161 protein-coding genes, 3 tRNA genes and 6 pseudogenes are annotated in these 163110 nt (G+C 68.4%); 85 read left to right on the top strand and 85 right to left on the bottom strand.

Features of this window, described 5'->3' with window-relative positions:
* Positions 1-508, top strand: a 508-nt coding sequence (locus P2L57_RS26045; protein ID WP_275818495.1) for an SH3 domain-containing protein, incomplete at its 5' end; no start/stop codon positions are given.
* Between the two features lie 269 nt (positions 509-777).
* On the opposite strand, the gene P2L57_RS26040 is transcribed toward P2L57_RS26045, so the two are convergent.
* Together P2L57_RS26040 and P2L57_RS41255 are read right to left on the bottom strand one after the other, a co-directional pair.
* Positions 778-1257 (bottom strand): hypothetical protein, encoded by a 480-nt coding sequence (locus tag P2L57_RS26040; protein WP_308292516.1) that lies wholly within the window; start codon positions 1255-1257, stop codon positions 778-780.
* A pseudogene (locus tag P2L57_RS41255) lies at positions 1257-1431 on the bottom strand (SCO3933 family regulatory protein); the annotation flags it as partial. The gene P2L57_RS26040 and the pseudogene P2L57_RS41255, both read right to left, overlap by 1 nt.
* A gap of 54 nt (positions 1432-1485) precedes the next feature.
* On the opposite strand from P2L57_RS41255, the gene P2L57_RS26035 reads away from it, so the two are divergent.
* Together P2L57_RS26035 and P2L57_RS26030 are read left to right on the top strand one after the other, a co-directional pair.
* Positions 1486-1803 carry a UTRA domain-containing protein gene (locus P2L57_RS26035; protein WP_372515923.1) on the top strand — a complete coding sequence of 106 codons (318 nt, stop codon included), beginning with the start codon at positions 1486-1488 and terminating at the stop codon, positions 1801-1803.
* Between the two features lie 374 nt (positions 1804-2177).
* Positions 2178-2897 carry a Kelch repeat-containing protein gene (locus P2L57_RS26030; RefSeq protein WP_275818493.1) on the top strand — a complete coding sequence of 240 codons (720 nt, stop codon included), beginning with the start codon at positions 2178-2180 and terminating at the stop codon, positions 2895-2897.
* A 186-nt stretch (positions 2898-3083) separates the two neighbouring features.
* Here the strand turns inward: P2L57_RS26030 and P2L57_RS26025 are convergent, their stop codons facing one another.
* From P2L57_RS26025 to P2L57_RS26015, 3 genes are read right to left on the bottom strand one after another with little or no spacing between them, the layout of a single operon-like run.
* Positions 3084-3335: a DUF7848 domain-containing protein gene (locus tag P2L57_RS26025; RefSeq protein WP_275818492.1), complete on the bottom strand. Its 252-nt coding sequence runs from the start codon at positions 3333-3335 to the stop codon at positions 3084-3086.
* A complete protein-coding gene (locus tag P2L57_RS26020) occupies positions 3332-3547 on the bottom strand; it encodes a hypothetical protein (RefSeq protein ID WP_275818491.1) in 216 nt (71 codons plus the stop codon). The genes P2L57_RS26025 and P2L57_RS26020 overlap by 4 nt, the downstream gene beginning before the upstream one ends.
* Positions 3537-3953, bottom strand: coding sequence for an ATP-binding protein (locus P2L57_RS26015; RefSeq protein ID WP_275818511.1), 417 nt, complete (start codon positions 3951-3953; stop codon positions 3537-3539). Before P2L57_RS26015 ends, P2L57_RS26020 begins: the two co-directional genes overlap by 11 nt.
* Before the next feature lie 147 nt (positions 3954-4100).
* On the opposite strand from P2L57_RS26015, the gene P2L57_RS26010 reads away from it, so the two are divergent.
* Together P2L57_RS26010 and P2L57_RS26005 are read left to right on the top strand one after the other, a co-directional pair.
* Positions 4101-5405: an NsdA family TPR-like regulatory protein gene (locus P2L57_RS26010; RefSeq protein WP_275818490.1), complete on the top strand. Its 1305-nt coding sequence runs from the start codon at positions 4101-4103 to the stop codon at positions 5403-5405.
* A gap of 32 nt (positions 5406-5437) precedes the next feature.
* Positions 5438-6160: a creatininase family protein gene (locus P2L57_RS26005; RefSeq protein ID WP_275818489.1), complete on the top strand. Its 723-nt coding sequence runs from the start codon at positions 5438-5440 to the stop codon at positions 6158-6160.
* Positions 6161-6241: 81 nt separating this feature from the next.
* Here P2L57_RS26005 and thiC read toward each other — a convergent pair whose 3' ends face one another.
* Positions 6242-8017 carry a phosphomethylpyrimidine synthase ThiC gene (gene thiC / locus P2L57_RS26000; protein WP_275818488.1) on the bottom strand — a complete coding sequence of 592 codons (1776 nt, stop codon included), beginning with the start codon at positions 8015-8017 and terminating at the stop codon, positions 6242-6244.
* 192 nt (positions 8018-8209) lie between these two features.
* Here thiC and P2L57_RS25995 point away from each other — a divergent pair, with 192 nt between their 5' ends.
* The 3 genes from P2L57_RS25995 (at position 8210) to P2L57_RS25985 (ending at position 11383) form a co-directional block, all read left to right on the top strand.
* Entirely contained in the window at positions 8210-9520 is a 1311-nt protein-coding gene (locus P2L57_RS25995; protein WP_372515918.1) for a YibE/F family protein, read from the top strand.
* A gap of 14 nt (positions 9521-9534) precedes the next feature.
* Complete coding sequence (locus P2L57_RS25990; protein ID WP_275818487.1) at positions 9535-9732, top strand: NfeD C-terminal domain-containing protein; 198 nt, start codon at positions 9535-9537, stop codon at positions 9730-9732.
* A 169-nt stretch (positions 9733-9901) separates the two neighbouring features.
* The gene (locus P2L57_RS25985; protein ID WP_275818486.1) at positions 9902-11383 is read left to right on the top strand and encodes an SPFH domain-containing protein; all 1482 of its coding nucleotides are present in this window, start codon (positions 9902-9904) and stop codon (positions 11381-11383) included.
* A 90-nt stretch (positions 11384-11473) separates the two neighbouring features.
* On the opposite strand, the gene P2L57_RS25980 is transcribed toward P2L57_RS25985, so the two are convergent.
* Both P2L57_RS25980 and P2L57_RS25975 read right to left on the bottom strand, forming a co-directional pair.
* Positions 11474-11692 (bottom strand): DUF5326 family protein, encoded by a 219-nt coding sequence (locus P2L57_RS25980; protein ID WP_275818485.1) that lies wholly within the window; start codon positions 11690-11692, stop codon positions 11474-11476.
* Positions 11693-11817: 125 nt separating this feature from the next.
* On the bottom strand, positions 11818-12135 hold the full coding sequence (locus P2L57_RS25975; protein WP_275818509.1) for a cupin domain-containing protein: 318 nt from the start codon (positions 12133-12135) through the stop codon (positions 11818-11820).
* Positions 12136-12206: 71 nt separating this feature from the next.
* Between P2L57_RS25975 and P2L57_RS25970 the strand changes: the two genes are divergently transcribed.
* Positions 12207-12593 carry a phage holin family protein gene (locus P2L57_RS25970; RefSeq protein WP_275818484.1) on the top strand — a complete coding sequence of 129 codons (387 nt, stop codon included), beginning with the start codon at positions 12207-12209 and terminating at the stop codon, positions 12591-12593.
* 37 nt (positions 12594-12630) lie between these two features.
* Here P2L57_RS25970 and P2L57_RS25965 read toward each other — a convergent pair whose 3' ends face one another.
* The 5 genes from P2L57_RS25965 to P2L57_RS25945 are packed head-to-tail and all read right to left on the bottom strand — an operon-like array spanning position 12631 to position 15887.
* Positions 12631-13050 (bottom strand): hypothetical protein, encoded by a 420-nt coding sequence (locus tag P2L57_RS25965; protein ID WP_275818483.1) that lies wholly within the window; start codon positions 13048-13050, stop codon positions 12631-12633.
* The gene (locus P2L57_RS25960) at positions 13050-13808 is read right to left on the bottom strand and encodes a class I SAM-dependent methyltransferase (RefSeq protein WP_275818482.1); all 759 of its coding nucleotides are present in this window, start codon (positions 13806-13808) and stop codon (positions 13050-13052) included. The genes P2L57_RS25965 and P2L57_RS25960 overlap by 1 nt, the downstream gene beginning before the upstream one ends.
* Entirely contained in the window at positions 13805-14578 is a 774-nt protein-coding gene (locus P2L57_RS25955; RefSeq protein WP_275818481.1) for a DUF2071 domain-containing protein, read from the bottom strand. The genes P2L57_RS25960 and P2L57_RS25955 overlap by 4 nt, the downstream gene beginning before the upstream one ends.
* A complete protein-coding gene (locus tag P2L57_RS25950; protein ID WP_275818480.1) occupies positions 14575-15456 on the bottom strand; it encodes a DUF3419 family protein in 882 nt (293 codons plus the stop codon). Before P2L57_RS25950 ends, P2L57_RS25955 begins: the two co-directional genes overlap by 4 nt.
* Complete coding sequence (locus P2L57_RS25945) at positions 15453-15887, bottom strand: DoxX-like family protein (protein WP_275818479.1); 435 nt, start codon at positions 15885-15887, stop codon at positions 15453-15455. Before P2L57_RS25945 ends, P2L57_RS25950 begins: the two co-directional genes overlap by 4 nt.
* Before the next feature lie 53 nt (positions 15888-15940).
* Between P2L57_RS25945 and P2L57_RS25940 the strand changes: the two genes are divergently transcribed.
* Complete coding sequence (locus P2L57_RS25940; protein ID WP_275818478.1) at positions 15941-17074, top strand: cystathionine gamma-lyase; 1134 nt, start codon at positions 15941-15943, stop codon at positions 17072-17074.
* A gap of 64 nt (positions 17075-17138) precedes the next feature.
* Here the strand turns inward: P2L57_RS25940 and P2L57_RS25935 are convergent, their stop codons facing one another.
* A complete protein-coding gene (locus P2L57_RS25935; RefSeq protein WP_275818477.1) occupies positions 17139-17546 on the bottom strand; it encodes an SSI family serine proteinase inhibitor in 408 nt (135 codons plus the stop codon).
* A 352-nt stretch (positions 17547-17898) separates the two neighbouring features.
* On the opposite strand from P2L57_RS25935, the gene P2L57_RS25930 reads away from it, so the two are divergent.
* A complete protein-coding gene (locus P2L57_RS25930) occupies positions 17899-18870 on the top strand; it encodes a LysR family transcriptional regulator (protein ID WP_275818476.1) in 972 nt (323 codons plus the stop codon).
* A gap of 120 nt (positions 18871-18990) precedes the next feature.
* Complete coding sequence (locus tag P2L57_RS25925; protein WP_275818475.1) at positions 18991-19491, top strand: NUDIX hydrolase; 501 nt, start codon at positions 18991-18993, stop codon at positions 19489-19491.
* A 7-nt stretch (positions 19492-19498) separates the two neighbouring features.
* Here the strand turns inward: P2L57_RS25925 and P2L57_RS25920 are convergent, their stop codons facing one another.
* The 3 genes from P2L57_RS25920 to P2L57_RS25910 all read right to left on the bottom strand — a co-directional run bounded on the left by P2L57_RS25920 (position 19499) and on the right by P2L57_RS25910 (position 23873).
* The gene (locus P2L57_RS25920) at positions 19499-20335 is read right to left on the bottom strand and encodes a pyridoxamine 5'-phosphate oxidase family protein (protein WP_275818474.1); all 837 of its coding nucleotides are present in this window, start codon (positions 20333-20335) and stop codon (positions 19499-19501) included.
* An 85-nt stretch (positions 20336-20420) separates the two neighbouring features.
* Positions 20421-21932 (bottom strand): globin domain-containing protein, encoded by a 1512-nt coding sequence (locus P2L57_RS25915; protein ID WP_275818508.1) that lies wholly within the window; start codon positions 21930-21932, stop codon positions 20421-20423.
* 1308 nt (positions 21933-23240) lie between these two features.
* On the bottom strand, positions 23241-23873 hold the full coding sequence (locus P2L57_RS25910; protein ID WP_275818473.1) for an HAD family hydrolase: 633 nt from the start codon (positions 23871-23873) through the stop codon (positions 23241-23243).
* Positions 23874-24010: 137 nt separating this feature from the next.
* Here P2L57_RS25910 and P2L57_RS25905 point away from each other — a divergent pair, with 137 nt between their 5' ends.
* From P2L57_RS25905 to P2L57_RS25890, 4 genes are all read left to right on the top strand, one after another.
* Positions 24011-24511 (top strand): DUF2269 domain-containing protein, encoded by a 501-nt coding sequence (locus tag P2L57_RS25905; protein ID WP_275818472.1) that lies wholly within the window; start codon positions 24011-24013, stop codon positions 24509-24511.
* A 73-nt stretch (positions 24512-24584) separates the two neighbouring features.
* The gene (locus P2L57_RS25900; protein WP_275818471.1) at positions 24585-25025 is read left to right on the top strand and encodes a GntR family transcriptional regulator; all 441 of its coding nucleotides are present in this window, start codon (positions 24585-24587) and stop codon (positions 25023-25025) included.
* Positions 25022-26122 (top strand): DUF1648 domain-containing protein, encoded by a 1101-nt coding sequence (locus tag P2L57_RS25895; protein WP_275818470.1) that lies wholly within the window; start codon positions 25022-25024, stop codon positions 26120-26122. The genes P2L57_RS25900 and P2L57_RS25895 overlap by 4 nt, the downstream gene beginning before the upstream one ends.
* Before the next feature lie 64 nt (positions 26123-26186).
* Positions 26187-27296 carry an alpha/beta hydrolase family protein gene (locus tag P2L57_RS25890; protein WP_275818469.1) on the top strand — a complete coding sequence of 370 codons (1110 nt, stop codon included), beginning with the start codon at positions 26187-26189 and terminating at the stop codon, positions 27294-27296.
* On the opposite strand, the gene P2L57_RS40340 is transcribed toward P2L57_RS25890, so the two are convergent.
* Positions 27283-28494: an alpha/beta fold hydrolase gene (locus tag P2L57_RS40340; RefSeq protein ID WP_308292515.1), complete on the bottom strand. Its 1212-nt coding sequence runs from the start codon at positions 28492-28494 to the stop codon at positions 27283-27285. The two genes, P2L57_RS25890 and P2L57_RS40340, sit on opposite strands and share 14 nt — an antisense overlap.
* Positions 28495-28907: 413 nt before the next feature.
* Between P2L57_RS40340 and P2L57_RS25875 the strand changes: the two genes are divergently transcribed.
* Positions 28908-30434 carry an FAD-binding oxidoreductase gene (locus P2L57_RS25875; RefSeq protein ID WP_275818468.1) on the top strand — a complete coding sequence of 509 codons (1527 nt, stop codon included), beginning with the start codon at positions 28908-28910 and terminating at the stop codon, positions 30432-30434.
* A gap of 58 nt (positions 30435-30492) precedes the next feature.
* Here the strand turns inward: P2L57_RS25875 and P2L57_RS25870 are convergent, their stop codons facing one another.
* The 3 genes from P2L57_RS25870 to P2L57_RS25860 all read right to left on the bottom strand — a co-directional run bounded on the left by P2L57_RS25870 (position 30493) and on the right by P2L57_RS25860 (position 33018).
* Positions 30493-31392 (bottom strand): alpha/beta hydrolase, encoded by a 900-nt coding sequence (locus P2L57_RS25870; RefSeq protein ID WP_275818467.1) that lies wholly within the window; start codon positions 31390-31392, stop codon positions 30493-30495.
* Between the two features lie 354 nt (positions 31393-31746).
* The gene (locus P2L57_RS25865) at positions 31747-32187 is read right to left on the bottom strand and encodes a MarR family winged helix-turn-helix transcriptional regulator (RefSeq protein ID WP_275818466.1); all 441 of its coding nucleotides are present in this window, start codon (positions 32185-32187) and stop codon (positions 31747-31749) included.
* A gap of 384 nt (positions 32188-32571) precedes the next feature.
* The gene (locus tag P2L57_RS25860; RefSeq protein ID WP_275818465.1) at positions 32572-33018 is read right to left on the bottom strand and encodes an anthrone oxygenase family protein; all 447 of its coding nucleotides are present in this window, start codon (positions 33016-33018) and stop codon (positions 32572-32574) included.
* 91 nt (positions 33019-33109) lie between these two features.
* Between P2L57_RS25860 and P2L57_RS25855 the strand changes: the two genes are divergently transcribed.
* Complete coding sequence (locus tag P2L57_RS25855; protein ID WP_275818464.1) at positions 33110-33688, top strand: TetR/AcrR family transcriptional regulator; 579 nt, start codon at positions 33110-33112, stop codon at positions 33686-33688.
* Between the two features lie 369 nt (positions 33689-34057).
* On the opposite strand, the gene P2L57_RS25850 is transcribed toward P2L57_RS25855, so the two are convergent.
* Positions 34058-34639, bottom strand: coding sequence for a winged helix-turn-helix domain-containing protein (locus P2L57_RS25850; protein WP_275818463.1), 582 nt, complete (start codon positions 34637-34639; stop codon positions 34058-34060).
* 111 nt (positions 34640-34750) lie between these two features.
* On the opposite strand from P2L57_RS25850, the gene def reads away from it, so the two are divergent.
* Positions 34751-35413, top strand: a complete 663-nt coding sequence (gene def, locus P2L57_RS25845; RefSeq protein WP_275818506.1) for a peptide deformylase — start codon at positions 34751-34753, stop codon at positions 35411-35413.
* Here the strand turns inward: def and P2L57_RS25840 are convergent.
* The 5 genes from P2L57_RS25840 to dnaB form a co-directional block, all read right to left on the bottom strand.
* Positions 35388-38045 carry a TniQ family protein gene (locus P2L57_RS25840; RefSeq protein WP_275818462.1) on the bottom strand — a complete coding sequence of 886 codons (2658 nt, stop codon included), beginning with the start codon at positions 38043-38045 and terminating at the stop codon, positions 35388-35390. The genes def and P2L57_RS25840 overlap by 26 nt on opposite strands.
* The gene (locus P2L57_RS25835) at positions 38042-39160 is read right to left on the bottom strand and encodes an AAA family ATPase (RefSeq protein WP_275818461.1); all 1119 of its coding nucleotides are present in this window, start codon (positions 39158-39160) and stop codon (positions 38042-38044) included. Before P2L57_RS25835 ends, P2L57_RS25840 begins: the two co-directional genes overlap by 4 nt.
* Entirely contained in the window at positions 39157-41289 is a 2133-nt protein-coding gene (locus P2L57_RS25830; protein ID WP_275818460.1) for a TnsB C-terminal domain-containing protein, read from the bottom strand. Before P2L57_RS25830 ends, P2L57_RS25835 begins: the two co-directional genes overlap by 4 nt.
* Positions 41286-42005, bottom strand: a complete 720-nt coding sequence (locus P2L57_RS25825) for a TnsA-like heteromeric transposase endonuclease subunit (RefSeq protein ID WP_275818459.1) — start codon at positions 42003-42005, stop codon at positions 41286-41288. Before P2L57_RS25825 ends, P2L57_RS25830 begins: the two co-directional genes overlap by 4 nt.
* Before the next feature lie 430 nt (positions 42006-42435).
* Entirely contained in the window at positions 42436-43941 is a 1506-nt protein-coding gene (gene dnaB / locus P2L57_RS25820) for a replicative DNA helicase (RefSeq protein ID WP_372515915.1), read from the bottom strand.
* Positions 43942-44351: 410 nt separating this feature from the next.
* Here dnaB and P2L57_RS25815 point away from each other — a divergent pair, with 410 nt between their 5' ends.
* Positions 44352-45785, top strand: coding sequence for an MATE family efflux transporter (locus tag P2L57_RS25815; protein ID WP_372515919.1), 1434 nt, complete (start codon positions 44352-44354; stop codon positions 45783-45785).
* 120 nt (positions 45786-45905) lie between these two features.
* Here P2L57_RS25815 and rplI read toward each other — a convergent pair whose 3' ends face one another.
* The 4 genes from rplI to rpsF all read right to left on the bottom strand — a co-directional run bounded on the left by rplI (position 45906) and on the right by rpsF (position 47589).
* Complete coding sequence (gene rplI / locus P2L57_RS25810) at positions 45906-46352, bottom strand: 50S ribosomal protein L9 (protein WP_275818458.1); 447 nt, start codon at positions 46350-46352, stop codon at positions 45906-45908.
* 17 nt (positions 46353-46369) lie between these two features.
* Positions 46370-46606: a 30S ribosomal protein S18 gene (gene rpsR, locus P2L57_RS25805; protein WP_014143881.1), complete on the bottom strand. Its 237-nt coding sequence runs from the start codon at positions 46604-46606 to the stop codon at positions 46370-46372.
* A 44-nt stretch (positions 46607-46650) separates the two neighbouring features.
* The gene (locus tag P2L57_RS25800) at positions 46651-47223 is read right to left on the bottom strand and encodes a single-stranded DNA-binding protein (protein ID WP_275818457.1); all 573 of its coding nucleotides are present in this window, start codon (positions 47221-47223) and stop codon (positions 46651-46653) included.
* 75 nt (positions 47224-47298) lie between these two features.
* Positions 47299-47589 (bottom strand): 30S ribosomal protein S6, encoded by a 291-nt coding sequence (gene rpsF / locus P2L57_RS25795; protein ID WP_275818456.1) that lies wholly within the window; start codon positions 47587-47589, stop codon positions 47299-47301.
* Positions 47590-47843: 254 nt separating this feature from the next.
* Between rpsF and P2L57_RS25790 the strand changes: the two genes are divergently transcribed.
* The 3 genes from P2L57_RS25790 to P2L57_RS25780 all read left to right on the top strand — a co-directional run bounded on the left by P2L57_RS25790 (position 47844) and on the right by P2L57_RS25780 (position 50445).
* Positions 47844-48152: a hypothetical protein gene (locus tag P2L57_RS25790; RefSeq protein ID WP_275818455.1), complete on the top strand. Its 309-nt coding sequence runs from the start codon at positions 47844-47846 to the stop codon at positions 48150-48152.
* 97 nt (positions 48153-48249) lie between these two features.
* Positions 48250-49368 carry a lipid II:glycine glycyltransferase FemX gene (locus P2L57_RS25785; RefSeq protein WP_275818454.1) on the top strand — a complete coding sequence of 373 codons (1119 nt, stop codon included), beginning with the start codon at positions 48250-48252 and terminating at the stop codon, positions 49366-49368.
* A gap of 42 nt (positions 49369-49410) precedes the next feature.
* Positions 49411-50445, top strand: coding sequence for an alanine racemase (locus P2L57_RS25780; RefSeq protein ID WP_275818453.1), 1035 nt, complete (start codon positions 49411-49413; stop codon positions 50443-50445).
* A 4-nt stretch (positions 50446-50449) separates the two neighbouring features.
* On the opposite strand, the gene P2L57_RS25775 is transcribed toward P2L57_RS25780, so the two are convergent.
* Positions 50450-51952, bottom strand: coding sequence for a glycosyltransferase family 87 protein (locus P2L57_RS25775; protein WP_275818452.1), 1503 nt, complete (start codon positions 51950-51952; stop codon positions 50450-50452).
* A 161-nt stretch (positions 51953-52113) separates the two neighbouring features.
* Positions 52114-54783, bottom strand: coding sequence for a transglycosylase domain-containing protein (locus P2L57_RS25770; RefSeq protein WP_275818451.1), 2670 nt, complete (start codon positions 54781-54783; stop codon positions 52114-52116).
* Positions 54784-55186: 403 nt separating this feature from the next.
* Between P2L57_RS25770 and P2L57_RS25765 the strand changes: the two genes are divergently transcribed.
* The 3 genes from P2L57_RS25765 to P2L57_RS25755 all read left to right on the top strand — a co-directional run bounded on the left by P2L57_RS25765 (position 55187) and on the right by P2L57_RS25755 (position 58429).
* Positions 55187-55810, top strand: a complete 624-nt coding sequence (locus P2L57_RS25765; protein WP_275818450.1) for a PadR family transcriptional regulator — start codon at positions 55187-55189, stop codon at positions 55808-55810.
* A gap of 56 nt (positions 55811-55866) precedes the next feature.
* The gene (locus tag P2L57_RS25760) at positions 55867-56949 is read left to right on the top strand and encodes an inositol-3-phosphate synthase (protein WP_275818449.1); all 1083 of its coding nucleotides are present in this window, start codon (positions 55867-55869) and stop codon (positions 56947-56949) included.
* A 208-nt stretch (positions 56950-57157) separates the two neighbouring features.
* Positions 57158-58429 carry an MFS transporter gene (locus tag P2L57_RS25755; RefSeq protein WP_275818448.1) on the top strand — a complete coding sequence of 424 codons (1272 nt, stop codon included), beginning with the start codon at positions 57158-57160 and terminating at the stop codon, positions 58427-58429.
* A 129-nt stretch (positions 58430-58558) separates the two neighbouring features.
* On the opposite strand, the gene P2L57_RS25750 is transcribed toward P2L57_RS25755, so the two are convergent.
* The gene (locus P2L57_RS25750; RefSeq protein WP_275818447.1) at positions 58559-60037 is read right to left on the bottom strand and encodes a CCA tRNA nucleotidyltransferase; all 1479 of its coding nucleotides are present in this window, start codon (positions 60035-60037) and stop codon (positions 58559-58561) included.
* A gap of 110 nt (positions 60038-60147) precedes the next feature.
* Between P2L57_RS25750 and P2L57_RS25745 the strand changes: the two genes are divergently transcribed.
* The 7 genes from P2L57_RS25745 to trxA all read left to right on the top strand — a co-directional run bounded on the left by P2L57_RS25745 (position 60148) and on the right by trxA (position 69736).
* Positions 60148-62523, top strand: coding sequence for a DUF6049 family protein (locus P2L57_RS25745; RefSeq protein ID WP_275818446.1), 2376 nt, complete (start codon positions 60148-60150; stop codon positions 62521-62523).
* A 43-nt stretch (positions 62524-62566) separates the two neighbouring features.
* Positions 62567-64747 (top strand): murein biosynthesis integral membrane protein MurJ, encoded by a 2181-nt coding sequence (gene murJ, locus P2L57_RS25740; protein ID WP_275818445.1) that lies wholly within the window; start codon positions 62567-62569, stop codon positions 64745-64747.
* A gap of 148 nt (positions 64748-64895) precedes the next feature.
* Positions 64896-66623 carry a protein kinase family protein gene (locus P2L57_RS25735; protein ID WP_275818444.1) on the top strand — a complete coding sequence of 576 codons (1728 nt, stop codon included), beginning with the start codon at positions 64896-64898 and terminating at the stop codon, positions 66621-66623.
* 8 nt (positions 66624-66631) lie between these two features.
* Positions 66632-67327 carry an RNA polymerase sigma factor SigM gene (sigM, locus tag P2L57_RS25730; RefSeq protein ID WP_275818443.1) on the top strand — a complete coding sequence of 232 codons (696 nt, stop codon included), beginning with the start codon at positions 66632-66634 and terminating at the stop codon, positions 67325-67327.
* Entirely contained in the window at positions 67324-68211 is an 888-nt protein-coding gene (locus tag P2L57_RS25725) for an anti-sigma factor family protein (RefSeq protein ID WP_275818442.1), read from the top strand. The genes sigM and P2L57_RS25725 overlap by 4 nt, the downstream gene beginning before the upstream one ends.
* A 175-nt stretch (positions 68212-68386) precedes the next feature.
* On the top strand, positions 68387-69364 hold the full coding sequence (gene trxB, locus P2L57_RS25720; RefSeq protein WP_275818441.1) for a thioredoxin-disulfide reductase: 978 nt from the start codon (positions 68387-68389) through the stop codon (positions 69362-69364).
* 51 nt (positions 69365-69415) lie between these two features.
* Positions 69416-69736 (top strand): thioredoxin, encoded by a 321-nt coding sequence (gene trxA / locus P2L57_RS25715; RefSeq protein ID WP_275818440.1) that lies wholly within the window; start codon positions 69416-69418, stop codon positions 69734-69736.
* A 68-nt stretch (positions 69737-69804) separates the two neighbouring features.
* Here trxA and P2L57_RS25710 read toward each other — a convergent pair whose 3' ends face one another.
* From P2L57_RS25710 to rpmH, 9 genes are all read right to left on the bottom strand, one after another.
* On the bottom strand, positions 69805-70422 hold the full coding sequence (locus tag P2L57_RS25710; protein WP_275818439.1) for a GNAT family N-acetyltransferase: 618 nt from the start codon (positions 70420-70422) through the stop codon (positions 69805-69807).
* A 403-nt stretch (positions 70423-70825) separates the two neighbouring features.
* On the bottom strand, positions 70826-71953 hold the full coding sequence (locus P2L57_RS25705; RefSeq protein WP_275818438.1) for a ParB/RepB/Spo0J family partition protein: 1128 nt from the start codon (positions 71951-71953) through the stop codon (positions 70826-70828).
* A complete protein-coding gene (locus P2L57_RS25700; protein ID WP_275818437.1) occupies positions 71950-73041 on the bottom strand; it encodes an AAA family ATPase in 1092 nt (363 codons plus the stop codon). Before P2L57_RS25700 ends, P2L57_RS25705 begins: the two co-directional genes overlap by 4 nt.
* A 249-nt stretch (positions 73042-73290) precedes the next feature.
* Positions 73291-74019 (bottom strand): 16S rRNA (guanine(527)-N(7))-methyltransferase RsmG, encoded by a 729-nt coding sequence (gene rsmG / locus P2L57_RS25695; protein WP_275818436.1) that lies wholly within the window; start codon positions 74017-74019, stop codon positions 73291-73293.
* 145 nt (positions 74020-74164) lie between these two features.
* Positions 74165-74674: a Jag family protein gene (locus P2L57_RS25690; RefSeq protein WP_275818435.1), complete on the bottom strand. Its 510-nt coding sequence runs from the start codon at positions 74672-74674 to the stop codon at positions 74165-74167.
* A gap of 54 nt (positions 74675-74728) precedes the next feature.
* Positions 74729-75862 (bottom strand): membrane protein insertase YidC, encoded by a 1134-nt coding sequence (gene yidC, locus P2L57_RS25685; protein WP_275818434.1) that lies wholly within the window; start codon positions 75860-75862, stop codon positions 74729-74731.
* 3 nt (positions 75863-75865) lie between these two features.
* Positions 75866-76195, bottom strand: coding sequence for a membrane protein insertion efficiency factor YidD (yidD, locus tag P2L57_RS25680; protein ID WP_275818433.1), 330 nt, complete (start codon positions 76193-76195; stop codon positions 75866-75868).
* Positions 76192-76563 (bottom strand): ribonuclease P protein component, encoded by a 372-nt coding sequence (rnpA, locus tag P2L57_RS25675; protein ID WP_275818432.1) that lies wholly within the window; start codon positions 76561-76563, stop codon positions 76192-76194. The genes yidD and rnpA overlap by 4 nt, the downstream gene beginning before the upstream one ends.
* 16 nt (positions 76564-76579) lie before the next feature.
* Positions 76580-76717 carry a 50S ribosomal protein L34 gene (gene rpmH, locus P2L57_RS25670; protein ID WP_003975051.1) on the bottom strand — a complete coding sequence of 46 codons (138 nt, stop codon included), beginning with the start codon at positions 76715-76717 and terminating at the stop codon, positions 76580-76582.
* Between the two features lie 478 nt (positions 76718-77195).
* On the opposite strand from rpmH, the gene dnaA reads away from it, so the two are divergent.
* The 11 genes from dnaA (at position 77196) to P2L57_RS25615 (ending at position 91151) form a co-directional block, all read left to right on the top strand.
* Positions 77196-78989 carry a chromosomal replication initiator protein DnaA gene (gene dnaA, locus P2L57_RS25665; protein WP_275818431.1) on the top strand — a complete coding sequence of 598 codons (1794 nt, stop codon included), beginning with the start codon at positions 77196-77198 and terminating at the stop codon, positions 78987-78989.
* 812 nt (positions 78990-79801) lie between these two features.
* Positions 79802-80932: a DNA polymerase III subunit beta gene (gene dnaN, locus P2L57_RS25660; protein ID WP_275818430.1), complete on the top strand. Its 1131-nt coding sequence runs from the start codon at positions 79802-79804 to the stop codon at positions 80930-80932.
* Positions 80933-81131: 199 nt separating this feature from the next.
* Positions 81132-82013 (top strand): phosphogluconate dehydrogenase (NAD(+)-dependent, decarboxylating), encoded by an 882-nt coding sequence (gnd, locus tag P2L57_RS25655; protein WP_275818429.1) that lies wholly within the window; start codon positions 81132-81134, stop codon positions 82011-82013.
* A 58-nt stretch (positions 82014-82071) separates the two neighbouring features.
* Positions 82072-83214: a DNA replication/repair protein RecF gene (gene recF / locus P2L57_RS25650; protein ID WP_275818428.1), complete on the top strand. Its 1143-nt coding sequence runs from the start codon at positions 82072-82074 to the stop codon at positions 83212-83214.
* Positions 83211-83735 carry a DciA family protein gene (locus P2L57_RS25645; protein ID WP_275818427.1) on the top strand — a complete coding sequence of 175 codons (525 nt, stop codon included), beginning with the start codon at positions 83211-83213 and terminating at the stop codon, positions 83733-83735. The genes recF and P2L57_RS25645 overlap by 4 nt, the downstream gene beginning before the upstream one ends.
* A gap of 282 nt (positions 83736-84017) precedes the next feature.
* A complete protein-coding gene (gene gyrB, locus P2L57_RS25640; RefSeq protein ID WP_275818426.1) occupies positions 84018-86051 on the top strand; it encodes a DNA topoisomerase (ATP-hydrolyzing) subunit B in 2034 nt (677 codons plus the stop codon).
* A 49-nt stretch (positions 86052-86100) separates the two neighbouring features.
* Positions 86101-88719, top strand: coding sequence for a DNA gyrase subunit A (gene gyrA / locus P2L57_RS25635; RefSeq protein WP_275818425.1), 2619 nt, complete (start codon positions 86101-86103; stop codon positions 88717-88719).
* Between the two features lie 3 nt (positions 88720-88722).
* A complete protein-coding gene (locus P2L57_RS25630; protein WP_275818424.1) occupies positions 88723-89346 on the top strand; it encodes a DUF3566 domain-containing protein in 624 nt (207 codons plus the stop codon).
* Positions 89347-89407: 61 nt separating this feature from the next.
* Positions 89408-89484 (top strand) — tRNA-Ile (locus tag P2L57_RS25625).
* Between the two features lie 158 nt (positions 89485-89642).
* Positions 89643-89783, top strand: coding sequence for a DLW-39 family protein (locus P2L57_RS25620; RefSeq protein ID WP_255926153.1), 141 nt, complete (start codon positions 89643-89645; stop codon positions 89781-89783).
* A gap of 126 nt (positions 89784-89909) precedes the next feature.
* Positions 89910-91151, top strand: a complete 1242-nt coding sequence (locus P2L57_RS25615; protein ID WP_275818423.1) for a hypothetical protein — start codon at positions 89910-89912, stop codon at positions 91149-91151.
* Between the two features lie 6 nt (positions 91152-91157).
* On the opposite strand, the gene P2L57_RS25610 is transcribed toward P2L57_RS25615, so the two are convergent.
* Both P2L57_RS25610 and P2L57_RS25605 read right to left on the bottom strand, forming a co-directional pair.
* Entirely contained in the window at positions 91158-92330 is a 1173-nt protein-coding gene (locus P2L57_RS25610) for a serine/threonine-protein kinase (RefSeq protein WP_275818422.1), read from the bottom strand.
* Positions 92331-92355: 25 nt separating this feature from the next.
* Positions 92356-92907: a helix-turn-helix domain-containing protein gene (locus P2L57_RS25605; RefSeq protein WP_275818421.1), complete on the bottom strand. Its 552-nt coding sequence runs from the start codon at positions 92905-92907 to the stop codon at positions 92356-92358.
* Between the two features lie 139 nt (positions 92908-93046).
* Here P2L57_RS25605 and P2L57_RS25600 point away from each other — a divergent pair.
* Positions 93047-93119 (top strand) — tRNA-Ala (locus P2L57_RS25600).
* Between the two features lie 345 nt (positions 93120-93464).
* Here the strand turns inward: P2L57_RS25600 and P2L57_RS25595 are convergent.
* On the bottom strand, positions 93465-93647 hold the full coding sequence (locus tag P2L57_RS25595) for a hypothetical protein (RefSeq protein WP_275818514.1): 183 nt from the start codon (positions 93645-93647) through the stop codon (positions 93465-93467).
* Between the two features lie 17 nt (positions 93648-93664).
* Between P2L57_RS25595 and P2L57_RS41180 the strand changes: the two are divergent.
* Positions 93665-93829, top strand: a pseudogene (locus P2L57_RS41180) (ISL3 family transposase); the annotation flags it as partial.
* Here the strand turns inward: P2L57_RS41180 and P2L57_RS40885 are convergent.
* Positions 93752-94144 carry a transposase gene (locus P2L57_RS40885; RefSeq protein WP_372515912.1) on the bottom strand — a complete coding sequence of 131 codons (393 nt, stop codon included), beginning with the start codon at positions 94142-94144 and terminating at the stop codon, positions 93752-93754. The pseudogene P2L57_RS41180 and the gene P2L57_RS40885 overlap by 78 nt on opposite strands.
* Positions 94145-94860: 716 nt before the next feature.
* On the opposite strand from P2L57_RS40885, the gene P2L57_RS25585 reads away from it, so the two are divergent.
* Genes P2L57_RS25585 through P2L57_RS25560 form a run of 6 tightly spaced genes read left to right on the top strand, consistent with a single transcriptional unit; the run spans position 94861 to position 100590 of the window.
* The gene (locus tag P2L57_RS25585; RefSeq protein ID WP_275818420.1) at positions 94861-95571 is read left to right on the top strand and encodes an iron-containing redox enzyme family protein; all 711 of its coding nucleotides are present in this window, start codon (positions 94861-94863) and stop codon (positions 95569-95571) included.
* 34 nt (positions 95572-95605) lie between these two features.
* Positions 95606-96886: a pyridoxal phosphate-dependent aminotransferase gene (locus P2L57_RS25580; protein ID WP_275818419.1), complete on the top strand. Its 1281-nt coding sequence runs from the start codon at positions 95606-95608 to the stop codon at positions 96884-96886.
* A 1-nt stretch (position 96887) separates the two neighbouring features.
* On the top strand, positions 96888-98675 hold the full coding sequence (locus P2L57_RS25575) for an FAD/NAD(P)-binding protein (RefSeq protein WP_303656692.1): 1788 nt from the start codon (positions 96888-96890) through the stop codon (positions 98673-98675).
* Between the two features lie 9 nt (positions 98676-98684).
* A complete protein-coding gene (locus tag P2L57_RS25570; RefSeq protein ID WP_275818418.1) occupies positions 98685-99206 on the top strand; it encodes a pyrimidine/purine nucleoside phosphorylase family protein in 522 nt (173 codons plus the stop codon).
* Positions 99203-99976 carry a sulfite exporter TauE/SafE family protein gene (locus P2L57_RS25565; protein WP_275818417.1) on the top strand — a complete coding sequence of 258 codons (774 nt, stop codon included), beginning with the start codon at positions 99203-99205 and terminating at the stop codon, positions 99974-99976. Before P2L57_RS25570 ends, P2L57_RS25565 begins: the two co-directional genes overlap by 4 nt.
* A 53-nt stretch (positions 99977-100029) precedes the next feature.
* Positions 100030-100590 carry an O-methyltransferase gene (locus P2L57_RS25560; protein WP_275818416.1) on the top strand — a complete coding sequence of 187 codons (561 nt, stop codon included), beginning with the start codon at positions 100030-100032 and terminating at the stop codon, positions 100588-100590.
* 103 nt (positions 100591-100693) lie between these two features.
* Here P2L57_RS25560 and P2L57_RS41175 read toward each other — a convergent pair.
* A pseudogene (locus tag P2L57_RS41175) lies at positions 100694-100826 on the bottom strand (IS630 family transposase); the annotation flags it as partial.
* Positions 100827-101300: 474 nt separating this feature from the next.
* On the opposite strand from P2L57_RS41175, the pseudogene P2L57_RS41170 reads away from it, so the two are divergent.
* Positions 101301-101597: pseudogene (locus tag P2L57_RS41170) on the top strand (AfsR/SARP family transcriptional regulator); the annotation flags it as partial.
* Positions 101539-102057 (top strand): BTAD domain-containing putative transcriptional regulator, encoded by a 519-nt coding sequence (locus P2L57_RS40880; protein WP_443732080.1) that lies wholly within the window; start codon positions 101539-101541, stop codon positions 102055-102057. The pseudogene P2L57_RS41170 and the gene P2L57_RS40880, both read left to right, overlap by 59 nt.
* Here P2L57_RS40880 and P2L57_RS25545 read toward each other — a convergent pair.
* Genes P2L57_RS25545 through P2L57_RS25535 form a run of 3 tightly spaced genes read right to left on the bottom strand, consistent with a single transcriptional unit; the run spans position 102017 to position 103297 of the window.
* Positions 102017-102376, bottom strand: a complete 360-nt coding sequence (locus P2L57_RS25545; RefSeq protein ID WP_275818414.1) for a hypothetical protein — start codon at positions 102374-102376, stop codon at positions 102017-102019. The two genes, P2L57_RS40880 and P2L57_RS25545, sit on opposite strands and share 41 nt — an antisense overlap.
* A gap of 17 nt (positions 102377-102393) precedes the next feature.
* Positions 102394-102543 carry a hypothetical protein gene (locus P2L57_RS25540; protein ID WP_275818413.1) on the bottom strand — a complete coding sequence of 50 codons (150 nt, stop codon included), beginning with the start codon at positions 102541-102543 and terminating at the stop codon, positions 102394-102396.
* A gap of 4 nt (positions 102544-102547) precedes the next feature.
* Entirely contained in the window at positions 102548-103297 is a 750-nt protein-coding gene (locus P2L57_RS25535; protein ID WP_275818412.1) for a DUF5324 family protein, read from the bottom strand.
* Between the two features lie 195 nt (positions 103298-103492).
* Between P2L57_RS25535 and P2L57_RS25530 the strand changes: the two genes are divergently transcribed.
* Both P2L57_RS25530 and P2L57_RS25525 read left to right on the top strand, forming a co-directional pair.
* Positions 103493-104026: a peptidylprolyl isomerase gene (locus P2L57_RS25530; RefSeq protein WP_275818501.1), complete on the top strand. Its 534-nt coding sequence runs from the start codon at positions 103493-103495 to the stop codon at positions 104024-104026.
* A 164-nt stretch (positions 104027-104190) separates the two neighbouring features.
* Complete coding sequence (locus tag P2L57_RS25525) at positions 104191-105039, top strand: rhomboid family intramembrane serine protease (RefSeq protein ID WP_275818500.1); 849 nt, start codon at positions 104191-104193, stop codon at positions 105037-105039.
* Between the two features lie 338 nt (positions 105040-105377).
* Here the strand turns inward: P2L57_RS25525 and crgA are convergent, their stop codons facing one another.
* Positions 105378-105632 (bottom strand): cell division protein CrgA, encoded by a 255-nt coding sequence (crgA, locus tag P2L57_RS25520; protein WP_275818411.1) that lies wholly within the window; start codon positions 105630-105632, stop codon positions 105378-105380.
* A 137-nt stretch (positions 105633-105769) separates the two neighbouring features.
* Here crgA and P2L57_RS25515 point away from each other — a divergent pair, with 137 nt between their 5' ends.
* The 6 genes from P2L57_RS25515 (at position 105770) to P2L57_RS25490 (ending at position 110590) form a co-directional block, all read left to right on the top strand.
* Positions 105770-106534 (top strand): DUF881 domain-containing protein, encoded by a 765-nt coding sequence (locus tag P2L57_RS25515; RefSeq protein ID WP_275818410.1) that lies wholly within the window; start codon positions 105770-105772, stop codon positions 106532-106534.
* 34 nt (positions 106535-106568) lie between these two features.
* Entirely contained in the window at positions 106569-107255 is a 687-nt protein-coding gene (locus P2L57_RS25510) for a class E sortase (protein ID WP_275818499.1), read from the top strand.
* A 68-nt stretch (positions 107256-107323) separates the two neighbouring features.
* Entirely contained in the window at positions 107324-107497 is a 174-nt protein-coding gene (locus P2L57_RS25505) for a hypothetical protein (RefSeq protein ID WP_275818409.1), read from the top strand.
* Positions 107497-108135 carry an aminodeoxychorismate/anthranilate synthase component II gene (locus P2L57_RS25500; protein ID WP_275818408.1) on the top strand — a complete coding sequence of 213 codons (639 nt, stop codon included), beginning with the start codon at positions 107497-107499 and terminating at the stop codon, positions 108133-108135. Before P2L57_RS25505 ends, P2L57_RS25500 begins: the two co-directional genes overlap by 1 nt.
* Positions 108132-109790, top strand: a complete 1659-nt coding sequence (locus P2L57_RS25495) for a class E sortase (protein WP_275818407.1) — start codon at positions 108132-108134, stop codon at positions 109788-109790. Before P2L57_RS25500 ends, P2L57_RS25495 begins: the two co-directional genes overlap by 4 nt.
* Positions 109791-109828: 38 nt before the next feature.
* Positions 109829-110590, top strand: a complete 762-nt coding sequence (locus tag P2L57_RS25490) for a class E sortase (protein WP_372515910.1) — start codon at positions 109829-109831, stop codon at positions 110588-110590.
* 106 nt (positions 110591-110696) lie between these two features.
* Here P2L57_RS25490 and pknB read toward each other — a convergent pair whose 3' ends face one another.
* The 6 genes from pknB to P2L57_RS25460 form a co-directional block, all read right to left on the bottom strand.
* Positions 110697-112688 (bottom strand): Stk1 family PASTA domain-containing Ser/Thr kinase, encoded by a 1992-nt coding sequence (gene pknB / locus P2L57_RS25485; RefSeq protein WP_275818406.1) that lies wholly within the window; start codon positions 112686-112688, stop codon positions 110697-110699.
* Between the two features lie 162 nt (positions 112689-112850).
* Entirely contained in the window at positions 112851-114308 is a 1458-nt protein-coding gene (locus P2L57_RS25480; protein ID WP_275818405.1) for a peptidoglycan D,D-transpeptidase FtsI family protein, read from the bottom strand.
* On the bottom strand, positions 114305-115705 hold the full coding sequence (locus P2L57_RS25475) for an FtsW/RodA/SpoVE family cell cycle protein (RefSeq protein ID WP_275818403.1): 1401 nt from the start codon (positions 115703-115705) through the stop codon (positions 114305-114307). The genes P2L57_RS25480 and P2L57_RS25475 overlap by 4 nt, the downstream gene beginning before the upstream one ends.
* Before the next feature lie 18 nt (positions 115706-115723).
* A complete protein-coding gene (locus tag P2L57_RS25470; RefSeq protein ID WP_275818402.1) occupies positions 115724-117319 on the bottom strand; it encodes a PP2C family protein-serine/threonine phosphatase in 1596 nt (531 codons plus the stop codon).
* 72 nt (positions 117320-117391) lie between these two features.
* Positions 117392-117907 (bottom strand): FHA domain-containing protein FhaB/FipA, encoded by a 516-nt coding sequence (locus tag P2L57_RS25465; protein ID WP_275818401.1) that lies wholly within the window; start codon positions 117905-117907, stop codon positions 117392-117394.
* 10 nt (positions 117908-117917) lie between these two features.
* Positions 117918-118778, bottom strand: a complete 861-nt coding sequence (locus P2L57_RS25460) for an FHA domain-containing protein (protein WP_275818400.1) — start codon at positions 118776-118778, stop codon at positions 117918-117920.
* A gap of 410 nt (positions 118779-119188) precedes the next feature.
* Between P2L57_RS25460 and P2L57_RS25455 the strand changes: the two genes are divergently transcribed.
* Positions 119189-119272, top strand: a tRNA-Leu gene (locus P2L57_RS25455).
* A 265-nt stretch (positions 119273-119537) separates the two neighbouring features.
* On the opposite strand, the gene P2L57_RS25450 is transcribed toward P2L57_RS25455, so the two are convergent.
* On the bottom strand, positions 119538-121274 hold the full coding sequence (locus P2L57_RS25450) for a transposase (RefSeq protein ID WP_275818399.1): 1737 nt from the start codon (positions 121272-121274) through the stop codon (positions 119538-119540).
* Positions 121271-122242 (bottom strand): hypothetical protein, encoded by a 972-nt coding sequence (locus P2L57_RS25445; protein ID WP_275818398.1) that lies wholly within the window; start codon positions 122240-122242, stop codon positions 121271-121273. The genes P2L57_RS25450 and P2L57_RS25445 overlap by 4 nt, the downstream gene beginning before the upstream one ends.
* A gap of 137 nt (positions 122243-122379) precedes the next feature.
* Between P2L57_RS25445 and P2L57_RS25440 the strand changes: the two genes are divergently transcribed.
* Positions 122380-122715 (top strand): helix-turn-helix domain-containing protein, encoded by a 336-nt coding sequence (locus P2L57_RS25440; RefSeq protein WP_275818397.1) that lies wholly within the window; start codon positions 122380-122382, stop codon positions 122713-122715.
* A 208-nt stretch (positions 122716-122923) separates the two neighbouring features.
* On the opposite strand, the gene P2L57_RS25435 is transcribed toward P2L57_RS25440, so the two are convergent.
* Together P2L57_RS25435 and P2L57_RS25430 are read right to left on the bottom strand one after the other, a co-directional pair.
* On the bottom strand, positions 122924-123532 hold the full coding sequence (locus tag P2L57_RS25435; RefSeq protein WP_275818396.1) for a hypothetical protein: 609 nt from the start codon (positions 123530-123532) through the stop codon (positions 122924-122926).
* 314 nt (positions 123533-123846) lie between these two features.
* A complete protein-coding gene (locus tag P2L57_RS25430; protein ID WP_275818395.1) occupies positions 123847-125232 on the bottom strand; it encodes a helix-turn-helix domain-containing protein in 1386 nt (461 codons plus the stop codon).
* 200 nt (positions 125233-125432) lie between these two features.
* Here P2L57_RS25430 and P2L57_RS25425 point away from each other — a divergent pair, with 200 nt between their 5' ends.
* The 5 genes and pseudogenes from P2L57_RS25425 to P2L57_RS25405 form a co-directional block, all read left to right on the top strand.
* Positions 125433-125690, top strand: a complete 258-nt coding sequence (locus tag P2L57_RS25425) for a hypothetical protein (RefSeq protein WP_275818394.1) — start codon at positions 125433-125435, stop codon at positions 125688-125690.
* Positions 125683-126054, top strand: coding sequence for a hypothetical protein (locus tag P2L57_RS25420; RefSeq protein ID WP_275818393.1), 372 nt, complete (start codon positions 125683-125685; stop codon positions 126052-126054). The genes P2L57_RS25425 and P2L57_RS25420 overlap by 8 nt, the downstream gene beginning before the upstream one ends.
* 126 nt (positions 126055-126180) lie before the next feature.
* Positions 126181-127098: a radical SAM/SPASM domain-containing protein gene (locus P2L57_RS25415; RefSeq protein WP_275818392.1), complete on the top strand. Its 918-nt coding sequence runs from the start codon at positions 126181-126183 to the stop codon at positions 127096-127098.
* Entirely contained in the window at positions 127095-127523 is a 429-nt protein-coding gene (locus P2L57_RS25410) for a hypothetical protein (protein WP_275818513.1), read from the top strand. Before P2L57_RS25415 ends, P2L57_RS25410 begins: the two co-directional genes overlap by 4 nt.
* Positions 127463-128086 (top strand): annotated as a pseudogene (locus tag P2L57_RS25405) (phosphohexomutase domain-containing protein); the annotation flags it as partial. The gene P2L57_RS25410 and the pseudogene P2L57_RS25405, both read left to right, overlap by 61 nt.
* A gap of 80 nt (positions 128087-128166) precedes the next feature.
* Here P2L57_RS25405 and P2L57_RS25400 read toward each other — a convergent pair.
* Positions 128167-129558: a penicillin-binding transpeptidase domain-containing protein gene (locus tag P2L57_RS25400; RefSeq protein ID WP_275818391.1), complete on the bottom strand. Its 1392-nt coding sequence runs from the start codon at positions 129556-129558 to the stop codon at positions 128167-128169.
* Between the two features lie 337 nt (positions 129559-129895).
* Between P2L57_RS25400 and thyX the strand changes: the two genes are divergently transcribed.
* Positions 129896-130681: an FAD-dependent thymidylate synthase gene (thyX, locus tag P2L57_RS25395; RefSeq protein ID WP_275818390.1), complete on the top strand. Its 786-nt coding sequence runs from the start codon at positions 129896-129898 to the stop codon at positions 130679-130681.
* Positions 130682-130932: 251 nt separating this feature from the next.
* Here thyX and P2L57_RS25390 read toward each other — a convergent pair whose 3' ends face one another.
* The gene (locus P2L57_RS25390; RefSeq protein WP_275818389.1) at positions 130933-131259 is read right to left on the bottom strand and encodes a hypothetical protein; all 327 of its coding nucleotides are present in this window, start codon (positions 131257-131259) and stop codon (positions 130933-130935) included.
* A 472-nt stretch (positions 131260-131731) separates the two neighbouring features.
* Positions 131732-132400, bottom strand: coding sequence for a TetR/AcrR family transcriptional regulator (locus P2L57_RS25385; protein WP_275818388.1), 669 nt, complete (start codon positions 132398-132400; stop codon positions 131732-131734).
* 57 nt (positions 132401-132457) lie between these two features.
* Here P2L57_RS25385 and P2L57_RS25380 point away from each other — a divergent pair, with 57 nt between their 5' ends.
* The 3 genes from P2L57_RS25380 (at position 132458) to P2L57_RS25370 (ending at position 135323) form a co-directional block, all read left to right on the top strand.
* On the top strand, positions 132458-133903 hold the full coding sequence (locus P2L57_RS25380) for an MFS transporter (protein WP_275818387.1): 1446 nt from the start codon (positions 132458-132460) through the stop codon (positions 133901-133903).
* On the top strand, positions 133900-134304 hold the full coding sequence (locus P2L57_RS25375; RefSeq protein WP_275818386.1) for a cupin domain-containing protein: 405 nt from the start codon (positions 133900-133902) through the stop codon (positions 134302-134304). The genes P2L57_RS25380 and P2L57_RS25375 overlap by 4 nt, the downstream gene beginning before the upstream one ends.
* A 356-nt stretch (positions 134305-134660) precedes the next feature.
* A complete protein-coding gene (locus tag P2L57_RS25370; RefSeq protein WP_275818385.1) occupies positions 134661-135323 on the top strand; it encodes a class I SAM-dependent methyltransferase in 663 nt (220 codons plus the stop codon).
* Positions 135324-135560: 237 nt separating this feature from the next.
* Here P2L57_RS25370 and P2L57_RS25365 read toward each other — a convergent pair whose 3' ends face one another.
* The gene (locus P2L57_RS25365) at positions 135561-136892 is read right to left on the bottom strand and encodes an APC family permease (RefSeq protein WP_275818384.1); all 1332 of its coding nucleotides are present in this window, start codon (positions 136890-136892) and stop codon (positions 135561-135563) included.
* Positions 136893-137019: 127 nt separating this feature from the next.
* On the opposite strand from P2L57_RS25365, the gene P2L57_RS25360 reads away from it, so the two are divergent.
* Positions 137020-137508, top strand: a complete 489-nt coding sequence (locus tag P2L57_RS25360) for an Lrp/AsnC family transcriptional regulator (RefSeq protein WP_275818383.1) — start codon at positions 137020-137022, stop codon at positions 137506-137508.
* A gap of 243 nt (positions 137509-137751) precedes the next feature.
* Here P2L57_RS25360 and P2L57_RS25355 read toward each other — a convergent pair whose 3' ends face one another.
* The 5 genes from P2L57_RS25355 to P2L57_RS25335 all read right to left on the bottom strand — a co-directional run bounded on the left by P2L57_RS25355 (position 137752) and on the right by P2L57_RS25335 (position 143236).
* Positions 137752-138384: a LysE family transporter gene (locus P2L57_RS25355; RefSeq protein ID WP_275818382.1), complete on the bottom strand. Its 633-nt coding sequence runs from the start codon at positions 138382-138384 to the stop codon at positions 137752-137754.
* Between the two features lie 357 nt (positions 138385-138741).
* On the bottom strand, positions 138742-139599 hold the full coding sequence (gene istB / locus P2L57_RS25350; RefSeq protein WP_275818381.1) for an IS21-like element helper ATPase IstB: 858 nt from the start codon (positions 139597-139599) through the stop codon (positions 138742-138744).
* Positions 139599-140858 (bottom strand): IS21 family transposase, encoded by a 1260-nt coding sequence (gene istA / locus P2L57_RS25345; RefSeq protein WP_275818380.1) that lies wholly within the window; start codon positions 140856-140858, stop codon positions 139599-139601. The genes istB and istA overlap by 1 nt, the downstream gene beginning before the upstream one ends.
* Before the next feature lie 487 nt (positions 140859-141345).
* Complete coding sequence (locus P2L57_RS25340; RefSeq protein WP_275818379.1) at positions 141346-142791, bottom strand: transposase; 1446 nt, start codon at positions 142789-142791, stop codon at positions 141346-141348.
* A gap of 280 nt (positions 142792-143071) precedes the next feature.
* Positions 143072-143236, bottom strand: a complete 165-nt coding sequence (locus P2L57_RS25335; RefSeq protein WP_275818378.1) for a hypothetical protein — start codon at positions 143234-143236, stop codon at positions 143072-143074.
* A gap of 413 nt (positions 143237-143649) precedes the next feature.
* Here P2L57_RS25335 and P2L57_RS25330 point away from each other — a divergent pair, with 413 nt between their 5' ends.
* Both P2L57_RS25330 and P2L57_RS25325 read left to right on the top strand, forming a co-directional pair.
* On the top strand, positions 143650-143946 hold the full coding sequence (locus P2L57_RS25330) for a hypothetical protein (protein WP_275818377.1): 297 nt from the start codon (positions 143650-143652) through the stop codon (positions 143944-143946).
* 234 nt (positions 143947-144180) lie between these two features.
* Entirely contained in the window at positions 144181-144516 is a 336-nt protein-coding gene (locus P2L57_RS25325; RefSeq protein WP_275818376.1) for a helix-turn-helix domain-containing protein, read from the top strand.
* Positions 144517-144698: 182 nt separating this feature from the next.
* Here the strand turns inward: P2L57_RS25325 and P2L57_RS25320 are convergent, their stop codons facing one another.
* The gene (locus P2L57_RS25320; protein WP_275818375.1) at positions 144699-145307 is read right to left on the bottom strand and encodes a hypothetical protein; all 609 of its coding nucleotides are present in this window, start codon (positions 145305-145307) and stop codon (positions 144699-144701) included.
* 412 nt (positions 145308-145719) lie between these two features.
* Here P2L57_RS25320 and P2L57_RS25315 point away from each other — a divergent pair, with 412 nt between their 5' ends.
* Entirely contained in the window at positions 145720-145890 is a 171-nt protein-coding gene (locus P2L57_RS25315) for a hypothetical protein (RefSeq protein WP_275818512.1), read from the top strand.
* Here P2L57_RS25315 and P2L57_RS40875 read toward each other — a convergent pair.
* Positions 145809-146222 (bottom strand): transposase, encoded by a 414-nt coding sequence (locus tag P2L57_RS40875; RefSeq protein ID WP_372515908.1) that lies wholly within the window; start codon positions 146220-146222, stop codon positions 145809-145811. The genes P2L57_RS25315 and P2L57_RS40875 overlap by 82 nt on opposite strands.
* Positions 146223-146296: 74 nt before the next feature.
* On the bottom strand, positions 146297-146803 hold the full coding sequence (locus P2L57_RS25305) for an EF-hand domain-containing protein (protein ID WP_275818497.1): 507 nt from the start codon (positions 146801-146803) through the stop codon (positions 146297-146299).
* 114 nt (positions 146804-146917) lie between these two features.
* On the opposite strand from P2L57_RS25305, the gene P2L57_RS25300 reads away from it, so the two are divergent.
* Entirely contained in the window at positions 146918-147574 is a 657-nt protein-coding gene (locus P2L57_RS25300) for a hypothetical protein (RefSeq protein WP_275818374.1), read from the top strand.
* A gap of 98 nt (positions 147575-147672) precedes the next feature.
* Here the strand turns inward: P2L57_RS25300 and P2L57_RS25295 are convergent, their stop codons facing one another.
* Positions 147673-148584, bottom strand: coding sequence for an XRE family transcriptional regulator (locus P2L57_RS25295; RefSeq protein WP_275818373.1), 912 nt, complete (start codon positions 148582-148584; stop codon positions 147673-147675).
* A gap of 12 nt (positions 148585-148596) precedes the next feature.
* On the opposite strand from P2L57_RS25295, the pseudogene P2L57_RS40335 reads away from it, so the two are divergent.
* Positions 148597-149253 (top strand): annotated as a pseudogene (locus P2L57_RS40335) (mevalonate kinase family protein); the annotation flags it as partial.
* Positions 149254-149448: 195 nt separating this feature from the next.
* Positions 149449-150801 (top strand): phosphomannomutase/phosphoglucomutase, encoded by a 1353-nt coding sequence (locus tag P2L57_RS25285; RefSeq protein ID WP_275818496.1) that lies wholly within the window; start codon positions 149449-149451, stop codon positions 150799-150801.
* A 79-nt stretch (positions 150802-150880) separates the two neighbouring features.
* On the opposite strand, the gene P2L57_RS25280 is transcribed toward P2L57_RS25285, so the two are convergent.
* The 5 genes from P2L57_RS25280 to P2L57_RS25265 all read right to left on the bottom strand — a co-directional run bounded on the left by P2L57_RS25280 (position 150881) and on the right by P2L57_RS25265 (position 155799).
* Entirely contained in the window at positions 150881-151657 is a 777-nt protein-coding gene (locus tag P2L57_RS25280; RefSeq protein WP_344183618.1) for a penicillin-binding transpeptidase domain-containing protein, read from the bottom strand.
* A gap of 12 nt (positions 151658-151669) precedes the next feature.
* Complete coding sequence (locus tag P2L57_RS40870; protein WP_344183621.1) at positions 151670-152272, bottom strand: hypothetical protein; 603 nt, start codon at positions 152270-152272, stop codon at positions 151670-151672.
* Between the two features lie 375 nt (positions 152273-152647).
* Positions 152648-153694 carry an NAD-dependent epimerase/dehydratase family protein gene (locus P2L57_RS25275; RefSeq protein WP_275818372.1) on the bottom strand — a complete coding sequence of 349 codons (1047 nt, stop codon included), beginning with the start codon at positions 153692-153694 and terminating at the stop codon, positions 152648-152650.
* Between the two features lie 344 nt (positions 153695-154038).
* Positions 154039-154467 carry a VOC family protein gene (locus P2L57_RS25270; RefSeq protein WP_275818371.1) on the bottom strand — a complete coding sequence of 143 codons (429 nt, stop codon included), beginning with the start codon at positions 154465-154467 and terminating at the stop codon, positions 154039-154041.
* Between the two features lie 354 nt (positions 154468-154821).
* Positions 154822-155799, bottom strand: coding sequence for a quinone oxidoreductase family protein (locus tag P2L57_RS25265; RefSeq protein WP_275818370.1), 978 nt, complete (start codon positions 155797-155799; stop codon positions 154822-154824).
* A 92-nt stretch (positions 155800-155891) separates the two neighbouring features.
* Between P2L57_RS25265 and P2L57_RS25260 the strand changes: the two genes are divergently transcribed.
* The gene (locus P2L57_RS25260; RefSeq protein WP_275818369.1) at positions 155892-156236 is read left to right on the top strand and encodes an ArsR/SmtB family transcription factor; all 345 of its coding nucleotides are present in this window, start codon (positions 155892-155894) and stop codon (positions 156234-156236) included.
* 82 nt (positions 156237-156318) lie between these two features.
* Here P2L57_RS25260 and P2L57_RS25255 read toward each other — a convergent pair whose 3' ends face one another.
* From P2L57_RS25255 to P2L57_RS25245, 3 genes are all read right to left on the bottom strand, one after another.
* On the bottom strand, positions 156319-156492 hold the full coding sequence (locus tag P2L57_RS25255) for a hypothetical protein (RefSeq protein ID WP_275818368.1): 174 nt from the start codon (positions 156490-156492) through the stop codon (positions 156319-156321).
* Positions 156493-157020: 528 nt separating this feature from the next.
* Positions 157021-157605 carry a flavodoxin family protein gene (locus P2L57_RS25250; protein WP_275818367.1) on the bottom strand — a complete coding sequence of 195 codons (585 nt, stop codon included), beginning with the start codon at positions 157603-157605 and terminating at the stop codon, positions 157021-157023.
* 29 nt (positions 157606-157634) lie between these two features.
* A complete protein-coding gene (locus P2L57_RS25245) occupies positions 157635-158642 on the bottom strand; it encodes an aldo/keto reductase (RefSeq protein WP_275818366.1) in 1008 nt (335 codons plus the stop codon).
* Positions 158643-158749: 107 nt separating this feature from the next.
* On the opposite strand from P2L57_RS25245, the gene P2L57_RS25240 reads away from it, so the two are divergent.
* Positions 158750-159526 (top strand): TetR/AcrR family transcriptional regulator, encoded by a 777-nt coding sequence (locus P2L57_RS25240; protein WP_275818365.1) that lies wholly within the window; start codon positions 158750-158752, stop codon positions 159524-159526.
* Between the two features lie 518 nt (positions 159527-160044).
* Here the strand turns inward: P2L57_RS25240 and P2L57_RS25235 are convergent.
* Both P2L57_RS25235 and P2L57_RS25230 read right to left on the bottom strand, forming a co-directional pair.
* Complete coding sequence (locus tag P2L57_RS25235) at positions 160045-160383, bottom strand: helix-turn-helix domain-containing protein (RefSeq protein ID WP_275818364.1); 339 nt, start codon at positions 160381-160383, stop codon at positions 160045-160047.
* An 18-nt stretch (positions 160384-160401) separates the two neighbouring features.
* Positions 160402-161031 carry a TetR/AcrR family transcriptional regulator gene (locus P2L57_RS25230; protein ID WP_275818363.1) on the bottom strand — a complete coding sequence of 210 codons (630 nt, stop codon included), beginning with the start codon at positions 161029-161031 and terminating at the stop codon, positions 160402-160404.
* A 62-nt stretch (positions 161032-161093) separates the two neighbouring features.
* On the opposite strand from P2L57_RS25230, the gene P2L57_RS25225 reads away from it, so the two are divergent.
* From P2L57_RS25225 to P2L57_RS25215, 3 genes are all read left to right on the top strand, one after another.
* A complete protein-coding gene (locus P2L57_RS25225; protein ID WP_275818362.1) occupies positions 161094-161855 on the top strand; it encodes an alpha/beta fold hydrolase in 762 nt (253 codons plus the stop codon).
* Positions 161856-161869: 14 nt separating this feature from the next.
* Positions 161870-162418 (top strand): carbonic anhydrase, encoded by a 549-nt coding sequence (locus tag P2L57_RS25220; RefSeq protein WP_275818361.1) that lies wholly within the window; start codon positions 161870-161872, stop codon positions 162416-162418.
* Between the two features lie 148 nt (positions 162419-162566).
* Positions 162567-162995 (top strand): hypothetical protein, encoded by a 429-nt coding sequence (locus P2L57_RS25215; RefSeq protein WP_275818359.1) that lies wholly within the window; start codon positions 162567-162569, stop codon positions 162993-162995.
* Positions 162996-163110: the final 115 nt, after the last annotated feature.

Below are 163110 nucleotides of genomic sequence, written 5' to 3'. Positions count from 1 at the left end.
CGACCACCGCCACGACCGCGACCACAACGGCGACCACCGCCACGACCGCGACCACAACGGCGACCACCGCCACGACCGCGACCACAACGGCGACCACCGCCACGACCGCGACCACAACGGCGACCACCGCCACGACCGCGACCACAACGGCGACCACAACCGGCGTCACGACCGCGACCACAACCGGCGTCACGACCACCGCCGTAAGGAGGACCGCCGCCAGGACAACCGCCGTCATCACCACTACCGGGGCCGCATCATCGCCCACAGTGGCCTCAACGTCCGCCAGCGCCCGACCACTCACAGCCGTATCGTCGGCTGGCACGCGCACGGATCCATCGTCAGCATCCGCTGCATGGTCCGCGGCGAGTCGATCAACGGCAACTCGCGCTGGTACCGGATGACCGACGGCAAGTACGGCTGGTCCTCCGGCCGCTACATCCACGACCTCGGCCGGACCCCGCGCTGGTGCACCCACAACGCCCACACCGCCCATCACGGCCACTGACGTAGCACCGCCTCGAAGCAACGCCCAAGCGCCGACGGGATTTCCAGACGCACCATCCCGGAAATCCCGCCGCGCGTACCCGAACACCTGGTTAGAGTGGGCGCACTCCAAAGATCACGCCCCCCAGAAGTACGCCGCAGAATGGGAGCGATCCCGCAGCACGGTCCGTGCAGTGGGCCGAGGAGGGGCGGCATGAGTGAGTCATGCCCTGAGCCCTTCCGAAGGATCGATCCCCGTGACACGCATCGACATAGGCCTCGGCCTGCCCATCAGCGACCCGGCGGCCCTGCTGACCTGGGCCCGGCGCGCCGACGAAGGCCAGCAGTCGCCACCAAGTGCACGACGCCGCGTTCGGGCGAGGTGACCCGTACTGCGAACATCCGCCAGGCATGCGCTAACGCTTCCGCCGCTACCAGGAACGGCACTGGGGTCTGCCCCGGGTGCAGCCTGACGACGACCGCCAAGCCGTTCGGCATGGGACGCGGGAAGGAGATGCGCGGCGCGATCGGTCGCAGCGCCTCGCCCTTGACCGCCAGGCCGCCGAGCATCGCTCGCGTCGGCTTGTGCGTTACCGATAGGTCGTTGAGCTGTGCGACCTTGCCCCATGACGCCAGCACCCGGAGTGCGGCGACCGGGTATCCGGTCAGGTACCAGTGCCAGGCGGGACGCCGCTCACGTACGATGCGCCCGAGACGGAACCGCCAGGCCAGCACGCCCAGGACCAACGCGAAAACGATGGGCCCCTGCATCAGGCACCACCGCCCTTACCCGCACGGGCGGTTGCTGACCCCGGAGCATCCGGTACGGGGGTGATGGCCGCGGCACGGAAGCTGATCCCGTGCCGGTCGCCCATCGCCCATCGCCCACGAAAAGGCTTCCAGGCCGGTGACCTTGACCAGGCCGCCCTCTTCGCCGCCGACCGGCTACTCCGGGACCCCGCCACCGGCACGCGCACCCTGCACCGCGTACTCATCCCAATGGCTGTCGCCGCCGACCACAACGAACTAGCCGACAACCCGGCAACCGAGCCCGAACAGATCTACGCCCTCCTAGCCACCGCCGGACACAAGCTCACCTGGACCGAGACCGTCCGCGCCCGCATGCCGCTCCCCGACGAGCGCACCACCCTCGAACTTCCCGACGCCACACCGGTCATCGAAACCACCCGCATCACCCACGGCAACGACAACCAGCCACTCCTCCTGGAAGAACTCCGCGCCAGCGCCGACCACGCCCAACTCGCCTACCGCATCACCGCCGACAGCCCCCGGACACTGCGCGCCGTTCACCCGTGAAATAGGCATCCGGGTTACATCTGGAGTTTTTAGCCTATTACCGGTCGCGCCAGGGCGGGTGCCAATGTCCCAATGTTTCCGATCATCCCATTTAGGGCTGCTGACGGAGCACCACGGGTTGGCATATCCGGCTGTCAGTAGTCCCTGCACGGACGGAAAGGGCAGGGATGCAGATGAAAATCTCATTGACACACGCCAGCGGAGCGCGAGCGGCGACGGGGGACCGACAACCCGAGCCAGGACCACCGACAGACTCCCCGGCCTCGCCCCGGTGCCGAGGGCTGAGGTGGTTCCTTGTCGCCGCACTGACGTCCCTTCTCGCCCTGACAGGCACGCTCGCACACGCCCAGGGCGCATGGCTGACCCTGCCTCCGATGCCCACCGGCCGCAGCGGACTGGCGGCGGCGACCGCGCCCTGCCCCGAGAACGTCAACGGCCTCAGTGGGACCTGCGTCTACGCCATCGGCGGCTTCAAGGGCTCCACCCTGAACACGGTGGAGGCATACAGCCCCGCCACCAACACCTGGGCGACCCTGCCCTCCATGCCCACCGCCCGCGCAAACCTGGCGGCGGCGGCCGCAACCTGCCCCAAGGCCATCGAGAGACGGAAGGCGACCTGCGTGTACGCCCTCGGCGGCACCAACGGCTCCGACCTGAACACGGTGGAGGCCTACAACCCAGCCGCCAACGTCTGGGCAACGCTGCCCTCCATGCCGACCGCCCGTCAGGGCCTGGCGGGGGCTGCCGCGCCCTGCCCAGCCGCGTTCACCAGGGATATGCGCGCCCCCTCTGGGCGAGCGATGGAAGAACGGGATAGTCGGCAGAGTCTTGGGAAAGGGAAAGCGGCCTGCGTGTACGCCGTCGGCGGCCTCAACGGCTCCATCCTGAACACGGTGGAGGCCTACAGCCACGCCGCCAACGTCTGGGCGACGCTACCCTCCATGCCCACCGCCCGCGTTGCACTGGCGGCGGCAACCGCACCGTGCCCCGACGCCTTGCGCCGTACGTGCGTGTACGCCATCGGCAGCGGAACCACGGCAGAGGCGTTCGACATTCAGGCTTCCACATTCAAGCCCGGCAGCACCGGCAGGTAAACCCGCGGGGCGGGGACACACGGCCAACCATGTGTCCCCGCCCCACCGTTGCGACACCCGTCACCAAGCCGGAACAGATCCACGCGTCCTGGCCGTCGCGGGGGGGCACAAACTCACCTGGACCGAAACCGTCCGCGTGATCACAAATGACCAGCGGGCGGGGGTTGTCCTGCTCCGAACCGACCATCACAGCACCTCTTGCATCGACGCCCGGAAGTACCCGGTGACCGTGACGCGGAACAACGTGTGGCCGGTACGACCCGCGTGCTGCAGACACCACACCTGTGGCCCCTCCCAGTTATCCGCACCTGCTGACGTCTCGTCACATTCGGCACACTCGGCAGCATGGATCGGCGGCCCGCTTGCCGTCTCCGTGGTCAGCAGCCACTGCGCGAAGCGCATCCGCGACTTGACCGAACCGCTCTCGGGCACACTCACTGCCCTCCCCCGCCCCCAGGAACCACCCTCACCTGCTCCGCAGCGTGGACGCGCATCCGCCGCCCGGACTTGAACACCAGCACCACGACGGGGCCGCCAGAGTCGTAACGGCCGTCGCGCACTGCTTTGACCTCCTCCTCCCGTCCACCCTTCGTGCTCACCACGTCCCCGCGCCGCACCTTGAACGCCGACTTCGACCTGTCACGCGCCACAGCAACCACCCTCTCCATCAGGTGAGTTGATCTCCGCCCAAACGACCTTTCCCGCGCCCTCTCGCGGCGCGACACTCCACCTGTCAGCGAGTGCCGCCACCAAGATCAATCCCCGACCGTTCGCAGCCTCCACCACCAGCGGTCGCTTCTCTGGGCGTTGGTCAGACGCGTCGTGCACCTCAATGCGGACACCGCGAGGGGTACGCATGAAGCGCGTCTCAATCTCTCGCCCGGGCGAGACCCGGGCATGCCGCACAGCGTTCGTCAGCAACTCGGAGAGGACCAGCGTCGAAGACTCGGTGATCTCTCCCAGGCCCCATCCCGCAAGCGTCGCGCGCAACTCGACACGTGCTAGCCGGACGGACTGCGGTCGGCGAGACCACCGCCGCACTACCACGTCCTCCATAGCGTCCATCTGTCGCAACTGCATGGCCATCAGCCTCGCGGTCAACAAATGGAGCAAGTAGTCCAGCGTGATTACCCGCCATGGGTAACATCACGTCAGGTAGGGCGCAGAGACCAGTGCGAGCCGCGCATCCACGGAGCACCGCTCATGTCCAAGTACGAACCACCGCAGGAGCTTCCGGCACGGTTACTTGCCGACACGGAGATGATCGAAGCATGCCGTCAGCGTGACTTCTCCAAGATCTTCCAGCTCGTCAAGCACCACGCAGGAATCTATCCATCGCTGATCGCACGACGCTGCGACATGACGCCGAGCCGAGTCGGCGAGGTGCTGTCGGGCCATCGCGTCGTGAAGGACATGACCGTGATCGAGCGGGTAGCCGACGGTCTTCGCATCCCCGGTCGACTGCTCGGACTCGCTCGTCGGGCCTGGGAACCGTGCGATGGGCAGCAACCTTTGTTGCCCGTGTCAGCCGTCGTCCCCACATGGACGCCACCGGACGCATCCTCGGGCAACGCGTGGGCTACGTCGTCCACCGACAACACGACTGACCCCGAATTCTTGATCGCGCTGATCGAGAGCCAGCTCCCCCAGCATTACCAGGGTGCGAACTTCTTCGGCGCGCGGCAGACCCTCCCTCCACTGCTGCACTACGCGCAGAGCATTACAGGCTTGCTGGAGACCGCCAACGGGGCTACTCGACAAGGGCTCTTGCGCATCGGGGGACTGGTCGCCGAGTTCCTAGGCTGGCTCTTCCAGGATCTTGGAGACTTCCGAACGGCTGCCTACTGGTCGGACCGGTCGATGGAGTGGGCGCAGGAGGCTGCCGACGACCACATGCAGTCCTACGTACTGTTCCGCAAGAGCAACCAGGCCACATCGCGAGTGAGCGCCGAAAGGGCGGTAGGTCTCGCCAGGGCCGCGCAGCGCATCCCTGGACTGACGCCGAGGATCACCGCACTCGCCGTGCAGCAGGACGCCCAGGGTTACGCGCTCATGCGTAACCCCAAGGCGGCTCTGGCCAAGTTCGACGAGGCGTACGTGCTTGCTTCCGAGACCGACCCGGCAGGGTTGGTGACCACAGTAGATGCGTCGTACTGCACTCCTACATACATCGAGATCCAGCGTGCGAACTGCTGGATCGACCTTGGCGATCCGATGCGCGCGGTACGCCTCTTCGAGAAGGAACTCGCCACGCTCCCGCAGGTCTACCGCAACGACCGCGGTGTCTACCTCGCTCGGTTGGCCCGCGCCTACGCCAAGGCAGACGAGCCCGAGCGGGGAGCCGAAGCCGCGACCAAAGCGCTGGCCATCGTCACACAAACAGGGTCCGCGCGGACGTTGGCGGAACTGGCCGCCGTCGCCAAAGCCGTCGCCCACCGCCGGGAGGTACCCGAAGTCGCGGTATTCACTGAACACTTTGAGGCGATCCGCGATCGGTTCGCATCGTGATCGGATCAGGAGTGATGGGGGATGCTGGGATCATGGATGCTTTGATCACGCAAGCCACGTCCGGCGACGAACGCCACAGGGGACCGGCCGTCGCCGTCCTCCCGGTGGGCAGCTTCGAGCAGCACGGGGACCACCTGCCACTGATCACGGATACAGCTATCGCCTGCCTGATAGCGCGCCGCATCGCCGACGATCACAGCCTGTTCCTCCTGCCACCGGTAACCATCTCTTGCTCCCACGAGCACGCACCGATGGCCGGGACGGTGAGCATCAGCGCCGCCACGCTCTACGCGATGGTCAACGACATCTGGCGGTCACTCGAAGCGTCCGGCATCCCCGGGCTGATCATCGTCAACGGGCATGGCGGCAACTACGTCCTGTCCAATGTCGTCCAGGAGATCAACGCCGCAGGCCCCCGCGTCGCCCTCTTCCCTGCACACGAGGATCGCGCCAAGGCCCGCACGGACGCGGCATTGGAGAGCAGTAGCGCAGAGGACATGCACGGCGGAGAATTCGAGGTCTCCCTCCTCCTACACGGGGCCCCGCATCTCGTCCGCGAAGGAGTGGAAGGCGACGACCACTCGGCGCCGAACCGGCCCCATCTGCTCACACTGGGCATGGCTGGCTACACGACCAACGGGATCATCGGCCAGCCCTCGCTAGCCAGCGCGACCAAGGGCAAGGCGCTCCTGGACAGCTTCTCCCGCTCGGCCGAGGCGCACCTAACCCTGATCGGCCAGGTCCCCGCCCAGTAGAGGCGTTGGGCAGTACCTGGAACACGAAGAGGCCCCAGCCGCAGCCGGGACCTCTCCTGAGTGCGCAGGGGGAAGCGGGATCTAGTCCGCCAGCGGCAGATAGACCCGGTTCCCCGCCTCCGCGAACTCCCTGGACTTCTCCAGCATCCCCGCCTCGATCTCCTCAGCGGTGGCGCCGTCGGCCGCGTCGCCGCCGAACCGCTCTGTGATGCTTTGGCTAATCTTCATCGAGCAGAACTTCGGCCCGCACATCGAGCAGAAGTGCGCCGTCTTGGCGGGCTCCGCCGGAAGCGTCGCGTCGTGGAACGAGCGAGCCGTGTCCGGGTCGAGGGCCAGGTTGAACTGGTCCTCCCAGCGGAACTCGAAACGCGCGTCCGACAGCGCGTCGTCCCACACCTGCGCACCGGGGTGGCCCTTGGCCAGGTCCGCCGCGTGCGCCGCGATCTTGTAGGTGATGACACCGGTCTTCACATCGTCGCGGTCCGGAAGTCCCAGGTGCTCCTTGGGAGTTACGTAGCAGAGCATGGCCGTGCCCCACCAACCGATCATCGCCGCGCCGATACCGGAGGTGATGTGGTCGTACCCAGGCGCCACATCGGTGGTCAGCGGGCCGAGGGTGTAGAACGGGGCCTCCTCGCAGATCTCCTGCTGGAGGTCGATGTTCTCCTTGATCTTGTGCATCGGGACATGGCCCGGGCCCTCGATCATCGTCTGGACGTCATGCGCCTTGGCGATCTGGTTCAGCTCGCCGAGCGTACGCAGCTCCGCGAACTGGGCCTCGTCGTTGGCATCGGCGATCGAACCGGGACGCAGACCGTCGCCCAGCGAGAACGTGATGTCGTACGCCCGCAGGATCTCGCAGAGCTCCTCGAAGTTCTCGTAGAGGAAGCTCTCCTTGTGGTGCGCCAGGCACCAGGCGGCCATGATCGAGCCACCGCGCGAGACGATGCCGGTCTTGCGCCGGGCCGTCAGCGGCACATACCGCAGCAGCACACCCGCGTGCACCGTCATGTAGTCGACGCCCTGCTCGGCCTGCTCGATGACGGTGTCCTTGTAGATCTCCCAGGAGAGTTCCTCGGCCTTGCCGTCCACCTTCTCCAGCGCCTGGTAGAGCGGCACGGTTCCGATCGGAACCGGCGAGTTGCGCAGCACCCACTCACGCGTGGTGTGGATGTTGCGGCCGGTGGACAGGTCCATGACCGTGTCGGCGCCCCAACGCGTCGCCCAGGTCATCTTCTCCACCTCCTCCTCGATGGAGGAAGTGACCGCCGAGTTCCCGATGTTGGCGTTGACCTTCACCAGGAACCGCTTGCCGATGATCATCGGCTCGATCTCGGGGTGGTTGACGTTGGCGGGGAGCACGGCGCGCCCGGCCGCGATCTCCTCGCGGACCACCTCGGGGGAGACGCCCTCGCGCAGCGCCACGTACTCCATCTCCGCGGTGGTCTCACCGCGCTTGGCGTACGCGAGCTGGGTCACCGCCTGCCCGTCGCGCCCCCGTCGGGGCAGCCGCGGGCGCCCGGGGAAGACCGCGTCCAGGTTGCGCAGGCCACCGCGCGGGGAGGTGTGCTTCAGCCCGTCGTCCTCGGGCCGCAGCTCCCGGCCCGGGTACTCCTCGGTGTCGCCCCGGGCGATGATCCAGTTCTCCCGGAGCGGGGCCAGCCCACGCCGCACATCCGTCTCGATGTTGGGGTCGGTGTACGGGCCGGAGGTGTCGTAAAGCGTCACATCGCGGCCGTTGGTGAGGTGCACCCGGCGCACGGGCACCCGCAGATCCGGACGGGATCCTTCGAGGTAGCCCTTGTGCCACCCGATCTCCGAGGAGGTTTCAGGCGTGCGTGCATCCTGCATGGTCATGAGACCCACTCCCTACGCCGGCATTACCCGGTAACAGGTTCAGCGGTCGACGCAGCGGCTTCCGTACGTTCTCTCGTACGGAGATCAGCGCCCTCTCAGCCCGGTGCTCCGAGCTCCCGCGATTGCAAAGGTACGCACAACGCTAGCGGGTCACCCGGGCGCGGCGCCAGGGGCCCTTGCCATCATCTGCCCGTGGACACGACGGACACGTCGGATACGGCGGGCACGGCGCACCGGCTGGCGGCGCAGGACGCGCCGGGCGCGGCGCGAACGGCCCGCGCCCGCCCGCGGGCACACTCGCACAGCCATGGACACGGTCCGGCCCATCCGGTCTCCGCGCACCTGCGCAAGGTGATCGCCGCGATTCTGGTGCCGTTCGCCGCGGCCGTCGCCGTCGGCCTGATCGTGCTGTGGCCGAACGGCGCACCGGCGCATACGCACACCGGAGTCGGCTTCGACCAGCGGACACAGTCGGCCGAGATCATCCGCGTCCAGAACGTGCGGTGCTCCAACGGGCCGATATCGAACGCCACTTCCGGCATCTGCCAGCAGGCGGAGGTCAAGGTGGCCTCCGGCAAGGACACCGGCCGTACGTTCACCGAGGTCGTCCAGCCGGGCCAACTGCGCCGCTATACCGCCGGGCAGCGGGTGGTCGTCGCCTATTCGCCCAGCGCACCGGCGAACCTGCAGTATTCGGTCACCGATGTCGATCGCACGGTCCCGATGGCCGCGCTCGCCGGGGTCTTCGCGCTCGCCGTTGTGGCGGTGGGGCGGTGGCGCGGGGTGAGCGCGCTGGTGGCGCTGGTGATCAGCTTCGCGGTGCTGACCCTCTTCATGCTCCCGGCGATCCTGCAGGGCGACGATCCGCTGCTGGTGGCGGTGGTCGGGGCCAGCGCGATCATGCTGGTGGCGCTCTACCTCTGCCACGGCGTGGGCGCCCGCACCTCGGTCGCGGTCCTCGGCACCCTCTGCTCGCTGCTGCTGATCGGACTGCTGGGCTCGGTGTTCATCGACTGGGCGCTGCTGACCGGCGACACCTCGGACGAGACCGGCCTGGTGCACACCCTCTACCCCGGTATCGAGATCCGCGGTCTGCTGCTCGCGGGCGTCATCATCGGGTCGCTGGGCGTGCTCGACGATGTGACGGTGACCCAGGTCGCGGCGGTCTGGGAGCTCAAGGAGGCGGATCCCGCGGCGTGTTGGCGCAGGTTGTACGGCGCGGGAATGCGGATCGGCCGCGATCACATCGCCTCCGTGGTGAACACACTGGTGATGGCCTACGCGGGCGCCTCGCTGCCGCTGCTGCTGCTGTTCTCCATCGCCCGCAGCGGGGTGATGACGGTGGCGAACAGCGAGATCGTCGCCGAGGAGATCGTGCGGACGCTGATCGGCAGCATCGGACTGGTCGCGTCGGTGCCGCTGACCACGGTGCTGGCGGCCCTGGTGGTCTGCGCCGACCGCCCCGATCGGGCGCATCGCAGGGGCCGACGCCGCAGATCCTGAGCTACCCTCCGGACATGGTGGGGCTTCAAGGACGAGTGACGGGGACGATCGGCCCGGGTCTGGTGGGCGAAGTGATCGTACGGGTACGGGGTGGCGCCGAGCACTTCCTGGCGTACCCGATGGAGGCGGGCCAGCGCATCGAGACCGGGACGCTGGTCGTGGTCGTCGAGTACCAGGCGCCACGCACCGTTTACGTCGCACCCTTCGCTTAGGCACCTGGCTTAAACCCGAAGATCGATAACGGTCTGGGCGCGGCTGTGATTCAAGGATTCGACAAGTGCGATCGGCGCGGGTCGGCGTCTTGGTGCCCGCCGTAGGCGGGAGCAGACTCTTGTACGTCGGCTCCATCAGGGGAGCCGTGGTACAAGGGGGCATGTGCCGATGGTCATCGGCGTCGTGGCGGGTGCAGCACTCGTCGCAGTTATCATTCTGGTCGCGTTGTTCAAGCTCATGTGGCGCGTGGCCGAGCCCAACGAAGCATTGGTCATCTCCGGCTCCAAGCACCGCACCGAGGGCCTTGAGGAGGGGATGGGCTTCCGCATCGTCACCGGGCGCGGAACGCTGGTACTCCCCGGTATGCAGGCGGTCCGCAAGCTCTCGCTCGATCTCAACGAGTCCGAGCTGTCGGTGGACTGCGTGACCAAGCAGGGCATTCCGCTGAAGGTCCGTGGCGTGGTCATCTTCAAGGTCGGCGATGACTTCGTGTCGATCGCGAACGCCGCCCGCCGTTTCCTGGACCAGCAGAAGTTCATGGGCGACCGGGTGCACAACGTCTTCGCCGGTCATCTGCGGTCCATCGTCGGCGGGTTGACCGTCGAGGAGATGATCCGCGACCGTGAGAAGCTCACCGCCCAGACCCGTTCCGCTTCGGGCACGGAGATGGATAAGCTCGGCCTGATCGTCGACTCGTTGCAGATCCACGAGATCGAGGACCCGACCGGCTACATCAGGAACCTGGCCGCGCCGCACGCGGCCGCCGTCCAGCGGGACGCCCGTATCGCGCAGGCGGAGGCGGACCGGCTGGCGACCGAAGCCGAGCAGAAGGCCGCGGCCCGGATGTCCGAGGCGACCCGGGACAGCGAGATCCTGCAGGCGGGGTACCAGGCGGAGCGCGACAAGGCGGCGGCCACCGCCCGCCAGGCGGGCCCGCTGTCGGAGGCGGCGGCGAAGCAGGAAGTCGTGGTCCAGGAGACCCGCGTCGCGGAACTCGAAGCGCACCGCCGCGAGCAGCAGCTGCAGGCGGATGTCCGCAAGCCCGCGGACGCCAAGGCGTACGAGAAGCGCACGCTGGCCGAGGCCGAGCGCGACGCCCGGATCTCGGCGGCGCAGGCCAAGGCGAAGGAGACCGAGCTCGCCGCCGCGGCCGAGGCGACCCGGGTGAAGACCGCCGCGGCGGCCGAGGCCGAGGCGACCAAGGCTCGCGGTATGGCCGCGGCGTCGGCCACCAAGGCGACCGGTGAGGCGGAGGCGGCATCCGCTCAGGCCCGCGGTCTGGCTGAGGCCGAGGCGGCCCGGGCGAAGGGCCTCGCCGAAGCGGAGGCCATCAAGGCGCGGGCGGCGGCCCTGGCGGAGAACCAGGAGGCCGTGGTCGCCCAGCAACTCGCCGAGAACTGGCCGGAGATCGTCAAGGCAGGTGCCGCCGCCTTCGGCAACGTCGACCACATGGTGCTGCTCAACGGCGCCGACGGGATGTCCGACATGTTCGCCAAGGCGCTGACGATGGGCGGTACCGGTCTCGGGCTCGCCCGTCAGCTCCTCGCCTCCATGAACACCGAGGGCGCCAAGGGCACGGTCTCGTCGCCCAACGGTTCGGCGCCGCGTCCGGAGCGGGTGTCGCTCCAGGATGACTCCGGCAACTCCTAGCGGTCAGCCGCAGAACAGCGACGCTCGCGGTACGGAGTCCTGCTCCGCCGCGAGCGTTCGCTGTGCGTGCCGGTCCAACGCCATGGGCGGCTACCAGTCGCTACGCGATGACGATGACGAGGTGAACTTCTTCACCAGGTAGACCAGACCGCCGACCAGCGCCGCGAACAGCACCACCTTGAACAGCAGGGTGGCGATGAACCCGATGATGCTGGCGATCAGGCCGCCGAAGACGACCAGTGCGATCACCGGCACGGCGACCCACTTGACCCACCACGGCAGTCCGTTGAAGAACCCGTTCGCGCTCATGTTCCGACTCCCTCCGCCCTTACTTGGCTTATGTCTTGAGCTTACGGTCACGGATACCCGGATCCGAGGGTCAACGGACCCGATCCGCCCCTGATCGGACCCTTACGGGACCCTGAAGCCACCGGTCATCCCTCGGGCGGGGAGAAGACCACCAGCACCCGCAGATCCTCGGAGATGTGGTGGAAGCGGTGCGTCGTCCCGGCCGGTACGTAGACGACGCTGCCGCGCGCCACATGGGTCGTCTCCTCCCCCACCGTGATCGACGCCCGACCGCTCACCACCAGGTAGATCTCGTCCTGCCGGTGCGGTGACTGCGGATCGTTACCCCCCGCCGGGAGCGCGTACAGCCCAGCCGACATGTTGCGTTCCCGCAGGAACTGCAGATACGCCCCGTCGTTCGCCGCGCGCTCAGCGTCCAGATCGTCCAGCCGGAACACCTTCATGTGCCGGGTCCCTCGCCTTCTCTCCACCAGTTCTTCCTTGCCCTGACCAAAGTCTCTGCGACGATCGCAGCATGAAGAAATTCGTAGTCAAGACGCTGGCCAACGCAGTGGCCCTCGGCGTCGCGGTCTGGTTGATCAACGGCATAACGCTCACCGGCTCCAACACCGGACACAAGGCGCTCACCCTCGTTCTGGTCGCGCTGGTCTTCGGTGTGGTGAACTGGCTCGTCAAACCGATCGTGAAGCTCCTGTCATTCCCGCTGTTCATCGTCACCCTCGGCCTGTTCACGCTGGTCGTGAACGCGCTGATGCTGCTGCTCACCTCGTATCTGTCGACCAAACTCAAGCTGGACTTCCATGTCGCGGGCTTCTGGCCGGCGCTGGTCGGCGGCCTGGTGGTGAGCATCGTCGCCTGGGCGATGCATCTGATCCTGCCGGACGAGGACGACCGCCGCTGATGTCCATGTCGGCTGATGTTTCACGTGAAACACGGCATCACGGGGTGGCGGCCAGCGCATAGCCGAAGACGGCCGCCACCCACGTCCACAACAACGCGAGCGCGATATGCGCGGCAGTCCGCCATCGGTGGCCGCGCCACAGCCGCGCCGGGAACACCGCGAACTGGAACACCCAGCGCAGCCCCCAGAAGACCGTCTCACCCGCCAGTAGCGCCGTGCCCAGCGGCGTCCCGGCGAGGAGGTCGGGCGCGAGCGCCAACGGCAGCAGCCCGAGCAGAACACAGGCGAGACCGATGAAGAACAGGTGGGCGTAGGACACCTGCCGGGTCAGCAGTGTGCTGCCGGCCAGATCGGCGGGCCAGCCCATCAGCCGGGGGAGCACGGCATGCACCGCGCCCATGATCACCAAGGCCAGCCCCACAAGCCGTAGCTGCCCCTCCAGTGTGAGCAGCGCCATCACGTCCGGGCCCGCCTTCGCAGCACCAGTACGGTGACATAGCGGGCGATCCGGCTTTCGTGTGCGACCGTGAGGCCCGAGCGCGCGGCAAGCCGCAGCCACTCACCTCGCGGCATGAAGTGCCAGGCACCAGGCCCGTAGACCGCCGCATTGGCGGCATCACGGCAGTGCTCGACCAGCACGACGGCACCGCCAGGACGCAGCAGCCGAGCGCATTCGTCGAGCAGCGCCTCCCGGTCGACGGCCCGGCGTAGCTCATGGACCGCGAAGGGCGCGATCACCGTGTCGTACGAGGCGTCGGCGCCCGGCAACCGCTGCGCCCATGCGGTCAGGGACCCCGGCTGCGGTGGAACACGGCGGCGCGCCCGGCGCAACGAGGACTCCGTCACCGGTAGCCCGTCATACAGATCGGCGATGGTCTGCGGAGCCCGCGGATGGCGGGCCCGCAGCACCTCACTCGCCTCGTCCAGCCCGGCCGAGACGACGAGATGGCGTCCAGGGCCTTCCGGCAGCACCACGTCCAGCCAGCGCCAACTGTGCAGCGTCGAGCGGTCGTAGACGCGGTGGCTGGCGATGAGACTGGAGGACAGCCACCAGGCGGCGAGCGCACTTCCCGCCCAGGCCGCCCGGTATCTGCGTCCGATCACCGCACCGGCGAGAACCGCTGCCGAACCGGCCGTGTACATCGGCCAGTTGTAGGCGAGGACGTGCCGGGCGCCGGAGGGCGGAAGTGCACCGTGCGCGGCCCTGCCGGTCATATGCGCGTCCCGTCGGTTCTGTGCCGTACCCCCGCGTGCCAGCCGTAGTCGACCCACGCGACATGGAAGGCGTTGGCGAGCAGCGGCCGGGTCCCGGCGAAGAGACCGTGCTCGAAGAAGGTCAACCGCCGCACATCCACGGCCACCGGTCGAGGCTCCCAACGGGTGCGGAACGCCTTGACCACCGTGACGCTGTCATCACGCGGCTCGTACTCGAAGGTGTACGGAAGCGGTCCCGCGAAGCGACGGGCATCGCGTTCGGAAGCGAAGGGGCTGCCCTCGGGCAGCGGAGCGGCGTCCTTGATGTTCGCCGCGACCCGCAGATCGGCCGCCGTGTCCCGGGACCGGACGGCGAACTCCAACCGGTCATCGGTCAACCGGCAGCCGAGCTGGGCTAGTTGGTAGTGGTAGCGGGTCAGCACATTGCCGCCGAGCGCCAGCACCCGGCTGGAGGTGTCACTGCGCAGGATGCGCAGGCCCCGCATGGTCCGGCCGCCCGGGGTGCGGAAGCGGGTGAAGATCCGGTAGCCGGTCATCAGATGGTCGGTGCCGAGCACTCGGGGGGCGAACGGCGGCCTTAGCGCCCTCAGATCCACGAGCGCGACCGCCGCGAACCCGTACTCCCGCTCACCCGCGGTATAGGTGTCGAGTTCCAGCCCGGGAGTCAGCGCCGGGCGTAGGACGTCGGCGGGAAAGGCATAGGTCAGGACGAGCGAGTGCGCGAAGTGCGTATGCAACGGCAACGGATGGCGACGCAGCAGATGCCTCACGCCATGCCTCCTATACGCGTCAGGTGCACCGTTCCCCACAACGGGCAACGGTCGTCGGTGGACCCCGGCCCGCGCAGACTGCGTAGTACGGCGACTCCTCCCGGTCGGACCGCACGCTCCACGGCCGTGCGTAGCCGCCGCGCGTACGAACTGCCGGGTCCGTCAAGAACGTTGGAGAGGGTGATGGCGTCATAGCTGCCCGGCGTTACGGACTCCAGGTACTCGGCGACCTCGGCGTGCACAAACCGCACGCCCGGCGTCGGCGCCGGATCCGGGGCCGCCTCGCCGAGCAGCAGAAGCCGCAGCAGGGGGTTGTCCGCATTCGGATGCCGGGCGACGGTGTTCGCGATGCGCTGCCGCAGCAAAGTGTCGAAGCGAGCGGGCACCGCCCCTCGGAATCCGGGGCGCAGCAGCGCCGCGAGCAGACCGGCGGGCCGTAGCGCGGCGCCCATGAGCAGCCGCAGCCCTGGACCGTCGAGCCGTTCACGCCACCACGTCAACTGCCGTACGGGGTCGTCGAGATCGAGGAAGGCGGCGAGGGACGCGGGCCGCCAGGCGGGAAGGACGGCGGCGGCTTGGCGCCCGACGGCCGTCAGGTGTTCCGCGGTACCGGTGCGGGCCGGGGCGCCTCGCCTCACACGGCCGGCGGCGTAGCCGAGTTGGCGGGCGTTGATGTCGATGGCGGTGACGTCATGCCCGGCATGGGCGAGGGCCGCCGCGGTGTCGCCTGCCGAGGCGATACACAGGACACGTGCGGGCGCGGCGGGGAAGGCTCTCAGTTCGACCCTCGGATCCTCGTACATCCGCCCGAAGAGCAGCCGGGGGCCACCGCTCTGTGCGGTGAGAATCCGCCCGGCCGACCAAGGGTTCCCCGTCATCGGGCCGCCTGCCGCTCAGCGACCAGCCAGATCAGGGCGATCAGCGCCAGGTTCATCACGATCAGCCGCCCGGGCTCCGTTATGCGGTCCGTCGCGAACAGCAGACCGCCCAGATTGAACGAACCGATCAACCAGGTCTGCACACCCGCCACCAGATACGGGCGCCTGCCGCTGAGCACCCATACCCCAACCGCCGCCTCCGCCAAGCCGATTGCCACCATCAGCGGTGTTACCGCCCAGCCCGGCAGCAACGGGATCGCCGCGATGATCGCGCGATGGTCCGGCCGCCCGGGAAAGACCTTGCACCACAGGCCTTCGTAGAACCACACCAGCGCGACAGCGGCGCCGGGTGCCAGAGCGCACCATCTCGGGATCGCCCGGCCTCTTAGGATCACAGGCCATATACAACCAGCGCGCAGCGGCCCGCCCATCGGCGGGATCGTGGTTTCACGTGAAACATCGATCGTCCCAGCAGGAGGCAGTGATGTCCGAGCAGTCCCCCCGGGTGGGAGACGGCACCCGAAGCGTTCACGCCGGGCGACCGCCTGCCGAGGCGTACTCCCCCTCGCTGCCGGGACCCGCTTTCGTGGCGCACTACCATCTGCCCGGCGAGCCGATCGGCCCGTATACCTATGGCCGCGACGAGAACCCGACGTGGAGCCGCCTGGAAGAGGCGATCTCAGGGCTGGAGTCGCCGGATGTCCCGGCGCAGACGGTCACCTTCGCCTCGGGCATGGCCGCGGTCTCGGCTGTCCTCCTCGCCCAGGTGCGGTCCGGGGACACGGTCGTTCTGCCCTCTGACTGCTACCAGACGACTCGTGCGCTCCAGCAGCGCCTTGAGTCGTACGGTGTCCGGGTGCGGCTCGCGCCGACAGGTGGCGATGCCCAGCTCGATGTGCTCGACGGCGCGAGGCTGCTGTGGATCGAGACGCCCTCCAACCCAGGGCTCGACGTATGCGACATCCGGCGACTGGCGGACGCCGCACACTCGGCTGGCGCCCTGGTCGCGGTGGACAACACCTTGTCCACACCGCTGGGTCAACGGCCTCTGGAGCTGGGCGCGGACTTCGCGGTGGCCAGCGGTACCAAGGCGTTGTCCGGCCACGGTGATCTACTGCTGGGCTATGTGACCGTGCGGGACGCGGAGTTGGCAGCCTCGGTGCGGCTGTGGCGCAAGACCGTGGGGGCGATCCCCGGCCCGATGGAGGCATGGCTGGCGCATCGCTCACTGGCCACGCTTCACCTTCGAGTCGATCGGCAGCAGCGGAACGCGCTCGCGTTGGCGTCCGCCCTGAGCCAGCGCGAGGAGGTCACCGGGCTGCGCTATCCCGGCCTGCCAACCGATCCCGCGCACCAGGTGGCCACCAGTCAGATGCGGAACTTCGGGCCCGTGGTCTCCTTCGTACTGCCCGGCCGGGATCATGCAGAGCGCTTTCTCGCCGCGCTGCGCATGACCGGAGAGGCCACGAGCTTCGGCTCGGTGCTCAGCACGGCGGAACGCCGGGCCCGTTGGGGCGGCGACGCCGTCCCGGGCGGGTTCATCCGCTTCTCGGTGGGTGTGGAAGACGCACAGGACATCGTGGCGGACGTGCTCCAGGCGCTGGACGCGGCGAAGTAGCCACCGCGGCGCGGCGCCGGACACGAGGCTCAGAGAGGTTCCGCGTCCGGCGCCCGCCTGGGCATCAGAAGGCGAAGACGTTTCCGGTCTGCCGGGCCGCCACGCAGTTGTTCACATAGGTCCGTGTGAACGAGACCCGCCTGCCCCACCAGTGGCCGCGCGCCCTGATGGTGACCGGATCGACGATCATCGGACACATCCGCACCATCCGCCGAAGTTCCCTGAATTGTCCGCGCGCGTCCTCCAGCGCCGCGCACGCCGCCTGCGGATCCGGATGCGTGCCGCCAGCGGGCCCGCACAGCAACAGGACGCTGGTCGGCGCGGACCGGCCATGGTGGCCGCGGTGTTCGACGCTGAGCATCAGCACCGCCCGGGCCACCGGTTCCGCGGCGACAGGAGCTGCCGCGAACGGAGCCAGCACAGCGGACACCGCGAGGGCCAGCGGAACGGTACGGCGGGCGATGGCGCCCATGGGGATCTCCTCTGCTTCGGGGACGACTCACCGAAGCAATAGCGACTTACCGGACCACTCCCGGTGATCGTCACTCGAATGGCGGCGTGTCGGCCGAAACCGCGAGCAGCGACCGTTCCCCCAGAGCGCACCCCAGGCCCTGAAACGCCCCAGAAACGGGAACGGGCGGTCAGAGCCTCCCCCCTCGTGGCTCTGACCGCCCCGCCCCTCTGCGCGAAGTCGCGCCCCCACAAGGTTAGTTGACTCTGCGTCAGTGTCCAATCACAGTTATAGAGCGTGCCCATCGACATATTTATCGTTGCCGATTCACCAGGCAAACGCCTGATGCATACGCACCGAACAAGGAGCACCCATGGATCTGGCCCTGTTGCGCACCTTCGTCGCGGTGCACCGGGCCGGCTCGTTCACCAGGGCCGCTCAGCTGCTGGGGCTCTCCCAGCCCGCGGTCACCGGGCAGATCCGCAGTCTTGAACGCCAGTTGGGCCGCCCGTTGTTCCGCCGCCTGCCGCGCGGCGTCGCCGCCACGACCGTGGGAGACGAACTCGCGCACAAGGTGGCCCCGCATCTCGACGCCCTTCGCGAGATCGCCGAGACCGAGCTGAACGGCGCTGCCCAGGACCGGACGCTCCATCTCGCCGGTCCCGCGGAGTTCACCGCGCTGCGGGTGCTGCCCGCACTCGCACCGCTCGCCGAAGAGAGCTTCGCCCTACGGGTCGCGTTCGGAGCCGGAGACGAGGCCCTGACCGGCCTCGCGGAGGGACGGCATGAACTGGTGATCGGCACCACCCGGCCACGGGCCCGGCTGCTGCACGCGACTCCGTTGTGGGACGAGGAGCAGATCCTGGTCGCCTCCTCCTGCTGGGCGGAACGCATCGGTGCGCTCCCCGCCGCATCAGCGCCGGAACACGGGTCGAGACCCGGCCCCGGGGCCGTCAGCAGACCCGGTACGCCCCTGGTCTCCGAGCCCACCGCGGAACTGGTCGAAGCGCTCGACAGCGTGCCCCTGGTCGGCTACGAGGAGGATCTACCGCTGCTCGTCGGCTACTGGACGGAAGTGTTCGGCGGCAAACCGGCGGCCGACGCCACCGTGGTCGTACCGGACCTCAGAGCGGTGCTGGAGTGCGTACGGGCGGGCGCGGGGATGGCCGTGCTGCCCCGCTATCTGTGCGCCGCCGCGTTCGCCGCCGGTGAGGTCGTCCCGGTACTGGAACCTCGGATTCCACCGCTGCGTACGTACTACCTGGTGGTTCGCGCCGGCACGCTCGCGCTGCCGCATGTCGCACGAGCGCAGGAGCGGCTGCTGAACGCCGCTGCCGAGTGGTAGTGGGCCCGCGGTGAAGGCGCGTGCCAACCCCGAGCGTCCCTGGGGATCCCTGGAATCTCACATTCCGATCCGCTCCGTCCAAGGCGTTTCGCCACCGCCACGGCGCGGCATTTTTCCTGCATGGCAGCGGACACCCCAGACCCTGTTGCCCGGCCGGTGGTCAAGCGCACCGCACGGGCGATCCTCCTCGACGGTGACCAGCTCCTGCTGATCAAGCGCACCAAGCCTGGTGAGGCGCCGTACTGGATCACCCCCGGTGGCGGTGTGGAGCCCGGGGACGCCACGGTCGTCGACGCGCTGCACCGCGAGGTCGACGAGGAACTGGGCGCCAAGGTGGCCGACGTCGTTTCCGCCTTCGTCGACACCGTCGAACACATCCGTGAGGACGGGGCGCGCGGGGTGAAGGTGCAGCACTTCTTCGTCTGCCGCCTGGCGTCGATGGACCTGTCACGACGGCACGGCCCCGAGGTCGACGAGCCATGCGGAACCTACGAGTTCGTCCGTGTCCCGTTCACCCGCGAGGGCGTGGCATCCGTAGACGTCGTCCCAGCGTCCCTGCGGGCCTATCTCGACGCCAACATCGAGGGTGTGCGGGCACTGCTCGCCACCGACCTCGGGTGAGAGGTCCTCAGCCGAACCAGCCGTCGAAGCCGCCCTGTTGGTCGGCTCCGGGCGCGCCGGGCGCCTCGGCGGACACCCGCTGGCGCGCCTCGGTCAGCGCCCGTTCCGCCTCCCGCCGCCACCTCTCCCGGTCCGCCTCCGCCAACTCCGGCGGTGCCTGGAGCGGGAGGCTGCGCGGCGACGCGGACGGCTCGGCCTCGGTACGAGCCGACGCCCGGCGCGCCTCGCGAGCCTGGGCGGCCGTGCCGAAGTAGTCCCCGCCCTTGCGTTTGACGTCGTCGGTGCCCCAGGCCTGCTCGCCGTCCGCAGCCGGGGCTCCGGCCCGCAGCGGCGCCTTGACCAGCCGCGGAATGTGCTTCGAGCAGTGGATGTACGCCTCCACGACCGTGACCTCCACCCACACCTGCGCCCGCCGCCCCGGCACCGGATCGACCGGCAGCTCCGGATGCGCGGCACGCATCAGGTCGTCGGGGACGAGCCGGGCGCGGCCGTTGATGTGCAGACCGATGCGGTCCCGCGCGAAGTCGATCATCAGGATCCCGATGTGCGGGTTCTCCTGGATGTTGCCCAGCGAGGCCATGACGCCGTTGCCCCGGTATTCGGGGTACGCCACCGTCTTGTCGTCCAGCACCTGGATGAACCCGGGCGGCCCCGCGCGGAACGAGCTGTCGCATTCGCCTTTGCGGTCGGCCGTCGAGACGAACAGCATCTCCTGGCGGGCGGTGAACTCCCGCATCTTCGCGTTGAGTCGGTCGCGGACCTGATCCTCGTAGAAACGATCGGCACGGGCCACCGTGCCGAGTTCCCGCTGAATCTGGTGCTCGCCATCGCTACCGGGTCGCACAGCTCCGAACGCAGGCTCAAGCTGATCTTGGTTCAACGTTTCTCCTGAGACGTGCTGAACACAGTGTGCTGAGCGCGCTCACCGCTCAGTGGCCTGCTGCGGCGACCAGCTCCGCGACCGAGTCATGACGTATGCGGTGGGCGGGCATGCCGATGCCCACCAGCGCGTCGACACTGCTGCGGATCATCCCCGCCGGGCCGGACAGGTACGCGTCGTACGAGTGCCATGGACCGCACCGCAGCACGACCTCGGAAAGCGGCCCGGTCAGCCCGCCGGCCGGCCCTTCGGAGACCACCGGTCGCACCGACAGCCATGAATGCTCCTGCTGCAGACGGAGCATGGTGTCCAGGTCGTAGAGGTCATGGCCGCTACGGGCGCCGTAGAAGACCTCGACCGAGCGTCTGCGGCCGTGCTTCGCCACATCCTCGACCAGCGCCTTGATCGGCGCGATGCCGGTACCGCCGCCCAGGCACAACAGCCCGTTGTCAGTGCCGTGGTCCACAATCATGGAACCGGCGGGAGGACCGAGTCGGATCACGTCACCGGGGCGGGCGCGGTTGACCAGAGCCGAGCTGACCCAACCGGCCGGTACGGCCTTGATGTGGAACGAGAGGAGTCCGTCCGGGCGGGGGGCGGAAGCGAACGAGTAGTGCCGCCATACGCGCGGCCACCACGGGGTTTCCACGCTGGTGTACTGCCCGGCGAGAAAGGGGTACGGCTGGTCGGGACGGACCGTGATGACGGCGATGTCCTGAGTACGGCGCTCATGCGAGACGACTTCGGCGTGCCACCACGGCGGTGAGGTCAGCTCGTCGGCCGCCGCGGCGTCGATCATGATCTGCGAGATGGCGGTGTACGCGCGGACCCAGGCGGCTTCGACCTCTTCGTTCCAGACGTCGGGGGCATAGCGGGTGAGCGCACCGAGCAGGCATTCGCCGACCGCCGGGTAGTGCTCGGGCCGGGTGCCGTACTTGCGGTGTCCGCGGCCGAGATGGGAGAGGTACTCGGTGAGGGTGTCGGTGTCGTCCACGTGCTTGGCGGCGGTCAGCAGCGCCTTGAACAGCCGGTCGCGCTGCGCGTCCATCGCCGCGGGGAACAGCTCTCGCAGCTCGGGATGGCGGAGGAAGAGAAGCGCGTAGAAGTACGAGGTCGTCTTGTCCGCGACCGGCTCGATGGCGTCCATCGTGCGACGGATGAGCACGGCGTCGGGGGAGGCGGCCGCGGCCCGGGCGGACGTCAGGGTCGGCTCGGCGGACGACCGCGCCGCGTCGGTCCGTTGAGCCGCGGATCCTTCCCGCGACGCGGGGGCTCCGGGCGCCTGGTGGGCGTGCGGCCGGGGAGAGGTCGGCTCCGCGGGCGCCGACGACCGTGTCTCCGTGACCGGTTGGGACGGGGCACCACCGCCGGGCATCGTCGGGACGTGGTCCCGTGGGGCGGTGGGCGGGTTCGGCGCCTCGGACGGCCGCGCCGCGGGCGCCGGATGGGGCGTAGGGGTGCCGGGCACCGGCGGAGTCTGTCCCCAGGCGGCGGACGCCTCCGTGGGTGCCGCCGGTCGGGACGTCGCGCCGACACCGGGTACCGGCGGGATGTGGCCCAGTGGGGCGGTGGGCGGGTTCGAAGTCGTGGGCTGCTGGTGTTCGGCAGGATGGGTCGGCGAGGGAGCGAACCAGGATCCTTCGGCGGGGGGCGTCGCCTCGCGCCGTGGTACATGGGGGTTTGGTCCGGCTTGTGAACCTTGCGCCCCGGGCGGACCGGGGGGCGTCACCCCCCGGTCCGTCGCGTCGCGTTGCGGGGTCCGCTGCGCGGGCACCGTCTCCTGCCACCCGCCCTCCGGCGCGGTGGGGGCACCTTGGTCGGCTGACCGCGTGGACTGCGTGGGCCGGGTCGGCAGGCGCGGCCGGGACGCTTCAGCCGAGGACGGCAGGTCTCCCCACTGCGGGGGGCGGTGATCGTACAACGGCGTGGGGGCCGGGTCCTGGCCCCCGGGGTCGGTGCGCCGAGTGCTGTTGCCGACCGGCCGTATCGCCGTCGGGGTACGGCTCGGTATCGCGGCATCACCGCCGTCCGCCGACCGCTGGTGCGGATCGGCCGCTTGCTGGCCGCCGTTGGAGTAGTCGCTGGTGGCGGGATCGTCGTTAGCTGGATCGGCCGTGGCCTCCGGCTTCGCCGGAGTGAACCAGTCCCAATCGCCCTTGTTATCCGACGGGGAAGCAGCGGGAGCGGCGTTCGCGTCGCCGGCTCGGCCATTGGCGTATCCGCTATCGGATCCGGGCCCCCGATCGGCCGAACTGCTGGTCAGAGCGTCCATGGTCTGCCTCGCCTCGAACATCTCCCGGTCGGTTTCCATACATCACAATCGAAACGCATCAGGCGGCGTTCCGGCTGTTTCCCCCATTCAATGTCCGCATTCCGCCGTTCCGGCGCTTCCACCTGAGCCACGCCAGTCCTGGCAAAGCGGGCGAGCCGCACCGCCCTCCGACACAGCCGTCGGCGGCCGGTCGCGACGGGGAGAGCGTGCCACGTCCCGCATCGGCATAGGACAAATAGCCGGAAGTCCGGGTAACGGAAGGCCTGTTCAGGTTAAGGTGGGTTGACTCACGCCTTCGCCCCTGCCCTCGCTGCACATCCGATTCCACCTGACGGACTCTTCGGCTTCGCGGCACCAGGCCGCGAACGATCGCAGTCGACCATACCGGGCGGCCGGGAATCCACAAGCCCCGATACCCCCGACGGATCCAAGTTCCGCCAAATTCCGTGATTCTGCCCACAGACGCCCAGAATTCACTTATCGAGCATCGCCCGGGGCTATCAACTTCTTTCGCGCAGCGGCCAAGCGGAACACGCCGGACAATACTCACCAGTAATATTCAGCGCACCCCGCTCGCCCGGGCCGCGATTGCGCTGGTCAGCCGCCCAGCGCCAACTCATAGGCAGCCCGCAGGTCTTGCCCCGCATACGAGAACGTGGCGAGCCCGCTCACATGGTGGTCACCGTTCACCGCCACCGAGGTCGGCACCGCCGCGAACAACGCGGCGTCCGACATCGAGTCCCCGTAGGCCACGCACTGCGCCCGCGTGACCCCGTACTCGGCGCACAGCCGATCCGCGATCCGCACCTTCGACTCCGGAACCAGAACACCGGACACGTCCAACGGCGCACCGTGGAAAGGAAGTTCCGGAAACCTCCCGCCGAACGCCGCATGCGCGCCCCACGCGGTAAGCCGCCGTACGAAGAAGTCCGGCGAAAGCGAGATCACCGCGCAGTACTCCCCGCGCTCCCGGATGTCCGCCCAGACCTCACGGATACCGGCCAACCACGGCGAACGCTCGAAGGCGGCCGCGACCCGCTCGACGGTCAGACCTTGCCAAAGCCGGTACGCCCGCCGGGCATAGCCGGGCGCGTCGAGCAACCCGGCCGTGAACTCGGCGTCGAGGGCCCGGAACTCCTCGACCAGTCCCAGTTCCCTGGCCAGTTCCACGTTTGCGGTCGAGCCGTACAGGAGCGTGCCGTCCATGTCGAACAGGTGCAGCTTCCCCACCGAACCCCCCTCATCCGTGTCAGGGCACGATATCGGCGGACGCAGCGCCGGCGCGGGCGGCCTGCTCCCCGCGAAGGCCCCGTGAATACTCCCACTGTGCGACGCCCGAGAGCGCGGTCCACGCGACGGTGGGGCGCATGAACCTCACCCGCCGGACCCGCCGCGCCGTCCTCGTACTCCACGTCACCGTCTCCGTCGGCTGGCTCGGCCTCACCGCCGCGCTGCTCGCCCTCGGCATCACGGGCGCGGTGAGCCGTGATCCGCGCACCGTCGAAGCCGCCTACCGCGGTATGCGGATCTTCGGCGACTGGTTGGTCATCCCGGTCAGCCTGGTCTCGCTGCTCAGCGGTTTGCTGCTGTCCCTCGGCACGCACTGGGGGCTGGCCCGGCACCGCTGGGTCTACACGAAGTTCTGGCTGACGCTGGCCGCCACCGCGGCCTCGATCTTCGCGTTGCGCACGATCATCGGGCAGGCCGCGGACGCGGTGGCGGCCGAGGCTCCGGTGCCCGCTGGCGGCAGGGACCTCGTCGTCGCGCCGAGCGTGGCGCTGTCCCTGTACGTCTTCATCACCGCGATCTCGGTCCTCAAGCCCTGGGGACGCACCCGCCGCGGCGCCGAGGCCTTGTCACGTCCTTAACGCCCCCACTCCTGCCACGACCCGTTGCACTGTTCTATAAAAGCTATAACAGAACGACAGTTGGAGCCCGAACGTGATCCTCAGCCTCGACCTGGACAGCGAGGTGCCGATCTACCAGCAGATCCGGAACCAGATAGTCGAGGCCATCGCGTCCGGTGCACTGGGCGAAGGCAGTTCGCTGCCCTCGACCCGGCAGCTCGCCGTCGATCTCGGCATCAATTTCCACACCGTGAACAAGGCCTATGACCTGCTACGGCGGGAGGGGCTGCTGCGGATCAACCGCAAGAGCGGCGCCATGGTGCAGCGTGACGCCCGCACCGGCCCGCCCGAGCCCGGCTTCACCGACGAGTGGGAGACCCGGCTGCGGACGCTGCTCGCCGAAGCGGTCGCCCACGGCGTCGGCGACCCGGCGGTTCTGGACAGCTGCGGCTGCGTCCTGACCTCGTTCACGTCATCCGCGCTCGCCACACGCGGCGCGGACCACGGCGCAGACCAAGGAGATTCGGCGTCATGAACAGCGGAGCATTACTGGTCAACGCGGCCGTACCACTGGTGGTCCTGGCGGCGGCGTGGCTGACGCCCTCGATGACCAGCCCGACGCTGCCCTTCGGGGTGCGAATACCCGCCGCGCGGGCGGACGCTCCGGTGATCGCCGAGCAACGCAAGCGCTATCGCTGGCTGGTGAGTACGGCCGGTGGAGCGCTGGTCGCCTTGAACGCCGGACTGTCGGCCACGGCCCATCTGCTCTGGTCCGGCCTGGTGCCGGTACTGCTCTTCGCCGTGTGCGCTGCCGCCTACTACCGGTCCCGGGTGGCGATCGCGGCGGCCAAGCGGGACGAGGACTGGTACCGCGGCCTGCGCCAGGGCGTGGTGACCGACACCTCGCTCCGCACCGATCCGGAAACCTTTCCGTGGCTCTGGTCGATCCCCGCGCTGCTGATCGTCGCGGGCACGGCGGTGGTCGCCATCGTCTTGTATCCGTCGGTGCCCGACCGTTTCCCGGTGCACTTCAACGCTTCCGGCACCCCCGACCGCTTCGCCACCAAATCGGTCGGCAGCGTCTTCTTCCCGGTCTTCCTACAGGCCGGGGTGACCGCGACGATCCTGGTACTGGCCTGGTTCGCGCTATGCGCCCGGCCGGAACTCGATCCGGCGCGACCGGCCGACTCCGCGCGCAGGCACCGCCGTTTCTCGGTGCGTGCCGCGATCTCCCTGCTGCTGCTGGCCGCTTGCGTCGACCTGTCCATCCTCGCTGGGGCCTGGCCGATCTGGCATGCCGACCACAAGCTGTCGCCGGTACTCGTGATGCTGCCGCTCCTGGTAGGTCTCGCCATCGTCGTCGGCGTCGCGATCCGTACCGGGCAAGGGGGCAGCCGACTGCCCGCCGCGGACTCCGGGGTGCCGGAGGAGAACGCCGGTGTGGTCCGACGAGACGACGACCGGTACTGGCGCGCCGCGGGATCGCTCTACGTCAATCGTGACGATCCGTCGCTGCTCGTGCAGAAACGGTCCGGTTTCGGCTGGACCCTCAACTTCGGCAATCCGCGGGCGCTGCTGCTGTTCGCGCTCATCACGGGCCTTCCGCTCGCCCTGCCGTTGATCGTCCGCTGACGCCCGGCGGAGTCACCTAGCGGACCACCACCCTTCCTGTTTTCTCAACTCATCGGGAGAACACATGCGTTGGCGCAATACCACCTGGCGGCGCCGCACACTGGCCGTACTCCTGGCCGCGGTCGCCGTCACCACGGCCGGGCCGGTGTCAGGAACGGCTGAAGCGGCCACCTCCACCCGCTCCCCAGCCCTCGTACCCGCCAGCGATCGTCAGGTGCGGTTCACCGCCGACGGCACCACCGCGTACGGCACCGTGCACATCCCCGCCCATCGCGCGGGCCACCGGCTCGCCGCCGCCCTGCTGATCTCCGGCAGCGGCCTGACCGACCGCAACGGAGACCAGCCGCCCTCCTTCACCCCGCACACCCTCGCCCTGTTCGCGAGCACCCTCGGCGACGACTGCGTGATGAGCCTGCGCTTCGACAAGTACGGCACCGGCCGTACCGGATGGGGCCGGTACAAGGACTCCGACCACATCGACATGGCCGCCTACACCAGACAGGCCGTGGCCGCGTACGACACCCTGCGCGCCCAGCCCGAGGCCGACCCGCACGCGCTGCTCATCGTCGGGCACAGCGAGGGAGGCCTCCAGGCCCTGTTCGTGGATCGCTCCGTACAGTCGAAGCCCGCCGGTCTGGCGCTCATCGCCCCGCAGGACACACGGCTCCTGGACACGATCGACTACCAGCTGGCAGGCCTGCTGGACCGAGCCGTCGCGGTCGGCCGGCTCAGTGCCCAGCAGGCGCGGTCGAACAAGGCGGGTGTATCCCGGGCCATCGCGGACTTCCGTGCCCACCGCCAGGTGAACACCTCGGGACTGCCGCCATCCATCGCCACCCTTCTGAACGCCATGTTCGGTCCGCACAACGCCACCTTCGTCCGCAGCGACGACGCCAGCTATCCGCCGCACATCGCCCGAAGCGTCGCCCACGGCACCCGCACCCTGGTCACCTGCGGCACCGCGGACACCAACGTGCCGTGCTGGACCACGCCGCCGCTGCTCGGCGCCCTGGCCGGCGCCCGTATCACCGGACCCGGGCTACGCACCCTGCCCGACCTCGACCACCTCCTCCACCCCGCGGGCACACCGGTCAACGACCAACCGCTCGCCCCGGCCGCGCGGCGCGCCCTGCACGGCTTCGTCCGCCCCTGGCGGCAGCTCACAGCGAGCTGAGGAACTCACCGACGGCCAGGGCGAATCCGGTGGGATCGCCCTGGTGCACCGTGTGTCCCGCGGGAAGTTCGACGAGCTGTGTGTTCCGGCGCCGGGCCGCCATCTGCTTGGCGTGCTCGGCGTCCAGCGTGTCGCTGAGCGTGCCGCGGACGAGCAGCGCCGGGCAGTCCGTGGCCAACCAGTCGTCCCAGTGGTCACCGACGAGCTGCCGCTGCGAGGCGACCATGTCCGTGGGCCGGAAGGCCAGCCCCCAGCCGTCCGCGAACTCGCGTATGGAGTCCGTGAGATAGCGCGCCGCGTCCCCCAGCCGCTCGATCAGCGCCGCACGGGTGGGCGCGCGCCTGGGCCATACCAGGCAGAAGGAGAGGTCGTCGTCGACCACGGCTCCGATGTCCTCGATCACCAGCGCGCTGACCAGATGCGGATGGCGGGCGGCCAGCTGGTACGCGTTGACTCCGCCGAGCGAGTGGCCCAGCACCACCGCGCCGCCGAGGCCGAGCTGGTCGAGTACGGCGGCCGCGTCCTCGACGTAACCGGAACGGGAGTAGTCCGGCTTCTCCGCCCCCGGCAGGGTCGGCCGGTCCGAGCGGCCGTGGCCGCGCTGGTCGGGCGCGATCACCCGCCAGTCGGGGGCGAGTTCACGGGCGAGGTGGGCGAAGGTGCGGCCCTCGCAGAAGTGCCCGTGCAGCGCTACCAGTGGCCGCCCTGGACCGCCGAAGTCCACGTACGACAGCTGCCGCCCGGCCAGCTCCAGGCACCCGCGCACCGGCTCCGCCTCCTCGGCCGGGACCTCGGGCAGCGTGGAACCCAGCTGCTGTGCCAAGCGGCGGCGCAGCAGCAGATACTCCTGCCGTCTGCGCGCCAGCGGGCCCGGTGGCCGTGTGACGATCCGCCCTCCGACGACGGTCTCCCCCAGCCGGAACTGCTCGCGCGTGAGGTCCACCTCCACCCCGCCGGGCAGCCGGTTCCACCAGTGGTGACCGCGGCCTTCGTCGCCGAGACGCACCTGGCCGAGCACCAGATCGCCGCCGAACAGGTCGTTCACCACAAGCGCGGTGATGTCGCAGTGGCCCCACGCGGGGTTGGCCGGCCGCCAGGGAGCACGCGCGACATCGTCCGCCGAGCAGGTGTCAGCGGCCCAACTGGCCTGCAGCGCACGCTGGATGTGGGTGAGGGTCCACGGAGTCGACGGCTTCATGGCACCAGACTGCCAGGCACCACTGACAACGGCGGGGGCTCTCCGGGGCGGCCGGTACAGACGCAGGGGAACGGCAGACGGCCGCCGTGTTGAGATTAGTTGGCCTTTATCCGGGTGATTGACGGCAAAAGGACTGGACTGACAAATCCATTGTCAGGGCCTGTGCATGGACCGGGTGGCAGTGTAAATTCCCGGCTACCGGGCTGCGGTCCGGACCACTGGCGTTGCCGTGCCGACGGGGGGAGGCATGTCTTTCTTGTCACGGCCGCCTGACTCTACTTGCGGGTAACAGAACTCTGCGTATGGGCGAGGCCGTCCGGCGCCGATTCACCGCCGTTGACGATCGCCACGCCGCGCCCGCCATTTCGCATTCCCACAAACACCGCAGTACAGAACGGGGAGAGGTGTCTGCCATGATAAGCAGGCGTTCGCTGTTAAGAGCCGGCGCTGGTGTCGGCGCCGCGGCCGCATTCACGGTGGCCAGCGGCAGCATGGGTTCGGTATGGGCCGCCGGATCGCCGCCGTGGAGCACACTGCGCGACAAGCTCAGCGGACGTCTCGTCCTACCGACCGACTCCGGTTACGACGTGGCGAAGCAGCTGCAGCTGGCCCAGTTCGACGCGATTCACCCGCAGGCGGTCGCCTATTGCGTGAGCAGCACGGATGTGGCGACCTGCATACGCTTCGCCCAGGACAATTCCATACCGGTGGCACCGCGCAGTGGCGGCCACAGCTACGGCGGCTATTCGACGTCACCCGGCCTGGTCATCGATGTCTCCCGGCTGAACGGCGTGCGGGTGGGGCAGAGCACCGTCCGGCTCGGACCGGGCGGCCAGGGCGTGGACATCGCCGCCGCACTGGCCCCGTACAACGTCCAGGTCGCCACCGGCACCTGCCCGACCGTCTGCTGCGGCGGATGGCTGCAGGGCGGCGGACTCGGCCAGCAGGCGCGCAAATTCGGAATGGGCTGCGACCGTCTGGTGTCCGCCGAAGTCGTGCTGGCGAACGGAAGCGCGGTCCGCTGCTCCAGCGACCAGCATCCCGACCTGTACTGGGCACTGCGCGGCGGCGGGGGCGGTAACTTCGGCGTCGTCACCGAATACGAGGTACTCCCGACCCAGGCGCCCAGGATCACCAACTACAACCTGAACTGGGACTGGTCCGACGCGCTGGACGTCATCATGGCGTGGCAGGAGTGGGTGGCCAACGGGCCGAGAGAACTCTCGGCGGAACTGCTCATCGAGTTCCAAACGGACAGCGCCGCGGGCACCCAGCCCCTCGTCGTGGTCACCGGCGGATACCTCGGGGCGAAAGCAGATTGCGACAGCCTGCTTGACGGTCTGATATCCGCCGTGGGCCGACCGAATACCACTCGGGACGTTCAGGAACAGCCGTATCAGCAGGCGATGATGACGGTGTTCGGCTGCGGCGATCGCACAGTGGCACAATGCCATCGGGTGGGGTACTCATCCGAGGCACAGTTGCCGAGGGACATTTGGGCAACCCAACGGAATCTATACTTCCGTGATCCACTGAGCCGTTCGGCGGCCTCGGAGGCGCTCAGGGCATTCCTGGCAGACAGCCGGGGCGGCCAATTCCGCTTCTTCGGTCTATTCGCCTACGGTGGGAAGATCAACGATGTCCCGCCCACCGCCACCGCGTTCGTCCACCGCGACTCGCTGTTCGCGGCGGGCTATCAGATCGGCCTGACGCAGCCGAACCCCGCCCAGGCCGACATCGATTCCGCGCAGGGCTGGGTGAACCACGGCTATACGACTCTGGATCCCTACTCGAACCACGAGTCGTTCCAGAACTACATGGACCCGGCGCTGACCGACTGGCGTCAGGCGTACTACGGGCAGAACTATCCGCGGCTGCAGCAGGTCAAGCACTGCTACGACCCGTACCACTTCTTCCGCTTCGCCCAGAGCATCGACTGACGGAGCTTTCGCTTGGGGGCGGCCAGTTGGCCGCCCCCGAACGTGGTCGCCACGGCCGTCAGCGGACGGCCAGTCGGTCGAGGATGCCAGCCACCTGCGCCGGTCGCAGGAGGAACCCGGCATGACTGGTGTCCAGAGTGTGCACGTCAAACGGGTTGTCGGGGGTCAGGGCGTCGGCCTCGGCGATCAACCGGTCCTGCATGGCCACCGGAAGCGACCGGTCGCCGGTAAGACGGATGTAGGTGCGGGCGATCGTGCCCCAGGTGGCGGCGTGCCCGCGGGCGTCGCCCGTCATCACCGACAGCGACTCGTCCGGCTGCAGGATGTTGAGGAAGGCCCGGAACTGCTCATCGGTGCCGTCCGCCATGACCGCCGCCTTGAGGGCGGCGAGCAGGGCCGGGTCGGCGGTGCGGTAGTTGGCCCGCCCGACACCGAGTTCGGCCGGGTCCCCGACGTTCAACGCGTACAGCGGGCCCAGCAGGTTGGCACCGAACTCGGGCTCCCGCATGTACTCGACGGGGTTGGAGTGTTGTACGCACGACCAAGCGGAGATGTACACAAGCCGATCCACCAGATCGGGGACGGTGTTGCCCACCCCCGTGATGGTGGTCCCACCGAGACTGGCGCCCACCAGCACCACCGGCCCGTAACGGACCACCCGGCGTACGACATCAACGACCGCGTCGACGTTGTCCCGCAAGGTGACCTTGGCCAACGTCGACGGCTCGACCGCCAACGCGTCGAGATCCTGCGGCGCCTGATAGGCGACGGGGTACTGGGCGTCGAACCCGTGCCCCGGCAGATCGACGGCGAAGCTGCGGTGCCCGAGCAACGCGAGTTCACGCTGGATCGGTGCCCACATGAAGGAGCTGGAGCCAGAACCGTGCACCAGCACGAACGTGGGTCCGGCATCGCGGGCCTGTCGTGGGTGGGCGGAATCAGGGCATACGGAAGCCATTTGAGAAATCAGTCCATTTCTGAGGCGGCGCGGCAGGCACGCCTGTGGCGACATCCACACGGCAGTGCCGACTGAAGACCCTGCTGGTCTGTTGTGGGGTTACCTCGACAGCCGTCGATCGCTCAGCGACCGACGGCTGAGCACCCTGTCTCAGGCAGTCCGAACGCGGACGAACATGTAGGCCACACCGGGATCGTACCGACCGCACGGCCGTACGGCCTCCGATTTTCTCCCGCCCCCCAAGAGCGGACTCCGCCTGAAAAAACCCGCCCCGCCGTGCCGGTCCCCACGTTGGGCGTCACGACTTCGTTCGACTCGGTCAGGATGCCCGGCCGCGCTGGTGCGTCGCGTCTTCTACGGGAGGCCGACGCGGTTCGCGAGCACCTGCAACGCCTCGTCCAGCGCCCTGCGTTGATCGGCCGTCAGTCCGCTCCCGAACTCCTCGTCCAGGGCGCGCGCCGCGGACTCGCAACGGTCCAGCAGTCGGCGGCCCTCCTCGGTGAGGGTCAGCACCTGGCGCCGCCGATCCTGCGGGTCGCGTACCCGCTGGACTGCGCCGAGCCCCTCCAGATGGTCCGCCAGCGAGACCACCAGGCTCGGCGCGATGCCCATCCGCGCGGCCAGCTCCTGCTGCGACGCCGCTCGCCCTGCTCGCGGGGGACGATCGGTCCGGCCTCGTCCCCGTCCTCTCCATCGCCGGACTGGCCCAGGCTGGCGACTCCGCGATCGGCGTGTGGCAGCGCAACAACCGGATGGCCGTCTCCGCCGGCCTGTGCGCCGGTCTCCACCTGGCATCGGCGTGATGGTTCCACCATCACAGACGGGCCGGGCGACCGACCACCTGAGCAACCGGCCGCCGGACCCCGGAGGTTAGGACCGCGTAGGGTCTCGCGGCTCGTGTCATCCGCCGAGTCTCTAATGGGTCTGACCTGGGCGTTCCGCAGGGTCTCACGCCGTGTCACCCGTCGGTTGTCTCAACTTCCGTGTCATTTCCTCAGCTCTCCTGTTCTGTCCTGTCGCAGCGCATCTGTCCGATGGCGAGCCGTTGACCTGCTGGGATGCCAGGTCGTTTGAGAAGGCGGAGGCCCGGGGTTCTCGAACGGCCTGGCATTCGCGGAAGTCGCTACCGTCCACGGAGTGGAGGAGTGCGTGCCACCTGCGCGGTCTCGGCCCGCGGGCTCAGACGAGGGCGGCGGCCAGCAGGGCGAAGGCGGCGATGATGACGGCGACGCGGACGTAGTGGAAGCGGTCCCAGCGGTTCGCCTGCTCCTTCCAGTCGGCGGGCCGGTTCTCGGGGGCCCACGTCTTGCCCCGGTTGTTGATCGGGACGAGCAGCAGAAGCGACATGATCACGCTGAGGATCAGCAGCGCGCCGGCGATGACGACGAGGCCGGCGCCGTGGCGGTGCCATCCGGCGATGGCCCAGACTGCGGCGAGGACGAGCGAACCGATGTACCAGAACGGCATCACGGCGCCGAGTATCCGGCCCCCGTGGGCGCGGCCGCTCAGGCAGCTGTCGTCCGGGAGGGCCTTGAGGATCCGGTTGATGACGAAGGCGACGGAGAACTCCACCCCCACCATCACTCCGACGACCACGATGGTGACGACCTTGAGTGCGTCGAGCATGATGACCCCTCCTGGGATCTAGCGCCGCTAGATGATGAGGTGACGCTAGTACTGCCGCCGCTCGATTGTCTAGCGGTGCTAGAATCGAACCATGTCGGTACAGGAACGCAAGGAACGCGAACGGGCGGCCCGCGAGCGCCTCATCGTGGCCACGGCCCGTGAACTCGCCGAGCAGCAGGGCTGGGACGCGGTCACCACCCGCCGGCTCGCCGACCGCATCGAGTACAGCCAGCCCGTTCTCTACAGCCACTTCCGCGGCAAGCGCGAGATCATCGGCGCCGTCGCCCTCCAGGGCGCCGCCGAGATGGCCGCGGCGGTGCGGGCCGCAGCCTTGGCCGCGGCCGGCCCGCGCACCCGGGTCACCGCCCTCGCCCGCGCCTACCTCGACTTCGCCGAGCGCAATCCGGCGGTCTACGACGCCATGTTCCAACTCGACGGCGGCCTGGCCTTCGCGGCCGAGGACACCCCGGAGCCGTTGAAGGACGCCTTCGCCGCCCTGCTGGAAAGCCTCGGCGAGGTTGCCGGGGATGGCGTCCACCCGGGACTGTTCACCGAGGTGTTCTGGGCGGCCCTGCACGGGCTGGCCACCCTGACCCGGGCGGGACGGCTGCCGCCGGCGGAAGCCGAGCGGAGGGTGGAGCTGCTGGTGGAGCGGCTCGCCATGGCCTGACACGCCGTCTGGGCCGAAGGGCAGCCGGGGTCTTCCGGCCTGGCTGTCGGCCTACGGCATCGCCGCTCAAGAGCCACCGCACTGAGAATCTGCCAGCACGAACGAGACCGAGTGGGAATCCGACAGCTTCAATGCGACAGGACACGTTCGATGCAAGCCGCTGACCTGCGACATGACATCCGCGTGAGACTGCGGCGGAGAAAATGACACGGAAGTTGAGACCCTACAGACCGTGTAGGTTCTCAGCCGCTGTGTCATGCGGCAGCGCGGTGACCTGGACATTTTCAGGCTGTCTCACGTCGTTTCATCTGCCTGCTGTCTCAGCGTCGTGTCATTTCCTCAAGTGAGTGCGGAACGGCCGACGACTCCTCAGTCCTGGTCCGCGCCGTCTGCCGTGTGGGGAAGCAGGGGGAACAGTCGAGTGATGAGGGCCACCGGTCGAGCGCCGTCGGGCCGGGCCAGGGGGCGTTGCTCGCGGTCCTGGTAGGGCGCGAGGGCTCGTCGGATCACGTCCGCGACCCGGCTCATCTCTTCGGGCGTCAGGTAGGCAACGGCGCTGAAGGCTTCGTCGTGGCGCCATTCGGACGGCGCTTCATCTCGCTGGGTCAGCCATCGCTGCCAGCTTTCGTCCTCCAGCCCACGAGCCAAGTCGCCGAACTGCTCCTCCGCCATGGGACCGTCGGCAGCGGGGGTGCGCCGCCTCAGACGCCATGGACGTGCGCGGCCCCCTCGGTGAGGGGCTTCTTCGATGTATCCGTGGCGTGCGAGCTGACGTAGGTGGAATGAGCAGAGGCCAGAGCTGTAACCCAGCCGGGAGGCGGCTTCGGTCGCCGTGACGGTGCCGACTTCGGCGAACAGGTCCAGCAGGGCTGTGCGGACTTCGTGCTCACGCAATTCTTCGCCGCTGTCGGCCGCCTGGTTGTCCGGGGTGTTGACGTCATCTTCAGTCACTTTGCAAAGTCTGCTACTTTGCAAAGGCCTTGGCAAGGGGCAGTCCGTGCTGAAGGCATCCGCTGCGGTGACCACCGCGGCATCTGTGGCATGCGCAAAAGGGAGACGACCATGTCTGTTCGTCACGAGCGGCCCCGTCCCGTCGACCGGCGAGTCCGTGTGCAAGGCAGCCCAGTGGACGCCTATCCGGCTCTGCCACCGGAGGCGCAACGGGGTTCGGTTCGCAGGGTCACGGTGGTGGGTGAGGAGGTGCTGAGCCGTCCGTGCCGGGAGGTGACCGGGTTCGGGACTCCGGAGTTGTCGGCGTTAATCGACGACATGTTCGTGACCATGTATGTGGCCGATGGTGCCGGCCTGGCTGCCAACCAGGTTGGCGTTGACCTGCGCTTGTTCGTGTATGACTGCCCGGACGACTATGGGATCCGGCATGTCGGTCACATCATCAACCCGGTTCTGGACCTGCCCGATCCGGGTAGCCGCCGGCTCATTGACGACTTCGAGGGCTGCCTGTCCGTGCCCGGCGCAGGCATGGCGGTTCCCCGCACCGATCGTGCCGTCGCTCGCGGGTTCGACAAGGACGGCAACTCTCTCGTCATCGAAGGGACGGGTTACTTCGCCCGATGCCTCCAGCATGAGACCGATCACCTCGTCGGCCACACATATCTTGATCGGCTCTCCAAGCGGGACCGCAAGGACGCGCTGCGGCAGATGGCCGAGCGCCGTGAGGACGTCTTCGCCCAACGCGCGATCAAGGCCGCCCGCCTGGGCCAATGAGGCGCTTGGCTGCAACGGCCACTTTTCTGCCGAAGGGCGTGGGTCGCATCCTGCGCCCCCGTTCAGCACGTTCGATCAGGGGGCGGCCCAGGTCCCTTTCGAGCCGGTTGATCTGGGTTGTCAGTGTTGATTGGTGAATGCCGAGGGCTCGGGCGGCTTCGGTGACGGTGGGGTAGGGCAGGGCGGCAGCGAAGCGTTCGAGTCGCTGCCGGGCATTTGGGCTCGTCAGGGCGTCACGCAGGATGGCGGGGGCATCTGCGGCCTGCTCGGGCGTGCGGAGGGCGGTGTGGTGGCTGGCTCCGCCGCGTGGCCGGAGTGGGATGTTGTGGATGTGGGCCCAGCGGGCCATATTCGCAGTGCTCATGCCGGTTTCGCGGGCGAGGTCGGGCAGAGTTCGGCGGCGGTGGACGTACTGCTCGATGAGCCAGTCCCGTTCGATGGTGCTGCGGCGCTTGTAGTCCTGGGGACCTTCGCGGAGCGGGATGCCGTACTCCTTGGCGAGATCGGTCAGCACTCTGCGGGAGAAGCCCGTCAGGGTGGCGATCTGCTGGAGGGACCGGTGCTCGCCGAGGTAGAGCTGGGTGAAGTGCTCTTCCGGGATGGCTTGCCGGGCTTGCTGCCGGATGCGGCCGGTGGCTCTGGCGGCGTTCTTCGTCAGCGGGGGTTCGGGGGCTGGGTGTTCGTCGAGGACATGCCGGATGGCCTCGACGGTCGTGCCCAGGACCTGGGCGGCGTGCTGAACGGGGTGCTGGCGCTCTCGGACGAGTTGGTGCAGGCGGGGTAGGTCGACGTGCATCGGGTCGGGTGCGGGAAGGGAGAGCCCCGCCAGCAAGGTGGCAGGAGGCTGCCAGGTCACGGGCTCGTCGTGGATGTGGTGCGAGGCGAGGAATTCGAGGGCCTCCTGCCGGAGGGCGTGTGCGAGTTCGGGTGTCTGAAGCGCGGTGAAGTGCAAGGCCGTCGCCCGGAACTCTGCGCTGTCGAGCCCGCCCAGGTCGTCGGGAGCAGACTCGGCAGGCAGGCCGCTGAGGCGTCGGAAGAGCTGGCTGCGGGCGATGCGTTCGCGCCTTCCGGTCCCCGGCGGTGTTTCGGTGCGGCGGCAGATCTCCAGCCAACGGTCGCGGGGAAGCAAGCCGGTGTAGTCGAGGATTCGGCGTCGGCCGTAGTCAATGGGGACGTCATCGGCGTCAAGGTGGTCGGTGAGCCGGTCCAGGGCGGTGACGATGTCCGGCCATTGTGGAAGGTCGTCGAGTTCCTGGAGGAGGCGTGAGATCTCGATGCCGTCGACGACGTCGCCGACCAACCCGGCGGCCTGGTCCAGGGAAGTACGGCTGTCGGGGATCAGCAGCAGGGCTGCAAGGACGGGGGCCAGGGCCCGTGCATGGATTCCTTCGGGCGGTGTGAGCCGGACCGTCCAGGACGGCCAGAACATCGTGGGGATCTTCCTGGCTCGCTGCTCGATATCCCGGGTGGCCTTTGTCGGCCGACGGGGAGTCTCGGTCGTGGTGCGGTAGCGGAGGTGCTCGCTGGGGCGGAGGGTAGGGGCGAGGGCGGCCAGGTGCACGGACTGCAGCACCGGGCTGATGCCGCGGCCCCAGTCGTCGATGCTGGTCACAGAGATCTGCGTGAGTTCCTCACGTACTGCTTCCAGCAGGCCGCGCAGGGCCTCGCCGGCCGAGTGGATTCCCGGCTGTTCCAGGATGCCCAGGGCCATGGTGACCGCGGCGGCGGCATCTGCGGCTCGGGGTGGGGCCATGAACCCCGGGCGGTCCGCCGCCTGTTCGGGGTGCGGGGAGACCGGATCGGTGGCGAGGTGCGCTTCTGCGATGTCGGCCGGTATCTGTTCCCGCAGGACGGCGGCGGGAAGGCTGCTCAGGACGCGGATGCCCAAGGCCCGGATGTCGGCCAGCACCGCCGGTGCCGGCTGGGGAACATCCCGGTAGGGGCCGAAGGCCACCGTTGCCCCATCGATGATCTCCATCGTCCGGTCCTGGGCCGTGAGAACCGGGTGGCCAGGAGGCAGGCGAAGCGTCGAAGCGCAGGTCAGATCGGCGCCGCAGCCAGCCGTAACCGGACCGCCGGGGCGGATCGGCGGATTGCCGCAGAGTTCAGGCTGGGGAACGGACCGCCCGGAGCGGGGCCGTTGCCGCGGAACCCGCCCGCAGTGCGGGCAGCGGTCCGCCAGCAGGCGACGGTGCTGGGTGCAGGCGAAGGAGAAGCCGAGCCTCCAGGACAACTGCCAGCGTCCGCCGCTGGAGTGGAGGCAGTCCGGGCAGAACCGGGATCCCCGTCCGCGTCCCCATAGGACATGCCGTGTCACAGCCCGGCCTTCGGGACTCATCTGCAGGGCCCGTCCGTCATAGTGCGCCAAGGTCATGGCAGTGACCACCTCCGGGACCGTGCCGGTGGCGTGCGCGACGGCAGCGGTCAACCGCTCGTCGAGGAAAATCGTCCAGTCCGCTGGGATGTCCCGGAACTGGTTTCCGGCCCGCTGCCGGACCGGGAACCCGAAGTGCAGCAGGACGTCACCGAGTGTGGTGTCCATCCGCCTGGCCGTCGCTTCCAGCCAGGAGTCCAGTGCCTCGCCGGGCAGTGGCGGCAGCCGGATCGGCAGGGTGCGGGCCGACGGCCTCATGCGGCTCGTCGGCCCCGGGGCCGCGGACGGCTGGTCAGCCGCTTCTTCTCTAGCGCGGCCTGAAGTTCCAGGCGGGCTGCCTCGGACGCCTCATCGTTCTTCACCCGGTCCATCAGCTCCTGGTCCAGCCGTTCCACGCCGGTGCGAACCGCCCGCTGGCAGCCACGGTTGATCAGCGTCATCAGCGAACCGATGTGTCCGGTGCTGCGGGCGAAGAGGTAGTCCGACAGGTCGTCCGCGAGCATGCCGGGGTACTTGTCGGTGAGCACGACACGCTGTTCGAGGGCCAGCAGCATCTGCCGCCACTCACGGCGCCCGGCCTCCGCGTCGATGGTGAACGGACGCAGTCCCAAGCGGGTGGTGCGACGGCCGGTCTGGGCCAGAGCCGTGTCGCGCCCGTTCGTTCCCTCGCCGAACAGGCCCTTCTCCGCGAGCTCGACCCCCACCATCAACAAGGTCACCGGGAACTCGTTGGCGATCCACTTCAGGTGATTACTCACCTCGATGCCGCTCTTCTGTCCCCATTTCAAAAAGTGCAGATCGTCCAGAACTACCAGTCGGACATCGCAGGACAACACGCAGTCCAGAACCCGCCGTCCGAACTGGGCGGTGGTGCCCCGCCCTTGTCCGGGGTGGCCGAAGAACTCCAGCATGGCCCGGTTCAGGTCCTTCATCCCGGTGTTCCCGGTCAGCCCAACCCGGCAGACCGGGATCCGTTCGTGCCCCTGGCTCGTGAACGGACCCGACTCCTCGATCTCCCGCTGGTGGAAGTCACGGGCGAAGGCAAGCACCGAGGTCGTCTTGCCCAGCCCCGGGAACGCGTCGACGGCCACCGCCCCCTTGGCCTTGTCGCCATCCTGCTCGTTGCTGTCGACGATGTCCCACAAGTCCTCGTGGAGCTCCACCAGTTGTGGTGTCTTGACCGGTCCGATGTTCGCGTGCCACTTCCGGCGCTGCCGGTCGTAGTCCGCCCGTGCCTGCGTGTCCAGGGACTTCAGCTGCTTGCGGGTCAGCAGATCGGGCCGACTGCGGCGAGGGCCCTCGGCGAACGCCTTGAAGTCCTCCTTCCGCGACAGGGCGAAGCTGTCCGGCTCAGGAACACGCTCCTCGCTCACACGTCCTCCAGAGCATCGGCGTAGAAGTCGTTCTCCTCAGCGAGGTCATCCAAGTCGGCCGCGTCGTCATCCCCCGTCTCCGTCGCCACCTCGGGCTCCTGCGCTTCCGCAGCCTCCTCGTCCTGGCCGAGGGCCTTGCGTACGGACGGAAGCGAGACGACCGTCTCCGCCTCACTCTCCGGAAGTTCGATGGCGGCCTGCTCACGTGAGAGTCGCAGGGCCATGCGCCGCTCGGCGATCGTGGTGCCCAGTCCGAGGTTCCACCGCTGAAGCAAGTCAGCGACGGCGAGCCGGTCGTCGGGAAAGCGATACTTCGAGGCGGCCAGCTGCCGGGCGAATGTCAACGCGTCCTCGCTCAGCGGCATCTCGGTCGACGGCGCGTGCTCCCAGACCAGCGTGTGCCAGGCCCGGGTAGCCGGATCACGGAAGTAGATCCGTGTGATGTCGTCGGGGTCCACCTGGAACGGCCAGCCATTCTTGACCGGGCCGTCGTACGGACTCCGGATACCACTCAGGCCCTTCAGACCGGGGCCGCTGTAGCGGCGACGGCCAATCTCGACACCGTAGTGCTGGATCGTGCGCCACTCGGTCTTCAGGAACTCGTAGGCGAGGTTCGGGTCCCGGGGAGCTTCGATGTAGCCCGCCCGCGCCATGCCGTGCTCGAACATCTTCGCCGGAGACATCCGCAGTCCCGGCAGCGCCGGATCGACCAGGCTGGAGTGCGGCCTGCAGTGATACACCGACGCGGTCCACTCCCGGATGATCGCCTCAAGCTCGTCGAGGAAGAAGAACGCGTCATCCTCCGGGTTCTCTCCCCGCGAGTAGATGTCGGGCCCCTTGTAGCCGGGCAGCACCTGCAGCAGCCCCTCCCGCAGGGTCCGGAAATAGCGCTCCACCGGCCCCTTGTCGCGGCCCGTCCGGAGCCGGGCCGGCTGGATGGAGATGCCCATCCGGCGGCAGACGCTGGTCAGATGCTCCGAGACGTAGACCTTCCCGTGGTCAACGACCAGCGTCTCGGGAACCAGGGGTGGCGAGGCCAGGCCCGGTCCGCTGGCGCCCTCGACGTCGACCAGGACGGTGCGGGGGATGCCGTGCTCGGGCCAGACCGCGTGCCGCGGCCAGTCCCGCCCCGCCGGCCTCGGCCGGAACGACTGGAAGAGCACCGCGCTGACATCCACTGCCTTTGTCGAGACCGGCGTCAGCCGGATCCCCGTGATGCAGCGGGTGTACCAATCCATCCCGACACTCAACTCGGCCTGCACCCACTTGAGCGTCAGCGGGTCGAACGCGAAGACGTCCAGGCGGGTGGAGTCCATCAACAGGTACTCACCCGGCCGCGTCGGCCGCAACTTGCCGTACGGACCCTCCGGCCGATCCGCGATATCCCGGTTCCGCTTCGTACTCAGCCGGAACAACGGATGGCGACACTCCAGCTCCGCCAGAATCCGGTAAGCCGTTGCCTGGCTCGGCAGACGGACCGCGTCAGGGCCATACCGGGCGATGACACGTGCCCGGGTGCGTTCAATCACCATCTTGCGCGAGGGCTTCGACTCTCCGGTGTGCTCGACCATCACCTCCAAAGCCGTCTCCACCCACCGCTCATCAGCTCCAGCCGCCGCCCCGCCAGACTGCTTCCTCTTCGCAACCAGTCCGGCCTCTCCGTGCCGCCGGAAGTCCGCAACCCACTGCTTGACGGTGCGGACATGAACCCCAAGTTCCATCGCCTTGGCGGCGTACTTGGGCTCCACCGGCCCGCCGGGCGCATAATCGCGACGAGGTTCCCCGTCGTGGACCCGCTCAGGACTTCCAGAGCGGAAACCCGTCAGCACCTCACGGACATGTGCGGCCCGTTCGAGAATCTGAAGCCGTTCACCTTCGTGCAGCTGGTCCAGCACCACCGAGGCGATCTCCTCGGCGTCGTCAGCCGCTGGGCCGGGCTGGTCGGGAATCACGGCCGCCCGGTCGGAGAACAGCAGCTCCTTCAACGACAGGCGCAGAAGCCGACCCTGGCCGTCCTTGAGAACCACCTCATTCCCCGCAGTGGTCGCGGCCATCTCCACCACTTCGACGGTCTCCCCGTCGTAGCGGAAACGCGTTCCGACCCCCACCCGGGCCCCGGCCCTGCTCACGCTGCCTGCCGCAACACCCGTGAAGGGCTGAGGGGTCGGCTGAGTTCCGTGTGAAGATCATGCACCCAGAGCAGGTGATAGACCGCGGCACGAACGTGGATCTCGGGCCAACCAGGCAGACACCGGGCTGCCTCACCCAACAAGACACCGTCAAGGTCAGCTCGGCGAAGCTCATCCAGGATCTCGGGTGAGAGCAACCAGTCCCGCCGATAGCCGGCCAGAAAGCGGATGTTCTCCAGTTCCGCCTCCGGCGGCTCACTCCAAACCTCGTACTGCCAGCCGCGAGACTCCACCACACGCCGGGTCCAGTCGAAGGTGGACGCCACCTCGGGCATGGACAGCCGTTGACGTGGCTTGACATCCACCACCACGGGCCCCTGGCCGGTGATCAGCAGATAGTCAGGGATGTGCTTGCGGACCTTGTCCGCCACCACGGTCTTCATCAAGAACGGCTGAGCCACGATGCGGTGTACGGACGGATCGAAGTCAGCAAAGAGAAGCCTCGCCAACTCAAGCCGCGACTCATAGATCACGTGGTCCCGCATCGTCGCCGACCAGTACGCCCCGGAGTAGTGCTTCTGCCCGCGATACCAACGGAACGTGCGCCACGGGGCCGCCGACCCCAGCAGGTCGACAGACGCCGTCATCCACGACAAGTCCTCGACACTCTTGCCATTTCGGGAGCGAACACTGACTACTGCGGTGGGACTGTCCATGGCGTACCCCCAGCCGAGTGAGGCCCTGTACGCCCACGATGCCCACCCTGGCGTGAGGAGAGTGGGCAGAAGCGACTCGTACCACCCGAATGAGTGAGTACGCTGAACTGCAGGTCTCAGCACAAGGCCATATATGGCCCTGATATGCAGTCAGCCCTGAGAATATGGCCCCGTTCTTGAGACCCTACACCGCTGTAGGTTCTCAGCGCCCGCGCCATATACCGGCGCCGTGACCTGGGTGTTCTCACGGAACATCTCGCCATGCGGCCCACGCGATTCTCAACTCCGGCCCATATCCGCGCGGTTCGCTCCGGCGGGGCGGGAACGTCCGAGGCGGCGACCAGCGCGTTCTCAGCGCTGACGCCACATGTGTGGTCGATATGGCGTCGCCGCTGAGAATATGGCGCGGATCTTGAGAACCTACACCGCGTCAGACGTTCCCCGCCATGTCCACGAAGCGCGAGTAGTGGCCCTGGAACGCCACGGTGATGGTGGCCGTGGGGCCGTTTCGGTGCTTGGCGACGATGAGGTCGGCTTCGCCCGCGCGCGGGGACTCCTTCTCGTAGGCGTCCTCGCGGTGCAGCAGGATGACCATGTCCGCGTCCTGCTCGATCGAACCCGATTCACGAAGGTCCGAGACCATCGGCTTCTTGTCGGTGCGCTGCTCCGGGCCACGGTTGAGCTGCGAGAGGGCGATGACCGGGACTTCCAGCTCCTTGGCCAGCAGCTTGAGGTTACGGGACATCTCCGAGACCTCCTGCTGGCGGCTCTCGGGTCGGCGTGAGCCGCCGGACTGCATCAGCTGAAGGTAGTCGATGACGACCAGCCGCAGGTCGTTGCGCTGTTTGAGACGGCGGCACTTGGCGCGGATCTCCATCATCGACAGGTTGGGCGAGTCGTCGATGTACAGCGGTCCGGCCGAGACCTCCGGCATGCGGCGGGCCAGCCTGGTCCAGTCGTCGTCGGTCATGTTGCCGGAGCGCATGTGGTGCAGCGCTACCCGCGCCTCGGCGGACAGCAGACGCATCGCGATCTCGTTGCGGCCCATTTCGAGGGAGAAGAAGACGCTGGGCAGGCCGTACTGGATGGAGCAGGAGCGGGCGAAGTCCAGCGCCAGGGTGCTCTTACCCATCGCGGGGCGCGCGGCGACGACGATCATCTGGCCCGGGTGGAGGCCGTTGGTGAGCGCGTCGAGGTCGGTGAAGCCGGTGGGGACGCCGGTCATCTGACCGCTGCGGGAGCCGATCGCCTCGATCTCGTCGAGGGCGCCCTCCATGATCTCGCTCAGTGGGAGGTAGTCCTCCGAGGTGCGCTGCTCGGTGACCGCGTAGATCTCGGCCTGGGCCCGGTTGACGATCTCGTCGACGTCTCCGTCGGCCGCGTACCCCATCTGGGTAATGCGGGTGCCCGCCTCGACCAGTCGGCGCAGGACCGCGCGTTCATGGACGATTTCCGCGTAGTACTCGGCGTTGGCGGCGGTGGGGACCGCGTTGACCAGCGTGTGCAGGTACGCGGCGCCGCCGACCCGGGTGATCTCGCCGCGTTTGGTCAGCTCGGCGGCGAGGGTGATGGGGTCGGCCGGTTCGCCCCTGGCATAGAGGTCGAGGATCGCGGTGTAGATCGTCTCGTGGGCCGGGCGGTAGAAGTCCGCACCCTTGAGCACCTCGACGACATCGGCGATGGCGTCCTTGGAGAGCAGCATGCCGCCGAGCACCGACTGCTCGGCGTCGAGGTCCTGCGGGGGGACCCGCTCGAAGCCGCCTTCTGCCCAACCGCCGCCGTCCCGCCCGTTGTCCCTCGTCCCGTCGCGGCCGCCGTCACGGTCAGTGCGGCGGTAGCGAGCCGCCGGGAGCCGGTCGCCGGGACCGTCGGGGAACGGCGGATCGATCGGCGGTGCGTCCCCCCAGTGGTCGTCCGCGGGCTCAGGCTGGCTCACCCCCGTCACCTCCTCCCGGTCCTTCGGACCCCGGTCCGTGCCCCTCTTTCTTACGGCACGGCTCTGACAAAAAGACACGCGACTCCGCTTGCGGCGCGTCGAGTGCGAGGACCGGACGGAAGGCGGGCGCCGGACTACGGTAGGGCCCCGGCCCCCGTCAGCCAAGATGGTTATCCACAGGCCATGTGGATGAACGACGCAAGGCTGTGGAGAAGCCCGCCAAACCTGTGTACAGGGCGGGGGAAAGCGCTGTGGACAAGACTCCGGCGCCTCGATCACACACCATCTGACCTGCACGTTCATCATCCACTGGCTGTGCAGGAGAAAAACTTTCCCGGTTGGCGCAAGATCACGACAAACGGCGCGGACCCGATCACTCAGCGCCACCAACAGTAATGACCACAAGCGCATTGCATCTATTACCTGTGGAAGATTATCCTAAGCCTGTGAAATCGGCCTCCGAGAGACCCACGACCGCTTCGCGGGAGCGCACCGGCGCTCCCGCGAAGCGCCCGGCCCGGCTCCCCCGGGAGGTCCGGCGACATCATGACCGAGAGATCGTCGCCCTCGCCCTGCCCGCCTTCGGCGCGCTGGTCGCCGAACCCCTCTTCGTCATGGCGGACAGTGCGATCGTCGGCCACCTCGGCACCCCGCAACTGGCCGGTCTCGGCGTCGCGGCCGCCCTGCTGAACACCGCGGTCAACGTCTTCGTGTTCCTGGCGTATGCCACCACGGCCGCCGTCGCCCGTCGGATCGGTGCCGCCGATCCGCGGTCCGCGATCCGCCAGGGCGTCGACGGCATCTGGCTGGCGCTGCTGCTCGGCGCAGCCGTGGTCGCGGTCGTCATCCCCACCGCCCCGCTGCTCACGGAACTCTTCGGCGCCTCAGGCAACGCGACCTCGTACGCCGTGACCTACCTGCGGATCAGTTCGCTGGGCATTCCCGCGATGCTCGTGGTGCTCGCCGCCACCGGTGTACTGCGCGGGCTGCACGACACCCGTACCCCGCTCGTCGTCGCGATCGCGGGCTTCGCCGCCAATGCCGGACTGAACGCCGGACTGGTCTACGGGGCCGGGCTCGGCATCGCCGGATCCGCATGGGGCACCGTCATCGCCCAGTGCGGTATGGCCGCCGCCTACCTCACCGTCGTCATCCGGGGCGCGAAGCGGCATGGCGCGCCACTGCGTCCGGACGCCGCGGGGATCCGCGCCTGCGCCACCGCCGGAGTGCCGCTACTGGTCCGCACACTGAGCCTGCGGGCCATCCTCATGATCGCCACCGCGGTCGCCGCCCGGCTCGGTGATGCCGAGGTCGCCGCGCACCAGATCCTGCTCACCTTGTGGAGCCTGCTGGCCTTCGCGCTCGACGCGATCGCCATCGCGGGCCAGGCCATCATCGGGCGTTATCTGGGTGCCGAGGACGCCTCGGGTGCCCAGGCCGCGTGCCGTCGCATGGTGCAGTGGGGGATCGCCTCCGGCATCCTGCTCGGAGTGCTGGTGGCCGTCTCACGGCCGCTGTTCATCCCGCTGTTCACCAGCGACCCGGTGGTCCATGGGCAACTGCTGCCCGCGCTGCTGGTGGTCGCTGTGACCCAGCCGGTGTCGGGCATCGTCTTCGTACTCGACGGTGTCCTGATGGGCGCGGGCGACGGTCCGTATCTGGCCTGGGCCATGCTCGGGACGCTCGCCGTCTTCGTCCCCGTCGCGCTGGCGGTGCCGGCGCTCGGGGGCGGTCTCACTGCCTTGTGGTGGGCTATGGCGCTGTTCCTGCTGACCCGCCTGGTGTTTCTGTGGCTGCGGGCCCGCTCCGGCCGCTGGGTGGTGACCGGCGCGGTGCGTGCCTGACGGGCGGCGCTGTTTCACGTGAAACAGCGCCGCGGTCACGGTTTCACGTGAAACATCACGGCGAAGGGCCGGCATCCCGATGGGATGCCGGCCCTTTCAAGCGACTCTGCGCGGAGCGCGTCAGGCAGCGACGACCTCGAGGTCGAGCTTGACCGAGACCTCCGGGTGGAGGCTGACGGTCACCTGGTGCGAACCGACGGTCTTGATCGGCGCGACCAGCGCGACACGGCGCTTGTCGACGGCCGGACCACCGGCGTCCTTGATCGCACCGGCGATGTCGGCCGGGGTGACGGAGCCGAAGAGACGGCCAGTGTCACCGGCGCGGGTCGCCAGCTTGATCTTGACGCTCTGCAGCTGCGCCTTGACGGCGTTGGCGTCTTCGAGAGAGGCGATCTCGCGGATCCGGCGCGCACGGCGGATCTGCTCGACGTCCTTCTCGCCACCCTTGGTCCAGCGCATCGCGAAACCGCGCGGGATCAGGTAGTTGCGGGCGTAGCCGTCCTTGACCTCGACGACATCGCCAGCGGCGCCGAGGCCGCTGACCTCGTTGGTGAGGATGATCTTCATGCTTCGGTCACCCTCTCTCAGCGAGCAGTCGAGGTGTAGGGCAGCAGCGCCATCTCACGGCTGTTCTTCACGGCCGTGGCGACGTCACGCTGGTGCTGGGTGCAGTTGCCGGTGACCCGGCGGGCACGGATCTTGCCGCGGTCGGAGATGAACTTCCGCAGCAGGTTCGTGTCCTTGTAGTCGACGTAAGTGACCTTGTCCTTGCAGAACGCGCAGACCTTCTTCTTCGGCTTGCGCGGGGGCGGCTTAGCCATTGTTTCTCTCCACTGTGATCAAGAAGTTTTGTTGCTCGTCGCCCTTAGAAGGGCGGCTCGTCCGAGTAGCCGCCACCGGAGCTTCCGCCCCAGTTGCCACCGCCGCCTTGGCCCTGGCCCTGGCCCTGGCCGGCTGCCGGGGCACTGGTCGCCCACGGGTCGTCGGCCGGTGCGCCGCCACTGGGACCGCCCTGCGGGCCGCCCCAGTTGCCGCCACCCTGACCGCCGCCGTATCCGCCCTGGCCGCCACGACCGGCGGTCTTGGTGACCTTGGCGGTCGCGTTGCGCAGGGAGGCGCCGACCTCGTCGACTTCCAGCTCGTAGACCGTCCGCTTGACGCCCTCGCGGTCCTCGTAGGACCGCTGCTTCAGGCGGCCCTGCACGATGACGCGCATGCCGCGCTGCAGCGACTCGGCCACGTTCTCCGCCGCCTGTCGCCAGACCGAGCACGTGAGGAAGAGGCTCTCGCCGTCCTTCCACTCGTTGGTCTGCCGGTCGAAGGTGCGGGGAGTGGACGCGACACGGAACTTCGCGACCGCCGCACCGGAGGGGGTGAAGCGCAGCTCGGGGTCGTCGACAAGATTGCCGACAACCGTGATGACGGTCTCGCCTGCCATGGTGGGTGACCTCTCGGCGGGTGTGCTGTGCTGCTGGCTGCTCGGTCGCCGTACTCAGCTCTGGCGCTTAAGCGCTCAGTGCATTTCCGGACGGAGGACCTTGGTCCGAAGGACCGACTCGTTCAGGTTGAGCTGACGGTCGAGCTCCTTGACGACCGCGGGCTCAGCGTTGATGTCGAGGACGGAGTAGATACCCTCGGGCTTCTTCTTGATCTCGTAGGCGAGACGACGACGGCCCCAGGTGTCGACCTTCTCAACCTTGCCGCCGCCGTTGCGGATCACGGCAAGGAAGTTCTCGATCAGGGGGGCGACAGAGCGCTCCTCGAGATCGGGGTCGAGGATGACCATCACCTCGTAGTGACGCATGGTGGAACCCACCTCCTTTGGACTCAGCGGCCACGGCGTTTCCGTGGCAGGAGGGTTGCGTTGCGTCGCAACGGTAACGCGCGCACCCGATCCGGCTGGGAGTGCCGGTGGGAGCTACACAGAGACCGGTGCAGACGGTACACACTACCCGCACACCGCCTTCCGCTTGAAATCGTCCAGGGAACCTGGACAATCTGTACACGACGGTTTGCATGGCGCCACGAGGCGCCACCTTCCGCTCACGGAGGTGCCCCATGGCACAGACCTTCCGGCCGCACGGTGTCCTCGCCATCCTGAACACGGACGGCAAGGCCCATCCCAAAGAGAACTCCTTCGTCGCCATCTCGGCCGTACTCGGTGCGGTCGCGATCATCACCTCGATCTTCAGCAACCTGCATCTGCTCACCTCGTGGACCGGCCTGGCCGGAATCTTCATGGGAGCCTACGGGCAGTTCATCTCGGCGACGACGGGCGAGCGCTTCGTCCTCGTGCTCAGCCTTGGCGCGTCAGCGGTGGGCTTCTTCCTGGGCGTGGCCCACGGCGGGCTCTGGGGCGGGATCTAGCGGCGGTTGCGACCGGTCACAGAACGGGCTCTTCCCCTCGCGCAGTAGGCTTCGCCGGGAAGTCCGGTAGAACCTGCAGCGATGGGGAGCGCCCCGAATGAGCCTGACCCTGAGGACCATCAGCCGTGAGCAGCATCTGGCATACATCCAGAGCCTGCCCGCGGCGAGCCACATGCAGGTTCCCGCCTGGGCCGACGTGAAGGCCGAATGGCGCTCCGAGAGCCTGGGCTGGTTCGACAAGAACGGCGAGCTGGTCGGCACCGGCCTGGTGCTCTACCGGCAACTGCCGAAGATCAAGCGTTACTTGGCCTACCTTCCCGAGGGCCCGGTCATCAACTGGTACGCGCCGAACCTTGAGGAGTGGCTGCAGCCGATGCTCGCCCACCTCAAGCAGCAGGGCGCGTTCTCGGTGAAGATGGGCCCGCCGGTGATCATCCGCCGCTGGGACGCCAGCGCGATCAAGACCGGCATCGCCGATGCGGACGTCAAGCGGCTGCGCGACGTCGAGGCCTCCTTCATCGAGCCGCGCGCCTTCGAGGTCGCCGACCGGCTGCGCCGCATGGGCTGGCAGCAGGGCGAGGATGGCGGCGCCGGATTCGGCGACGTACAGCCGCGCTACGTGTTCCAGGTGCCGCTGGAGAACCGCAGCCTGGAGGATGTCCACAAGGGCTTCAACCAGCTGTGGCGCCGCAACATCAAAAAGGCCGAGAAGGCCGGTGTCGAGGTCGTCCAGGGCGGCTACGACCAACTGCCCATCTGGCAGCAGCTGTACGAGGTGACGGCCGAACGCGACCACTTCCGGCCGCGCCCGCTGTCGTACTTCCAGCGGATGTGGACGGCCCTCAACAGCGAGGACCCCAACCGGATGCGGCTGTACTTCGCGATGCACGAGGGCGAGGCGGTCGCGGCCGCCACCATGCTCATCGTCGGCGGCCACGTCTGGTACTCGTACGGCGCCTCCGCCAACCACAAGCGTGAGGTCCGGCCGTCCAACGCCATGCAGTGGCGGATGCTGCGGGACGCCTACGCGCTGGGCGCGAGCGTCTACGACCTGCGGGGCATCAGCGACTCCCTGGACGAGAACGACCACCTCTTCGGTCTGATCCAGTTCAAGGTGGGAACGGGCGGCCAGGCCGCCGAGTACCTGGGCGAATGGGACTTCCCGCTGAACAAGCTGCTCCACAAGGCGCTCGACATCTACATGTCGCGCCGCTGACCCTGCCCCGCCCCCCACTCAAGGAAAGGTCCCGACCCGGCCATGGCGCTCACCCTGTACGTCGACACCGCGCGCTGGCGTGCTCACCAGAAGACCGTGGTGGACCAGTTCCCCGGCATAGTGCCGGTCTGCAAGGGGAACGGCTACGGCTTCGGCCATGAGCGGCTGGCGGACGAGACGACCCGGATGGGCGCCGATCTCCTCGCCGTCGGGACGACCTATGAAGCGGCCCAGATGAAGGACTGGTTCGGCGGCGACCTGCTGGTCCTGACCCCGTACCGGATGGGCGAGGAGCCGGTGCCGCTGCCGGACCGGGTGGTGCGCGGTGTCTCCTCCGTCGAGGGCGTGCGCGCCCTGGTCGGCGCGCGTGTCGTGATCGAGGTCATGAGCACCATGCGAAGGCACGGCGTCTCGCCGGACGACCTGGCCAAGCTGCACGGCGCAATAGACGATGTACGGCTCGAGGGCTTCTCCATCCACCTGCCGCTGGACGGTGTCGAGCGCGCCGTCGAGCCGGTGGAGGAGGTGTTCGGCTGGATGGAGCGGCTGCGCGCCGCCCGGCTCCCGCTGCGCACGATGTTCGTCAGCCATCTGAGTGCGACCCAACTCGCCCAGCTCCAGCAGCAGTTCCCGCAGACGCGGTTCCGCGCCCGGATCGGCACCAATCTGTGGCTGGGCGACCCGGCGGCGCTGGAGTACCGCGGCGCGGTGCTGGACGTCACCCGCGTGTCCAGGGGCGAGCGCTACGGCTACCGGCAGCAGAAGGCCGCCGGAGACGGACACCTGGTGGTGGTGGCCGGTGGTACCTCGCACGGTGTGGGCCTTGAGGCGCCGAAGGCGGTACACGGGGTGATGCCACGGGCGAAGGGCGTCGCGCGGGCCGGACTGGCCACCGTCAACCGGAACCTGTCACCGTTCATCTGGGCGGGCAAGCAGCGGTGGTTCGCCGAGCCCCCGCACATGCAGGTGTCACTGCTCTTCCTGCCCAGCGATGTGGCCCCGCCCGCGGTGGGCGACGAGTTGGTCGCCCACCTGCGGAACACGACCACCCGAGCGGACCGGGTGGTCGAGCGCTGAGCCGTCAGGCGTCGGCGTTCTCCCTGCCCCATTCGACATAACCACTGGTGAACTGGGCGGCGTGTCGCGGCTGATGCGCACGCCGCCCGAGTACGAACACGTCTCGCGCACCGTCCAGCACACCACCGGACGGGTCATCCGAGCCGTCCTGCCGCACGGGGTCCCGCTCCGCCATCAGCACGTCGCGCACGATCACCGCGCACAGGTAGAGCGTGCCGAGCAGATGCAGCGCGATCGCGAAGTCATAACCGCCTTCCGGCAGGCCCTTGTTGTTGCCCCCCGTGGTGTAGGCGAGGTACATCCAGATCCCGAGGAAGTACATGACCTCGCAGGCCTGCCAGACCAGGAAATCCCGCCAGCGCGGCCGGGCCAGCGCGGCGAGCGGGATCAGCCACAGCACGTACTGCGGTGAGTAGACCTTGTTGGTCAGGATGAACGCGGCGACCACCAGGAAGCCGACCTGCGCGAACCGCGGCCTGCGCGGCGCGTACAGGATGAGCGCCGCGATGCCCGCGCACATCAGCAGCATCAGCGCGATGGCGTACGCGTTGGCGCCATCAAGCGGATCGCCGGTCTGCTGCGAGATGATCAGCCAGAGCGAGCCGAAGTCGACGCCGCGCGACTGGCTGTAGGTGTAGAACTTCTCCCAGCCGTCCCAGGCGAAGACCATCACCGGCACATTGACCACCAGCCAGGCGACAGCCGCCCCGCCGAAGGCCTTCCAGTACGCCCGCATCCGCCCGGCCCGCAGACACAGCAGCAGCAAGGGCCCCAGCAGCAGTACGGGATAGAGCTTCGCGGCGGTCGCGAGACCGATCAGCACCCCGGCCGCCACCGGCCGGCTCCGCGCCCACATCAGCATTCCGACGGCGGTGAGCGCCACCGCCAGCAGGTCCCAGTTGATCGTCGCGGTGAGCGCGAAGGCAGGCGACAGCGCGACCAGCAGACCGTCCCACGGGCGACGCCGGTGGGTGCGCGCCACGGCCACCACCGTGACCACCGCGCAGATCAGCAGCATCGCCGCGTTGACCAGCCAGTAGACCTGCTCGCGGTGCACCAGGTCCGAGCCATGGGGGGTGAACCAGGAGGCGATCTCCATGAACAGCCCGGTCAGCACCGGGTATTCGAGGAATCCCATGCCTCCCGAGGTGGCATCGGGGATGTGGTCGAAGTACGGCACCAGGTCGTCGGCGAAGCCGCGGGCGAAGAACAGGTGCGGGATGTCGGAGTAGCAGGCGTGGGTGTACTGGTCGTTCGCCCCGAAGAACCAGCCGCTGTCGTAACACGGCACCTTCTGCACCATGCCGAGCGCAAACATCCCAATGGCGACCAGTGCGAGGACCCGCAGCGGATTCCACCAGCCGCGCCGACCGGTCGTGGCACGCCGCCCGATGGGACCGCCGATCAACTCGCTGCCCGCCTCGGCCAGGGGATCCTCGGCGGTGGGCGGTACGGTCGCGGGCTGCACGGGGGCGGCGCTCTCGTCGTTCTCGCGCGCGGTCGTCATGCCAGACATCCTGCCGTACGAAGCTGAGTGGCGGCCGTGCACGGTGTACGGAAAAGGCCGCGGAGGGCGAGATGCCCTCCGCGGCCATGTTGTCCGGAGTGTCGCGGGCTACCGCGTTTCCGTGATCCGTAGGCGTGGCCACGGATCCCGACGGGCGCCGATCAGCCGCCCGGCCCGCCGAACAACCCTCCGTTGCCGTTGCCCCTGGAGGTGCCGCCTGTGCCGGGCCCAGTGCTCGACGAGGGGCCGCCAGTACCGCCGCCAGGACCGCCACCGGATGTCGTACCGCCCGGCTGGCAGCCCCAGGCCAGCGGACCACAGGAGTCCGAGGGCGATGGGCTCACCGAGGGCGCGTGCGAGGGCGAGGGTGACGTGGACGGCTTCGTGCTCGGGGTGTTCGACGGCGTGGTCGACGGCACCGCGCTCGGGGACGGGCTCGCGCCGTCACCGTAGACCACCGTGCCGATGTCCTGCGGGTGCTCGAAGGTCTGGGCCGGCTGGTCGGCGAGCGCCGTCTTCATGTACTCGGTCCAGATCTCGGTGGGGAAGGAGGCACCGTAGATCTTCTGCAGGCCGCCCACGCCGTACATCTTCAGGAACGTGGGGTTCTTGGACTGGTCGTCCATCCGGTACATGCCGATCGAGGTCGACAACTGCGGCGTGTAGCCGGTGAACCACGCGGACTTGTTGTCGTCGGTGGTACCGGTCTTACCGGCCGCCGGACGGCCGAGCGCCTTGGCGGCGGTGCCGGTTCCGTCCTGGATGACGCCCTGGAGCACATCGGTGACGTTGTCGGCGACCGCCGGGTCGAAGGCCTTCTTGGTCTTGGCCTCGTGCTGGAACTGCACGCCCTTGGAGTCCATGACCTTGGTCACCGAGTAGGGCTCGGCCTGCAGACCGCTCTTGGCGAAGGTCGCGTACGCGTCCGCCATCCGGATCGCGCTGGGCGAGGACGTACCGATCGAGAAGGAGGGGCCGTTGGTGCTGGCCAGGCTGTCCGAGGTCACACCCGCGTCCAGGGCCGACTGCTTGACCTTGTCCAGGCCCACGTCCATGCCGAGCTGGACGTACGTGGAGTTGACCGACTGCTCCATCGCGCTCTTGAGGTCGATGGACTTGAACGACTCGTTGTCGTCGTTCTGCTGCAGCCACTCGTTTCCGTCCTTGTCCTGCCAGACGGAACCGTCGTAGTTGAGCACCTTCCACTTGTTGACGCCGGTGTACTTGCTCTTCGGCGACACCGGTGTGCGCATGGAGGCGGGCTGGTCCGCGGGACCGCTGGGCTTGCGGACACCGTCCCGCATCGCCGCCGCCAGCACGAACGGCTTGAAGGTCGAACCGACCTGGGCACCGGTGTAGTCCGCGTTGTCGGTGAAGTGCTTGAGGTAGTCCTCGCCACCGTAGATCGCGGCGATCGCACCGTCTCCGGGTACCACGGAAGCCCCGCCGAACTGCACGTACTTGTCGGTGTCCGGGCGCAGGTCCGGCCTGATGTTCTTCTTGCGGACGTCATCGACGGCGTTTTGCAGCGCCGTCATGTCCTTCTTGTTGAACGTCGTGTAGATCTGGTAGCCGCCCTGGGCCAGTTTCTGCTGGGTGATGCTGGTGTTGTTGAAGATGTACTTGTCGGCCAGATCAGTCAGATAGCCGATCTGCCCCGCCTTGTCGGTGGACCGCTTGGGCTTCTGCGGCGTCGGGAAGTCCTGGTACTGCTGCCGCTGCTGCTGGTTCATGTCGCCGGTCTTGACCTCGCGGTCGAGCACCTCGCCCCACCGCGCCTTGGCGCGCTGGGTGTTCAGCTCGGGCGTCGCGTTGTCACCGACGCCGCCCGCCGGGTCGTACAGGTTCGGTCCGTTCAGCACGGCGGCCAGGAAGGCGGCCTGCTCCGGCTTGAGCGCGTTGGCGTTGACACCGTAGTACGCCTGTGAGGCGGCCTGGATGCCGTAGGCGCCGCGACCGTAGTAGGCGGTGTTGAGGTAGCCGGCGAGGATGTCCGGCTTCGACACCTTGACGCCCACCTTGATCGAGATCATCAGCTCCTTGAGCTTGCGGGTGACCGTCTGCGACTGGTCCAGGTAGGTGTTCTTCACATACTGCTGGGTGATGGTCGAGCCACTCTGGGTCTCGCCGCCTCTGGCCATGTTCACCACCGCGCGCAGGATGCCCTGGGGGTCCACACCGTGGTCGGTGTAGAACGAGGCGTTCTCCATCGAGATCACCGCGTTCTGCATCGACTTGGAGATCTGGTCCAGCGGGACGATCTGCCGGTTGAGGTCACCGCCGCCCGACACCACCATGCGCGAGCCGTCAGCCCAGTAGTAGACGTTCTTCTGCGTCTTGGAGGCGAGACTCGCGCTCGGCACGCTGACCATCGCGTAGGCGACGGCGACGAGGCCGACCAGCGTGCCGAGGAACACGACGCAGATCGCCGAGATCTGCTTGAAGGACGGCATCCAGCGGCGCCAGCCGCTCTTACCCCAGCGCGGGTAGTCGATGAAGCGCTTCGGCCGTTCGCCGCCCGGGCCACCGGTGCCCCGTCGGCCGCCGCCACGCCCTCCGGCGCCGCCGCCCCCGGCAGCGGCGGTACGGCGGCGACCGCCACTCTGTGCCGCCCGCCGGGCCTCCGCCCGGCTTCCGTACGACTGCTCCGCGGCGTCCTCACCACGGGGTCCGGCCGCGGACGGTCCTCGCGTTCCGTACGCGTCTGAACCACCGCGTGGTGGTGTGTCCCGCCTTCCCGGGGAGGGGGGCGGGGACGGCTGGGCTCCGCGCCGTGGCGCGGCTCGCCCGCCGCCGTTCGGCTGCGGCGGCTTTCGGCGGTGCTCGCTCATGGTTCCAGCTACTCCTCGGGCAGGCGGTCTCGCCTGAAGGTCGCAGTTGACTTCCGGTCCCCCCGGATTGCGGCCCCGCCGGGCCACACGGCACCCAGGACCATGACGCTTGCTGGCGCCACACGGTTCCCGTTGGTTTGCATGGCGAACAGAGTACGCACCGTCAAAACCTGAACTACCTCAACCTTCGCCGCATAACGGACAGTTGACAGCTCACGAACCTTCTCTCAAGCGCCGGATGTGACGCCGTTCACGATGCCATGTCTTGCGGGATCAAGATGACCGTTCTATCGTCGCGATGTATCGACTCGATACATCAGAACGAGATAAAGAAGATCCTTACAGCACGGACAGCAGGTACGGACGGGACCACCACGGCTGGCCAAGAGCCAAGGAGGCGAGGATGAGCAGGCGCTCCGGCGTCCTCGAATTCGCGGTCCTGGGGCTGCTCCGGGAGTCGCCGATGCACGGTTACGAGCTGCGCAAGCGGCTCAATACCTCACTCGGAGTCTTCCGCGCCTTCAGCTACGGCACCCTCTATCCGTGTCTGAAGGCGCTGGTCACCCAGGGCTGGCTGACCGAGGAGAGCGCTCTGGACGATCCGCTCGCCGCGCCGCTCGCCGGCCGACGGGCGAAGATTGTCTACCGGCTGACCGCCGCTGGGAAGGAGCACTTCGAGGATCTGCTGGCTCAGACCGGACCGGACTCCTGGGAGGACGAGCAGTTCGGCGTGCGCTTCGCCTTCTTCGGCCACACCGAACGGGATGTACGGATGCGGGTGCTCGAAGGGCGCCGTAGCCGCCTGGAGGAACGGCTGGAGAAGATGCGTGCCTCGCTGGCGCGCACCCGCGAACGGCTCGACGACTACACCCTCGAGCTGCAACGGCACGGCATGGAGTCGGTGGAGCGCGAGGTCCGCTGGCTCAACGAACTGATCGAGACAGAGCGGGCGGGCCGAGGCCGCGCCAAGGGCCGCCCCGCCGACCAAGGTCGCGACGATACGGATCCGACCGACACCACCAAATGAGGCCCCGCACACGTAGGGGCCCCATCGAGCAATCGAGTACACAGGGAGCAACCGGAATGGGTTCGGTTCGCGTAGCCATTGTCGGCGTGGGCAACTGCGCCGCGTCGCTGGTGCAGGGCGTCGAGTACTACAAGGACGCCGACCCGGACAGCCGCGTGCCCGGCCTGATGCACGTGCAGTTCGGCGACTACCACGTCCGTGACGTGGAGTTCGTGGCCGCCTTCGACGTCGATGCGAAGAAGGTCGGTCTTGACCTCGCGGACGCCATCGGCGCCAGCGAGAACAACACCATCAAGATCTGCGACGTCCCGCAGACCGGTGTCACGGTCCAGCGGGGCCACACTCTGGACGGCCTCGGGAAGTACTACCGGCAGACCATCGAGGAGTCGCCGGACGCCCCGGTGGACGTGGTGCAGGTCCTGAGGGACAACCAGGTCGACGTTCTGGTCTGCTACCTCCCGGTGGGTTCCGAGGACGCCGCGAAGTTCTACGCCCAGTGCGCCATCGACGCCAAGGTCGCGTTCGTCAACGCCCTGCCGGTCTTCATCGCCGGTACGAAGGAGTGGGCGGACAAGTTCACCGAGGCTGGCGTGCCGATCGTCGGCGACGACATCAAGTCCCAGGTGGGCGCCACCATCACGCACCGTGTGATGGCCAAGCTGTTCGAGGACCGCGGCGTCATCCTGGACCGCACGATGCAGCTCAACGTCGGCGGCAACATGGACTTCAAGAACATGCTCGAGCGTGAGCGCCTGGAGTCCAAGAAGATCTCCAAGACGCAGGCCGTCACCTCGCAGATCCCGGACCGCGACCTGGGCGAGAAGAACGTCCACATCGGCCCGTCCGACTACGTTGCCTGGCTGGACGACCGCAAGTGGGCGTACGTCCGCCTCGAGGGCCGTGCCTTCGGCGACGTCCCGCTGAACCTGGAGTACAAGCTCGAGGTCTGGGACTCCCCGAACTCGGCGGGCGTCATCATCGACGCGCTGCGCGCCGCGAAGATCGCCAAGGACCGCGGCATCGGCGGCCCGATCCTCTCCGCGTCCTCCTACTTCATGAAGTCCCCGCCGGTTCAGTACTTCGACGACGAGGCCCGCGACAACGTCGAGAAGTTCATCAAGGGTGACGTCGAGCGCTAGGACAACTGGCGCCGTGCGCTAGCGACTCGCGGCGCCTGGCCAGCGAGCCTGGGTGCCGCACCAGCGGACGCAGCGCCCGCGCCGGCCAGGCGCGGGACCGCGGCCAGCGAGCCCAAAAACTAAGCGCTGGCAACGCATCGGCAACGTCTTGATCGCAGGCCCCCGGACAATCCGTCCGGGGGCCTGGCGCTTGTGTGAGGCTGTCGGCATGGCCGTCGTACGGGATCTTCGCGTGCTGCTGCGGTTCCGCGATTTCCGGCGGCTGCTGGTGGTACGCCTGCTCTCGCAGCTGTCCGACGGCGTGTACCAGATCGCGCTCGCCGCCTATGTGGTCTTCACCCCGGAACGACAGGCCTCACCCGCGGCGATCGCCGCCGCGATGGCCGTGCTGCTGCTGCCGTACTCGCTGCTCGGGCCGTTCACCGGCGTGCTGCTCGACCGCTGGCGCAGGAGGCAGGTGCTGCTCTACGGCAACCTTCTGCGCGCCGTGCTCGCAGCGGGCACCGCCGCGTTGATCCTCACCCATGTGCCCGACTGGGTGTTCTACCTGTCCGCGCTCTCCGTCACCGCCGTCAACCGCTTCATCCTGGCCGGGCTGTCCGCCGCGCTTCCCCGCGTGGTGGACCGAGAGCGATTGGTGGTCGCCAACTCGCTATCCCCGACAGCGGGAACCATCGCCGCCACCGCGGGCGGCGGAGCGGCCTTCATCGTTCACCTCTGGATGGCGGCGGGCGTCGGATCCGACGCCTTGGTCGTCGGGCTGGCGGCGCTGCTCTACCTGTGCGCCGGGCTGTCCGCCCGGACGATGCCGCCCGATCTCCTCGGCCCCGACCCCGATCTCCTTCAGCCACGGATCGGCGCGGCTGTGGCCAGCACGGTACGCGGACTGTTCGAGGGGCTGCGGCACTTGGCGAAGCGTCGCCCGGCGGCGTACGCGATGGGCGCCATAACGGTGCTGCGCTTCTGCTACGGGGCGCTGACCGTGACGCTGCTGATGCTGTGCCGGTACTCCTGGGCCGCGCCTTCGGACACCTCCGGGGGTCTGGCGCTGCTCGGGCTCGCGGTCGGTGTCTCCGGCGCGGGCTTCTTCGTGGCCGCGATCATCACGCCATGGGGTACGGGCCGGTTCGGTATCGCGGGCTGGATCACGGTGTGCGCCGCTGCCGCCACGGTCCTGGAGCCCGCGCTCGGTCTGCCGTTCAGTCCGGCGCCGATGCTGGTCGCGGCGTTCCTGCTCGGGATCACCACTCAGGGCGCGAAGATCGCCACCGACACTGTCGTCCAGGCCTCCGTGGATGACGCCTACCGCGGCCGTGTCTTCTCGCTCTACGACGTCTTCTTCAATGTCGCGTTCGTCGGCTCGGCCGCGATCGCCGCGGTGATGCTGCCGCCGGACGGCCGCTCACCACTGCTGCTCATCTTGATCGCAGTGCTGTACGGAACTGTCGCCACCGGGATGGCCCTGCTGCGCCAGCGGTGAGGAGCGCTGCGATGTTTCACGTGAAACACGACGGCGGCCCGGCGCCATGTTTCACGTGAAACACAGCATCGGGGGACACCGCGTTTCACGTGAAACATCGCACCGGACCGCCTGGGTGCCATGCCGTGGCTACTGCTGCCCGGCCCACCATTCCTTGAGGGCCGCCACGGCGTCATCGTGGGCCATCGGGCCGTTCTCCAGCCGCAGTTCGAGCAGGTACTTGTACGCCTTGCCGACTTCCGGACCCGCCGGAACCCCCAGGATCTCCATGATCTGGTTGCCGTTGAGGTCCGGCCGGATGGCGTCCAGTTCCTCCCGCTCCTGCAACTGCGCGATCCGCTCCTCCAGGGAGTCGTAGGTACGCGCCAGCGCCACGGCCTTCTTCTTGTTGCGGGTCGTGCAGTCCGAGCGGGTCAGCTTGTGCAGCCGGTCCAGCAGCGGCCCGGCATCCCGGACGTAGCGCCGTACCGCGGAGTCCGTCCACTCGCCGCTGCCGTAGCCATGGAACCGCAGGTGCAGTTCGACCAGCTTCGAGACGTCCTTGACGATGTCGTTCGAGTACTTGAGCTTGGTCAGCCGGGACTTGGTCATCTTCGCGCCCACCACCTCGTGATGGTGGAAGGAGACCCGCCCATCCGGCTCGAACCGCCGCGTCTTGGGCTTGCCGATGTCGTGCAACAGCGCTGCCAGGCGCAGTACGAGATCAGGGCCCTCCGTCTCCAGGGCGATCGCCTGCTCCAGCACCGTCAGGCTGTGCTCGTAGACGTCCTTGTGCCGGAAGTGCTCATCGCGCTCCAGCCGCAGCGCGGGGAGCTCGGGGATGACCCGCTGCGCCAGCCCCGTCTCCACCAGCAGCCGAAGGCCCTCGCGCGGGCAGTCGCTGAGGATGAGCTTGTTCAGCTCGTCGTGCACCCGCTCCGCCGACACGATGTCGAGGCGGTCAGCCATCTCCTTCATCGCGGCAACCACTTCAGGGGCCACATCGAAGTTCAGCTGCGCCGCGAAGCGTGCCGCACGCATCATCCGCAGCGGATCGTCGGAGAAGGACTGCTGCGGGGTACCCGGCGTACGCAGGACCCGCTCGGCCAGGTCCTGAAGACCACCGTAGGGATCGACGAACTCGATGCCCGGCAGCGCGACCGCCATCGCGTTCACCGTGAAGTCCCGGCGCACCAGGTCCTGCTCGATCGTGTCGCCGTAGGAGACCTCGGGCTTGCGCGAGTTCCGGTCGTAGGCCTCCGACCGGTACGTCGTCACCTCGATCTGGAAGTCGTTCCCCTCAGCGTCCGACTTGCGGCAGCCCACGGTGCCGAAGGCGATGCCGACCTCCCACACGGCGTCCGCCCAGCCGCGCACGATCTTCAGCACCTGCTCGGGGCGGGCGTCCGTGGTGAAGTCCAGGTCGTTGCCGAGCCGGCCCAACAACGCGTCCCGGACCGACCCGCCGACCAGGGCGAGCTTGAACCCGGCCTGCTGGAAACGCCGGCCTAGGTCGTCGGCGACCGGCGATACGCGCAGCAGCTCACCCACTGCACGGCGCTGGGCCTGATTCAGTGCGCTGGCTTCCGCGGAGGGCGAGGATTGAGAGACATTGTTGGCGTTCGGCACAACAGAACAGAATACGTGGCCGCCGAGGGCACGTCCGCCAGGTTTCCCGGCCCCCCTGGTTGATCTTGGAGAGTACTCCGCAGCACTTACCCTCAGCAGCCATCGTTACCATGCCAGGACGCACATCCGATGGCGACGAGAGACGGACGGACGAGCGCGTGGGCGAGGCGGCACGGCACCCCGGAACCACCCCTGCTCGTTCTTGGCTGCGCCGCGCCGCGGCAACGCTGGTCGGCGCCGCCCTCCTGACCGGTCTCGTACAGCTTCCCGCGGCGACCAGCGCGTACGCGGACGGGGCGAGCGGCTCCAGCACCGCGGAACTCGACGTGGACTCCCTGAGCCCCGCCACACCGACCAAGAACGACACGCTCACCATCAGCGGCACCATCACCAACAACGGCGACGAGACCATCGCCAACGCCCACGTCGGCCTGCGGCTGGCCGCCAGCGGCCCGCTGGCCAGCCGCAGCGCCATAAGCAACACCGAGGCGAGCGGCGGCTTCTCCTCGCTCGACGGTGGCGAGGTCCCGGGCCACAGTGCGAACCTCCCGGACATCCCCCCACATATCAGCCTCCCCTTCACCCTCGATGTACCGGTAAGCGCACTCGGTCTGGGGAACGACGGCGTCTACCAGCTCGGTGTGACCGCGTCCGGCAGCACCAAGGACGCCAACTACCAGCACGTTCTCGGCATCAAGCGGACCTTCCTGCCCTGGTACTCCCAAGCCGGCGGGCAGAAGACCAAGACCACCTTCCTGTGGCCGCTGATCGATCGCCCGCATATGGACATCCGCACCCCGGGCGACGATCAGCAGTCGCCGCTCTTCCGCGACGACGACCTCGCGGCGGAGCTGGCGCCGGGCGGCCGACTCGAACAGATGGTGTCGATCGCCAAGGGCCTGCCGGTGACCTGGGTCATCGACCCGGACCTGCTCGCCACCGTGGACGCGATGACCAAGCCGTACAAGGTCCTGGGGCCGGGCGGGGACCCCAAGCAGACCACGCCGGGAAGCGGCACCGAGTACGCCAAGCAGTGGCTCAACGAGCTCCAGAACGCCATCCAGGGCGATGAGGTGGTCGCCCTGCCGTTCGGTGACCCGGACATCGCCTCCATCGCGCACCATGGCAAGGACGTCTCCGGGACGATCGGCCACCTCAAGGCCGCCACCGACCTGGCCGCCGTGACGGTGCAGACGGTGCTGGGGGTCACTCCGCGGACCGACTTCGCCTGGCCCGCGGACGGCGCCGTCGACCCGTCGATCGTCGGGGTGGCGACGGCGGGGGGCGCCGACAAACTCATCGCCCGCAGCGACAGCCTGCGCGAGACGGGATCGCTGGGCTACACCCCGTCCGCCGCCCGCCCCATCGGTGGCGGGACCACGGCGGTCGTCGCCGACAGTTCGCTGTCCAAAGCGTTCATGAGTGATCTGACACGGGCCGACAGCTCGACGCTGGCCGTCCAGAAGTTCCTCGCCCAGTCCCTGATGATCAACCAGCAGGCGCCAGAGCAGCAGCGGAGCGTCGTCGTCGCCCCGCAGCGGATGCCCACCACGAGCCAGGCGCAGGCCATGGCCGCGGCGATCTCCGCCAGCCGTTCCGGTGGCTGGACCGACCCGGCCAGCCTCAGCGCCGCCGCCAAGGCCACCCCCGACCCGGGGGCGAACCAGTCCGTGCCCGGCGGTGACGCCTATCCCGCCACGCTCCGGCGGCAGGAACTGTCCATTGACGCCTTCCGGCAGATCCAGTCCGTCCAGGACTCGCTCAACAGCTTCCTGGTGATCCTTTCCCGCAAGGACCGCGTCACCACCCCGTTCGGCACCGCGGTACTGCGCTCGATGTCGACCCAGTGGCGTGGCGACACGGACAACGCCTGGTCCTTCCGCGGCGATGTCGCGTCCTATCTGAGCGGTCTCACCCAGGACGTGCGCATCATCGACAAGAAGTCGATCACCCTTTCCGGGCGCAGTGCGACGATCCCGGTGACCGTCCAGAACAGCCTCGCCCAGCAGGTCACAGGGTTGGAGCTACGTCTCACCTCCAACCAGAACAACCGCCTCGACGTGGGTGCACCGCAGACCGTGGACATCGACGGCGGTCACAACCGCTCGCTGAAGTTCCGGACGACCGCCAGCGCCAATGGCAAGACCTGGGTGTCGGCACAGCTGTTCACCACCGACGGCACCCCCTATGGCCAGCCCATGGTCTTCCAGGTGAATGTCACCTCAATCACCGACACCGTGATGCTCGTGATCGCCGGCGGACTGCTGCTGCTCGTCCTGGCCGGTGTCCGGATGTACCGGCAGCGAAAGCGCCGGGCGCTTCGCGAGGCCGAAAGCCGGGACGCCGGACCGGACGCATCGCAGAGCGGCTGCGGGGGAGACGTCGAGAGCAGCGGTACGGTCCCCGAGCAGCCGGGTGACCCGGCCGCGGACACCGCAGCGCAAAGCCCGGGCGACCGGGCACCGGGTGAGAAGGTGGACAGATAGCCAGGGGCAGGGCCTGGGCCGGAAACCTTAAGGTGGGGCAGTGATGAACGCGCCGTACGACGGAGAGCGTGACCGGGCGTCGTCGTACGACGACGCGACGGCCGCGAGCCCGCCGCCTCCGCCCGAGCACCGCTCCGGTCCCAGCCCCTACCCGCCGGAGATGTACGCCCAGAACCCGTACGCCCAGCAGGGCCCGGCACCAGAGGCCCGCTACGACCGGCCCGCGCCGCCCCCAGCGCCGTCGGGGCAGCCGCCGTACCCGCCGCAGGCCTACCAGCCCGCGCCGCAGCCCCCCGCCGACCCCCGGCAGTGGGCGCCACAGCCTCACCGCCAGCCGGACGGCCAGCCGCAGCAGTCTCCGTACGCCGCCGTCCCGGCGAACCCGTACGCGGGCGACGGCGGGCCGGCCCAGGCCCAGCAGCAGCCGGGCGAGGACCCGTACGCGCACTTCTTCCGCGACCAGCACGGCGCCGCCACCCAGCAGCAGCAGGCGTTCGGCTACCCGGACTACACCGACGCCCCCGACGAACCGGCGCCGGAGTCCGTCGCGGCCGAGGCCCCCGAGCCGGAGGCCACCCGCTCCGGGGGCCGCGCGAGCAGCCTGCTCAAGTCCAGCGCGCTGATGGCCGCGGGAACGCTGGTCTCACGGCTCACCGGATTCCTGCGCACCCTCGTCATCGGCGGTGCCATCGGCGTCTCGACGCTCAACGACAGCTACCAGGTCGCCAACACCCTGCCGACGATGATCTACATCCTGGTCGGCGGCGGCGCGCTCAACGCGGTGTTCATCCCGCAGCTGGTGCGGGCGATGAAGAACGACGAGGACGGCGGCGAGGCCTACGCCAACCGCCTGCTGACCCTCGTCGTGGTGGGTTTGGCCGCCGTCACCACGGTGATGGTGCTAGGCGCGCCGGTCCTGGTGCGGTTGATGTCGGACAAGATCGCTTCCGACCCGGTGACGATGAACATCGCCGTGGCCTTCACCCGCTACTGCCTGCCGACCATGTTCTTCATGGGCGTGCACGTCGTTCTCGGACAGATCCTCAACGCCCGCGGACGGTTCGGCGCGATGATGTGGACCCCTGTCCTGAACAACATCGTCGTCATCGCCACTTTCGGCGCCTTCATCTGGGTGTACGGCACGGCCCGCACATCCGGGGTGGACGCCTCCTCGATCTCCCCCGAGGGCGTACGACTCCTCGGCATCGGCACCCTGCTGGGCCTTGCGGTCCAGGCACTGGCCATGATCCCGTACCTGCGGGAGTCGGGCCTACGCATCCGGCCGCGCTTCGACTGGCGCGGGCACGGCCTCGGCCATGCCGCCAAGCTCGCCAAGTGGACGTTCTTCTTCGTCCTGGCCAACCAGGCGGGCATGGTGGTCGTCACCCAGCTCGCCACCTGGGCGGGTGCGGTCGCTGACAAGCAAGGCCACCCCGGCACCGGTATCACCGCCTACAACTACGCGCTGCTGCTGTGGCAGATGCCCCAGGCGATCATCACGGTCTCGGTGATGACCGCGGTTCTGCCGCGCATCTCCCGTGCCGCGGCCGACGGGGACGCTCCGGCGGTGCGCGACGACCTCTCGTACGGACTGCGGACATCGGCCGTCGCGATCGTCCCGTGCGCGTTCACCTTCCTCGCGCTCGGCGTTCCGCTGGCCACCCTGATGTACTCCAGCTCCGGTGAAGCGGGCGCGCGCAACATCGGCTACGTCCTGATGGCGTTCGGCCTCGGGCTGATCCCGTACTCGGTGCAGTACGTCGTCCTGCGCGGCTTCTACGCCTACGAGGACACCCGCACGCCCTTCTACAACACGGTGATCGTCGCGATCGTCAACGCGGCGGCCTCCGGCCTATGCTTCCTCACGCTCCCCGCCCGCTGGGCCGTCGTCGGCATGGCCGCCTCCTACGGCCTCGCCTACGTCGTCGGTGTGGGTGTCGCGGTGAAGCGACTGGGCAAGCGGCTCGGCGGCGACCTGGACGGGTCGCACATCGTCCGGACCTACGCCCGCCTCATCGGCGCCAGCCTCCCGGCGGCTCTGCTCGGTGGAGCCGCCGCCTACTGGATCGGTGGAATGCTCGGTGACGGTTTCTTCGGCTCGCTCGCCGCGCTGGTCGGCGGCGGCATCATTCTGCTAGGGGTCTTCTATGTAGCAGCTCGACGGATGCGCATCGAAGAATTGACAGCGATGGTCGGTATGGTGCGCGGGCGGCTGGGCCGCTGACACAGCGTCCGCGGGCAACCATCCCGCGCCGTCGCGTGTCGTGCATAGCGGCGGACTGTGGGCACAATTGTCTTTGGCTTTGATACGGACGGCTTCGGTATAGACGCTGTGCACGACGCGTCCAACGGATGGGGAGGCAGGAACGACGGTGGCGGAGCGGAGCACGGCTGCCGTCGACGTGGCCAACGAGAGCGGTCAAGCGCCGCTCGCCGCCGGCGCGGGCGGGGCCACGGGCGACGGGGCAACGGCCCAGAGCAAAACGCAGGACGCTGAGCAGAAGACCTCGGAAGAGGCCGCGCCGACGACATCGATCCCCGAACCACCGGAGCTCCACAGCGGCCACAGACTCGCCCGGCGCTATCGTCTCGAAGAGTGCGTCACCCGCGTTGACGGCTTCAGTAGTTGGCGGGCCGTCGATGAAAAGCTCCGCCGCGCCGTCGGCGTCCACCTGCTGCCCGCCGATCACCCTCGGGCTCGCACAGTGTTGTCAGCGGCCCGCTCGGCGGCGCTGCTGGGCGATCCACGCTTCGTTCAGGTCCTCGACGCCGTCGAGGAGAACGACCTCGTCTACGTCGTCCATGAATGGCTGCCTGACGCAACCGAGTTGAGCCCGCTGCTCGCTTCGGGACCGCTGGAACCGCACGAGGCGTACCAACTCGTCAGCCAGGTCTCCCAGGCCATGGCGGCCGCGCATCGCGAAGGCCTCTCCCACCTTCGGCTCAACCCGAGCTCGGTACTGCGCTCGGAGTCCGGTCAGTACCGCATCCGGGGACTCGCCGTCGCCGCCGCGCTGCGCGGAATCGAGTCGGACCGCCCCAAGCGCACCGACACCGAGGCGATCGGCGCGTTGCTGTACTCGGCACTGACCGGCCGCTGGCCTTACCCGGAGGACGCCCACGGGCTCAAGGGCCTGCCCAAGGACCTCGGTCTGGTCTCCCCCGACCAGGTGCGGGCGGGTGTGCACCGGGGTCTTTCCGGGCTGGCGATGCGTGCCCTGATCAATGACGGCGCCCATCCGTCTCGTCATGAACAGCCGCTCACCACCCCTGAGGAACTCGCCAAGGCCGTCGCGGCGCTCCCCAGGATCCGCCCCCCGGAGCCGCAGGCACCAACGTTCCCTCAGAACGCCTACCGCCAGCCCCCAGCACGTCCCGCCCAACCGGGCGTCACCCGACATGCCCCGGTGGCACCGCCGCCGCCACCGGCGCTGTCCGGCCGGGCGGGCAAGGTGTTCAAGTGGAGCGTCGCCGCTCTGCTCATCGCCGCTCTGGGACTTGGCAGTTGGCAGGTCGCGGACACCCTGATGAACCAGGGCGGTCAGTCGGGATCCAACCAGCAGCAGCCACCGCAACAGCAGAAGGGCAGCACGGGCGGTACACAACACGGCGCCCCCAAACCGCTGGCCATCGCTGGCGCGAAGGAGTACGCGCCGGACAACGTCCCGCAGCACCCTGGTCAGGTCAATGACACCTACGGCCACAACGGGTCGAAGTACTGGATCAGCCGCACCTTCAACGAGGGTCCTGTGCTGGCGCCCTTCAAGCAGGGCGTCGGCATCGTCTACGACCTGGGCTCGGCGCAGAAGGTCAGTGGCGGCACGATCACGTTCCGGTACAGCGGTTCCTACACGGCGCTCACGCTGTACTCGGCGGACTCACTGACGCCGTCGACGCAGCCCTCGGGAATGCACCAACTCGCGTCGGCGCGGACCGAGGGCAGCACCGCCCAACTATCCGTCAAGGACCCTGTGCCGACGCGGTACGTCCTCGTCTGGATCACCGCGATGCCGAACTCCCCTGAGGATTCCAGCACGTACAGCGGCGCGGGCTACAAGCAGGCCATAACGAACGTGTCGTTCACCGGCCTGTCATCGTAGGAGGACGCGTGGCGTTGGGCGAGGGATCGCATGAGGAGGCCAGTGATCTGGAGCTCCTCTCCCGCCATGTCGCGGGCGATCCCGACGCCTTCGGGGAACTGGTACGCCGCCACCGCGACCGTCTCTGGGCGGTCGCGGTACGTACTCTCGGCGACCCCGAAGAGGCCGCGGACGCGGTGCAGGACGCCTTTGTGTCGGCGTTCCGCTCGGCCCACACCTTCCGCGGCCAGTCCGCCGTCACCACATGGCTGCACCGCATCACCGTGAACGCCTGCCTCGACCGGGCTCGCAAGGCCGCCTCCCGTCGCACCGCACCGCTCGCCGACACCGAGCAGTTGGAGACCCTGGTCGAGCCGCACGAATCCGCCGAGGTCCCGGCGGAGCGCGGGGAACTCCACCGCGAGCTGATCCATGCGCTCGCCACGCTCCCGCCCGATCAGCGCGCCGCTCTGGTCCTCGTGGACATGCAGGGCTACCCGGTCGCCGAGGCCGCCAAGGTCCTCGACGTACCGCCCGGAACGGTCAAGAGCAGATGCGCCCGGGGCCGCGCCCGGCTGCTTCCGCTGCTCACCCATCTGCGTGCGGCCGGTAGGGATAGCGCAGGTCCCGGCAGGGGAAGGAACCGGACGGAGGCGACATCCGTCCCAGAGACGTCAGCGAAAGATCCGAAGGGCGCCGTGAAGGGCGGAGGTGGTCAACAGTGACATCCACGGCCAGCACGGACGAACACCCCGAGGTCTCTGAGATCTCCGCATTCGCCGAAGGCATCCTTCCGCCCGAGCGCACCGCCATTCTCCGCGGTCACCTTGCCGACTGCGTCGTGTGCACCGATGTACGAGACTCGCTGGACGAGATCCGGAACCTGCTGGGCAACCTTCCCGGACCGCCGCGGATGCCCGCCGATGTCGCGGGGCGAATCGACGCCGCCCTCGCCGCCGAGGCGCTCATCAACGCCACCGCGCCCGACTCGACATCCGCTGCCGCGCCGACACCGACGCAGCCATCCGCCACGGCGGCCAAGACCCATGTTTCACGTGAAACAGCGCCGTCGGCCCACCGGCCCGCCGGGCATGCCCCCGCTTCCACCGGCCCGGGGCGGACCGGTCCACGGCGGCGCCGGGGCCGCACGCTGCTGGCCACCGCGAGCGCTGCCGCTGTACTCGCCCTGGGTGGACTCTTCGTGAACTCCCTCGGGTCGTCCCACAGCAGTTCTGAAGGCCGCGCCACCGCGGGCGCCCAGCAGCCCGGCGCCTTCTCCGGCACGGCGCTGCCCACGAAGGTCCATGAGCTCCTCGACAACGGCGGTACCGCCGCCTCTCCCAAATCCGGTGGAAACGCCGAAGAGACGCCCTTCGCCACCCACGCCGCGCCCGCACCATCCTGCGTTCTGAAAGGCACCGGCCAGACCGGGACCCCGCTGGCCTTCTCCCAGGGGATGTACGAGGGACACGCCGCATATCTGGTCCTGCTTCCGCACCCGTCCGACTCGGCCCAGGTCGACGCCTATGTTGTCGACGCGTCGTGTGTAAGCACGGGATCTTCCACACCCGGGCATCTCCTCACCCAGCAGACGTACAGTCGCCGCTGAGCCGCCACAGCCAGCCGCCCTGGGCGCTTCCACCGTGTGAACCTTTACCGCGTGAGCTGACGGAGAGCGGTAACGGTCGGGCCCCCCGGGAATTCGCGCATCGTAGGATCCGTTAGGCGGGGTGAAGCTTCCGCACAGGGTTCCCAAGCAGTCGGCAGAGACGAGGAAGACAGCCGTGAGCGATGTCCGCAACGTGATCATCATCGGGTCCGGGCCAGCGGGCTACACCGCGGCCCTCTACACTGCCCGCGCCTCCCTGAAGCCCCTCGTCTTCGAGGGCTCGGTGACCGCCGGCGGTGCGCTGATGAACACCACCGAGGTGGAGAACTTTCCCGGCTTCCGCGACGGCATCATGGGCCCCGACCTGATGGACAACATGCGGGCCCAGGCTGAGCGCTTCGGCGCCGAGCTGGTTCCGGACGATGTGACGGCAGTGGACCTCACCGGCGAGATCAAGACCGTCACCGACTCGGCCGGCAACGAGCACCGCGCCAAGGCGGTCATCGTGAGCACCGGGTCGCAGCACCGGAAGCTGCACCTGCCCAGCGAGGACGCGCTGTCCGGACGTGGCGTCTCGTGGTGTGCCACCTGTGACGGCTTCTTCTTCAAGGACCAGGACATCGCCGTGATCGGCGGTGGCGACACCGCGATGGAGGAGGCCACCTTCCTCTCGCGGTTCGCCAAGTCCGTGACCGTGGTGCACCGCCGTGACACCCTGCGGGCCTCCAAGGCGATGCAGGAGCGGGCGTTTGCCGACCCGAAGATCAAGTTCGTCTGGGACAGCGAGGTCGCCGAGATCCACGGCGACAACAAGCTCTCCGGCCTCACGCTGCGCAACGTGATGACCGGTGAGACCTCCGAGCTGCCGGTGACCGGCCTGTTCATCGCGATCGGCCATGACCCGCGCGTCGAGCTGTTCAAGGGGCAGCTGGAGCTGGACAACGACGGCTACCTCAAGGTCGACTCGCCCAGCACCCGCACGAACCTGACCGGCGTGTTCGCCGCCGGTGACGTGGTCGACCACACGTACCGTCAGGCCATCACCGCCGCGGGCACCGGCTGCTCCGCCGCACTGGACGCCGAGCGGTACCTGGCCGCTCGTAGCGATGCCGAGAAGACCGCAGAGCCGGAGAAGACGGCCGCCGCCATCTGAACCACCCCCCGTAGACCCACCCCTGCACGCAGCAACACTGAGGAGAATTCCGTGGCTCTCAAGTCCGTAACCGACGTTAGTTTCGAGGAAGAGGTCCTCAAGAGCGACAAGCCCGTGCTCGTCGACTTCTGGGCCGAGTGGTGCGGACCGTGCCGCCAGGTGGCCCCTTCACTGGAGGCGATCGCCGCGGAGCACGACGAGATCACCATCGTCAAGCTCAACATCGACGAGAACCCGACCATCACCGCCAAGTACGGCGTGATGTCGATCCCGACGATGAACGTCTACAAGGGCGGCGAGGTCGTCAAGACCATTGTCGGTGCCAAGCCGAAGGCCGCGATCGAGCGCGACCTGGCCGACTTCATCGGCTGATCTTCCCCGGCACAGGAGAGGGGGCGCCCATCGGGCGCCCCCTCTCCTTGTTTCACGTGAAACGTCGCTCACAGCGGCCGCAGGGCCGGTTCCTTCTGGACGGCACCGAGCAGACGGTCGATGGCCATCTCGACATCTTCCTTCCAGGAGATGGTGGTCCGCAGGTCCAGTCGCAGTCGGGGGTACCGCGGATGTGGCCGCACCGTTTTGAAGCCCACCGCCGTCAGATGGTCCGCGGGCAGCACGCAGCCGGGCTCCTCCCACCGCGCGTCGCCGAAGGCCTCAATCGCCTTGAACCCCCGCCGCACCAGATCCTTGGCCACTGTCTGGACCAGCACCCGGCCAAGCCCCTGGCCCTGGTAGCCCGGCAAGACCCGCGATGTCATCAACTGGACCGCGTCGGGAGAGACGGGGCTGGTGGGAAACGCCATGGACCGAGGCACATAGGCGGGCGGGGCATAGAGCACGAACCCGGCCGGTACTTCGTCCACGTACGCGACCCTGCCGCACGAGCCCCACTCCAGCAGGACAGCCGAGATCCACGCTTCCTTCTCCAGCTCCGGCTTTCCCGCCTGGGCTGCCGCCTCGCCGCTCACCGGGTCGAGTTCCCAGAACACACAGGAGCGACAACGCTTGGGCAGATCCGGAAGGTTGTCCAAAGTGAGCGGTACGAGCCGACGCCCCATGGCCTCAGGCCCTCATCTCTACCGGCCGACCGGCCGACCCCGAGGACGTGCAGCGCTGCGCCGCTACTCGGCGAGCGGACAGGGGGTCCTCAACATCGTTGGCCGGATGGGCAGTGGCCGCCTTACGTGCTGCGGCGAGTGCGCGGCGCTCCTTCAGCAGGCTGCCGACAAAGCCGCCTACCGCCCCCAGACTCAACCCAGTGGTCACAAGCGTCGTCTTGTGCCACTCATGACCCAGCAGAGTGCGGCTCACCGATCGCATGGGCTTCCCTTCACCGTGGAGCGCCATACCCACCCGCATCGTAACCGGGTCGCGACCTGGCCGATACCGAGGGCCCGCAAAGGGCGGGTCGCGTTCCGAGAAACGCGACCCGCCCCATTCGAATCCAGGAGAGCCTTCAGCTCACTCCGATTCGTCCTGCTCGGACTCCGCCGCCAGTCCCTGCTCCAGCACCCTGCCCTCGCCCGGCGCGATCTCGCCGAGAATGCGCTCCAGATCCTCTATCGAGGCGAACTCGACGACGATCTTTCCCTTGCGCTGCCCCAGGTCGACCTTCACTCGGGTCTCGAAGCGGTCCGAGAGCCGGGTGGCGAGATCCGTGAGGGCAGGGGACAGCCGCCTGCCCGCCCGCGGGCCCTTGGGCTTCTTCGTGGAGCTGGGCTCGGCGGCCATCAGCGCCACGATTTCCTCGACCGAACGCACGGAGAGCCCCTCGGCGACGATCCGCTGGGCCAGCCGGTCCTGCTCCTGGACGTCGTCCAACGCGAGCAGCGCGCGGGCATGCCCAGCCGACAGCACACCCGCCGCGACCCGCCGCTGGACGGGGGCAGAGAGCTTCAAAAGCCTCAGAGTGTTGGAGACTTGAGAGCGGGAGCGTCCGATGCGGTCGGCCAGCTCCTCATGGGTGCAGCTGAAGTCATGCAGCAACTGGTCGTAAGCAGCGGCCTCTTCAAGCGGGTTGAGCTGAGCCCGGTGCAGGTTCTCCAGCAGCGCGTCCAGCAGCAGCTTCTCGTCATCGGTGGCCCGAACGATGGCGGGGATGCGCTCCAGTCCCGCCTCACGGCACGCCCGCCACCGGCGCTCGCCCATGATGAGCTCATGGCGCCCGGGACCGGTCTGTCGCACCACGACCGGCTGGAGCAGGCCGACTTCCTTGATGGAAGTGACCAGTTCAGCCAGTGCGTCCTCATCGAAGACCTCACGCGGCTGCCGCGGGTTCGGAGAGATCGTATCGATCGGCAGCTCGGCGAAGTGGGCTCCGGCAACCTCGGAGGGCTCCACTTCGGTGGTGACAGCCTCGGTTTCACGTGAAACGGGGATGTCGGCCACTGATGGGGTCTCGCGTCCCCCGTGGTCCACCAGCCCCGCGACCTTGGCCGCCGCGACTCCGCGTTCCGGCGATAGCACCGGCACCGCGGACGGCGAGGTGACCGCCGTGCCTACCGCCGAGCCTGACTTCTCGGATCCCGTCGGCGCAGCGGGAATCAGCGCACCGAGCCCCCGCCCCAACCCTCTGCGTCGCTCGCTCACTTGGTCCCCTCCGACATACTGTGCTGGCTGTACTCATTGTTCTGGTGAGCCATGTGCGCGTGCTGCCCGTCGTACTCCACGCCCGGCCCGACGCCGCGAAGCGCCATTTCCCGCGCGGCCTCAAGGTAGGACAGCGCCCCGCTGGAGCCTGGATCATAGGTGAGCACCGTCTGCCCGTAGCTGGGTGCCTCGGAGATGCGCACCGAGCGCGGGATGCTGGTCCGCAGCACCTCCTTGCCGAAGTGGCTGCGCACTTCCTCGGCAACCTGCGCTGCGAGCCGGGTACGTCCGTCGTACATGGTCAACAGGATGGTCGACACATGCAGCTTGGGGTTGAGGTGGCCGCGCACCAGGTCCACATTCCTCAGCAGCTGGCCAAGGCCCTCCAGGGCGTAGTACTCGCACTGGATGGGGATCAGCACCTCTGCACCGGCGACCAGTGCGTTGACTGTCAACAGGCCCAGCGACGGCGGGCAGTCGATGAGGATGTAGTCCAACGGCTGTTCGTAGGACTCGATCGCACGCTGCAGACGGCTCTCCCGAGCCACCAGTGAGACCAGCTCGATCTCGGCGCCGGCCAGGTCAATGGTGGCGGGCGCGCAGAACAGCCCCTCGACGTCCGGGACCGGCTGCACCACTTCGGAGAGCGCTCTGCCCTCCACCAGAACGTCGTAGATGGACGGAACTTCGGCGTGATGGTCGATGCCCAGCGCCGTGGAGGCATTGCCCTGCGGGTCCAGGTCCACGACCAGTACTCGCCCACCATGCAAGGCGAGGGACGCGGCGAGGTTGACCGTTGTGGTGGTTTTGCCCACCCCGCCCTTCTGGTTGGCGACCACGATCACTCTGGTCCGTTCGGGCCGAGGGAGCCCCTCACCGGCCCTTCCCAGTGCCTCTACCGCCAATTGGGCGGCCCGGCCGATCGGGGTGTCGTCCATGGGAGGCAGCGTTTCACGTGAAACATCCTCCCCTGTCGATTCACTACGGGGGCCGGGGACCGGGTCGGTCATCGGTCCCGCGGTATTGGCGTCGGACCGCAAGGATTCACTCTCCTCGACTGCAGGCTCGCGATGCACAGAGCCTGCCATGTTTTCCGGGTCGTGAACCAGTGAGGCCCGTTCTCCTGTGGATGAATCTGTGGATGAGTCCACCGCATGGAGGGGCTTACGCAAGCGCCCCTCGGCCGCCGCGCGGCCACGGCTGAGGATTCCTGGCAGCAGTGAGCGACGTTTCACGTGAAACACGATGCACAGACAGCCGTCCGTTTAGTTCACGACACTCCGAAATATGTAGTTTTGGCCGTTTGTATGGAGCACAACGACGGGGATCACACAGCGTCAGCGACGCCGACGACCGCCCTTCTCGGGACGGTTCGCCCGCGCCGCCTTGGCCCTACGGGTCGCGGCGCGCACCCCGCCCGGACTCTCACCGACCAGCACCCGGACCACCGTGGACGGCGGATCCATCACACCCACGCCCGCCAGCACAACGGAAGTCTCCACCGCTCCAAGCTTGCTGAGTGCGGCACGCGCGGCCTTCAGCTCCTCCTCCGCGGTGTCGCCCTTGATCGCGAGCATTTCCCCGTGCGGCCGAAGCAGCGGAAGCCCCCACCCCGCGAGCCGGTCCAGCGGCGCCACCGCCCGCGCGGTGACCACATCCACCGGGGGAAGGTGGCCGATCATCTCCTCGGCGCGGCCGCGGACCACCGTGACGTTGTCCAGCCCCAACAGCATCACGACCTCCTCCAGGAAGGTCGTCCGCCGCAGCAGGGGCTCCAGCAGGGTGATCCGCAGATCCGGCCGCGCCAGCGCCAGCGGAATCCCCGGCAGCCCCGCACCTGAGCCGACATCGCACACCGACACCCCTTGCGGGACCACGTCGGAGAGCACAGCGCAGTTCAGCAGATGCCGTTCCCACAGCCGAGGGACCTCGCGAGGGCCGATCAAGCCTCGGCGCACCCCGGCGTCGGCAAGCAGTTCTGCGTACCGCACGGCATCAGCGAACCGATCACCGAAGATCGCGTGCGCTTGCTCGGGCGCGGGGGGAAGCTCGGCTGCCTCCGTCACGGGACTGTCCCTTCAGTTCCACGGTGCCCATACCGCGGCGCGGCCAGGGCCCGACTAGCAGGCTGACAAGTGTCGGCCCCGCCTGCGTCTACCCCGGGGCGCCCCCGGGCCCCAGGCGGGGCCGTCCAACATGGTGCGTACAGCGTCAGGCCGGGAGAACGACCACCCGGCGCTCGGGTTCCTCGCCCTCGGACTCACTGCGCAGCCCCGCCGCCGCCACCGCGTCGTGCACGACCTTGCGCTCGAACGGCGTCATAGGCCGCAGCTTGACCGGCTCACCGGTGCCCTTGGCCTCCTCGGCCGCCTTCGCACCGAGCTCGGTGAGCTCAGCGCGCTTACGGGCCCGGAAGCCGCCGATGTCCAGCATCAGTCGGCTGCGGTCGCCGGTCTCCCGGTGCACCGCCAGACGGGTCAGCTCCTGCAGCGCCTCCAGCACCTCACCGTCCCGGCCGACCAGCTTCTGCAGGTCGCGGCTGGCCGAGTCACCGACGATCGAGACCGCGGCACGATCGCCCTCGACATCCATGTCGATGTCACCGTCGAGGTCGGCGATGTCCAGCAGGCCCTCAAGGTAATCGGCGGCGATCTCCCCTTCCTGCTCAAGGCTGGTCAGGGCGTCCTCGCCCTCGACAACGGGGGTGTTGCCTTCCGTCACGGATGGACTCCTATCCATATGCGCTGCGCTCGCTCGGCGCGGATTCTTCCGGCGCTACTTCTTCGACGGGTGCTTGGACCGCTGCTGGCCCTTGCGCTGTCCGCCCTTGGACTGTCCGCCCTTGGACTGCCCTGCCGAGCCACCGGACGGCTTGGCGTCCTCGGGCTCCTTGGTCGGCTTCGGCTCGTCACCGGCACCGGACGAGTCCTGGGCTCCCGGGTCGCTCTTCACCGAGTCGACGGGCGTCGTCTGGCCGGCGCCCGACTGCCGCTGGGCCTTGGTCTGCCGCTTGGGCTGCTGGCGCTTGACCGGCTGGCCGCCCTCGGTGGTCCTGGCGGCGGTCTTCGCCGGCTCCTCGACGAGCTTGCCCTTGACCCGCAGCCGCTCCTGGCGCTCCTGGTAGGCGAGGCTGCCCGGGGTGGGGTTGCGGCGGATGACGAACATCTGCTGGCCCATGGTCCACACGTTGGTGGTCAGCCAGTAGACGAGGACACCGACGGGGAAGTTGATGCCGAAGACGGCGAACATGACCGGGAAGACGTACATCAGCATCTTCTGCTGCTGCATGAACGGCGTCTTCACCGTCATGTCGACGTTCTTCGTCATCAGCTGGCGCTGCGTGTAGAACTGCGACGCAGACATCAGGACGATCATGATGACCGTGACGATCCGCACATCGGTCGCCGAGGCACCGAGCGAAACAATCTTGCTGGCGCTGTCGGTGAACTTCACCGACAGCGGCGCGCCGAAGATGTGTGCGTGCCGGGCGCTGTTCAGCAGGCTGCTGTGGATGACGCCGACCTCGTGGCCGCTGGCGATGTTGTGCAGCACGCCGTACAGCGCCATGAAGAACGGCGACTGAGCGATGATGGGCAAGCAGCTGGAGAGCGGGTTGGTACCCGACTCCTTGTACAGCTTCATCATCTCTTCGGACTGACGCTGCTTGTCGTGCTTGTAGCGCTCCTGGATCGCCTTCATCTTCGGCTGGAGCACCTGCATGTTCCGCGTCGCCTTGATCTGCTTGACGAACAGCGGGATCAGGCAGATCCGGATCAGGACCACCAGCGAGACGATGGACAGACCCCACGCCCAACCGCTGTCAGGGTTGAAGATCAGGCTGTAGAACGCGTGGAACTGGACGATGATCCACGAAACAGCGGTATAGAGGGGACTCAGGATCGTTCCCACAGATCAGGCTCCTTGGGCAGTGGGCTGGGTCTTGGTCGCCCTGTTGGCATCGACGGAGGGGGGTCCGCCCTGGTCTTTCCGTAGCGCTTGGCGCAGTCGAGCGTGCCACGGCGGTCGCTTGCGCGGCGGCGGGTAGTCAACGCCGCCGAGGGACCACGGGTTGCACCGCAGGATGCGCCACGCGGTCAGGGCCGAGCCCTTGACCGCGCCATGCACGGCGATGGCCTCGTACCCGTAGTGGGAACAAGAGGGGTAGTACTTGCAGACGGGCCCGAGCAGCGGGCTGATCGTCCACTGGTACAGCTTGATGAGCCACATCAACGGATATTTCATCGCGCGCCCTTCCCCCCCAGTAGCCGCCGCAGTGCGGCATCCAGGTCGCGGGCCAGGCTTGCGTGATCCGCGGCGCCGGCGCCGGGCAGTGCCCGTACAACCACCAGGCTACCTGGGGGCAGCTCGGACAGTCGTTCGCGAACGAGGTGTCGAAGGCGGCGCTTCACGCGGTTCCGTTCGACGGCACCGCCCACGGCCTTGCTCACGACGAAACCCGCACGCGCCGGGGGAGCACTCCCCCCCGTAGCGTGCGGGTCCGTGATGTCTCGCAGGTGCACGACGAGTAGTGGGCGTCCGGCTCGGCGCCCTCGTCGTACCGCTGTCGCGAAGTCCTGGCGCCGCCTCAGCCGGTTCTCGGTGGGCAGCACGGCATGACCCGTGCGATCAGGCGGACAGGCGCGCGCGGCCCTTGCTGCGGCGCGTCGCGAGGATGGCGCGCCCGGCACGGGTGCGCATGCGCAGCCGGAAGCCGTGGGTCTTCGCGCGGCGGCGGTTGTTCGGCTGGAAGGTGCGCTTGCTCACTCGGGGGCTCCAGGAATGCTTGGTGTCTCGTCCGTTTCGTCCGAGACCTGTGTGGGGCGTCGCTTGGCTGTCACCGTGCGCCCACGAAGCTCGCGATACGCCCTAGGTGTACCGCTTATCCAGTCACCTGAAGTGATCTGTGCCCTTCGTAAGGCAGGCGGCAGCAGCCATCGACAACTCGACCTGGTCACGGTACGCGGGGCTGAGCCGTCCGGTCAAACCCGGCCCCCTAGGACGACGCGCCGACCCCGACCCACTGAAGCAGGCCCCGCTGGCACATGGCACATTTGTACACACCCTGTGGACAACGACTTGAACCACGTACGGGCGCTGACTACCGTGGCTGAACTCAGTTATCCCTCACCGAACCAACCCGACATACTTCCCGCACTTCCCGAGAACCACACCTTCGTGGGACACGTCGGCGCCCTCTCATGCCAGCGAGCGACCCCACCCAACGAGCGAGAGAGCGTGCCCTGTGGCTGATGTGACTGCCGATCTAGCCGCAGTGTGGCCACGCGTGCTCGAGCAGCTCCTCGCCGAGGGCCAGGGCGTCGAAGCCAAGGACCAGCGGTGGCTCAAGGTGTGCCAGGCACTGGCACTCGTCGCCGACACGGCACTGCTCGCCGCACCCAACGAGTACGCCAAGGGCGTACTCGAAGGCCGCCTGCTCCCGTTGATCACCGAGGGCCTGAGCCGTGAGTTCGGCCGCCCGATCCGGATCGCGATCACCGTCGACGCCAGTACGGACTCGGCTGCCCCGCAGAGCGGGCCGGTCCAGGCGCCGCCCGCGGCGCAGCCCCCCGCCCCCGCCCCGTACGCCGAGCAGCGCGGGCAGTGGGACGAGTACGGCCGCCCCGGCGGCGACGGCCCGGTGATGCGCCGTGCCTACCCCGACTACCCCTCCGGCCGCGAGACCACCGGCGGGTGGCAGCGTCCCCCGGGCGCACCTGACGCGTACGGCCACGGGCCGAGCCACGGCCGCCCGCAGGACGACGGCCACGGCCGCGGCCCCGTCGATGCCGACGGCTGGCCGCAGCAGCACCACGGGGGCTTCGCCGAGCGCGACGCGTACCCGCCCGTACCGCAGCGGGACTACGGCCAGCAGCAGCCCTACCAGCAGCGGCAGCACACCGAGCGGCCGGGCGGCGGCCGTCCGCAGGATCCGCTGCCCACGTCGCCCAGCGGCGCCCCAGGACCACTGGCCGCACAGCCCGCCCCCGCGACGGGACCCGGTGAGCCGACGGCCCGGCTGAATCCGAAGTACCTCTTCGACACCTTCGTCATCGGCGCCTCCAACCGCTTCGCGCACGCCGCGGCGGTCGCGGTCGCCGAGGCACCGGCCAAGGCGTACAACCCGCTGTTCATCTACGGCGAGTCGGGCCTGGGCAAGACACACCTGCTGCACGCGATCGGGCACTACGCGCGCAGTCTCTACCCGGGCACCCGGGTGCGGTACGTGAGCTCCGAGGAGTTCACCAACGAGTTCATCAACTCGATCCGCGACGGCAAGGGCGACGCGTTCCGCAAGCGCTACCGCGAGATGGACATCCTGCTGGTCGACGACATCCAGTTCCTGGCGAGCAAGGAGTCGACGCAGGAGGAGTTCTTCCACACCTTCAACACGCTGCACAACGCGAACAAGCAGATCGTGCTGTCCTCGGACCGGCCGCCCAAGCAACTGGTGACCCTGGAGGACCGGCTGCGCAACCGCTTCGAGTGGGGACTGATCACCGACGTCCAACCGCCCGAACTGGAGACGCGGATCGCGATCCTGCGGAAGAAGGCGGTGCAGGAACAGCTCAACGCCCCGCCGGAGGTACTGGAGTTCATCGCCTCCCGGATCTCGCGCAACATCCGCGAGTTGGAGGGCGCGCTGATCCGGGTGACGGCCTTCGCCAGCCTCAACCGGCAGCCGGTGGACCTGCAGTTGACCGAGATCGTGCTCAAGGACCTGATTCCCGGCGGCGAGGACGCGGTGCCGGAGATCACCGGGAACGCGATCATGGCGGAGACGGCCGCGTACTTCGGGCTGACCGTGGACGACCTGTGCGGCTCCTCGCGCAGCCGGGTCCTGGTCACGGCGCGCCAGATCGCCATGTATCTGTGCCGGGAGCTGACGGACCTGTCGTTGCCGAAGATCGGCGCGTTGTTCGGCGGTCGCGACCATACGACGGTGATGCACGCTGACCGGAAGATCCGCGCGCTGATGGCCGAGCGGCGGTCCATCTACAACCAGGTGACCGAGCTGACCAACCGCATCAAGACCTGAGAGCGCGCACGGATTCACCGCTGGCGCCCTGGAAGTTCACTTCCAGGGCGCTTCTTGTTGTTCGATTCTGCAGCTCGACATGCTCGTACTCCACAGGTTCCGGCCGATTCGACTGTCCACAGGCTGGGGAGTACGAAGTTGTCCCAACTGCCTCCACAGACAAGGCTGTCGTACACCCATCGCCCCTGCTCAGCGGCGTGTGGAATTGTGGTTAACCGCCCTCCACAGCCTGTGGACAACAGGGGCCTCCACAAGGCCCGTTGGCGGTTGTCCACCGGCTGCCCACAGGTGGAGCGCGGTTATGAACAGCTTCTCCGGGCTTCTCCACACCCCTGTCCACTGTTCGGCAAGGCGACGGCCGTCGTCGCCGGATGGAGTGAAAGGCGTCACACCAAGTCGACTGGTTGGGCTGGGGAGAACGCGGGTATTCCTGGGGACGAGGCTGGGGAGAACCGGGGGACATCTGTGCATCGCGTGTGCACAACTTCCGGTCGTCCACAGATGGGGCGGGTTGTCCACGGCCTCCGCCCACAGGCCCGGTGGACAAAAAAGCAGCCCTGACCTGCGCTGGAACCGGTTATCCACGGTATCCACACCCCCTATTACTACGACCACGTAGAGATACCGGGGAAGCAAGATCGAATCGGCGCCTGTGCACAACTTCGCCTCGGAGCGCTCGACACCGGAAAGCTCGGCTTGACCCCAAGCCGCACTTGTTGTCGGTGGTGTGCGTCAGACTGTTCTCCGGCAGATGGCCATGAGACGAGAGACGGCCAGGCACAGACGGCCAGCAACAGCAGGAGGCGGTTCCGGTGAAGTTCCGGGTGGAACGCGACGTACTCGCGGAGGCAGTGGCCTGGGCAGCCCGCAGTCTCCCGGCCCGCCCACCGGCGCCTGTCCTGGCCGGTCTGCTGCTGAAGGCCGAGGACGGGCAGCTGAGCCTGTCCGCCTTCGACTACGAGGTCTCGGCGCGGGTCTCGGTGGAGGCGGAGGTCGACGAAGAGGGCACCGTCCTGGTCTCCGGCCGGCTGCTCGCCGACATCTCGCGCGCACTTCCCAACAGGCCTGTGGAAATCTCCACCGACGGGGTGCGGGTGACCGTGGTGTGCGGTAGCTCGCGATTCACACTCCACACCCTGCCTGTGGAGGAGTACCCGGCGCTGCCCGCGATGCCGACCGCCTCCGGCACCGTGCCCGGCGAGATCTTCGCCGCCGCCGTCTCCCAGGTCGCCATCGCCGCCGGACGCGATGACACGCTGCCGGTGCTGACCGGCGTACGGATCGAGATCGAGGGCGACACGGTCACCCTGGCCGCCACCGACCGCTACCGCTTCGCGGTCCGCGAGTTCCTGTGGAAGCCGGAGACCCCGGACCTGTCCGCCGTCGCGCTGGTCCCCGCCAAGACCCTGCTGGACACCGCAAAGGCGCTGACCAGCGGTGACACCGTGGCGATCGCGCTGGCCGGATCCGGTGCCGGGGAGGGCCTGATCGGCTTCGAGGGCGCCGGGCGCCGCACCACCACGCGGCTGCTGGAGGGCGACCTGCCGAAGTACCGGACGCTGTTCCCGACCGAGTTCGCGTCGGTGGCGGTCATCGAGACCGCGCCGTTCGTCGAGGCCGTCAAGCGCGTCGCGCTGGTGGCCGAGCGGAACACGCCGATCCGGCTGAGCTTCACCGACAGCGTACTGACCCTGGAAGCCGGGTCCAGCGACGATGCACAGGCTGTGGAGCGGGTCGACGCCCAGCTGGAGGGCGACGACATCTCCATCGCCTTCAACCCGACCTTCCTGCTCGACGGCCTGAGCGCCATCGACTCGCCGGTCGCCCAGCTCTCCTTCACCACATCGACCAAGCCCGCCCTGCTCAGCGGCAAGCCCGCGCTCGACGCGGAGGCGGTCGAGGCCTACAAGTACCTGATCATGCCGGTCCGCCTGTCCGGGTGACCCCGGCGGGACGGCGGCCGGCCGGCCGCCGCGCCCCGGCCACCGGCCCGAGGGGACCTGCAGCCTTGCCCTGCGACACCGAGGACAAGGGACCGAAGCCCCGGCGCCGACCAGAACCGGAGTACCGCCCCGGTCCGCGTTCAGGGCCCGGGGCTAGGCTCGGGACTAGGTCAGGCACGCTTTGAACGAAGGATCTGTGATGGAGCTCGGTCTCATCGGTCTCGGCAAGATGGGCGGCAACATGCGCGAGCGCATCCGCCGCGCCGGCCACACCGTCATCGGCTACGACCGCAACCCGGACCTCGCCGATGTCCCCAGCCTCAAGGCTCTGGTGGACAAGCTGCAGGGCCCCCGCGTCGTATGGGTGATGGTCCCGGCAGGGGAGCCCACCCAGGCGACGATCGACGAGCTGGCCGACCTGCTGTCCCCCGGTGATGTGGTCGTCGACGGCGGCAACTCGCGCTGGACGGATGACGAGAAGCACGCGAAGGAGCTGGCCGAGCGCGGCATCGGCTTCGTCGACTGCGGTGTCTCCGGTGGCATCTGGGGCCTGGAGTACGGCTACGCGCTGATGTACGGCGGCGACCCGGAGAACGTGGCCAAGGTCCAGCCGATCCTCGACGCGCTCAAGCCGGAGGGCGACTTCGGCGCGGTGCACGCGGGCAAGGTCGGCGCCGGCCACTTCGCCAAGATGGTCCACAACGGCATCGAGTACGCCATGATGCAGGCGTACGCCGAGGGCTGGGAGCTGCTGGAGGCCGTGGACTCGGTCACCGACGTCCGCGAGGTCTTCCGCTCCTGGCGCGAGGGCACCGTCATCCGTTCCTGGCTGCTCGACCTCGCGGTCAACGCGCTGGACCAGGACGAGCACCTGAACAATCTGCGCGGCTACGCGGAGGACTCCGGCGAGGGCCGGTGGACGGTCGAGGCGGCGATCAACCACGCGGTGCCGCTGCCCGCGATCACCGCGTCGCTGTTCGCCCGGTTCGCGTCGCGCCAGGACGACTCCCCGCAGATCAAGATGATCGCCGCGCTGCGCAACCAGTTCGGCGGCCACGCGGTCGAGACGCCGAACGTCTGATCAACAGCAGTCCAGCAGGGGCAGGGGAGGCCGGCGCGATCCGCGCCACAGCAACGCGATGTACGTAGCGCACCTTTCGCTCGCCGACTTCCGCTCCTACGCCCGGGTCGAGGTCCCGCTCGACCCGGGCGTCACGGCTTTTGTGGGCCCCAACGGCCAGGGCAAGACCAACTTGGTCGAGGCGGTCGGCTATCTCGCCACGCTCGGCAGCCACCGCGTCGCCTCGGACGCGCCGCTGGTACGGCTCGGCGCGGACCGGGCCGTGGTCCGCGCCTCCGTCGTGCACGGTGACCGCCAGCAGCTGGTCGAACTGGAGATCAACCCGGGCAAGGCCAACCGCGCCCGCATCAACCGCTCCTCGCAGGTCCGCCCACGCGATGTGCTGGGGATCGTGCGCACCGTGCTGTTCGCCCCCGAGGACCTGGCCCTGGTCAAGGGCGACCCGGGCGAACGCCGCCGCTTCCTCGACGAGTTGATCACCGCACGCTCCCCGCGGATGGCGGGCGTACGGCAGGACTACGACCGGGTGCTCAAGCAGCGCAACACCCTGCTGAAGTCCGCCGCGCTGGCGCGCCGGCACGGCGGACGTTCGGGGGCGGACCTGTCGACGCTTGACGTGTGGGACCAGCATCTGGCGCGCTCCGGCGCCGAGTTGCTCGCCCAGCGCCTGGACCTCATCGCGAGTCTGCAGCCGCTCGCCGACAAGGCGTACGAGCGGCTGGCCCCCGGCGGCGGCCCGGTCGGCTTCGAGTACCGGGGCTCGGCGGGCGAGGCGGACCAGGGCGCCACCACCCGCGAGGAACTGTACGAGGTGCTGCTGGCCGCCCTCGCCGAGGTGCGCGGGCAGGAGATCGAGCGCGGCGTCACGCTGGTCGGACCGCACCGCGACGACCTGCTGCTGACCCTGGGCCGAATGCCCGCGAAGGGGTACGCGAGCCACGGCGAGTCCTGGTCGTACGCGCTGGCGCTACGGCTGGCCTCGTACGACCTGCTGCGCGCGGAGGGCGGCGCGGGCGGAGAGCCGGTGCTGATCCTCGACGACGTCTTCGCCGAACTGGACGCCACCCGCCGCGACCGCCTCGCCGAACTGGTCGCCCCCGGTGAACAGGTGCTGGTGACGGCCGCGGTCGACGACGACGTGCCCGGTGTGCTGGCGGGCGGGCGGTTCACGGTGGCCGAGGGGACGGTGCAGCGGCGATGACCGAGCAGCAGCCGGAGGAACCGCAGCTGTCCGGGGTCGATCTGGCCCGGGTCGCACTGCGCGCCGCCAAGGAGCAGGCGCGCGCCCGGGGCGCCGCCGCCCAGCAGAAGCAGCAGGCGCGGCGCGGCGGCCTGCGCAGCGGGGCCCGCGCCGACGGGCGTGATCCGCTGCCGCTGGGCGCCGCGATCAGCCGGCTGATCACCGAGCGCGGCTGGGAGGCCCCGGCCGCGGTCGGCGGGGTGATGGGCCGCTGGCCGCAGATCGTCGGCGAGGACCTGGCCAAGCACTGTGAGCCGCAGCGGTACGACGAGGAGGAGAAGGTCCTCACCGTACGGTGCGACTCCACGGCGTGGGCGACCCAACTGAGACTGCTCGCCCCGCAGTTGGTGGCCCGGCTCAATGCGGACCTGGGCCACGGCACCGTAAAGTTGATCAAGGTGCTGGGGCCGTCCGGTCCCGCCCGTTCGTACGGGCGGCTGCGGGCCCCGGGCAGCACGGGTCCGGGGGACACCTATGGGTGAGGTGTGTCACATTCGGCGCCCGTCGCTGAGCCGGTGCTCAAAGTAACCACCCCGAAGCCCTGAGCGCCGTTGTGAGCGTCTCAGAGCCCAGGTCCGCGTATGGGGAGTCGGCGCAAGGTCCCATCGGGCGGCACATGCGAACTCAGGTACCGCCAAACCCCCATCTATGTCACCGCTACCGGTAGACTGGGGGACAACCGCCCACCCCTCGCCTCCGGCAGGGGGAACCCCAGCGGAACATGTCGAACGACGCAGCCGCTCCTGCACGCACGGAGTCGGCTCGTGCTGTGCCAGAAAGGGCGCTTCGTGGCCGATTCCGGCAACCCCAACGAGAACCACACATCCACAGCGGGCTCCGACGCGGCGCCGGGAGGCGCGTCGTACGACGCCAGCGCGATCACCGTCCTCGAAGGCCTCGACGCGGTCCGCAAGCGCCCCGGTATGTACATCGGCTCCACCGGCGAGCGTGGTCTTCACCACCTCGTCCAAGAGGTGGTCGACAATTCCGTCGACGAGGCGATGGCCGGGCACGCCGACACCATCGACGTGACGATCCTGCCGGACGGCGGGGTGCGCGTGGTGGACAACGGCCGCGGTATCCCGGTGGGCATCATCCCCTCGGAGGGTAAGCCCGCCGTCGAGGTCGTGCTCACCGTGCTGCACGCGGGCGGCAAGTTCGGCGGCGGCGGCTACGCGGTCTCCGGCGGTCTGCACGGCGTGGGCGTATCGGTCGTGAACGCGCTGTCGACCAAGGTGTCGGTCGACGTCAAGACGGACGGCTACCGCTGGACGCAGGACTACAAGCTGGGTGTGCCGACCGCGCCGCTGGCCAAGAACGAGGCCACCGAGGAAACCGGCACCACGGTGACGTTCTGGGCGGACCCGGACATCTTCGAGACCACCGAGTACTCCTTCGAGACGCTTTCCCGGCGCTTCCAGGAGATGGCCTTCCTCAACAAGGGCCTGAGCATCTCGCTGACCGACGAGCGCGCCGAGCACGTGGACGAGGACGGCAAGCCGCTGTCGGTCCGGTACCACTACGACGGCGGCATCGTCGACTTCGTGACGTACCTCAACTCCCGCAAGGGCGAGGTGGTTCACCCCTCGGTGATCGACATCGAGGCCGAGGACAAGGAGCGGATGCTCTCCCTCGAGGTCGCGATGCAGTGGAACACCCAGTACACCGAGGGTGTCTACTCCTTCGCGAACACCATCCACACCCACGAGGGCGGTACCCACGAGGAGGGCTTCCGCGCCGCGCTGACCGGCCTGGTCAACCGTTACGCCAGGGACAAGAAGCTGCTGCGTGAGAAGGACGACAACCTCAGCGGTGAGGACATCCGCGAGGGTCTGACCGCGATCATCTCGGTCAAGCTGGGCGAGCCGCAGTTCGAGGGCCAGACCAAGACCAAGCTGGGCAACACCGAGGCCAAGACCTTCGTCCAGAAGGTGGTCAACGAGCACCTCAGCGACTGGTTGGACCGCAACCCGAACGAGGCCGCGGACATCATCCGCAAGTCCATCCAGGCCGCGACGGCCCGCGTCGCCGCCCGCAAGGCGCGCGACCTGACCCGCCGCAAGGGCCTGCTGGAGACCGCGTCGCTGCCGGGCAAGCTCAGCGACTGCCAGTCCAACGACCCGGCGAAGTGCGAGATCTTCATCGTCGAGGGTGACTCCGCGGGTGGCTCGGCCAAGTCCGGCCGCAACCCCGAGTACCAGGCGATCCTCCCGATCCGCGGCAAGATCCTCAACGTGGAGAAGGCCAGGATCGACAAGATCCTGCAGAACCAGGAGATCCAGGCGCTGATCTCGGCCTTCGGCACGGGTGTGCACGAGGACTTCGACATCTCCAGGCTCCGCTACCACAAGATCATCTTGATGGCGGACGCCGATGTCGACGGTCAGCACATCAACACCCTGCTGCTGACCTTCCTGTTCCGCTTCATGCGTCCGCTGGTCGAGGCCGGGCATGTGTACCTCTCCCGTCCGCCGCTCTACAAGATCAAGTGGGGCAAGGACGACTTCGAGTACGCCTACTCCGACCGCGAGCGCGACGCCCTGATCGAACTCGGGCGGCAGCGGGGCAAGCGCACCAAGGACGACTCCGTACAGCGCTTCAAGGGCCTCGGTGAGATGAACGCCGAGGAACTGCGGGTCACCACCATGGACGTGGACCACCGGGTGCTCGGCCAGGTCTCCCTGGACGACGCGGCCCAGGCGGACGACCTGTTCTCGGTGCTGATGGGCGAGGACGTCGAGGCGCGGCGCTCGTTCATCCAGCGCAACGCCAAGGACGTCCGCTTCCTCGACATCTGAGTCGAGTCGGCCCCCGAACTGCCTGTAGCGCGAAAGGATTTGACCAGCAATGGCCGACGAGACCCCCATCACTCCTGAGGGTTCCCCGACCCCCGTCACGCCCGAGGGCGGACCCGCCGCCGTCGAAGGCGTCGGGCTTCGCGTCGAGCCCGTCGGGCTTGAGACGGAGATGCAGCGCAGCTATCTCGACTACGCGATGAGCGTGATCGTCAGCCGCGCCCTGCCCGACGTACGCGACGGCCTCAAGCCGGTGCACCGCCGTGTGCTCTACGCGATGTACGACGGCGGGTACCGGCCGGAGAAGGGCTTCTACAAGTGCGCCCGTGTCGTCGGTGACGTCATGGGTACGTACCACCCGCACGGTGACGCCTCGATCTACGACGCCCTGGTGCGGCTCGCGCAGCCGTGGGCGATGCGGATGCCGCTGGTCGACTCCAACGGCAACTTCGGCTCTCCGGGCAACGACCCCGCGGCCGCCATGCGCTACACCGAGTGCAAGATGGCCCCGCTGTCGATGGAGATGGTCCGGGACATCGACGAGGACACCGTCGACTTCCAGGACAACTACGACGGCCGCAACCAGGAGCCGACGGTCCTGCCGTCCCGGTTCCCGAACCTGCTGATCAACGGCTCCGCCGGTATCGCGGTCGGCATGGCCACCAACATCCCGCCGCACAACCTGCGCGAGGTGGCCGACGGCGCCCAGTGGTACCTGGCCAACCCGAACGCCTCCAACGAGGAGCTGCTCGAAGCCCTCATCGAGCGGATCAAGGGTCCGGACTTCCCGACCGGCGCGCTGGTCGTCGGCCGCCGCGGCATCGAGGAGGCGTACCGCACCGGGCGCGGCTCCATCACCATGCGCGCGGTGGTCGAGGTCGAGGAGATCCAGAACCGCCAGTGCCTGGTGGTCACCGAGCTTCCGTACCAGACCAACCCGGACAACCTGGCGCAGAAGATCGCCGACCTGGTGAAGGACGGCAAGATCGGCGGCATCGCCGACGTACGCGACGAGACCTCGTCGCGTACCGGTCAGCGCCTGGTCATCGTGCTGAAGCGGGACGCGGTCGCCAAGGTCGTGCTCAACAACCTCTACAAGCACACCGATCTGCAGACCAACTTCGGCGCCAACATGCTGGCGCTGGTGGACGGGGTGCCGCGCACGCTCTCGCTGGACGCGTTCATCCGCCACTGGGTGACGCACCAGATCGAGGTCATCGTCCGGCGCACCAAGTTCCGGCTGCGCAAGGCCGAGGAGCGGGCGCACATCCTGCGCGGTCTGCTCAAGGCGCTGGACGCGATCGACGAGGTCATCGCGCTGATCCGGCGCAGCGACACGGTCGAGATCGCGCGTGAGGGCCTGATGGGCCTGCTGGAGATCGACGAGATCCAGGCCAACGCGATCCTGGAGATGCAGCTGCGCCGGCTGGCCGCCCTGGAGCGCCAGAAGATCGTCGCCGAGCACGACGACCTGCAGGCGAAGATCAACGAGTACAACGCGATCCTGGTCTCCCCCGAGCGGCAGCGCGGCATCATCAGCGAGGAGCTGACCGCGCTGGTGGAGAAGTTCGGCGACGACCGCCGCAGCAAGCTGGTGCCGTTCGACGGCGACATGTCCATCGAGGACCTGATCGCCGAGGAGGACATCGTCGTCACGATCACCCGTGGCGGCTACGTCAAGCGCACCAAGACCGAGCACTACCGCTCGCAGAAGCGCGGCGGCAAGGGCGTGCGGGGTACCCAGCTGAAGCAGGACGACATCGTCGACCACTTCTTCGTCACCACCACCCACCACTGGCTGCTGTTCTTCACCAACAAGGGCCGGGTCTACCGGGCCAAGGCGTACGAGCTGCCGGACGCCGGACGTGACGCGCGCGGCCAGCACGTGGCCAACCTGCTGGCGTTCCAGCCGGACGAGCACATCGCCCAGGTCATGGCGATCCGCAACTACGAGGCGGCGCCCTACCTGGTGCTGGCCACCAAGTCGGGTCTGGTGAAGAAGACCCCGCTGAAGGACTACGACTCGCCGCGCTCCGGCGGCGTCATCGCGATCAACCTCCGCGAGATGGCGGACGGCCGCGAGGACGAGCTGATCGGCGCCGAGCTGGTGGGTCCGGAGGACGATCTGCTGCTGATCAGCCGCAAGGCGCAGTCCATCCGGTTCACCGCCACCGACGACGCGCTGCGGCCCATGGGCCGGGCCACCTCCGGTGTGAAGGGCATGAGTTTCCGTGAAGGTGACGAACTGCTCTCGATGAATGTGGTGCGGGCGGGTACGTTCGTCTTCACCGCCACCGACGGTGGGTACGCCAAGCGCACCCCGGTGGACGAGTACCGGGTCCAGGGCCGTGGCGGCCTCGGCATCAAGGCCGCCAAGATCGTGGAGGACCGGGGCTCGCTGGTCGGCGCGCTGGTGGTCGAGGAGACCGATGAGATCCTCGCCATCACGCTCGGTGGCGGTGTGATCCGTACGCGGGTCAGCGGGGTCAGGGAGACGGGCCGTGACACCATGGGCGTCCAACTGATCAACCTGGGCAAGCGGGACGCCGTGGTCGGCATCGCCCGCAACGCCGAGGCGGGCGAGGAAGCCGATGAGGTCGATGAGGTCGACGCCCAGGCAGCCGAGAGTGCCGTGGGCACCGAGTCCACGGTCAACGAGCCGGAGGAGTAAACCGTGAGTGGAGCCACGGGCGCTGCCGCGGGCGGCGCAGGGGCGGACGGACGGCCGGGAGCCGCCACCGAGGCCGCCCCGGTAGGCGGTGCCCGTGGCTCCGCCGCGGACGGCACGGGGACGCAGGCGGGCCGGGCGCACCCGGCCCAGCCGCACCACCCGCCGCAGGCCTACCAGCCGCCGCAGGGCGTCGCCGGACTGCCCGTACAGGGCGGTGTGCGCAAGCCGCGCCCGGCGGCCGTCCGGGCTACGCCGCGCACCCGCAGCGCCCGGCTGCGGGTCTCCAAGGCCGACCCCTGGTCGGTGATGAAGGTCAGCTTCCTGTTCTCCATCGCGCTCGGCGTCTGCACGATCGTCGCGGTGTCCGTGCTGTGGATGGTGCTGGACGCGCTGGGCGTCTTCTCCACGGTCGGCGGCACGATCAGCGAGGCGACCGGCTCGGGCCAGCAGCACGGCTTCGACCTGCAGTCCTTCCTGTCGCTCTCGCATGTCGTCGCGTTCACTTCGGTCATCGCGGTGATCGACGTGGTGCTGATGACGGCGCTGGCCACGCTGGGCTCGTTCCTCTACAACCTGACGGCGGGCTTCGTCGGCGGTGTGGAGCTCACCCTCGCCGAGGACGAGTAACCGCCCTCCGCTATCGATTTTGGGACAGCGCCACCTGTGCGCTAATCTTTCGGTGCAGCGCGGGGCTATAGCTCAGACGGTTAGAGCGCTTCCCTGATAAGGAAGAGGCCACAGGTTCAAGTCCTGTTAGCCCCACCAGCGCGAAGGGGCCGGCCACTCAATCGAGTGGCCGGCCCCTTCGGCTTGTCGCTGACGGGAGTTGACCGAGTCGAGCCTAGGTCACCGTTCTATATCAACCGGTGTGTATCATCGGGCCCATCGGAGGACTCCCAACGTAAGAAGGACGAGGTCGCGCGGTGAAGAAGTTTCTCCTGGTCGCACTGGCCGCCATCGGCGGGCTCCTCGTGTACCGCCAGATCCAGGCGGACCGCGCCGAGCAGGACCTGTGGACGGAGGCGACCGACTCCGTACCGGCAGGTTCCGGCACGAGCGCCTGAGCCCCGTAGTCGTAGTCTCAGCCGGGCCCCGACCGCCTCGCGGTCGGGGCTTCGCTATTGAACTCACTATTGAATTCGCATACGCACATCAATATCTTCGCGTAAGCAAAGATCGAGGGGTGGGGCGTGGCAAGGGACCGGCTAGGCATCCTGGCGGCGCTCGCGGTGTCGGTGGCCCTTGTGCTGCCGGGCGCGAGCGCGGTGGCGGACACGTCCGGTACGGCCTGGGTGCCACACGGTGAACGGATCGCCGGAACGGCGAAGAGCAGCACCGCACCGCAGTTGACGGCCGGACACACCTACCGGGACACCCTCGCCAAGGGCGGCACCAAGTACTACGCCGTACGGCTGGACGCCCTGTCCTCCGCCTATCTGTCGGTCTTCGCGCTGCCCCCGCACGGCAGCAGGGTCGGCTTCCTGGACGGCGTCAGCCTGAAGTTACTCGGCAGGGACGGGACCGAGTGCGACGCGTACGACGCGCAGTTCGGCGCGGACGGCGCGATGCAACCGGTGGGCGGCGCGGTACTGCGCACCATCAAGCTGGACGCCACCTGCCAGCAGGCCGGTGACTACCTGCTGTCCGTCCAGCGCGTCAGCGCGACCGCGTCCAGCACCGAGGACTGGCCGCTGGACATCCGGTATATGTCCGAGCCCCCGGTGAGCGGGGTGGGCTCCGGGCCCGTCCAGAGCTATGAAACGGCAAAACCCCCGGAGGTCAGCGGCTCGCCCAGGCCGGTGGTGGGCGACCCGGACATGGACGGCGGCGGCGCCCGGCTGCCCGGGACCGGGGTGTACCAGGACCATCTGGCGCCCGGTGAAACGCACTTCTACCGGGTGCCGGTCGACTGGGGCCAACGGCTCACCAGCACCGCCGAGTTCGCCAACGCCGACAAGTCCGGCAGCGGCTTCTCCGCCAGTGGGGTCCGCCTCGTGATGTACAACCCGGCGCGCGGACATGTGAGCGGCGCCGATGCCTCGTACAGCGGCGCCCAGGCTGCGGTTACCGCCCAGACGCCCACGGTGGACTATCTCAACCGGGAGTCCGCGGATGTCAGGATCAACTCCGCGCCGGTGGCAGGCTGGTACTACGTGCAGCTGAGCCTGCACCCTGATGTCGCGCGGTACACCACCGGCGGCGTGGACGTCACCCTGCGGCTCGCCGTGACCGGCACCCGGCAGCCCGGCCCCCGGTACTCGGGAGACGCCGCCAAGGCCGGATTCGGAGTCACCGCGAGCGCGGCGGCGGGCGGCGACGGCGCCGGTGCCCCGAACCGCATGCTGCTCGCCGTCGGCTACGGCGGACTGGGGACGGGCACCCTGCTGGTGGCCGGTCTCGCCGTGTGGGCGCTACGGGCCCGCAGAAGGTGACGTCCGCTACGCCGCGGTGAGCGCCCAGATGCCCACCGCGAAGCAGAGCACCGCGACCACCAGCACCGGCACCACGACCCTGGCCCTGGGGCCGGGGGCCCTGCGGACCGGTGCCGGTTCGTCGGCCACCGGCACCGAGGTGTACGGCCGGGTGGCCCCGGCGAGCGGCCCGGCCGCCGAGGCCGCGGGCTGCCGCGGGACGGCTCCGCTCGCGGTACGGACCCGGGCCTGCGGTGCGGGCAGCCGGAAGCCGCCGCTCTCGGGGAACTCCTCGGTCTCGACGATTCGTGGGGCGGCCCGGATCGGACCGTCCGGGCCGAAGCCCTCGGGCAGCGGCCCGAGTTGGTCGAAGACCTCGATGGGTTCGTCGTCGATGTCCGGCTCGGGCAGCAGCTCCACGGCCGACGCCAACGCCTTGCGCGCACCCGTGGCGGTACGGAACCTGGCCTCCGGGTTCGGGTTCAGCAGCGTGGCGATGACCTGCCACAGCGGCTCCGGAACGCCCTGCGGGGCGTTCGGAACGCCGTACTCCAAGAACCGCTCGACCAGCGCCTGGGAATCCGGCTTGCGCCCGGTGAGCAGATAGAGGGCGACCAGGCCCACCGCGTAGAGATCCGCGGGGAAGTCCGGCTCGGCGCCCATCAGTTGCTCGGGAGCGAAGTAACCCGGAGTACCCACCACGTAGTTGGTGTCGGTGAGCCGTGGCTCGCCCTTGCGCATCGCGATGCCGAAGTCGGAGAGCCGCACATGCGGCCGACCCGTTCCGGTCGCCTCCAACAGGACGTTGGCGGGCTTGATGTCCCGGTGCACCACGCCCTCCGCGTGCACCGCGGTCAGCCCGGCCAGCAGTTGGTCGAGCAGCACGCACACATACCGTGGCGGCAGCGGCCCGTAGTCCCCGACCAGGTGCGCGAACGACCCGCCGCGCACCAGGTCCATGGTGAACAGCACCTTTTCGTCGTCGGCCGCCCAGCTGGCGGGGGCCAGCACATGCGGATGGTCGATCCGCAGTGCCTGCTCCCGGACGAAGCGCAGCAGCGAGTGCGCGTCGCCCTGCTGGAGCACCTTGGCCGCCACGTATCTGCGCCGCCGCAGATCCCAGGCCCGCCAGACCGCTCCCGCGCCGCCGCGCCCGATCGGGTCGACCAGTTCGTAGCGGCCCGCGAAAACCTCACCCATGCCGCGCGCCCCTCAGCCCTAGTGTTCAGTCCTGATGCGCCTCGAAGTGCGCCACCGCGTCGTCCGTGCGCCCCGCGCCGTACACACGAAGGAACTCTGCCAGTTGCGGATGGCTGTCGGCGAGGGCGCCTGCCGCGCCGAGCAGCTCGTCGGCGGAGCCGAGCGAGCGCAGCAACGACTGGATCTCCCGCACCACCCGGCGCGGCGACGGCGCCGGCCGGCCGCCCGTGGACTGCGTGGTGCTGCCCAGCAGCGCGGACCCGGCCGCCTCACGGATCTCCTCCATCCGGACGGCCGCCTCAGCGGCCGTCACCACACCGTCCGCCACCTGCGCGGACAGCTCCCGCAGCAGCTGCAACCGCTGCACCACCGCCGGATTGCCGATCTTCGCCCGCTGCCCGCTCATCAACTGCGACAGCATGGGCGCGGACAGCCCGAGGACCGAGGCGAGCCGCGCCTGGTTCAGCCCGAGGTCCCCGATCAGCCGCCGGAACAGATCCCCCAGCGGTTCCCCGTACCACTCACGTTGCTGCTCCTGGGCCCGCACGGCGGCGTCCTGCGGCGGCGAGGTGTCCATCCCAGCTCCTGTTTGCGGCTGCGAATACAGCAAAACCATCCTACGGAGCCCGGCCCACCCCCGCTCCGGTCAAAACCGTGTACATGATTCCCCCGATCACCCGGTACCCTGGTCTGCGGCGTGCTCCGCCGCACGCCGAGGGGCCTTAGCTCAGTTGGTAGAGCGCTGTCTTTGCATGGCAGATGTCAGGGGTTCGACTCCCCTAGGCTCCACGCGGTAAATGCCCTCTGAACTTCGGAAACGTGGTTTGGAGGGCATTTTGGTGCGCACACGGTGCGCACATGGGGCGGGGGAGCGAGGGGGAGAGCCCTTGGGTTTCAAGGGTCCTGCGTGATTGGTGCTCCCCTGCTGTTCCCCTGGCATTCCCCCGGTCGCGCGCGAGGAGAGGCCTGGTCCGGTTCGCTGTGTGTGGCGGCTGTGACCGTACGGATCGGGTGGTAGGGCGCGATCGCGCGTGGCGGCAGCAGGACGCGGTGGCGGCGGGGCACAGTCGCTGGCCGATCACTTTTGGTGCTGGGCTGACGAACGGTCACTGTCCATACTGAAAGCGGCCCGGGTCACCCGGCCAGGAGGGCACGCTTGCGCAGGAGGTCGATACCGGCCCGGCCGAACATCTGCCGCTTCAACATCTTGATCCGGTTCACCTGTTCCTCCACCGCACCCGAGCTGAACGGCGACACCAGCGGCATCCGGTCAGACCCGGAGATCAGCTCCCGACGCGTCGCCGATCCTGTGAGCACGCTCGCCCGTGGCAACGCTCATGCTGGCGGGCCGGGCTGGCGCCCAGTTGGCTGCGGTCTTCGAAGCCGCCGCAAGCCGCTCCACCCTGCTCCGGCTGATCCGTTCACTGCCCGATCCGCCACCGTCCACGCCCCGCGTCCTTGGCGTGGACGACTTCGCCCTGCGCAAAGGCCACGTCTACGCACGGCGCCTTGGGGAACGACACGTCGTCGATCACCCACACCGCGGCATCGACCACAGGCACTGTCTTGGCGACCACCGCCCGCAACACCGCGGTGTGGACGCACGGCGGTTGGTTCACGAACTGCTGCAAGGACCGCATGTCGCCATCCGGCAGCCGCTCAGCCCTCTGCTGGATCGACGTTCTGCGACCACTCGCGAGGCATGCACCCGGCCGGCATCGACGACGACCGCGTTGGGGTCCATCCACCGTCCCTGGCTCTCCCGATCTCGCCGGCGCCGCAGGTCGTGGAGGTTTTCGGTGAAGTGAAGCCATGGCTGCGCAAACGGGCAAGGCAGCACGTACCACAAGGCAAAAGCACTGACTATTACATGGCGGGTGTGGCGGGAAAAGGGGGTCGGATACCGCACTGGCAGCCGGTCCGGGCCGAATCGCAGGTCGAGTTGAAGATCTCCCGCGCCTCGTGCCCAGCTTCGTTCCCGTCGGCCGACGAATGCCGTGCCTCCCAGATCAACCCCCAGGCCGTATAAGCTCCCATGCTTCATCCGGCAGGTCGCTCGGGTACGGCTTCCGCTTGCCCACGTCCACCGGCATGCCGCGGCCACGGCCAACCGCAAGCCCGAAAACCGGCCAACCTGGAGAGGGCTCCGTTGGCCGATCTGCGACTGGCCCTGTAACGGCCCTTGCAGCACAGTGGATCAAGCCAAAGCACCGGGGACATTGTGGCTTCTCTTTCGGAAGACCGGATTTCCTGCAGGGATCTGTCTGCCTTCGCCGAGGAAGAGGCACATGCATTCCTTTGGTTTTGACTGAGCCGCACCTCGGCTCTTCATGGCATTCCGTCAGAATGCCCGTCACCACGGCAGCAGCTGATGGTGGTCGCACCCGGTCGACGGCGTCGGTAGAAGACTAATCCAGTGGATCGTGCGTCAATCCCTGCAATTTTTGGCCACGCTTCAAACCTGCGTGAAATGGGAAACAATATGACGGCAAGCACTGCAACCGCAATTCACGACAAGGTCACCGCGCTCATGGACGAGCTCGAGCGACACGTCGTCTACGACAACGACTACTTCAAGCTCCTCGAAAAGACGCCGTGGAACAGCCAGACCTACGACTTCCACCGGGCGAACTTCTTCCAGCGGACCGAGGGCACGGTCAAGGGCATCGCTTACGTGTGCGCCCAGGCGGCCGCCAACGATGACCGTGACACGCTGGTCCTGTTCTCCTACATCCTCAACGAGGAAGCCGGGAACGGCCAGGCTGCCGCCTGCCACGAGGTACTGATGGAGAACGCCCACAACCGGCACGGCCAGGTCGAGTTCGGCCTCCCGCCGCTGCTCGTGAAGGAGGCGCGCAACAGCAGCCTGGTCATCCCCGAGACGCTGGCCTACCGGGAGCGCACCCGGGAGCTGATCGGCGCCAACTACCACCGCATGCTGGGCGTCGCGATGGCCCTGGAGTCCCACGCCGACAAAATGCTGCAAGTGTGCCGTACGGCGTTCCGCAACAGCAACAACGAGCTGCCCAAGTCCGAGTTCGTCGACAACGTGGAGATCTACTTCAACGTCCACGTCGGCCAGGAGGGCGTCGAGGAACGCCATGCCGCCGATGCGAGGAAGTGCGTCCTGAACAACTGCCGTACCGAGGCGGACGTGGCTGAGATCGCCCATGGCGCGACAGAGACCCTGAACATACAGCTGGAGATGTGGAACGCCATGTACAAGGCCGTCACGAGCTGAATTCTGTAACCGGAGAGAGGGAGCTCGTACGACTGTGCAGAAAACTCGTGGCATTTCGAATGCCGTCCTGAGCATTCCGGAGTCGGCAACTCACGGGACCGCGGCGAAGCTTGTCACGCTCAATCGCGAACTCGCCGAGGGCGACCAGATCGTCGACCTCAGCATTGGTGCGCTGGACACGCCGACCGACCCCCGGATCGACCGAGGCGTAGTCGAGTTCATTCAGACGCAGTCCGGCACGGTTCATGCGTTCGCGCCGGTCAGGGGATTTCCGTTCCTGCGCGAATCCATTGCGGCGCGCGTCACTCGGCTACACGGAATCGAGTACGATCCGGACACTGAAGTCATGGTCACCCCGGGCGGGGTGAAGGGTTCCATTTCGGTGACCTTCCATGCGTTGCTGGACCCGGGCGACGAGGTCGTGATCCCCGTCCCCAACTGGCCGCACTATGCGGACATGGTGCGGCTGCACGAAGCCATCCCGAAGACCGTCCTGGTCACAGCGCGCGATGGTTTGACAGCGCCGGCTCTCGAGGAAGCGATCTCGGAGCGAACCAAGATCGTCGTCCTTGGTGACTGCATCAACCCGACGGGCAAGGTCTACTCCACCGAGGAGTTGTCGGCGCTGGCCCACGTTGTGGCCCAACACAACGTGCGGCGCGAGTCCCGCGGCGAGAGCCCGATCTACGTCCTGTTCGACACTCCCTACGAGGCCCACATCCTGGGGGCCCGCGCCAAGACGTTCGCCGCCATCGACGTCCAGCTCGCCGACGGCAGCCACTGCTCGATGCGGCCGTGGACAGTGGCGGTGACCGGACCGGGCAAGACGTACGGCATGCACGGCGATCGGATCGGCTATCTGTGCGGTCCGGCGGACATCGTGGACGCGGCCGCGCGTGCGCAGGTCAACATCACGTCGTTCGCGTCCACCTACGGACAGATCGCGACCAACGTCGCGCTGCAGCCGGAGATGGATGCGGTGGCGACCTCCAGGGCGCGGGACGCGCGCACCAACCTTGAGGTCGTGCTGCGAGAGCTCGATGCGATCCCCTCGCTGCAGATCATCCCGCCCCAGGGGGGCTACTTCCTGTTCGCCGACCTGTCGAGGTACGCCGACGCCTACCAGAAGCACGGCTACGCTACGGCCGATCAGTTCCTGCTGGCCGAAGCAAGGGTCGCCACGATCTGCGGTAGTCATTTCGCGGAGGGCGAGCCGCTGGATCATTTCGTGCGGATCAACTGCGGCCGGACGAGATCGCTCCTGAGCGTAGCCGTCGCACGTATCAGGCGCGCCCTCACCGGCTTGGAGTCCTGACCTGAATCCCATCACGACGGGAACCGTCAAATACTGCATCGTCGGTACCGGCTTCGCGGGCACGTGCGCCCTGTGGCATCTGGTTCAGCGGCTGACCGATCCCGACCGACTGCCCTCACTCCCGCCCTCGGCCATCGCGATCACCACGGTGGAGCAGGGGCCGGTGAACGGGCCGGGCTATCCGTACGCACAGGACAACGTCCAGCTCGCGCACCGGTGCAACAACGAGGCGAGCACCATGGGAATCCATGGCAATGACTTCGTCGACTGGATGGTCGAGAGCAAACCGTGGCTCATCAGAGATCATCCGGAGGTGGTCCTTGAGACCCACCCCGGGATCGAGCTCGGTGAGTGGCGGCCCGACAACGGTGAGTTCTATCCGCGCGCGCTGTTCGGCATGTACCTCGGACAACGCTTCCAGGAGGCCGTCGCGAGGGCCCGCGCACACGGCATCGAGGTTCAGCAGTACACGCGTCATGAGGCCGTCGACGGCTGCGCGACGAAAGAGGGCTTCTCCGTCTCCCTTCGTGAACTCGATACCGACCGCGAGTTCATCCTGGACGGGTTCGACCGCGTGCTGCTGAGCACCGGACACTGGCAGGCGGCAGCGGCTGACGGGCTTTCGGGACACGGTGGGTACATCGCGTCGCCGTATCCACCCGTCGCGTTGAAAGCCGCTGTCGCCGACTGGATCCGGTCGCGGGGCACGCGTGGCGAGCGGCCCTGTGTGTTCGTTCAGGGAATGGGTCCGAGCGGCATCGATGCCATCATGACCCTGTGCAGCGACGGTGAGTTCACATACACACACGATGGTCACGTGGCGTCGTACCAGCCGGCGACGCGCACAGGTGAAGAGCCGTTGCACGTTGTCGCCGGATCGCGCTCCGGGTTCTTTTCTCCCGTTCGGGGTCCGCTCGCGGACTACGAGCTGCACCACCTCACGGAGGAGAGCCTCGCCGCGATCCGGCGCGATCACCAGGGGTCTTTGAAGGTCGAACGGATTCTGGAGCTCCTGGACAAGGATCTGCTTCGTGCGACCGGAGGAGCGGTGGGGTGGAACGACGTCAAGAACCCCCGCTATCGCTCAGCCGGGGAAAAGCTCGCAAGCGATCTCCGGGACTCGTACACCGGAAACCCCGTCTACACGGTTCTCCTGAAGGCGCGAAGGATGCGCTTCTACAACCAGCTTGAACCGGGTGACAAATCCGTGTACGACCGCCTGCTCGACACCCACTTCATTCGAACGGCCGTACCGATGCCGGCTGCGAATGCGGAAAAGCTCCTCGCTCTCATGGACGCCGGAATACTGACGACCGTGCGGCAGGGCTATGATGCGCCGCGGCCAGAAGTGGGGGACGACGGTGATTTCCTGATCACCTACAGGTCCGACGACGGTGGGCGGTCGACCCTGCGGGCAGACGGCATGGTCCGTGCCACGTCGCAGGACTTCGGAATGGAACGCCACCCGTCACCATTTGTGCAGAACCTTCTGCGGCGAGGCGAGATCGTCCCGCACGAGGAAGGGGGATATGTGACGGGCGGCATCGCGCTCGACGCCCGCGGCGGGTATCGGGTGATGAAGCGGATGGGCGACGTCTGTGTTCCGTCGCCGCATCTGGCCGCCTACGGCTCGCCCGTCAGGTTCTGGCAGAACGAACACAATTACGCTGGTGCGTTCGTCAAGGCGGCCGAGTGGGTCGCCGACGAATGGCTTGAGGCCGCGGCGGCGGCCGGATCGGAATCCGCCGCGGACAATCCTGGGTTGGTCAGTAACGAGATAGGGGGATGAACAATGGAGATGAAGGAATTCTATTACCAGGACGGCCTGCGGGTCAGTGTGTTCAATCTCGACCACAAGGCGATCCCATATCACTTCCACGGCGAAGTGTCTGACATGATGTATTGCTCAAGGGGTCAGATCACGATCGAGCTCCCCGATGCGGACGAGGTGTACACCGTCCACCCGGGCGAGGTGTTCCAGGTCCCCCACCCGAGCAAGCACCGGTTCGTCAACGGAGCGCCTGTCGGGACGCTCTCACGCTATGTCCTCCTGCAGATCGGCGCGTTCGACATCAACTTCGTCCCGGCCGCCAAGGAGATCGCGGGGCAATTCGCCGGGCGCGCTATGACGCACGTCGCGGACGGCGCTGTCTACATCGAGGGCCGCAAGAACGACATCATCAAGCTCGCCGATCACTTCGAACAGGAGAAGCCCGAAGTCCTGACCCCGGAAGAGCAGGCCGACGTCGTGGAGGCACTGCGGTGCTTCGCGTCCCGCGGGATCGAGGCAGGGCACCCACAGGCCGCCGGCCAGCGATGACCGGCACTCACCCCGTCTCGTTCGACGCAGTCGGCATCACGTTGATCGTTCTGACGTTCTTCCTGGGCGGGGTGATCAAGGGATTGACGGGCCTCGGTCTGCCGCCTGTCGTCCTCGGTGTTCTCACCGCGACGATCGGAATCCAGCCTGCAAAGGTGCTGATTCTGATTCCGACGTTCCTGACCAACGTCCTGCAGGCCGTCCGTGGCGGTCACGCCAGGAAAGTCATTGCAATTACGTGGCCGTTTTTGCTGGCCGCCACGGTGTTCACCGCGTCGGGCGCGTTCACACTGGGCTATTTCCGGGCAGACGTGATGTCGTCCCTGCTCGGCATGGGGCTCGCAGTGTATGGGGCGCTCGGACTGTTCAGGCTGCGGGTGAACATCGGAGACAAGTGGTGGAACCATCCCATTGGTGTGCTCTTCGGAGCCACCAATGGCTTCCTCACCGGAATGACCGGCTCGTCAGCCGTACCTGGGGTCTTCTACCTGCAATCCCTGGGGTTCCTGCGCGATGAACTCGTTCAGGGCATGGGGATCCTCTTCACGCTCTCGACCACGGGTCTTGCGTGGTCGCTGCGGACGCAAGACCTGCTCAGCGTGAATCTCCTTGTCATGTCGGCTGTCTCCTTGATCCCGGCGCTTGTCGGGATGTCGATCGGAAACCGGATCCGCCGGGGGATCTCGGAGGAGAAATTTCGCATAGTGCTCTGTGTCGCTCTGTTATGCCTTGGGCTGTACATTGCGATTCAAAGCCTGACCCACTCGTGAGGCGCTATGAGGCGAGCAAGGGAAGCACTGTGGAACCAGGTCTGATCGGGCTGTTGCGCGAGTTGGAGGAATTCGGCGAAAGCAACGATGCGGCGACCGATGACCGCACCCGGAAGATGCTGAACATCACGCACGACACCGGCACGTTCCTCGCGTTGGTCGTCAGGGCCGGCAAGTGCAAGAACGTGCTGGAGATCGGGACGTCGAACGGCTACTCGACGTTGTGGCTCGCCGATGCCGTAGGCGCGGACGGGTCGGTCACGACCGTCGAGCAGGCGCCTCACAAGATCGCGATGGCTGAGCAGAACTTTCAGCGCTCCGGGCTCCATTCCCGCATTCAGCAGATCTCGGGCGAGGCCGGTGGATTCATCGAGTCGCGCGATGTCGGCGAGTACGACTTCGTCTTTTTGGACAGTGACCGTGCCCAGTACGCGACATGGTGGCCCTCGTTGCAGCGGATCCTCGCGGACGGCTGCCTGATCGTGGTCGACAACGCCGTCTCCCACGCACATCAGTTGGAAGACTTCAACCGGCTGGTAGCGGCCTCGGACGGCTGCCTCAGCTCCCTCGTCCCGATCGGCAAGGGCGAACTCATGATCTTGAAAGGCATGTGACCGAGCACGGTGACGGGCTGTGCCCGCGGCGTCGCCATCGTTCGTCGCGGTTCGTAAGTGCTCTTCGGTCTTCCAGCGGACAACGGCGATACGGACCGGGTCGGCGGTGCCCCGACCGGTAGCAGACCGCCCGGGCGATGTTGACCCGCCCCCCGGTCGCGGCCGCGTACCCGCACCACCGGCCGGGCCCCGCGGGGCGCCGAGGTGTGTCCCTTCGGCGGCCTCAGCCCCTGGCCGCACGCCGCAGATCACCAGGGTCGGGGGCGTCCCCATTCACATCGCCCTGTGGACACCTCTTGGCGCTGCGAGCCCGTCGCAGCTAGACCGGCCGCTTCGGGTAACGACGCTGTTCGGGGAGCGTTCGCGAGTTTGCGAAATGTGCTTTCGCAATGCGTGCGCACGTGTGCGCACGCCACCCGGATCGAGGGGAGTCGAGGGGGATCGAGGAGGGTGGAAACGGGGGTGTTTGCCCCGCTGTCCGGCAAAACCGCAGCTCAGAAGGGTAACGGTTTCGGGTTCGACTCCCCTGGGCTCCACCCTTGTGATCAGTCGGGACGCCAGACAGGCGGCCCGGCTGATGTGTTTTGCCCGGCTTTCGTGCCGTCCCACCTCTCCAGTGACCGCCGGATCGTGGAGTCGTCAGCGCGATCAAGGGACGATCGGGCCTGGGCGATTCGGGATTCCGGGGGAGACGCGAGCGCTGAGCGCCGATGGTGGGGCGGCGGCGTTTGGTGGGCGGGCGGCGGGCGCTGTTCGCGTTGCCGTTGCCGCACGCCGGACGCATCGTGCCCGCTCAGCGGTTGGTCGACGGACTCCACGGCGAGGATCCCCCGGCGGGCGCCGCCAACGCGGTGCAGTCGCAGATGTCCCGGCTGCGCTCCGCGCTCGACGAGCCCATCGAGCATCATCTGGCCGGATACCGGTGGGCCGTCGACCCGGACCAGGTGGATGTGCACCGGTTCGAGCGTCTTGCCGGGTACGGTCGCGCCGCCCTCGACTCGGGTGACGCCGTCCGGGCGGCCGGGCTGCTGCGCGACGCGCTCGCGCTGGGCGGGGGCCCGCGCTGGCGGACGTCGGTGCGGCGCCGTTCGCCGCGGCGCAGATCACCCGGCTTCGGGAACTGCGGCTGGCGGCCGTGGAGGACCGTATCGCCGCCGAGCTCGCGCTTGGCGCCCACCGGGACCTGGTCCCCGAGCTACGCGATCTGGTGGCGGAACACCCCTGCGGGAGCGGCTGCGCGCCCAGTTGATGCGCGCGTTGTACGGCAGTGGGCAGGGCGCCGAGGCGCCGGCCGCCTACGAGGAGGCGACGGCTGCTGGCCGAGCCGCTCGGCGCCGACCCGGGGCCGGAGTCGGCTGGTGCGCGTCTGGCGGTGCTGAGGGCGGATCCGGAGCTCGGCGGGGCCTGCGAGCCGCCCGTCCGTCACTCACTCCCTGCCCAACTGGGCAGCTTCGTCGGCCGCATTGACGAACTCGGTGCCATCGAGAAGCGGTTGGCCACCGCGCGCCTGGTCACGCTGATCGGGCCCGGCGGAGCGGGCAAGACCCGGCTGTCGGTGGAGACGGCCGGACGGCACCCGGGCGAGGCGTGCTTCGTCGGCCTTTCCGGGGTCAGCGACGGTGCCGAGGTGCCGCAGACGCTGCCGGCCGCGCTCGGGGTGCGGGAGCCCGGACTGATGCCCGCCGCCCACAGCGCGCAGGATCCTGCCGTGCGGCGTGGTGTCCGTGCTGACCGCGTACGCGGCGGGGCTGCCGGAGCCGGTGCGCTGATCGCCACGTCGCGGCACGCCTGTATGACGGGCGTTCACATCAACACCCGGTCGGCGCGGTGCTGCTGGCCGTGGGCAGCGTGGTCGCGCTGCTGGCGCTGCGCGGCGCCCCGGCGGTCATGGCGCAGAACACCTAGGCCGCCGGGGTACGAGTGGCGGGAGACGTGCCGTCTCCCGCCCGGCATCCGGTCAGCCGTGGTGGCCGCGGTTCTTCTTCTCCCGTTCGGCGGCCTCCGCCTCGGCCTGCTTGGCCCGGACCTCGGGGTCGAGGGCGTCGCCCGAGCCGTCCACGGCGTGCAGCGTCGTGCGCTGTTCCGTGGTGTCCGCGACCTCGGTCGCGGAAGGCGGCTCGACCAGCCAGTCCGGGCTGGTCTGCCGACGCCACCAGCGCACCGCCGCGACCGAGCCGCCCACCAGCACCCCAAGCACCGCCGCGCGCTTGGCGAACCGGCCGACCCGGCACCGGCGGTCCCGCCGCCTGGCCAACTGCTCGATGTCGGCCGCCGAAACCCCGGCGCGCAGCGCGGCGAACGCCGCGGCGGCGCGTGTGGCGGCCTCCTCGCGCACCGGCTCCGCCGCGGCACGGGCCGCCTGGGCGGCCTGGCCCACGCGCGGGACCGCGTAGTCGGCGGCCTGCCGGGCGGTCCTGCGGGCGCGCTTGGTGGCCTCGGTGGCCGTCGCGCTGACACCTGGCGGTACGGCGTCCATCGCCTGGGCGATGCGGGGTTGCAGATGGGCGCCGTATTGGGCGCGGGCCTGGATCGCGGCCGAGTTCGCGGCGGACGACACCTTCGGCGCCAGCTTCCGGCGCGCCTCGTCCGCGTAGTGCACAGCGGTGTCCTTGGCCGTGCCTGCGTACGGTGCCACCACCTCCGCCGCGTGCAGCACGCCTTCCTTGGTCGCCGCGGCTGCGTGGCGCACGCTTTCCTTGCGGGTCACGAGAAACCTCCTTCTCGGTGGCGGTCGGTATTTCGCCTTTCCACCCAAATAGAGATCATGCCCGCTCGCGGGCCGGATGGCATGTGCGTTCAGTCATCCGGGGCACAACCGGCCCGTCGTGCGGTCGGGCTACTCGCCGCAAGTCCACCCGTGCGAGGATTCATGGTTGTCAGTGAAGTCTATGGAAGGTACGTCGTGGCCGAGCAGCTCTACGCCACCCTCAAGACCAATCAGGGAGACATCGACGTCCGGCTGCTGCCGGACCACGCTCCCAAGACCGTGAAGAACTTCGTGGAGCTTGCCAAGGGTGAGCGCGAGTGGGTCAACCCGACGACCGGCGCGAAGACCACGGACCGCCTCTACGACGGCACGGTCTTCCACCGCGTCATCTCCGGCTTCATGCTCCAGGGTGGTGACCCGCTCGGCAACGGCACCGGCGGCCCCGGCTACAAGTTCGCCGACGAGTTCCACCCCGACCTCGCCTTCAACAAGCCGTACCTGCTGGCCATGGCCAACGCCGGCCCGGGCACCAACGGCTCGCAGTTCTTCATCACGGTGGCCCCGACCGCGTGGCTGACCGGCAAGCACACCATCTTCGGCGAGGTCGCCGACGACGCGAGCAAGAAGGTCGTCGACGCCATCGCCGCCATCCAGACCAACCCGCGCACCGACCGCCCGGTCAACGACGTGGTCATCGAGAGCGTCGTCGTGGAGTCGCGCAAGGGCTGAGCCCACCCCGGTCTCCGGGAACTCCGACGCCTCGCCCGTCCGTATTCATTCGTATGGACTCATTCGTATGGACAGGCGGGGCGCGAAGTGCGGCGAGGTAGCGCACTCAGGCGTGGCGTGCGCCGGCAGAGGGAACCTACGTCGGTAGAGGGAAGAAGATGACCATGGACCAGGCGGTCTGCTGCTACCGGCATCCCGACCGCGAGACGGGCGTGCGCTGCACCCGCTGCGAGCGTCCGATCTGCCCGGAGTGCATGGTCAGTGCTTCGGTCGGGTTCCAGTGCCCGGAGTGCATAAGCGAAAGCCACCAGTCGTCGCCGCGACCGCGCACCGTCGCGGGTGGCACCATGGTCGCCAACCCGCGCCTGATCACCACGATCCTGATCGGGATCAACATCGCGGTCTTCCTCGCGGTGCAGGCGCAGGGCAGCAAGCTGGTCGCCGACCTGGCCCTGGTCGGCGCCTGGCCGCCGCCCCCGTTCCACGCCACGATCGGTGTCGCCGAAGGCCAGTACTACCGGCTGCTGACCGCGATCTTCCTGCACCAGCAGCTCATCCACATCGGCTTCAACATGCTGTCGCTGTGGTGGATCGGCCCCGGCCTTGAGGTCGCCCTCGGCAGGGCCCGCTACCTGACGTTGTATCTGCTGTCCGGGCTGGGCGGCAGCGCCCTGTCGTTCCTGGTCGCCGGGGCCGGTTCGGAGTCGCTGGGTGCGTCCGGGGCGATCTTCGGTCTGCTCGGCGCCACGTTCGTCCTGATGCGGCGGCTCAACTACGATCTGCGGCCGATCGTCGCGATCATCGTGCTGAACCTGCTCTTCACCTTCGCCCAGTCGCAGACCATCGACTGGCGGGCACATGTCGGCGGCCTGGTGACGGGCACGGTCATCGCCTACGGAATGGTGCACGCCCCGCGCGAGCGGCGGGCCCTGGTGCAGTGGGGAACCTGCGCCGCGATGGGCCTGGTGATCATCGGCGCGGTGGCCGCGGGCGTGATGCGGATCAACGGCTGAGCACGGGCGTTCATCGCACTTATCCACAGAGTGTGCAAGGCCCTGTGCATCCTGTGGGCGGCACCCTCGCGACCTGCCCGCATATACGTTTCACCAGCAAGATCGCGGCAAGCCGGGCCGGTCGGGGACGACCGGTGTGGCGGATCGCTGGTCACACCGGTGTCAACCGGCGAGAGGTTATCCACAGATCTTCCGACCTTTTCCCCACTGTGGATGCGCCTGTGGATAACTCTGTGGACGGCTGGGGTGAGAGGTTGACCAGGGCCGCCCGCCCGCGCGTGGCGGCCCTGGTCACACCCTCGTCCGGAGGCCCCGCGCGGGGGCCTGCGACGGAACCGCTACTTCCACTGGGTCGAGACGACGAACCCCGCCGCGATGAAGCCGAAGCCCACCACGATGTTCCAGTTGCCCCAGGCCTCGATCGGCAGGTTCCCGGTGGTCACGTAGAAGACCACGATCCATGCCAGACCGATCAGGAACAGCGCCAGCATCAGCGGGGCGACCCAGGGGCGGCCCGACTTCAGCTTGAACGTGGCGGTCTTCTCCGGCGGCGGAGTGAAGTCGGCCTTCTTGCGGATCCGTGACTTCGGCACGAGGGGCTCTCCTGTCGATGCGCTGCGGGACACGCAGGGCGGATGTGGTGTGATTCGCCTGGCCGGGAGCGTGCTGTGCCGCTCCCGGGCGTCCGTTAGCGTAGTGCTTCCGCGGGTGCGAAGGAGATAAGGGTCCCATGAGCGATTCCGCTGGTGCTCCGGCACGCCCCGCCCGACGCCCCGCACTGCCGAAGGTACTCTCGGCCGCCGTCTTCGCGCTCGCCGGTGTGCTGTTCTGGACCAGCTTCGACACCGCGCACGGCGGCAACATCCGCAGTGACGATTCTCTACTGCGTACCTCCGACCTGATCCGCAGCAAGAGCCACCAGAACGCGGAGCTGGAACAGCAGCTCTCCGGGCTACGCGGCGAGGTCGACTCCCGCGCCCACCGTGAAAGCGGCCAGAGCGCCGCCGACCAGAGCAGGACCGACGCCCTGGCGCGCACCGCCGGCACCAAGCCGCTGATCGGCAACAGCATCACGGTCACGCTCAACGACGCACCCCCCAACGCCACCGCCCGAGTCCCCGGCGTCCCCGAACCCCAGCCCAACGACCTGGTCATCCACCAACAGGACCTCCAGGCCGTGGTCAACGCCCTGTGGCGGGGCGGCGCCCAGGGCATCCAGGTGATGGACCAGCGGCTGATCTCCACCAGCGCGGTCCGCTGCGTGGGCAACACCCTGCTCCTCCAGGGCCGCGTCTACTCGCCGCCGTACACGATCACCGCCGTGGGCGACCAGAACGCGCTGCGCACCGCACTCGACCAGGACCCGTCGATCACCAACTACCGGCAGTACGTGACCGCGTACGGGCTCGGCTGGAAAGTCGAGGCGCACAACCAGGTGACTCTTCCCGGGTACTCGGGCACAGTGAATCTCCACTACGCACAGCCCATGGGATAGCACCCGGCAGTGGCTGGAGGGGATCCGCGTGACGCTGACCGTACGCGGGATCGTACGCACCATCAGCGAACTGTGCGTCACAGCGGGGGCGTTGATCGTCCTGCTGGTGGTCTACCTCCTCTTCTGGACCGGTGTCCGCGCGAACCACGCGATGGACGACGAGGTCGGTACGCTGCAGGACCGGTGGGCGAGGACCCCGGTCAGCTCCGCCGCCACCCCGGCCCCCGCCGCGTACCACGACGGGCAGCCGTTCGCGATCATGTACGTTCGCCGGCTCGGCGCCGACTGGCACAAGCCGGTGCTGGAGGGCACCAGCACCGACGACCTGCAGCACGGCCTCGGCCACTACGCGGGCACCGCGCACCTCGGCGCACAGGGCAACTTCGCGGTGGCGGGACACCGCCGCACCTACGGTGACCCGTTCGAGGACTTCCCCACACTGGGACCGGGCGACAAGGTCGTCCTCACCGACGGTGTCACCTGGTACACCTACGTGATCGACAAACCGCCGTACCTCACGCTGCCGGACGACATCGGCGTCATCAACCCGCTGCCCGCCCCGCTGGACAGGTCCGCGACCCCTTACACCGCCCCCGGCCGCTATCTGACCCTGACCACGTGCGACCCGCCGTGGGGGCACAGCCACCGGTTGGTCGCCTGGGGCCATCTGGACTCCACCCAGCCCGTTGAACAAGGGATGCCGAGAGCTTTGCTCAGCTGACCCGCAACACCCACCCCTCTCCCCTTACTCTGGTGCGGAAGCGGCCTGAATAAAAAGGAAGGCACCGAATGTACGGCTGGATCTGGCGGCATCTGCCGGGCAACGCGTGGGTGAGGGCGCTCATCTCACTCGTGCTCGCCCTGGCGATCGTCTTCGTCCTGTTCCAGTGGGTGTTCCCCTGGGCGGAGCCGCTGCTGCCGTTCAACGACGTGACGGTGAATGGTGGAGGCAACGCGGGCTGATGAACGCACGGATTCTGGTCGTCGACAACTACGACAGCTTCGTCTTCAACCTCGTCCAGTACCTGTACCAACTCGGCGCCGAGTGCGAGGTGGTACGCAACGACGAGATCACCACGGCGCATGCGCAGGACGGCTTCGACGGGGTGCTGCTCTCGCCCGGTCCCGGCGCGCCGGAGCAGGCCGGGATCTGCGTCGACATGGTGCGGCACTGCGCGGTGACCGGTGTGCCGGTGTTCGGCGTCTGCCTCGGGCTGCAGTCGATCGCGGTGGCGTACGGGGGTGTGGTGGACCGCGCCCCCGAGTTGCTGCACGGCAAGACCTCACTGGTGACGCATGAGGGCCGGGGCGTCTTCACGGGGCTGCCATCCCCGTACACCGCGACCCGCTACCACTCGCTCGCGGTGGAACGGGACACCGTCCCGACCGAGTTGGAGGTCACCGCGTGGACGGAGACCGGCGTCATCATGGGGCTGCGGCACCGTGAACTGCCGGTCGAGGGCGTGCAGTTCCACCCCGAGTCGGTGCTGACCGAGTGGGGCCACCGCATGCTCGCCAACTGGCTCGACGTCTGCGGCGACAAGGGCGCCGTCGCGCGGTCGGCAGGACTCGCGCCGGTGGTCGGCAAGGGCGGGGCGTGACGACGCTACGGCCTGAGAACGCGGCGGGACCCTCCCGCCCGTCACCCACCACCACCCTCAACGGAGAGCCCACGGCTCACGGCGCCCAATTCCCGTCACCCACCACCACCCTCAACGGAGAGCCCACGGCTCACGGCGCCCAATTCCCGTCACCCACCACCACCCTCAACGGAGAGCCCACGGCTCACGGCGCCCGTTTCGAGGACACCGGCGAGTTCGAGGCCGCGGTCGAGCAACTCGCGGATCCGTTGACGGATCCGCTTCCGATACCCGGCGGCGGCTCCTCGCCGTGGTTCCGCTCGACGGCGGCGGCCACGCCGCCCGCCGGGGATACGGGCGCCCCCGGCCCGGGCGTGTCCCCGTACGCCGGGCCTGGCCCGGCCGCGGCTTCCGGTCACGCGTCGGCGGGGGCTTCCGGCTACCCGTCGGCCCGCGTCTCGGCTCCGGGGTCGGCTGCGGGTCACGCAGCGCCTGCGGCCCACGGCCGCGCCTCGGCCCGAGCCGCGGCCGCGCCCGCCGCACCGGGTCCCGCCGCGGCGGCCTCCTGGCAGGCGGCCGACAGTTCCGACGCCGTGCAGACCGCCACGTTGCCGGTGACCGACGCCACCGCGCGGCTTCCGATCGTGGAGCCGGAGCCCGCCCCCGCCGGCCGGGTCGCCCGCAGGCGTGCCGGGCGCGTCGAGACGACGGCGCCGCTGCCCGTAGTGGAGCGCACCGAACCGGAACCCGCGCCCGGCGGCCGGGCCGCCCGCCGCCGTGCCGCGCGGGCCGGGAACGCCGCCGAACCGCCGCCCCCCGAACGGGAGTTGCCGTCCACGCCGGGCGGCCGGGCGGCCAGGCGCAAGGCCGCCAAACGCGGCGGCGCCCGACGCGCCACCGGACCCGCACCGGCTTCCGGAACCGACGCGGAGGTCGCCAGACCGCCCACGTCCCGGCTGGAGGCCAGACGCGCGGCCCGAGCCGCCAAGGACAGCCCGGGCGTGATCGCCAGCCGTGTCCTCGGCGAAGTCTTCATCACCCTCGGCGTGCTGATGCTGCTGTTCGTGGCATACCAGCTGTGGTGGACCAACGTGCTGGCACACGAGGCCTCCTCCAGCGCCGCCAACAGCCTGCAGCACCAGTGGGACAGCAAGCACAGCTCCACCGACGACCGCAATCCCGGCGCCTTCTCACCCGGCCAGGGCTTCGCGATCATCTACCTCCCGAAACTCGACGTGAAGGCCCCGATCGCCGAGGGCATCGACAAGCACGCCATCCTCGACAAGGGCATGGTCGGCCACTACTCCGGTGCCCAGGAGACCGCGATGCCCTGGGCCAAGACCGGCAACTTCGCCCTCGCCGGGCACCGCAACACCCATGGCGAGCCGTTCCGCTACATCAACAGGCTGGTCCCCGGTGACAAGGTCGTGGTGGAGACGGCGAGCACGTACTACACGTACGAGATCACCAGCTTCCTTCCGCAGACCTCGCCCTCCAACGTCGGGGTGATCCAGCCGATTCCGGTCGGCTCCGGCTTCACCAGGCCCGGCCGCTACATCACGCTCACCACCTGCACACCCGAGTTCACCAGCACGTACCGCATGATCGTGTGGGGCAAGATGGTCGACGTCCGGCCACGCGGCCAAGGCAAACCGGACGCACTGCTCGGCGGATGAGTGCGGTTCAGCTACTCGTACACAGAACGGGGTGACCGGTGGCGACCACCGAGCACGACAACGACACCGAGGTCGCGCCCGCGACCCACCGGCGCCGGCGCGAGCGGGGCCGGAACGGGCGCGGCCGGATCGCCGCCACGGTCAGCTTCATCGGCGAACTGCTGATCACCGCAGGACTCGTCCTCGGGCTCTTCGTCGTCTACTCGCTGTGGTGGACGAACGTCATAGCCGACCGCCAGGCGCAGCAGGAAGGCGACAAGGTCCGTCAGCACTGGGCGCAGCAGGCCGACGGCGGGCCGCCCGGCAAGCTCGACACCGCTGACGGCATCGGCTTCCTCCATGTCCCGGCGATGGGTAGGAACTTCGAGGTGCTGGTCACGAAGGGGACCTCGGTCGACGTGCTCAACGAGGGCGTGGCGGGCTACTACACCGATCCGGTCAAGTCCGCGATGCCGTGGGACAAGACCGGCAACTTCACCACGGCCGCGCACCGCGACGGCCACGGCGCCAAGTTCCACAACATCGACAAGATCAAGGACGGCGGGCCGATCGTCTTCGAGACCAGGGACACCTGGTACGTCTACAAGGTCTACGACATCCTCGACCAGACCTCGAAGTACAACGTGCACGTCATCGACCAGATCCCCAAGGAATCCGGCAGGACCAAGCCCGGCCGCTACATCACCCTGACGACCTGCACCCCGGTCTTCACCTCCGAGTACCGCTACGTCGTGTGGGGCGAGCTGGTCCGCACCGAGAAGGTCGACGCCAAGCGCACCCCTCCGACGGAGCTGCGCTGACCGCCGGTAAGGCGCTCGACGGGGCCGACCCTCGACAGGGCTCCAACAGGCCAGGGGCCGCGGACGATCAACGTCCGCGGCCCCTGGCCGTTGAGTGTGCGGTCGACTAGCCGAACGTGCCGCCGAACAAGCCGCCGCCGTTGCCGCCGTTGCCGCCGCCCGGGGCGTCCATGGTCTGCAGGGTGACCGGGTCGCCCTGCTTGACCGGGCTGCCCGGGGCCGGGTTGCTGCCCACCACGACGGCCTTCTCGTCAGCCGGACCGGAGACCGAGAGCTGGAGGTTCAACCCGGACAGCTCCGACTGCACGTCCTTCAGCTTCTTGCCCACGATGTCGCCGGGCAGCGTCTCCTGGGCCGGTGCCTGGGCGATGGTCAAGGTGACGACCGAGCCGATCGGGGCCTGGTTGCCGGGGCCAGGGCTCTGGCTGATGACCGTGTTCGGCGGCTGCGGCGAGTCCTGGTTCTTCGTCTGCACCTTGAAGCCGAGCTGCTGCAACTGCGCCTGGGCGTCGGCCAACTGCTTGTTGGAGACGTCCGGCACGTTGACCGTGGTCGGCGCCTTGGCGACGGTCAGGGTGATCGCGGCACCCTTGTCGGCCTTGGAGCCACCAGGCGGGTTCTGGTCGAGGACCGTGTTCGGGGTCTTGCCCGAGGTGCCGTCGTCCTGCTTCTCCTGGACGTTGGTGAAGCCCTTGCTCTGCAGGTCCTGCTGGGCGTCGTTGAAGGACTTACCGGTCTCGTCCGGTACGTCGATCGGCTGGGCGCCCTTGGAGAGCACCACGGTGATCGTCTGGTCCTTGGTGACCGATGCGCCCGCCGCCGGATTCTGGGTGCACACCTGCCCCTTGTCGTACTTGGGGCAGTAGTCCTCGCCGCCCTTGACCACCTTCAGCCCGACATTGCTGGCGGAGGTCTGGGCGTCCTGCAGCGACTGGCCGCGCAGATCGGGCGCGGAGATGCTGCCCGAATTGGTGTTCCCGGAGAACAGCGACTTGCCGATGAAGATCGCGCCGATCAGCACCAGGATGCCCGCCAGGACCAGCAGCACCGTGGAGGTGCGGCTCTTCTTCTGGCGGCGCCGACCCGGGCGGTCGTCGTATCCGCTGCCGTAGCCGCCGTCGTCGCTCAGCGGCGGCATCATCGACGTCTTGGGGCCACCGTCCTGCGGGGGCAGCGCGGTGGTCGGAGCGCCGTCGCTGTAGGAGCTGTTGCCGTAGCCGTAACCGGCCGCACCCATCGCGGCGGTGGCGGCGACCGGCTGGCCGTCGAGGTAGGCCTCGATGTCGGCCCGCATCTCGTCGGCGCTCTGGTAGCGGTAGTCGGGGTCCTTGGTCAGCGCCTTGAGGACGATGGCGTCCATCTCGGGCGTGACCTCGGGGTCGAACGCGCTCGGCGGCTGTGGATCCTCGCGTACGTGCTGGTACGCGACGGCCACCGGGGAGTCGCCCACGAACGGCGGTCGGACGGTGAGCAGCTCGTAGAGCAGGCAGCCGGTGGAGTACAGGTCGGAGCGCGCGTCGACCGTCTCGCCCTTGGCCTGCTCGGGCGACAGGTACTGCGCGGTGCCGATGACCGCCGCGGTCTGGGTCATGGTCATGCCGGAGTCGCCCATGGCCCGGGCGATGCCGAAGTCCATCACCTTGACCTGGCCGGTGCGCGTCAGCATGACGTTCGCCGGCTTGATGTCCCGGTGCACGATCCCGTTGCGGTGCGAGTACTCCAGCGCCTGCAGGATCCCGACGGTCATCTCCAGCGACCGCTCCGGCAGCAGCTTGCGGCCGCTGTGCAGCAGCTCACGCAGCGTCGAGCCGTCCACGTACTCCATGACGATGTACGGGATCGAGACGCCGTCGACGTAGTCCTCGCCGGTGTCGTACACCGCGACGATCGCGGGATGGTTGAGCGAGGCGGCCGACTGGGCCTCCCGGCGGAACCGGGCCTGGAACGACGGGTCACGGGCGAGGTCCGCCCGCAGCGTCTTCACAGCGACGGTGCGGCCGAGCCGGGTGTCATGGGCGAGGTACACCTCGGCCATACCACCGCGGCCGAGCACCGAGCCCAGCTCGTACCGGCCGCCGAGGCGACGCGGCTCATCCATAGTCTTCCAGCCTCTCCCTGCTGTCGGCTTTTGGCTGCTTGCTGCTCGGGCATACCGTACCGGCCACGCCGTGGCGATCCCTGCCCTGACCGCAAGCCGATACACGACTGGTACCGCGACGTGCGGAAACGCAGCTCACCCGGCGGCTGGACGTGACCGGAGTCACTTGTTCAGGACGGCCTCCATCACACTCTTGGCGATCGGCGCGGCCAGACCGCCACCGGAGATGTCGTCGCGGTTGGCGTTGCCGTCCTCGACCACCGCGGCGACCGCGACCGGCGACCCCTGCGCGGTCTTGGCGTAGGAGATGAACCACGCGTACGGCAGCGCGCTGTTGTTCAGGCCGTGCTGCGCGGTACCGGTCTTACCGCCCACCGTGACGCCGTCGATCTTCGCCATGGTTCCGGTGCCGTCCTGGACCACGGTCTCCATCATCTGCTGGAGCTTCTGCGCGGTCGCCGGCGACATCGCCTGGCTGAACTCCTTGGGCTGGGTCTGCTCGATCACGTTCAGGTTCGGCGCGCGCAGCTGGTCGACCATGTACGGCTGCATCAGCTTGCCGTCGTTGGCCACCGCGGCGGCGACCATCGCCATCTGCAGCGGGGTCGCGGCGGTGTCGAACTGGCCGATGGACGACAGTGCGGTCTGCGGCTTGTCCATCGAGGTCGGGAAGTTGCTCGCCACGGCCCGTACCGGGGTGTCGATGGTCTGGTCGAAGCCGAACTTCTTCGCCTGCGCCAGCATCTTGTCCTTGCCGAGGTCCGCGCCGATCTTGCCGAAGACCGTGTTGCAGGAGTACTGCAGCGCCGCCCGCAGCGTGGCGTTCTGGCAGGGGATGTTCCCCTCGTTCTTCAGCTCGGTGGTGGTGTTCGGCAGGGTGTACGGCAGCGGGGAGTTGGTCGGCTGGTCGACGTTGGAGTACAGGTTGTTCTCCAGCGCCGCCGCGGCCGTGACGACCTTGAAGGTGGAGCCCGGCGGGTAGGTCTGCCGCAGCGCCTTGTCGATCATGACGCTGTCCGGGTCGTTGGGCTTGAGGTTCGTCCAGTTCGCCGTGTCCTGCTTGGACATTCCGGCGATGGTGCTCGGGTCGTAGGACGGCGTGCTGACCAGCGCCAGGATCTTGCCGGTCTGCGGGTCGATCGCGGCGACCGCGCCCTTCTTGCTGCCCAGCCCGTTGAAGGCCGCGGCCTGCGCCTTGGCGTTCAGCGTGGTGACGACATCGCCGCCCTGCTGCTTCTTGCCGGTGATCATGTCGATCGTGCGGTTGAAGAACAGCCGGTCGTCCTGACCGGTGAGGATCTTGTCCTCGATGTTCTCCAGCGAGTTGGAGCCGAACGCCTGCGAGGCGAAGCCGGTGACCGGTGCCCACATCGGGCCCGCGGTGTAGGTGCGCTTGTACTTGAAGTCGCTGCCGCTGACCGTGGTGGAGCCGGTGACCGGCTTGCCGTCCACGATGATGTCGCCGCGCGGCTGCGCGTACTCCTCCATCATCACGCGGCGGTTGTGCGGGTTGTTCTTGAGCGAGTCTGCCTGCACGAACTGGACCCAGTTGTCCCGGAGCAGCAGGGCGAAGACGAGCAGGCCGCAGAAGATGGCGACCCTACGCAGGGGCTTGTTCACAGTCGGACCACCTGGGTCGGCTCGGCGTCGGGGGACGAGGCGGGAGCGGGCGCCGGGCGGCGAGCGGTGTCGCTGATCCGCAGCAGGATCGCGACCAGCGCCCAGTTGGCGACCACGGACGAACCGCCCTGTGCCAGGAACGGCATGGTCATACCGGTCAGCGGGATGAGGCCGGTGACCCCGCCCGCGACCACGAACACCTGGAGGGCCATGGCGCTGGACAGCCCGATCGCCAGCAGCTTGCCGAACGGATCACGGGCGGCCAGGGCGGTGCGCACTCCGCGCTCGATAAGCAGACCGTACAACAGCAGCACCGCCATCAGACCGGCGAGGCCCAGCTCCTCGCCGACGGTGGCGAGGATGTAGTCGCTCTTGACGCCGATGCCGCCGATCAGCCGGGAGAACCCCTGGCCGAGTCCGGAGCCCAGCACCCCGCCGGAGCCGAAGGACCACAGCACCTGCGCGGCCTCGGTCGCACCGTGCTGGGCGATGCCCGCGAACGGGTCGAGCCAGTTCTGGATGCGGACCTTGACGTGCCCCGAGGTCATGCCGACCGCCGTGGCACCGCCGGAGGCCAGCAGCAGCCCGAAGACCACCCAGCTGGTGCGCTCGGTGGCGACGTACAGCATCACCACGAACAGGCCGAAGTACAGCAGCGTGGAGCCCAGGTCGTCCTCGAGGACCAGGATCATCATGCTCAGCGCCCAGATCGCCAGGATCGGGCCGAGGTCCCGCCCGCGCGGCCAGTACAGGCCCAGGAAGCGGCGGCTGGCGAGGGCCAGCGCGTCCCGCTTCACCATCAGGTAACCGGCGAAGAAGACGGCCAGGATGATCTTGGCGAACTCTCCTGGCTGGATCGAGCCGAGCCCGGGGATGACGATCCACAGCTTGGAGCCGTTGATCGCCGGGAAGAACACCGGGGCGATCAGCAGCACCAGCGCCACCGCGCCCGAGATGTAGGTGTAGCGCTGCAGGATCCGGTGGTCCTTGAGCAGCACCAGGATGCCGATGAAGACCGCGACCGCGAGGGCGGACCACAGCAGCTGGCCGGGGGCCTTGGGGCCGCCGAGTCCCCTGGTGGTGACCGCCGGCTCCAGGTCGAGCCGGTAGATGAAGACCAGGCCCAGACCGTTGAGCAGGGTCGCGATCGGCAGCATCAGCGGGTCCGCGTACGGCGCGAACCTACGCACCATCAGATGCGCCACCCCGGCCAGCAGACCGAGCCCCAGCCCGTAGCCGAGCAGCCCGCCCGGTACCGAACCGTCCTTGGCCAGGCCGACGTTGGCGTACGCGAGGACCGGGACCAGCACGGCGAACAGCAGCAGCACCAGCTCGGTGTTGCGACGGTTCGGTGCCCCGATCGACGAGATCGTGGTGGTGTTGGTGACAGTGCTCACTTGCAGGCCGCCCTCCTGCTATTGCGAGCCGCTGTCGCACTGCTTGGCCTGGTTCTGCTCATCGACGGAGAGCGTGGGGCCGGGCGACGGAGCGGACTGGGTGGTGGTCTGCGACGTCTTCGTCGTGGTGTGGGGGAGATCGGCCGAGTGGCTGGGGCTGGGGTTGGGGCTGCCGCTGGGCGCGCCGCCCTTGACGTTGGTGTCGCCGGGCTTGCCCGCCGTGTTGCCGGAGGCGCCGCTGGCCGGCCTGGACTTGGCGTCGGCGACCGCCTTGCAGATCGTGGCCTGCTTCTGCAGGTCGCCCGCCTTCTGGGTGGCCTGGTCCAGGTTGCCCTCCGTGATCGTGCCCTGGACCTGGGTGCGCTGGTAGCTCGGCAGGTACTTGAGTTCGACCTGCGGATAGTCCTGGTGGACCTTGGACAGGTTCATCCCCAGCAGGTTCTGGCTGATGCCCTGGTAGACAGCTACGTGGTCGCCGTTGGCGCCCACGTAGTACTGGCTCTGGGTCCACTGATAGCCCTCGTAGAGCCCGCCGCCGATCAGTCCCAGCACCACGATCGTGATCGCCGAGCGCTTGAGCCACTTGCGCTTGCGCTTGGGCTTGGCGTGTCCTTCGGCCGCGGTCTCGTCGTACGGGCCGAAGCTGCCCATCGGCGGCGCCGCCACCGGGTCGCCGCTGTCCGGCGGGCCGAACGCGCCCTCGGGGGCGGGCGACTGCTGCGGTACGGAGCGGCCGAGCTCGGCGGCGCGGCCGGCCGGGGTCTGCAGATGGCTGGGGTCGTGCAGCACGTGCTGGTTCTCGGCGACCGCGCCGACGACCACCGGGCTCTCGTTGAACTGACCGGCGAGGGTGTCGCCGTCCTCGACGTCGAGGACGTCCGCCACGATGCAGGTGATGTTGTCCGGGCCGCCGCCGCGCAGTGCGAGCTGGATCAGCTCCTGCACGGTCTCGTACGGGCCCTGGTAGCTGGCGAGCGTCTCTTCGAGCGTCTGGTGGCTGACCACCCCGGACAGGCCGTCGGAGCAGATGAGATAACGGTCACCCGCCCGCACCTCGCGGATCGACAGATCCGGCTCCACCTGGCCGCGGCCGTCCAGCGCCCGCATCAGCAGCGAGCGCTGCGGGTGCGTACCGGCCTCCTCCTCGGTGATCCGGCCCTCGTCGACGAGCCGCTGCACCCAGGTGTGGTCCTGGGTGATCTGGGTCAGCACACCGTCGCGCAGCAGATAGCCGCGCGAGTCGCCGACGTGCACCAGACCGAGCCGCTGGCCGGTCCACAGCATCGCGGTCAGCGTGCAGCCCATGCCCTCGAGCTGCGGGTCCTCCTCGACCATCACCCGCAGCTGGTCGTTGGCGCGCTGCACGGCGGTGCCGAGCGAGGTGAGGATGTCGGAGCCGGGAATGTCGTCGTCGAGTGTGACGAGGGTGGAGATCACCTCGGAGCTGGCGACCTCACCGGCCGCCTGGCCACCCATGCCGTCGGCGATGGCGAGCAGCCGCGGACCGGCGTAGCCGGAGTCCTCGTTGCCCTCCCGGATCATGCCCTTGTGGGATCCGGCGGCGAAGCGCAGGGACAGACTCATGCGCACCTCGCCGGTCGGCTCGGGGTACATCCGCAACGTCCCCACCCTCCGTTGATGAGCCTGCCGAGGCCACCCTGCCTCATTCGCTCGCCCATTGCGCGACTACTTCCGCAGCTCGATGACGGTCTTGCCGATGCGGATCGGGGCACCGAGCGGAACCGGCGTCGGTGTGGTGAGCCGCGTGCGGTCCAGATAGGTGCCGTTGGTGGATCCGAGGTCCTCGACGATCCACTGACCGTCGCGGTCCGGATAGATCCTGGCATGCCGAGAGGACGCGTAGTCGTCGTCGAGCACGATCGTCGAGTCATGCGCCCGGCCGAGGGTGATCGTCTGGCCCTGCAGTGCGACGGTCGTACCCGTCAGCGAACCCTCGGAGACCACCAGCTTGGTCGGCGCGCCGCGCCGCTGGCGGTTGTTCCGGCCCTGCTGGGCCTGCGGCTGCTGCTGGCGCTGCTGCGGCGGCCGCTGCTCCGCGGCTGCCGCCGCGCGGCGGGTGCCGCGTTGGGTGACCTTGGTGCCGAACAGATCACTACGGATGACCTGTACGGCGACGATGACGAACAGCCACAGCACGGCGAGAAAACCCAACCGCATGACCGTCAGGGTCAGCTCTGACATTCTCCCCGCTTCACCCTTCGGCTTGCCGGTACACGATGGTGGTGCTGCCCACGACGATGCGTGAGCCGTCGCGGAGCGTAGCGCGTTGGGTGTGCTGCCCGTCCACCACGATTCCGTTGGTCGACCCCAGATCCTGGATCACGGACGGCGTTCCGACCCGGATCTCGCAGTGCCGGCGCGACACGCCGGGGTCGTCGATCCGCACGTCCGCTTCCGTGCTGCGGCCGAGCACCAGGGTCGGCCGGGAGATCTGGTGGCGGTTGCCGTTGACCTCGATCCAGCGGCGGGTGTTCGCCGAGGGGTCGCCGGTGCCGGGCAGCCGGGTGACCGGTGCCTGGCCGGGCCGCCCGGGGCCGGGCGGACTCGACGGCATCGGCGGCGCACCGGCGGGCTGCGGCGGCGGAAAGCCGTACCCGCCCGCGCGCTGCGGGGCCGGCCCGCCCTGCGTCGGTCCGCCGACGTGCCCTCGGGCGTCGGCGGCGAGTGGCTGGGACTCGCTGGAGGCGAGGGTGCGGCTACGCACCCGGTACAGGCCGGTGTCGAGGTCGTCGGCCTTCTCCAAGTGGACCTTGATCGGTCCCATGAAGGTGTAGCGCTGCTGCTTGGCGTAGTCCCGGACCATGCCGGAGAGCTCCTCGCCGAGCTGCGTCGCGTACGGGCTGAGCCGCTCGTAGTCCGAAGTGCTCAGCTCCACGATGAAGTCGTTGGGGACGACCGTGCGCTCGCGGTTCCAGATGGTCGCGTTGTTGTCGCACTCCCGCTGGAGCGCGCCCGCGATCTCGACTGGCTGGACCTCGGACTTGAACACCTTGGCGAAGGTGCCGTTGACGAGCCCTTCGAGGCGCTGTTCAAAGCGCTTCAGTACTCCCACCGGGGCACCTCCCTCCTAGACGTTCTCGTACGTTGACGTGTCTGCGTTGTCGTACTGCTTACTGATCGTATCCACGCCTCGGGGAAACGGGTGGTTCCCCTTGGCTGTCGACTACAACAGTGTCGACCCTCACAGAGTTCCCCGACCCTGGTGGGGCGCTCGAAGCTCTCCGTCCGGTTGTCGCACTGCAGTGCCGATGTCTCCACAGGGATGGTAGATGGGCCCCCGGCCAGTGTCCCGCAAGTACCGAGGGTTCCCTCCTCCCGGGGGCTTCGAAACGGATGTGAACCCACCCTCCGGCACGTGCTAATGTTCTGGATGTCGGAAGGCGCTCCCACAAGCGCCGGAAGCGCCGGTCCACCGGATCGGGCCCCCCGGAGAGTGTGGCAGAATCCAACGACAACACCCATGCGCGGGTGGCGGAATAGGCAGACGCGCTGGATTCAGGTTCCAGTGCCCGCAAGGGCGTGGGGGTTCAACTCCCCCCTCGCGCACAATAGGTAGTTCACGTAACTACCCACGGCAGATTGACAGAACCCCTGGTTCGGAGAGATCCGGACCAGGGGTTCTTCGTTGTGTCTGGGTGCGGGTACCGCGAGGGGCGCATGGCGGCCCGTTGTGACGATTTTCGCACGTTTGTCCTGTCGGTAGGCGTTCGACCCAGCCCGTGGCGGGACGTTTTCTTGATCTCTGGCCTGATTCCGGGCAGGGCGGGGCCGCGCTGCGTGCTCGGGTGGTGATCGCGGGGGCTGGGGTAGGTCAGCCTGGGGGCTCGCCCGCGGTCAGGGTGGCGAGAGTGGTGGTCCGGCGCTTGGTCCCGGTCCGCCGGGTCTTACGGGGCTGCTCAGGCTCGCCGGTCAGGGTGGCCCAGGGGTCGGGGCGCTGGCGCTTGGCGTGCCAGTCACGAAGCAGCACCACATTGAGGCCTGCGATGGCGAAGGCCAGCAGGAGGGTGTTCTTGAGGGTGCCCATGACGCGGGTGAATCCGCGGTCGATGTGGAGTCGGTGGGTCTTGATCTCGGCGTTGCCGGATTCGACGGCGGAGCGCCGTCCGTAGTCGGCGGCCCATGCGCTGGTGCCCCACACGGTGCGCTGCCGGGTCCAGGCCATGTCCTGGGGGCCGAGGGTGATCGTCTTGCCGCACGCGCAGGGCATCCCGCGGGCGCAGCGGGTGGTCGGGCGGTCGTGAGGCAGGCGCAGGGATGGGGGGTAGTTCGGGCAGCGGACGCGTTTGGCGACGGCGGGGCCTTTGAAGCGCTGGTAGCCGTCGATGTCGGGGCGGCTGTGTGGGGTGAAGGCGTAGGCGGCGCGCTGGTCGTAACGCTGGTGGAGTGCAGCCTTGTCCTCCTTGGCCATGCCGATGGGAAAGCCCGGTAGGCGCCGCAGGGGTGGGGGTAGGGCGTCGGTGAACAGGGTGCCGTCGATGATGACGGTGCCGGGGATGGGGCCGGGGTGCTGTCCGCGCTGGTTGGGGTGCAGGTCGATGGTCGCTTCGATGCCTCGGGCGCGGACGGGGTGGGCCCAGCGTGCGGGGGTGCAGTAGGAGTAGCCGCGGTCGGCTAGGACCTCAGTGATCGGCGGCTGGTCGGGGCGGCGGGCGCGGACCTGGTCAATGAGGGCGATTCCGGCTTCGCCCTTGTGGGATCCGGCCGGGGCCAGGTGCAGGCCGGTGAAGACGAAGGGGACTTCGGGGCCGGTGGTGGTGCGGGCGTTGACGGCCAGGTGGAGGTCGAAGCCGCAAAAGACCTGACCGCGCCCTCCGTTGGTGCCTGAGCGGTAGCCCTCGCGGGCGTCCCAGTCGACGGTGTGCTGGGCACGCCCGTCGTGGCCGATTCGGGGCCAGGTGGGCTCGTTAGGGAGCCGCTTGTCGTCGTGGGTCTCGTCGTCTTGGACGGGCAGGTGGTCGGGGTCCACGTCGGGGGCACGGTTCCACGAGCGGCGCCTGGCCCAGGTTTCGAAGTCCGTGGAGTCGATGGCCAGTACTCCGGTGAGTTGCAGGCTGTCGGGCACGGAGGCATCGAGGAGACGGCCGACGAACTCTCCTGTGGTGATGGGCTGGTGGGGGCAGTGCGCCGGGCAGGGCAACAGCTCACCGGTGGCGCGGTTGACCCAGTGGTGGTTGTGCGGGATCGCCAAGGAGCCGGTTTCCAGGGCGCGGTTGAGGCCGGTGAAGGCGTGCCAGAGCATCCGGTAGGTGGCGGCTTCCTCGCTCAGTCCTAGGTCGTGACGGGCGGAGGGGGAAAGGTCGGCGAGGGTGGACAGCACTTTCGTCAGGTGCATCTCGCCTAGGCGTAGTGCGTGTGTGGCCAGCCCTACGAGGAGGGCGCGGGCGGTGAATTCCCGTGGCGCACCGGTCTCGGCATGAAGGTGCGCTTGGACCGCGGGCAGGAGGCCGGAGCGGTCGACCAGCAACTGGGCGCGGCGGACGGCTTGTTCGAGGGTGAGCTTGCGCAGGCCTGTGCGGTGCAGGGGCACCAAGCGGGCAGGGTCGCTCACCGGGCGGCCCCAGGCGCATGGGCGAGGGCATCGGCGATCCGCTGGGCGGCGTCCTGTGCGGAGAGGCGGGGAACGTGCGGCAGAAGATCGACCAGGGTGCCGGTGCTGGCCAAACCGGCGACGGCCAGTAGTTCCGGCAGTGGTATCCCCGCGGTCATCAAGGTCACCAGCCAGGTGGTGCGCAGGCGGGGTGCGGTCAGGGCGGGAAGCCGTGCGGGCACTTCGATCCGGCTGACCAACTGGTTGAGACGGTTCTTACTCTTTCGTCCGGTCGTGCCGATGAGCGGCTCGTCGGGGAAGCGGGCGGCCAAGGTGCGCACCAACGGCGCGTAGGCAGCCAATATCGGGATAGGCCGCGCCCTGGTACCGGCGATGTTGAGGACGGTGACGTCGTCCACATTGCGGGTGACGGACGAGCCGGTGATGATCAGGTGCTCGCCCGGCATGAGCCCTGCGCCGAGCCCGCCGGCGAGCAGCCCGAAGGCGGCTCGGGTCCGCGCGCCGGTGGGTTGTTGCTCGGCGACCTCGAAGTACGCGGCCACTTCCTCCTCGGAGTAGGGAGGGGCCAGGCGGTTGCGGGGCAGTGCGGCCTGCTGCGGCGGCCATGGCGCGCGCCGGGTGATCTTCCTGCCCATCGTGGCCAGGCGTGAGCGGTGTGTGCGCCGCGAGGACTCTTGCAGCGTGGGCATGCCGACCGCGGTGAAGCGCTCGACGACGTCGGGGGTGAACAACTCCTCGGCCTGCAAGGGCAGATACTCGGCAAGCGCCCACACGCTGAACTGGGCGGTGGTGGACAGGTACTGCACGGCGGCCCAGGGTGATGCGGGCTCGAAGGCGGTTACCGAGGCGCGGGCGAAGGATGCGACCTGAAGCCAGGCGGCCAGGGGCAGCCTTCGGGGTTCATACAGGGCGATGGCGGTGGGCACGTCGGTCACCACCACCCCCCCCAGGACGAGCGGACGCGGCACGAGCGTCTCCCCCGAACACGGAGTGGTCTTATAGGTCCACTATTTTTCCATGTTCGATTGATGTTCGGAAGGCTGTTCGCGTCACAATCCCGGACGAGGCAAGGGATGCGTGCTCCTGCCGCGGTTACCGTGGGGTTGTGCCGCGCAGCCATGGAGACGACGCCCCCGCCAGTTACCTGGCCGAGGGGCAATGGCCGGACGGGCGGCTGCGCGATGACGCCCCGGTCAGCGCGGTCTACGCGCAGGCGTTCACCCGCCAGCTGCGCGCCGTCATCGGCGAGCGAGGGTTGAACCCGTTCGCGATCGAGCGGACCTGTGGGGTCAGTCGCCGCACGATCGAGCGCACGCTGAAGGGGCGCACGCTGCCGGACTTCGGCGCCATCGCGCGCCTGGAAGCGGCGTTGAAAGTGGACTTGTGGCCGCGCCGCGAGCACGCGCGCAACGCGGAAGAACAGCAGCAACAAACGCCATGACCGCCCAACGCCCTTGAAAAGGGCACACGTTCGGGTGACACGGCACGGTGCGCGGAATGAACCTGGTGCTACGCTCGCAACGCGACGTGACCCGTGAAATGCAGCTCGCAAGGTGCAGATCGGTGAACTCGTTTTTGAGGCACCTTCTGGTGGCCTCGTTTGAGGGGCACCTCCGGGCGGCAATCCCGGAGGTGCCTGCTTTTGTGGGCTATCCGCTCACGGGTGCCTCCTGCTGCCGGGCGAATTCGGGTGCCAGTCGGTAGAAGACGTGCTTACGGCCGGGCTCCTTGTGCTTGATGAGCTGGCCTTGGCGCACCATGTCGCTGAGGATGCCGCGCAGTTTGCGGTGACCGTCTACACCGATCTCGACGCACAGGTCGAGGGCCGACCACCAGCGCTGCGGCGCAGCCAGCATCAAGGCGATGATCCATTCCCGACGCGTCTTCGGTGTGGCCTTGTCGGATGTCTCCTTGGCAGGCGCTGGCCGCTGCGGCGGGATGCCAGCGCCCGCGTCGCTGAAGGCATCGAATGCCATGTCAGCTCGGTTGGCGAGCCCCTGCGCACCAGCAGCCACATCCTGCGGGCCGGCGGCCGCGTCACTGAAAAGTGGGCTGGCGGCGGTCTGCGTCGGTGAGGAGGCAGGGCCCATGAGATTGACGTTCTGCCACTGCTCGTCGCTGCCGACAATGAGGTCCAGCGTGCTGAGCATTTCGCCGAGCACACGCGCCTTTTCCTCGGCCTGCTCCTTCTCTTGCCGTAGTGCGATGCGGAGTTGGTCGGGTGTATGGCGACGGAGGGCATCGGCCCAAGAAGTCATCGAGGCCACAGTGCGTGACCCTAATGGCGCCGATGCGGATCTTCCTAATCATGGGCCACACCGTCACCTAGGCGAGTGAACGAGGGGGTTTCCCGAAACCAGCGAGATGGGATCCCATCCCACATACACGCCACCCAAACCCTCCTGGTCACAACCGTAGGGAAGACACTGAGAACACCGTCTTTGGCACGGCAGGACAGACACAGGGAGGGAAAGGCTGCACGCCATCAGGCACAGGTGCTTCCTGCGCACAGGGCACCTGAGCTACCGCACCCGGTGGGATAGGGAAACTCCCGGATGGGCGAAGCCCTGTACTAGGTGAGGGCGCCGACACGGGCGGCGAACGACCGCACCCCGGGAAGGATGTGGTCGTGCCGCATCAGGTTGGCGGTCATGGTCCGCACCGAGCTGCGGCGCACTTCCTGGGGTGCGGCGTGCTCGGCAGCCAGCAGGGCGCGGTAGCAGCGCTCTGGCTTGCCCCATTGGTCAAAAGCACGGGCGACGTCGATCCAGTACCGGGCCTGGCGTTCGGTGGTGGGCAAAGCGGCGACGTTGACGTGGCGGGCGTGTTCGATGGCTTGGCCCGCGTCACCGAGCAGGTGACTGATCGAGATCTGGTGCAGCAGGACCTGGCTGGGCCCAAAGACGCTTCCACGCGCCAACTCGTCATGGCCAAGGCGTGCGGCGGTGGCGTGGGCCTCGGCGATCAGCTGGTGCGCGGTGTGCCGGTCGCCTTGCTTGGCGGCGGTGTAGGCGGCTGTGGCGTACAAGTTCCCCTGCACCGACAGGCGTTCTGTCTCGTCCGAGGTGCGGTCGGTGGCCAGGTGTTGGGCTGCGGTGACGGCGACGTCGGTGGCGCGGGCGTAGTGGCCCTGGCGGCGCCAGGCGGAGGAGACCATGCGGTGGGCCTCCGCCACGGTCAGCGCGTCCGCTCCGTTGAACGCGGCGGTCAGCGCCCGGTCGGCGGTGACGGCTGCCAGGCCGTCTTCACCGAGCTTGATGCACAGCCTGGTTGCGGTGTTGTACAGCTCGGCGACCGCGGTGGCCGCCCGCTCGGTGTGCCCGTCGGTGCCCAGGGCCTGGGCGAGCGCGATCCGGCCGGGGAGGGCGCGGGCGAGGGTCTCGTAGCGGCAGGCGCTGAAATCACGCCGGGCTTCCTCCACCGCCGCGCCGACCGTGGTGGGCGTCGGGTCCGGGCCGCGCACGATGGGTTGCCGCCGGTACAGCAGGAGGTCTTCCAGCCCCGCCAGGCTGGGAGGCCCGAGGGTGCGGGCGGAGCCGGTCGGGCTGGGCCCGAAGACCGCGCTGGTGACGGCCCCAGCCACGGAGGCCAGCAGATTGCGGCGTCGCACCGGGTCCTCACCCTCCTCGCCCATCGGCTCCAGCACCACCCTAGTGGCCCCCAGCGGCCGTGCAGCTGCGGCGGGAGGCTGCTGCTCGTGTCGGGGCGCGAGCCCGAGCAAGTGGGGCGGAATCTCCAGGACTTCCGCGATCCGCTGGAGCAGCACCACGTCCCGCATGGGCTGCTTGCCGCGTTCCATGCGGGACAGGGAGGCGGCGGTGTAGCCGACGGCCTGGCCGAGGTCGGCGAGGGTGACGTCTGCCGCGCGGCGAGCCAACCGGACCACCGCCCCCACATCGTGGCGCGCCAGGGCGTCGTGCATCGGGGTTGAGTGCCAGATCGGATGGGTGCCGTCCACGGCGGGTCACCTCCGCGCCGCATTGTTGCGCCAAACCACCCATCAACGCGAGGCGTTGCACGCCATTTACGCCGTGTGCAAACCGGTTACGCGCTCGCCTGCCGTCCCTCCCAGCCCGGTGCCGGTTGCGGTGTCCTGTCGGCCGTGGGCGGCCCGGCAGACGGCCGGGCCGCCATCACTGTCACCAAGGGGTGAGAACGATGCATGAGCCAGACCACGCCACCTCCGCACCCGACACACAGGCCGCCTCGGTCACCCACGCGACCCCGGCCAAGCGGGACGCGGCCTACGACCACCGCGCGCAGCAGGCCGCCCTCGACATCGAACTGCACCACACCGACGGCCGCACCACATCCTCGGTTCTCGTGCTCACCCCGGCTCAAGTCGAGCTGTACGCCATCCAGTTCGAGCAGCTCATCAGCAAGCGAGCGAAGGCCTGCGCTGCAGACGATGAGTGAGCGCCCCCAGGAACCCTTACCGGAGACGACCCCGCGGCAGTTGCCGTTCCAGGTGGAGTACCGCGAAGGCACCCGTGAGGTCGTGGTGTGGATGACCTATGGCACGGGTCCGGACCAGACCATGCGCCGCACCGCCTTCGCCTCGCCGGAAGCCCTCGTGGCCGCGGTCGCCAAGCACCGCTACGAAGCCTTCCTCCAACACCGCTTGGCCCAGGCCCTGGCGGACGCGGCGGTCAGGCACTACCGCCTCGATCCAGCTCGGCTGGAGGCGGCTGTGCGGGTGTTGTCCGACCCCACCGGCACCGTCCCGCTCGCCACGGTGCTGTTCGGCGCCGGGCCGGGCCCCGGCCCGCAGCCCGGCTGACGCCCCGGCGCCCCCGAAGAACCCTGCCCGGTCGGGATGGGCGGCCTTCTCCCGGCCGGGCAGGCCCAAGCACCCACCTGGTCCCTTTCCGCCCGTTTTCACCTGCCCACCTGATGGAGGACAGCTGTGCCCGAACCCGCCGACCACCAACGACCGTTACTGCCACTCGTCGCCGCGCACGCACACCCAGCCCCGACCGAGGAACGCCCCCTTGCGGGCCTTCGGTACGTGGACATCGAGACGTCTAGGTACTGCAACCGCACCTGTTCGTGGTGCCCCAACGAACACACCACCGCCCGCCGTGCCCAGCAGCTGATGGACTGGCACCTGTTCGCCAAGATCACCGCAGAACTCGCAACCGCAGGGTTCGCCGGGTTCTTCGCCTTCCACAACTACAACGAGCCGCTGGCCAACCCCCGCCTGTTCGACGAGATCGCCCAGGTTCGCCGCGACATCCCCGAGGCCAGCCCTGCGATCTACACCAACGGCGACCTGCTCAGCCGCACCACTGTGGAACGGCTGGGTGAGGAGGGCGTGAAGTACCTGCGCGTCACCCGCTACCCCCACCGAGCGAACGTCCTGCCCACCTTCGAGGCGCTGCGGCGCTGGCTGACCAAGACCAAGCTCCTTGATGGCATGGACTGGCAGTTCACCCGCGTCCGCCAGGGCTTGGCCGCGACCTGGATCGACCCGGCGCGGGGGATGAAGGTCGAGGTCATCCGCCCGGCGATCGCCACCTACAACGACCGCGGCGGCACCGCCGCTGTCCCCCTGGCCGCCCCGACGCGCACCGCGCCGTGCCAGATGACCGACACCTCGCTCAGCGTGGACTTCCGCGGCCAGATGAAGATGTGCTGCAACGTGGTCCCCGACGTCACCGAGCACCACCGGTACGTGGTCGGCAACGTCGCCGATCACACCTTGGCCGAGCTGTGGATGCACCCGACCATGGTCGACTGGCGCGAGCGCCACGCCCTGGCGGACTGGTCCCGCTCACCGGGGTGCGCCACCTGCCCGCAGGTCCTGCCGGAGACCCGCCGATGACCACCACTGACATCGCCGGGCGGGCGGTGACCGTCTCGGTTCCCGGCCGCCTGTGCTTGGCCGGGGAGTCGTTGGACTGGATGACTGGCGGCTCCTCCGTGGTCGCCGCTGTGCCGCTACGAACCCGGGTGACCGCATGGCGGGCTGTGGGCTCCACTGCCCTAGCCCTGACCTCGGGAACGCCCTTGTTCCGCACGCGTCTGGTCTCGGTCGCCAAAGCCGCCGGACGGCATTACGACGGGCACGTCTTGGACCACATGCAGGCCGCTGCCCGCGTCAGCCTGAAGCAGGCCGAACAGATCGCCGGGCTGGTGCTGACCGCCTCCACCGAACTACCGGTGGCCGCCGGACTGTCCTCCAGCGCCGCTCTCACTTCATCGACGAGAAGGGCCAAGCCGTCTCCCCGTCGGCGATCGTCGGCCTAGTCGCCGCCCGCGAGCTGGCCAAACACCCCGGATCGGCCATCGTGCACAACGTCATCACCTCCGCCGCCGCGGTGGAAGTCATCCGCGAGCACGGCGGAACCCCGATCCGCTCCCGTGTCGGCCATTCGTTCATGAAGGCCCTGATGGCCGAGCACGAGGCGGTCTTCGGAGGAGAGCACTCCGGCCACTACTACTTCCGCGACTTCTGGCGTGCCGACACCGGCATGCTCACCGCCCTGCACGTCCTGGCCGCTCTCGGCGAACAGGACCGGCCGCTGTCCGAGCTGGTCGCCGACTACTCCCGCTACGCCGCCTCCGGCGAGATCAACTCCGAAGTCGCCGACGTCCCATCCAAACTGGACGGAGTCGAGGCGGCATACCGGCAGTTCGACGGCGTGACGACCGACCGGCTCGACGGGCTGACGGTCAACCTCGGCGACGGCCGCTGGTTCAACCTCCGGCCTTCCAACACCGAACCGCTGCTGAGGCTCAACGTCGAAGCCCCCACCCAGGCCGCCGTCGACAACCTGCGCGACGAAGTCCTGGCCTTGGTCCGTTCCTGACCACGAGGAGATGGACCGAGCACGCGAAGGGGAGCCAGCCAGCGGCTGGCTCCCCTTCCGTTGTCCGGGAAACGACGACTTTAGGAATGCGTGGAGTTGGAGGCGGCCTGACTCATCTCCTGGGCGACGTGCACGGCCCCCGCTTCGTCGCTGGAGTGGTCAGTCGACGTTGCGGGCACGGTGACGACCACCGCGATGGCCATGGGCCGTCCGTCCCCAGAGCGGGTGAAGGAAACGGACCACGCGGCGGCATCACCGCGGTTGGCCGGCCCCGAGCGCGGCGCCCACCCAGTCTCGCCACCTAGCGGGGGCGAGGCTGAGCCCTGCAGAGCAGATCGCAGCTGGTTGGCGACGTTCGGCTCAAGGACCTGCTTGGCGGCGCCCGTATCGCTCTTGGGCTTCTCGACACTCCCGTCAGGATGAATGATCTGGGTAACCAATTCCGGCTGGGTCTGCTTTCCCCCGTTGTCGAGTACGGCCATGACTCTGGCCATCTGCAAGGGTGTTGCGGTCACGCCTTCAATGCCGTTGCCTGTGTCAGCCAGACTGGCCGCGCTGAGCTGCCCTCGCGGGTAGACGCTCGCCGCAGGGCGTATGGGCGTGAGCAGCTTGTCGTCGTTGAAGCCGAACGCCTCGGCCATCGTCGCGAGACCGTCCTGGCCGACGTCGACGGCCATACTCGCGAAGACGTTGGCGCACGAATACTTCAAAGCCGAGCGAATGGATGCGTTCTGGCAATGGGTGAAATCGCTCGCCAGCGGGGACGTTCTGCCGGGCGGCGTGTACGGGTCGGGGCTATGGGTCGGGTCGTCCACGGACTTGTACAGCCCCTTGTTCAGGGCCGCTGCCGCCACCACGACCTGGAACGTTTCCCCCGGCTCCACAGTGTCCCTCAGCGCCCGGTCCAACAGCGGCATGTCCTTGTCGTTGTTCAGCCGTAGCCACGCGTCATTGTCAGCCGACGAGAGCCCGCTAAACACGGACGGGTCGTACGACGGAGCGCTCACCAGGGCCCGGATCTGCCCGCTCTGCGCATCCAGGGCAACCGCGGCGCCCTTGCGGCCCCGCAGCCCGTCGGCGGCTGCTTTCTGCACAGCCGGGTCAATGGTCGTTACCACGTCGCTGGGGCCGTGGCCCGCGTGGGCAGGGGCTGGGGCCAGTATGTCGTCGTAGACCCCCTCCAGCCCCGACCTCCCGAACGCCATCGATCGGAACCCGGTAACGGCCGCGTACAGCGCCCCGTCGGTATCCGTACGCTGATACGGGATCTTCGAGATTCCGGTCGCCTTCGATCCCGTGACAGGGTGGCCGGCAACGATGATGTTGCCGAGCCCTTCCTTCGGCGGCTTCGTCTCGTCGGCCTGGCGCGACGGGTGCTGAGCACCGCTGCTGGACGCGCAGCCCGACAAGGGGGCGGAAACCAGCACAAGAAGAGTTGCGAGGACGGCCGAGCACCGGTTTGTCGAGGACATGGTGATCATCCTAGGGAGCGGTGCACACGGACAGGTGCCTGATGCAGAGATGGGGCCCCGACGATGACTCGCGGGATCGATCTGCGCGACGGGAAACGTCCAGCGCCCGCAGGAGCTGTACCGCCTCCGCGCACCGCTGAGGTGGGCCAAGCGGAGCCCCACCGGTGAAGGACCGGATACGGGCGCACGGTACGTCAAGTGCCTTTGGCTACGCCGAAAGGACGTGTGCGCGATCACCGCGCCGGAGTCGTGTGGTCTGAAGTTCTACCGCGTCGGCGGGAGTGGGGAACGTGGCAGACTCTGCGGGTCCGCTCTCGAACCACTCCGGAGGATCGCGTTGCGCCGTGTCGAGCCCCAGGTCCGTCTCATCGCCCGCCCGCAGTTGGACTACGAGGAGGTTGCCGCCTACCTCGCCGAGGTCGGGGGCGAGAACTGGCTGGAGCGAGGGGACCGCGGCGAGTTGGACGACGCACAGAACCTGGCGGAGTTCGCCGGCCGCATCTGCTACCGGTCCTGGCAGCCGGGCCTGAACCCGAACGTGACGCGGATCCGCGCCGACCAGGAGGAGTACCTCAGCAACATCCTGGCTAGTGCTCACGGGTCGGTCCTGGAGCACGTGAGCTTCTCCTTCGTCCTGCACAACGTCAGCCGGGTCGCCACCCATGAACTCGTCCGGCACCGTGCTGGCGCTGCGGTCTCCCAGGAGTCCCTGCGCTTCGTGCGCCTGGACGACCTGCCCTTCTGGTTCCCCCAGTGGGCCCAGGAAGACGCCGAGCTGATGAAGCGTGCCACGGCCCTGTTGGAGCAGATGGAGGGCTTCCAGCTGTGGATGGCTGACCACTTCGGCCTGGACGAGGAAGGCGTACCGTTCGCCGAGAAGAAGGAGAAGACCTCCTTCATGCGCCGGTTCGCCCCCGAGGGCGTGGGGACCGGGATGGTGTGGACAGCTAACGTGCGGACTTTGCGGCACGTCATCGAGAACCGGACGGCCCCTGGAGCCGAGGAGGAGATCCGCCTTCTCTTCGGCAAGGTCGCAGAACTCATGGTCGAAGAAGCCCCTGCCTTGTTCGGCGACTACACAGTGCGGGATGGCGCGTGGGTTCCGGGTTGGCGAAAGGTCTGACCTCGTTCGGAGCAGTGGTCTGCGATCCACCCCGTCGGGAAACGATGACCTGCTGGACGATATGTTCTTCGGCAGCCTGGGAAGCTGCTGATCGCGCCCACTCATGAACGCCCTGTGGGCCCCGCAGCCGATGCCCGGCGGATCGGGGCCAACGGGCTGCCACCCGCCGCCATCCTGCCTCCGCCGACCGTGACCTGCGGCGCCGCGTCAGCGTCGCCCTGGACTTCCTGGCCTGGACGGACCAGCGCGGCCTAGCCCTCGCCGACCTCGCACAGGAGCACATCGACGACTGGATCGCCGGGGCCACCAGCCAGCGGCGCTACCTGATCCGCTACTTCCTGAAATGGACCACCAGCCGCCAGCTCGCCCGAGAACTGACCGTCCCCTCCATCCCAAGCCAGGAGCCCCAGGACCTGCTCGACGACGACGATCGCTGGCGACTCCTCCAACGCTGCCTGACCGACGACGCCCTGCCGACGGACGTCCGCGCCAGCGGCGCGATCACCCTGCTGTTCGGCCTGTCCACCGAACGTCTTCGCCACCTGACGCATGAACACCTCAAGTTCGGTGACAAGCACGCTCACCTAGTCTTGGGCCGCCACCCCGTCCTGCTGCCTCCACGGCTCGCCGAGCTACTTCGGCAACTTGCTGAACAGCCCCAGCTGCGGCCGCAGCTCTCGCGAGTCCACCCAGGCCCTCAGTGGCTCTTCCCGGGCATGGTCCCGGGCAAGCAGATCTCGACGCACGGCATGACCCAGAAACTCAACCGGCACGGCATCCCGGTTCGCACCGCGCGCAACGGGGCACTGGCCGCTCTCGCTGCTGATCTCCCCAGCCCGATCCTCGCCGGACGCGACCGGGATGCACCGCCACACCGCGCTCCGCTGGGTCGCCTACGCCAGACGCGACTGGGCCGAGTGCCTCGCCGCCCGCGCCGAGGACCTCACCAGCCGCAGATCACAGCGATCATGAGATCGGCTTCGTGAGGCTTGCGGGCAGAGGCGTTGGCATCGTATTGGCGCTCGGGCAGGTATGAAGTGAATGAGCAGGTTAACGGGGAGTCAGGAGGCCGTCCACCAGGGCTCGGAGCCCCTCCAGGTAGGTGTCCTCGGCGGTCAGCGGCGCCCAGTGGTCGGCGACCTGTGCCAAGCGGGGTAGCTCGCTCGGGTCGAGTTCGGCGAAGGCTCGCTCCCGGTAGGTAGGACGGTCATCGTCGGTGCGCCGCCGGGCCGCTGTTGTCCGGACCACGATCTCTCCGGCGGTGTAGTACCAGATTGCGCGGTACCCGTGTACGGCCCGCTCGGGAGGCAGGCCGCATTCGACCAGGCCATCGACGATCTGCTCGACAAACCACAGGGCGGATGTGGACATCAGGTCGTCGGCGGTCAGCACCTCCACGATCCAGGGGCAGGCGGCGAGCGCCTCGTGGATCGTGGCAGCGGCGACGACGATCCGCTCGCGCGGCTGGGCGGGCAGTTCGGGCCGCTGCAGCGTCCGCGCGGCGTAGTCGTCCAGCAGCAGGACGAGTAGTTCTTCCTTGTTGCGGACGTGGTGGTAGAGCGCCATCGCCGTACTGCCGATCTCCATGGCCAGCCGCCGCATGGTCAGCCGGCCCACGCCTTCCGTATCCACGATCCGGCGAGCCGTCTCGATGACCTCCTCACGGGAGATACGGGGAGGTCGGCCGAGGGCTTTGCGCGGTGCGGACGGTTGCGGCATGCCCTCATCATCCCCCGGGTGTCGACAGCAGCGATCCCCTAAGGCTACTTTCTTTACATGTATAGAAACTCACGGGGGCGACCCCGCCTGGTGCTGGCGGCGGCCGTCGCCCAGTTCGTCTTCGCCCTGGATATGTCGGTGGTCAACGTCGCACTGCCCGCAATCCGCTCCGCGTTGGGATTCGCGCCGCTCGACCTGTCGTGGATCGTGCACGTCTACGCGCTCACATTCGGCGGACTCCTGCTACTGGGGGGCCGCGCATGCGACCTGTACGGTCACCGTCGGCTGTTCGTGCTGGGTCTGGCCGTCTTCGGGCTGTGCTCGCTCGCGGGCGGCCTGGCCCAAGCGCCTTGGCAACTGATCGCCGCCCGTGCCGGTCAGGGGCTCGGTGCTGCCGCGGCCGCCCCAGCCGCGCTGGGGATGCTCACCACCACCTTCCCTGAGGGCCCTCGGCGTGTCCGGGCGCTCGGAGTGTGGAGCGCGGTGAACGCCGCGGGGGGAGCGCTGGGCGTGCTGGCGGGTGGGCTGTTGACCGAGTACGCAGGTTGGCGCTGGGTGATGCTGATCAATCTGCCCATCGTGGCGGTGGCTCTCGCGCTGGTTCTCGCAGGCGTGCCCGCCGAAGCACGCCCCGCCCGGCGCGAGAGGCTGGACGTGCTCGGCGCCGTCCTGGCAACCGGCGGAGTCGGGCTGCTGGTGTTCGGCGTGGTCCGCACCGACGCCCAAGGGTGGGGCTCCCCGGCCACGTTGGCGATGCTCGTCGCCGCGGCTGCGCTCCTGATCGCCTTCGTCTTCGCCGAATCCAGGGCTCCCGCACCGCTATTGCGCCTCGGCCTGCTGCGCAGCCGCTGGGTGGCCGGCGCCAACGTACTGGTGTTCCTGGCCGCGGCCGGGCAGTTCACGGCGTTCTACTTCGTGTCCCTGTACCTGCAGCAGGTCCTGGGCATGGGTGCCGCAGCGACCGGCGCCGCGTTCCTGCCCTTCTCCGCGGGCCTGGTCGCGGGCACCATCATCGCGACCCGCGTCACCACGGCACGCACCCCCCGAGCTGCCCTGGTACCCGGCGCCCTGCTGGCCGCCGCGGGCCTGGCCTGGTTCGCCTTCATCGGTCCCGACGGCGGATTTCTCACCGACGTGCTCGGCCCATCCCTGATGACCAGCATCGGCACCGGACTTGTCCTGGCCCCGGTCGCCGCCGCCGCGACCACCGGCGTGGCCGCGCGCGAGGCCGGCATGGCCTCCGGCCTCTTCAACAGCTCCCGCCAACTCGGCGGCTGCATCGGCCTGGCCGCCCTGGCCACCATCGCCGCACACCACACCGGCACGGCCACCGACCCCGCCGCGCTCAACGACGGCTACGCCCTGGGACTGGCCGTCGCCGCCGCCCTCTTCGTGCTCGCGGCCATCGTGGCGATCGGCGTTCTGCCCCGCCGCCGAGCCGAAGCACCTGACCCGCGACCCGCCACCCCCGCAGAGAACCGACTGGAAGGAACGCCGTCATGACGACGACACCCATCTCATCCATCGACCTGTTCGCCTCGGCGCTGCACATCCAACCCGACGGCGACGTCCGAGTCGCCGAACGGCGGATGACGAGCAGCGACTCCGGCGCCTGGCAGATCGCGACGTTCCACGTGGAGACCGACACCGACGTCCACGCTGACCAATGGGAGATGCACCCGGAGGCCGAGGAGGCGGTGTGCTGCCTGGCCGGCGGCGTCCGCCTCTACTTGCGTCCCGCCAGGCCCGGCGGCGGCGAGGACATGGTGCGGTTGCACGCAGGCACCGCCGTGATCGTCCCCCGCGGCCGCTGGCACCGCCTGGAGTTGGACGCCCCCAGCGACCTGATGTCGATCACCCTTCGCCACGGCACCCGCCTCGAAAAGCGCACCGACACTCGCTGACTGCAGAGAGGCCCGGCCGACCCTGCTGTCGGGCCACCCTGCGGCGACTGTTCGGGAGAACGGCGGTCGCCGCGGGATGGCTGGTCGTCGATCCGCCTCCCCTGGGTCCGTCCGACCCAGGGGAGGACCACGGGCGCCATCCTCAATGTCATCAGTCGGGGCGAGTGATCTCGGGGAATAGTGCACGGTCGGAATAACCCCCTCCCGCCAGTACCACTCAAGACGCTCGGCTCATGCCTTCTCCGAACTACTGGGGCGTCGCGTGGTCAGGTGACAGGACGATCAGTCCTGCGGGGAAGGGGCCGGTGTGGGGCCAGAGAACTGCTGTGAACGGCGCGGATGTTAGCTTCCTCCCCGTGTTAAAACACCAGGACGAGACGAGGGCGGCCTACGACGGGGTCGTCGAACTGTATGCGTCGATGTTCGCTAATCGGTTGGAGACGCAGCCGTTCGCGCGGAACATGATCGGCACCTTCGCCGAGCTCGTGCGTGGCACGGGGAACCTACGGGCGGCGGACGTCGGGTGCGGACCCGGCCATTTGACCGCCATGCTGCACGACTTGGGGTTGGACGCCTTCGGGCTCGACCTCTCCCCGGCTATGGTCGACCACGCCCGGCGGGCCCATCCGGCGCTGCGGTTCGACGAAGCACGAATGGGGGCCCTGCCGGTCGAGGACGGCGCGCTCGGCGGAGTGCTGGCCCACTACTCGATGATTCATACCCCACCTGAAGAATTGCCCGCACTGCTCGCTGAGCAGGTGCGTGTCCTGGCACCAGGGGGCCTGCTCCTGGCGTCCTTCTTCGGCACCGAGGGGGCGGAGCCTGTCCGCTTCGACCACAAGGTGGCGCCTGCCTATAGCTGGCCGACGGACCAGTTTGCCGAGTTGCTTGCCGGGGCCGGACTCGTCACGGTGGCTCGGTTGCTCCACGACCCAGCGTCCGAGCGGGGCTTCCTCGACACCCACCTGCTGGCCCGCCGCTCTGGTCGAGGACGCATCGCTGGCAGGGGCGGGTGCTGAGCTGCCAGGTAATGGTGCAGACGGGGCAGCGGCCCCAGAAGTCCGGGTGGGGGTTGGTGCACTTCGCGCACAACGGCTCTTCCCAGGTGCCGCCGCGGGCCTGGGCGACGGTGCCGCAGCCGCTGCAGGTCACCCAGCGTTGCTGGCAGCGTTCGCACCAGGGCTGCCCGGTGGCCCGGGAGAGCTCGCAAGGGGCGGTCGGTCTAGGCCGATTGGCCGCGTGTCCGCTTTTGTGCGTCAGGCCGCATGCCCGGCTGCGGAACCGGGGGCTCGTCCGGCTCCTGACCGAACACCAGTCACCGTAAGGGCGGCCGCCGCGAGGATCAGGGGCCAGAACAAATACCAGCCGGTGAGAGCAAGCAGCAGCACCACGATGCCGAACGCCGAGGCAGCGGCCACCACACCTGCCCGGCTCGTTCGCCGCAGCAGCCGGACGCCGGCCGCGGAGCCGATGGCGTAGACGGCCCCCAGGCACGCCGTCGTGCTGAGAACCAGTGGCTGGAGGTCCATCCGCGTCACTGCTGCGGCGATGAAGACACCGCTTGAGATCGCTGCCACGGTCAGCAGGCTGCCTCGGGGCACTCCGCCTGGCTGCGCGCCGGAGGCGAGGCGGCGGGGCAAGGCGCCGTCGCGGGCCAGGGCTGCACCGAGTTTTGCGGTGCTGGCGACGTAGGCGTTGATGGTGCCGAGAGTGATCAACACCGCGACCACACTTGCTACGTCCGCGCCGTAGCCGCCGAGCCCGGTTTGAAGCAGCGAGGCCAACGGGGTCGTGCTCGCCCCGGCTGTGCTGCCGAGGGCGAGCACGGTCACCGTGGCCAGGCTGAGATACAGCACGCCCACGATGACCAGCGCGCCGACGGTCGCCCGCTTCAGGTCGCGGGCGGGCCGGGCGAATTCTGCGGACAGGTGGGTGACCGTCTCCCAACCGGTGAACGACCAGACCAGCAGGGCCCCCGCCGATCCAACCGCTGCCCAGCCGTGCGGAGCGAACGGATGCAAGTTGGAGAGCCGGGCGTGCGGCAGCGCCACGGCAACCGCCACAACGAGCAGCAGCGCCAGGGTGCCGGACAGCGCGAGTTGCACAGGTCCGGAGATCCGCACGCCGAAGGCGTTGGCGAGGAAACCGATCGCGAGGAGCAGTGCGGCACACGCGACGCTCTCGCCCCAGCCGCCCCCCGTGGCCCGGGCCAGATAGGAGGCGCCGAAGAACGCCAGAGCGGGGATGCCCACAGGCGCGCCCAGGTAGAACCACCAGCCGACCACGGCTGCGGCGCGGTCGCCGAATGCCTGCCGCACGTACGTCGATACTCCTCCCGAGTCGGGGTAGCGGGCGGCGAGCGCGGCGAACGTCGCAGCGAGCGGCACCGACATCACGACGAGAGCCAGCCAGGACAGCAGCGAGGCCGGCCCGGCCTGCTTGGCGGCCATGCCGGGCAGCGCCAACACGCCGGTGCCCAGCACCGCTCCGACATACAAGGCGATGCCTTGCGCGAGGTTCAAGCCTCCGGGCCGGTCTGGGATCTGCCTCACCTTGGCGGCCGGTATGGCCTGGTCAACTCGTGACATCCACCCCTCCTGGGCTGCGACATCTGCAACTTCTCGTCGCAGCGTATGGGGGTCTCCTGCCGGGATACAGGGATGCTATTAAGCGTCTTCCCTCTATCGGGAACTAAGTTGAAGCTATGCTCCCGTGATGGCTAACGAATTGAAAGTCGAGCTGGATGTGACCGACTGGAGCATCTTGCGCGTGCTGCAGCAGGACGCGCGGGTGAGCTTCAGTGAACTGGGCCGCCGGGTCGCGCTGACGCCACCCGCGGTCGCCGAGCGCGTCCGGCGCCTGGAGCAGCGGGGGGTCATCGAGGGCTACCGTGCTCGGATCAACTTGAACCGGCTAGGCCTGCCCATCCTCGCGTTCGTCAACATCCGATACCCCGGTGGCGACTACCGTGACTACGCGCGGATTTTCGACGAGCGCCCGGAGATCCTTGAGTGTCATCACGTGACCGGCAGCGACTGCTTCATCGCCAAGGTCGCAGCCCGGTCGATGGCACATCTCGAAGAGCTGACGGCCGGTATCGCCCGGATCGGCTCGATCACCACCACGATCGTGTACTCAACGAGCGTCAGTGACCGCGTGATCACCGAACAGAGCGTGACCGCGCATCCCGGGGACCACGCATAGATGCGCACCGCCCCCGTCGTATCCGACGGCTGCCGCTCGATCGAGCGACAACCGGAACTCGATGCGGACAGCAGGAACGGAGCCCGGATCCAGGAAATCACAACGGCGCGAATGGCTCTCATTCATCTTGTCGAAAACACCTGCTGGGTTGCGCTTGGCGGTCGATCAGATGAAACGGACCGCTGGCCCTGTTTGGCTGGCCAACGGTCCTGGGGTGATCTGTTCTTACATTGCCGATGCGCGTCAGGGCTGTGCGAAGAGCATGCGGACAGCGAGCACGGTGATCAGGGCGCTGGAGGCGACGGCGGTGACAAGCCTCCCTCGGCCGCTGGTCAGTAGTCGGCCGAACAATGCTCCGCCACCGGCGAGAAGTACTTGCCAACTGGCGGATGCTGCGAAGGCGGCCAGGACGAACACGGCCTGTTCCAGATGATTCGGCGCCGCTGGGCTCTGACTGCCGAGCACGAGTGCCGCGAAGTAGATCAAGGTGAGGGGGTTCATCATCGTGACCCCCCATAGCCCCATATAGGCCCGCACCGGGCCGAGGGGGCGTTCTTCGGGCTGAGTTGCCGTCAGCGGCTTGCGGTACCGAATGAGCGCCGTTGTAGCGCTGCGGGCCGCCAGCGCGATGAGCGCCACGACCGAGACTCCTCGCAAGGGGTGCATCATCGGCTCGACGACACGGGTCAGCGTGGAGCCTCCGATCACGGCGATCAGCGCGTAGAGGCCATCCGCGGTTGCGACACCCAATGCGGCACAAACGCCGATCTTCAAAGAGGTCCGAGCGGTCAGGACCACCAGATACGTCGCGACTGCTCCCACCGGCATGGCAATGCCGTAGCCGGCGAGTAGCCCCGCGACCAGGGCTGCGATCACGCGTAGACGAGCATCGGCCTCCGTGATCGGCCAGGCTGCTGCTGGACGCACACCGGTCGGACGGTGGCGGTCAGCGGCAGGAAGGCGGTGATCGTGGTCATAGCGCAGATCCTCTGGGCAGCGCGGCTGCTTCGGCAATTCATTTTCGAAGGAGGGATCTGAGAAGTTCGATCAGCACCTAACTGGATGAGCGTGCAGCGGAAGGCGATCCGGTCGGCGATGGCCGCGCAGAGCTGGGGCTCGTTGGCTCACTCTGCGAACGGGGAGAAGGTGGCGATCGCGACACCGCGGGGTGTCGGCGTCGGGTGAATCGTGACCCGCTTTGGGCGGGTGAGAAATGACCCACTTTGCGGTGTTTCAGTCAGTGTCGGTGTCAGTGGGGACGCGTCCGAGTTCGCGTCCGCGCATGCGGTAGGAGTCTCCTTTGAGGGAGTGGACTTCGGCGTGGTGGACGAGGCGGTCGATCATGGCGGCAGCCACGGTCTCGTCGCCGAAGACTTCTCCCCAGCGTCCGAAGGGTTTGTTGCTGGTGACGATTACGGACGCGTGTTCGTAGCGGTTTGAGATCAGTTGGAAGAACAGGTTGGCGGCCTCCGATTCGAAGGGGATGTAGCCGACTTCATCGACCACGATCAGGGGATAGCGGCCGAGGCGGGTGAGTTCGGCGGCGAGGTTTCCGGCCTGGTGGGCGGCGGCGAGTCGGTCGACCCACTCGGCGGCGGTGGCGAAGGCGACGCGATGTCCGGCCTGGCAGGCCCGGACCCCCAGCCCGATGGCCAGGTGGGTCTTGCCGGTGCCGGGCGGGCCGAGGAATACGACGTTTTCCTTGCCCGCGATGAAGTCCATCGTGCCCAGATGCGAGAGCTGTTGGCGCGTCAGGCCGCGCAGGTGGGTGACGTCGAGTTCCTCGAGCGTCTTGATCGAGGGGAAGCGGGCGGCGCGTACGCGTGCTTCACCGCCGTGGGATTCGCGGGCGGAAACCTCGCGTTGGAGGCAGGCGACGAGGTACTCGGCGTGAGTCCAGGACTCCTTGCGGGCCCGTTCGCCGAGCCGGTCGGCGGCCTCCAGCAGGGCCGGAGCCTTCAAAGCCCGGGCCAGGAAGGCCAGATCGGAGGAGGTCTGCTGGCTGGTGCGGCGACCCGCGGCCGACACCTGGGCTTCGTCGACGGGCTGGGCGAGGGCGGCCTCGCCGTCGGCGGTGGCGGTTGATGGCATCAGATGGCCTCCTTGTCGGCGCCGCCGTCGATGACGGTGAACAACCGGTCGTAGGTGCCCAGCTCGCGCTGTTCGACCTCGACCAGCGGGCCGGTGCCGCCGCAGCTGACGGCCTGGATCTGACCCGTGGGGTGACGGCGGGCCTGGTGCCGCATCATCTGACCGGTCTCGGCGTGTTCGGGGTCGGTGAGGGTCTGGTGGCGGGCCCAGCAGCGGGCATGCCGGGCGACGATCTGTCCGCCGGTGGCCAAGACGATGACCTCGTCGGTGTCGGTCAGCACGGTGACCAGGTGGCCGATGGCCGCCGGGTCGACGGAGTAGTCGCAGGTGTCGACGCGGACGTAGTGGTCCCGGCCCAGCCGGGTCGCAAACCGCCACCAGGTCGGCGGGTCCACCGCTGGCAGGGTGAGCATCCCGGCCCGATCGGCCTCCCAGCGGTCAGCCGGGCGGGCGCCCAGGGTGCGGTGGACGCGGCGGTTGGCGACCTTCAGCCACCCGGCCAGCTGGGTGTTGAAGTCGTCCGGGCCGCTGAAGTGACGACCGGGCAGGAACGAGGTCTCCAGATAGCCGTTCGCCCGCTCCACCAGCCCCTTCGCTTCCGGATCCCTCGGGCGGCAGAGGTAGATCTTGGTGGCGAGCAGGCCCGCGAACGCGGCGAACTCGCTGGTCAGCCGTCCGCGGCCGATGCCGGCCTCGTTGTCCCACACCAGCATCCGCGGAACGGCATCCCACTGCGACAGCAACCGCCAGTGCCCATCGATCAGGTCGCCGGTCCTCCTGGAGGGCAGCATCCGTGCGGCGATCATCCGCGAATAGCCCGAGACCATCACCAGCACTGGCGGGCGGCCGGTCTGCCCATAGCCCAGCGGGATCTGTGCCTCCGGGAACCACAGGTCGCACTGGGCCAGCTCGCCGGGCCGATAGGTCGTGCGGGAGACCGGATCGACCGGGAGATAGGCGGGCCGAAGCTCACGGACGCGGTCCTTGAGGATCGTCATCCCCTTCTCCCAGCCGATCCGCTCGGCGATCACCGTCGCGGGCATCGTCGGTGTCTCCCGCAGCAGTTCGCGGATCTGCACCTCCACCGCGTCCACCGCCGAGCCCTTCGCCGACCGCTGGTACTTCGGCGGCCGGTCGCTCGCCAGGGCCCGCTTAACCGTGTTCTTCGAGATGCCCAGATGCCGTGCGATCGCACGGATCGGCATCTGCTCCGCCCGGTGCAGACGGCGGATCTCTGCCCAGTCTTCCACGCGGATCACCCTTCCCTCCTGACCTTGATCACCAAGGCCAAGAATCAGATGAAAATCCACAAATGGGTCAGGATTGACACGCCGTCAAAGGGTCAGATTTGGACCGTCGCCGAGACGGGGAGAGCTGCCCCCAAAAGGACAAATCATTGTGCTCGGCAGAGCCCTTAGCCCGTGCAAGCCGTGCGCATGAGGCGCTGTCGTTCCAGCTCAGCGGGTTATGTGAACAACCCACAATGGGTAGTTCACGTAACTACCCGAGGCAGATTGACAGAACCCCTGGTTCGGAGAGATCCGGACCAGGGGTTCTTCGTTGCGTCTGGGCGCGGGTGCTGTGGTGGGTGTGCGGCGGGCCGGTGTGGCGTTTTTCGCGTGTTTGTCCTGCCAGTAGGCGTTCGGTCCGGCCCGTGGCGGGGCGTTTTCTTGATCTATGGCCTGTTTTCGGGCAGGGCGGGGCCGCGCTGTGTGCTCGGGTGGTGATCGCGGGGGCTGGGGTAGGTCAGCCTGGTGGTTCGCCGGTGGTCAGGGTGGCGAGGGTGGTGGTGCGGCGCTTGGCCCGGGTGCGCCGGGTCTTACGGGGCTCCTCGGGTTCGCCGGTGAGGGTGGCCCAGGGGTCGGGGCGGTGGCGTTTGGCGTGCCAGTCGCGTAGGAGGACCACGTTGAGGCCTGCGATGGCGAAGGCCAGCAGGAGGGTGTTCTTGAGGGTGCCCATGACGCGGGTGAAGCCGCGGTCGATGTGGAGCCGGTGGGTCTTGATCTCGGCGTTGCCGGATTCGATGGCGGAGCGCCGTCCGTAGTCGGCGGCCCATGCGGTGGTGCCCCAGATGGTGCGCTGCCGGGTCCAAGCCATGTCCTGGGGGCCGAGGGTGATCGTCTTGCCGCACGCGCAGGGCATCCCGCGGGCGCAGCGGGTGGTCGGGCGGTCGTGAGGCAGGCGCAGGGATGGGGGGTAGTTCGGGCAGCGGACGCGTTTGGCGACGGCGGGGCCTTTGAAGCGCTGGTAGCCGTCGATGTCGGGGCGGCTGTGTGGGGTGAAGGCGTAGGCGGCGCGCTGGTCGTAACGCTGGTGGAGTGCAGCCTTGTCCTCCTTGGCCATGCCGATGGGAAAGCCCGGTAGGCGGCGCAGGGGTGGGGGTAGGGCGTCGGTGAACAGGGTGCCGTCGATGATGACGGTGCCGGGGATGGGGCCGGGGTGCTGTCCACGCTGCTTGGGGTGCAGGTCGATGATCGCTTCGAGGCCGCGGGCACGGACGGGGTGGGCCCAGCGTGCGGGGGTGCAGTAGGAGTAGCCGCGGTCGGCCAGCACCTCGGTGATCGGCTGGTCGGGGCGGCGGGCGCGTACCTGGTCGATGAGGGCGATTCCGGCTTCACCCTTGTGCGATCCGGCCGGGGCCAGGTGCAGGCCGGTGAAGACGAAAGGGACTTCCGGGCCGTTCGTGGTGCGGGCGTTGACGGCCAGGTGGAGGTCGAACCCGCAAAAGACCTGACCGCGCCCCCCGTTGGTGCCCGAGCGGTAACCCTCCCTAGCGTCCCAGTCGACGGTGTGCTGGGCGCGCTCGTCATGACCGAGCCGGGGCCAGTTCGGCTCGTTGGGCAGCCGCTTGTCGTCGTGAGTCTCGTCGTCTGTGACCGGCAGGTGGTCGGGGTCCACGTCGGGGGTGCGGTTCCACGAGCGGCGCCGTGCCCAGGTCTCGAAGTCAGTGGAGTCGATGGCCAGCACGCCGGTGGGTTGCAGGCTGTCGGGCAGGGAGGCATCGAGGAGACGGCCGACGAACTCCGCGGTGGTGATGGGCTGGTGGGGGCAGTCGGCAGGGCAGGGCAGGAGCTCGCCGGTGGAGCGGTTGACCCAGTGGTGGTTGTGATCGCCAGCGCGCCGTTCTCCAGGGCCCGGTTGAGGCGGGTGAAGGCGTGCCAGAGCATTCGGTAGGTAGCGGTGTCCTCGCACAGGCCCAGGTCGTGGCGGGCGGAGGGGGAGAGGTCGGCGAGGGTGGACAGCACCTTCGTCAGGTGCATCTCGCCCAGGCGCAGCGCGTGCGTGACCAGGCCCACCAGCAAGGCGCGGGCGGTGAACTCCCGTGGCGCACCGGTCTCGGCGTGCAGGTGGGCTTGGACCGCGGGCAGCAGGCCGGAGCGGTCGACCAGCAACTGGGCGCGTCGGACGGCTTGTTCGAGGGTGAGCTTGCGCAGGCCTGTGCGGTGCAGGGGCACCATGCGGGCAGGGTCGCTCACCGGGCGGCCCCAGGCACACGGGTGAGGGCACCGGCGATCCGGCTGGCCGAGTCCTGTGCCGACAGGCGGGGAACGTGCGTGAGGAGATCCACCAGGGTGCCGGTGCTGGCCAGGCCCGCGACGGTCAGCAGCTCCGGCAGCGGGATCCCCGCGGCGAGCAAGGTGACCAGCCAGGTCGTCCTCAGCCGGGGGGGCGGTCAACGAAGGTAGGCGCGCGGGCACTTCGATGCTGTACACCAGCTGGTTGAGGCGGTTCTTGCTCTTTCGCCCGGTCGTGCCGATGAGGGGCTGGTCAGGGAAGCGTGCGGCGAGGCTGCGTACCAGCGGCGCGTAAGCGGCCAGTATCGGGATGGGTCGCGGTTTGTTCCCAGCGACGTGGAGTGTGGTGACGCCGTCTCGATCAGCAGTGACGGACGAGCCGGTGATGATCAGGTGCTCGCCAGGCATGAGCCCTGCGCCGAGTCCGCCGGCGAGCAGCCCGAACGCGGCCCGGGTACGCGCGCCGGTGGGCTGCTTTTCGGCGACCTCGAAGTACGCGGCCACTTCCTCTTCGGAGTAGGGAGGCGCCAGACGGTTGCGGGACAACGCGGCCTGCTGCGGCGGCCATGGCGCGCGCCGAGTGATCTTCCTGCCCATCGCAGCCAGGCGTGAGCGGTGTGTGCGCCGCGAGGACTCCTTCAGCGTGGGCATACCGGCCGCGGTGAAACGCTCCACGACGTCGGGGGTGAACAACTCCTCGGTCTGCAACGGCAGATACTCGGCAATCGCCCACACACAAAACCGCGCGGTGGTCGACAGGTACTGCACGGCAGCCCAGGGCGCGGCGGGCTCGAAGGTGGTCACCGAGGCGCGGACGAAGGGTGCGACCTGAAGCCAGGCGGCCAGGGGCAGGCCTCGGGGTTCATACAGGGCGATGGCGGTGGGCACGTCGGTCACCACCACCCCGCCCATGACGAGCGGACGCGGCACGAGCGTCTCCCGCGAACATGGAGTGTTCTTATAGGTCCACTATTTTCCATGTTCGATTGATGTTCGGAAGGCTGTTCGCGTCACAAACCCGGTTCGGGGAAGGGAGGGGCGTGGCGTGCGCGGTTACCGTGGAGTTGTGCCGCGCAGCCATGGAGACGAGGCCCCCGCCAGCTACCTGGCCGAGGGGCAATGGCCCGATGGGCGGCTGCGCGGTGACGCCCCGGTCAGCGCGGTCTACGCGCAGGCGTTCACCCGGCGTCTGCGCGACGTCATCCTCGATCGAGGGTTGAACCCGTTCGCCGTAGAGCGGATCTGTGGGGTCAGCCGCCGCACCATCGAGCGCACGCTGAAAGGCCGCACGCTGCCGGACTTCGGCGCCATCGCGCGCCTGGAAGCGGCATTGAAAGTGGACTTGTGGCCGCGCCGCGAGCGCGCCCGCAGTGCGGAAGAACAGCAACAGCAAACGCCATGACCGCCCAACGCCCTTGAAAAGGGCACACGTTCGGGTGACACGGCGCGGCGCACGAGGTGAACCTGGTGCTACGCGCGCAACGCGACGTGACCCGGCAAATGCAGCTTGGAAGATGCAGCTTGGTGAACTCGCTTTTGGGGCACCTCCGGGCGGGAATCCCGGAGGTGCCTGCTTTTGTGGGCCTACCCGCTCACCGGCGCCTCCTGCTGCTGGGCGAATTCGGGTGCCAGCCGGTAGTAGACGTTCTTGCGGCCGGGTTCCTTGTGCTTGATGAGCTGACCGGAGCGGACCATGTCGCTGAGGATGCCGCGTAGTTTGCGGTGACTGTCCACACCGATTTCAGCGCACAGATCGATGGCCGACCACCAACGCTGCGGGGCAGCCACCATCAAGGCGATGATCCGCGCCCGACGTGTCACCGGCGTGGCCTTGTCCAATGACTCCTTGGCAGGCTCTGGCCGCTGCGGCGGGATGCCCGCACCCGCGTCGCTGCAGGCGCCGAATGCCACGTCAGCTCGGTTGGCGAGACCCTGGGCCCCAGCAGCCACATCCTGTCGGCCAGCGCCCGCGTCGCTGAAAAGTGGGCTGGCAGCAGTCTGCGCCGGTGAGGAGGCAGGGCCGATGAGATTGACGTTCTGCCACTGCTCGTCGCTGCCGACAATGAGGTCCAGCGTGCTGAGCATTTCGCCGAGCACACGCGCCTTTTCCTCTGCCTGCTCCTTCTCTTGCCTTAGCGCGATGTGGAGTTGGTCGGGTGAATGGCGACGGAGGGCATCGGCCCAAGAAGTCATCGAAGCCACAGTGCGTGACCCTAATGGCGCCGATGCGGATCTTCCTAATCATGGGCTACACCGTCACCTAGGCGAGTGAACGAGGGGGTTTCCCGAAACCAGCGGGATGGGATCCCATCCCGCATACAGGCCACCCAAACCTTCCTGGTCACAACGTAGGGAAGACACTGAGAACACCATCGTCGGCACGGCAGGATACACATAGGGAGGGAGGGCCCACGCCATCAGGCACAGGCGCTGCCTGCGCACAAGGCACCTGAGTTACGGCACCGCGTGGGATAGGGCAACGTCGGCGTGCCGGGCCGCTCCGCACCTGTTGGCATCGATCCTACGGTGGTAGCAGCGACGCGTTCTGGGCGATCGCAGAGCCCCAACACCCGCGCGCGTCAGAGCGAAGGAGGCGGTTCACGCAATGATCGGGATCTCAGGTCTGGCCTACGCGCTCGGCTCGCGCATCATCAGCAACGCGGACCTGGCAATCTCGCATGGCCTGGAGCCGGACTACTTCGTCAGCCGTACCGGTATCGAGCACCGTCTACAGCGAGGGGGAAGGACTTCTTCTCCCTGCCAGCCAGCGCCGTAGGCCGCGGAGAGCGTCCGCGTCGTCGTGCGGCGGGCAAACGACGCGGACGATCTGGCAGCCGCTGGCGGCTGCCCAGAGCGGGGCGTAGGCAAGCACTTCGCATCCGATGCGACGGCCTGGACGTGCTGGAGCAGCTTCTCCCAGGTACCGTCAGCCGACCACAGCAGGTGCCGCTTGTGCACCGTCTTCCATGGCCCGAAGCGCCGGGGCAGCTCCCGCCACTGGCAACCGGTACTGATCCGGTGGATGATCCCGCTGATCACCTGCCCGTGGTCCCGCCACCGGCTACACCGGTTGTTGCTCACCGGCAGCAACGCTTCAGCGCCGCCCACTCGTCGTCTGCCAGTTCCGCCCTGCTCAACATGGTGCGAACAACGGGCCACACGCTTGAAGAGGCACGGCCTGGCTAGTACAGGACCTCGCCCATCGGGGAGCTGTCGCCGACGATGTAGGCGCGGATCGACGCCAGGTACGCGTCGCGGCCGACCCGGCCGTCGGCGTCGGCATCCAGCGCGTCGAACGCGGCGGCGGCGTTCCCTGGCGGGTTGTTCAGTGCGGTGCGCAGCGTGGTGAACTCGGCTTTGTCCAAGGTGCCGTCCCCGTCGGCGTCGGCGAGGTCGAAGAGCGCGCCGAGCGCGAACCGGCAGACGTTGTCGAACTTGTCGGCGCCCACCCACGCGTTGTACTCGTCGAAGGTCAGCACCCCGTCGTTGTTGGCGTCCATCGCACCCCAGGCCTTGAAGCCTTCCGTGCGGGCGGCGACGACGAGCGGGTCGTCCTCTGCGCGCCCGGTGGCAAGGACGGTCCGGTCGATGCGGGAGAGATAGTCGTGCCGCGTGATGACCTGGTCCCCGTCGGCGTCCATCATGGCGAACACGCGCACTCTCGCGGCGGTGGCGGCTGCGTCGGTCATACGGCTCACTCGGATCTCCTCCTGCTCGGTTCATGCTCCGATTCGACGAGGACTCGTCCGGCGCTTCCTACCCGGCACGTTCCGGATGCCAAGCGTCCTGCCGGGAGGACAGGCGTGCGCGACGGCGCGATGGGCGGGCGTGCGCCGGTGGTGCACTTCGAGGCGCCGGATCAGCCGATGCGACGCCGGGGTAGTCAAGTGCTCGTAAAGGCAGACGACTTGTTGGAGGGGCATGTGGTGAGCAGGCGCGGTACGACGGTGACGCTGGGATCCCTGGCGCTGGTGGCCTCGTCGCTGGTCTGGGCGCCGACCGGCCAAGCCGGGACGGGCCGATACGAGGCCGTCACCTGCACGGGCAACGCGCACAGCAGCTATGACCCGCCGCTCACCCTCACGCCCCGGGAGACCCGCAACCACGCGGACGTGCGCTATACCTGCACTACCGCCCCAGGCCGCACTGTTCCGGCGACAGGCTCCTTCGACGCCGTCGCGGCGTCGGCGTCCTGCGTCTCGCTGTCCAGCGCGAGCGGCACGGAAACCGTCCGCTACGCGGACGGCGGCCGGTCGGTGATCGTCATCGACGGTGCCACCACCGCCCGCGTCGCGGGCGTCCTGGTCGTCCTGCAATCGGGCCGGGTCAACGAGGGGCATGGCGAAGGCCACTTCGTACGCCGGACCGTGACCTCGCTACCCCAGCAACTGCCCACGGACTGCCTCACTTCCGGCCTCCAGGGCACCCACAGCGCCGTTCAGTTGGAGATCCTGCCGTAGCACCAGCCCGCCACTGCACCGGCGGGTACACAGCTGTGGCACCGTCACCGCCACAGCACTCCTCATTTGTCCCTCCGATCATGATCGGAGGGACAAAACTAGGTGAGGGCACCGACGCGGGCGGCGAAGGCGCGCATTCCCGGCAAGGTGTGGTCGTGCCGCATCAAGGTGGCGGTCATGGAGCGCACTGAGCCGCGGCGGACCTCCTGTGGGGCTGCGTGTTCGGCCGCCAGCAGAGCGCGGTAGCAGCGCTCTGGCTTGCCCCATTGGTCGAAGGCGCGGGCGACGTCGATCCAGTAACGGGCTTGCCGTTCGGTGGTGGGCAAGGCGGCGACGTTGACGTGGCGGGCGTGCTCGATGGCTTGACCGGCGTCGCCGAGCAGGTGACTGATCGAGATCTGGTGCAACAGGACCTGGCTGGGCCCGAAGATGGTGCCGCGCCGCAGCTCGTCATGGCCCAGGCGCGCGGCAGTGGCGTGTGCCTCGGCGATCAGCTGGTGCGCGGTGTGCCGGTCGCCTTGCTTGGCCGCGGTGTAGGCGGCCGTGGCATACAAGTTCCCCTGCACCGACAGGCGCTCGGTCTCGTTCGAGGTGCGGTCGGTAGCCAGGTGTTGGGCTGCGGTGACGGCGACGTCGGTCGCGCGGGCGTAGTGGCCCTGGCGGCGCCAGGCGGAGGAGACCATGCGGTGCGCCTCCGCCACGGTCAGCGCGTCCGCTCCGTTGAACGCGGCGGTCAGCGCCCGGTCGGCGGTGACGGCTGCCAGGCCGTCCTCGCCGAGCTTGATGCAGAACCTGGTTGCGGTGTTGTACAGCTCGGCAGCCGCTCTGGCCGCCTGCTCGGTGTGCCCGCCGGATCCCAGGGCCTGGGCGAGCGCGATCCGGTACGAACCCGGGTGACCGCCTGGCGGGCCGTCGGCTCCACCGAACTGGCTTTGACGTCGGGAACACCCCTGTTCCGCACGCGTCTGGTCTCCGTGGCCAAAGCCGCCGGACGGCACTACGACGGCCACGTCCTCGACCACATGCAGGCCGCCGCCCGCGTCAGCCTGAAGCAGGCTGAGCAGATCGCCGGGCTGGTCCTGACCGCCTCCACCGAACTACCGGTGGCCGCCGGACTGTCCTCCAGCGCCGCCCTCAGCCGCCTGGTGGGCGATCCCGTCGAGGTTGCTCGGATCTGCGGCCTGGCCCGGCAGGCCGAGGCCGGTGAACTCGGCAGCGGGGCAGGCTGGATGGACTTCCTCGCCTGTGCCCACGGCGGCGTCAACCGGGTCAACGCAGGTCAGGTTCCCACCATCGAGCGGATTACCCCGACTCTGGGCGTCCCCCTCGTGGTCATCGACACCATGCAGCGCCGCACCACCACGGCGGTATTGGCCTCCAAACGGTCCCGATTCGCCGCCCGGGAGCCCGACATGCTCCTCTACGCGCGCCGTGCAAGCGAGTTGGTCGACGCGGTGCACGCGACCTTGACCGCGACCACGGTGGACTACCGGTGGCTTGGCCGACTGATCACCGCGGGACACGACTTGCTGCGCGACAAGGTTCACTGCTCGACCGAACTGATCGACACCTGCGCTGAACGGGCGCAGAAGGCTGGGGCGTTCGGCGCCAAGCTGTCCGGCTCCGGCCACGGCGGCTGCCTGTTCGCCCTGGTTCCCGACGACGCCCTGACAGCCGTCCTTCAGGCCGTGGCGGACCCACGCGGTCGCCCTGCCCGCCTGCGAGCCGCAAGGCCTCCTGGCCGAACCCGCATCCAGCACCACCCTCACATGACCCGGACGTGGCCGTCCGACCATCCCCGATCATCCGTGAGCGGGCGGCCACCGTCAGTAACCTCACCCGAAGCAAGCCCTCGACTCTGGAAGGAAAGGCCCATGCCCGACTACTCCCGACTGGTCAAGGCGTACGACATCCGCGGTGAAGTCCCCGCGCAGATGAACACCGACATCGCCGAGAAGGCCGGTGCCCTGTTCATCCGGCTCACCGAAGCGGACCGGATCGTCATCGCCCGCGACATGCGCTCAACCTCCCCCGACCTGGCCGCAGCCTTCGCGGCCGGGGCCAACCGGGCCGGAGCCGAGGTCATCGACGCAGGACTCGGGTCGACCGACTACCTGTACTTCGCCTCCGGCAAGCTGGGACTTCCCGGGGTGATGGTCACCGCCAGCCACAACCCGGCCAAGGACAACGGCATCAAGCTGTGCCGGGCCGGGGCCGCCCCCATCGGCGAGGACACCGGCCTCGGCCAGATCCGCACCTGGCTCGAAGCGGGCGAGATCCCCGCCCCCGCCACCGAGCCGGGCACCGTCACCCGCCAAGACCTGCTGGCCGACTACGCCACCCACCTCAACTCGCTGGTGAACCTGTCGGGCATCCGCCGGCTGAAGGTGGTGGCGGACGCGGGCAACGGCATGGCCGGACACACCGTCCCCGCCGTCTTCGACGGCCTACCGATCGACCTGGTGCCCCTGTACTTCGAGCTGGACGGCACCTTCCCCAACCACGAGGCCAACCCGCTGGAGCCGAAGAACCTCCTCGACCTCCAAGCCAAAGTCCGCGAGGTCGGCGCCGACATCGGCCTGGCGTTCGACGGAGACGCCGACCGCTGCTTCTTCATCGACGAACGCGGCCAAGCCGTCTCCCCGTCCGCGATCGTCGGCCTGGTCGCCGCCCGGGAACTGGCCAAGGACCCCGGATCGGCGATCGTCCACAACGTGATCACGTCGCAGGCTGCGGTGGAAATCATCCGCGAGCACGGCGGAACCCCCATCCGCTCACGTGTCGGCCACTCGTTCATGAAGGCCCTGATGGCCGAACACGACGCCGTCTTCGGCGGCGAGCATTCCGGCCACTACTACTTCCGCGACTTCTGGCGCGCCGACACCGGCATGCTCACCGCCCTCCACGTCCTCGCCGCCCTCGGCGAACAAGACCGGCCACTGTCCGAACTGGTCGCCGACTATTCGCGCTACGCCGCCTCAGGCGAGATCAACTCCGAAGTCGCCGACGTCCCATCCAAACTGGACGAAGTCGAGGCGGCATACCGGCAGCTCGACAGCGTGATGACCGACCGGCTCGACGGGCTGACGGTCAACCTCGGCGACGGCCGCTGGTTCAACCTCCGGCCCTCCAACACCGAACCGCTGCTGAGGCTCAACGTCGAAGCCCCCACCCAGGCCGCCGTCGACATCCTGCGCGACGAAGTCCTGGCCTTGGTGCGTTCCTGACCAAGAGGGGATGGACCGAGCACGCGAAGGGGAGCCAGCCAGCGGCTGACTCCCCTTCGTTGTCCGGCAAACGACGTCGTTAGGAGTGCGTGGGGTTGGTGGCGGCCCGACTCATCTCTTGTGCGACGTGCACAGCCCCGGCTTCGTCGCTGGAGTGGTCAGTCGACGTTGTGGGGACGGTGACGAACACGGCAATTGCCATGGGCCTTCCGTCTCCCGAACGGGTGAAGGAAACGGACCACGCTGTGGCGTCACCGCGGTTGGCCAGCTCCGAGCGCGGCGCCCACCCGCTCTCGCCTCCTATCAAGGGCGAGGCTGAGCCCTGCAGAGCGGATCGCAACTGGGCGGCGATGCTCGGCTCAAGGACTTGCTTGTCGGCCGCGGCATCGCTCTTGGGCTTCTCCACGCTCCCGTCAGGACGAATGATCTGGGCGACCAACTCCGGCTGGGTCTGCTTTCCTCCGTTGTCGATGACGGCCATGACTCTCGCCATCTGCAAGGGCGTGGCGGTCACGCCCTGGAGGCCGTTGCCCGAGTCGGCCAGACCGGCCGCGCTGAGCTCCCCTCGCGGATGGATGCTCGCCACAGGGCGTATGGGCGTGAGCAGCTTGTCGTCGTTGAAACCGAACGCCTCGGCCATCGTCGCGAGATCGACCTGGCCCATGTCCACGGCCATGCTCGCGAAGACGTTCTCGCAGGAATACCGCAAAGCCGAGCGAATGGACGCGTTCTGGCAATGGGTGAAATCGCCCGCCAGCGAGGACGTGCTGCCGGGCGGCGTGTACGGGTCGGGGCTATGGGTCGGGTCATCCACCGACTTGTACAGCCCCTTGTTCAGGGCCGCTGCCGCCACCACGACCTGGAACGTTTACCCCGGCGCCACCGAGTCCCTCAGCGCCCGGTCCAACACCGGCATGTCCTTGTCGCTGGTCAGCCGCACCCACGCGTCATTGTCGGCCGACGAGAGCCCGCTGAACACCGAAGGGTCGTACGACGGAGCGCTCGCCATGGCCCGGATCTGCCCGGTCTGCGCATCCAGGGCAATCGCGGCGCCCTTGCGGCCACGCAGCCCGTCGGCGGCTGCTCGCTGCACAGCCGGGTCGATGGTCGTCACCACGTCGCTGGGTGCACGGCCCGGGTGGGAAGGGCCTGCGCCCAGTACGTCGTCGTATATCGAGTCCAGTGCCGATGTCCCGAACGCCATCGACCGGTACCCGGTTATGGGGGCGTAAAGGGCCCCGTCGGTGTACGTGCGCTGATACGGGATCTTCGAGATCCCGGACGCCTTCGATCCCGTGGCCGAGCGGCCAGCAACGATGATGTTGCCGAGCCCCTCCTTCGGTGGCTTCGCCTCGTCGGCGTGGCGGGACGGGTGCTGGGCATCCGTGCCGGACGAACAACCCGACAAGGAAGCGGAAACCAGCACAAGAAGAGTTGCGAGCGCGGCCGAGCACCGGTTTGTCGAGGACATGGTGATCATCCTAGGGAGAGGCACACCCGGACAGGTGCCTGACGCCTGATACAGGGATGGCCTGACGATGACCCGTGGGATCGATCGGCACGACGGGGACACGTCCAGCATCCGCAGGTGCTGTACTGCCCCCGCCCACGGCTGAGTTGGGCCAAGCCGAGCCCCACCGGTGAATGACCAGATACGGGCGCACGGTACGTCACTCGACTTTCGACGTTTTCGTTGATCGTCGCGGGGTCGCTCGGGTGGGTGATGTGGCGTCATCCAGCCACACGGGGCTGGAGGCAGTGGGGAAGCATTGGCGGTGCTTGCGTCTCGATCACTGCCCCCCGCTGCGGCACCGCGGGCCCCGAACGAGCTCAGCCGTAGTGGCGCTCACTCGGTCTGAGGCTGCTCGGTTGCGTGGGCGGCGAGAATCGCCTGCTCTGTCTCGGCCGAGAGGAACGGCGTCCACCCACCGAAGTGCTTGTAATCTTCGAAGGCCTCCTGTTCACCGCCGGGCGCGAACAGCCAGGCGGCCGTGTCGCGTATCGAGTCCGCAACCGGGCGACAGCGCAGGCCGGCGGCCAGCGCCTTCGCGCACGAAGCCGTCCAGACGGCCGCGGATTGCGGGCCCGGCTGCAACCAGAGCGGAATCTCCGTCCACGGCTCGACCTCGTGATCGACGAAGAGCTGGTCATCGATGTAGACGAGTTCGGCCCGGCCTGCGGTGGCGGCGACGCAGGCATCCAGGTAGTCGCCCCAGCTCCCGTTGTCCGGCGCGCCGGGCACCAGGTAGTCCTCGACCTCGTCCTTCGGCGCGCTGGTGAGCAGGTCGAGGCCGAAGGCGGCGAGGTCGCGCACGTCGATGACCCGCAGCGGCCGGTCCGGGGCACCGGGGACGGCCATCGGCCCGCCGCGCGCGGCGCGGCGCAGCCAGGCGGTGGTGCGCCGGGCGCGGTCATGCGGCCCAACGATCAGACCTGGCTGGAGCACCACGACCCTTCCGGGGAAGGCCTGCCGGACCGCCTTCTCGCAACCGTCCTTGAGCCAGCCGTAGTCGCCGTCCTTTGGCCCGGCGTCGGCGGTGCCGCCCTGGCGTGGGGAGGACTCATCGGTCGGCAGGGCGGGGTAGCCGGGGTAGACGTTGATGGTGGAGACGAACAGGTAGGCGTCCGCGTGCTCGGCCAGCGCGGCGGCCGACTTCGCTACCTCGCGAGGCACGTACCCGCAGACGTCGACGACCGCGTCGTAGGGCCCGGCAGCGGCCAGCGTGGCGAGATCCGCCTCGTCCGTCCGGTCTCCGCGCAGGGCGCGGACGCCGGGCGGATCGGCTTGGGTCCGGCCCCGGTTGAAGACGGTCACCTCCCAGCCGCGGCGCAGCCCCTCCGCTGCGAAGGCCCGCCCGACGAACACCGATCCACCTATCACGAGAAGCTTCATGGGCACGAGTCTCGGCTCCGCCGCGGCACCGGCGGAACGGTCGTGCGCGGATGGCAAACGGATTGCGCGTTCCGCGAATGCGCTTGCGGTGCTGGCGGCCCGCGCTGGAGAGAAGCGATGTCGTCGGCCGGTGGCGGTGTCTTGCAAGGTGCGGCGAGATTGTCGCTCGGGTGGGTGATGTGACGCCATCTGGCCCGTGTGGGCTTGGGAGACAGAGAAGCATCGGCGGTGCTTGATGTCTCCTCTGGGGAGGGACCCGCCGATGCTTCTGGATCCGCGGACCGCTCGCCTGTTTGGCTGGCCAGCGGTCCTGGGGTCATCTGCATCGTCGGCTCGGAGGATGCTCAGTCGAGACAGAACTCGTTGCCCTCGATGTCCTGCATCACGATGCACGAATCGTTGCCGTCATACAGTAGTTGCACGCGTACCGCGCCGAGCGGGATCAGCCGTGCGCACTCGGCTTCGAGCGTGGCCAGGCGCTCTTCACCCACGAGTCCGGAGCCGACTCGCACGCAAAGATGCACCCGATTTTTGACGACCTTGCCTTCGGGAACGCGCTGAAAGAACAGGCGCGGGCCCACCCCTGAGGGATCACTGCATGCGAACCATGAACCCTGATCCTCAGGAGACCGGGAGCGGTCGAAATCGTCCCACGTGGCGAACCCCGCGGGTGGCGGCGGTACGACGTACTCCAACACCTCGCACCAAAAGCGAGCGACGCGCTCGGGTTCTGCGCAGTCAAAGGTGACTTGGAACTGCTTGATCGATGACATCTGCGCTCCTAACAGGGGGACTCTGTTGCCCATCTCCCGGTAGGAATCGGCACGTTGAGGGGAGGATGCTCTTTGCGAGCCGCTGCTGCGTTGTGCGGTCGCAGGATCTGCCCCGATGCTGATGCCTCCAAGGGATTGCCCGTCGTTCCAAACCAGGCCGTTAGCGCCGTGGTGCCGCTGGACGGGCGCCACGACCCGCGCGTTGCCTGTCAGTGGTGATCGCCATCATGGAGCTACGGCCAACCCGAACCTGACCACCGGCAGCATCTGACCACCGGCAGCATCTGGCGACTCCACCACGGCGACCAGTGGGATGGACCCGCCTGCCGGCCCGTCGTGTGGGGAAGCCTGCGGTCAGTCGGAGATGCGCAGCAGCAGCTTGCCCGTGGACGTGCGTCCGCCGATGAGCTGGTGTGCGCCGGCCGCGTCCGACAGGGGGAACTCGGCCGTGACGGGAAGGACGACCGCTCCGTCGCAGACGGTGCGTAGGGCGCGTTCGGTAAGCACGCGCAGGGCGTCGGGTGCGGACTGGGCGAGGGCGAGCACGGAGAAGCCCCCGACGGAGCGGCCCTGCGCGTACAGCTCGCCCTGCCCGGCCCGCCAGGGCTCGGCACCGCTGGCGTTGCCGAAGGACACCAGGCGCCCGAAGACGGCCAGCGCCTCCAGGCCGCGGCGCAGCGTGTCGCCGCCCACCGGGTCCAGGACCAGGTCGACGCCCCTGCCGCCGGTCGCCCGGCGGACGTCCGTCTCGAAGGTGGAGGGCCGGAACACCTCGTCGTAGCCGTGCTTGAGTGCGTAGTCGGCCTTGGCGTCGCTGGAGGCCACCCCGTACACCGCACCGGCGCCCGCTGCCCGGGCCAGCTGCCCGACCGCCGTGCCGATGCCTCCCGCCGCGCCGTGCACCAGCACGCTCTCCCCGGCCCGCAGCCGCCCCACCTCGTGGACCAGGGCGTGCGCGGTCGGCAGCACGGTCGGCAGCGTGGCCGCGGTCCGCAGGTCCAGCCCATCGGGCAACGGGAAGACCCTCGCGGCCTCCGCGAGCACGACCTCGGCGTAGCCGCCTCCGTCGACGAGCGCGGCGACCTCCTGCCCCGCCCGCAGACCCTCGACGCCCTCCCCGACCGCCCGGATGCGCCCGGAGACCTCCAGGCCCGGACGGTAGGGCAGCGACGCCACCCGGTACCCCTCGGCACGCGCCTTCACGTCCGCGAAGTTCACCCCCGCCCAGGCGGCCTCGATGGCCACCTGGCCAGGGCCCGGCTCGGGGGCCGCGGTCTGCACGACCCGCAGCACCTCGGGACCGCCGTACTCATGGAACTCGACCGCACGCATACGCAAAACCACCCCTCCACGAGTGTTCAACCAGAAGCGAACACTAGCACTGTAAGATGGTCATCGAACACTGCGCGGAGGAGGACATCGGAATGTCGGACCAGACTGAAGGCGCAAGTCACCGTCCGGCGCCCGTGCATACGCACCCCGACGACGTCCCGCTTCTCACCGCTCTGTCCGCGCTCGCGGATCCCGTGCGCATCCAGCTGATCCGCGACCTGGCCAGCCACCCCGACTGGGCGCTCAGCTGCAGCAACTTCGACGTACCGGTCGGCCGGGCCGCAAAGAGCCACCACTTTTCGGTCCTGCGCGACGCCGGCCTGGTCGAACAGCGCGACCAGGGCCCCAAACGGCTCAACCGGCTGCGCCGCGAGGAGTTCGACGCCCGCTTCCCCGGCCTCCTCGACCTGACCCTCCGCGCCGACGACACCGAGTAACAGCGGCTGGCTCCTTCACGCGGCCGTCCGACCACCGCGGCAGAGCTCAGTGCCTGCTGCGGTCGGGACAGGGACGCCTCGATCACCAGAGGTTCGTGAACGCCACCGCGACCTCGCCGTTCAGGCGGATGTCGTCGGGCCAGAGTTGCTCCGGCTCAACCTGCTCGGGTGTGGTGGAGGTCAGCAGGGTGAAGGTGATGTCGTCGCCAGCCTCCAAAGCGGTGCGCTGGCCCTGCGGGGTGATGGTGAGGTGCACTCCACGGTCGTCTGAACGAGTCGCTTCTGCCTGGCAGGTACTCCTCGCGTGCGGATCGGAGGCCGCCTGGATCTGGTCGCCGACTTCCCGGGGAAGAGTGAGTGGCACCTCCCAGGCGTCGATCCGCGGGCATCTGGTGGGGTTGGTGATGGTGATCCGCAGGGCGTTGTGGTCGTCGATGAGGTCGGGGCTGGCCCAAACGTGGGGGGCGGGGGCGGTTCCTTCGGCGGTGGGGGGGTGTGTCGGCGGTGGGGTAGACCAGCCAGCGGTTGGCCGGTGCGGCGTCTTGCAGTGAGTTTTGGCTCCGGGTTGACGTCTTCCGGCTCGACTGGGTCATCGCAACATGCTTCAAAGCAGGTGTTGCAGTCACCACTGGAACTCAAGGCGTCCAACGGAGCCAGAACTCAGCTCTCCACTCACCAGCCTTTTGCAAGTGCTCATTTTAGGTACTGGCGAGGAGCGGTGGACCTCATGACGCGGTCCCGACCGGCGCTGGGCGCGGCAGGCGTTGTCGAGCCGTTCGCGGGTCTATGACGCGACAGGATGTTGGTAGCGCAGGGCCTGGGTTGCGACCCGGGCTCCGAGGTGGCGTGCCGTGGTCAGGTCGGCGGTGTGGACGGCGTCCGGGCCTTGGTCGTTCCAGGTCTGGGCGCCCGCGCCCAGGTAGAAGCCGAGGCGGTTGTCGTCGTGTTCGCTGCTGGTGGTGGTGTTCCAGCCGGGCATCAGGCCCAGGCTGACCCAGTGCATGCCGTGCTGTGCGGCGAGCAGGGCCAGGTACTGCAGCGTGTGCAGCTTGTCGCCGCTCATCGATCCGGAGTTGGTGAACCCGGACGCGAGTTTGTCCAGCCATTGCTGGGTCATCCAGCGCTTCGAGGTCGCTTCGGCGAATGCGTGGAACGCCCCGGATGCCGATCCCATGTAGGTCGGTGTCCCGAAGATGATCGCGTCGCTGGCATCGAGGATCGTCCACTTCGCGTCGGTCATGTCGGCCACGTCGACCATGTCGGCGCGGGCCTCGGGTACCGACTCGATACCGTCGCGCACGGCCTTGGCGATCTCGAGGGTGTGCCCGTAACCGGAGTAGTAGGCGATGGCGACTTGAATGGATGGCATGTCAGTTCCTTTCGTGGTGCAGGGCTGGCCTAGGATTCGTGTGAGCCTGCGGTCTCGGTCATGTCCGGGTAGCGGTCGCCGGCAACCTGCTCGGCGATCGGGTCCAGGCGTGCGAGTTCGTCGTCGGTGAGGGTGATCTCGAGCGCGGCCAGGTTCTCGGCAAGCCGCGCCGGCGTGCGGGTGCCGGGGATCGGCACCACTGTCAGGTTCTGCACGACGGCTTGTCGGTGCAGCCAGGCCAGGGCGACCTGTGCCATCGACACGCCGCGAGCGTCGGCGATCCGGGCGAGCGGTGTGAGCAGTTCGGCGTTGCGGCGGGCGTTCTCGCCGGTGAAGCGGGGGAACACGGAGCGGACGTCGTTGCCCTGCAGTCGGGCGGGCATCGCGCCGGTCAGGAAGCCGCGCCCGAGCGGCGAGTAGGGCACAACGCCGACGCCGAGTTCGGTGGCGGCCGGCACCAAGGTGCGCTCGATGTCGCGAGTGAACAGCGACCACTCCGACTGCACGGCAGCGATCGGGTGGATGGCGTCGGCTTCGCGGAGCTCATCGCCGGTGACTTCGCTCAAGCCCAGGTAGCGCACTTTGCCCTGCGTTACCAGCTCGGCCAGCGCTCCGATGGAGTCGGCCAGCGGCACCCTCGGGTCGCGGCGGTGCATGTAGTAGAGGTCGATCGCCTCAAGCCCGAGACGGGACAGGCTGTCGTCGATCGCCTGTCGGATATGGCGCGGGTCGTTACTCACGGACAGCGAACCGTCCTCGCCGCGGACGCTGCCGAACTTCGTGGCGATGGCGACCTGCTCACGGTGAGCCTGCACGAACGGGGCGAGGAAGCGTTCGTTCTCGCCGCGGCCGTACATGTCGGCCGTATCGAACATCGTCACGCCCCGCTCAAGAGCCGCATCCAGTGTCGCGCGAGCGGCCGACTCGTCGGTATCGCCGTAGAACTCGCTCATCCCCATGCAGCCGAGGCCCTGCGCCCCCGCCGTCAGACCCCGACCACCGAGCTGGACCTGCTTCAACCGCCTGGTGTCAGCCACTTCTGCTCCTCGAGTCCACTTCCACTCCTCGCGTTGTTGACATCGGCAACGCTAGAACCGTACCAGTGTCATTGTCAACGTCAACAACCATCGGCTATCATCGGCACATGCCAGACAACGATCGACGCGGCGGTGGGTCGGACGATCAACGCGAGCGCATCCTGAGCGAGGCGGTGAAACTGCTCGCAGAGGCCGGGCCGTCCGGGCTCTCCACCCGAGCCGTCGCGGCGGCTGCCGGAGTCCAGACGCCGACGCTGTATCGGCTCTTCGCGGACAAGGACGGGCTGCTCGACGCGGTGGCCAGCTTCGGCTTCGAGAGCTACCTCGCCGAAAAGCGCGCCTTCGAGCCCAGCGAGGACCCGGTCGAGGACCTGCGTCGAGGCTGGGACGTGCACGTCGAGTTCGGGTTGGCCAACCCCGCCATCTACATGCTGATGTACGGAAACGTGCGGCCGGGCCACCGGCCCGCGGCGGCGGCGGAAAACCGGGCCATCCTGCGCGGCATGCTCGAACGCGCCAACGTGCAAGGCCTGCTCCGTGTGCCCGTCGAGGCGGCCACGGTGGCCATCGAGGCGTCCACGACCGGCGCGGTTCTGCTCCTGCTGGCCCAGTCGGAACAGGCGCGGCACGCCCAGCTGATCCGACCACTGCGCGACATCGTGCTCGACGCCGTGACGGAGCAAGCGACATCCCGCGCCGGCGACCGTTCCCCCATCGTCGACCGCGCACAGTCACTACTCGGGATCGTCACCCCCGCCGGCGACGCCGACCCCGTCACCGACGCAGGCTTCAGCGTCTTCGAAGCCGGCCTGCTGCGTGAATGGCTGGGACGGCTCACCGAGGTCTACCGACCCGCCGATGGCAGCGACCGGAGGTCTCGATAACTGCGGCTAGCTCGCATGACGTGGTTGGACGGCCAGCACCGTACGACCGCCAAGGGATGTTGTCGTCGAACTCATACGGCTTGCGTCCGCCACGCGTCTCGGCCGCAACCACCCCCTCCGGGCCGCATCAGCACGAGCTGACACGATGTCATTCCCGAGCCTCGGGACCCTCATTCTGATTCCGGTCCTTAGTACCTCGCGAACGACCAGACCGGCCGCGGCCCTGTGTGCTGCGGCCTCGGGCCGGACCATTCCGCGTAGGGGACCACCTCACCAAAGACTGCCGCCGTCACCCGCCTGAGGCATATTCACACTGGGTCGGGTCAGTGTGGCGCCGCCCGTACACCGGCCCGGATGCCGGGCGCGGCCGAGCTCCGGCGGCCGAGGAACACCTGAACGAGAGCCGGGGTTTCAGAGTGAATCGGAAGGAGATTCGGCGTTAGCGGGGTTCTCGCAGGTCAGCAAGGCGGGGTCGGCCGGGTGCAAGGGAGTGGGCTAACGCCGGATTCCGTTCGATCTCACAGCGCGGGGTCGGCCTGCTGTTGGTGGGGGATCTTCTGGTCGGGTAGGAGGTCGGCGAGTGCGGTGCGGACGGCGACCCGGCTGACTCCGTGCTCGCGGGCGAGGGCTGCGATCGAGGTGCCCTGGTCGCGGTAGGCCGCCCGGACCTCTTGGAGTTTGGTTCCGGTGAGGGCGGGGTGCCGGCCTCGGTAGCGGCCTTCGGCTTCGGCGGCGGCGATCCCCTCGGCGGTCAGCTCGTTCTGCAGGTCGCGTTGGAACTGGCCTACGGCGGTGATGACGTTGATGATCAGGGCGGTGGTGGAGTCGTCGGCGGCCAGGTCGGTGAACCGTCTCATCCCGGCACCCGCGCGGTGTCAGGCAAGGAGTTCGGCGGCTTGGGTGGTGTCCCGCTGCTCTGGTCTGCCTGAGTCTGCCTGAGTCGAGGGTTTGAGTCCGAGCAGTTCGCGGCCCGCGCGGATCACGGTTTCACTGACCTGCTGTGGGTCGTCGAGTTCCGCTGCCGAGAGCGCTCCGTCGTGCAGCAGCACGAGTACTCGGCCGGCATGGTCCGGGTCCGGGTGCCCGGCCTGTCGGGCGAGCCGGGTCACGGTGTCCTGGAACCAGGCACGGTGCTCGGCGACCGCGACCCGCACCGGGTCCGCCGGGTCGGGGTATTCGGCGGAGGCGTTGATGAAGTGGCAGCCGCGAAATCCGGCGGAGCAGGTGACCTGGCCGATCAGGTCGAGGAGTGCGGCGGCGCTCTGCTGTGGGTCTGCCTGGTCCAGTGCGTCCGCGACGGCCGCGCGCAGATCCGCGTCGGTGGCTCGCAGGTACGCCTCGACGAGGTCCTCCTTGGCGGGGAAGTGCCGGTAGAAGGTCGCCCTGGTCACCCCGGCCTCAGTGACGAGGCGGTCCACCGGCACGGCGTGGATGCCCCCGCTGTAGAACAGCCGTCGCGCGGTGGACAGCAGGCGCTCCCTGGGGGGCGAAACGGTCGTAGCCACACTCTCAGCATAGAGACAGAACGTTCTGTTGACATTTCCGGGCGGCGGGGTACCGTCGAACCATGAGAAGAACGAACGTTCTGTCTACATCATCCGCCCCGGTCATCGTGCTCGTCCATGGCGCGCTGACGGACGCCTCGGTGTGGCACGAGGTGATCCGCCGGCTGCACGCGAGCGGCTACCCGGTGCTGGCGCCCGCTCTGCCGATGCGCAGCCTCGCGGGCGATGCCGCTTACCTGGCCGGGATCCTCGAACAGATCCCCGGGCCGGTGGTGCTGGTCGGCCACTCCTACGCCGGGGCGGTCATCTCGCATCCCGCCGTCGGCGCCGGCGCAGACGTCACGGCGCTCGTCTACATCGCGGCCTTCCAACCCGATGACGCAGAGAGCGCCGGCGAGCTCAACGCGAAATTCCCCGGCAGCATGCTGATACCCGAGAACCTGCTCATCGCGCCGAATCCGCTCGGCGGCCAGGATCTGACGCTCCGGCCCGAGCGCTTCGCCGAGGTCTACGCCGCCGACGTCGACGCCGCACACGCCGCGGTCATGGCGGCCAGCCAACGACCCATCGACCCCGCCGCGCTCGGCGAGCAGCTACCGGGTGAGCCCGCATGGCGCACACGCCCCACCTGGGCTCTGGTCTCTACCCGCGACTTCTCACTCCCGCCGGAAATCCTGCGCTTCATGGCCGACCGCGCCGGATCCCGCATCGTCGAGGTCGACTCCTCGCACGCCGTTCCGGTTTCACAGCCCGGCGCGACCACCGACCTGATCATTGAGGCCGTGCGCGCGGTCTCGCCCTCCACCGACACCGCCTCCCGCTGATCGGAGCCCTGACCATGCCGTCGTCGAATTTCACCGACCACCTGCAGCGCAACGCACAGTTCGCCGCCTCCGACGCCAAGAGCGAGGTCCCCGCGATCCCCTTCGTCCCATTCCAGCAGCTCTACCTCATCACCTGCATCGACCCGCGAGTCGAACCCGCGGCCGTGCTCGGCGTCACGCTCGGCGAGGCCATCGTCGAGCGCAACGTCGGCGGCCGGGTCACCCCCTCGGTCATCAAGGACCTCGCCTGGATCTGCTACCTGCACGAGAAGAAGACCCCTGACGCCGACTGGTTCGAGGTCGCGGTCATCCACCACACCGACTGCGGGTCCGGCCTGTTCGCCGATGAGGACCTGCGCCACGGCTACGCGGCCCGCGGCGGCCACGACGAGCAGACGGCGGCCGTCATGGCGGTCCTCGACCCCGCCGAGACCGTGCGCCACGACGTGGCACTGCTTCGCGCTGCCCCCGAACTGGCTTTCAGCAGCTACAACTTCAAGATCGGCGGATACTCCTACGACCTGAAGACCGGCCTGGTCACCACTGTCGTCGCCCCCGGCTGATTCCCTTCGGTCAGCGACGGCACCGACTAAAGTCGTCTTCACCCTGGGCCGCCCCCGGCGGCCCGACCGGCACCCTCCCCGACCGCGACGGCGAAGTGCCCTGGTGATCGCCATCAACCCAAACGCACCAACCCGAAAGGGAACTGACGTGAGGCAATCTACCCACCGTCGCACCCGAGTCCTGGCGATGGCCACAGCGGTTCCGCTGGCCCTCGTCACTTTCCTGGCCACCGGCACCAGCGCATCGGCGGAGACGAACCCCTCGCACACCGCGTCCCTCAACCCGTCCGACCCCCCGGTGGGGGCCCACCAATTCGGGCTGGAGGTCGATGGAGTCCTCGTCGAGTGGGTCAACGGGGTCACCGGCCTGTCCCCGCACACGGCAGAGATCAGGCGAGGGTCGCAGCGGTCGCAGATCATCGACGACCTGATCGGGTGTCACGTGGCCGCCCAGACTGTAACCATCGAGGTGCTCGACCTCTCTGGGCAGCCGGTCCGCAAGATCAACATGAACACCACCTGCATCTACCGGGTGGTGAAGAGCGTGTCTGAAAGATCGTGTAACTCCGTGATGTGACAGGCTGGCCGAGGCCCAGCTCTGGGGCCTTGACCAGCCGGGACGGACGGACATGGCAGACAAGGAAACCCCGGCTGTCGAGCCGGTCGAGGACGAGCTGGTGGACGAGTTCGTC

Source organism: Streptantibioticus ferralitis (assembly GCF_029223525.1).
GTDB classification, from domain to species: domain Bacteria; phylum Actinomycetota; class Actinomycetes; order Streptomycetales; family Streptomycetaceae; genus Streptantibioticus_A; species Streptantibioticus_A ferralitis.
The sequence above is the reverse complement of the archived record's forward strand: the minus strand, read 5'-3'. Positions and strand labels throughout refer to the sequence as shown.

Coding starts and splice junctions, on each gene's coding strand:
- P2L57_RS25755 (WP_275818448.1), top strand. CDS start 57,158: ATGGCCGTCGTACGGGATCTTCGCGTGCTGCTGCGGTTCCGCGATTTC.
- P2L57_RS25315 (WP_275818512.1), top strand. CDS start 145,720: ATGATCGGGATCTCAGGTCTGGCCTACGCGCTCGGCTCGCGCATCATC.
- P2L57_RS26040 (WP_308292516.1), bottom strand. CDS start 1,257: ATGCAGGGGCCCATCGTTTTCGCGTTGGTCCTGGGCGTGCTGGCCTGG.
- P2L57_RS25990 (WP_275818487.1), top strand. CDS start 9,535: ATGGTGGGGCTTCAAGGACGAGTGACGGGGACGATCGGCCCGGGTCTG.
- P2L57_RS26005 (WP_275818489.1), top strand. CDS start 5,438: ATGGATGCTTTGATCACGCAAGCCACGTCCGGCGACGAACGCCACAGG.
- P2L57_RS25840 (WP_275818462.1), bottom strand. CDS start 38,045: ATGAGGCCGTCGGCCCGCACCCTGCCGATCCGGCTGCCGCCACTGCCC.
- rpsF (WP_275818456.1), bottom strand. CDS start 47,589: ATGCGTCACTACGAGGTGATGGTCATCCTCGACCCCGATCTCGAGGAG.
- P2L57_RS25220 (WP_275818361.1), top strand. CDS start 161,870: ATGCCGTCGTCGAATTTCACCGACCACCTGCAGCGCAACGCACAGTTC.
- P2L57_RS25565 (WP_275818417.1), top strand. CDS start 99,203: ATGACCGGCACTCACCCCGTCTCGTTCGACGCAGTCGGCATCACGTTG.
- P2L57_RS25225 (WP_275818362.1), top strand. CDS start 161,094: ATGAGAAGAACGAACGTTCTGTCTACATCATCCGCCCCGGTCATCGTG.
- murJ (WP_275818445.1), top strand. CDS start 62,567: ATGAACGCGCCGTACGACGGAGAGCGTGACCGGGCGTCGTCGTACGAC.
- P2L57_RS25895 (WP_275818470.1), top strand. CDS start 25,022: ATGAACAGCGGAGCATTACTGGTCAACGCGGCCGTACCACTGGTGGTC.
- P2L57_RS25385 (WP_275818388.1), bottom strand. CDS start 132,400: ATGCCGCAACCGTCCGCACCGCGCAAAGCCCTCGGCCGACCTCCCCGT.
- P2L57_RS25860 (WP_275818465.1), bottom strand. CDS start 33,018: ATGCTCGACGCACTCAAGGTCGTCACCATCGTGGTCGTCGGAGTGATG.
- P2L57_RS25320 (WP_275818375.1), bottom strand. CDS start 145,307: ATGACTTCTTGGGCCGATGCCCTCCGTCGCCATTCACCCGACCAACTC.
- P2L57_RS25515 (WP_275818410.1), top strand. CDS start 105,770: ATGAGCGATTCCGCTGGTGCTCCGGCACGCCCCGCCCGACGCCCCGCA.
- P2L57_RS25375 (WP_275818386.1), top strand. CDS start 133,900: ATGACGACGACACCCATCTCATCCATCGACCTGTTCGCCTCGGCGCTG.
- P2L57_RS25260 (WP_275818369.1), top strand. CDS start 155,892: ATGTCGGACCAGACTGAAGGCGCAAGTCACCGTCCGGCGCCCGTGCAT.
- P2L57_RS25285 (WP_275818496.1), top strand. CDS start 149,449: ATGCCCGACTACTCCCGACTGGTCAAGGCGTACGACATCCGCGGTGAA.
- P2L57_RS25420 (WP_275818393.1), top strand. CDS start 125,683: ATGAGTGAGCGCCCCCAGGAACCCTTACCGGAGACGACCCCGCGGCAG.
- P2L57_RS25775 (WP_275818452.1), bottom strand. CDS start 51,952: ATGACGACCGCGCGCGAGAACGACGAGAGCGCCGCCCCCGTGCAGCCC.
- P2L57_RS25945 (WP_275818479.1), bottom strand. CDS start 15,887: ATGGGCGGGCCGCTGCGCGCTGGTTGTATATGGCCTGTGATCCTAAGA.
- P2L57_RS25380 (WP_275818387.1), top strand. CDS start 132,458: ATGTATAGAAACTCACGGGGGCGACCCCGCCTGGTGCTGGCGGCGGCC.
- P2L57_RS25360 (WP_275818383.1), top strand. CDS start 137,020: ATGGCTAACGAATTGAAAGTCGAGCTGGATGTGACCGACTGGAGCATC.
- P2L57_RS25235 (WP_275818364.1), bottom strand. CDS start 160,383: ATGAGACGGTTCACCGACCTGGCCGCCGACGACTCCACCACCGCCCTG.
- pknB (WP_275818406.1), bottom strand. CDS start 112,688: ATGGATGAGCCGCGTCGCCTCGGCGGCCGGTACGAGCTGGGCTCGGTG.
- P2L57_RS25275 (WP_275818372.1), bottom strand. CDS start 153,694: ATGAAGCTTCTCGTGATAGGTGGATCGGTGTTCGTCGGGCGGGCCTTC.
- P2L57_RS25645 (WP_275818427.1), top strand. CDS start 83,211: ATGACCGAGCAGCAGCCGGAGGAACCGCAGCTGTCCGGGGTCGATCTG.
- P2L57_RS25505 (WP_275818409.1), top strand. CDS start 107,324: ATGTACGGCTGGATCTGGCGGCATCTGCCGGGCAACGCGTGGGTGAGG.
- P2L57_RS40340 (WP_308292515.1), bottom strand. CDS start 28,494: ATGAAGCCGTCGACTCCGTGGACCCTCACCCACATCCAGCGTGCGCTG.
- P2L57_RS25585 (WP_275818420.1), top strand. CDS start 94,861: ATGGACGAGCTCGAGCGACACGTCGTCTACGACAACGACTACTTCAAG.
- P2L57_RS25970 (WP_275818484.1), top strand. CDS start 12,207: ATGAAGAAATTCGTAGTCAAGACGCTGGCCAACGCAGTGGCCCTCGGC.
- gyrA (WP_275818425.1), top strand. CDS start 86,101: ATGGCCGACGAGACCCCCATCACTCCTGAGGGTTCCCCGACCCCCGTC.
- P2L57_RS25745 (WP_275818446.1), top strand. CDS start 60,148: ATGCCAGGACGCACATCCGATGGCGACGAGAGACGGACGGACGAGCGC.
- P2L57_RS25980 (WP_275818485.1), bottom strand. CDS start 11,692: ATGAGCGCGAACGGGTTCTTCAACGGACTGCCGTGGTGGGTCAAGTGG.
- P2L57_RS25365 (WP_275818384.1), bottom strand. CDS start 136,892: ATGTCACGAGTTGACCAGGCCATACCGGCCGCCAAGGTGAGGCAGATC.
- P2L57_RS25500 (WP_275818408.1), top strand. CDS start 107,497: ATGAACGCACGGATTCTGGTCGTCGACAACTACGACAGCTTCGTCTTC.
- P2L57_RS25425 (WP_275818394.1), top strand. CDS start 125,433: ATGCATGAGCCAGACCACGCCACCTCCGCACCCGACACACAGGCCGCC.
- P2L57_RS25890 (WP_275818469.1), top strand. CDS start 26,187: ATGCGTTGGCGCAATACCACCTGGCGGCGCCGCACACTGGCCGTACTC.
- P2L57_RS25540 (WP_275818413.1), bottom strand. CDS start 102,543: ATGCCGGGCGGGAGACGGCACGTCTCCCGCCACTCGTACCCCGGCGGC.
- P2L57_RS26015 (WP_275818511.1), bottom strand. CDS start 3,953: ATGGAGGACGTGGTAGTGCGGCGGTGGTCTCGCCGACCGCAGTCCGTC.
- P2L57_RS25785 (WP_275818454.1), top strand. CDS start 48,250: ATGAGCCTGACCCTGAGGACCATCAGCCGTGAGCAGCATCTGGCATAC.
- P2L57_RS25790 (WP_275818455.1), top strand. CDS start 47,844: ATGGCACAGACCTTCCGGCCGCACGGTGTCCTCGCCATCCTGAACACG.
- P2L57_RS40885 (WP_372515912.1), bottom strand. CDS start 94,144: ATGGCTTCACTTCACCGAAAACCTCCACGACCTGCGGCGCCGGCGAGA.
- P2L57_RS25935 (WP_275818477.1), bottom strand. CDS start 17,546: ATGGGCGCCATCGCCCGCCGTACCGTTCCGCTGGCCCTCGCGGTGTCC.
- P2L57_RS25940 (WP_275818478.1), top strand. CDS start 15,941: ATGTCCGAGCAGTCCCCCCGGGTGGGAGACGGCACCCGAAGCGTTCAC.
- P2L57_RS25905 (WP_275818472.1), top strand. CDS start 24,011: ATGAACCTCACCCGCCGGACCCGCCGCGCCGTCCTCGTACTCCACGTC.
- P2L57_RS25710 (WP_275818439.1), bottom strand. CDS start 70,422: ATGGGGCGTCGGCTCGTACCGCTCACTTTGGACAACCTTCCGGATCTG.
- P2L57_RS25875 (WP_275818468.1), top strand. CDS start 28,908: ATGATAAGCAGGCGTTCGCTGTTAAGAGCCGGCGCTGGTGTCGGCGCC.
- P2L57_RS25950 (WP_275818480.1), bottom strand. CDS start 15,456: ATGACGGGGAACCCTTGGTCGGCCGGGCGGATTCTCACCGCACAGAGC.
- P2L57_RS25870 (WP_275818467.1), bottom strand. CDS start 31,392: ATGGCTTCCGTATGCCCTGATTCCGCCCACCCACGACAGGCCCGCGAT.
- P2L57_RS25965 (WP_275818483.1), bottom strand. CDS start 13,050: ATGGCGCTGCTCACACTGGAGGGGCAGCTACGGCTTGTGGGGCTGGCC.
- istB (WP_275818381.1), bottom strand. CDS start 139,599: ATGCCATCAACCGCCACCGCCGACGGCGAGGCCGCCCTCGCCCAGCCC.
- P2L57_RS25855 (WP_275818464.1), top strand. CDS start 33,110: ATGTCGGTACAGGAACGCAAGGAACGCGAACGGGCGGCCCGCGAGCGC.
- P2L57_RS25800 (WP_275818457.1), bottom strand. CDS start 47,223: ATGGCAGGCGAGACCGTCATCACGGTTGTCGGCAATCTTGTCGACGAC.
- P2L57_RS25760 (WP_275818449.1), top strand. CDS start 55,867: ATGGGTTCGGTTCGCGTAGCCATTGTCGGCGTGGGCAACTGCGCCGCG.
- P2L57_RS25770 (WP_275818451.1), bottom strand. CDS start 54,783: ATGAGCGAGCACCGCCGAAAGCCGCCGCAGCCGAACGGCGGCGGGCGA.
- P2L57_RS40880 (WP_443732080.1), top strand. CDS start 101,539: ATGTGCACCGGTTCGAGCGTCTTGCCGGGTACGGTCGCGCCGCCCTCG.
- P2L57_RS25925 (WP_275818475.1), top strand. CDS start 18,991: ATGGCAGCGGACACCCCAGACCCTGTTGCCCGGCCGGTGGTCAAGCGC.
- P2L57_RS25270 (WP_275818371.1), bottom strand. CDS start 154,467: ATGTCATCGATCAAGCAGTTCCAAGTCACCTTTGACTGCGCAGAACCC.
- P2L57_RS25250 (WP_275818367.1), bottom strand. CDS start 157,605: ATGCCATCCATTCAAGTCGCCATCGCCTACTACTCCGGTTACGGGCAC.
- P2L57_RS25930 (WP_275818476.1), top strand. CDS start 17,899: ATGGATCTGGCCCTGTTGCGCACCTTCGTCGCGGTGCACCGGGCCGGC.
- P2L57_RS25305 (WP_275818497.1), bottom strand. CDS start 146,803: ATGACCGACGCAGCCGCCACCGCCGCGAGAGTGCGCGTGTTCGCCATG.
- def (WP_275818506.1), top strand. CDS start 34,751: ATGTCTGTTCGTCACGAGCGGCCCCGTCCCGTCGACCGGCGAGTCCGT.
- P2L57_RS25410 (WP_275818513.1), top strand. CDS start 127,095: ATGACCACCACTGACATCGCCGGGCGGGCGGTGACCGTCTCGGTTCCC.
- P2L57_RS25985 (WP_275818486.1), top strand. CDS start 9,902: ATGGTCATCGGCGTCGTGGCGGGTGCAGCACTCGTCGCAGTTATCATT.
- P2L57_RS25780 (WP_275818453.1), top strand. CDS start 49,411: ATGGCGCTCACCCTGTACGTCGACACCGCGCGCTGGCGTGCTCACCAG.
- yidD (WP_275818433.1), bottom strand. CDS start 76,195: ATGAAATATCCGTTGATGTGGCTCATCAAGCTGTACCAGTGGACGATC.
- gnd (WP_275818429.1), top strand. CDS start 81,132: ATGGAGCTCGGTCTCATCGGTCTCGGCAAGATGGGCGGCAACATGCGC.
- P2L57_RS26030 (WP_275818493.1), top strand. CDS start 2,178: ATGCCCACCGGCCGCAGCGGACTGGCGGCGGCGACCGCGCCCTGCCCC.
- P2L57_RS40870 (WP_344183621.1), bottom strand. CDS start 152,272: ATGTCCTCGACAAACCGGTGCTCGGCCGCGCTCGCAACTCTTCTTGTG.
- rpsR (WP_014143881.1), bottom strand. CDS start 46,606: ATGGCTAAGCCGCCCCCGCGCAAGCCGAAGAAGAAGGTCTGCGCGTTC.
- P2L57_RS25240 (WP_275818365.1), top strand. CDS start 158,750: ATGCCAGACAACGATCGACGCGGCGGTGGGTCGGACGATCAACGCGAG.
- P2L57_RS25825 (WP_275818459.1), bottom strand. CDS start 42,005: ATGGACAGTCCCACCGCAGTAGTCAGTGTTCGCTCCCGAAATGGCAAG.
- P2L57_RS25975 (WP_275818509.1), bottom strand. CDS start 12,135: ATGAAGGTGTTCCGGCTGGACGATCTGGACGCTGAGCGCGCGGCGAAC.
- thiC (WP_275818488.1), bottom strand. CDS start 8,017: ATGACCATGCAGGATGCACGCACGCCTGAAACCTCCTCGGAGATCGGG.
- recF (WP_275818428.1), top strand. CDS start 82,072: ATGTACGTAGCGCACCTTTCGCTCGCCGACTTCCGCTCCTACGCCCGG.
- P2L57_RS25470 (WP_275818402.1), bottom strand. CDS start 117,319: ATGTACCCCGAGCCGACCGGCGAGGTGCGCATGAGTCTGTCCCTGCGC.
- P2L57_RS26035 (WP_372515923.1), top strand. CDS start 1,486: ATGGCTGTCGCCGCCGACCACAACGAACTAGCCGACAACCCGGCAACC.
- P2L57_RS25700 (WP_275818437.1), bottom strand. CDS start 73,041: ATGGCAGGCTCTGTGCATCGCGAGCCTGCAGTCGAGGAGAGTGAATCC.
- P2L57_RS25465 (WP_275818401.1), bottom strand. CDS start 117,907: ATGTCAGAGCTGACCCTGACGGTCATGCGGTTGGGTTTTCTCGCCGTG.
- P2L57_RS25400 (WP_275818391.1), bottom strand. CDS start 129,558: ATGTCCTCGACAAACCGGTGCTCGGCCGTCCTCGCAACTCTTCTTGTG.
- rplI (WP_275818458.1), bottom strand. CDS start 46,352: ATGAAGATCATCCTCACCAACGAGGTCAGCGGCCTCGGCGCCGCTGGC.
- P2L57_RS25960 (WP_275818482.1), bottom strand. CDS start 13,808: ATGACCGGCAGGGCCGCGCACGGTGCACTTCCGCCCTCCGGCGCCCGG.
- P2L57_RS25610 (WP_275818422.1), bottom strand. CDS start 92,330: ATGGGTGAGGTTTTCGCGGGCCGCTACGAACTGGTCGACCCGATCGGG.
- P2L57_RS25265 (WP_275818370.1), bottom strand. CDS start 155,799: ATGCGTGCGGTCGAGTTCCATGAGTACGGCGGTCCCGAGGTGCTGCGG.
- P2L57_RS25865 (WP_275818466.1), bottom strand. CDS start 32,187: ATGCCAGGTGGAGACCGGCGCACAGGCCGGCGGAGACGGCCATCCGGT.
- P2L57_RS26010 (WP_275818490.1), top strand. CDS start 4,101: ATGTCCAAGTACGAACCACCGCAGGAGCTTCCGGCACGGTTACTTGCC.
- P2L57_RS25435 (WP_275818396.1), bottom strand. CDS start 123,532: ATGACTTCTTGGGCCGATGCCCTCCGTCGCCATACACCCGACCAACTC.
- P2L57_RS25605 (WP_275818421.1), bottom strand. CDS start 92,907: ATGGACACCTCGCCGCCGCAGGACGCCGCCGTGCGGGCCCAGGAGCAG.
- P2L57_RS25570 (WP_275818418.1), top strand. CDS start 98,685: ATGAAGGAATTCTATTACCAGGACGGCCTGCGGGTCAGTGTGTTCAAT.
- P2L57_RS25765 (WP_275818450.1), top strand. CDS start 55,187: ATGAGCAGGCGCTCCGGCGTCCTCGAATTCGCGGTCCTGGGGCTGCTC.
- P2L57_RS25525 (WP_275818500.1), top strand. CDS start 104,191: ATGGACCAGGCGGTCTGCTGCTACCGGCATCCCGACCGCGAGACGGGC.